General features: G+C 42.7%; 200 protein-coding genes, 1 tRNA gene and 1 pseudogene. 121 read left to right on the top strand and 81 right to left on the bottom strand.

Annotated features, from left to right (window positions below):
* Nucleotides 1-163 precede the first annotated feature (163 nt).
* Nucleotides 164-1,354: a phosphoserine phosphatase SerB gene (serB, locus tag I3252_RS01635; RefSeq protein ID WP_238034010.1), complete on the bottom strand. Its 1,191-nt coding sequence runs from the start codon at nucleotides 1,352-1,354 to the stop codon at nucleotides 164-166.
* Between the two features lie 495 nt (nucleotides 1,355-1,849).
* Here serB and I3252_RS01640 point away from each other — a divergent pair, with 495 nt between their 5' ends.
* From I3252_RS01640 to I3252_RS01665, 6 genes are all read left to right on the top strand, one after another.
* Nucleotides 1,850-3,316: a hypothetical protein gene (locus I3252_RS01640; protein WP_193009058.1), complete on the top strand. Its 1,467-nt coding sequence runs from the start codon at nucleotides 1,850-1,852 to the stop codon at nucleotides 3,314-3,316.
* Between the two features lie 184 nt (nucleotides 3,317-3,500).
* Nucleotides 3,501-3,737 (top strand): hypothetical protein, encoded by a 237-nt coding sequence (locus tag I3252_RS01645; RefSeq protein WP_045443968.1) that lies wholly within the window; start codon nucleotides 3,501-3,503, stop codon nucleotides 3,735-3,737.
* Between the two features lie 283 nt (nucleotides 3,738-4,020).
* Complete coding sequence (locus I3252_RS01650; RefSeq protein WP_055124803.1) at nucleotides 4,021-4,578, top strand: YecA family protein; 558 nt, start codon at nucleotides 4,021-4,023, stop codon at nucleotides 4,576-4,578.
* Between the two features lie 85 nt (nucleotides 4,579-4,663).
* A complete protein-coding gene (locus I3252_RS01655) occupies nucleotides 4,664-5,113 on the top strand; it encodes a YbjQ family protein (RefSeq protein WP_193009057.1) in 450 nt (149 codons plus the stop codon).
* A gap of 60 nt (nucleotides 5,114-5,173) precedes the next feature.
* Complete coding sequence (locus I3252_RS01660) at nucleotides 5,174-5,644, top strand: heavy metal-binding domain-containing protein (protein WP_193009056.1); 471 nt, start codon at nucleotides 5,174-5,176, stop codon at nucleotides 5,642-5,644.
* A 701-nt stretch (nucleotides 5,645-6,345) separates the two neighbouring features.
* Nucleotides 6,346-7,269 (top strand): bile acid:sodium symporter family protein, encoded by a 924-nt coding sequence (locus I3252_RS01665; protein ID WP_055124799.1) that lies wholly within the window; start codon nucleotides 6,346-6,348, stop codon nucleotides 7,267-7,269.
* Nucleotides 7,270-7,363: 94 nt separating this feature from the next.
* Here I3252_RS01665 and I3252_RS01670 read toward each other — a convergent pair whose 3' ends face one another.
* On the bottom strand, nucleotides 7,364-8,467 hold the full coding sequence (locus I3252_RS01670) for a formate/nitrite transporter family protein (RefSeq protein WP_238034011.1): 1,104 nt from the start codon (nucleotides 8,465-8,467) through the stop codon (nucleotides 7,364-7,366).
* A 317-nt stretch (nucleotides 8,468-8,784) separates the two neighbouring features.
* Here I3252_RS01670 and I3252_RS01675 point away from each other — a divergent pair, with 317 nt between their 5' ends.
* From I3252_RS01675 to I3252_RS01710, 8 genes are all read left to right on the top strand, one after another.
* Nucleotides 8,785-11,718, top strand: a complete 2,934-nt coding sequence (locus I3252_RS01675) for a valine--tRNA ligase (RefSeq protein ID WP_238034012.1) — start codon at nucleotides 8,785-8,787, stop codon at nucleotides 11,716-11,718.
* A 158-nt stretch (nucleotides 11,719-11,876) separates the two neighbouring features.
* Nucleotides 11,877-12,419 (top strand): TIR domain-containing protein, encoded by a 543-nt coding sequence (locus tag I3252_RS01680; protein ID WP_238034013.1) that lies wholly within the window; start codon nucleotides 11,877-11,879, stop codon nucleotides 12,417-12,419.
* A gap of 13 nt (nucleotides 12,420-12,432) precedes the next feature.
* The gene (locus I3252_RS01685) at nucleotides 12,433-13,605 is read left to right on the top strand and encodes a toll/interleukin-1 receptor domain-containing protein (protein ID WP_238034014.1); all 1,173 of its coding nucleotides are present in this window, start codon (nucleotides 12,433-12,435) and stop codon (nucleotides 13,603-13,605) included.
* A complete protein-coding gene (locus I3252_RS01690) occupies nucleotides 13,593-14,174 on the top strand; it encodes a hypothetical protein (RefSeq protein ID WP_238034015.1) in 582 nt (193 codons plus the stop codon). The genes I3252_RS01685 and I3252_RS01690 overlap by 13 nt, the downstream gene beginning before the upstream one ends.
* Entirely contained in the window at nucleotides 14,174-14,800 is a 627-nt protein-coding gene (locus tag I3252_RS01695; RefSeq protein WP_238034016.1) for a TIR domain-containing protein, read from the top strand. The genes I3252_RS01690 and I3252_RS01695 overlap by 1 nt, the downstream gene beginning before the upstream one ends.
* 112 nt (nucleotides 14,801-14,912) lie before the next feature.
* Complete coding sequence (locus tag I3252_RS01700) at nucleotides 14,913-16,208, top strand: VWA domain-containing protein (RefSeq protein WP_238034017.1); 1,296 nt, start codon at nucleotides 14,913-14,915, stop codon at nucleotides 16,206-16,208.
* A 295-nt stretch (nucleotides 16,209-16,503) separates the two neighbouring features.
* Entirely contained in the window at nucleotides 16,504-16,926 is a 423-nt protein-coding gene (locus I3252_RS01705) for a YbaN family protein (protein WP_238034018.1), read from the top strand.
* A 244-nt stretch (nucleotides 16,927-17,170) separates the two neighbouring features.
* Entirely contained in the window at nucleotides 17,171-17,380 is a 210-nt protein-coding gene (locus I3252_RS01710) for a cold-shock protein (RefSeq protein ID WP_045453470.1), read from the top strand.
* A gap of 180 nt (nucleotides 17,381-17,560) precedes the next feature.
* Here the strand turns inward: I3252_RS01710 and I3252_RS01715 are convergent, their stop codons facing one another.
* Nucleotides 17,561-18,643, bottom strand: coding sequence for a YeiH family putative sulfate export transporter (locus I3252_RS01715; protein ID WP_055124794.1), 1,083 nt, complete (start codon nucleotides 18,641-18,643; stop codon nucleotides 17,561-17,563).
* A 232-nt stretch (nucleotides 18,644-18,875) separates the two neighbouring features.
* Between I3252_RS01715 and I3252_RS01720 the strand changes: the two genes are divergently transcribed.
* Entirely contained in the window at nucleotides 18,876-19,811 is a 936-nt protein-coding gene (locus tag I3252_RS01720) for a LysR substrate-binding domain-containing protein (protein WP_238034019.1), read from the top strand.
* Between the two features lie 148 nt (nucleotides 19,812-19,959).
* On the opposite strand, the gene I3252_RS01725 is transcribed toward I3252_RS01720, so the two are convergent.
* Nucleotides 19,960-20,421, bottom strand: coding sequence for a universal stress protein (locus I3252_RS01725; RefSeq protein WP_045453475.1), 462 nt, complete (start codon nucleotides 20,419-20,421; stop codon nucleotides 19,960-19,962).
* A gap of 437 nt (nucleotides 20,422-20,858) precedes the next feature.
* On the opposite strand from I3252_RS01725, the gene I3252_RS01730 reads away from it, so the two are divergent.
* Both I3252_RS01730 and I3252_RS01735 read left to right on the top strand, forming a co-directional pair.
* Nucleotides 20,859-23,936 (top strand): insulinase family protein, encoded by a 3,078-nt coding sequence (locus I3252_RS01730; RefSeq protein ID WP_238034020.1) that lies wholly within the window; start codon nucleotides 20,859-20,861, stop codon nucleotides 23,934-23,936.
* Nucleotides 23,937-24,218: 282 nt separating this feature from the next.
* On the top strand, nucleotides 24,219-25,607 hold the full coding sequence (locus I3252_RS01735) for a serpin family protein (RefSeq protein WP_238034021.1): 1,389 nt from the start codon (nucleotides 24,219-24,221) through the stop codon (nucleotides 25,605-25,607).
* Nucleotides 25,608-25,696: 89 nt separating this feature from the next.
* Here I3252_RS01735 and I3252_RS01740 read toward each other — a convergent pair whose 3' ends face one another.
* Together I3252_RS01740 and I3252_RS01745 are read right to left on the bottom strand one after the other, a co-directional pair.
* Nucleotides 25,697-27,025: a serine hydrolase gene (locus I3252_RS01740; protein WP_238034022.1), complete on the bottom strand. Its 1,329-nt coding sequence runs from the start codon at nucleotides 27,023-27,025 to the stop codon at nucleotides 25,697-25,699.
* Nucleotides 27,026-27,216: 191 nt separating this feature from the next.
* Nucleotides 27,217-27,780 (bottom strand): NUDIX hydrolase, encoded by a 564-nt coding sequence (locus tag I3252_RS01745; protein WP_045453478.1) that lies wholly within the window; start codon nucleotides 27,778-27,780, stop codon nucleotides 27,217-27,219.
* 594 nt (nucleotides 27,781-28,374) lie between these two features.
* On the opposite strand from I3252_RS01745, the gene I3252_RS01750 reads away from it, so the two are divergent.
* Entirely contained in the window at nucleotides 28,375-29,109 is a 735-nt protein-coding gene (locus I3252_RS01750) for a CoA pyrophosphatase (RefSeq protein ID WP_055124790.1), read from the top strand.
* 82 nt (nucleotides 29,110-29,191) lie between these two features.
* Here the strand turns inward: I3252_RS01750 and I3252_RS01755 are convergent, their stop codons facing one another.
* From I3252_RS01755 to nhaA, 3 genes are all read right to left on the bottom strand, one after another.
* The gene (locus I3252_RS01755; RefSeq protein ID WP_238034023.1) at nucleotides 29,192-30,562 is read right to left on the bottom strand and encodes an oxygenase MpaB family protein; all 1,371 of its coding nucleotides are present in this window, start codon (nucleotides 30,560-30,562) and stop codon (nucleotides 29,192-29,194) included.
* A 77-nt stretch (nucleotides 30,563-30,639) separates the two neighbouring features.
* Nucleotides 30,640-31,224, bottom strand: a complete 585-nt coding sequence (locus I3252_RS01760; RefSeq protein ID WP_238034024.1) for a DUF2799 domain-containing protein — start codon at nucleotides 31,222-31,224, stop codon at nucleotides 30,640-30,642.
* A gap of 149 nt (nucleotides 31,225-31,373) precedes the next feature.
* A complete protein-coding gene (gene nhaA, locus I3252_RS01765) occupies nucleotides 31,374-32,576 on the bottom strand; it encodes a Na+/H+ antiporter NhaA (RefSeq protein WP_045444001.1) in 1,203 nt (400 codons plus the stop codon).
* A 497-nt stretch (nucleotides 32,577-33,073) separates the two neighbouring features.
* Here nhaA and I3252_RS01770 point away from each other — a divergent pair, with 497 nt between their 5' ends.
* Nucleotides 33,074-33,829, top strand: a complete 756-nt coding sequence (locus I3252_RS01770) for a TSUP family transporter (RefSeq protein ID WP_045453480.1) — start codon at nucleotides 33,074-33,076, stop codon at nucleotides 33,827-33,829.
* A gap of 109 nt (nucleotides 33,830-33,938) precedes the next feature.
* Here I3252_RS01770 and I3252_RS01775 read toward each other — a convergent pair whose 3' ends face one another.
* The 3 genes from I3252_RS01775 to radC all read right to left on the bottom strand — a co-directional run bounded on the left by I3252_RS01775 (nucleotide 33,939) and on the right by radC (nucleotide 40,208).
* Complete coding sequence (locus tag I3252_RS01775; RefSeq protein ID WP_045444003.1) at nucleotides 33,939-35,315, bottom strand: dicarboxylate/amino acid:cation symporter; 1,377 nt, start codon at nucleotides 35,313-35,315, stop codon at nucleotides 33,939-33,941.
* Nucleotides 35,316-36,229: 914 nt separating this feature from the next.
* Nucleotides 36,230-39,175 carry an acyl-CoA dehydrogenase gene (locus I3252_RS01780; protein WP_238034025.1) on the bottom strand — a complete coding sequence of 982 codons (2,946 nt, stop codon included), beginning with the start codon at nucleotides 39,173-39,175 and terminating at the stop codon, nucleotides 36,230-36,232.
* Between the two features lie 349 nt (nucleotides 39,176-39,524).
* Nucleotides 39,525-40,208, bottom strand: coding sequence for a DNA repair protein RadC (gene radC, locus I3252_RS01785; protein WP_238034026.1), 684 nt, complete (start codon nucleotides 40,206-40,208; stop codon nucleotides 39,525-39,527).
* A gap of 127 nt (nucleotides 40,209-40,335) precedes the next feature.
* On the opposite strand from radC, the gene coaBC reads away from it, so the two are divergent.
* A complete protein-coding gene (coaBC, locus tag I3252_RS01790) occupies nucleotides 40,336-41,754 on the top strand; it encodes a bifunctional phosphopantothenoylcysteine decarboxylase/phosphopantothenate--cysteine ligase CoaBC (protein WP_238034027.1) in 1,419 nt (472 codons plus the stop codon).
* A 39-nt stretch (nucleotides 41,755-41,793) separates the two neighbouring features.
* Complete coding sequence (locus I3252_RS01795; RefSeq protein ID WP_238034028.1) at nucleotides 41,794-42,576, top strand: sulfite exporter TauE/SafE family protein; 783 nt, start codon at nucleotides 41,794-41,796, stop codon at nucleotides 42,574-42,576.
* Between the two features lie 48 nt (nucleotides 42,577-42,624).
* On the opposite strand, the gene I3252_RS01800 is transcribed toward I3252_RS01795, so the two are convergent.
* From I3252_RS01800 to I3252_RS01810, 3 genes are all read right to left on the bottom strand, one after another.
* A complete protein-coding gene (locus tag I3252_RS01800; RefSeq protein ID WP_238034029.1) occupies nucleotides 42,625-43,542 on the bottom strand; it encodes a histone deacetylase in 918 nt (305 codons plus the stop codon).
* Nucleotides 43,543-43,660: 118 nt separating this feature from the next.
* Entirely contained in the window at nucleotides 43,661-44,476 is an 816-nt protein-coding gene (locus I3252_RS01805) for a YbjN domain-containing protein (RefSeq protein ID WP_238034030.1), read from the bottom strand.
* A 68-nt stretch (nucleotides 44,477-44,544) separates the two neighbouring features.
* Nucleotides 44,545-45,579 carry a hypothetical protein gene (locus I3252_RS01810; protein ID WP_238034031.1) on the bottom strand — a complete coding sequence of 345 codons (1,035 nt, stop codon included), beginning with the start codon at nucleotides 45,577-45,579 and terminating at the stop codon, nucleotides 44,545-44,547.
* Nucleotides 45,580-45,712: 133 nt separating this feature from the next.
* On the opposite strand from I3252_RS01810, the gene ccmA reads away from it, so the two are divergent.
* The 5 genes from ccmA (at nucleotide 45,713) to ccmE (ending at nucleotide 49,206) form a co-directional block, all read left to right on the top strand.
* Nucleotides 45,713-46,342, top strand: coding sequence for a heme ABC exporter ATP-binding protein CcmA (gene ccmA, locus I3252_RS01815; protein WP_055124780.1), 630 nt, complete (start codon nucleotides 45,713-45,715; stop codon nucleotides 46,340-46,342).
* Nucleotides 46,343-46,481: 139 nt separating this feature from the next.
* A complete protein-coding gene (locus I3252_RS01820) occupies nucleotides 46,482-47,138 on the top strand; it encodes a heme exporter protein CcmB (RefSeq protein ID WP_238034120.1) in 657 nt (218 codons plus the stop codon).
* A 241-nt stretch (nucleotides 47,139-47,379) separates the two neighbouring features.
* On the top strand, nucleotides 47,380-48,168 hold the full coding sequence (ccmC, locus tag I3252_RS01825) for a heme ABC transporter permease CcmC (protein WP_060491821.1): 789 nt from the start codon (nucleotides 47,380-47,382) through the stop codon (nucleotides 48,166-48,168).
* A 44-nt stretch (nucleotides 48,169-48,212) separates the two neighbouring features.
* On the top strand, nucleotides 48,213-48,434 hold the full coding sequence (ccmD, locus tag I3252_RS01830) for a heme exporter protein CcmD (RefSeq protein WP_045444018.1): 222 nt from the start codon (nucleotides 48,213-48,215) through the stop codon (nucleotides 48,432-48,434).
* A gap of 271 nt (nucleotides 48,435-48,705) precedes the next feature.
* Entirely contained in the window at nucleotides 48,706-49,206 is a 501-nt protein-coding gene (gene ccmE, locus I3252_RS01835) for a cytochrome c maturation protein CcmE (RefSeq protein WP_045453493.1), read from the top strand.
* A gap of 105 nt (nucleotides 49,207-49,311) precedes the next feature.
* Here ccmE and I3252_RS01840 read toward each other — a convergent pair whose 3' ends face one another.
* The 7 genes from I3252_RS01840 to I3252_RS01870 all read right to left on the bottom strand — a co-directional run bounded on the left by I3252_RS01840 (nucleotide 49,312) and on the right by I3252_RS01870 (nucleotide 58,262).
* Nucleotides 49,312-50,160 (bottom strand): aldo/keto reductase, encoded by an 849-nt coding sequence (locus I3252_RS01840; RefSeq protein ID WP_238034032.1) that lies wholly within the window; start codon nucleotides 50,158-50,160, stop codon nucleotides 49,312-49,314.
* A gap of 316 nt (nucleotides 50,161-50,476) precedes the next feature.
* A complete protein-coding gene (locus I3252_RS01845; RefSeq protein ID WP_193009030.1) occupies nucleotides 50,477-51,436 on the bottom strand; it encodes a MetQ/NlpA family ABC transporter substrate-binding protein in 960 nt (319 codons plus the stop codon).
* A gap of 218 nt (nucleotides 51,437-51,654) precedes the next feature.
* Entirely contained in the window at nucleotides 51,655-52,341 is a 687-nt protein-coding gene (locus I3252_RS01850; protein WP_060491817.1) for a methionine ABC transporter permease, read from the bottom strand.
* Nucleotides 52,342-52,360: 19 nt separating this feature from the next.
* Nucleotides 52,361-53,131 (bottom strand): methionine ABC transporter ATP-binding protein, encoded by a 771-nt coding sequence (locus I3252_RS01855; RefSeq protein WP_055124775.1) that lies wholly within the window; start codon nucleotides 53,129-53,131, stop codon nucleotides 52,361-52,363.
* Nucleotides 53,132-53,663: 532 nt separating this feature from the next.
* Nucleotides 53,664-55,847, bottom strand: coding sequence for a sensor histidine kinase (locus I3252_RS01860; protein ID WP_238034033.1), 2,184 nt, complete (start codon nucleotides 55,845-55,847; stop codon nucleotides 53,664-53,666).
* 102 nt (nucleotides 55,848-55,949) lie between these two features.
* Nucleotides 55,950-56,672, bottom strand: a complete 723-nt coding sequence (locus tag I3252_RS01865; RefSeq protein ID WP_045444030.1) for a response regulator transcription factor — start codon at nucleotides 56,670-56,672, stop codon at nucleotides 55,950-55,952.
* A gap of 297 nt (nucleotides 56,673-56,969) precedes the next feature.
* On the bottom strand, nucleotides 56,970-58,262 hold the full coding sequence (locus tag I3252_RS01870) for an HlyD family efflux transporter periplasmic adaptor subunit (RefSeq protein ID WP_238034034.1): 1,293 nt from the start codon (nucleotides 58,260-58,262) through the stop codon (nucleotides 56,970-56,972).
* Between the two features lie 689 nt (nucleotides 58,263-58,951).
* On the opposite strand from I3252_RS01870, the gene pilG reads away from it, so the two are divergent.
* The 9 genes and pseudogenes from pilG (at nucleotide 58,952) to I3252_RS01915 (ending at nucleotide 72,325) form a co-directional block, all read left to right on the top strand.
* On the top strand, nucleotides 58,952-59,329 hold the full coding sequence (pilG, locus tag I3252_RS01875; RefSeq protein ID WP_045453505.1) for a twitching motility response regulator PilG: 378 nt from the start codon (nucleotides 58,952-58,954) through the stop codon (nucleotides 59,327-59,329).
* A gap of 282 nt (nucleotides 59,330-59,611) precedes the next feature.
* Nucleotides 59,612-59,974 carry a response regulator gene (locus I3252_RS01880; protein ID WP_045444033.1) on the top strand — a complete coding sequence of 121 codons (363 nt, stop codon included), beginning with the start codon at nucleotides 59,612-59,614 and terminating at the stop codon, nucleotides 59,972-59,974.
* A gap of 3 nt (nucleotides 59,975-59,977) precedes the next feature.
* A complete protein-coding gene (locus I3252_RS01885) occupies nucleotides 59,978-60,508 on the top strand; it encodes a chemotaxis protein CheW (RefSeq protein WP_055124771.1) in 531 nt (176 codons plus the stop codon).
* A gap of 363 nt (nucleotides 60,509-60,871) precedes the next feature.
* A pseudogene (locus I3252_RS01890) lies at nucleotides 60,872-62,098 on the top strand (methyl-accepting chemotaxis protein); the annotation flags it as partial.
* Between the two features lie 112 nt (nucleotides 62,099-62,210).
* Nucleotides 62,211-63,185 carry a CheR family methyltransferase gene (locus tag I3252_RS01895; protein WP_238034035.1) on the top strand — a complete coding sequence of 325 codons (975 nt, stop codon included), beginning with the start codon at nucleotides 62,211-62,213 and terminating at the stop codon, nucleotides 63,183-63,185.
* 30 nt (nucleotides 63,186-63,215) lie between these two features.
* Nucleotides 63,216-70,124 (top strand): Hpt domain-containing protein, encoded by a 6,909-nt coding sequence (locus tag I3252_RS01900; RefSeq protein WP_238034036.1) that lies wholly within the window; start codon nucleotides 63,216-63,218, stop codon nucleotides 70,122-70,124.
* On the top strand, nucleotides 70,114-71,118 hold the full coding sequence (locus I3252_RS01905; protein WP_238034037.1) for a chemotaxis protein CheB: 1,005 nt from the start codon (nucleotides 70,114-70,116) through the stop codon (nucleotides 71,116-71,118). Before I3252_RS01900 ends, I3252_RS01905 begins: the two co-directional genes overlap by 11 nt.
* A 17-nt stretch (nucleotides 71,119-71,135) precedes the next feature.
* Nucleotides 71,136-71,651, top strand: a complete 516-nt coding sequence (locus tag I3252_RS01910; protein WP_238034038.1) for a hypothetical protein — start codon at nucleotides 71,136-71,138, stop codon at nucleotides 71,649-71,651.
* Nucleotides 71,652-71,797: 146 nt separating this feature from the next.
* Nucleotides 71,798-72,325, top strand: a complete 528-nt coding sequence (locus tag I3252_RS01915) for a cytochrome b (RefSeq protein WP_055124766.1) — start codon at nucleotides 71,798-71,800, stop codon at nucleotides 72,323-72,325.
* Between the two features lie 109 nt (nucleotides 72,326-72,434).
* Here I3252_RS01915 and minE read toward each other — a convergent pair whose 3' ends face one another.
* The 5 genes from minE to I3252_RS01940 all read right to left on the bottom strand — a co-directional run bounded on the left by minE (nucleotide 72,435) and on the right by I3252_RS01940 (nucleotide 77,289).
* Complete coding sequence (gene minE, locus I3252_RS01920) at nucleotides 72,435-72,725, bottom strand: cell division topological specificity factor MinE (protein WP_055124765.1); 291 nt, start codon at nucleotides 72,723-72,725, stop codon at nucleotides 72,435-72,437.
* On the bottom strand, nucleotides 72,725-73,540 hold the full coding sequence (gene minD, locus I3252_RS01925; RefSeq protein WP_045444058.1) for a septum site-determining protein MinD: 816 nt from the start codon (nucleotides 73,538-73,540) through the stop codon (nucleotides 72,725-72,727). The genes minE and minD overlap by 1 nt, the downstream gene beginning before the upstream one ends.
* 450 nt (nucleotides 73,541-73,990) lie before the next feature.
* Complete coding sequence (gene minC / locus I3252_RS01930) at nucleotides 73,991-74,839, bottom strand: septum site-determining protein MinC (protein ID WP_238034039.1); 849 nt, start codon at nucleotides 74,837-74,839, stop codon at nucleotides 73,991-73,993.
* A gap of 126 nt (nucleotides 74,840-74,965) precedes the next feature.
* On the bottom strand, nucleotides 74,966-76,051 hold the full coding sequence (locus I3252_RS01935) for a hypothetical protein (RefSeq protein WP_238034040.1): 1,086 nt from the start codon (nucleotides 76,049-76,051) through the stop codon (nucleotides 74,966-74,968).
* Nucleotides 76,052-76,326: 275 nt separating this feature from the next.
* Nucleotides 76,327-77,289 carry an acyltransferase gene (locus I3252_RS01940; RefSeq protein WP_238034041.1) on the bottom strand — a complete coding sequence of 321 codons (963 nt, stop codon included), beginning with the start codon at nucleotides 77,287-77,289 and terminating at the stop codon, nucleotides 76,327-76,329.
* 351 nt (nucleotides 77,290-77,640) lie between these two features.
* On the opposite strand from I3252_RS01940, the gene I3252_RS14245 reads away from it, so the two are divergent.
* The 7 genes from I3252_RS14245 (at nucleotide 77,641) to I3252_RS01980 (ending at nucleotide 86,491) form a co-directional block, all read left to right on the top strand.
* Nucleotides 77,641-78,294 (top strand): OmpA family protein, encoded by a 654-nt coding sequence (locus I3252_RS14245; protein WP_055124860.1) that lies wholly within the window; start codon nucleotides 77,641-77,643, stop codon nucleotides 78,292-78,294.
* 490 nt (nucleotides 78,295-78,784) lie between these two features.
* Nucleotides 78,785-80,245 carry an imelysin family protein gene (locus I3252_RS01955; protein ID WP_238034042.1) on the top strand — a complete coding sequence of 487 codons (1,461 nt, stop codon included), beginning with the start codon at nucleotides 78,785-78,787 and terminating at the stop codon, nucleotides 80,243-80,245.
* Nucleotides 80,246-80,539: 294 nt separating this feature from the next.
* On the top strand, nucleotides 80,540-82,219 hold the full coding sequence (locus I3252_RS01960; protein ID WP_238034043.1) for a di-heme oxidoredictase family protein: 1,680 nt from the start codon (nucleotides 80,540-80,542) through the stop codon (nucleotides 82,217-82,219).
* A 147-nt stretch (nucleotides 82,220-82,366) separates the two neighbouring features.
* Nucleotides 82,367-83,515: an imelysin family protein gene (locus tag I3252_RS01965; RefSeq protein WP_238034044.1), complete on the top strand. Its 1,149-nt coding sequence runs from the start codon at nucleotides 82,367-82,369 to the stop codon at nucleotides 83,513-83,515.
* A 3-nt stretch (nucleotides 83,516-83,518) separates the two neighbouring features.
* The gene (locus tag I3252_RS01970) at nucleotides 83,519-85,060 is read left to right on the top strand and encodes a DUF1513 domain-containing protein (protein ID WP_238034045.1); all 1,542 of its coding nucleotides are present in this window, start codon (nucleotides 83,519-83,521) and stop codon (nucleotides 85,058-85,060) included.
* A gap of 2 nt (nucleotides 85,061-85,062) precedes the next feature.
* Nucleotides 85,063-85,731: a M48 family metallopeptidase gene (locus tag I3252_RS01975; protein WP_238034121.1), complete on the top strand. Its 669-nt coding sequence runs from the start codon at nucleotides 85,063-85,065 to the stop codon at nucleotides 85,729-85,731.
* Between the two features lie 154 nt (nucleotides 85,732-85,885).
* Nucleotides 85,886-86,491: a methyltransferase domain-containing protein gene (locus I3252_RS01980; protein ID WP_238034046.1), complete on the top strand. Its 606-nt coding sequence runs from the start codon at nucleotides 85,886-85,888 to the stop codon at nucleotides 86,489-86,491.
* On the opposite strand, the gene I3252_RS01985 is transcribed toward I3252_RS01980, so the two are convergent.
* Together I3252_RS01985 and I3252_RS01990 are read right to left on the bottom strand one after the other, a co-directional pair.
* Entirely contained in the window at nucleotides 86,469-87,152 is a 684-nt protein-coding gene (locus I3252_RS01985) for a hypothetical protein (protein ID WP_238034047.1), read from the bottom strand. The genes I3252_RS01980 and I3252_RS01985 overlap by 23 nt on opposite strands.
* A gap of 45 nt (nucleotides 87,153-87,197) precedes the next feature.
* A complete protein-coding gene (locus I3252_RS01990; protein ID WP_238034048.1) occupies nucleotides 87,198-88,106 on the bottom strand; it encodes a hydrogen peroxide-inducible genes activator in 909 nt (302 codons plus the stop codon).
* A gap of 348 nt (nucleotides 88,107-88,454) precedes the next feature.
* Here I3252_RS01990 and ahpC point away from each other — a divergent pair, with 348 nt between their 5' ends.
* Nucleotides 88,455-89,021, top strand: coding sequence for an alkyl hydroperoxide reductase subunit C (ahpC, locus tag I3252_RS01995; protein WP_110924014.1), 567 nt, complete (start codon nucleotides 88,455-88,457; stop codon nucleotides 89,019-89,021).
* A 173-nt stretch (nucleotides 89,022-89,194) separates the two neighbouring features.
* On the opposite strand, the gene I3252_RS02000 is transcribed toward ahpC, so the two are convergent.
* The gene (locus I3252_RS02000; RefSeq protein ID WP_045444089.1) at nucleotides 89,195-89,443 is read right to left on the bottom strand and encodes a DUF465 domain-containing protein; all 249 of its coding nucleotides are present in this window, start codon (nucleotides 89,441-89,443) and stop codon (nucleotides 89,195-89,197) included.
* A 502-nt stretch (nucleotides 89,444-89,945) separates the two neighbouring features.
* Between I3252_RS02000 and ahpF the strand changes: the two genes are divergently transcribed.
* The 3 genes from ahpF to I3252_RS02015 all read left to right on the top strand — a co-directional run bounded on the left by ahpF (nucleotide 89,946) and on the right by I3252_RS02015 (nucleotide 93,404).
* Nucleotides 89,946-91,523, top strand: coding sequence for an alkyl hydroperoxide reductase subunit F (ahpF, locus tag I3252_RS02005; RefSeq protein WP_238034049.1), 1,578 nt, complete (start codon nucleotides 89,946-89,948; stop codon nucleotides 91,521-91,523).
* Between the two features lie 130 nt (nucleotides 91,524-91,653).
* Nucleotides 91,654-92,499, top strand: coding sequence for a hypothetical protein (locus tag I3252_RS02010; RefSeq protein ID WP_238034050.1), 846 nt, complete (start codon nucleotides 91,654-91,656; stop codon nucleotides 92,497-92,499).
* 77 nt (nucleotides 92,500-92,576) lie between these two features.
* Entirely contained in the window at nucleotides 92,577-93,404 is an 828-nt protein-coding gene (locus tag I3252_RS02015; RefSeq protein WP_201600584.1) for a hypothetical protein, read from the top strand.
* A gap of 16 nt (nucleotides 93,405-93,420) precedes the next feature.
* Here the strand turns inward: I3252_RS02015 and I3252_RS02020 are convergent, their stop codons facing one another.
* From I3252_RS02020 to I3252_RS02040, 5 genes are all read right to left on the bottom strand, one after another.
* Nucleotides 93,421-94,170, bottom strand: a complete 750-nt coding sequence (locus I3252_RS02020) for a glutathione S-transferase family protein (RefSeq protein WP_238034051.1) — start codon at nucleotides 94,168-94,170, stop codon at nucleotides 93,421-93,423.
* A gap of 150 nt (nucleotides 94,171-94,320) precedes the next feature.
* Nucleotides 94,321-94,653 (bottom strand): TIGR01244 family sulfur transferase, encoded by a 333-nt coding sequence (locus I3252_RS02025; protein WP_021813753.1) that lies wholly within the window; start codon nucleotides 94,651-94,653, stop codon nucleotides 94,321-94,323.
* A gap of 128 nt (nucleotides 94,654-94,781) precedes the next feature.
* Nucleotides 94,782-95,108, bottom strand: a complete 327-nt coding sequence (locus tag I3252_RS02030; RefSeq protein ID WP_060491797.1) for a sulfur transferase domain-containing protein — start codon at nucleotides 95,106-95,108, stop codon at nucleotides 94,782-94,784.
* 217 nt (nucleotides 95,109-95,325) lie between these two features.
* The gene (locus tag I3252_RS02035) at nucleotides 95,326-97,035 is read right to left on the bottom strand and encodes a SulP family inorganic anion transporter (RefSeq protein ID WP_238034052.1); all 1,710 of its coding nucleotides are present in this window, start codon (nucleotides 97,033-97,035) and stop codon (nucleotides 95,326-95,328) included.
* Nucleotides 97,036-97,278: 243 nt separating this feature from the next.
* Entirely contained in the window at nucleotides 97,279-97,569 is a 291-nt protein-coding gene (locus tag I3252_RS02040) for a metalloregulator ArsR/SmtB family transcription factor (RefSeq protein WP_045444611.1), read from the bottom strand.
* A gap of 357 nt (nucleotides 97,570-97,926) precedes the next feature.
* Between I3252_RS02040 and I3252_RS02045 the strand changes: the two genes are divergently transcribed.
* The 3 genes from I3252_RS02045 (at nucleotide 97,927) to trxC (ending at nucleotide 99,683) form a co-directional block, all read left to right on the top strand.
* Nucleotides 97,927-98,799, top strand: a complete 873-nt coding sequence (locus I3252_RS02045) for an MBL fold metallo-hydrolase (protein ID WP_201600572.1) — start codon at nucleotides 97,927-97,929, stop codon at nucleotides 98,797-98,799.
* Between the two features lie 166 nt (nucleotides 98,800-98,965).
* The gene (locus tag I3252_RS02050) at nucleotides 98,966-99,148 is read left to right on the top strand and encodes a DUF2892 domain-containing protein (RefSeq protein WP_198330188.1); all 183 of its coding nucleotides are present in this window, start codon (nucleotides 98,966-98,968) and stop codon (nucleotides 99,146-99,148) included.
* A 97-nt stretch (nucleotides 99,149-99,245) separates the two neighbouring features.
* Nucleotides 99,246-99,683, top strand: a complete 438-nt coding sequence (trxC, locus tag I3252_RS02055) for a thioredoxin TrxC (RefSeq protein ID WP_198330189.1) — start codon at nucleotides 99,246-99,248, stop codon at nucleotides 99,681-99,683.
* Between the two features lie 160 nt (nucleotides 99,684-99,843).
* On the opposite strand, the gene I3252_RS02060 is transcribed toward trxC, so the two are convergent.
* The 4 genes from I3252_RS02060 to I3252_RS02075 form a co-directional block, all read right to left on the bottom strand.
* Nucleotides 99,844-100,245, bottom strand: coding sequence for a hypothetical protein (locus tag I3252_RS02060; RefSeq protein WP_045444098.1), 402 nt, complete (start codon nucleotides 100,243-100,245; stop codon nucleotides 99,844-99,846).
* A gap of 147 nt (nucleotides 100,246-100,392) precedes the next feature.
* A complete protein-coding gene (locus tag I3252_RS02065) occupies nucleotides 100,393-100,752 on the bottom strand; it encodes a SirB2 family protein (RefSeq protein ID WP_198330190.1) in 360 nt (119 codons plus the stop codon).
* A gap of 92 nt (nucleotides 100,753-100,844) precedes the next feature.
* Nucleotides 100,845-101,168, bottom strand: coding sequence for a BolA family protein (locus I3252_RS02070; protein ID WP_238034053.1), 324 nt, complete (start codon nucleotides 101,166-101,168; stop codon nucleotides 100,845-100,847).
* Nucleotides 101,169-101,520: 352 nt separating this feature from the next.
* On the bottom strand, nucleotides 101,521-102,333 hold the full coding sequence (locus I3252_RS02075) for a M48 family metallopeptidase (RefSeq protein WP_045453551.1): 813 nt from the start codon (nucleotides 102,331-102,333) through the stop codon (nucleotides 101,521-101,523).
* A gap of 674 nt (nucleotides 102,334-103,007) precedes the next feature.
* On the opposite strand from I3252_RS02075, the gene I3252_RS02080 reads away from it, so the two are divergent.
* Nucleotides 103,008-103,082, top strand: a tRNA-Gly gene (locus I3252_RS02080).
* Nucleotides 103,083-103,371: 289 nt separating this feature from the next.
* Nucleotides 103,372-104,163, top strand: a complete 792-nt coding sequence (locus I3252_RS02085) for a glucose 1-dehydrogenase (RefSeq protein WP_201560494.1) — start codon at nucleotides 103,372-103,374, stop codon at nucleotides 104,161-104,163.
* A 22-nt stretch (nucleotides 104,164-104,185) separates the two neighbouring features.
* Here I3252_RS02085 and I3252_RS02090 read toward each other — a convergent pair whose 3' ends face one another.
* Nucleotides 104,186-105,595 carry an amidohydrolase family protein gene (locus I3252_RS02090; RefSeq protein WP_238034054.1) on the bottom strand — a complete coding sequence of 470 codons (1,410 nt, stop codon included), beginning with the start codon at nucleotides 105,593-105,595 and terminating at the stop codon, nucleotides 104,186-104,188.
* 431 nt (nucleotides 105,596-106,026) lie between these two features.
* Between I3252_RS02090 and I3252_RS02095 the strand changes: the two genes are divergently transcribed.
* The 5 genes from I3252_RS02095 (at nucleotide 106,027) to I3252_RS02115 (ending at nucleotide 108,265) form a co-directional block, all read left to right on the top strand.
* A complete protein-coding gene (locus I3252_RS02095) occupies nucleotides 106,027-106,386 on the top strand; it encodes a hypothetical protein (RefSeq protein WP_109591771.1) in 360 nt (119 codons plus the stop codon).
* 188 nt (nucleotides 106,387-106,574) lie between these two features.
* Complete coding sequence (locus I3252_RS02100; RefSeq protein ID WP_238034055.1) at nucleotides 106,575-106,829, top strand: BLUF domain-containing protein; 255 nt, start codon at nucleotides 106,575-106,577, stop codon at nucleotides 106,827-106,829.
* Nucleotides 106,826-107,302, top strand: a complete 477-nt coding sequence (locus I3252_RS02105) for a hypothetical protein (protein WP_238034056.1) — start codon at nucleotides 106,826-106,828, stop codon at nucleotides 107,300-107,302. The genes I3252_RS02100 and I3252_RS02105 overlap by 4 nt, the downstream gene beginning before the upstream one ends.
* Before the next feature lie 4 nt (nucleotides 107,303-107,306).
* Nucleotides 107,307-107,840: a hypothetical protein gene (locus tag I3252_RS02110; RefSeq protein ID WP_201554735.1), complete on the top strand. Its 534-nt coding sequence runs from the start codon at nucleotides 107,307-107,309 to the stop codon at nucleotides 107,838-107,840.
* Nucleotides 107,841-107,848: 8 nt separating this feature from the next.
* Nucleotides 107,849-108,265, top strand: coding sequence for a hypothetical protein (locus I3252_RS02115; RefSeq protein WP_140412966.1), 417 nt, complete (start codon nucleotides 107,849-107,851; stop codon nucleotides 108,263-108,265).
* Nucleotides 108,266-108,419: 154 nt separating this feature from the next.
* Here I3252_RS02115 and I3252_RS02120 read toward each other — a convergent pair whose 3' ends face one another.
* From I3252_RS02120 to nadR, 5 genes are all read right to left on the bottom strand, one after another.
* The gene (locus I3252_RS02120; RefSeq protein ID WP_176393010.1) at nucleotides 108,420-108,572 is read right to left on the bottom strand and encodes a hypothetical protein; all 153 of its coding nucleotides are present in this window, start codon (nucleotides 108,570-108,572) and stop codon (nucleotides 108,420-108,422) included.
* 41 nt (nucleotides 108,573-108,613) lie between these two features.
* Nucleotides 108,614-108,796, bottom strand: coding sequence for a hypothetical protein (locus I3252_RS02125; RefSeq protein ID WP_238034057.1), 183 nt, complete (start codon nucleotides 108,794-108,796; stop codon nucleotides 108,614-108,616).
* A 366-nt stretch (nucleotides 108,797-109,162) separates the two neighbouring features.
* Nucleotides 109,163-109,615, bottom strand: coding sequence for an Mpo1-like protein (locus tag I3252_RS02130; protein ID WP_198329499.1), 453 nt, complete (start codon nucleotides 109,613-109,615; stop codon nucleotides 109,163-109,165).
* Nucleotides 109,616-109,810: 195 nt separating this feature from the next.
* A complete protein-coding gene (gene pnuC / locus I3252_RS02135; protein ID WP_087814081.1) occupies nucleotides 109,811-110,542 on the bottom strand; it encodes a nicotinamide riboside transporter PnuC in 732 nt (243 codons plus the stop codon).
* 113 nt (nucleotides 110,543-110,655) lie between these two features.
* Nucleotides 110,656-111,696 (bottom strand): multifunctional transcriptional regulator/nicotinamide-nucleotide adenylyltransferase/ribosylnicotinamide kinase NadR, encoded by a 1,041-nt coding sequence (gene nadR, locus I3252_RS02140; RefSeq protein ID WP_238034058.1) that lies wholly within the window; start codon nucleotides 111,694-111,696, stop codon nucleotides 110,656-110,658.
* 557 nt (nucleotides 111,697-112,253) lie between these two features.
* Between nadR and I3252_RS02145 the strand changes: the two genes are divergently transcribed.
* The 4 genes from I3252_RS02145 (at nucleotide 112,254) to I3252_RS02160 (ending at nucleotide 116,700) form a co-directional block, all read left to right on the top strand.
* A complete protein-coding gene (locus I3252_RS02145; protein ID WP_238034059.1) occupies nucleotides 112,254-112,466 on the top strand; it encodes a PspC domain-containing protein in 213 nt (70 codons plus the stop codon).
* Between the two features lie 487 nt (nucleotides 112,467-112,953).
* On the top strand, nucleotides 112,954-113,943 hold the full coding sequence (gene glyQ, locus I3252_RS02150; protein ID WP_238034122.1) for a glycine--tRNA ligase subunit alpha: 990 nt from the start codon (nucleotides 112,954-112,956) through the stop codon (nucleotides 113,941-113,943).
* A gap of 9 nt (nucleotides 113,944-113,952) precedes the next feature.
* Nucleotides 113,953-116,046 (top strand): glycine--tRNA ligase subunit beta, encoded by a 2,094-nt coding sequence (gene glyS, locus I3252_RS02155; RefSeq protein ID WP_238034060.1) that lies wholly within the window; start codon nucleotides 113,953-113,955, stop codon nucleotides 116,044-116,046.
* A gap of 357 nt (nucleotides 116,047-116,403) precedes the next feature.
* Nucleotides 116,404-116,700: a hypothetical protein gene (locus tag I3252_RS02160; protein ID WP_228244528.1), complete on the top strand. Its 297-nt coding sequence runs from the start codon at nucleotides 116,404-116,406 to the stop codon at nucleotides 116,698-116,700.
* Between the two features lie 82 nt (nucleotides 116,701-116,782).
* Here the strand turns inward: I3252_RS02160 and I3252_RS02165 are convergent, their stop codons facing one another.
* The gene (locus I3252_RS02165; RefSeq protein WP_055124735.1) at nucleotides 116,783-117,214 is read right to left on the bottom strand and encodes a cell division protein ZapA; all 432 of its coding nucleotides are present in this window, start codon (nucleotides 117,212-117,214) and stop codon (nucleotides 116,783-116,785) included.
* A gap of 116 nt (nucleotides 117,215-117,330) precedes the next feature.
* Nucleotides 117,331-117,771 carry a hypothetical protein gene (locus I3252_RS02170; RefSeq protein ID WP_238034061.1) on the bottom strand — a complete coding sequence of 147 codons (441 nt, stop codon included), beginning with the start codon at nucleotides 117,769-117,771 and terminating at the stop codon, nucleotides 117,331-117,333.
* A gap of 246 nt (nucleotides 117,772-118,017) precedes the next feature.
* Here I3252_RS02170 and I3252_RS02175 point away from each other — a divergent pair, with 246 nt between their 5' ends.
* The 5 genes from I3252_RS02175 (at nucleotide 118,018) to I3252_RS02195 (ending at nucleotide 122,494) form a co-directional block, all read left to right on the top strand.
* Nucleotides 118,018-118,671 carry a UPF0149 family protein gene (locus tag I3252_RS02175; protein ID WP_045454074.1) on the top strand — a complete coding sequence of 218 codons (654 nt, stop codon included), beginning with the start codon at nucleotides 118,018-118,020 and terminating at the stop codon, nucleotides 118,669-118,671.
* A gap of 296 nt (nucleotides 118,672-118,967) precedes the next feature.
* Entirely contained in the window at nucleotides 118,968-119,453 is a 486-nt protein-coding gene (locus tag I3252_RS02180; protein ID WP_238034062.1) for a nucleoside deaminase, read from the top strand.
* Nucleotides 119,454-119,588: 135 nt separating this feature from the next.
* Nucleotides 119,589-120,821, top strand: a complete 1,233-nt coding sequence (argE, locus tag I3252_RS02185; protein WP_238034063.1) for an acetylornithine deacetylase — start codon at nucleotides 119,589-119,591, stop codon at nucleotides 120,819-120,821.
* 309 nt (nucleotides 120,822-121,130) lie between these two features.
* Nucleotides 121,131-121,865, top strand: a complete 735-nt coding sequence (locus tag I3252_RS02190; protein WP_238034064.1) for a LysE family translocator — start codon at nucleotides 121,131-121,133, stop codon at nucleotides 121,863-121,865.
* A gap of 131 nt (nucleotides 121,866-121,996) precedes the next feature.
* Nucleotides 121,997-122,494 carry a GNAT family N-acetyltransferase gene (locus I3252_RS02195; RefSeq protein WP_238034065.1) on the top strand — a complete coding sequence of 166 codons (498 nt, stop codon included), beginning with the start codon at nucleotides 121,997-121,999 and terminating at the stop codon, nucleotides 122,492-122,494.
* Nucleotides 122,495-122,680: 186 nt separating this feature from the next.
* Here I3252_RS02195 and miaB read toward each other — a convergent pair whose 3' ends face one another.
* Nucleotides 122,681-124,171, bottom strand: a complete 1,491-nt coding sequence (miaB, locus tag I3252_RS02200) for a tRNA (N6-isopentenyl adenosine(37)-C2)-methylthiotransferase MiaB (protein WP_238034066.1) — start codon at nucleotides 124,169-124,171, stop codon at nucleotides 122,681-122,683.
* Between the two features lie 387 nt (nucleotides 124,172-124,558).
* Here miaB and I3252_RS02205 point away from each other — a divergent pair, with 387 nt between their 5' ends.
* From I3252_RS02205 to I3252_RS02220, 4 genes are all read left to right on the top strand, one after another.
* Nucleotides 124,559-126,697 (top strand): lytic transglycosylase domain-containing protein, encoded by a 2,139-nt coding sequence (locus tag I3252_RS02205; protein WP_060491774.1) that lies wholly within the window; start codon nucleotides 124,559-124,561, stop codon nucleotides 126,695-126,697.
* A 538-nt stretch (nucleotides 126,698-127,235) separates the two neighbouring features.
* Entirely contained in the window at nucleotides 127,236-127,877 is a 642-nt protein-coding gene (locus I3252_RS02210) for a hypothetical protein (protein WP_055124727.1), read from the top strand.
* Nucleotides 127,878-128,255: 378 nt separating this feature from the next.
* Complete coding sequence (locus tag I3252_RS02215; protein ID WP_055124854.1) at nucleotides 128,256-129,239, top strand: malate dehydrogenase; 984 nt, start codon at nucleotides 128,256-128,258, stop codon at nucleotides 129,237-129,239.
* 227 nt (nucleotides 129,240-129,466) lie between these two features.
* The gene (locus tag I3252_RS02220; protein ID WP_045444148.1) at nucleotides 129,467-129,706 is read left to right on the top strand and encodes a DUF2789 domain-containing protein; all 240 of its coding nucleotides are present in this window, start codon (nucleotides 129,467-129,469) and stop codon (nucleotides 129,704-129,706) included.
* Between the two features lie 114 nt (nucleotides 129,707-129,820).
* On the opposite strand, the gene ribF is transcribed toward I3252_RS02220, so the two are convergent.
* On the bottom strand, nucleotides 129,821-130,861 hold the full coding sequence (gene ribF, locus I3252_RS02225; protein ID WP_055124726.1) for a riboflavin biosynthesis protein RibF: 1,041 nt from the start codon (nucleotides 130,859-130,861) through the stop codon (nucleotides 129,821-129,823).
* Nucleotides 130,862-131,124: 263 nt separating this feature from the next.
* Between ribF and I3252_RS02230 the strand changes: the two genes are divergently transcribed.
* A complete protein-coding gene (locus I3252_RS02230; RefSeq protein ID WP_238034067.1) occupies nucleotides 131,125-131,724 on the top strand; it encodes a GNAT family N-acetyltransferase in 600 nt (199 codons plus the stop codon).
* Nucleotides 131,725-131,826: 102 nt separating this feature from the next.
* On the opposite strand, the gene I3252_RS02235 is transcribed toward I3252_RS02230, so the two are convergent.
* From I3252_RS02235 to ampD, 4 genes are all read right to left on the bottom strand, one after another.
* Nucleotides 131,827-132,456 (bottom strand): hypothetical protein, encoded by a 630-nt coding sequence (locus I3252_RS02235; RefSeq protein WP_238034068.1) that lies wholly within the window; start codon nucleotides 132,454-132,456, stop codon nucleotides 131,827-131,829.
* A 111-nt stretch (nucleotides 132,457-132,567) separates the two neighbouring features.
* Complete coding sequence (gene murJ / locus I3252_RS02240) at nucleotides 132,568-134,118, bottom strand: murein biosynthesis integral membrane protein MurJ (protein ID WP_238034069.1); 1,551 nt, start codon at nucleotides 134,116-134,118, stop codon at nucleotides 132,568-132,570.
* A 179-nt stretch (nucleotides 134,119-134,297) separates the two neighbouring features.
* Nucleotides 134,298-134,816, bottom strand: coding sequence for a hypothetical protein (locus tag I3252_RS02245; protein ID WP_238034070.1), 519 nt, complete (start codon nucleotides 134,814-134,816; stop codon nucleotides 134,298-134,300).
* Nucleotides 134,817-134,864: 48 nt separating this feature from the next.
* On the bottom strand, nucleotides 134,865-135,449 hold the full coding sequence (gene ampD, locus I3252_RS02250) for a 1,6-anhydro-N-acetylmuramyl-L-alanine amidase AmpD (RefSeq protein ID WP_238034071.1): 585 nt from the start codon (nucleotides 135,447-135,449) through the stop codon (nucleotides 134,865-134,867).
* 245 nt (nucleotides 135,450-135,694) lie between these two features.
* On the opposite strand from ampD, the gene I3252_RS02255 reads away from it, so the two are divergent.
* The 12 genes from I3252_RS02255 to lpxC all read left to right on the top strand — a co-directional run bounded on the left by I3252_RS02255 (nucleotide 135,695) and on the right by lpxC (nucleotide 151,141).
* Complete coding sequence (locus I3252_RS02255; protein ID WP_238034072.1) at nucleotides 135,695-137,797, top strand: DUF4105 domain-containing protein; 2,103 nt, start codon at nucleotides 135,695-135,697, stop codon at nucleotides 137,795-137,797.
* An 83-nt stretch (nucleotides 137,798-137,880) separates the two neighbouring features.
* The gene (locus I3252_RS02260) at nucleotides 137,881-138,732 is read left to right on the top strand and encodes an SDR family oxidoreductase (protein WP_238034073.1); all 852 of its coding nucleotides are present in this window, start codon (nucleotides 137,881-137,883) and stop codon (nucleotides 138,730-138,732) included.
* Between the two features lie 57 nt (nucleotides 138,733-138,789).
* Complete coding sequence (locus I3252_RS02265) at nucleotides 138,790-139,788, top strand: hypothetical protein (protein ID WP_238034074.1); 999 nt, start codon at nucleotides 138,790-138,792, stop codon at nucleotides 139,786-139,788.
* A 76-nt stretch (nucleotides 139,789-139,864) separates the two neighbouring features.
* Nucleotides 139,865-140,572 (top strand): orotate phosphoribosyltransferase, encoded by a 708-nt coding sequence (gene pyrE / locus I3252_RS02270; RefSeq protein ID WP_238034123.1) that lies wholly within the window; start codon nucleotides 139,865-139,867, stop codon nucleotides 140,570-140,572.
* 58 nt (nucleotides 140,573-140,630) lie between these two features.
* Complete coding sequence (gshB, locus tag I3252_RS02275) at nucleotides 140,631-141,614, top strand: glutathione synthase (RefSeq protein ID WP_238034075.1); 984 nt, start codon at nucleotides 140,631-140,633, stop codon at nucleotides 141,612-141,614.
* 338 nt (nucleotides 141,615-141,952) lie between these two features.
* Nucleotides 141,953-143,038 (top strand): undecaprenyldiphospho-muramoylpentapeptide beta-N-acetylglucosaminyltransferase, encoded by a 1,086-nt coding sequence (gene murG / locus I3252_RS02280; protein WP_238034076.1) that lies wholly within the window; start codon nucleotides 141,953-141,955, stop codon nucleotides 143,036-143,038.
* An 83-nt stretch (nucleotides 143,039-143,121) separates the two neighbouring features.
* Nucleotides 143,122-144,561: a UDP-N-acetylmuramate--L-alanine ligase gene (gene murC, locus I3252_RS02285; protein WP_238034077.1), complete on the top strand. Its 1,440-nt coding sequence runs from the start codon at nucleotides 143,122-143,124 to the stop codon at nucleotides 144,559-144,561.
* 26 nt (nucleotides 144,562-144,587) lie between these two features.
* Entirely contained in the window at nucleotides 144,588-145,595 is a 1,008-nt protein-coding gene (locus tag I3252_RS02290; protein ID WP_201600490.1) for a D-alanine--D-alanine ligase, read from the top strand.
* Nucleotides 145,596-146,139: 544 nt separating this feature from the next.
* Nucleotides 146,140-146,934 (top strand): cell division protein FtsQ/DivIB, encoded by a 795-nt coding sequence (locus tag I3252_RS02295; protein ID WP_201581980.1) that lies wholly within the window; start codon nucleotides 146,140-146,142, stop codon nucleotides 146,932-146,934.
* Between the two features lie 183 nt (nucleotides 146,935-147,117).
* The gene (gene ftsA, locus I3252_RS02300) at nucleotides 147,118-148,410 is read left to right on the top strand and encodes a cell division protein FtsA (RefSeq protein ID WP_198329470.1); all 1,293 of its coding nucleotides are present in this window, start codon (nucleotides 147,118-147,120) and stop codon (nucleotides 148,408-148,410) included.
* A gap of 235 nt (nucleotides 148,411-148,645) precedes the next feature.
* Complete coding sequence (gene ftsZ / locus I3252_RS02305) at nucleotides 148,646-149,851, top strand: cell division protein FtsZ (RefSeq protein WP_238034078.1); 1,206 nt, start codon at nucleotides 148,646-148,648, stop codon at nucleotides 149,849-149,851.
* 372 nt (nucleotides 149,852-150,223) lie between these two features.
* Nucleotides 150,224-151,141: a UDP-3-O-acyl-N-acetylglucosamine deacetylase gene (gene lpxC / locus I3252_RS02310; RefSeq protein WP_238034079.1), complete on the top strand. Its 918-nt coding sequence runs from the start codon at nucleotides 150,224-150,226 to the stop codon at nucleotides 151,139-151,141.
* Nucleotides 151,142-151,439: 298 nt separating this feature from the next.
* Here the strand turns inward: lpxC and I3252_RS02315 are convergent, their stop codons facing one another.
* Nucleotides 151,440-151,955 (bottom strand): hypothetical protein, encoded by a 516-nt coding sequence (locus tag I3252_RS02315; protein WP_055124714.1) that lies wholly within the window; start codon nucleotides 151,953-151,955, stop codon nucleotides 151,440-151,442.
* Nucleotides 151,956-152,217: 262 nt separating this feature from the next.
* Here I3252_RS02315 and I3252_RS02320 point away from each other — a divergent pair, with 262 nt between their 5' ends.
* Nucleotides 152,218-152,946, top strand: a complete 729-nt coding sequence (locus I3252_RS02320; RefSeq protein ID WP_201600484.1) for a CHAP domain-containing protein — start codon at nucleotides 152,218-152,220, stop codon at nucleotides 152,944-152,946.
* Nucleotides 152,947-153,059: 113 nt separating this feature from the next.
* On the opposite strand, the gene I3252_RS02325 is transcribed toward I3252_RS02320, so the two are convergent.
* The gene (locus I3252_RS02325; RefSeq protein ID WP_238034080.1) at nucleotides 153,060-153,788 is read right to left on the bottom strand and encodes a hypothetical protein; all 729 of its coding nucleotides are present in this window, start codon (nucleotides 153,786-153,788) and stop codon (nucleotides 153,060-153,062) included.
* 228 nt (nucleotides 153,789-154,016) lie between these two features.
* The gene (locus I3252_RS02330) at nucleotides 154,017-154,325 is read right to left on the bottom strand and encodes a YhbY family RNA-binding protein (RefSeq protein WP_045444184.1); all 309 of its coding nucleotides are present in this window, start codon (nucleotides 154,323-154,325) and stop codon (nucleotides 154,017-154,019) included.
* 343 nt (nucleotides 154,326-154,668) lie between these two features.
* Here I3252_RS02330 and I3252_RS02335 point away from each other — a divergent pair, with 343 nt between their 5' ends.
* The 7 genes from I3252_RS02335 to I3252_RS02365 all read left to right on the top strand — a co-directional run bounded on the left by I3252_RS02335 (nucleotide 154,669) and on the right by I3252_RS02365 (nucleotide 162,324).
* Complete coding sequence (locus I3252_RS02335; RefSeq protein WP_055124712.1) at nucleotides 154,669-155,301, top strand: RlmE family RNA methyltransferase; 633 nt, start codon at nucleotides 154,669-154,671, stop codon at nucleotides 155,299-155,301.
* A gap of 401 nt (nucleotides 155,302-155,702) precedes the next feature.
* Nucleotides 155,703-157,598 (top strand): ATP-dependent zinc metalloprotease FtsH, encoded by a 1,896-nt coding sequence (ftsH, locus tag I3252_RS02340; protein ID WP_238034081.1) that lies wholly within the window; start codon nucleotides 155,703-155,705, stop codon nucleotides 157,596-157,598.
* Between the two features lie 171 nt (nucleotides 157,599-157,769).
* Complete coding sequence (gene folP / locus I3252_RS02345) at nucleotides 157,770-158,666, top strand: dihydropteroate synthase (RefSeq protein WP_238034082.1); 897 nt, start codon at nucleotides 157,770-157,772, stop codon at nucleotides 158,664-158,666.
* Nucleotides 158,667-158,695: 29 nt separating this feature from the next.
* Entirely contained in the window at nucleotides 158,696-158,977 is a 282-nt protein-coding gene (locus I3252_RS02350; RefSeq protein ID WP_045444191.1) for a succinate dehydrogenase assembly factor 2, read from the top strand.
* Between the two features lie 92 nt (nucleotides 158,978-159,069).
* Nucleotides 159,070-159,513 (top strand): hypothetical protein, encoded by a 444-nt coding sequence (locus I3252_RS02355; protein ID WP_238034083.1) that lies wholly within the window; start codon nucleotides 159,070-159,072, stop codon nucleotides 159,511-159,513.
* 302 nt (nucleotides 159,514-159,815) lie between these two features.
* Complete coding sequence (locus I3252_RS02360; RefSeq protein ID WP_238034084.1) at nucleotides 159,816-160,559, top strand: YidB family protein; 744 nt, start codon at nucleotides 159,816-159,818, stop codon at nucleotides 160,557-160,559.
* 307 nt (nucleotides 160,560-160,866) lie between these two features.
* Nucleotides 160,867-162,324: an anion permease gene (locus I3252_RS02365; RefSeq protein ID WP_238034085.1), complete on the top strand. Its 1,458-nt coding sequence runs from the start codon at nucleotides 160,867-160,869 to the stop codon at nucleotides 162,322-162,324.
* Between the two features lie 63 nt (nucleotides 162,325-162,387).
* Here the strand turns inward: I3252_RS02365 and I3252_RS02370 are convergent, their stop codons facing one another.
* The 3 genes from I3252_RS02370 to trmB form a co-directional block, all read right to left on the bottom strand.
* A complete protein-coding gene (locus I3252_RS02370) occupies nucleotides 162,388-163,506 on the bottom strand; it encodes a regulatory protein RecX (protein WP_238034086.1) in 1,119 nt (372 codons plus the stop codon).
* A 57-nt stretch (nucleotides 163,507-163,563) separates the two neighbouring features.
* Nucleotides 163,564-164,616, bottom strand: coding sequence for a recombinase RecA (recA, locus tag I3252_RS02375; protein ID WP_055124705.1), 1,053 nt, complete (start codon nucleotides 164,614-164,616; stop codon nucleotides 163,564-163,566).
* A gap of 1,030 nt (nucleotides 164,617-165,646) precedes the next feature.
* A complete protein-coding gene (trmB, locus tag I3252_RS02380; protein WP_201600464.1) occupies nucleotides 165,647-166,498 on the bottom strand; it encodes a tRNA (guanosine(46)-N7)-methyltransferase TrmB in 852 nt (283 codons plus the stop codon).
* Between the two features lie 298 nt (nucleotides 166,499-166,796).
* On the opposite strand from trmB, the gene I3252_RS02385 reads away from it, so the two are divergent.
* Complete coding sequence (locus I3252_RS02385; RefSeq protein WP_201600461.1) at nucleotides 166,797-167,726, top strand: DUF2628 domain-containing protein; 930 nt, start codon at nucleotides 166,797-166,799, stop codon at nucleotides 167,724-167,726.
* A 13-nt stretch (nucleotides 167,727-167,739) separates the two neighbouring features.
* Here the strand turns inward: I3252_RS02385 and I3252_RS02390 are convergent, their stop codons facing one another.
* The 8 genes from I3252_RS02390 to gmk form a co-directional block, all read right to left on the bottom strand.
* Complete coding sequence (locus I3252_RS02390; RefSeq protein WP_238034087.1) at nucleotides 167,740-169,626, bottom strand: monovalent cation:proton antiporter-2 (CPA2) family protein; 1,887 nt, start codon at nucleotides 169,624-169,626, stop codon at nucleotides 167,740-167,742.
* Nucleotides 169,627-169,701: 75 nt separating this feature from the next.
* Nucleotides 169,702-170,406, bottom strand: a complete 705-nt coding sequence (locus tag I3252_RS02395) for a hypothetical protein (protein ID WP_238034088.1) — start codon at nucleotides 170,404-170,406, stop codon at nucleotides 169,702-169,704.
* Nucleotides 170,407-171,000: 594 nt separating this feature from the next.
* On the bottom strand, nucleotides 171,001-172,191 hold the full coding sequence (locus I3252_RS02400; RefSeq protein WP_238034089.1) for a cation diffusion facilitator family transporter: 1,191 nt from the start codon (nucleotides 172,189-172,191) through the stop codon (nucleotides 171,001-171,003).
* A 211-nt stretch (nucleotides 172,192-172,402) separates the two neighbouring features.
* On the bottom strand, nucleotides 172,403-174,688 hold the full coding sequence (locus I3252_RS02405) for a primosomal protein N' (protein ID WP_201600452.1): 2,286 nt from the start codon (nucleotides 174,686-174,688) through the stop codon (nucleotides 172,403-172,405).
* 233 nt (nucleotides 174,689-174,921) lie between these two features.
* Entirely contained in the window at nucleotides 174,922-175,302 is a 381-nt protein-coding gene (locus I3252_RS02410) for a RidA family protein (protein WP_010201437.1), read from the bottom strand.
* A gap of 238 nt (nucleotides 175,303-175,540) precedes the next feature.
* Nucleotides 175,541-177,739: an HD domain-containing protein gene (locus I3252_RS02415; protein WP_045444214.1), complete on the bottom strand. Its 2,199-nt coding sequence runs from the start codon at nucleotides 177,737-177,739 to the stop codon at nucleotides 175,541-175,543.
* A 412-nt stretch (nucleotides 177,740-178,151) separates the two neighbouring features.
* Nucleotides 178,152-178,412 carry a DNA-directed RNA polymerase subunit omega gene (gene rpoZ / locus I3252_RS02420; RefSeq protein WP_045444217.1) on the bottom strand — a complete coding sequence of 87 codons (261 nt, stop codon included), beginning with the start codon at nucleotides 178,410-178,412 and terminating at the stop codon, nucleotides 178,152-178,154.
* A gap of 209 nt (nucleotides 178,413-178,621) precedes the next feature.
* Nucleotides 178,622-179,248 (bottom strand): guanylate kinase, encoded by a 627-nt coding sequence (gene gmk / locus I3252_RS02425; protein ID WP_238034090.1) that lies wholly within the window; start codon nucleotides 179,246-179,248, stop codon nucleotides 178,622-178,624.
* Between the two features lie 482 nt (nucleotides 179,249-179,730).
* On the opposite strand from gmk, the gene ispH reads away from it, so the two are divergent.
* The 12 genes from ispH to I3252_RS02485 all read left to right on the top strand — a co-directional run bounded on the left by ispH (nucleotide 179,731) and on the right by I3252_RS02485 (nucleotide 191,802).
* On the top strand, nucleotides 179,731-180,687 hold the full coding sequence (gene ispH, locus I3252_RS02430) for a 4-hydroxy-3-methylbut-2-enyl diphosphate reductase (RefSeq protein ID WP_045444223.1): 957 nt from the start codon (nucleotides 179,731-179,733) through the stop codon (nucleotides 180,685-180,687).
* A 52-nt stretch (nucleotides 180,688-180,739) separates the two neighbouring features.
* Nucleotides 180,740-180,985 carry a hypothetical protein gene (locus tag I3252_RS02435; protein ID WP_055124696.1) on the top strand — a complete coding sequence of 82 codons (246 nt, stop codon included), beginning with the start codon at nucleotides 180,740-180,742 and terminating at the stop codon, nucleotides 180,983-180,985.
* Nucleotides 180,986-180,999: 14 nt separating this feature from the next.
* On the top strand, nucleotides 181,000-181,818 hold the full coding sequence (locus I3252_RS02440; protein WP_238034091.1) for a thioesterase family protein: 819 nt from the start codon (nucleotides 181,000-181,002) through the stop codon (nucleotides 181,816-181,818).
* Between the two features lie 400 nt (nucleotides 181,819-182,218).
* On the top strand, nucleotides 182,219-183,751 hold the full coding sequence (locus I3252_RS02445) for a catalase (protein ID WP_275949296.1): 1,533 nt from the start codon (nucleotides 182,219-182,221) through the stop codon (nucleotides 183,749-183,751).
* Nucleotides 183,752-184,008: 257 nt separating this feature from the next.
* Nucleotides 184,009-186,024, top strand: a complete 2,016-nt coding sequence (gene htpG / locus I3252_RS02450) for a molecular chaperone HtpG (protein ID WP_238034092.1) — start codon at nucleotides 184,009-184,011, stop codon at nucleotides 186,022-186,024.
* 346 nt (nucleotides 186,025-186,370) lie between these two features.
* Nucleotides 186,371-187,852, top strand: a complete 1,482-nt coding sequence (locus I3252_RS02455; protein ID WP_238034093.1) for a C13 family peptidase — start codon at nucleotides 186,371-186,373, stop codon at nucleotides 187,850-187,852.
* Between the two features lie 228 nt (nucleotides 187,853-188,080).
* Nucleotides 188,081-188,971 (top strand): S-formylglutathione hydrolase, encoded by an 891-nt coding sequence (gene fghA, locus I3252_RS02460; protein ID WP_238034094.1) that lies wholly within the window; start codon nucleotides 188,081-188,083, stop codon nucleotides 188,969-188,971.
* 351 nt (nucleotides 188,972-189,322) lie between these two features.
* A complete protein-coding gene (locus I3252_RS14260) occupies nucleotides 189,323-189,571 on the top strand; it encodes a TIGR03643 family protein (protein WP_227678228.1) in 249 nt (82 codons plus the stop codon).
* 111 nt (nucleotides 189,572-189,682) lie between these two features.
* Entirely contained in the window at nucleotides 189,683-190,375 is a 693-nt protein-coding gene (gene rpe, locus I3252_RS02470) for a ribulose-phosphate 3-epimerase (RefSeq protein ID WP_238034096.1), read from the top strand.
* Between the two features lie 120 nt (nucleotides 190,376-190,495).
* The gene (locus tag I3252_RS02475; RefSeq protein ID WP_227676610.1) at nucleotides 190,496-190,873 is read left to right on the top strand and encodes a hypothetical protein; all 378 of its coding nucleotides are present in this window, start codon (nucleotides 190,496-190,498) and stop codon (nucleotides 190,871-190,873) included.
* A 120-nt stretch (nucleotides 190,874-190,993) separates the two neighbouring features.
* Nucleotides 190,994-191,305: a hypothetical protein gene (locus tag I3252_RS02480; protein ID WP_045444243.1), complete on the top strand. Its 312-nt coding sequence runs from the start codon at nucleotides 190,994-190,996 to the stop codon at nucleotides 191,303-191,305.
* Between the two features lie 185 nt (nucleotides 191,306-191,490).
* A complete protein-coding gene (locus I3252_RS02485) occupies nucleotides 191,491-191,802 on the top strand; it encodes a hypothetical protein (protein ID WP_045444246.1) in 312 nt (103 codons plus the stop codon).
* A gap of 165 nt (nucleotides 191,803-191,967) precedes the next feature.
* Here I3252_RS02485 and rpmG read toward each other — a convergent pair whose 3' ends face one another.
* Together rpmG and rpmB are read right to left on the bottom strand one after the other, a co-directional pair.
* Nucleotides 191,968-192,123: a 50S ribosomal protein L33 gene (gene rpmG, locus I3252_RS02490; protein ID WP_045444249.1), complete on the bottom strand. Its 156-nt coding sequence runs from the start codon at nucleotides 192,121-192,123 to the stop codon at nucleotides 191,968-191,970.
* A gap of 133 nt (nucleotides 192,124-192,256) precedes the next feature.
* Nucleotides 192,257-192,493 (bottom strand): 50S ribosomal protein L28, encoded by a 237-nt coding sequence (rpmB, locus tag I3252_RS02495; RefSeq protein WP_010201401.1) that lies wholly within the window; start codon nucleotides 192,491-192,493, stop codon nucleotides 192,257-192,259.
* A gap of 485 nt (nucleotides 192,494-192,978) precedes the next feature.
* On the opposite strand from rpmB, the gene I3252_RS02500 reads away from it, so the two are divergent.
* Together I3252_RS02500 and purU are read left to right on the top strand one after the other, a co-directional pair.
* Nucleotides 192,979-200,769 carry an Ig-like domain-containing protein gene (locus I3252_RS02500; protein ID WP_238034097.1) on the top strand — a complete coding sequence of 2,597 codons (7,791 nt, stop codon included), beginning with the start codon at nucleotides 192,979-192,981 and terminating at the stop codon, nucleotides 200,767-200,769.
* 215 nt (nucleotides 200,770-200,984) lie between these two features.
* A complete protein-coding gene (purU, locus tag I3252_RS02505; protein ID WP_238034098.1) occupies nucleotides 200,985-201,914 on the top strand; it encodes a formyltetrahydrofolate deformylase in 930 nt (309 codons plus the stop codon).
* A gap of 123 nt (nucleotides 201,915-202,037) precedes the next feature.
* Here the strand turns inward: purU and ccsA are convergent, their stop codons facing one another.
* Nucleotides 202,038-202,829: a cytochrome c biogenesis protein CcsA gene (gene ccsA, locus I3252_RS02510; RefSeq protein ID WP_238034099.1), complete on the bottom strand. Its 792-nt coding sequence runs from the start codon at nucleotides 202,827-202,829 to the stop codon at nucleotides 202,038-202,040.
* Nucleotides 202,830-203,301: 472 nt separating this feature from the next.
* Here ccsA and ffh point away from each other — a divergent pair, with 472 nt between their 5' ends.
* From ffh to I3252_RS02545, 7 genes are all read left to right on the top strand, one after another.
* Complete coding sequence (gene ffh / locus I3252_RS02515) at nucleotides 203,302-204,852, top strand: signal recognition particle protein (RefSeq protein WP_238034100.1); 1,551 nt, start codon at nucleotides 203,302-203,304, stop codon at nucleotides 204,850-204,852.
* A 204-nt stretch (nucleotides 204,853-205,056) separates the two neighbouring features.
* Nucleotides 205,057-205,740, top strand: a complete 684-nt coding sequence (tsaB, locus tag I3252_RS02520; protein WP_238034124.1) for a tRNA (adenosine(37)-N6)-threonylcarbamoyltransferase complex dimerization subunit type 1 TsaB — start codon at nucleotides 205,057-205,059, stop codon at nucleotides 205,738-205,740.
* 96 nt (nucleotides 205,741-205,836) lie between these two features.
* Nucleotides 205,837-206,679: an undecaprenyl-diphosphate phosphatase gene (locus I3252_RS02525; protein WP_238034101.1), complete on the top strand. Its 843-nt coding sequence runs from the start codon at nucleotides 205,837-205,839 to the stop codon at nucleotides 206,677-206,679.
* Nucleotides 206,680-206,725: 46 nt separating this feature from the next.
* Nucleotides 206,726-207,634 (top strand): class I SAM-dependent methyltransferase, encoded by a 909-nt coding sequence (locus I3252_RS02530; RefSeq protein ID WP_238034102.1) that lies wholly within the window; start codon nucleotides 206,726-206,728, stop codon nucleotides 207,632-207,634.
* A gap of 145 nt (nucleotides 207,635-207,779) precedes the next feature.
* The gene (locus I3252_RS02535; protein WP_238034103.1) at nucleotides 207,780-208,022 is read left to right on the top strand and encodes a hypothetical protein; all 243 of its coding nucleotides are present in this window, start codon (nucleotides 207,780-207,782) and stop codon (nucleotides 208,020-208,022) included.
* A 107-nt stretch (nucleotides 208,023-208,129) separates the two neighbouring features.
* The gene (gene ubiA / locus I3252_RS02540) at nucleotides 208,130-209,047 is read left to right on the top strand and encodes a 4-hydroxybenzoate octaprenyltransferase (RefSeq protein WP_238034104.1); all 918 of its coding nucleotides are present in this window, start codon (nucleotides 208,130-208,132) and stop codon (nucleotides 209,045-209,047) included.
* Nucleotides 209,040-209,714, top strand: a complete 675-nt coding sequence (locus tag I3252_RS02545; RefSeq protein ID WP_045454182.1) for a DUF4112 domain-containing protein — start codon at nucleotides 209,040-209,042, stop codon at nucleotides 209,712-209,714. Before ubiA ends, I3252_RS02545 begins: the two co-directional genes overlap by 8 nt.
* A gap of 119 nt (nucleotides 209,715-209,833) precedes the next feature.
* On the opposite strand, the gene I3252_RS02550 is transcribed toward I3252_RS02545, so the two are convergent.
* Together I3252_RS02550 and I3252_RS02555 are read right to left on the bottom strand one after the other, a co-directional pair.
* Nucleotides 209,834-210,463 (bottom strand): hypothetical protein, encoded by a 630-nt coding sequence (locus I3252_RS02550; RefSeq protein WP_238034105.1) that lies wholly within the window; start codon nucleotides 210,461-210,463, stop codon nucleotides 209,834-209,836.
* 129 nt (nucleotides 210,464-210,592) lie between these two features.
* Entirely contained in the window at nucleotides 210,593-211,225 is a 633-nt protein-coding gene (locus I3252_RS02555) for a hypothetical protein (RefSeq protein ID WP_238034106.1), read from the bottom strand.
* Between the two features lie 195 nt (nucleotides 211,226-211,420).
* On the opposite strand from I3252_RS02555, the gene yiaA reads away from it, so the two are divergent.
* On the top strand, nucleotides 211,421-211,978 hold the full coding sequence (yiaA, locus tag I3252_RS02560; protein ID WP_055124683.1) for an inner membrane protein YiaA: 558 nt from the start codon (nucleotides 211,421-211,423) through the stop codon (nucleotides 211,976-211,978).
* Between the two features lie 17 nt (nucleotides 211,979-211,995).
* Here the strand turns inward: yiaA and mnmD are convergent, their stop codons facing one another.
* The 4 genes from mnmD to ispZ all read right to left on the bottom strand — a co-directional run bounded on the left by mnmD (nucleotide 211,996) and on the right by ispZ (nucleotide 215,647).
* On the bottom strand, nucleotides 211,996-214,146 hold the full coding sequence (gene mnmD / locus I3252_RS02565) for a tRNA (5-methylaminomethyl-2-thiouridine)(34)-methyltransferase MnmD (RefSeq protein ID WP_238034107.1): 2,151 nt from the start codon (nucleotides 214,144-214,146) through the stop codon (nucleotides 211,996-211,998).
* A 44-nt stretch (nucleotides 214,147-214,190) separates the two neighbouring features.
* The gene (locus I3252_RS02570; RefSeq protein WP_238034108.1) at nucleotides 214,191-214,565 is read right to left on the bottom strand and encodes a hypothetical protein; all 375 of its coding nucleotides are present in this window, start codon (nucleotides 214,563-214,565) and stop codon (nucleotides 214,191-214,193) included.
* A gap of 62 nt (nucleotides 214,566-214,627) precedes the next feature.
* Nucleotides 214,628-214,957, bottom strand: a complete 330-nt coding sequence (locus tag I3252_RS02575; protein ID WP_238034109.1) for a YciI family protein — start codon at nucleotides 214,955-214,957, stop codon at nucleotides 214,628-214,630.
* Between the two features lie 138 nt (nucleotides 214,958-215,095).
* Nucleotides 215,096-215,647, bottom strand: a complete 552-nt coding sequence (ispZ, locus tag I3252_RS02580; protein ID WP_045444273.1) for a septation protein IspZ — start codon at nucleotides 215,645-215,647, stop codon at nucleotides 215,096-215,098.
* A gap of 222 nt (nucleotides 215,648-215,869) precedes the next feature.
* On the opposite strand from ispZ, the gene I3252_RS02585 reads away from it, so the two are divergent.
* Together I3252_RS02585 and I3252_RS02590 are read left to right on the top strand one after the other, a co-directional pair.
* Nucleotides 215,870-216,751, top strand: coding sequence for a PHP domain-containing protein (locus I3252_RS02585; RefSeq protein WP_238034110.1), 882 nt, complete (start codon nucleotides 215,870-215,872; stop codon nucleotides 216,749-216,751).
* A 362-nt stretch (nucleotides 216,752-217,113) separates the two neighbouring features.
* A complete protein-coding gene (locus tag I3252_RS02590) occupies nucleotides 217,114-218,571 on the top strand; it encodes a GGDEF domain-containing protein (protein ID WP_238034111.1) in 1,458 nt (485 codons plus the stop codon).
* A gap of 32 nt (nucleotides 218,572-218,603) precedes the next feature.
* Here the strand turns inward: I3252_RS02590 and I3252_RS02595 are convergent, their stop codons facing one another.
* Nucleotides 218,604-219,773, bottom strand: a complete 1,170-nt coding sequence (locus I3252_RS02595; RefSeq protein ID WP_238034125.1) for a tRNA pseudouridine(13) synthase TruD — start codon at nucleotides 219,771-219,773, stop codon at nucleotides 218,604-218,606.
* Nucleotides 219,774-220,157: 384 nt separating this feature from the next.
* Between I3252_RS02595 and I3252_RS02600 the strand changes: the two genes are divergently transcribed.
* On the top strand, nucleotides 220,158-221,810 hold the full coding sequence (locus I3252_RS02600) for an FAD-dependent oxidoreductase (RefSeq protein ID WP_238034112.1): 1,653 nt from the start codon (nucleotides 220,158-220,160) through the stop codon (nucleotides 221,808-221,810).
* 98 nt (nucleotides 221,811-221,908) lie between these two features.
* The gene (locus tag I3252_RS02605; protein WP_238034113.1) at nucleotides 221,909-222,532 is read left to right on the top strand and encodes a GNAT family N-acetyltransferase; all 624 of its coding nucleotides are present in this window, start codon (nucleotides 221,909-221,911) and stop codon (nucleotides 222,530-222,532) included.
* A 30-nt stretch (nucleotides 222,533-222,562) separates the two neighbouring features.
* Here I3252_RS02605 and I3252_RS02610 read toward each other — a convergent pair whose 3' ends face one another.
* Nucleotides 222,563-222,724 (bottom strand): hypothetical protein, encoded by a 162-nt coding sequence (locus I3252_RS02610; RefSeq protein ID WP_227676031.1) that lies wholly within the window; start codon nucleotides 222,722-222,724, stop codon nucleotides 222,563-222,565.
* A 247-nt stretch (nucleotides 222,725-222,971) separates the two neighbouring features.
* Here I3252_RS02610 and I3252_RS02615 point away from each other — a divergent pair, with 247 nt between their 5' ends.
* Nucleotides 222,972-223,340 (top strand): hypothetical protein, encoded by a 369-nt coding sequence (locus I3252_RS02615; RefSeq protein WP_045454206.1) that lies wholly within the window; start codon nucleotides 222,972-222,974, stop codon nucleotides 223,338-223,340.
* A gap of 47 nt (nucleotides 223,341-223,387) precedes the next feature.
* The gene (locus tag I3252_RS02620) at nucleotides 223,388-223,855 is read left to right on the top strand and encodes a DUF4870 domain-containing protein (RefSeq protein WP_238034114.1); all 468 of its coding nucleotides are present in this window, start codon (nucleotides 223,388-223,390) and stop codon (nucleotides 223,853-223,855) included.
* A gap of 118 nt (nucleotides 223,856-223,973) precedes the next feature.
* Here I3252_RS02620 and gorA read toward each other — a convergent pair whose 3' ends face one another.
* From gorA to I3252_RS02635, 3 genes are all read right to left on the bottom strand, one after another.
* Nucleotides 223,974-225,329 carry a glutathione-disulfide reductase gene (gene gorA, locus I3252_RS02625; protein WP_238034115.1) on the bottom strand — a complete coding sequence of 452 codons (1,356 nt, stop codon included), beginning with the start codon at nucleotides 225,327-225,329 and terminating at the stop codon, nucleotides 223,974-223,976.
* Nucleotides 225,330-225,560: 231 nt separating this feature from the next.
* Entirely contained in the window at nucleotides 225,561-226,013 is a 453-nt protein-coding gene (locus tag I3252_RS02630) for a threonine/serine exporter family protein (protein WP_055124673.1), read from the bottom strand.
* A 1-nt stretch (nucleotide 226,014) separates the two neighbouring features.
* Entirely contained in the window at nucleotides 226,015-226,806 is a 792-nt protein-coding gene (locus tag I3252_RS02635; RefSeq protein WP_238034116.1) for a threonine/serine exporter family protein, read from the bottom strand.
* Between the two features lie 525 nt (nucleotides 226,807-227,331).
* Here I3252_RS02635 and I3252_RS02640 point away from each other — a divergent pair.
* Nucleotides 227,332-228,186 carry a M48 family metallopeptidase gene (locus I3252_RS02640; protein ID WP_238034117.1) on the top strand — a complete coding sequence of 285 codons (855 nt, stop codon included), beginning with the start codon at nucleotides 227,332-227,334 and terminating at the stop codon, nucleotides 228,184-228,186.
* 493 nt (nucleotides 228,187-228,679) lie between these two features.
* The gene (locus tag I3252_RS02645) at nucleotides 228,680-229,468 is read left to right on the top strand and encodes an AbiH family protein (RefSeq protein ID WP_238034118.1); all 789 of its coding nucleotides are present in this window, start codon (nucleotides 228,680-228,682) and stop codon (nucleotides 229,466-229,468) included.
* The last annotated feature ends 31 nt before the right edge of the window (nucleotides 229,469-229,499 follow it).

Here is a 229,499-nt window from a genome sequence, read left to right on the forward strand (position 1 = left end):
GTATGCTAATACAGTGATGCGAAAATTGAATGTAGCAATGTAGCAATGTAGCAATGTAGCAATGTAGCAATGTAGCAATGTAGCAATGTAATAAGACATAAAAGCCAGATTAATGTTAAAAACACTAATCTAGCTCCATGGTATGGTATTGCGAGTGTAGTCGTTACTCCGTGGGCGCAAGTGCTGGATAACCAAGGGCATAAAATATGCCTTCAAGCCCTGTGACATTGATGGCGGCATCAGCACGTGCTTGCACAATGGGCTTGGCGTGATAGGCGACGCCTAGGTCAGCAATGGCCATCATCGGTAAATCATTGGCACCGTCACCGATACAGACCACTTGTGACATCTCGATGCCTAAGCGCTCCGCAGTATGCTCAACGATAGCCGCTTTTTTGGCACCATTAACGATGGGCAACTGTACGTGACCAGTGACTTCCCCTTCGTCGATATCTAGGGCGTTGGCGTGAACTTCGTCAATGCCTAATTGCTCAGCGATGTAACGTGCAAAGTAGGTAAAGCCGCCTGATACCAGTACGGTATGGTAGCCCAAAGCCTTTAATACACTGATGGTAGTGCGAGCACCCATTGATAGCGTCAAACGATTGCAGACATCATCTAATACATCGGTCGAGATGCCTTTTAGTAACGCCACTCGCTGTGCAAAAGATTCGTCAAAATCCATCTCACCGCGCATTGCCGCTTCCGTAATGGCTTCGACTTCTTCGCCGATGCCCGCTGTTTTTGCTAACTCAACGATGACTTCTTGCTCGATTAAGGTGGAATCCATATCAAAGCAGGCAAGCTTGTGGGTACGTAGCATATGACCGACTGATAAAATATGGCAATCGACAATGTCCAAGCGTTTAGCACTACTCGCTTGATGACTATCGTTATAAGCTTCGGTCAAGTCGTGACGCAAGCGCGTGGTCAGCTGATCATCAATGATGTGAGCTGCCGCGGTCTTTTTGCCAGGATGCATGAGCGTATCAGTGACTGGAACCAACAAATAGCGGAACACTTGTGCTTGAGTAAAAGGCAAGCGCTGTGCGTTTGCTGCCGTTGGCTCTGTATCAGAAACGGTAATATTGACAAAACTGGCGTCAGTATCTTCAGCGACGGTGACCAAATGCCAGCTTGGCTGTTCGTCGACCCACGATTGCACATACTGGTGGATATCAAGCGTCGATACTTTGGTCGGTAGCACAACAATAAGAGCAAAAACTGGCAGGGACTGTAGCGCATCAAAATCTTGTAAGTTCGTGTTATCGGGTAACAGTGACGCAATAGAGTCAACGGCTTGTTGCCATGCTTTGCTGTCTTTTGGTAACGAGTAAGATGTATTGTGTGGCATGGCTCAATGGTCCCTTGTATGCTCATATAAGATTGGGAATAATAGCAGCTTTACTCGGCAGCGCCTATAGATGACGCGCAAAGTATCACCGTCGATTAAAGATGGCAGCAATCATTGAAAAATCATTTGAAATTGAATGTGATTATTATGATAAATTTATAAATCTACTAACGCTATAAGACTTATTATGGTGATATAGTAGATAAGATAAGCGGTCTGTATTCATGATGATATCCACAACAATGCTCGCAGTCGCCGCTTACCAAATGTGCAGTAGATTATCCTGAGTATTAGTATTTGAGACAGCAGTTTTTAAGTAACCAAATCTTGTTGTAAATGCTATTTTAGGCAACAACAGACGTGTCGGGTTATGGTATTTAAATTCAATACATACTTGTTAAGATACGCACTATTATAGTTTTTTTAAATTCGCCAAAAAATGAGGGATAGCCTTGTTTTTTTTAATTTCTCTTATCCAAAAAAGTTTACCATATCATGACGTATTTAGCGCCGCGGCAAGGGTTATTTGCCATTATTCTTCTGGTTAGTTTTTGTTTGCAGACGTTGTTATTGGTCATCAGCACCGATCAACAGCTGAGCAAAAGTCGTGCGTTAAAAGGCGAGCAGATGGTCGCCCAGCTGATTGATGAAGCAAGGTTGTCTTTAGAAAATAAAGACCGTGTCAGCTTGAGTGTCATTGCCAATCGCTATACTAGCGAGCAAGACGTGACGCGCATATTGATTAAAGACAATAACGACGACATCTTGGTGCCTGTTGGCAATGCGCCCATGCAGCAAGGTGATACCATTCGTCAGATTGCCACCAATGGCGATTCGGTGATTGGCAGTGTGTCGTTGACGTTAAAAGATATTAGCAAAGGCGAGATTATCGCTATGCAATGGCCGTTCGTCATCGGTACGATGCTGCTGCATTTGTTGCTTTGGCTGGTTTATGGTTATCTTGCTCGTCCAACCAAAGAGCAAATTAACGCGCTTAGCCGCGATATTCAAGATTTGCATCGTGAGCAGTATATGCAAATCGATCAGCGCAGTTATGATCGGGAGTTTGAACGCCGTACCACGGATACGGATAGAGAAGCATCGGAGCATTCTGTAGAGGGTGCAACGGACAGTCAGCCAACCAATGCACACAAATTGGATGTACATAGTGAAGTAAACCAGTATTTAAGAACGCAACAAAATCAAGGGGCGACTGATACCACTGGCTCTAATAGTCAGCCTATCGATAGTACGACTGAAGAGCGAGCAGAGCATGATGCAGCAAATGGTGCTGCCCAAGATGAGATAAGCCGCGCTCATAAATCTGGTAGCGCCTCTCGGTTGTCTGCCACCCGCTCATTTGACAGTGTGAGAGTGCAGATTGTATTCCATGACGAGTTCAATATGCTTGAGCGTCTGGCACCGGCTCAGCGTTTACCTTATTTGGCATTATGTACGCAGCTATTAAACCAAGCGGTGACCGAGTTACTCAAGCAGCCATTGTTGTTGGGTGTCAGCGCGATGAATGAGCCACGTTTCGATGACACGGGTGCTAGCGTGTTGTTAAAGGCGGACAATAGCCATGCCAAAGTGGCGTTAGCAGGTGTAATGCTTGGTAAGCTGTATTTAATGCTCAACAAAATCATCCATGACAAGCACATTGAGCTAAGCCGCTTTGCACTACCTGCTAAAGCAGGTGTCAGCGATGATGCACAGGCACAAGCAATGACGCAATTATTACACAGCGTCGGCAAAAAAGAGCAAATGCTGATTTTGTTGCCCAATGCAGGTCTCAAGCAAATCAGCCACCATGTGCAGGTGCAGAGTATCATGCGCCCAACCACGGTTTATGAGCGTGAATGTGCGGTGTTCGATGGTGGCAACGATTCGATGATTCAACGCTTAGCAGATGTGCGCAATGCGGTATTGATGATTGAAAGCGCAGATGAGTCGGCTATTTAATGCTGCTTATATTCGCTTATTACTATACAATTGTCTGAGATATTGTCTCTGTCGTTATCTTTATATAGCCTAAAAATAGGGCATTAATAATAAAAAGCATTGACAACGTGAAGTAGAGACTTTATAAGGCATATATATATTAATGTATTCTTAATACCCTTGCTAAAAATGATAGGAGTTTGTCATGAGTGACGCTGATATTGACGACGATTTTGATGATGATTTTGTCGACGATGATGATGCAAAGATGGTGGAAGAGGCCGAGACGAGCGTGCGTACGCGCTTAAGTAGTCTTGAGAAGCGTCGACTGATCGATAATCTGCTAGAAGAGAAGCGTTTGGCCAAAGAGCTAAAGGATGATCTAGATGATATAGACAATTTCGATGAAGATGGCGATGATTGGGATGATGACGATCTTTAGTTTTTAAACTTAAGTAATAGCCTAATGTGAAAGTGCTCAGTCATTTAAGCCGACTAAAGCCTTTTAATGACGGCATATTAGCTGACAGTGTAATGCTAATGATATCGCGACCGTTACTTTTTGACGGTTGCTAGCAACCCGCTCTATGCAATGATTCTTATTTTATAAAGATGGTTTGGGTGCTTTGCCGAAACCATTTTTACCTTCAAATTATCCACTATTCTGCACTTAACCGATCGTTTATGGTGACTGCCGCACTCTATCTTTCAAGGACAATTACATCATGAGTAACCAACTAAGCTTCGATGAATTATTAGACTATTTGGACAATCAAGAGAGCCCATTTGTGCTTGATAGTGTCGCCGCGCATGGTTTTTTGACAGCGACAGTCATTGGGCGCCCATTACCGAATTGGCTGGATGCACTGTTTGAAGGTCATGTTAGTGAAATTCCAGAAAACGTCATCGACGGTATTCAGCGCTGGCGCGATTCTATTATCGCTGAGCTAAAAAACGAGACGCCTATTGAGCTACCGTTTGGTGAAGATGCGGGTGATGAAGAAGTGGCCGTTGATTTTTCAGATGAATCAGATATCGTTGCTTGGTCAATTGGCTTTGTCGATGCGATGTATGGCGATGAAGCCAGCGATTGGTTTGAAGATGAAGAAACGGCTGAAGATGTGGCTGTCTTGACCTTACCAATGATTTTGCTAAGCGGTATCGATGATGAAGATCCAGAGCTTGCAGAGATGCGTAAAGATGAAGACAAGCTGGCACAAATGGCCAATAGCATCGAAGGCAATTTGACTGAGTTATTTTTGTTGTTCCATACCAACGATTAGCCTTTTTTATCAATATACGGACAGCGTGGTTTGGTCTATATCCAAGTTGACGCTGTCTATATAACGTCACGGATAAGGTCGTATTATGACTGTGCAACTCTCCAATCTTGAGCATTTGCCCAACTATCAGATCACCGAGCGTTTAGATGTGGTGTACGGCAGTACAGTACGCTCAAAACACGTCGGCAAAGACTTGTTTGCTGGGCTAAAAAATATCGTTGGTGGTGAGCTGACGGCCTACACCGAGCTGTTAGAAGAGTCACGCCAAGAAGCGATCGATCGTATGGTCATCAAGGCAGAAGCCTTGGGTGCTGATGCCGTGGTAGGTCTGCGGTTTTCGACCTCTAGCATTGCCCAAGGCGCTTCTGAGCTGTTTGTCTATGGTACCGCGGTTAAAGCCATACCGATGCCGCAGCAAGTCTATCAAACCCCACCAAGCGACTCTCATCATCATCAGTCTGGTCAACAGCCAAATCTACAAAATTCTGCACCGACAGCGACCGATGACTTGCCACGTTTCAACCCTTTTGGTTAGCTAACCAAATCTTAAAGCATCGATATTTTTTTCTGATAAGTTTATGACAAGAGACGTGCCATGAATAATTCCCTTACCCAAATGCTTATCAATTACGCACCGTTTATTTTACTATTCGCTGCTGGTTGGTTTTTTGGGTCGCGTCATGAGCGCCAACATCTCGCGCAGTTAAGCGTTGCAGAGCAAGAATTAAGCCATATTATGGTCTCAAGTGAGCGCTTTTATGTGCCGAAACTTGTTGCCAATACTGAAGGTGAGCTGGTACTTGGTAGCGTGGTTATTGCCCAAGATTATTTCAAAATGATTATCGCTAGGCTGTTGAGCATTTTTGGCAAAAACTTGACCACTTACGAGACCTTACTCGACCGTGCCCGCCGCGAGGCTCTTGTACGTATGCGTACCGAAGCACAAGCCAAAGGCTATAACCATATCTACGGCTTACGTCTAGAAGTTAGCAATATCAATCAATTGGGCAGCATGGTCGAAGCTATTGCCTATGGTACGGCAGTTATCAGTACTGACCGTCACTAAAGTCCTGCCAATTTAAGATATATTCTTAATCTTATGTTCTTTCTTATCCCCAAAATAAGCACTTATCTTAGTTATCCTTGCGTTGCTATCAATGTCTAACAAGAAATTATAGAGAGTCGACTATATTATGCTTGAACTTTTCTTCTGGGGCTTCCTGCTACTTTTACAGATTGTTTTTGGGCTACTGATGTTTTATGGTGTGTTTAAAGTGATGCTCTGGTCTAGTCGTACAAAGCTTTCAAAGCGTACTTCCAGCTCATCTTCTGGAGATGACATCAACAACAGTAATCATAGCGGATATAGCAGCAATGACTCTTGTGGTGACAGTGGTGGTGATGGTGGCGGGTGTGATTGATTCCTTTCTTAGCGACAAATCTGCTCGTTCTCAGCCTAAAAATATAAATAACGGTATACCTTAAAGTTTTTCTATACTTTTATATGGCGGATATCCTACGTTTGGATACTGACTGGTGAGTAGTTGAATAAAATAGATAAGGCAGACTTTACCCCTATATACTTGCTTTTACCATGTCTTATTTTTTGCTGTTTTTTAATTGATTATCGGTGTTTAACGGCTATTGATTATGAGGACACGCCTCAGCAAGGATTGCTAATCAGGCGTCATTTAATCAGCATAATCGGTCTAAAAATTCATCTATAAAATGAATCTATAAACAGCTCTTATCTACAAGGATGTAGTTATGGAAGGTCTTGCAATAGTCACGTTAGTCAATTCAGTTATCATTCCTATTTGTCTGTTTTTAATCATGATGGGCATGGGTCTGACCCTCGTCACCAACGATTTTAAACGGGTTTTAAAATATCCAAAAGCAGTCGGCATTGGCTTGACCAATCAGTTGATACTGTTACCTATCATTGGCTTTGCGTTAGCCAATATCATGCCATTACGCCCAGAGTATGCTGTCGGAGTTATGCTCCTCGTATTGTGTCCGGGCGGCACTACCTCAAACTTATTTACCTATTTAGCCAAAGGCGATGTGGCGCTGTCGGTGACGATGACCGCGATTGCGAGCGTGATTACCGTCTTTACCATTCCCATTGTGCTGAGCTTTTCATTGATTTATTTTATGGGCAGCGGTAGTGAGTTTGAGTTACCAGTAGTAAAAACGATGCTGACTTTGGTGGTGCTGACGATAGTGCCTATTAGTGTCGGCATGCTGATTAAACGCTATGCACCAACCGTTGCCGATCGCTCACAAGTCTATGTGTCTCGATTTGGGGTGATATTTTTAACGTTTTTAGTGCTATTTTTGGGCTATGTGCAACGCGATATCATTGTCGACGCCTTTATCGCTACGGGTCCCGTATCGGTATTATTAAATCTCTCAACCATGGCGCTCGGTTATTATAGTAGTAAATGGTTCGGTCTCAACTGGGCGCAAAGAACCTCGGTGACGCTAGAAGTCGGTTTACAGAATAGTACCTTGTCGATATTTATGGCATTGACGTTATTATCTAACTACGACATGTCGATGATGCCAGCCATTTATACCTTGGTGATGTTCTTAAGCGCGGGGATTTTGGTGCGTATATTTAGCGCTCAACACGATAAGCTGAGAAAATCTGAAATAGAAAATAGCGTGTTGGCAGCGCGTATGCTGTAGATGCTGAAAACCCATAACAGGTTTAAATATTGAACCTTGTTATGGGTAATAGGTGAATTATCTATTTATAGCCTTTAGCATTAACCAATACCAATCAAGGTCGGCGGGTATTTACACTGCTTCTAGCTTCCGCTTGTTCACTAGCCGTTTGTTCTTTCACTTTTTCAATTTGAAATAAGAACGTACGGTTTTTGAGTACCGCCACAAACACCACGCCACCGACGGTATTGCCCACCAATATCACTACTAAAAACAGTAAATAACGCCCCAAGCTGACGGTATTGCCGTATAGCAAGGCAGAAAAAATCTCAATGTTGCCCACGATACTGTGATGCAATCCTAAAAAACCAATACTGCCAGTAATAAGTGTTACCAAAACGATGCGGCTAAGGGTGTCGCGTGCTGAGGTCACAAGCCAAGCGGTGACGCCCATCATCCAACCTGCTAAGATGGCGCTACCAAATATGACCCACCACCTAAATCCTAAAATATGTTCGGCATAAGTGTCGATGTCGCTCACGCTAAACAGCTGCATATTTAAACCCAAACCTATCATCAATGCGGCAAACAAACAGCCGCCAACGATGTTGCCAGCGATGACAATGCCCCAAAGGCGTAGCAATTTATGCAGCGGTTCAATCTTATTGAGCACAGGTAGGCTTAACAGCGATGTCTGTTCGGTGAATAATAGCGACTGACCAATGACCACGATGATAAAGCCAATTGGGTAAAGTAGGGAGGCGAGCACGATCGCGTATTGGCTTGGTAGTACACTACTCAGCAGCGCAAAAGCCGATAAAATCATAAAGAAGCTAATGCCAATCTCAAGCCCAGCGGTAAAGGCACTGGTAAATAGCGAGCCAAGCGAACGCTCAAAGGTTTCTTTGGCATCCATCACTTGCTCAACCAATATACTGGCATAGCTCTTTGCTTGACTCAAGTTGTCATCATTGGCGACTTTTTTGATGGTTTCTTTATCTGCTTCGCTCATATCTTCAGAGAAATCTTCATCTTCTAAACTTTCTGTCGCCTCGGTGTCATCAGTCATCTTAGTCTTGCTAACGTCTTTATCTTCAGTAACAGATGGTTGATAAGCGCTATCATCAATCAAGCGCTTATCGTCTATTTCATTAGTATCAGATTCATCAGCTTGAGAGTGGCTGCTATTGTGATAGGTGTGCTCGGTATCTTTTGACACGGTCGGCTCGCTGTTTATAAGATCATGATTTTAGGATAAAGACGCCATTTATATGCTAGTGATGTTATAGAATATACCTCATAGCATGACCCATATTTTATAACATCACTAGCACTTATTTTGTTGGAATCTCATTCGATTGAGGGCCTTTATGGGCTTTTGCACTTATTAATGGGGCAATGCCACTCTGCAAGTCTGATAAATTGCCTTAGCATCTAACAAAATCTGCCTATCTGCGTTAAAATCACTCTATTCATGATTTTCCTAATTTTTATATTCGCTTTAATCACATTCAATCAATAAAAGATAATGCCATTATGAGTAACCACAACCTCACCACATCTATTCAAGCGGCCTTAAGCCAGTTAGAGAATGCGTACAATCCTGCAGAAGTCGAAGCGGGTATGTATCAAGGCTGGGAAGAAAGCGGCTATTTTAAGCCGACCTTTGATAAAGAAGAGTCGTTCTCTATCGCCTTGCCACCACCGAATGTCACAGGCTCGCTGCACATGGGTCATGGCTTTAACAACGCAATCATGGATGCGCTGACCCGTTATCACCGCATGGATGGTGACAATACGCTATGGCAACCGGGTACGGATCATGCCGGTATCGCCACGCAAATGGTTGTTGAGCGTCGCCTAGAAGCACAGGGCATCAAACGCCGTGATATGACTCGTGCAGATTTCATCGATAAAGTGTGGGAATGGAAGGAAGAGTCGGGCGGCAATATCACCAGCCAAATTCGCCGTTTGGGCAGCTCGGTTGATTGGTCACGTGAGCGCTTTACCATGGATGATGGTCTATCTAATGCGGTAAAAGAAGTGTTCGTACGCCTGTTTGACGATGGACTTATTTATCGTGGTAAGCGTTTGGTGAACTGGGATCCTAAATTCCAAACCGCGCTGTCTGATTTAGAAGTAGAAAACCATGACGAAAAAGGCAGCTTGTGGCATTTCCGCTATCATTTCACAGATACAGAGCTGCTGACTCAAGACGGTAAAAACTATCTGGTCGTAGCCACTACACGTCCTGAAACATTACTTGGTGATACTGCTGTCGCGGTCAATCCTAGCGATGAGCGTTATGCACACCTAGTCGGCAAAACCATTACCTTGCCAATCACGGGTCGCGTCGTGCCTATCGTCGCTGATGACTATGTCGAAAAAGACTTTGGTACAGGCTGCGTAAAAATCACCCCAGCCCATGACTTTAATGACTATGAACTTGGTCGTCGTCATAACTTGCCATTGATTAATATCCTTGATGAGCGCGCTAACATTTTGCCAGCGATGGAAGTTTATCCTGATCTACAAACACGTGAGCCAACATTAGAAACCACGCCAAGTGAATACGCTGGACTTGAGCGTTTTGCGGCGCGTAAATTCCTTGTTGAGCAAGCGGGCGAGCAAGGCTGGCTAGAAGATATCGAAGACTACGCGCTCAAAGCCCCGCGTGCTGAGCGTGGCGGTACGATCGTTGAGCCGTGGTTGACCGATCAATGGTATGTCGCTGTGAAAGAGCTTGCCAAGCCTGCGATTGATGCAGTAGAAGATGGCAGCATTGAGTTCGTCCCTGCGCAGTACAAAAACATGTATATGTCGTGGATGACCGATCTGCAAGATTGGTGTATCAGCCGTCAGCTGTGGTGGGGACATCGTATCCCTGCATGGTATGACGATGCGACAGGTGAAATCTATGTCGCCCGTGACGAAGCGGAAGTACGCACTAAATACAATCTAAGCGACGATGTAAAACTGCGCCAAGATGATGACGTGCTTGATACGTGGTTCAGCTCTGGTCTATGGACGTTCAGTACGCTTGACTGGGCAGACGTCAACGCCGATCCACGCGTGATGGATACTTTCCACCCGACCAGCGTATTGGTGACAGGTTTTGACATTATCTTCTTTTGGGTGGCCCGCATGATCATGATGACCATGCACTTCGTGAAAAACGAAGATGGCACGCCGCAAGTACCGTTTAAGACCGTTTATGTGCATGGTTTGGTACGTGATGGCAACGGTCAAAAAATGTCAAAATCGAAAGGTAACGTCCTAGATCCGATCGATCTAATCGACGGTATTGAGCTAGAAGCGTTGGTAGAAAAACGTACCAGCAATATGATGAATCCAAAAGATGCGGCCAAAATCGAAAAGCAAACGCGTAAAGAGTTCCCAGAAGGCATCCCAGCGTATGGTACCGATGCACTGCGCTTTACCTTTACCTCATTAGCCAGTACTGGTCGCGATATCAACTTTGATCTAAAGCGTGTCGAGGGCTATCGTAACTTCTGTAATAAAATCTGGAACGCCAGCCGTTTTGTACTCATGAACTGTGTAGACAGTGAAGGCAGTGCCAAGCCTATCGACCAAGCGGCAAACCCTGACGTTTGGGAATTGCCAGAAAAATGGATCATGAGTCGTCTGAACTCTACCGTTGCCGATATCCATCAGCATTTCGCTCAGTATCGTCTCGATATGGTCAGCCAAGATATCTATGAGTTTATCTGGAATGAGTACTGTGATTGGTACGTTGAGCTTGCCAAAGCCAGTCTAAATGATGACTCGGTATCGGATGAACGTAAAGCGCAAATCCGTTATGTGCTACTGCACGTGCTAGAGACAGCACTGCGCTTTACGCATCCAATCATGCCGTATCTGACCGAGCAAATCTGGCAGACAGTGGCACCGCTACTGGGTCGCAAAAACACTGACAGCATCGTGGTCGCTGACTATCCAAAAACGGACGACGCGCAAATCAGTGAGCAAGTTGAGGCGGATATGGCGTGGCTACAAGAGCTAATCGCTAGCGTCCGTAACATCCGTGGTGAGATGAAACTGGGCAATGCGGTACGTCTGCCAGTGCTGCTACAAAATATCTCGCTAGCAGAAGACGAGCGCCTATCACGTATCGCCAATCAGTTTAAAGCACTTGCCAAAGTAGACAGCTTAACCATTCTAAAAGAAGGTGATGAAGTACCATTGTCATCATCAAGTATGGTCGGTCAGCTACGTGTACTCGTACCGATGAAAGGTCTGATTGATCCAACGGCTGAGCTGGCACGTTTGGGTAAGTCATATGATAAGTTAAAAGGTCAATCTGAAGGCATCGCCCGTAAGCTAGGTAATGAAGGCTTCGTCAGTAAAGCGCCTGCGGAAGTGGTAGATGCTGAAAAGGCGAAACTTGCTGAGCTAGAAGGGCAGTTGACAGCGATGACGGCGCAGATGGAAGAGTTGAAAGCGTTGTAATTAACATAGAAGTATCTGTATAAATAAAAAACGCTGTCACAATTATGATGGCGTTTTTTATTGCCTACTGGTTAGCATTCTTTACTTTCCTTATTACTCAATATTTGTATGCTAAAATGTTGTGAGCGTTATTAAGCTAATTCTCAAGAGGATTCTTTATGGCATTTTTAACTTTAAGTGAAGTACGTAGTAAAGCTCGTAGTAATAAGAAATTTGGTTTAGAGTCGAGAGATATTTTAGAAGAACAATTTGATAGCTTTAATCAATATAAGATTTACGATATCTTCCTATCTCATGCATTTTTAGATGCTGAAGCAATTGACGGATTGAGGGTGGTTTTAAAAGAAGCAGGGTTTAGTGTGTATGTTGATTGGTACGAAGATTCACATCTTGAAAGAGGCAAAGTAACTAAAGAAACAGCGGTAGTTATCAGAAAGCGTATGCAAAGCTGCAAAACACTAATATTTGCCATTACCGAAAATTCTGAAGATTCTAGATGGATGTTATGGGAATTAGGGTATTTTGATGGTCTCAAGGATAAGGTCGCAGTATTAGGACTTATAGAAAATAGTGGAGATAGTTTTAGAGGCCAAGAGTTTTTAGAGCTATACCCATTTGTAGAGCGTCATGACCTTGGTCTGGTGGTAAAAGACGATTCTACTAAGCCTGCTAAATTACTTAGAGATTGGGTTAAATCCTAAAGGAGCACAACTAGTGAAAAAATACTGTTATCAGTTGATAATACTGGGAAAAGATTTTGATATCCAAGAAGATATTATTCATAGTCTCAAGCAAAAAATCGAAGAAATTGGTATAGATTTTAGTCATTTTAAAATAATTAATGATGAAAATTTTGACGAATATACTGATGCAAGTCCCTCTTTTTGTATCTACCTAGGACGAAACGAAGTAGAAAAACAGTTTGCTGATGTAGAGTTACTAAAGAAAATAGTTGTTGATGCCTCCTTAGTATTGCCTATTGTACAAGGTTCGCTAGAAGATTTTAATCAGTGTGTACCTAAAATTATATCCACATATAATGGATTAGCAGTTTCAGAGCAAGATAAAGATGTAAAGGTTGAAAAAATTGCAAATAATATCCTAGAAGCTTTTTCTCTTCTAAGAAAAAATCGTCGTGTTTTTATTAGCTATAAACGTGATGAATCTACCAGTGTAGCCATTCAATTGTATGAAGCTTTAGAAAGAAGTGGCTTTGATGTATTTCTTGATACTCATAGTATTAGACCGTCTGAACCTTTCCAAGACGAACTATGGCATCGTATGGCCGATAGTGACGTAGTTGTGCTATTGAATACTTCTAATTTTTTAGGAAGTATGTGGACAACTCAAGAGCTAGCTATGGCAAATAAGTTGCTGCTAGGAATGATCGTTGTTTCTTGGCCTGACCACTCCATTAAGGATCATAGAGATGCCGAAATATCATTTCCAATTCAGTTGAAAGCTAACGACTTTAATTATGAGGGTAAGCAATTAGATGATAATGTGGTTGATAAAATTATTGAAAATGTAGAAAGTATAAGAGCCAGAACGTTAGCTGCTAGAAGAGATAACTTAATATCAAATTTTATGAAAATGGCTAAGTCTAGAGGTTGTGCGCCACAGCTCGACAGTTATAAAATCATTTCTATGACTAAAAATAACGAAGAAATAGTTTTAGTGCCAGCAGTTGGTATCCCTAATTCTCTAAATTATGAAAGTTCATCTATTTTTATCGAAGAAATTAGGAAAAAAAAGTACGAACATATTTATATACTTTTTGATGAAACCTGTATTCGCGACTATTGGCTAAATCATCTGAAGTGGTTGGATAGTAGCCTTTCAGTAGAGACATTAAGTATATTAAAGGTGCAAAAATGGCTAAATTAAAAAATATCTTTCTTTCAGCAAGTATACCTCTGAAAGAACGCAACCCTATTTATTATGATACGGCTGATGTAATTGCTATTCGAGATTGTGTTAGTAGTCTGGCTAAAGTTGTTTTACCTGAATGTCGTCTTGTTTGGGGTGGTCATCCTTCTATTACGCCTTTAATTAGCTCTATATTAGAGAGTGTAAATGTCAATATTAAAGAGCATGTACACCTTTATCAGTCAGATTATTTCAGACAAATGTTTCCTGTAGAGAATGAGGAGTTTTCTGAATCTCTTATTGTTACAGATAATATTGGAAGTCGTGATGAAAGCTTGGCTTTGATGCGCGAAAAGATGATTGTTAACAATGACTTTATTGCTGGTATTTTTGTAGGTGGCATGGAAGGGGTGGAAGATGAATTTGAACTATTCACTCAATCTCACCCTGAAGCTATGGTACTTCCAATGGCAAGTACTGGAGCTGCCGCGTTAGGAATTTACGAAGAGGGTGATTTCGATGTTTCTTTGAAGGATGACTATGCTTACATAGCTTTGTTCTATAAATTATTTAAGGAAATTCTATAATGGCTAAAAAGATTTTTATATCCTATAAGTATTCTGATGAAAATGTTCAATCCTTAGATAACTCGTGGGATGCCCCACTGACTACAGCGCGATCATATGTAGATATAATTCAGAACCACTTTAAAGATACAGGTGTTCATATATTTAAGGGAGAGAATAATAGTGAAAGTCTTGAAGCGTTTAAGGATGATGCCATAAGAAGTAAGCTAGCAGAAAAGATATATGATAGTTCTATTACTATAGTACTTATCTCTCCAAATATGAAAGAGTGGGTGAGTTTAGAAAAAGACCAGTGGATACCGTGGGAAATATCGTATTCTTTGAAAAGAAAAACACGTAATACTATTAGTAGTACCCCTAATGCAATATTAGCTATTATTCTACCTGATAGATATGGAAGCTATGAGTATGCAAGGAATTCAAATTTTGGATTTGAAATTATCAATAAAAATAGAAATAATTTAAATTATCGTTATCCCGCAACAAGACTTAGCAATGGGTGCTCTAGCTCGTATATCTTACAACCTACATGGAAAGAGTTTACAAGTAACTATAATGGTTGGATTGAAGCTGCTTTAGAAATAAGGCAGAACATAGATAAATATGCGATATCGAAGTCTGTTTGATTAAATTATTTTAAATTCTAAAAACCGCTTCCACCCTGACTTTAGCGGTTTTTTAATGTCAGTAATTAAGCTATTATCTTCAAAGGAATAACACGCTAACGCAAGGAACACCATGAACCATCTCACCGTCGGACAACGCGCGCCTTTAAGCAATCTTGCTATTGACGATACCGCACCTATCACGCTTAAATTCACTCGCCAAAGCCCAATAGAGATGGACATCAGCTGCTTTGCCTTAGACGCAACGGGCAAACTGATCAATGATGATTACATGGTGTTTTATAATCAGCCGACCTCACCGTGCGGGCAAATCAAGCTGACACATTACGAGTCGCAGCCAACGGCGAGTAAAGGCATCCAAGCCGAGTTTGAAGTTAACTTATCCAAACTGGCTGCGAATATAGACAGCTTGTTTTTTGTGTTATCAGCCGACACGCCGCTTAATCAAATTCAATCGTTAGAGATTGGCCTTTGGCAGCAGTCGCAAAAGGCACAGGCAGAGTATCAAGCAGCAGACTTTGCCCAGCAGCAAGCCAGTATGCTGATGCAGCTTTACCGCAAGAGTGGCGTTTGGCGGGTATCTAACGTCGCACAAGGCTTTAATGGTGGGCTTTCTGCCATCGTGCAGCATTTCGGTGGCGATGTAGAAGAGGGCAGCCCGCAAGTAATCGAGCCGACCGCCACGCCAGTGCAAGCAAAACCGTCGTTAGAGAAGGTCATGCTAGACAAAGCGCCAAAACTGGTCAATCTGGCCAAAAAAGCCACGATATCGCTTGAGAAACGCCAATTACAGCAACTAACCGCAAAGGTAGCATTGGTGTTAGATGCCTCAGGATCAATGAACAGACAGTACAAAAAAGGCCGCGTGCAAGAGGTGGTCAATCGCATATTGCCATTGGCAGTGAACTTCGATGACGACCAAGCACTAGACTGCTGGGCGTTTGCCCGAGATCCGCAGTATTTGGGTGAGATTGGGCTGAGCAATTATGACGGTTTTATCAATAACGCTCATGGCGGCTGGCGCAAATGGGCACTTGGCCCGCGCATCAACAATGAAGCAGAGGTCATGAAAGCCGTGACGGAGTTTTATCAAAAAGATGGCTTAGATGTGCCTATCTACGTGCTATTTATCAGTGATGGCGGGGTGAATGACAATCGCGGTATCACGAGAGTCATGACGGAAGCCGCGAAACTGCCGATATTTTGGCAATTTGTGGGACTGGGTGGTCGCGGTTATGGCATTCTTAAGAAATTAGACGACATGACAGGGCGCGTGATTGATAATTGTGACTTTTTTGAACTCGATGATTTGGATGATATCAGCGAAGAAGCCTTGTATGAGAATATGCTAGAAGAGTTTCCAAGCTGGCTGAAAGAAGCACGCGAGATAGGATTGATAGCGAAATAAATAAATTAGGATAATATCTTCAACGATAAAACCGTTCATAGTCTAGCTATGAGCGGTTTTTTATTACTAAAAATTCAGTCAAAGGTGGTGAGCTCACTTACCCAACCACTAACCAAACATACCTATTGATAGCAAAAACCTCGTAAAAATAGCCTTGTACCATTTTGAGTGATATTGCATGCTTAGCTACCTATATAGGTAGGCAGTTCTATAAATGATTATCTGGTTTAACAATCTAGCTGTCTAACCTTTATCGAATATTAGCCACTCCATATCATTCAATGACAGTATTTTTATGAGCCAACACAAAAAAGCCTTTTATTATCGACCCAAAACCAATCAGCATAACAGCCCAACGGTTCGTTGGACGTTTGTCATACTGGGCTGGCTATTTTTTGTATTAGGGATTATCGGTGTATTGCTGCCAGTCATGCCGACTGCGCCTTTTATATTACTGGCAGCAGGTTGCTGGGCACGTAGTTCGCGACGCTTTCATTTTTGGTTGATTAATCATAAATACTTTGGGAAATTTGTCCGCGATTGGGAAAATAATCATGCCGTGCCACTCTATGCCAAGTGGTTAGCGACAATAATGATGACTATTTCAACAACGATGTTATTTTTTAATATTCCCGCCGATATGATATGGATGGCATGGCTGGTAGCCGTGATCTGTACTGGGGTAGCGGTCTATTTGTTCCGTTTGCCAAATGCCTAAAATACATTGATTTTCAGGTCAAAAATCGTAATAAATGGGCTTTAGTTACATGAAAGCTAAGATAAGACTTGCGAAATCAGGATGTTCCCCCTATAATACGTCCAAGCTTAAGAGCAGTTCTGCACCAAATCATTACCTCGTAGTATTAGTTATAATCCTTCGTTTTAATATTTATCGTTCAGTAGCTATTTGCAAGCGTTATCGGTCACTAGGCCATTAATAAATTTAAAAGTAGGATTATATTATGTCAGACGTTCAAAAAGGTACAGTTAAGTGGTTCAACGAAGCTAAAGGCTTTGGTTTTATCGCTCCAGAAACTGGCGCAGACGTTTTTGCTCATTACAGCGAAATCACTGGTTCAGGCTTCAAAACTTTAGCTGAAGGCCAAGAAGTTGAGTTCACTGTAACTCAAGGTCAAAAAGGCCCACAAGCCCATAACATCGTTGCTATCTAATTTGTCTTTATAGACACTTAGAGCAAGATGAAAAAAAAGCGAACCTTCGGGTTCGTTTTTTTTCGTCTAAAATTTGGTGTAGATTACTTATAAAAAAGCCTACTTACTATGTTAATAGTCGTAGGCTTTGTTGATTCTGCATAAATTTATAGTGGGCAAGCTATCATAGGAATGAGCGTCTTATAAAAAACTGATACCTATATTTATTAGACCACCGCCAACGATCAGCCAAGCGAACATAATCGCCCCTAAGATAAGGGGTTTAACGCCAGCTTGTTTGATAGCGCCCAAATGCGTGGTTAGACCAAGCGCAAACATCGCCATGGTGAGCAGCACATCGTCTAGCATCACCATGCTACGCTCAAAGCTTGCGGTCATCGGCACCCAAGTGTGCAGTAAGACGATGGCAATGAATATAAAGGCAAACCAAGGCACTTTGACTTGTTGGACGCGATTCATAAACGATGGTTTTTTGCCATTGTCGCTGCTACCTTTGGTTAAGGCAAACGATAAAATAAGTAAAAAAGGGGCAAGCATCATGACGCGTATCATCTTGGTGACAACCGCTGTGTCACCCACTTCGGGACTGACTGCGTTACCAGCGACGACGACTTGCGCCACTTCATGAATGGTGGAACCCGTATAAATCCCGTACTGCTGAGCATTTAGCCAAGGTTGCAACCAACCAAGATGGTATAAAAACGGATAGAGCAGCATCGCAACCGTACCAAAGACCACCACTGTCGCCACGGCAATAGTGACTTTGTGTGCTTCCGCTTTGACCACAGGCTCAGCGGCAATCACTGCGGCGGCACCGCAAATACTCGCGCCTGACCCAATCAATAGCGTCGTTTGTTTATCGACTTTTAACCATCGGGTACCTATCCAATAGGTGAGTAAAAAGGTCGATGTCAATACCAACGCATCGCTCATCACCGCAGACAGTCCGACACTTGATACTTGCGTCAGGGTCAGCTTAAAGCCATAAAACATGATGGCGAGGCGCAATATTTGACCTTTGGCAAATGCCACGCCGACACTTAAGCGCTCAGCAAGGTTAGGATAGACCGTATTGCCCAATACCATACCAATGAGAATGGCTAAAGTGAGAGAAGACAAACCAACGATACGTCCATTGGTCCATGTGTTGACACTAGTATTGAGCCACAAACAAAATAAGCTGCCAATCAGCACGACAATAAGCCCTGCTAAATGGCGGCTGCGCGGGAGATAGTTATTTACTGATTGGGTCAAGGCGTACATGACTGGCTGTCCTATTATGTATTATCTATAATCGAAATAAGCATAAGCTTATGAATAGACATTATAAGGCAGACCAATCTATAATAAAAACAGATTAATTAGATAAAAACTATCGATTTTTTAGGTTGATAAAAGTCTTTGGGCTAAAAAGATGGTTTTTTAGATAATAAAGGGTTTTTAAAATAACAGGTGGTTTTTAGATTGTATCAATAAGATAGGTGTCAGAGAAATTATGAAAAAAGCCATGCAGGTATTGCCAAAGATTACCCTCAAGCAATTATCAGTGTTTGTCAGTATTTATCAAACGGGTAGTACCAGCCGTGCCAGTGAAGCGCTGCATTTATCGCAGTCGGCGGTCAGTAGTGCGCTGACAGAGTTAGAATCAAGGTTACAGATGCCACTATTTGAGCGGGTTGGGCGTAGGCTTAATCAGCACCCCAATGCCCATCCTATTTATATACAGGCACAAGCTATCCTAGGGCAGGCCTTAACTCTAGAGCATTATCATAAGCATCAAGCAGGGCAGATTCATATCGGTGCCAGTACTACGATCGGCAATTATGTACTGCCGCCGCTGCTTGCCAAGCTATATGCGGCGCTACCCGACGCCCATATCGATATGTATATCGCCAATACTCAAGAAGTGGTCAGCGAAGTTGAGCAGTTAAATATTGATATTGCGCTCGTAGAGGGTATGCCGCGCCCGACAGATATGAAGGTGATTGAGCAGCGTGCGTGGCGGACAGATACCTTGATGATCTTTACCAAGCGCGATAGCAAATGGTTGACAGGCATGGCAGCGTATAACGATGCGGATAATTGCTACGAGCTTAGCATTGCACAACTGGCAAAGCTGCCGCTATTGGTACGAGAGGCGGGGTCAGGTACACGGCAAATTATCGATGAACAGCTGCTCAAGCATTTGCCTGATGCAGAAATCGTGATGGCGATTCAGCAGTCGGAAGCTATTAAGCATATGGTAAGTGCAGATATTGGTCTTGGCTGTTTATCACAGCATGTCATTCAGGCAGAGTTGACAGAAGGAGCGCTGGTACAGGTGAAAGTCGCGGGTATTGATTTATCACGGACTTGGTGGCTAGTGTGGCATAAAGCCCGCCATCAAAGCCCGATTTGGCAGAGCTTTATTGATATTTTGACAGAAGATTAATTTTAGTAGTAAATATAGAGGTATTAGCGAGAATATCTACTATTTTAGTTAGTAATAAAAAAGCGCATTGTCTGACATTGCGCTTTTTTTAATGAGCTTTTTTAATAGCTTTAACTAACTTGGAAACAACGTTAAGTCTTTTTTTAAACTACTTATTAACGGGCTTATCCAGTCTCACGACTAAGCTATCGCATGGGACATTAGGCAAGATATTATCTGCCGTCGCGCCACTGAGCCACGCTGCGATACCATGGCGTTCGTGACGACCGATGACTAGTAAATCAACATCATGCTTGTGACAATAGTTGACGATACCTTCACTGTTAGAGATGGCAGTGGTCACTTCAGAATTCACCGCATGCAAGTCATTACGCTCCAAAAACTGTGCCAATTTGGCGCGCGCTTCCTGACAGCGTTCATCGTCAATCTCATCGTATAAGCTGGAGGCTGGCACCAGCTCATAGCCGAAGCCAACCATGGTATCTTTGACGATATGTAATACCGATAACTTGGCGTTAGGACGATTCTCGACGATACGTTTGGCCTTTTGGGCGACCACATCAGCATCGGACATTAAGTCGGTGACCAATAAAATATGTTCGTAACTCATGAGCGGCTCCTTGTGACAGATGATTTTAACTATAGCACTACTGATGGCTGCTGTTAAGTAAGCTTTGAGTTCGCTTTGTGAAAATCCGACATTCTGCCATATTGGTTATCTTTATTACTACGGTATCTTGACTTATGAAGGTGCGAACCCCATCTAATTCCGTTAGGCAAATTCTTTTTAATTTATACCGGCGCATTGCTGTCATTTAAAATGATGCACGGGTACATGCCATTAAATTTGAATATTACTCATAGGTTAATCACAATAATACGCACAATATTTTTATATAAATATCATATAAAAAAGACCCTACGATAAGTATTACATACACTATTTATCTATTGTTTACTCCGATTTTATTTTATCGCCACTGGCTAGATTTAGTCATTAATCGCATATTATTCTAAATAAAATTAGAGCAATCCATAAGGAAAATTATGACCGACACGTTATCTACTACTGATCTAACTTTGCATCCTGCCTTTGAGCTGATTGAGCACCGCCATATCGATGCATTGTCGATGGACGTATTGATAAGCCAACACGTTAAAACAGGCGCGATGCATTACCACTTGGCACATCCAAGTGATGAAAACGCCTTTTTGGTGGGCTTTCGAACTCAGCCAATGGATTCAAAAGGTGAGGCACATATTTTAGAGCACGTGGCTTTATGTGGCTCTGAAAAGTTCCCTGTTCGTGACCCATTTTTTTCAATGATTAAACGCTCATTAAACACGTTTATGAATGCGATGACCGCTGCCGATTGGACGGCGTATCCGTATGCGACGCAAAATAAAAACGACTACTTTAATTTGCTAGCCGTTTATCTGGATGCCTCGTTTTTTCCAAATATTCATCCGCTGGATTTTGCCCAAGAAGGCATTCGTGTAGAGTTAGACGAAAATGACAAGCCGCAATTTAAAGGCATCGTTTTTAATGAAATGAAAGGCGCAATGAGTGGTGAGATTGACCAGTTGTATCATACGGTCGCCCATCATTTATTCCCAACGACGACGTATCACTATAATTCGGGCGGCGATCCTGCCGATATTCCTGACTTGACCCATACTGAGCTGGTTGAATTTCATCAGAGTCATTATCATCCATCAAACAGCGTGATTATGAGCTTTGGTAATATTCCAGTCGCTGAAACCCAAGCCAAAATCCATGAAGATGCCTTGATTCAGTTTGAAGCAGGTAAAAAACACGTCTCACGTCCTGAAAAACGCCTGTCTGCACCGATTAGTGCGGTTGATACTTATACGGCTGACGAAGCAGGGCCTGACCAAACGCATCATGTGATTGCATGGTTATTACCATCGATTACTGATCCGAAGCAGCGTTTAGCATTGCGTTTATTAGAAGGCGTGTTGGTTGAACATGCTGGCTCACCGTTACGTGCTTATTTGGATAGCCATCCACTTGGTAAAGCACCAAGTCCGCTACTAGGGCTGGATGACAGTCATTATGAAATGGTCTTTTATACCGGTCTGCGCGGTTCAAACCCTGAACACGCCGAAGCGGTAGAACAGGGCATTATTGATTTGCTTACACAAGTGGCGAGCAAACCGATTGATGATGAAACGATTGAGACGATTCTGCATCAAATCGAGATCGATCAGCGCCATATCGGCGGCGATAGCATGCCCTATGGTCTAAATCTCATGCTAGAAGGCTTTAGCACTGCCATTCATGATGGTAATCCTATCGATGTCTGGGAAGTTGATGAGCATTTGCAGTGGCTACGTGAGCAAGTAAAAGATGCGCAATGGTTACCGAATTTAATCAAGCAGCATTTGCTTGATAATCAGCACCGTGTCCGTGTGACCATGACGCCTGATAGTGAAAAAACCGCCCGTTTGGCGGCAGCTGAGCAGACCCGTCTTGATACCATCGAGATGGATTTGACCGCTGATGATAAAGCCGTCTTAAAACAACAAGCACTTGATTTGGCAGCGCGCCAAGCAGCGCCTGATGATTTAAGCTTATTGCCAAAAGTGGGTTTAGAAGACGTTCCAACCGATATCAGCTTTAAACAAGGCACGCAAAAGCAGATTAATTTAAGTGGCAAAGAAAGTACGTTATTTGAATATGAAGCAGGCACTAATGGCTTATATTATTATCAAATAATTGTACCGTTGACTGATGCGATTGGTAATGAGGATACAAGCGAGCTGCCCGTTAATGAAGTCATTAATCATCCGCTATTGCCGATCTATTTGAGCTTATTGTCAGAATTGGGTACAGATTCGCTCAGCGCGCATGAAATGCAGGCCAAACAAGCGGCGCATTCATCAGGGGTGACTGCTAGAATCAGCCAGCGTACCAATGTCGATGACAGCCAAGCGATTAGCAGCTATTTCGTCGTGGCAACGCGCGCACTCAATCGTAAACCTGAAGCGATTGATTTGCTCAAAGAAGTCATGGAACACAGTATCTTTAGTGAGCATGATCGTATCAAAGAAATCTTGCAGCAGCGTCAAGCAGGCTGGCAATCAAACCTTGCTGGTTCAGGGCATTCTTATGCCATGCAAACCGCCAGCCGTGGTATGAGTCGCCAAGCGCAATTAGAATATGTGCGCAGTGGTTTGCCAGCATTGAACGCGCTAAAAGACTTCTTAACCCATGCCAGTAGCGATGATGCACAGTGGGATAAATTAGCAACCAGTTTGATGGACTTACATCAACGTCTAATTAGTTTGCCTAAGCACGCGGTTATCATCTGTGAAGCGGAGCAAACCGAACGCTTAAGCAATTTAATCGTTGATAGCTGGAAAGACAGTCAAGCGCCAAAAATTGCAGCGCAGTTAAAAAATACCGATGCGAGTATCGACGCCAATATCCCAAGCGAGTTTGCCGAATTGCAACTTGATGCGGCGTTAAATGGTGAGAAAGACGCGGTCAAAGTGCTAGAAAGTGATGTGACGCTCGATGTTGAAGACTTGGCGTGGCTAGTGCCAACCAACGTCTATCATAATGCCAGTGCTTATACCGTGCCAGCGGCTGATCATCCAGATACGGCAGCCTTGATGGTATTAGCGTCTTATCTACGCAATGGTTATCTGCATAGCGCTATTCGTGAGCGCGGCGGTGCTTATGGCGGCGGTGCGGGCTACGATGCCAATGCCTGTGCCTTTAAGTTCTTTAGCTACCGTGATCCGCAGTGTGCTGAAACTTTTGCGCACTTTGATGCCAGTATCGAGTGGCTATTGAATGAACCGCAAACCGATGAGCAATTAGAAGAGGCCATCTTAGGTATCATCTCAGGAATGGATAAGCCAGGCTCTCCAGCAGGGGAGGCGGTTAAAGCCTGCTTTGCAGATTTGCATCATCGCGGCGTCGACTGGCAGCGTAAAATGCGTGCCTCAATATTGGCCGTGACCGTGGCAGACTTGCAGCGCGTCGCCAAGCAATATCTACAAGGGCAAAAGCACGTACGTGCAGTACTCGCGCCTTATGATAAAGAAGTAGCGGTAAAAGAGCTTGGCTTTAACGTTTGTAAAATTAAAAGTTAATAAGTGATAGCCAAAGCTAAAGTGTAGATAGTAAAAGAGCAGATAATACTAAAGTATTGTCTGCTTTTATTTTTGTTTTAAACAATCTATGCTGTAGCGGTTTAGCCGTCGCTAGTTATTATCTTAAACATCGCGGTTATTACTATATTTTGACATTATGGGCGTTAGTTGGTCACAGCTTAGCGGTGATGGCTTTTATAAAATTATAGCATTATTAGCTTTTGTAGCTTTTCTTGTCAACTATGCCGTGGTCTTTTACAACCTTTGGTGGATGCAGAAATTATGGAAAAAATAAATAATAAAATGGGCTTTCGTAAAGCTATTAGCCGCGCAGCTGTGCCGTTATCTTCATTAACGATATCGATGCTATTGGCGCTATTTGTTGTAGGCTGTGATAGCTCAAGCTCAACTATAGAAGATGATGTTACTGTAGAAGAGGAGACAGTAGATTCACTGAATTATCTACAAAAGCAATTTACGCCAGCTGATGACTCAAAGGCTACAGTAGAAGGCATTCAAAGTTTAGCTACTGCAAATAATGACTTTGCCATTAAGATGTATCAACAGCTCAATCAAGATAAGCCTGTGGATAATCTCGTATTCTCTCCTTATAGTATCTCCTCAGCCATGATGCTCGGCTATATCGGTGCCAGTGGGCTCACTTATGATGAGATTAAGCAAGTCTTCAGCTATCCAGAAGTGGATAAGATGCTACCTAATGCAGCAAGGTTATACAATCAGCTAAACCGTCCTAGCGCAAACTATAGCTTGTCTAGTGTTAATGAGCTATGGATTCAAAAGGGATTAAGCCTTAACTCAAATTATTTAGATAATATAAGCCGATATCTAGCTGGCAATGTCGGATCACTTGATTTCGCTAATGATCCTGATTTGGCTATACAAACCATCAACCAGTCCATTGCTAAACAGACTAATAATCTTATACCAAGGATACTATCAAAAGACGATATCAGTAAATCAACGCGTACCGTCTTGACCAACGCGCTTTATTTTAAAGGCGCTTGGGCAAATGAGTTTTATGATGGATTTACTGAGCCCATGCCGTTTCGTACTTTTGAGCAGGCGAATAATGCTAATAGCGAATCGGTAGTAAATATGATGCATCAAAATGCATGGTTTGGTTATATCGAGGATGAGCAAGCACAGATCCTTGATATGCCATACGCTGGCGATGAAATAGCTATGATAGTGATACTACCCAAAGAGACAAGTAAAAAAGCATTTCAACAATTGATTGATTTGCTGTCAGCTAAAAAAATTACAGCGTGGCAAACACAGTTTTCTGATAAAGATATTGATCTATATTTGCCCAAGTTTAAAATGGATATAAAAAATGCCGCCATGGCTGATACACTTATAAGTATGGGGATGCCAAGCGCTTTTACAGATGGCGCTGACTTCTCAGAATTTAGTAAAGACTTTAAACTCCAGTTTAATAAGGTGATTCATCAAGCAGTAATAGAGGTAGATGAGATTGGAACAGAAGCCACAGCAGCGACAGTCATTGAGATGATTGCGGACGCTTCGGAGGAGGAAGAGCCGATAATTCCTATTGAATTCAAAGCGGATCATCCGTTTATTTATACTATTTATCATAAGCCGACCGGTACCATTTTATTTATGGGACAAATGGTGAAAACAACAGATTAAATTAATTTTATAACACTCAAAGCTATATTCATATTTAAAAGCTGCCACTTTAAAAATGGCAGCTTTTATTGTGCATTCACTATGATTAACTACTTTCTAATTAAGTAATTGGCGACTGCTTTATAGGCAGGTAAAGAAGTCGGGTCTATTTTGCCGTTACTGGCATCTGGGTATGACGCAAAACGCACAATGACCATATCGGCTGCTGGATCGACATAGACAGTTTGACCGTGGACGCCGCGTGCTGCATAGATGGGCGTGGGGTTATTAAATAACCACCACATGCTTGTGTAGCTGCCGTTAGTCAGCTGCTTATAATCGGCTTTCGCAAAAGCCTCTTTATCGCCACCCGCTTCGATATTATCAACGACCGCAGCTGGGAATAAGCGCTCACCATTAATCTCACCTTTATTGAGCATCAAGCTACCAATGCGTGCCATATCATGCAAACCTGCACTAAGACCGCCGCCAGCAAACGGCGTACCTTTAGCATCGACCGTCATATAGGCGCTTTGTTCAGCGCCGATTTTTTGCCAGATGCGTTCAGAGAGTAATGCATTCACCGCTTTACCAGTCGTACGCGAAATAATCCAACCTAGCGCGTCGCTATTAATGGTTCGATAGTTGAATGCTTCCCCATGTTCGCCGTTCTTCTTAACTGTTTGCAGGTACTCAAAGTAACCATTGGGTCCTTTATAGTCTTTCGGTTTTGGTAGTGGGCTTGCCGCTTCTGAATACTTCCAGATATCGGCATTAGGATCAGCATAGTCTTCGCTATAATCTAGCGCTGTGGTCATGTCCATGACTTGGCGTACGGTTGCATCACCAAAGCCACTGTTCTTGAGCTCTGGAATGATAGAGGACACCAAAGCTTTATCGTCAAGCTTACCTTCGGTCACGAGGATTTCTGCTAACAGCCCAGTCATTGATTTGGTCATCGACATCGCCGCATGATTGCCCAGCTCATTGAGGCAGCCGTTTTGGCGCTCGTATACCACCTTGCCATGATGCATGACCATAATGCCGTCAGTATAATTGGCATCCAGTGATTGCTTCCACGTCATTAGGCGCTTACTGTTAGTAGGCATAAAGGTGATGGCATCGATATTTTTATCTAACTCATAGCTGAGCTTGGAAGGCGCGCCGATACCGCGACTGACGTCAGTGGTAGGCATCAACTCACGGATATGACAGACCGTCCAACGCAGCTTGGGAAAACTAAAAAAATTAGAGGAAGGTTGAGTAATCAGTTTATCGGCAGGCGGCGGAAAACCTTGCATCCAGCCAAGCGTTTGTGGGTCGGATTGTTTGGCGGTTAACCGTGCATCTTCCGCATGGCTGGTGATACTTATACTGGTTAGAGTCATGGCGATGGTCAGCGGTAATAGAGGTAAAGAGCGTTGCAATAAAGTCAGCATAATATTCTCGCAAGTCGGCTTAAACGATTAACTTCAGACAATAAAAAACCATTGATAAGTGGCTATATTCAAAACTTAGCATAAGACTTATCAATGGTTTTTACCAACCACTTTTGTAAAGCAATTGATTTTTTTATAAGGTTATTTTTTATAACGTTATGTTTATAACTCTATTCTTTATATGCTTAGGGTTAGTAGCGCTTGATCGCTTGGTCTTTACCGATGATATCCTGATGAATAGGGAAATTTTCATGGTTATCGTATTGCTTGCGGTCAGCAAAGTAACTTTTTAGGGTACGACGTACCGCTTCAAAGGCAAGTTTGTCCCATGGAATATCTTCTTCAGTAAATAACGCACAATCAAGACTTTCAGAGCCGATGCCATAAGCACCGTCTTTTAGCTCAGTGATATAGATGCTATAGATTTGCCCGATATCAGGAATATCATATAAGCAATATAAATGCGGATTGATGACGACCGCTTCTGCTTCTTCAAAACTTTCACGAGCGGCCCCTTCTGCCATGGTTTCGCCATTTTCCATAAAGCCAGCTGGCAGTGTCCATAAGCCATACTGTGGCTCGATCGCGCGGCGACATAGCAGTACCCGATGCTTATGCACAACGAGTGAGCCACAAATCACTTTTGGATTTTCATAGTGAATATAGTGGCAATTGGGGCATACCAAGCGTGGGATATTATCCGTGGCTGGTATTTTGCGTTCCGCTTCATGACCGCATTGTAAACAATAGCGCATATCAACTGCCTTATTTAATGATAAATCTACATGATAAATAGAAATGAGAAAAAGGATTGTCGTTCTTTGAAAAATTATGATTCTTATTTTATAAAATAGTATGACTTTAGCTTATCAGATGTTATGTGATCATAGCTGTTAATCCTAAGATAACACAAATTCTCATCACACTGGCAGTGATAATAACAAGCACACAGGTTTGCGCAACTGCTTACGGCTACGGTTGCTATTAATGAATGCATCAGCAGGCAAAGCAGGACAGTCACATAAAGTATATGCAGTCACGATAAGATTGCGCTAGGCTAGACTCACGCTAACTATTGAATGATAGCTTTACCAACAACAAGAGTAATGGCTTCCGCGACTGGTGTTGCTCTAAGTAAGGGTAACCAGCAAAGCGCGCGCATCTATCAGAGTAGGGGATATTAAAAAATGCCACTTTACGTCGCCAAGCATAACGATGAATGAATGGAAACCAACATGTAGTAGATGCGATACGCGTAGCAATAACTCTGGCGCAAGCGTTGTACACATTGCGAGAGATAAGCTCCACCATCCGATGCTTAATTCTAATAAAAATATAGGGCAATAATCATGTTACTTCCCCCGCAGTCGCTACGTTTTGATGAGTTTTCAGTCGCTGTGCCGGACTTTATTCGTTATCCCACTATTAGGACGCTGGCGGAACGGGTGCAGCATGAGACCTTAAATGCCGTTACCAGTCCTGCGCTGTATGATGCTAGCACTTCTCGTAGCACTCGCATTCTAGATAGCTTGTATCAAACACCCATTGCCGATGCCTCGGTATTGGTTGCCATTACCCATGAACGCCATCCAAAGCTGCTACTGACACGCCGCGCTGCGCACATGAACAGCCATGCTGGCGAGGTCTCTTGCGTTGGTGGTAAACATGACGCAGGCGACGGTAATAATGTCGTCACCGCTTTGCGTGAAGCCTGTGAAGAGACGGCACTACCACCTAATAAAGTCCAGCTAATTGGTCAATTGCCCATTCAAACCTCTAAAAGTGGTATGAGTGTGCGTCCTATTGTGGCGCTGATTGCGCCAGATTTACTATTGGTACCTGAGCTTGGCGAAATCTCGCGCATTTTTTGGGCAGATTTTGAAACCTTGCTGACTCAGCCTACTGTCGAGTATGCGGTAGAATATGCAATGCAAGATAAGATCGCGACTATTCTCACGCCTAGCTGGCAAGTGGATGGTGAAACGGTTTGGGGTCTGACAGGACGAGTCATTGCCAGTCTGCTAGAAACAGGCTTTGATCGGCAGCTTGAGTGGTATTATCGTATCCAAAATACGCGTAATTAATCCGTAAGGCGGCTAACGGCTAACGGCTGACGTCTAAACGTTATTCGTTTTATTTTAGCTACTATGCTTTATTTATAATTGCTTACTTATAATAATCGTCGTTTTTTTTAAGCCACCAGTTCATATTATCTTGGCGTTTGGCGCGGAAGGCTTCTAATTTTTCAGCCACACTTTGATTGTGTTGGCGTGCCGTATCGAGCGCAAAGAGAATCGGCACCGATGATAAGACACCAAAGCGGATTTTTGATTTTGGCAAATCCAGCCCATCGCCGATATCATCGCCGACCAAAGTACGAGTCACGCTAGCATTGACCATCTCAACGAAACGCCCCCGTCGATTGTCTTCGCCCATCAGCTGACGCGGCAAATCATGCAAGGCTTTGGCTAATGGTTGCCCCATTTTAAAATCAAGTTGCTGAATTGATAAATAGGTATAAAGCCATTCCCAACAGGCGGTTTCATCTTTTGGCAGGCGCTCTAAGTCAACCCCCATCCAATAACTGGCAAGATTCCATAGATGCAGAATACCTGCCGCTTCTTCAGTGCTGATGCGTGCGCCAAGTAGCCGTAACCCGCGCATAATCAACAATGAAAACTGCAAATGAGTAGCAATCATGTCGGTTTGATTGATAGGAAGACCCCAATAATCAGTATTCCAGCTGCCATCTGGCTTGTGATGTTGGTCGGCATTTGGTATGACGCCTTTAGCAGCATTGCCTTTACCTTTGAGCAAGTTTTGCCGTACTAGGGTATGAATTTGCCGCACCTTGATTGATTGCCGCCAACCTTCTGAGCCAATCGCCAATACTTGCTCGATAGACTGACGTTGATTATGGGCGTTTGTATTCGACTTATGTAATGGGGGATGTTCAGAGACGGCTAGGATATAGGCATACGTACGCATCAGGCGCGGCAGGGCATCGTGCATCAATGCGCCTGTCTGAATGAGCGGCAGGGAGAGGGCGGGAATGCTGTAGCCTGCCATCAGGGCGACATTACGTAGTAGCCAAATCAGCATCAGCGGATAGCGTCGATAGGCAACCGCACCGATTTGGGCAAGCTTGGGATCGAACCAATCGGGATGGTGGCTAAATTGTTCAGCCAAGGCGTTAAATGCAGAGTTGTTTGTGAGATTAGCATCGAATTTATTGCTATTGCTGCTGTCGCTGATAATAAATTGCTGTAGGGGCTTTGCAAAACGAATGCCGTCAGCGGCCAACGTATCTGCCAGTGAATCGCCAATATCGTAGCCCGCGACTATTTCATTTAATAAATCTTGCGAGATAACGAAGTCTTTTGGCAATAAATAACGCTTGATGCGCTTTAATACTTGCAAGTCGCTATGGTCATCAATCGCGGTCGTCCGTCCGTGACGCTGATAAGGTTTTATTAAGGGTTGTTGGTGATTCAAAGTAGCAGCCGTCTGTTTATCAGTTATGTTGATTGAATCCATATTTATCAAATGCCTTCTTACCAAATGCCTTCTTACCAAATATTTTCCTATTAGATTATTTCACAAGGCCAATAGTATTAATAGCTATTTGACTGGTTTAGAGCTTCTAATTGTCTTTGCGTGGTGTTCATACGGTGCTTGGCTTTACGCAGCTCGTCGGCTAATGATAGTAGACGCGCGCGTGCTTCTTTTTCATTAGCAAAGTTTAACATCGCCCCACTTTCTAGCTTATCAAACTCTTCTTGGTAGGTTTCTATGAGGCGCTTGTCTTTGTCTAACTGACTGTCTAATGCATAATAGTCTAAGCCTTTTTGATTAGCAGTTTGCAGTGTGTTCGCCAAGGTTAAAGGGCAAACATTATTGAGCTGACGTCCGCGCCGACCGACATTGTAAGCATTACTGGTCGTGCAGTATTGCTTAAGACCCAGCTGGCGACCGCGCTCCCATGCCAGATAGTTGGGGGCAACACTGGCCTTGGCACAGGCTTTGGCATGTGATGCAAGGCGGTCTGATGGGTAACCTGCCACGCCATCATTGTAGCCAATAGCCTGCCAGTCACCAACGAGGCACTCCTGCTTAGAGAGCGTGGCACAGCTTGATAGTAAAACAATGCTACCAAGGAGCGCCAAGCTTAACGAAGGCCGCAGTACAAACTGTCGCATGATTCTCTCTTCTATGGCTATTGATGCAAGTGCTGATATGGCTAATGAAAAATACTTTTAATGAACCATGCTCGGCTGCCAAAGTACGTGAACTATAAAATCATAAGCCACCGATAAGCTAAATCGCCTTTAGGTGGCTTATCTTCTTATTAATGAGGGCGAGTCAGATCGACTGAGGTGCCGCTTACATTGTCTTTCAAGCTGACTTTGAGCATGAGGTAACCTGCGATACCAGAGACGATTGAGCCCATAATAATACCTAAGCGCTCATCAAATAAGGCTGTTTCACCAGCAAATGCCAGACCGCCAATGAACAGACTCATGGTAAAACCAACACCACAGAGTAAGGCTGCACCGTAAATCTGCTTATAGTTCATGCCTCTTGGCATGGTTGAGATACCAAGCTTAAAGATTAACCAGCACATGATCATCACACCCAGTTGCTTACCGATGAATAGACCGGCCGCAATACCAAGCGGTACTGAATGGAACAGCTCAGCGAAGCCTGCACCTTTGAGAGATATGCCTGAGTTAGCAAATGCGAATAATGGCAAGATACCGAAGGCAACGGTGTTATGTAAATCGTGCTCTAGCTCTTCTAGTGGTGAGTGCTCAGGATCAGTACGGTCAAACATAGGAATAAATAGTGCTAAGACCACGCCAGCCAAGGTGGCATGGATGCCGGACTTGAGTACCGCAATCCACATGATCACACCGATCAGCAGATAAGGCGTGATGCTGGTGACGTTGCGACGATTAAGAAGGTATAAGAAAGGTAGACATAGACCTGCCACTGCCAATGACTCTAATGACAAATCACTGGTATAAAATAAAGCGATGATTAAAATGGCGCCAATATCATCAAAAATAGCAATCGATACTAAAAATACTTTTAAAGAGTTGGGGACGCGGTTGCCTAATAAGCTCAAAATACCTAGGGCAAAAGCAATATCAGTCGCGGCTGGAATCGCCCATCCTTTCCAAAACTCAGGCTCGTTATAGTTAAAAAGTAGATAGACAATCGCTGGCATAATCATGCCACCGAGCGCCGCACCAGCTGGCAAGATGATTTGCTTAACATTAGACAGCTCACCGATCAACACTTCACGCTTTAGCTCAAGTCCCACTAAAAAAAAGAAAATCGCCATTAAACCGTCATTGATCCAGTGATGAGCGTCTTTAGCGATAGCGAACTCACCGATTTGAATGGCAACGGGTGCGTGAATAAAGCCCTCATACCACACATTAAGAGGGGAGTTGGCAATAATCATTGCAGCAATGGCAGCCAATGCTAGGACGATACCGCCCGCTGCCTCAAATTCAAAAAATGCTTTAATCCTGCGTATTGCCATATCATCCTCATTTGCTAAACACGAATTACAAATTAATCCAATAACCTCAAATATCTATGACACGACTCATAAAGACATGATAGACAGCAACAGTTTCTCATACTCTTATTGATATAGACAACAAAATACGTCAACCAAAAGTTATAAGTGCCGCCTGTCACATTAATAATAGCGATATTATAAAGTCGATAGAGCAGACAAAAGCCTTATAAGTCGTTACATACTTTTAATCAATCGCTGCTTATTTTAGATACTTATTAAGCCGTTAGACAAATCTAGCAGACTTTTTTACGTTTTTGGCTTTTTTTAGCGTTTTATCTTTATAATGATTGGCATTTTGTGATGTTCTGTCACAGCTTTAATACATATCAGCAGTACTATCAGCTAATGAATAGCAAAGTTGATAGCAACATTGCTACTAATATTTTATTTCCTGTTCTTAAAGCCAGTTTTTAGGACTTCCTCATTTTCCATCATAAAATTTACAGGTCAGCGTCATGGACTTATCGCTTTCGTTAGAGGTTATATTAATGCTTACCGCTGTGGCAGCGTTGGCAGGCTTTATTGATGCTATCGCTGGTGGTGGCGGTTTATTGACCATCCCCGCCATGTTACTCGCCAATATCCCACCAGTGCTAACGCTCGGTACCAATAAGCTACAAGCCGCTTCAGGTGCGCTAGCAGCCTCTATTACGATGATTAGAAAAGGGGTGGTCAAACCGCAACGTATCAAAGTAGCTATTGTTGGCGCTTTTATCGGTTCTGTTCTTGGCACTATCGCTGTACAGATGTCGCCGCCAGATCTGCTTGAGACACTGATTCCGTTTTTGATTGCGGCTATCGGGATTTATACCTTGTTTGCGCCTCGACTTGGCGAAGTAGAAGCTGCGCCGCGTATCTCAGAAGGCAAATGGCAAAAAGTGGTTGCACCATTAATTGGTTTTTATGATGGTTATATTGGACCAGGCACAGGGATGTTTTTTGCGCTCGGCAACGTGGCGTTGCGCGGTCGGCAAATTATCGAAGCAACAGGTGCAGCAAAGGTATTGAATCTATCGACCAATATTGGCTCGTTAATATTCTTTATTTTGGGCGGTAATGTCTTGTGGAAAGTAGGGCTTGCCATGATGGTGGGACAAACGATAGGCGCGTATTTTGGCTCTCATATGGTGGTCAAGGGCGGTAGTAAGCTGATTCGTCCGATGATTGTAGTGGTATGCTTGGCGATGGTAACCAAATACGTTTTTGGTTGATTGTTGTTCATCAAGTAAATGTATTTAGCAAAGAAAAAACCTCAGCCAATATGACTGAGGTTTTTTATGTATCGTGAATAAATTATCAAAATCTATTCAATGCGAGTGCCTAGCGGCGACGATCGATATCATCGTACTCACTGCCCATGATCCCATCACTAAAGACTTCAGAGAATTCACGCTCATTGTCTTCATCAATGTGACCATCAAACACGTCTTTTGCGCCAGCGTTAGGATCGTTATAAATAGCCAAATCCATTTTGCCTTCTGATTTTGCCACAATAGCCGTCACAGCAGCATCGCCACCGACGTTCACTGCGGTACGTAACATATCAAGGATACGATCCACACCTAAGATAAGACCGATGCCTTCGATAGGTAGACCGACTTGGGCAAATACCATTGATAGCATAATCAGACCAACACCCGGTACACCAGCGGTACCGACGGAAGCCAAAACGGACATTAGAATGACAGTTAGATACTCAGTCACGCCCAAGTCAATACCATAAATATTGGCAATGAAAATGGTCGCCGTGCCCTGCATGATGGCGGTACCATCCATGTTGATGGTCGCACCAAATGGAACAGTAAATGAAGCAACTGAGTTATTGACACCCATGCGCTTGGTTACCGTACGCAAGGTAATAGGAATCGTCGCGTTCGAGCTTGACGTACTAAAAGCAAAAATCTGAACTTCGCGCATTTTTGCCAAAAAGGTTTTGATGGATAAGCCTGAAGAGACTTTGAGTACAATCATCATAGTGACAAAGAAATGGAATGCCAATGAGCCGACCAATACCGCCACATAACCGAGCAGTGACCAAATCAAGTCTAAACCCAGCTCTGCCATTGCTTTGGTCAATAGCGCAAATACACCATAAGGCGCAAGATTCATAATGATGGTCACCATTTTTAAGATGACTTCATTGATTAATTCTAAGCTCTGCACTAAGCCTTTGGCAGGTTTACCCACCATCAAGATACTAACACCGATCAAAATAGCAAAGAAAATAATCGATAACATATCACCATTTGCCATCGCGCTGATGGGGTTTGATGGGATAATATTAGAGAACACATCTAGCAGTGGTGGTGCTGAAGCTGCTTCAAATGCCGCTTCGGTTTCGATATTCATGCCTTTACCGATACCAAATAGCACGCCAAGCCCAATCGCTGTTGCGATAGCCAGAGCTGTTGTCATCATATAAATAAGAAATGTCTTGGTGCCGATGCGACCAAGCAAACGAATATCCCCAATACCGCAAACACCGCAAATCAGTGAGATCAGCACCAAAGGCACGACTAGCATTTTGAGCGAGTTGACAAATAGCTTGCCGACAATGGCGAGGAAGCCATTGGTAATGTACGTATGAATGAAACCGCCTTCAGCGTTCAGTCCTGAATAGTTTATAAACAATCCCAGTATGATACCGAGTACCATAGCGACAATAATCTTGCCGGTCAGTCCCATATTTTTCCACATAACTTATATCCTTTGTGTACGTGCCCCAGTAGCGAATAGATAGGCTGCTCACATCAATGTGATTGTTGCCATTATTATCACCGCTCTTGCTACGTCTATTAAATTCTTTCAACTTCCACTTAGTGTCACGTTTTCGGGGCACAATATAAAATAATTGTTAAGGATACTGCAACGTTTTTTTATGACTAAGGTAATATAAATCAATAGTTAAGTTATCTGCGCCGAATTTTTCGCGAGTAAAGTAGGTAAATGACAAGGCATATTGACCAATATTAAGGCGTGTTGAACATTCAAAAATAGATACGGCTGATCGCCAAAACTGTTCTAGACAAAGCATAAAATGACGGTAATGCTCATGCCTTAATTAGTTTTATAACATATTTTTTATATGGAGCTGGGAGAATTTAGTATTATTTCCAATATTAATAGAGGGAGACAGGGCTGTTTTTTGCCATTTCATTGTTAAAAGTAGACGCTTAGAATGACTAAACTGACTATTTTTAATGTTGAGCTGCCTAAAAAACAGTCTCTGTCAGTGCCATGGTTGAATCATCAAACACGCCTTAATGGTTAAAAATGGAGATTCATAACTAAAAAAAGACTGCTCAAATGGGGCAGTCTTTTCTAAGTGAATGGTCAGAATGTATCGTGCAAGGCTTCTATAGTCATTCCACTATAAAAGTATTACTGCGTTAACCTCGCTTGAAGTATTAAATATACATCTACACTCGGTTGCCTTGTACTACTTTTAAATTGAATCGACTATAGCAGCCTTAACATCTATTATTTTTTAAATATTTTAAGCCTGATTCTTTTGTGTCTTGTTATTTCAAAGCTTGTTATTTAAAAGCTTGTTATTTAAAAGCCTATTGTTTCAAAGCTTGTCATTTTAAGAATTATCAAAGCTTTTTATTTTAGACTTTGTCACTTTCATCACGGCGTAGACCATCCTGCCATTTAGAATCAGTAGCGGCAGGTTTGTCTATATCATTCTTCACATTTTCTGCATCTTCAGATATTTCAGAACGCTCTAGGTCGTCAGCATTATGTTGATTCAGACGATGGTTGTTACTCATGCGTTCACTTAAGTGTGACTCTGCGTCACGGTGGCGATGATCTAGTGCTTCCACCTCAGGCTCAGACTCATCAAAATCGGTCTGTGCACGTACCTCCTCAATGGTATCTTGCTCTTTAACCATTTCTACATCACCGTCACTCTCATAACCATGATTGGGGTTGGCATCGCCAGTTGGTTTGTCTGTATTGACGGGCGTACCCAAATCATTAGAGTCGACATCATTTTCAGCTGTCATGTTTGTCGCAATGCCGTTTCTAGCTTGCGCGTCATTTTTTAATTGTGCATAGTCCGTCAGTTGCTGTACAGCATTATCAAGGCTGTGTGGATTGGTGCGCTCTTGGGCATGCAATAAATGTTTATCGAACACATCGGTCAATAATGAGTCAAAGCGTATGGCGTTGTACTGAATAAGCACTTCAGCTTCTTCTTCAGTAATATCGCCATTTTGGCTGGCATATACCACATGATCCTCAAAAGTCAGCCCTTCAAAACTGTCTTTGTGTTCAGCCTTTTTAAACCTCTGCCATAATGGCTCGATGCTCAGTAGCGTTTGATAAGCGTGTTCCATACGTCCAGTTACATCATCGGCTTCAGTATTATAATAGACCATGGTTTTGAGGTAATCACGGAACGGGTTGGCTTCAAAGTCATCCATAAAAGCATCGCCCAACTTGCGTTTGAGCTCATCGCTTGGCGGCGTAAAGATAGAGCCGCTGGGGAAAGTCACAAAACTGACCAAACTGGCCGCCATACGATTAGGGAAGTTTGCAAAAAAGGCTTCAAAAGCTTCTTGAATGGTATATAAGCTATTTTGTAAGGCAACCTCAGCATGCAAGCGTTCGGACGCTGATTTAGTACCATGCTCATAAAACTGCAAAATAGCAGTGCTAATGAATAAATGGCTATGAATATCAGCTAAGCGTCCAGACAGCATCTCTTTACGTTTTAAATCGCCAGCGAGCAACCCTAACGCCATATCAGCCGTTAAGGCAAAGCTTGCGCTCAGGCGGTTGATGTGTTTGTAGTATGGACGAGTAAAGCTGTCCGCAAAGCTGGGTGCATGATTACTGCCACCGACATAACCTGCGACAAATGCCTTTGCGCCGCGATTAAAGGTATAACCCAAATGTTTAAAAAATAGCGTGTCGAACTGTTTGAGTGCGCCTTCTTTATCTTCGCTTTGCAGCAATTGCAGCTCATCAAAGAGATAAGGATGGCAACGCATCGCACCTTGACCAAATATCATGAGTGAGCGCGTCAAGATATTTGCGCCTTCAACCGTGATAGATACTGGAATTGCCTGATAAGGTGTGGCCAAAAAGTTACGTGGACCCATCTGTACCGCGCGACCACCAACCACATCCATACCGTCATTGACCACACTGCGCATGGTTTCAGTAGCATAGTATTTTGCCATTGCTGTCATCACTGATGGTGTACCGCCTTGGTTCAGACCGCAGGTGACGAGGTGACGAAATGCCTCTAGCATATAAGTGTTACTGGCCATGCGGCTGGTAGCGTCTTGGACGCCTTCAAACTTGCCAACAGAGATTTTAAACTGTTCGCGTACTTTGGCAAAAGCACCGACAGACAGATACGTCATTTCACTGGCTGAGGTTGATAAAGCTGGTAAAGAGATGCCGCGACCAACGCCCAAGCACTCCATCAGCATACGCCAACCGCGACCTGCATTTTCGACGCCACCGATGATGTAATCTAGTGGAATAAAGACGTCTTTACCATCGACTGTACCATTCATAAATGGCGAGCCAATTGGATTATGGCGTGGTCCTATGATAACGCCTTCATGGCTGGCAGGAACGAGCGCACAAGTGATACCGTAATCGGTCTTATCAGGATTGCCAAGCAAACCTTCAGGATCGTGCATCTTGAATGCTAACCCCACGACCGTGGCGATAGGTGCGAGGGTAATCCAGCGCTTAGAAAAGTTCATACGCAAACCGAGCACTTGCTCGCCCTCATGCGTACCATAACAAACTACCCCTGTATCTGGAATCGCACCAGCATCGGAGCCTGCTTCAGGACCCGTCAAACCAAAGCAAGGCACCTCGTCACCTTTGGCAAGACCGGGTAGCCAGCGCTGTTTTTGTTTGTCCGTACCGTAGTGCATCAACAGCTCACCAGGGCCGAGCGAGTTTGGCACCATACAGGTAACCGCAGCGGTCGGCGAGCGCGAAGCGATTTTACTCATGATACGGCTTTGTGCATAAGAGCTAAAATCTAAACCGCCAAACTCTTTTGGAATGATTAAGCCTAAAAATCCATTGGCTTTGATAAATTGCCACGCTTCAGGCGACAGCTCTTTGTCTTCATGCTGAATTTTCCATTCATCAAGCATGGCGCATAGTACTTCTACTTCATTATCAATAAAGCTTTGCTCTTCTGCCGACAGCTCTGGATAGGGATATTGAGCAAAAGTGTCCCAGTCGGGATTGCCCATAAACAGCTCTTTTTCCCACCAGCTGGTACCCGCATCCAGTGCTTCGCGCTCGGTATCGCTCATGCTCGGCATTGCCCCGCCCAAAGTCTTGTAAACAGGTCTGGTAATCAGTGACTGACGAATAGGAGCGACGAGCAAAACGATGCAAAGTAAAGCGATTGGTATGCCCAAAATGAGCGACCAAGGACTGATAAAGGCGGTGACAAGAACGGTAACTAGGGCAACGATACTGCCTGTGACTCGTGATAGAGACAATAAAAAGATGGCCAAAACCATGGCTAATTGAATAATGATTGCCAAAATAAATAAGCCAATTGCCATGACTGTCTCCTTTTATAACGCTAAACCAAAAGCGCGAAAAATGTGTGTGTATTAAAGTATTTGAATAAATCTTGTTGTTATTTTTGCTGATGTTTAAGGGTCTGGTGACCAAATTAAACTAATGAGCCATTATGGATTTTGTAGCATATTTTATAATCAATTTTAATTTGTTGAGCATTTTACAAAAGTGACTTTGATAACTGTCTAACCAGTGACAGACAAATAAAAGACAAATTTAGCCATCAATATGAAACAGTTGCCGATAACTATCAATAGCTAAAATGCTACGCTGTGTCGATTATATGTATCAAGATTTTCTCATATAGGCAAAAACAACAGTCGTAATTAATTATCCAAAAGGCGCTAAGCCGCTTTCTGCATAAGATAATGTCTCATTGCGTCCAACAATGATGTGGTCTACCAAGGATAAATCGATTAAATCGCATGCTTTCTTTAGCTCGTAAGTTAATAAGTTGTCTGCCGTTGAAGGGGTCGCGTCGGTATGCGGATGATTGTGTGCGACGATGAGTTGGCTGGCGGCGTGACTCAAGGCATGACGCAGAACGTGTTTGATACAAACGGAGCAAGAGGAGATGCCGCCAGTAAACAGTATCTCAAAATTAATGAGATTTAACGCATTGTCTAAGCAAAGTACTGCAAAGACTTCGCGATGCTCCCTGCGCAGCTGAGTGCTGATATAGTCTTTGACCATTTTCGAGCGCCCAAGTGCGTGACCAGTTTTAAGCTGACTGTCCAAATAACGCGTGCCCATCTCAAGTGAGGCCAATATCTGCGCGTATTTGGCAGGACCAATACCATGACAAGCAAGAACCGTCTGTTGCGGCGCTGCCAATAATTCTGCCAAGCTACCAAATTGCTCGATCAAATGACGCGCCAGCTCGATAGCTGACTGTGACTGCGTACCTGTGCGCAGAAATATCGCTAATATCTCGGCATCAGATAAATGAGCTGCCCCAAATTTTAGTAGTTTTTCACGTGGTCTATCATCTTCATGCCAGTCTTTAATCGCCATTGTCACTCCTTGAGAATGGATTGCTGCTAGATATATTGAGTAAATACGGAAATTCTTACCCAACTTATCTCATAATTGTTACTATAAGCGCAATTTTATCTTTCAACTTTTTATTGATGCCATGCTTATGTCCAATATTGTGCTTGCTATCACTGGCGGTATCGCCGCTTATAAATCTGCTATCTTTGCCCGCCTATTAATCAAGGCAGGCTTTGAGGTGCGTGTCATTATGACCACAGGGGCACAAGCTTTTATTACGCCATTAACCCTGCAAGCTTTGACTGGCAATGAGGTGCATATCTCATTACTCGATGAAAAAGCAGAAGCGGGGATGGGGCATATCGAATTGGCGAAATGGGCAGATTTAATCATCATTGCGCCAGCCTCTGCAAATACGCTTGCGCGTCTCGCGATGGGCATGGCTGATGATTTATTGACAACCGTATGCCTTGCAACGGCGGCACCAGTCATCATTGCACCAGCCATGAATCAGCAGATGTGGGCGCACCCTGCGGTCAATCTCAATGTCCAAACCCTGCGCGATATGAATTATCAAATTATTGCGCCTGCTAGCGGTGAGCAAGCCTGCGGTGATGTGGGAGCAGGGCGTTTGCCTGAACCTGAGCAGCTATTGGCAGAAGTATTATTGTTCAATGCCATGCAAACCACGCCGCAATTATTGGTAGGTAAACGAGTGGTGATTACTGCAGGACCGACGGTAGAAGCTATCGATCCGGTGCGCTACTTGTCCAATCACTCTACTGGCAAGATGGGATTTGCATTAGCACGTGCGTGCGTGGCTGCTGGTGCAGATGTTATCTTGATTGCGGGCGGCAAAGTGGCACTGCCGACACCGCTGAATGTCACGCGTATTGATGTATTGTCGGCTAAAGAGATGCTGATAGCCGCCCAGCAGTGCGTGGATGGTACGCACAGTGCGCTACAGTATGTGCCTGAAGATGAGCACGACCATTCTCACGAACACGATCACGATCATAGCCATCAACATGAACATCATGGCGAGTGTGATTGCAGCGATGATCATAGCCACAGTCATAACCATAGCCATGAGATTGATGATGAGGAGCATGCTCATAGCGAGAATCAAAATGTAATGGCGGATATCTTTATTGCCACTGCGGCTGTCGCTGATTATCGTACTGAAGAAGCTGCCCCGCAAAAAATTAAAAAAACCCAAGATGCTATGACGCTGAGTTTGGTCAAAAATCCTGATATCTTAGCGACGATTTCGCTTGCGCATCCAGCGCTGTTTGTAGTCGGTTTTGCGGCAGAAACGCAAGATATCGAGCGCTATGCTCGTGGCAAACTGGTGTCTAAAGATCTAGATTTGATCGCTTGTAATGATGTTTCCCGAGCAGACATTGGTTTTGCCAGCGATGACAATGCCATGCAGGTATTTTTCTCAGAGCGTTATGAGCACGATAGCGTCACACTTGAGAAGGCGAGCAAAGATAAGATTGCAGAGCAGTTGGCTGGCATCATTGGTGAGACAATATGGCAACGCCACAATGGTCACAATGCCTAGTTATGTCACTATTAATCCAGATATTAGGTCTTAATGTTTATGGCTAATATGATGGATAGTGATAGCACTCAGACGTTGTTATTGATGGTAATCTTTGCGCTGGCATCGTTGCTACACGGTATTAGTGGGTTAGGTGTGACGTTGGTGACGACCACTGCGCTTGCTAGTATCTATCCGTTACCACATGCTATTGTGTTGGTCATTTTTCCGTCATTATTGCTTAATGCCATGACTTGGCTCGCGGGTGGCGACCGTACGATCTGGCAAAATTTTATCTATTACGGCAGGCGCTATTGGTTACTGGCATTGACCAGCTTACTCGGTAGTATTCTAGGCGCGAAGCTCTTACTATGGGTCGATAGCGCCTATATTTTATTACTATTGGCAGCGGTTATTGGTTTTTACGTCATAAGCAGCTTGCTTGGTAAGCAACTCCGTCTACCTGCTACCAAGCCTGTGTTAATCATCGTTGGTTTTAGTGCAGGGGTGATTGGTGGCTCGACCAATGCCATGTCGACCATATTGATGATGTATCTACTGTCTGCCAGCGATGATAAAAACACCATCGCCAAAGTCGGCAACATGTGCTATTTTTTGGGTAAAATTGCCCAAATTATGGTATTACGTGAACCTATTATGGCGCTCAGCAGTGGTGAATGGCAGCTGATTATTCTACTTAGTGTACTATCGATTGCTGCGCTTTTAGTTGGCATCCGCTTGCGTCGCTATTTGCCCCAAGCGCGCTTTCGTCAGCTTATTTTATTGATACTTACCGTGCTTGGTATTCGTGTCGGCTGGCAGGGAGTTATCGCATTTTTATAAGATAGCTCGCGAGGCAGCTGGCTGTTTAGATGCTATTTTATGCGCGCATTATTTTGTTATTTCATTAAAAAATATCTGTTGCGCCAAACGAAAGGTATTACAGTGCGCTTCAACCACATCGTCGATATCTTCTGAATAGCCACCACCCATCACGATAGCGATAGGAATTTTAGCGGCTTTTGCTTGGCGTAATACATATTCATCACGTGCCTTACAGCCCTCTATCGTCAGTCCAAGTTTTCCTAATTTATCAGTTGCCAGTACATCGACAGCGGATTGATAAAATATCATATCTGGCGCAACGTCGCTAATCAAACGTGGTAATGTCGCCTCTAGTAACTGCAAATATTCCACATCGCCAGTATCATTGTCTAGCTCAATATCCAAATCTGATACTTGCTTTCGAAATGGATAGTTCTTTGCGCCATGCATGCTAAACACAAAAACGCGTGGCTCATCCATCATAATACTGGCATTGCCATTGCCTTGATGGACGTCTAAATCGATCACCAAAATCTTTTGCGCTTGTCCGCGATTTAATAATAAATTACTCGCGATACAAACATCATTAAATACGCAAAACCCTTCGCCATGATCAGCAAACGCATGATGCGTGCCACCTGCGACATTCATCGCCGCGCCATATTGCTGCGCATATAATGCACATTCATAAGTGGCATGAGCAATATAACGCCCACGCTCTACCAGCCCTGGTGTCATTTCAAAGCCAATGGCTCGCGCTTCCTTTCGTGGTAGCGTTTGGGTTTTCAGCTGATACCAGTAGTCCGCAGTATGCGTGGTCAAAATCTCATCTTCGCTCAAACGTGCAGGGGCAAAAAAGTTGTCGGTACTGATAGTGCCTTCAGCCAATAGCCGCTCGGGAATCATGGTATATTTTTGCATAGGAAAGCGGTGTTTTTCCGGCACAGAATATCGAAAAATATCAGAGTAAGCAATTTTTAGCATAGTGTTAGAGGATGTCTTTTTTGAAAAGTATTTTAAGGATAAATAGGTTTAAGCGCTTTGAAAGTAAGGTACAGATGAGACATTGTAAAAGCTATGGATAGCTATGGTAGTCAGTTCATTACTGCACAAATTGCGTTGGCAAAAAGAAGGTTCTAGAATCTGATTGGTGACGTAGCTCGGTCAGCAATGTCGGTAAGTCTTCCGCAGGGTTTTGATTATCGATCAAATCACTAAATATCTCATTCGCGACCGTGGTCATCGCGATGACACTTTGTAATAAATGCTCGATAACATCATTACCGATGCCTACCGCTTCGACATCGATAGCGTGTTTGTAGCGTATCTCGCCATCATTGACATCCATTTCTAGATTGCCGATTAACAAGTCATAATTTATTTGAGTAATCAGTAGCATCGCCGCGCTTTGATGACTCTCTGGTATTAAAAATGGCAAAATTCCATAGACTGCCAGCAGCTTGTTGTTTTCTTGCACGCGAAACAAATAGCCGCAATCGAGACTTTTATTGCGCATTCTAAGCGATAAGTGATGTGATTGTTGACGGTCATTGTTTTTGTTGCCACTGCTTTTGGGTCGATAGTGAGTATAGTGCCATTGCTTATCATTAAAGTACTGTTTCAGAAAATCGATAATGGGCGTGTCGCTAGCTTCGTGTTGACTGGCACTCGAGTTAAAGGCGTCAGTTTCTGAATGTTTGCTTTTATTTTTGACATCAGATTGAGAATCAATTTTGGTATCATCATGAGCGTCACTAGTATCCTCATCATCTGTATCACTACTATATGTATCACTCCTATATATGTCATGAGGTTCTGTTTGCGTCATATCAATTTCAACTTCATTAGCCTGCGCTGCTGAACCAGTCAGTAACTGTTTGAGTTTTTGCCACAAGCTGAGTGTGTTACGTTGACTCATAAGTATGGTGCTGTCAAATAAATGAATGAGATGGAAAATTGAGACAAATACGTCAAGACAGTAAATGACTAGGCATTAAATGCTAAGCCTTTTTTGATATTCGGTTGCTCATAAAACGCTTGTAACATTTCACGAGCATGTGCCGTCAACCACTCGCTTTCAATGGCATCGTGTACCACAGGTAATAGCGCTGTACTCAATTGGGTCATGGCTTGCTCATCAATATGAAGACTCGAAACTACCGTCGCAATAGTATCTGACTGATGATTACCATACCAAGTATCGATGCTCGCTGCCACAAGGCTGTGTAAGTAAGGTGACTGGCGCAGGCGGTTATAGCTTTGCTGAATGCTGGCTTCGATATGATCGATGCTGCTGTTGTCAGGTTCATCACGCAGATAAGTCTGTAGATGACTGACAGGCTGGTCTTTGATTCGCGCCCAACCAGTGATTAGTAATCGCGCGACTTCGTCATTTGATAAATGCTCTTGCGCATTGGCTTCTGCGCGGCGTGCTAAATCTTTAATATTACGATGCAAATACGCCTGCAGTTTTTCGTCAAGATTTCTATTGGTCGCTTTTTCAAAAGAGCTGCGCCCAAATTTCATCAGTTTGCCAGCAGCGCCTGCTTTATCCAGCGTGGTTTCCATAAAGTCATTAATGGCATGATATAGCGTTTGGGTTAGCAAATCGGCAAAAGTCTCGTTGCCGACCAGGGTATGAATCAAGATATTGCGTTGCTGATCGTGGCTACCGACATAGTTGGCAAGGGTTTCAACTTGAGTGTCATCCACCAGCTCAGACAACGGCACGTTATCATTGACTGGATGATAAATAATCGTATGCAAGATATCGCGAATATCTTTACGTATCATATCCGTCATCGGTTGATTGAGTAGCCAGTCATTAATCAGCTGTTGCAAATTATCGGCGCTGACATATTTATTCAATGGCTGTGCAGCAAACCATTGCCACGCTTCCATCGACAGCGGTTCAGCTTGTGTGCGTAACCATTGCTGCATAAACGCAACTTGTGCCTCGATTAAGCCATCTATGGTTAGCGCTGGCATATCTAAATTTTGGTTATCTTTTGAAGTCTGCATAGGTTTTGAGGTCATAATAATCGACAATTTGTTATACTGTGTGGGTGGGGTAAGCATAAAGTATTATGCCATGAACGTCATCTGTGTTTGTGATGAATATTGATTGCCGCTTAATAAATAATGAGAGGTTTTGATGACAGCTCTGAATACCGCCTTACTTGCGCTTGATGAGCTGACCGTTCAGCGCGGTGAAATCCCTCTATGTGAAGGGGTTGTACTCAATCTGGCAGCTGGTAGTATTTGCCATTTAATTGGTGCAAACGGTACTGGTAAGACCACTTTACTGATGCAGCTGGCTGGGTTATTGCCAGTGTTAAGCGGTGAGGTTTATTATCAAGGAGTAGCGAATTTACCTATTCAGCCTTTGTATGTGTCGCACCAGTTGGGTATACATCCAAATCTAACGGTCGCGCAAAACCTGACCTTTCTGCTAAATTTATATGGGATTAGCCCAAGCGTTACTGATATTGATGATGCCCTCACTTGGGTCGGATTACAGGGCTTTGAGACGATTAGCTCAAGCCATTTATCTGCTGGGCAAACCCGCCGTATCACCCTTGCAAGGTTATATTTATTGACCCCTGAGGTGACACCATTATGGCTACTCGATGAGCCTTTTACTGCCCTTGATGTCGATATGGTAGCGCGAATGGAAGACAGATTGCGCGATTTTGCCCATGAAGGTGGCGCTATATTAATGACCAGTCATCAGGCCGTTGGTGTTGCCAATCAAGTGCTCGACTTGTCCGATTATATGGTTTGAATACTAGTTTGCATACTCTCAGTATAAGTGTCCCAAGCATCCGTAGAAGAGCAAATAAATGATAGAAATAGACGGTCCAGTACAAACAGTGAATAAAAGCTCAAATACTGACTTAGCTGCGGTGCGTGGTATCAGCTTTATGCAGCTATGGCGGCGCGAGTGGCAAGTCAAACAACAGGGTGCCGTGCAGTGGCTTTATCCGCTAGTGCTTTTTTTGGTCATTATCACCTTATTTCCGCTAGCAGTGGGTAGCGAGCCTGCGCTATTGCAACGCCTTGGCGTGTCGGCGGTGTGGATTGCTGCTTTATTGTCACTGATCATGGGTGTCGATGGTTTGTTTAAGCCTGCCCTTGATAATGGCACACTGGCGCAATTGGTCGTTGCCAAAGCATCATTGCCCTTATGGGTGTTGATTCGTTTGGTTATCCATTGGATTTTTAGTAGTGGTATTGTGGCAGCGCTTAGTTTACTTGCCGTGCCTTTGTTTCAGCTTAGTTGGTTTGAGGCGTGGATATTGATGGCTTCTATTGTGACGGGCAGTCCGATGCTCTTGATGCTGTCAGCGGTCGCGAGTAGTTTGACGCTGTCATTAAAGAATGGTGCGGTGCTAGTGCCTTTGATTGCTTTGCCGATGCAGTTACCAGTGTTAATTTTTGCCACAGGAGCGGTTGATTTATTTGCCACTGGTCTCAATGGTTTACCGATACTGGCTTTATTACTAGCAGGCAGTATTATCTCGGTTTTGGTGATGCCATGGGTGATTGCCATGACGTTAAAAATGGCGTGGCTGAATTAGAAACGACATAAGCTATGTACAACTCTCTGTATTGAGAGTTTGTAATAAAAACCCCTATAAAAAACCTTTGTATTAACAGCATGTTGAAAACTGGCAATTTTGCTATAATAGTCAGTTAACTAAGCAAACAATCACTTGTAGATTTTATCCAGTGTTTAACGCCGGCAGGTTAACAGGTAGTCGCGCCCATGATGCGCTATATCGGTTACAACCAATACGCTGTGCCAATAGGTTTATTCCCATGCCCAACTTGAATAACGTCTCATCTCCTAGCTTGTGGCAGCGCATCTGGCAAGGCTTTTTGACCACTGTGGGTACCAAGCAGTTTTTTCGCATTTTTTCGCCTTGGGTCAAGTGGCTGGCGATATTAGCCAGTATTTGCCTGTTGATCGGTAGTGTCTGGGGTCTCGCTTTTGCGCCGCCTGATTATCTGCAGGGTAATAGCTACCGCATTATCTTTATCCACGTACCCGCTGCCAGTATCGCTATTTCCATCTATTTTGCCTTAGCAGTGCTCGGGGTCATTTTTTTGGTTTGGAAAATAAAAACGGCTAGCTTAGTGGCACAGGCGCTTGCTCCGCTAGGATTCTTGCTCTGTGTGATTAGCTTAATCACGGGCTCTATTTGGGCGAAACCCACTTGGGGTACTTACTGGGTTTGGGATGCACGTTTGACCTCTATGCTCATTTTGGCGTTTCTGTATGCGGGCGTGATGGCGTTATTTGCTGCGTTTGAGCATACTGCCAATCGTGGTAAAGCCGCCGCCATTTTGTCTATTGTTGGCGCAGTAAATCTACCCATTATCAAGTACTCGGTACAGTGGTGGAACACCTTGCATCAAGGCTCGACCTTTACTTTGACCGCCGCGCCTAAGATGTCAGCAGATATGTGGATGCCATTATTACTGATGATTATTGGTAGTTATTTATTAGTGGCAACATTAGCGATTTATCGTACCAATACCCTTATCTTGTATCGTGATCAAGGCAAAGCGTGGGTCAAAGAATACATTCGCGGGCAAGCTAAATGATGGTCATGACTGTCGCCAAAAAAAATCACGGCTAGGAAAATATTATGCAGCCTTACTTTTATAGCGTATCTGAGTTTCTTGCCATGGGTAAGCATGGTGTTTTTGTTTGGTCGTGCTGGGCAATTACCGTTGGCATGATGCTGGCGTTTGTTATTTACAGTCGTAGACAACGACAGGCTTTAATCAAGCAGTTGACCATTCAGCAAGCGCGGCAAGCACAGCGTACTGCTAAAACAACCATGCCTGTCACCAAGCAGCCTAATTAACTAGTAGGTTCGTCCTATCTAACGTTAGCCGTTAATTTTTAGCCACTCAATCTGTAACTTAGCACTTGATAAAGAGGTGACTGCCACAGAGGTTATAGGGCTTATTGATTTGTCCGAAAAATGCTACCATATAGCCATTAGAAGAGTACGATTAGAAAGACATTTTTAGAACGTTTTTCTAATGGTAGTTTCTTCAAATTTTTCTGTTTTATATATTTGTATGGCATTGACTATAGTTTATAAAACAGTGACTCATCAATGAGGTAGTGGTATGAACGCAGTTCGTCGCAAAAAACTGATGTGGGTTATGTTTACGCTTGCAGGAGCGGCGATAGCCGTGGTATTGGTTCTTTATGCCATTGGGCAACAGACCGATTACTACTTTGATGCTACCGCGATTGCACAAGGTGAAGCACCACAAGATAAGCGTATTCGAGCAGGCGGTATGGTCGTTGCGGGTAGTGTCCAGCGCGCAGAAGACAATCCACTAAACGTTGAGTTTGCTATTACGGACTTCCAATCGACCGTACCTGTGACTTATCAAGGTATTTTGCCAGATTTATTTGCTGAAAACTCAGGCGTCGTCGCGACAGGTAAGATGCAGGGTGATACTTTTGTCGCTGGAGAAGTATTGGCGAAGCATGATGAAAACTACATGCCGCCAGAAGTGGCCAAATCAATGAAAGAAAACAACCGTAGCGGTGTAGTGCCTCCTTCTGAGCAATATAATCCTGCTGAAAAGGTGCATGAGACGGATACTCTACAGCAGTAGTTATATAATCCATACCATAGTAAAAGAGCCGCTAACATATTATTAGCGGCTCTTTTTTTACATGAATTTTGGTACTAATAAGTTTCGATAGTTTCTTACAAGAACTTAGTCGTCCCATTCAGGCGAGTAATCTGGATGCTTAATTTTACGCCCATCAGCACGCGCTAAACTGCTGATTTTCTCAATTTCATAAGCACTTAATTGCACATTGATAGCATCTAGATTGCCTTGTAAATGGTCAGGGTTAGCAGTCTTTGGGATAGCAATACGATGCTTGTCTGCCAGAATCCAAGCCAATGATATCTGTGCTGGCGTGACATTATGTTTGTCAGCGATTTCTTTAATAATCTCATTATCGAATACATCCCCGCGTGCAAGTGGTGAATAAGCTTCGAGTAGAATGTGGTGATTATTCAAAAAAGTCTGCAAGGTTTTTTGCTTGATGAACGGATGAAACTCAACCTGATTGACCACAATCGGCACATCAGCATATTTCTCAGCTTCAATGATATTGGCAATATTAAAGTTAGAGACGCCGATATGGCGCGTCAAACCTTGTTTTTGTAGTTCGCACAAGGCAGGAATGGTTTCAGATAAAGGAACACGGTCATCTGGCCAGTGCAATAGTAGCAAATCAACATAATCAGTATCTAAATCTGCTAAAGAGCGTTTGGCGGCTGCAATCAATTTCTCAGGCTCAAACTTCATATCATCAGGAAAAATCTTTGTGGTCAAAAAGAACTTATCCCGAGATACCCCTGATTGTTTGATACCTTGACCCACTTCTTTTTCATTACCATAAGCTTGAGCGGTATCGATGTGCTCGTAACCCATTTTCAACGCTTGACTGACGACATCAACACAATCTTGACCGGTCGATTGCCATGTACCAAGCCCTAGTACAGGAATATTTGCTTGTCCAGCGGTACGAATATTATAAGTTTTAGCACGCATCTTATTATCCTTGTTATTTATGTATTTATTGATAGAGCATCGAATCATCAATATTCTGATCACCCTCTCTATTTGACCTACCCACTATAGAAAAAATTGGCGGCAAGTAAAAGGGCACGTGACGCTTTCCTACAAAGGACAAACAGGCTGTAACGTCATTTTTAGTAACTGATAGACAGCAGCGCGCGGTTAAAAAATAAAAATCGTAAAATTGAGTCCATAAAAAACGCCCATCACTATCTAGCAATGGGCGTTTACAATCGGGACGAAGACGATATTTAAGTGTTTTGGATTTAAGTGCTTTTGGCTTATGAGCTTACTGAGCAGCAGCTTCTACAGGTGCAGGTTTTGTTGCGGTATCCGTGTGCGCACTGTGATCAGAGCCCCAGATTTTTGGGTACTTATAACCAGGGAAAGTTTCATGAGCATACTTTTTAAAGGCTTCTGAGTTATATGCATTGGTCACATCTTCGACCCATTTTTTGCCAGCATCTGCTGATTTGATGGCTGACCAGTTGACATAAGCAAAGCTAGGCTCTTGAAATAGCGCTTCAGTCAGCTTGATACCAGCATCCGTGGCATAGTTGCCATTGATGACGGCAAAGTCGACTTCATCACGAGCACGTGGCAATTGAGCGGCTTCTAACTCAATGATTTCAATATCGTATTTGCTGTTATCAGCGATGTCAGTTTTTGATGCCGTTAGTGGGTCAATATTGTCTTTTAGCGTGATCCAGCCAAGATCATCCATCATCACCAGCGCACGAGCAAAGTTACTTGGATCATTTGGGGCAGAGACTCTCATGCCCTTATAGACATCATCAAGCGTGGTCTTTTTACCTGAGTAAATGCCAAGTGGGGCAGTAGGTACTTGGAAAACTTCTACCAGATCAAGATTGTTTTCTTTTTTGAAGGTATCAAGATAAGGCTTATGCTGGAAGATGTTGATGTCCAAATCACCTTCAGCCAAGGCAAGGTTTGGGCGTACATAGTCAGTAAAAGCAATCAGCTCAACTTCGTAACCTTGCGCTTCCAGTGAGCTTTTCACTTGGTTACGCACCATATCAGCGAAGTCACCTTCGGTGGTACCGATGACGATTTTGGTATGCTCAGGATCGATATCGCTAGCGGCAGTCTCTGCTGTTGAGCCTTCCGTAACAGGCTCTTTAGTTGCTTCTGGTGCTGATGAGTTGTTGCAACCAACCAAGACTAGGCTTGATACGCCAACGGCAGCAAATGCAGTTGCCAACTGACGGCTGATATCTGTTAATTTCATGGAGCTTCCTTAATAAGAGGGATGGGATGGAGGGCAAACGCTGGCCATTAAAAAAGCAACATTAGGGATAGTAATGCTGCTAAGTTAACGACTGTTAAGTTAGTATCAAAATTAAAGGGTCTCAGTAACAAAGTCAAGCATTTTGCTTAGGATGAATCGGCATTAAACCCTGAGTATTATTCATATTAGCGTTAACTGACTTTGTCTAAGTCTTTTTTTTATCGTTTATCCAAACGGTTAGCCAACCAATTACCTGATGCTTGAATGGATACGACCATTATTGATAGGACAATAACGATAAAAATCATCACCTCCGTTTGATAACGATAGTAGCCATAACGAATGGCCAAATCCCCCAGACCACCGCCGCCAATCATGCCCGCCGCTGCTGAATAAGAGAGCAGGCTGATACAGAGAATCGTCACGGACAATACCAGTCCTGAGCGTGCTTCATTGAGTAAGACTTTAATAATGGTCAAGGGACGTGCGCCCATAGACTCGGTCGCCTCAATGATACCGCGTGGCACTTCACGTAAGTTTTGCTCAACCAAACGGGCAAAATAAAACGAACCTGCAATGGCGAGTACCAATGAGGCCGCAATCGGTCCAATACCCGTGCCAACGATAGCCTTCGTAAATGGGCTCATGGCAATCATCAAAATGACAAATGGAAAAGCGCGCATGAAGTTGGTGATACCACCAAGCAGACCATACAATGTTTTGTTTTGCAAAAACTGTCGATCACTGGATAAAAACAAAAATACGCCAAACAACCCACCGATGACAATGGCCACCGTCGTTGAGATGCCAAGCATAATAAATGTATCAATAAACGCGTTAACAATCTCTTTGCGCAGGGCAAACAGCTTGTCTATCGAGGCGGACAATTCACTACCAGTTAACATATTTATTTCTCCTGCCTCATTAGTCTTCGTGCACTAAGCCTTTGCCAATCGGGGTGGTCGCTTGAATCAGACCGTCTCTCACATCCGCAACTTCCAAGAGTTGACCTTGATGCAGTAATGCGGCGCGATCACACAGCCTACGGATGACACTCATCTCATGAGTCACAATCACAATGGTGACGCCAAGTTGTTCGTTGATATCGCGTAGACAAGTCAACAAGCTGCGAGTCGTCGCAGGATCAAGCGCACTGGTTGGCTCATCAGCCAATAATACTTTAGGACTGGGGGCAATCGCTCGGGCAATACCGACACGCTGTTTTTGTCCGCCTGACAGCTGCGCAGGGTAGTGACCAGCGCGGTCTGTTAGATCAACAATCTCTAGGCAATCCATGACTCGTTTATGAATGTCGCGGCTCGGATATCCTGAAACAGTTAAATTAAAGGCCACATTGTCAAAAACAGTACGATTGGACATCAGATTAAATTGCTGAAAAATCATACCAATATTATGTCGAGCGATACGCAATTCACTGGCAGACAATGTGGTCAAGTCAGTGCCATCGACGATGACTTGACCGGCATCTGGACGCTCAAGCATATTGATTAGGCGTAGCAAAGTAGACTTACCGGCACCCGAGTATCCCATTAGGCCGAAGATTTCGCCTTGCTGGACAGATAACGAGGTCGGTTCAACGGCAGTAAACCAATGTGGTTTGCCATCTTTGTCTTTGATTGATCGGTCGCTTAAAAAACTCTTGGTCACATTGTTTAAGACAATCATGTCATTCATGGAGGGCTCAAAATTCAATAATTTTTTTAATAGTCACAAACGCGCTGTCGGGCCTCTTTAACAATGTAAGAAGCCAATTAAGAAACAACCGTTAATAACCCTATAATAAGGGGCGCTAATATAGCATATTATCGAGCACTTTGGATATGAACATCCGTGACAGGCTTATGATTAATAGCTATTAGTAAGAGGGGGTTTGTAGAATGTGAGTCGCGACGATCGAGTAGAATGAAGTGTCTGTTCATAGCACCTTATTTAGTCATTCCACTATAAAAGTATTACTGCGTTAACTCGCTTGAGGTATTAAATATACATCTATACTCGGTTGCCTTGTACTACTTTTAAATTGAATCGACTATAGCATCGCTGACTAGGTCGTGTCCTCATTTTAAAAATGGTGATAAACATGAGATAAATTGCCGTCAAACAAGGAAAGTAGCGCAAATAATATCGAGATATTGATAAGCTATTTAACGATGTTTGGCAAAATTTAGCCCATTTAAAGAGTAATAGATTGAATTGAAGAAACGCCCTAGTCATGTTGGTGATAATGTGGGTCGTGCTTGACTGGTATAACAACTAAAAACCTGGTATGTCCATTCAACGTATCAGTAATGATGCGCCCTTGATGGGCGGTAACGATTTGTGATACTAGCGATAAGCCTAGTCCAGAGCCTTTATTTTTTTGTTGCAACCGCACAAATGGACTAAATACTTCTTCACGTTTGTCTTCTGGAATACCCGTGCCTTCATCAATCACTGCCAATACTACATATTTCGGTAATGGGCGTACAGGATCGGTCTTGGTTTTTTTTAGATGCTTGGCAAACAAGCCTTCTTTGCGCGGTGTACTGAGTACTTCTGTAGCATTTTGAGTGTTATTTTGAGCATCACCCTTATCGCGTGTATTGCCACCTTTATTTATTATGGCACCTTTGGATTTAGGAATTGCATCATTCAAGGCAGTACTCTTAGCGTCATTGATAACTGCAGACGGCTCTTCAGTGTCAGGAACTGCTTTCCAAACCATCTTTTTAATTTTGTCAGTCAAATCATTGGTAAAGTTATGATAATTAGCAATCAATGAGGACGCACTGGTGCTTCCAACGGTATCGCTACTGTTGACTGAGTTTGCCGAAGTACTTGCGTCAGTTTGAACACTATTCGTATCAGTAGATTCTGTTGTCGCACAGGTCTCAATAGAGTCAATGTCTCCGTTGATATTATTAATATCAGCCTTATCTATTTTAGTCTCTATATTTACATTGGTATCGGTATCAATATCGGAATTGAGATCATGCTCAACCGCAATATTTTCTCCGTTTCTATATATCGGTGGTGCTGGCAACACGATAATAGCATCCGTTGCTTCAGATTTAACTTTACCAGTACTATGAGAAGAATCGTTTGAGTGTGTATGACTATGCGCAATATGATTATGCGTATTGTCTTCATTAACCTCGATTGGTTCGTGATAGGAGTCAAAATCAGAGCTATTATAATCGGCAAAGCTACTGCAGAGTATCGTTTGTAGCAGGTAATCAGGTATGGTATCTGCTTCATCAATAGTTTGCACACCATACAATAGTACCGTCACGGGTGGCTTGCCGTGTAGCATGGCATTAGTTAACAAGTTACGAATCAAATGGGTCAACATTGATGATTGACCATCGATCACAATATGTTCACCAATGAGCGTCGCTTCAGGATAATGTTGCCGCTCTTGATTCACCAGATCGTATAAATCTAAACTTTCAACTTGCTGCAATGCATGACCGGCGTCTAAACGACTCACCAGTAGGATACTCTCTACCAAATCATTGAGCCCTGACAAATCACGGTTAATCGCTTGCGCACGTTTATCAAACTTTGCTTTGGTATCAGCTGGTAGCGCCCCTGCGAGCATATCCATCATCTCAATCTGTAAGCGAATACGAGTAATGGGGGTACGTAGCTCATGAGAAGCATGTGCTAAGAGCAGGTTATTGGCATCGATAAGGTGTTCGATTTTTTGTGCTGCTTGGTTAAATCCACGCGCTAGTGAGGCGATCTCATCGTTACCACGAGCATTCACCCGTACGGTAAAATCACCATCACCCAGTTGCGCCATCTGCTGGCTCATTTGATTGATGCGCCAAGTGATGGTACGAGCAATCCACCATAGGACACCTGCCATAATAAGTAACAGCAGTAGTGTGCCAGTAAATAAATTCAGCGCAGAAGAGAGTACTGGTTTTTTAGGCGGTAAGCGTGATTCATACAAAAGCGTATAGCCGGTGCTGCTATAAACCTGAGCTTGCTTGGTAGGGGAGGTGTCTGCGAGAGAGGGAAAAACGCGTGAAAATAAAGAGGGCGGTGCGGGCAACTCCAACGGCAAATCGCTGTTATCCGTTTGCATTAGCAATCGACCTTCGCTGTCATACAAGCCCATCTTTGCCTGTAATGACTCATCAAAGATATCAAAGCTCTTTTTGACCACTGCTAGCATAAAGCGCGCTTGCAAGCGATTGTCCTCGCTAACAGAGATATTCAGCTCATGCAAGAAAGGGTCTATTTGTCCTAAAATCTGGGTGGCCAATACTTCTGATCGAATACTTGCATCTTTATCGTGCACAAGTTGCGTCAACAGCACCATCGCCACTGCAAATAAAATAAGTGCCAGCATGACACTGGCAAATAATTTGGCAAATACCGAACGAAATCCCAACTGCTGCATTAAACCATCTCTACTATCAGCTGTTTATATCCACTCATACTTCTAATTTGCATAAACAAATCAGAAGTATGGTTTTTATCGATTAATTTGCCGCTTTTGTGATTAAACCTGATCAGTGGCAAATTGATAACCAACACCGCGTACCGTAATAATACGTTTTGGCTGGCGTGGGTTGTCTTCAATTAAAGCACGCAAGCGCGAGATATGAACATCAATGGCGCGATCGATATTATCTGAGCTGTCATCATTGGGCATGGCTTGCCACAGTTGCTCGCGATTCAATACTTTACCAGAATGGGTGGCAAAGTAATGCAATAATTGAAACTGATGCGTCGTTAAACGGACAGGCTCATCGTCGATGGTCACTTCATGGCTGTCAGGAAAGACACTCAAACGACCAAAGGTCAAGCTATCAGACTGGCTATCTGCTTGATTGGGCTGCTCATGACGGCGAATAACAGCACGGATTCGAGCGAGAAGCTCACGTGGCTCAAAAGGCTTAGATATATAATCGTCAGCACCCATCTCAAGACCTAGCACGCGATCGGTGGTATCGCCTTTCGCTGTCAACATGATAATAGGTACTTTATTGGTCATGTTATTTTTATTGCCGCGAATTTTTTGACAAACTTGCATACCATCCATATCAGGCAGCATTAAATCAAGCACGACCAAATCAATGTCACGCTCTTTGGCATCCAATAAATCAAGCCCTTCTTGACCAAGCCCTGCATGATGGACGTCATAATAATTCATGGTCAGGTAATCGCTGATTAACTCAGCTAGATCAGGATCATCTTCGATTAATAAAATCTGCTTGCTCATGGGTTATCCTCTAGTTGTTGTTATGGTTGGCCAAACGTTTCATCTGTTTTAATATTTTGTATCACGATAAATACATCGCTGATTTTAGGATCTCAAACAGTTAAAAGATTAAGCCTCTATATTTTCAAACTTTTTAAGATTTCTCAAACTTTCAAGATATTGAATCATTTAATATCAATGATTCAGAATACTCGGTTAATGCTATATATTATATGGTCATATTGCCTAATTACGCAGTTACAAAACAAGAGAGGCTTTGTTAATGTTTCTACACAATGTAACTGTCGGCATGCATAGCTATGAGACATTGACTTTTTTACCTTTAGCATCAGCCGGTAAATCAGCCAAACAAATCAAACTGTCGTTGCTAATACCCGCAATTAAATATTGCTTTGTGATAGGGTCATATTCGACTACTTCAATAGGCTGGCGTGTCAGGCGCTGATCCTGTCCAATAATCCACACGTTAGCAGTCAACGGTGACAGAGGCTTATATGGTGACGTTTGTAATTCTGTCAAGTCAACATCGTGCAACGCCCGCTTAGGCACGATAGTGCCCACATCTATTTGACCATAATTAACCCGCCCCGTGACTTTCATATCTGGCAATAACTTGTCTCGACTTGCTTCATTGTCAATGACGTTAACATAGACCAACAGCTTTTTCGGCTGGCTGGTCGCGGTCAGTTTACTGACTTGTCCTGTGAACTGTTCCGACATACCTTCAGCTGTAAAATTGACAGTCTGACCAACCGAAAGTTGCGGTTCTGCTTGGATAGGTAGGATCGCGATAAAGTGTAATTTAGTTTCATCGCTAAGCTGTAATAAAGGCGTGCGCGCCTCTAGTCTTTGACCTGCTTTGGCATATAAGTTTTTTACACGGCCAGAAAAGCTGGCACGCACAGTGACCAAATTATACTGATTCTGCTGCGGTTTTAAGCTCGCCGTGCTATTAGCGCTGGTTTGGTCATTGTTTTTAAGGTTGCCGACTGCGTTTTTAGGAGTGCCCACTGTGGCGTTTGCTGCTGCCTCTTCTTTGTTAGCAATTGGGTCGTTTTTAGTGGTTGTTGCGCTATTTTCTGCTGTAGGCTGATTGGGTTTTGAGCTAGCGTCTGTTTTTTGTGAGTGTGTTTGCTTTACATCAACCGCATCGTTCGTCATCTCAGAATCTGGGACAACGCTGTTCGATGCCGAAGATTGTTCCTTGACCGGGTTAGATGCATCTGCTGTTTTGCTTTCTGATTGCACGCGTCGAACAATAAGCAGCGGCATATCTTTTTCTACCCATTGACCCTCAGTAACCAGTATTTCTTCGACGTTAATGGGGTATGCAGCGATAAGCTTAGTCTGTTTGATAGGTTCGATCTTACCTTGTAAACCAAGGCTAGGCTGATAACGTGAAGGTTTTATGCTCAATATATGATCTGGCGTCATGGTCACACTATCGTCGGTAATGACAATAGGGGTATCTACAGTCTCACTGTTTTCTGCAGTCACAGGCTCATTGGTAGGCGGTGATGGCTGACAGGCAGCAAGAAGAAAAGCACTCAGTAGATAGGTGCTATTTTTAAAAAATTTAGAAGCCGTCATAGCAGTCACCATAGTAGTCATCGTTTTATTATATAGTGAATTGCCACTGGGTGAAATAAGCGCAAAAGACTTAATAAACCGCTGACATTAAGGCTACTAAATCCAGTCATTAGCTAAGGTAGGAGTGACAGCTAGTCTGAACATATTTTTATATTACTGACCAGTTCGAATATTGGCTCACTCATAACTGGAAATTAGTTGATAACTGTGCTAAAACAAACATAACAAAATACAATGATACATTTTTATCACAAAAGAAAATTATTCAGCAATGTGCCCATCGTTTCTATATAATGCAGAAATATCATAAGGTTGATGTTTCTTCTGCTTCGGGCTTACCTCTTTTATCGTCAAGGTCATCAGTAATAAAAGGTACTTTACCTTGTTTTAGACCAGATACGGTTGCAGTGGACGATAATAAAAGCAAAATAAGTCGTCTAAAAAGCCATAGATTTGGCGCAATTTAGTAAGCTTATTAATTAGAAAGTGCGTATAGTAGCCCATGTTGACGCTCTGTTTGACAGGCAGATACTGGCAGCTGATATGTCGACTGTCATAACATATGGTAATGCAAATTTAGCGTCTCATATCAGTCCAATAATGGATGATATGACAGGTTGAAATAATCGTTAAATTTTTGCATTGATGGATGGTATTAAGAATAAATAGTCGTTTATAGGACACTGATAATGGAAAATAATTTTGATGGTTTAAAAGTAATGGTGATTGATGATTCAAAAACCATTCGCCGTACCGCAGAGACTTTATTACAAAAAGCGGGTTGCGAAGTTGTGACCGCCATTGATGGTTTTGATGCTTTAGCAAAAATTGTCGATAACAATCCAGATATTATTTTTGTCGACATCATGATGCCGCGTTTGGATGGCTATCAGACTTGTGCGCTAATAAAAAACAACCCTGATTATGCCAGCAAACCTGTGATTATGTTGTCGTCTAAAGATGGCTTATTTGATAAAGCGCGTGGTCGTATCGTGGGTTCAGATGAGTATCTGACCAAGCCATTTAGTAAAGATGAGCTGTTCGAGGCAATTAATCAGTACCGCTAATATATATAAGTCCGCTTGTAGATATATCATTAAATATCGTCTTACAAGTTGGTATGATTTATGCACAGCTATGCTTTATATAGAGTCAGATAAATTAGGCTAGGCATTACGGTTAAGAGATTTAGTATTGATAAAATATTACTAATAACGGCTCAATATTTAATCGAAACTGTTAAGAGAGTTGCCCTGCCATTTATGGTTGGCGTGCTACTTTCAGTCGGATTGTCTCAATAATATAACAACATATCCTTATGGATACTTTCGAAAATAAAGGAAATTCCTATGACTACAGTTTTAGTCATTGACGACTCACCATCTGAGATGGCGAAATTTCGCGACATGCTTGCCAGACATAATTTTAAAGTGTTAGAAGCCATAAATGGTGAGCAAGGTTGCCAGATGGCCATTGATCACTTACCAGATGTCATTTTAATGGACGTGGTTATGCCTGAGATGAACGGTTTTCAGGCCACTCGCAAAATTACTCGAGGTAAAACCACCGCGCATATTCCAGTGATTATGATCAGTACCAAAAATCAGGAAACCGATCGAGTTTGGGGAAAACGCCAAGGCGCTAAAGAGTATATGGCAAAGCCCGTTGATGAAAATGGATTGGTTAATATCATCCGTAAAGTAATGGAGTAGATTGTGGCTTCCAGAGGGTTTATTGAGCTTCTGCGTTTAGCAGACTTGGCACGCGCGCGCAAAAGTGGTCGCCGCGGTGGACAAGAGTATGACTGGCAAGGTGTGGTATTCGAGATTGGCGGACAGCGGTTAGTTGCACCGATGGGTCAAGTATCAGAAGTATTGGCCATGCCAGAGTATACCAGCTTGCCTCTAGTGAAGCCTTGGATGCTAGGCATCGCCAATATTCGCGGACGCCTATTGCCAATCACCGATTTGTCTCAGTTTCTACAGGTTCCTAGTCGTTTAACGCAAATGAGCCAACGAAAAGTCATTGTCATTGAACATGACAATCTCTTTTCAGGACTGTTAGTAGATCAAGTTATTGGGATTGAACAATTTACGCATGATCAATACCGTGCCGAAGCTATAGAGCCTAATTCGCCCTTTGCTCCTTATAATCACGGTAAGTTCTTTAAAAATGAGCAAGATTGGTATGTTTTTATGCCAAGCCTGCTCGCACAAGACCTGCAGTATACCGATGCTGCAATATAGCAGTCGATAACAGCTATCTGGCTGCTATAACGATGACGAAATAATAGCGAATGACATGATACGGTTGGGTGTCAGTATTCATACAGGCTTTGCTAATCACTGTTGTTTTTATAACAATAAGATTGTCAAAGTCAGTCACGATGAGACTTTGATGATTGTTTGAAAGGAATACGTACGATGAGTGATGTTATAAAGAAACCTGTAGCTGGTACGAACAATACAACAGATGGCAAGGACGCTAATAGCAAGTGGAAGTTATTGTTAGGGTTTTTTGTGCTAATAAGTGTGGCCTGCCTGATTTGGCTGGTCAATTCGTTATCGTCAGTAAGTCAGTACTTGGCTGATTTTAATCAATCCGTTACTTTACCAGCGATTATATTTGTCGTAGGGGTATTAGGCATCCTCTTTGCTCTGTATCAGTTACTGAAGCAGCGTGGGGGATCAGAGCGTCTACTCATTGAAAAAGAAACCTTGCGTCGTCGTCAGGAAGCAGAAGCGGAATCTGAGCGAGCGCGTCAAATTCAAGAAGAAAACGAACGTAACCAGATTGCTATTCTACGTTTACTTGATGAATTGGGTGATTTAGCAGAAGGTGATTTGACGGTTAATGCCACCGTATCAGAAGATTTTACTGGGGCAATTGCTGACTCAGTAAACTTTGCGATTGACCAATTACGTCAATTGGTTTTGGTTATTAACAACACGGCTGACCGCGTTTCGCAGTCTTCAGACCAAACACAGATGAATGCAGTCGAACTTGCTGAAGCATCTGAGCACCAAGCACAAGAAATTGCTGGTGTATCGGCGGCTATTAATGAGATGACAGTATCGATTGACCAAGTTTCGAACAACGCTTCAGAATCAGCGACTGTTGCTCAGCGCTCAGTAGCCATCTCTCATAATGGAGCGGAAGTTGTACAGCGCTCTATTGAAGGTATGAACGTGATTCGTGATCAGATTCAAGAGACCTCAAAACGTATTAAGCGTCTGGGTGAGTCTTCTCAAGAAATTGGTGATATCGTTGGTTTGATTAATGATATTGCTGACCAGACCAACGTTTTGGCATTGAATGCTGCTATTCAGGCATCGATGGCAGGTGAGGCCGGTCGAGGCTTTGCGGTCGTTGCTGATGAAGTCCAACGTCTTGCTGAGCGTTCAGCTAACGCTACCAAGCAGATTGAAACCTTGGTGAAAACCATTCAGGCAGATACCAACGAAGCAGTTATGTCAATGGAATCGACGACCTCTGAAGTTGTGCGCGGTGCACGTTTGGCAAAAGATGCTGGTGAAGCCCTAGAAGAAGTGCAGAGCGTTTCTAATACCTTGGCTGACTTGATTCAAAACATCTCAAACGCCGCTTTGCAGCAGGCAGAATCTGCTGGTCACATCTCTCATACGATGAATATTATTCAAGATATTACCTCACAGACCTCTTCTGGCACAATGGCAACCGCACGCTCTATTGGTGAGCTGAGCGAAATGGCTGCAGCATTGCAAGAGTCAGTCACTGGTTTTAAAGTATCGAACGATGATGAGCTACTAGAAAACGAGATGTTGGATACCGAAGAAGCGTTATCAGCAAGTGTGTAATGACAAGTGTTAACGTCAAGTAGGTGTTAGACCACTGACCGTTTTTAAATTAATGTGTTAATAATATACTGTGCAGGTACGATGATTTGCAGCAGTGACTATAGCAGGTGACGTGAATAATTTTACTCAACCAGACAGCAATCTAATTAAAGCAGTCAAGCCCTCGTTGATTAAGGGTTTGCTGCAGGCAGACAGTTTTGATGTGCAGCAGTGGCAGCGATATATAGAACAAGAGATTGGTTTCGTTCTACCCAATGTCCAGCTGCAATGGTTGATAAATGCGATTGAACACACGGCATTATCACATGGATTGACAGTTGAAAAGCTGTGGTGTCAACTACCAAAAAACGATGAAGTACGCCAGCAGTTATTGGATAAAGTACTGATTCACGAAAGTCGTTTTTTTCGCCATATGCCTTCTATCGATTTTGTCACAAAGAGTGCATTACAGCATCAGCGCCAGCAGCTTACTGCCACTAGTACTGATCGTGGTCACGACAATGATGCTAATGATTTATTTCGCATTTGGAGTGTTGGTTGTGCCAGTGGACAAGAAACATGGTCATTGGCGATGAGCTTGGCTTCTGAACAATTGATTAATTATACGATATTGGGTACAGATGTCAGCCAACAAGCCATTACAAAAGCACGACTAGGGCAGTATGATAAGCGGCAGCAGTCGTTAATTCCAGACCTGTGCCAGCAGTTCGTTCAGCCATGGCGAGCTAAGTGTGATATCAGTCAATCGCATTTTTATAAGGTGTCTACCGCAAAAAAGGCGATGACTGGCACTCAGACCGACTGGCAGATTGCGCCAACATTACGACGCTATGTTAGCTTCGCTTTACACAATATTATTGAGCAAAAACCACCCACTTCGCACCTTCAGCATGTCATTATCTGTCAAAATATGCTGCTATATTTTCGCAAGTTTGATCAGCGTGATATTTTGGCAAGGCTATCAGAGCAGTGTGCGTTAGGTGGATATATTATATTGGCTCCAGGTGAGGCGTTGTTTTGGCGTCCTTCAAATATGCGCCGTATTGCGCACCCACAGGTTAATGTGTGGCAAAAAATTAATGTCTAGATTAGTGCCTAGACAAGTTAGGATAACCCTATGAAAAACCAGCCCAATGACATAGTGACGCTTGAGTGGTTATTACCACTGTTTAATCAGCAATTATCACAGATATCTGATGGCTGGCAGTTAGACGCTGATAGCACTGATTACGATCAGATGGTGCAACATTATCATCAGGTTGGCGGCGCGCTAACGATGATTCGCCTTAATTTATTAGCAGATATTGCCAATAAACTGAGCTTGCTGGCAGACGTTAGCAGTCGCGATCGTATTTCTGCTAACGACCGCCGCATTGGTCAGTTTTCTCATCGCTTACTACAGCGTGAATTGAATCAATACGCAGGTATGGGTAATCACAACACCATTTTAATTGATAATGCTGCTGACGAGCTTACTCAAGCACTATCGAAACTGGGGGTAGCGCTAGATATCTCGGTCAGCTTGGCGAATACTCAGCATAATAATCTAAATAATCATGCTATCGATGATCATATTATCGATGCTATCAATAGCATCGAAGTGATGATGCCGGCGAATAGAACGGCGACGCATTTAGCTGATTATCACTATCAACAATTATTACTGGTTTGGCGACAGCAAGTACAAGCGTTATTGAGTGCCAATACCAATCAACCGTCCTTATTGACTACACTAGAAAGAGTCAGCCAATACTTATGGCAGACCACTCAACATGATGACTTACAACGCCTTTGGTACTTAACGGAACTGTGGCTAAATGACCTTGCTCATAATGATACCCCATTACCTGAGCATTATGCGTCATTGCTAAGTCAGCTGGATCAAGTAATAGAGTCTCGCACTAAGCAAGCTGAGTTATCATCAAGCGTTATTCGAAGCTTAACCATAAAGGTGTATATCGAACTAAATAACCTTGCTCAAAGTAGCAAGCGCACTCAGTCACTTCTAAATAATTTGTCGCAAACGTCGTCAATAGGATCACGTTTTTTACCACGTATACTCAGTGAGCTTGAGACACTTATCTTTACTTTGGATAAGCCAGACACGCTTCTCGTTCCTTTACAGAAAATACAAAGTCAACTCGAAGGTCGAGGTTGGACTTATTACGTGTCGCAAATACATGCAATTGTTACAGACATAGAGCAGGCTCTATCATCAGAAACAGGATTTGCGCAAGAACAATGGCAGATTGAGCGTCAGCTTCAAGAGCTATATAACGCTATCTATCATACCGAACAGACGATATCTCTCAAGATAGGGGACGCCGCTTCTTTTACGACATTGTCTGCAACGTTTGAAGCTATTGAGACGCAGTCGGAAGAAAGTCCTGCGACGGCTTCTGTTGGTGGAAGTTTACGTGAGCTGCGCATCGCGGTAGAAGATGTCAAACAAAGCTTTCATGAATATGTACAGCGTCAAGACATTGACTTACTGCCCATTGCTGCTGATTTTACCGATATTGGTGATGCTTTTGCCGACATGGGATTGCCATCAATTCGCCAAACCATGAATGATATGGCAAGCATATTTACACAATTGACCATTCATGAGATTGAGGTACTCAGTTGGGATGTGACTCAGGCATTGGCTGAAGGGCTAACGTCTATTGAATTGTTGCTTGACTACCTTGCACAGCAGGTTTTTGACCAGCAGCTATTAATGCGGGCAAATGAGTATACTGCGACTGCCGCCCAACTTCTTACTCATTATATTGCATCGCCAGAGACCATTAAAGACACTTTCCTTACCCAAAAATCTGTAGCGACCAACGTATTGCGTTACGATGATAGTGGCGAGATTGCTCCTGCTAATAGTCAAAATGATGTTGCTAACCAAGCTTTGACTGATGTAGATAATGAGCGTGTGGTAGGGCAAGATGCGGCTGATGATGATAGTACCGAGAGTGAACCATTAACGCGTGCTCGTGAACAAGTTAAGCCTGATAATTTTGAGATGGACGCAGAGATTCGTGACATCTTTATCGAAGAGGTGACGGAAGTCATTGCTGATTTAGAAGACTTTTTACCTATCTGGCAGCAAGACTCAAAGGATTTAACCCCACTCACTGAAGTGCGTAGAGGGTTCCATACCTTAAAAGGCTCAGGACGTATGGTTGGGGCTTTTAGCATCAGCGAGATGGCATGGTCAATCGAAAATCTGCTCAATCGTCTGTTAGATAAAACGCTGCCTGTCACAGATGACGTCGTAAATCTGGTGATGGATACGGCAAAACGGCTACCAGCATTAGTGATAGATTTTGAAGCGCAACAATCTCCAAGCTTTGATCCTGCTGTCACTATTCTACAAAGCCATAATCTCATGACACAGCAACCTATCAATGCTGGGCTGACCATATTAGATGCTGTCACTGCTGATTCAGACTCAGCATTAGAACTATCGCAACCATTTGATGATGATGCTGAATTGCTAAGTGCTCTCGACATGAGCAATGAGTCAAACGAGACAACTGCTGATAGTAAAAAGAGCACTGCTGTTGCTTACTTATCTGCTATTGATATTCCAGCGATACTCAAACCCTTTATGCAAGAAACCGAGCAGCTAGCGGCAGATGCTCATGATGCCGATCCTGATATTAAAGAGATATTTTTAGAAGAAGCTGATGAAGTATTGGCTGAGATTGTACCTTTATATGAAGATTGGCGATTATTGCCAGCTGACTTAAGCGGATTGGTGGATATTCGTCGTGGGTTCCATACCTTAAAAGGTTCCGGTCGTATGGTCGGTGCAAATTATACGGCTGAGCTGGCTTGGGCTATAGAAAATATGCTTAATCGCATTTTGGATCATAGTGTGACTGTCTCAACAGATATGCGTCAGCTTATTGCGGATGTGCTAGCTGCCTATCCTGCGATGCTAACAGTATTTGAAAATGACAGCCAAAACTATCCGGTGATGGTGCCTTTATGGATCGCATGCGCCAATGCCTACAGCAAACAGCAAGGGGACGAATTTAGCTATTCTGCCTTGTATGAGCAAGCATCAAATAGTTCTGAGGATGAGACCATCCAAGCGTCAGTACTATCGCCTGCTATTGATGAGCATAGCCCGACCCAAGATAATCTTAATACAGCGATAGATACCACGCTGCAGACGATTAATTCTGTCAATGAAATGATAGCAGAAGCGCCTATTTATTTAGCACCGCAAAGCGAAGAAGAAAAAATGTTTTGTGAGATTTTTATCGACGAAGCAGAAGGACTGTTGCAAGATATTGACCAATTCGTTGATGAGCATCAAGATCAGTCTTATATTGAAGTGACGGATGAGATTGTACGCGCATTCCATACCTTGCGAGGGGCTTCAGGTTCTAGCGCTTTAGCAGCGATCAGCGAGGTTAGCGCAACGATAGAGCATAGCTTAGAGCTACTACAGCAGCAAGATACTGCGATGAATGCTCAACATCTAGAAGCATTGGCGAAGTCTGCTACGCTAATGGACGGTTATTTAAACAACTACAAGCAAAACGTTCAGCCGCAAAATATATCGATCGAAGATGCACAAAGTCAGCAAGACATAGCCTCATTGCAAGCCATGCTTGGTGATCAATACGTCATTAGCGATGATAAGGTCACGGCTGATAACAAACCAACGATAGAGCAGTTGTTGGATAATAATATTGATGAACTATTGGATGCTGAGTGGGAATTAGATGACGCACTTAATCACTCTGAGACAGCACATGTTCAGGGCTATATATCGCAGCAAATATCGCAAATAGCTTACTTAGCCAATAAAGCAAAAGCGTTTCCAAAATTCACTTTTATTCTCAATGAGTTGGGTCACGCTTATGCCTATTTGAGTGATAATATTGATACAGCAAGAAATATCGATACCCAGTCGGTTTTACACGCTGGTCATGCTCAACTGGTTGGTTTGTTCGATGCATTGGCTGGTAGCACGTCATTGAAGATTGATCAACAAGTTATTGAAGATCTACAACGTATTTACCAAGACGATGATAGCAATGGTGATGAGGGTATCTTTGTCGTGAGAGCCGTTGCAGCACCTGAGCTACAGCTTGAATCTATTGATACTGATGCTGAGCTATTAGAGATATTTTTAGAAGAAGCTCAAGAGCTCGATGCCGCGCTGGATGAGAGTTTTAATAAGTGGCGTACTGATATAAGCAATATAAATGCGTTAAAAGTTTTACAGCGCCATCTGCACACTATCAAAGGTGGTGCGCGAATGGCAGGTATTCGTAGTATTGGTGATCTGACCCATGAAGCTGAAAGTGTCTATGAAGCATTTGTAGAGAATAGAAGAATACCGACAGCACAATGGCTTGAAATAATGCAAATAGTGCAAGACACAATGTCGTTGCAAGTACTGCATATCGTAAATCATAAAAAATCATTTTTTGCCTCAGCGCTGATTGAGCAACTACAACAGTTTGTAAAAGCCCAAGCCTTGCCAGAAACGGTAGAGCTAATCATACCTATACCGAAAACCCGCTTCGAACCTGAAGCACAAAGTAGGGTGGCTAACAACGCTCACCTCAGCGCTGACGTATCTGATACCTTGAGCCTAGACATGATGATTAAACAGTCATGGGCGAATGGTTTGCCAGATCCTGATATATTGTCGGTGTTTTTAGAAGAGGCTGAGGAGCTCACCAATCGTAATAAGTATTTGCAACTGTTCTTAAAAGATACCAATAATACGACAGCATTACAGGCATTGCAGCGTGATTTGCATACTATCAAAGGTGGTGCACGAATGGTCACCGCAGCTGGTATCGCTGATCTGGCACATGAAATGGAATCGGTTTATACAGATTTTGTAGATAATCGTCGTCCTGCTACCAAAAAAGTATTGGAGTTGCTGGTTGCCAGTCATGACTGGCTTGCTGATGCAATATCTATCCTTAGACAACATGTCAATCCACCGACGCCTGCGCTATTGATTGAGGCATTGCAGCAATTTAGTAAAAATCCTGACAGCTTAAAGCAAATCCCTAAAGAATCCCTACAATCGCAGCATGAAGCGCTCTTTATTGCTAGAGAACAGCAAGACTCACAGTATCTGGCAAAAGATATTAGCGAGATGCCCTCTATGCTCAGCAGTACGGGTGAGGAAGATCAGAGTGCCAATAATAATGAGATGATTCGTATCTCAGGTGGTTTGATCGAGCATATGATTAACCTGTCTGGTGAGTCAGCCATCAACCGTGCTCGTATCGATATGGGCATGAGTAGCTTGACCAATAGTATCGAAGATATGGGTATTACGGTACAGCGCTTAGCTGATCAGTTACGCCGAATGGAAATCGAGCTTGAGGCGCAGATCTTGTCGCAGATAGACGATGAGCTGATTAATCATGAAGGGTTTGACCCTCTAGAGATGGATCAATATTCTTCTTTAAATCAGTTGTCCAAATCTTTGACAGAGTCAGCCTCAGATTTGATTGATATTAATCATACTCTATTAGAAAAAACACGAGACAGTGAAAGCCTTTTATTACAACTGTCTCGTACACAGACCGAGTTACAAGATGGGCTTATGAATTCACGTATGGTGCCGTTTACGCGCTTAACGCCACGTCTTGAGCGTATCGTACGACAAACTGCCAATGAGCTGAATAAATCTGTCGAATTAACGATCATCAATGCCGATGATGAGATGGATAGAACCATTCTAGAGCGTATTACTTCACCGCTTGAACATATGCTCCGTAACGCTGTCGATCATGGTATCGAAAATACCTCAACGCGTTTAAAAGCAGGTAAAGAGCGTAGTGGGCGTATTACTCTTGAGGTAAATCGAGAAGGTAGTGAGATTGTTATTCAGTTAATAGATGACGGTCGCGGCATCGATGTAGAAGCCGTTCGTAACAAAGCCATTTCTCAAGGCTTGATTGATGCAAATGATAATAGCCTAACTGATCTTGATATCATGCAGTATATTTTCCATGCTGGATTGAGTACCAGTAAGCAAGTAACGCAGATTTCTGGACGTGGCGTGGGCATGGACGTGGTCATCAGCGAGATTCGTCAATTAGGTGGTGCTGTATCAGTTGTTTCAGAGCTGGGCAAAGGCTCACGCTTTACGATGCGCTTACCACTGACGGTTGCGGTATCTGATGCATTGGTTGTGCGTGCCGCGGATCGTTATTATGCGATACCTTTGGTACAGATTGAGCGTGTGGTACGGATTAATCCAGAGAAGCTTTATGACTATTACCAGTCAGGCGCTGCAACGTTGAACTTTGAAGATGTTGATTATCGAGTGCGTTATTTAAATGAGATTTTGTCAGGCAACGAACTGAATGAGCTGGTAGTTAATACCAATACCAGTTTGCCACTTATTATCATCAAGAATCGTAGCGGTCAAAATATTGCATTGCAGGTTGATCAGATTGCAGGGTCACGTATTGAAGTCGTGGTCAAACCTCTAGGACAACAGTTATCGAATCTACCAGGTATTTCAGCAGCGACTATCATGGGCGATGGTTCAGTAATGCTTATTTTAGACCTGATTGCTTTGATGCGTAATGCGCAGTTGGTCAAAAATATCTCACAATCTGCTGATTCTAAACGGAGTCGTTTAGAGTTTAAGTCTACTATTTTAGTGGTTGATGACTCTGTTACCGTACGTAAAGTGACGTCACGTTTCTTAGAACGCCAAGGGTTTACTGTGGCGGTGGCAAAAGATGGTATCGATGCGATTGAGATATTACAAGACATGATACCAGACATGATATTGCTCGACATTGAGATGCCACGCATGGATGGTTTCGAGGTGGCTACTCAAGTGAGACACAGTAAGCGCTTACAACATATCCCAATCATCATGATCACATCACGTACAGGTGAAAAGCATCGTGAGCGTGCACTGGAGATTGGTGTGAATGATTACATGGGTAAGCCATTCCAAGAACAAGAGCTACTTAATAAAATCCAGCACATACTTGGTCAAAAGGTTAGCGTAACTTATGACGGATAATGCACGTGTTTTGGCGCTAAGAGGAAAAAACAAGGATGATATTAAGGTGATGGTAGTGGCAGAAGACCATCATCAGCGTATGGCCTTTTCAGATACTGTACGCAGTTGTGGTTTTAGCCTTGTTGGCTGTATGTCACGGGCGCAACTGCAAGAAAAACAGGGGCGCTCTGATACCTCGATTGACATCTGGCTAATAGATAGTGATTACGACGACAATGTGGTAGCCGCGACCACGGCGTCTAAACCTGCTGCGGTGTTGGTGGGTTTTAGTCAAGCACCTTATCTAAATGAAGCGCCGCAATATGCCAAATGGCAGCGCAAATTAAAGCGTAAGCTGGCACATATGCTGGCATTACCCGTTTTAATGGATGCACCCGTGCACAAACCTGATAATGCTGATGCAGACTGGCGCTACGTAGTATTTTTGGGTGCTTCTATGGGCGGGCCGAGTGCTATAAAAGAATTTTTGGATAACTTGTCGGCGACGCTACCGGTGTGTATTTTGCTGGCGCACCATTTTAATAAAACGATGATTGGCACACTGCCACGCATCCTGAATCGCCATAATGACTGGCATTGTCAGGTGATTACTTCTTCGCAGCGTTTAAGAGCAGGCCAGTGTCTTATAGCTCCTATTGATAAGCAAATTGTTTGTGACTCTACCGGTCGAGTCATATTGCTAGAGCAAGCTTGGGAGGGTGAGTATAAGCCCGCGATTGGTCAGATTCTCAAAAACACCAGCGACGTTTATGGTAGCGAGCTTATCAATATTATATTTTCCGGCATGGGTAATGATGGTTCGCAGTATCTGGATCTCATTCAAGAGAATAACAGTCAATTGTGGGTACAAGATCCCAGCTTAAGCGCTTGCCCAAGTCAACCTCAGGCGATTATTGATTCAGGGTATTGTGGTTTTATTGGCAGTCCAGCCGATTTAGCACAAAAACTAACAGATTATATTGATGAAAGATTAGTAGTAGCCTCTTTGCATTAACTGATTGTGAGCGATGTATGAAACAAATTTTGAAACATTCGTTTGAGGCAGTGAGTTTACTGACCACAAATAACGGTATGCTTGATGTCACTATTGTGCCAGCATTTGACCAACCTGACTGGCTTATTCCAAGCAGCCTGATTTTGAGTGTGGATGATTATAATGAGCGCACGGCAACCTATGAATGGCAGCAGCAAAAGGTAGTAGTATGTCATCTGCTACCACAGGATCAAATGCCAGATACCATGATTGTATTAGAGGGCAATACTACCGATCATCGTTTAGCTTTACAAACGGCAGGCGAGCTGCACCAGCGACAAGTGCGTATTTCTGAGGTCAAAGATATTGACGTTCCTGAGCAATTTAACAGCTCTAAGCATGCCGATAATATAGACAGCGACAAAACAGCCCTACCTTTTGATGAAAACGTTATGCTATCCTATCTTTTCCAAACGGTTATGATTGATGATAAGGCTTATTTGGTGCCCGATTTAGACAAAATTGCGCATCAGTTGGTCGATTTAGACAGTTAGCATCTCGCTTATATCAGGGTTATTTTTCACTATCAGAGAAATAGGGTTATCCAATTACTTTGATGATTGCTAATCGTTGAATGAGTGGTTGTTTTGTCTATAACATTGATGATAGGTAATTAGTGATGAGGGTAATAGGACAGCTCATGAATAGTAGCAATTCAAATGTGTCAAAGTGGCCAGTCAGCAGCCGGATATTTCACTGGATCAGTGCAGTTTTACTGTTGGTTACGTGGATAATGATTCTGTTGTACGATAATCTGGATAACAATCTTTATATTGGGTTGCATAAAGCGTTTGGTATTAGTTTGTTATGTTGGATGATAGCACGGGTGCTTAATCGTGTATTTATTAAGGCGCCGCCACCTGTACCGATGCCAAAGTGGCAGTTATTAGCCTCTAAACTGTCGCATTTTGGCTTATATGCCTTATTAATTGCAATGCCAATAGCTGGTTTGCTGATGTCCGTTTATGGTGGACGCCCCGTCGATATTTTTGGCTTGTTTCAAATCCCTGTATTTGTCACACCAGATAGAGGGTTGGCACGCTTTTATAATGACCTGCATACTGATATTATTTGGCCGACCATTATTGCCTTCACACTTATTCATATCGGAGCTGCTCTATATCATCAGTTTGTCAAAAAAGACAATTTGATAGCGCGTATAAAATAATGGTATCAAAATAATCGTAGGCTGCTATAGGTAAACCTACTATTTCATGCAATATAAAAAAGCCCTAAGTCATGATACTTAGGGCTTTTTTGTTTTTCTAAGACAGCGCTTATTTTTTGTGTTCAGGTAGACTGATATTCATCTCTAATACGTCTAGGCTGTCCTCAGAACGATGATTGATATTCACATCATCAATCTGTACGCCATTGACGTATTTGTTGACCACTTCTAAAATCTCACGTTTCATTTTTTCGATACGATCAGCTGTTAAGCGGTTGTTTAAGCGATTTTCGCTCGCAACGATAACCTTAAGACGCTCAGTAGCCATATTAGCGCTACCTGCGCTACCACTGTCGTCAGTACCAAATAGGCTACTCCAAAATCCTTTTTTCTTCGTCATCATTGACCTCCAAACCAGCGCTGTAATAGACTCTTTTTCTTCACGTCAATATGACGTAGTGGGCGTTCTTCACCTAAGAAGCGGGCGACGATGTCATCATAACATTGACCAGCAACTGAATCGGTATAATGAATAACTGGCTCACCATGGTTAGATGCTTCAAGCACTGAGTGACTTTCAGGGACGACCCCAAGTAACGGAACTTTTAGGATATCATTTGAGATGGTATCAATGTCCATCATCTCGTTGGCGGCTGCGCGCTCAGCATTATAACGAGTAATAATCAAATGCTCACGTACAGAGCCTTGGTTTTCTTCAACCTTTTTGGTCTGGCTTTGCAAGATACCGATAATACGGTCTGAGTCACGCACTGAAGAAATCTCAGGGTTAGTGACGATGATCGCTTCATCAGCATGATACATGGCGAGTTGTGCACCGCGCTCAATACCAGCTGGTGAATCACAGATAATATAGTCGAACTGTTTAGACAGCTCAGACATGACCTCTGCCACCCCTTCGTCTGTCAGGGCGTCTTTATCACGCGTTTGACTGGCGGGTAGGATATACAAGTTTTCAAGCTGTTTGTCTTTGACCAGTGCTTGCGACAAGCGTGCGCTACCAGTGATGACATCAACAAAATCATAAACAATTCGGTTTTCACAACCCATGATTAAGTCTAGATTACGTAGACCCACATCAAAATCGATAACGACTGTCTTATAGCCACGCAATGCTAAACCTGCGGCAAAAGAGGCACTTGTCGTGGTTTTGCCCACACCGCCTTTACCTGAAGTGATTACAACTATCTTCGCCACAATGGCACACTCCTATGAATCAATGGGATATCTTTTATATAAAAAAATAGCGCAATTGCACATTATTCACATGCTATATATACACTACCTGCGAAGGTAGCCTAGCATAAATAAACAAAAATTTATAGCACGTCCATAGTAAAGCAGAAAAACAGCTTATATATGGATCACAAAGCGGTGCTACCTAGAATTTTCTGGTCAATATTGCCTATTGTGAATAATAAAATAGACGCTGACGAGTAGTGTAGATAGTGGCAGAGCTAGCGATTCATCATAGAACAGTTTTGTTAAATAAACTTACTATAATATTAAATGCGCTGTCTAAACGTCTACTATTGAGATTTTCTAATAAACGTTTTTTAATAAGCGTCATGTATGATGAAAATCGGCTTAGCCTGTCTACATTTATAAAAATCACGGACGCATTTATCGTTCTTAACGGCAAAAGATTTAAGCGTCATCCATTACCGTAAATACTAAGCCTTCACCTTCTACAAATCTTACTTGTACAGATTTGTCAATCACGTGCTCAGGTAAGTTGTCTCGTAAGCAATAAGTTCCCGCCACTGACACCAAAGAAGGGTTAAAAACTTGACAAAAAATACGAGCATCTTTGTCACCGGTAGCGCCAGCAACCAAGCGTCCTTGGGCACGACCGTAAACGTGCAAGCTATTATCGGTAATCGCTTCCGCTCCGCTATTGACACTATTGGTCAAAATCAAATCACCGCCCACGTGATTCAGGCTTTGTCCTGAGCGTAGCATTTGATCGTAAATTAGGCTGGTAATATGCTCAACGCTCATCAGTGTCTCTGCTGTGGCGTTTGCTATGGTTGTTTCTGTGTTTGACTCGCTGATGACTGCAGTATCATTGTTACTGTCTGAATTGGTGCTGGCTGATTCTGTATGTTTATGATCGGGAGCTTTACTTACTTGAGGTGCAGCTTTCTTGCTAGGTAAAATACGCTCAATACGTTTGCCATCAGCAGGGAAGATGGCCAATCGCTGTTCACGGGCTTGCGCATCTAGTGTGCCAGTCACGACGCCAATAGGCTGTAAGCCCCACGACCATAAAAGCTCTACCAATGCTGAGAGATCTTGTTCAACCTCGCTATCGATAAGGATGGGGATATTGCTAGATTTATTACTAAGCGTTGCGGCAAGCTGGGCGTCTATCTCGCTTAAATCATCTGTGCTAAATTGCAAACGTGAAAAAGTCAGCATTTTGCCATAAAATGCCAATGCTGGTAATGCTGGCGCGGCGATCGAGCCTTGGCTGTCGTTATCTGAAACTGTCATATATAAATCCTCAAGAGATAATTCTGTCGCTGTATTCACGGTGTTGTTTTTATTATCGAGTCATACCATTCATTTGCTTGCTAAGCCTAATGTTTTGTAGGCAGGGCGTGCTATTAGCAGTATGGATTATAGATGAAGCATCTCTTGATGCTTCCACTGCTGCACTTTTACCTGCGCTTCAAATTCTGTCAAACTGTCATTAATGATACTCGAAATCAAGGTATCTAACGCAGTATTATCCGTATCGATACTGGCAATGCCGTTGGCAATCGCTACCATCAATGAATCGAGGCGTTCGGGGTCTAGAAGGCGTTTATTGAGTGCGTAAACGACGTTTTCGCCTATATTGTGACCGATGTGTTGCAGCTGTGATTCAATCAAGCTACCGGCAATCGGTATCATGCGTAGGTAGCGACGCAGCTCAGGCGTATTGGCCAAACCCTCTTCAATAGCATTGCCCATCTCGCTGGCTAATATACTGCCGCCACCTGATGCTGCCGTCAACTCCTGCAGTTTTGGTGCTAGCTCTGTGCGCAGTATCGACAGCACTGCTGCCTCAATCTCGTTACGATTACGAGTTATCGTTGATTCAATGAAAGATTTATGCGTTTTAGGATCGGTCAGTTGCTGCCGAAAGTTTTGGATAGTCGTCAATATAACGCGGTCGGACAGCTCTTCTAGTAATAAGTCGATATAGAACCTAATCCGATTGATCCATGGCTGCGGCAGCACTTGGTAACCAAGCTGGTATAAGCGTCGCCCAATGATGACCGCTCGGAATAAACGTAAGGCACGCAGCTGCGGAAAGCACCCCAATACTTCATACCAATGTACAAAAGGAAAAAAGAACCAGCGATAGTAGACGTTTTGTTTAATCGCAATCGCCCAACGTAGCAGTAGCTCAAAAATCAAAAATAGGGTAAAAAATCCACCAGCGGTACGCAAAGGCTCATGTAAGGTATTTTGATACCAATTGAGAGCATCGCTAATACTGAGCCATCCTGCGGCATTGCTACTAAAGCTACTCATCAAGATAGCATCAATACTAATCAATAATAGATCGATACTGATGGCAATAATCATCACGATATCGTAAGTGAGTTTTAAGCGATTTGGCGTGGGTCGGTTTGGCGGTGGCAGCGTATTATCAGGCGGCTGATTGGATACAGGCGCTGAGTCTAGAGGCAGGCTAGTAGAAGAGGAAGCGGGCACAGTCAAACCTTATAAATAATAAATAACACGAAAAATAAGCGGCTCAAATAGTACAGGGCTATCAAGTCACTAACGGTCAAAAAGTCATGGGCTCATGACTATTCACATTATCAATGAATAGAGCCAAAAAACAACCCATCTTTCATTATAATTACGCATTATCATTTACGAGTTGGGATTTACAGTTAGCATTTTAAACAACAGCGCTCAATCATAGTTTTAAAACGACTTAAAGTAATTCACTGTTGTATGCCGTTGCTCTGTTAACGATGTCTCTAAGCATTCGGAGTTTTAGGGTTTGTTTCAAACTCAGCCAACATATCGGTAATACGCTGATCTTTTTGCTGCCAAATTTGCTCTACCCAATCAAACATTTGAGATTTTACCGCGTCATCAGTTTCGTAACCACCATTTTTAATACCGTTAAATAATGCATCAGGCATCTCAATATAACGCACATCGACGCCCAAACGCTTGATGTTGCCTTTCCACAAATCACTATAACTTGGCACACCATCAGGATAAACGATGGTCATATCTAGCATGCCATCGATGTCTTCGCCTAGCGCGTTAATGGCTAAAGATAGGCCGCCTGCCCGTGGCTTCAATAAATGAGTATAAGGAGACTGTTGCTTTGCATGTTTGGCTTTGGTGAAACGCGTGCCCTCTAAGTAATTTAACAAAGTAAAAGGTTTGTCTTTTAACAGGGCACAGGCGCGTTTGGCTTCTTCGATGTCTTTGCCTTGTAGAGCAGGGTTTTTAGCGACGGCTTCTTTAGAATGTCGACGCATCATTGGGAAGTCTAAAAAGTAAAAGGCTTGACCCACAATCGGAATGTAAATCAGTTCAAATTTGGTAAAAAACCGTGTCAATGGCAAGCGTTTTTCACTAATGTACTGCACGATACTGGTATCGACCCAAGACTGATGGTTGCTGACCAGCAAATATTTGCCATTGATGTGCACGTCATCGGGTAAGCTGATGCGCCAATCTTTACGTGGCAACATGTCATCGATCAAGGCACTATTACTACTGATCCAATAAGTCGCGATTTTGATGACCGCTTTGTCTGCGATAGGAGCACCAGTGATGACTTTGCCGACACCCATTAACCATAAGGGAATACTACCACCGAAGCTGTTGGCTGCAATAACCCCAGTCGCTGTCGCAAGTGAAACGGCTTTGCCTAATTTAGGGTTGCGTTCGTGTATTTTTCGAATAGTGGATGTCAATCGCATGCTAAATCCTTTTCGGTCAGTCTTATTAGTATATAAATGATTCATTGCCAGTTTTATTGCACAATTTTAGCAGAAACGGTTCAGAGTGTACGAGTGTAAACGTGACTTGTGATAACACCTTGCGCTAATGGATAGTTAACAGTGAGAACACAAACGTATCCAATCACTGTGAAAGTCTCATTAAATCATTCTGCACTTCTCATACACAGGTGTGACAAAATATTACACATGATTAGATTGTAATTGCCATAATAATGACGAGTGTATATTCAGCATGTAGATGGAATTAACAGAAAATATTTATAAAAAGCACACTTTGTCTATAATTTTTTAAACTTAAGAGGAAATATTATGCGTAATACATTAATGATTGCAGCAGTAGCGTCAGGTCTAGCTCTTAGCGGTTGTGCTACTGATCCAAACACTGGACAACAACGCTTGAACAAAACTGCCATTGGTACATTGGCAGGTGCTTTAGGCGGCGGTGCAATTTCAAAAGCAACAGGTGGTGATAACACAGGTCGCGATGCCGCGATTGGCGCAGCTTTGGGTGCTGGTGTTGGTTACTACATGGAGCGTCAAGCCAAGCAGCTTGAGCAGCAAATGGCTGGTACGGGTGTAACCGTTACGCCAAATGCGAATGGTAATATTGACCTAGTAATGCCAGGCAACATCACGTTCTCATTTGATGATGCTTCTTTAAACCCATCATTTAGACCAACGCTTGATAAGCTTGCATCAACGCTAAATGAGTACAACCAAAATACGATAACGGTTGCTGGTCATACTGATAGCAAAGGTTCTGATGCTTATAACATGAAACTATCACGCGATCGTGCTTACGCAGTAGCGAACTATTTAAGCGCACGCGGTGTAGCTTCTAGCCGTATCAATGTCGTCGCTTATGGTGAGTCTCGTCCAGTTGCTGATAACAGCACCGAGTATGGTCGTCAGCAAAACCGCCGTGTTGAATTAACCATCAATGCGCCAAACAACGTACGTTAATTCATACGATGGTTTAGCTGTCATTATAGTGTTGAAAAAGGTCAGTGATAAACTGGCCTTTTTTTATGCCTGATATTTAGATTTCAAATTCAAAATAATTTTAGGCATCAGGATTCCGTTATCTTTAAATCAATATTAAAATATTTTTGGTGTTTTTATTTATAAAACAATCGTTAGCTAAATGGTTATATTAATATTAATTAAATATTGATAATGATTATCAATAACACTATAATTTACAAAGCTTTGTTATTGTGGCGATACTAGGGTAGGTTCTCAGTTCATTTGAGGCTTTTCTAAATGGACTAAAAATAGCTAAACTTTGTCTAATAGTGTCAAATTCTGGTCGATATTTTGATATTATGGGTGCTGTTTTTCTCCTTTAACTGTCATTCATCTCATTTTTATCAGCATTATTTAAAATGAGGATATGCCCTAATGCTCTTTATTCAAAGTCCATTTTCTTTTGCGATACTTTTTGAGGATATGTATGACGATTACCACAGTAACGAGCCGTAAGATTTTACCAACTACTTTAGCTGCTGCGCTTGCAGGGTTGTTAATGGTGTCGGGTTGTACCAAGCAAGCCAAGGAAGACACGGACACTACCGCCGATACGCAAACAGCGGCGCAAGACACAACCGCTGTAGATACGACGAAACTATCAGCGGTTGATCAAGCTTATACCGATAGACTGATGATCAGCTATGCCAACATGGCGCATGCGGCTTATAAAGATTCGCTAGATACTGCTAAAGCCTTGCAAACGGCAGTAGAGACCTATGTGACAACACCAACCCAAGCAAACCTTGATGCGGCAAAAGCGGCGTATAAAGCAGCGCGCCAGCCGTATTCGCAAACTGAGATTTTCCGTTTTGATGAAGGCTTTGTGACAGCCAATGATAAACGAGCACTCGGCAGTATCGATGGTTGGGAAGGACAGGTAAATGCTTGGCCACTTGATGAGGCGCTGATTGATTACGTTAGTGATGGTTATGAAGGTGAATACAATAGCCAAGACAATATTATCAATAGCGATAGCATTACGGTCGGTAGTATCAAACAAGATACCAGTACTATCACTCCTGAGCTATTAGCAGAAATGAATGAGATTGGTGGCAGTGAAGCCAATGTGACGACCGGCTACCATGCGATTGAGTTTATGCTGTGGGGACAAGATAACAACGGCGTTGGCGAGGGTGCAGGCAATCGTCCAGTGACAGATTATGTGACTGAAGCGGGTCAATGTACCAGTGGTGAGACGGTCAATGAAGATGCTGGTATATGTGAGCGTCGTGGCGCGTTCTTAAAAGCCGCGACTCAATTATTGGTTGATGATTTGACTGCAATGGAAGCTGAGTGGCAGCCTGAGAGTGAGAATACCTTACGTAGCGACCTGATGGCTCGCAAATACGATAATGGTCTACGCCAAATCATGTATCAAATGGGCAGCTTAGCATTGGGTGAGCTTGCTTCTGAGCGTATACAGGTTGCGTTTGTAACGGGCTCTACCGAAGATGAGCACGAATGCTTCAGTGATTTGACCCATCTAAGCTATGCCAACAATGCCCGTGGTATCCAAAATGTCTTTAACGGCAACTATAAGACAGTCGCTGGTAAGAGCGTTGGTGGTTATGGTGTTAAAAACTACCTCGTCGATACTAACAACAAAGAAGCGGCTGATAAATTGGCGACTGACTTTGCTAAGGTAGAAGCCGCCTTTAATGTGATCGTTGAAAAAGGTGAAAAAGAAGGTATCAAAGTTGATCAAATGATTGCCACCGCTGGTCAAGTAAGTAAACAAGGTATTTCAGCTGAAGAGCAAAATACCCGTCGTAGCTGGATTGAAAATAGTATCACTAGCTTACAAGAGCTGACTGCTGGTATCGAAAATGCGGCAAAAGCGGTCGGTATTGACAATTTAGATGCTGACGCAGGTTCGCAGTTTTAATTGCTCATTAATCTACTGGCTTAACAGCAAGCATAGCAGTGATTGACATAGCATTATCGACATAGTATTAATCGATAATGCCTGACAAGTCGTTATAAGCTAATGAGAATTATTTTCATGGAAAAGTAATTTAGGTATAATACACACGTTGTCGACTACCGTTGGCGGCGTGTTTTTTTTACCATATTAAAATAGCCTGATAGGTCAGTACATCGCTGTACCTTATCGACTAGAAGTGAAACACTTTATAGCATGCGATTTTAATGGTTCTAGATTAGAACTAAGGTACTCTTTATGAACACCATGATGAACACCACAAATATCTTCAAAGCCAAAACCCCTACCTCTTTTTATGCGTCTTTTGTCAGCAAAACCACCCTGTTAAAGCCAATGCTTGGTATTCTATGTGTGCTATCCCTTAGTGCTTGTCAGCCAACGGACGGTGTGTCTGATGATATTTCTGAAAACGAAAAATCTGCCATTAATAATGGTGACAACCCAACGCTAACACCTGAACGCCTCCAAACCATCGAAACGCTCGCTGGCGTACCAATGCAGCAATTGGCAAGCTTTGATCCGCAAGAGGTCAAGCAAGGTGGCGATACAGGAATCAGTATTAGCAGCGCTGAGAGTTACTCTAAACCTTCATCAAACTTGACGGCATCACGAAAAGGGCATTTTTTTATTGGTAATGCGTTCTTTCGGCAGCCGTGGGTGATTGCCCCTGCCAGCACTGACAGCCGCGATGGTCTGGGCGCATTGTTCAATGTTGCTGCCTGTCAGTCGTGCCATGTCAAGGACGGTCGCGGTCATGCGCCTATGACTAGTGATGACGATGCCGATAGCTTGCTTATTCGCCTTGCGATGCCAGCGACCACCGATGAGCAGCGTCAGCAACTGCAAAACTCACTTATCGAAAAAGTCGTTCATCCTATGTATGGTGGTCAGCTACAAGATCGAGGCATCCAAGGTGTGCCTGCTGAAGCCAGAATTGCGGTGCAGTGGACAGACAAGCCCGTTACTTTTGCAGATGGTCATATCGAAACATTGCGGGCGCCCACCTTTAATTTAACCAAACCGGGTTATGGTGCATTTGATGATGATTTGATGGTGTCGCCGCGAGTGGCTTTACCGATGATTGGGCTTGGATTACTTGAGCAAATACCGGATGAAGCGATTAAAAAACAAGCGGTTGATAATAAAAACAGTACGAATGGCGATATCAGTGGCAAGTTCAATTGGGTCATGGATCCACAGACTGGCAAGCATGCCCTTGGACGCTTTGGCTGGAAAGCAGGGCAAACCAAGCTTATCACCCAAAACCAAAGTGCTTTTAATGAAGACATGGGCTTGACCTCAAATATCCGTCCTCATGAATCCTGTATGCCGACACAGACGGCTTGTATGAATGCGACGACTGGGGCTGATGAGCAAGGCAATGGTAAGTCGCCCGTCGAAGTCAATGATGAAGTGGCTAAGTTTGTGGAGTTTTATACGCGAAATTTGGCAGTACCGCATCGGCGTGATGCTGACGATACGCTAGTGCTAGCGGGCAAAAAACGCTTTTATGATATGGGTTGCCAAAGTTGCCATACACCAAGATATCAGTTGCCAAAAACCGACGATGACCATCTTGAGCAGCATGGACAAGTGATTTATCCTTATACGGATTTGCTATTACATGACATGGGTGATGATCTTGCCGATCGCACGATTGCTGGAAAATTACCCGCAAAAAATATCCAAGTTGAGTTTTTAGCCAATTCTTATGAATGGCGTACGCCTGCTTTATGGGGCATTGGTCTGGCGCAAACGGTCGATCCACAAGCAACATTTTTGCATGATGGTCGCGCCCGTACGTTGATGGAAGCGGTGTTATGGCACGGCGGTGAAGCCCAAAAGCAACAGCAAAAAGTACTCAAACTCGACAAACAAGGTCGTTCTGAATTGAATGCGTTCTTACAGTCATTATAGAGATAAGGTCATTTATCTATGCTAAATGACTGAGTGATAACTGAGAAAGTAAGTGTTGATAAGGTTATCCGCCCAATCAAACACTAGAGACTAGAGCTTGTAAAGATTAGAATTTAAACCATTATTGATAATAATATTGAGAAATTTATGAAAATAAACCATGCTTTAGCGATGGCCTTATCGGCCTTAAGCGCAGGCTTGCTGATCAGCTGTGTTAAACCGGCTGATGACAATAAAGCGCCAGAAGCAGATAGCCAAAAAGTTGCGCAAGACAGTGCGGCATCTACCAGCGCTGCAGAAAAAGATAGTAGTGGAGATAAAATTACCGCTGTCGATATTAGTGCCGAGACTGAAAAGACCTATTTGACCCATGTGGCAAATGATATTGTCATTCCAGCCTATGCGGATGCCGCAAAACAGAGTGATTTATTGCATGATTTGGCACAAAAGCATTGTCAGCAAGCACCAGTCAGCGGTGATGAGCTGCAAGCACTGCGCGATCAATGGCTAGTGCTGGCACAAGCATGGGCAGGCGCTGAGATGATTAACTTTGGTCCAGCGACCGCCAGCATGAGTAATTTATATATCAATTACTATCCTGATGAGCGCGGTCTGGTACACAGTGGCGTTGCCGATCTAATCGCTGCCAATCCTAAGCTCACCGCCGAGCAATTGGCTAACGAGAGTGCCATCGTGCAAGGGGTGCCAGGATTAGAAGAAGCGTTATATGCCAATGACAGTCTAGATGCTGCTCAATGTGCTTATGTGATGAGTGCAAGCAGTGCTTTGAGCACGCGCCTAAAAGATATTGAGAAAAACTGGCAGCAAAATGCCACTAATCTATTAGCCATTGATAAAACGGCTGATAGCGATCAAGGATTGAATCAATGGTTTAATTCTTTACTCTCGTTGGTTGAGACCATGAAGTCTAATGCCATCGATCAACCGTTAGGCTTAACAGGAAAGGCAAAAGGTCATTTGCCAGCCGCTACCGCAGAGCAAAGCCGTGCCATTATCAATGCTAAATTGGCGACATTGAATGAAGCACTGACGGATCCCGTTTTGACCGCTATTTTGGGCAGCAATAATGAAAATGAAGTCGCGGATAACTTATCGACCGCGCTTGCTGATGCCACTACACTATTAGCGCAAATGCCAGAAGACTTAGGGACTGCCGATAAAGCCACTCAACAAGAGCTGTATGATCACCTCACAACTATTACACGTCTTATTAAGCGCCAATTGATTCCGGCGCTGGGTATCCGTGTGGGCTTTAACAGTACTGATGGCGATTAAAAAATGCACTCTATCGATACTAATACAGCAAATAAATTACAGCCGCAGCCAGAAGATAAGCAGTCTAATAATGAGCTGCTGGCAACATCAGCATTGACGATGCTTTCTACTATAATGGGTACCGTAGCGCTTGTCGGTATTCATCATCGTTATCGCAAGCAGCGTCAGCCTGATGCCCGCTTGCAGGATTATGTCGTAGGCATACGTTCGCAGTTGCAGTCGTTAACCTCTACACCAACACCCCAGCTAGCACGGTTTAGTTACGCTTGTCAGCAAGCCGCTACTGCATGGCAACACGCTTATCATTTATCGCTAGATGATAAGAATAATACCAACCATCATAGTGTCGCTGACTTTAGCGCGGCACATACCACCACCGTATTGACGCGACCCATTTGTTGGGTTAGCGGCGTGGCGTCTATGCCAAAAAATAGCGCCTTAGCAAATGATGATCAGCGTGCTGACAATGATTTTGGTGTGGTCGGTATTGATGCTGATCGACAAATCGTTTGGCAAACGACCATGCCTGAACGTGTCCATGATATTGTCGTTCAGCCTGTGCTTAGTGATCAAGATAGTACGATGAAGAATCATAGCAGTCGTGACGTCGTGGTGATGGGGCGCCGTCCGAGCGAAAAATTCTGGGTGCTTGATACTGCGACAGGACAAGTAAAATTCGCCATTAACGCTGCAAACAACCGTCATTTTTATGGACACGCTTGTTATAGCCTAGACGGTGAATTGCTGTATGTGACCGAGAATGACACCATAAGTTTGGATGGTAAAATCGGTATCTACGATGCTTACGATAATTATAAAAAAATAGCAGAGTACAACTCGCATGGTATCGGTCCGCACGAGCTGATTATGCATCCTGATAGCGAGACGTTGGTGATCGCTAACGGCGGTATCAAAACCGAGCAAGCGTCGCGTGAAGAACTAAATTTAGACAGTATGCGTCCATCATTGGTTTACGTTAATCGTCATACTGGCGCTTTACTTGAGCAGATTATGCCTGAGCACAATCAAATGAGCGTGCGACATTTAGCCATGCATGATGATGGAACGGTGATGATAGGCATTCAATTCCAAGGTGAGAAGCATATTAATGTACCGTTAGTATTGACCCATAAATGCGGTGATACTGATTTTAAAGCGCTCATTATGCCCAATGATCAATGGCAGCGCTTTCATCAGTATATCGCCAGTGTAGCGGTCGATAGTGCACGTAACCTACTATGCGTGACCACACCAATTGGCGGCTGTGCGGCGATTTTTGACTTAAATACTCGTGCATTGATTGATGATGTTAGCCTGCCAGATTGTGCGGGTACAGCAGTATTATTTAATAATAATACTGAAAAAGCAGAAGATAATAATGAGCAATCAGGTTTTATCGTTAGTGATGGGCAAGGTCAATTGACCAGATTAACGGTCAATGATTTATCTATAGCAAACTCAGACATCGTCACTACAAATGAAGCTATCGTTAAAGACAGTCAATGCCATATGATGTCTTTTGATAATCATCTGCAAGCGCTATGAGCATGAATGTGCCGCCAGCATATCAGTCTATTTTATTAGAAAAAGCGATACAGTATTTGGCGCAAGCAGATATCGAACTGCATATCAGCAAAAAGCGGGTAAAAAATATCAATTTCCGCTTAAAGCCACATCAATTACTGGTATCTGTACCACTATTTATTAGCCCAGCCCAAGCTGCGCAGGCTGTGATGAAGCGCGTGTCATGGGCGATAGCAAACCATCCGCAAGTATTAGAGCAGTATAAACGGCAACAACTTGCTTTAGCGCAAGCTTCAACTGCTGATAGTACCTTGCCATTGTGGGGTGTAGAGCAATCGTTCACCCTAAACCATGATGAAAAACTTGCCTATTATCGGCAACATCTTTCTGAAGCGATACCTGCATTATTTGCAAAGTGGCAACCGATTGTCGGTGCGACAGCCAATGAGATACGCCTAAAAAAAATGCATACGCGTTGGGGCAGTTGCAATACTCGCGCACGGCGAATTTGGTTGTCTGTGTATCTGCCTGCTTATCCTATTGCGTGCACCGAATATGTCATCGTCCATGAGCTGTGTCATTTACATCATGCCAATCATAGCCGTGCCTTTTGGCAAACGGTCGCAACCGCAATGCCAGATTATCAGCATTGGCACAATATGCTGGCAGGGAAGACTAGAAAATTAGATTAAACGATTTCTCTAAATAATATCCATAATCGTAAGGCATGTCCTCATTTTTATCACCATCTTTAAAATGAGACACGCTCTAATAAGCCTGATATGATAAGACATAACGATATAAATCGTGTCGTTTAAATAATAATTTTGTCTACAGGGATGTCATATGGAAAACGTCAATCAAGCGGAATTTTGGCAGCAGCGTTATGAGCAAGACAGTATCGGTTGGGATATGGGACAGGTATCGCCACCGCTCAAAGCTTATATTGACCAACTGCCCGAATCTGCCAAAGAGCAAGCGATTCTGGTGCCGGGTGCGGGCAATGCATACGAGGTAGGTTACCTACATGAGCAAGGATTTACCAATGTCACCTTGGTTGATTTTGCCCCAGCGCCGATTGCAGCATTTGCTGAGCGTTATCCTGACTTTCCAGTTAAGCATTTAATCTGTGCCGACTTTTTTGAGTTATCGCCTGAGCAGTATCAGTTTGATTGGGTGCTTGAGCAGACGTTTTTTTGTGCGATAAATCCATCACGCCGTGACGAGTATGTGCAGCAGATGGCAGCGTTACTAAAACCGAATAGTAAGCTGATTGGTTTGCTCTTTGATAAAGACTTTGGACGAGAAGAACCACCGTTTGGCGGCACAAAAGCTGAATATCAGCAGCGTTTTGAGCAGCATTTTGATATTGAAATCATGGAGCCAAGCTATAATTCACATCCTGCACGGCAGGGTAGTGAGCTGTTTATTAAGATGCGTGTAAAAGCGTGATTTCGTGCTCAATATTTTTTCTAGCCTGTTTTTCTAACCGTTCATAGTAATAATCTGTCAGATAAAGCGTTGGATGCGCCAGTAATTCTTTTAATACGGCCATGCGTCCGACGCGATAATCGTCATCTGAGACATGCGCATACTCTTGGCGTACGGCGTGAGCATACTGTTCATACTCCGACCAATATGACCCTAAAATACTTAAGTCCATATCTAGTAAATAAGCGGCATCGCTGTATTCTTCTCTCTCTTTGGTTTCGTTTGACCATTTGTCAATTTGATGACTAGCCGTCATCATAATCAACGCGTAGATATGTTGGCATTGCTCCGCATTTAAATAACCAGTTAATGACTCTACTGCATATTCTGCACTTTTAAGCTCGTTATCTGAGCGCGTCGGTTCATATATCACATCATGATACAACAGTGCTAACGCAATGATATTCGGCTCATGCAAATTATCCTTAACCTGCTCAAACTGCCCAAACAACTGCTGAATATGCTGCAAGCTATGATAAGCACGCTGTGGCTCGTTATAACGCATGGCGATATCTTGCCAAAGTATGCTCACTTGCTCTAGCGTGATATGGTTACACATAGCAGATAAATGCTGCGTAAAAATCGTACCAAGCTCAGTATTTAGTTGCGACAAATCGTCCATTGTTAACCTTCGTTTGATAACTGCTGGCAATTTACAACCAACAGATTATTCTTTATTAGCAGCATCTTCAAATGCTTGCTTAAACACTTTACCTAATAAGTTGACGTCATCGACACGGGCATAATTTAGACGGGTGACAAAAGCAATATGGCGGTGTGGCCCTTTTTCTGCTAATGGTACGGCTACCGCATTTTGGTTCTGCAGATGCAGCTGGTCGAGCGCCATTTCTGGCACCAATGTCGTTCCCATATTGGCAAGTGCCATTTGAATCAGGGTGTTTAAGCTAGCATCTGAAAAGCTTGATTTCATCTGTGCACGGTCAAAATGACAGACAGACAGGGTTTGATCGGTCAAGCAATGCCCTTCGCCGAGCAGCATGAGGTTGGCGGTAGCCAGCTCATCAGCGTTGATGGTCTTAAGCTTGGCATGCACATCATCTTTTGGGAATACGGCAAAGAAATCCTCGCTCCAAAACTCAAAGCTGTGCAAACCATCGACTGCATAAGGCAGCGCAATAATAGCCGTATCAATATGACCGTAACGCACTTGCTCTAGCAAACGCTCCGTTTGTTGCTCAACGATGGTCATACGAAATTCTGGATAATTGGCTCGCAGGGCAGGCAATACTTTTGGCAGCAGATAAGGCGCAATCGTTGGAATGATACCGACAGTCATCGGATACGCCAGCGGCGATTGATGGCTATGGGCGCGTGTGGTCAAATCATTGACTTCAGAAAAAACTCGCTGCGCCCGCGTTAAAATGTCTTCACCAATAGGGGTAATCAATACTTGCTTATTGTTACGCTCAAAAATCTGCGTATCCAGTTGCTTTTCTAACTCGGCAATACCCAAGCTCAGTGCCGATTGCGAGATATTACAGTCTTCTGCTGCACGTTTGAAGTGACGGTGCTTGGCCACTGCTAAAGCAAACTCAAGTTGACGTAAAGTAATCATAAAACCTCTCTATTAATGGGTTTTTAACGTGATATATTATGCTGATTCATTTGGTGTACCAATTCGATATCCAAACTCGATGTCATCTTAACGTAACCTAACGGCTGTATAGTGACTGACGCATGCTCTATAGTGGCTGATGCATAATGCACTGATGATAAAAAGTAGAGAGAATAGTTTAACAAGTTTAATAAAACAAAACATCACATTAAAAACTTTTAACTGGATTAACGATAGAATTCGCGTATAGTTTGTCAGGTAGCCCAAAGCAGTAAAGGCTTAATAGAAACAATCATACCAAGAAATTTCAATTAACTTAACTATCAATCAACTATAAAGGAGCCAATCATGGCGTCTATTATCAATCAAGAAATCCCAGAATTTTCAGCTGATGCGTACGTTAATGGTGAATTCAAAACCATCACTTCAGAAGATGTAAAAGGCAACTGGGCAATCTTTTTATTCTACCCAGCTGACTTTACCTTTGTTTGCCCAACTGAACTTGAAGACATGGCGGCTCATTACGACGAACTTAAAGGTTTGGGCGTAGAAGTATACTCAGTATCAACTGACACTCATTTCACGCATAAAGCATGGCATGATTCTTCAGACGCAATCGGCAAAGTACAGTATCCAATGATCGGCGATCCTACTGGTAAAATCACACGTGGCTTCAACGTTATGATCGAAGAAGCTGGTCTAGCTGAACGTGGTACGTTCTTAGTAGATCCAGATGGCTTGATTCAAGTTGCTGAAATCCATGCTGGCGGTATCGGCCGTAGTGCAAAAGATATGCTACGTAAAGTAAAAGCAGCACAATACGTTCGTGAAAACGATGGCGAAGTTTGCCCAGCAGCTTGGGAAGCTGGTCAAGAAACGCTAAAACCAAGTCTTGATCTTGTTGGTAAAATCTAACTCTTGATTTAACGAACTGGCTCAATACTTTAGATATTTGTAGTGCTGTATATCTTACTTTGAGTTAAATCAGCATTATAAATGAAGACCCCATCAGCATAAGTTGATGGGGTCTTTTTATGTCATTTATCAATAAATTTTTTTATTCATGCGTCGTGATAATAAGTGAAGCGCTAAGCATGAGATTGTAGTTTATTTTTATCAATTATCTTATAAATCTCATCTTTTAAATGCAGTTTTCGTCGTTTCATCAGTTCAATTTCTTCATCGCGACTGGTGTGTGTCACCAAGTTTTTATCCAACTGATTAATCTGCTGATCTAGCTGAGTATGCTCATCAAAGATCGTCGCAAAATGACTGTCTTTTAGCTTAAGCTCAGCAATAATGTCTTTGTTATCTTGCCATGTATCAGTCTTTCTCATGTTGTCATCCTTGTTATGAAGCGCAAGCTTGTAGTAAGCATCCGCGCATGGTCGTAAGATTGTTTTGATGAATTGCTATGATTTTGAGACTTGATTTTATTAAGCCAAAACACTATTTAGCTCAATATGGATAAGACCTAATAGTAGCAGAAAGCTTCTTTGATAAACTTGCATAAAAGACAATCTGCAACGAGGGAAATAAGAGTTTTTCCTATTAGCCTCATTTGATTGTAGCGAAAAAACAGCCTTGTTACCATGAGAATAATCTAGATGTGTATTGAAATTTAATTATAAATAATAACTAATGATTGGTTTTATAAAACATAAGGTTTGAGTTTCTCAGCTTGCCGAAACCCTCAGAACCTATGATAATAGAGACATCAAAGGGCATAAACTCATGGCCTATAATATTTTAGATAAAATTATTAATACCAAATAGTCTATATTTGAACGAGCAACATGACAGTTGACGTTACATATCCAGTAATGATGAGGAACAAACATGATAGATAAAAGTTTATTAGATGCCATCAAAGGTTACAGCGAAAAAATGACTCGTCCAATTACCTTTGTATTGGGTAGTGGCGAACATAGTAAGCGTGCTGAATTGATTGATTTTTTGACTAAAATCGCTGGCACCACAGATAAAATCAATTTTGATGCAACAGCAACTGATGACAGCTTACCAAGTCCAATTAGCTTTAAAGTGGTCAGTCATGTCGATGGTGCATTGACTGATACGGGTATCGTCTTTAGTGGTATCCCCGGTGGTCATGAATTTACCTCGCTGATTTTGGCTATTTTGCAAGCCGGTGGTCATACGCTAAAATTGGATGAAAGTATTCAAAAGCTGATTAAGCGTTTTAATAAGCCACTACAGTTTCAAACTTACGTGTCGCTATCTTGCCACAGTTGCCCAGAAGTGGTGCAAGCGCTCAACCAGTTTGCACTATTGAACGATGGTATTAGCAACGAGATGATTGATGGTGCTCTATTCCAAGAGCAGGTTGATGCTAATAACATCCAAGGTGTACCAGCGGTATTCTTAAATGGTAAGCCGTTTGCCAATGGTCTCATCGACACGGCAAAATTGATTGGAAAGTTGCAAGAGCAATTTCCTGACTTGTTAGCAGAAGCTGATGACGATGCTGAGCAGTTAGAGCAGCAAGATGTGACGATTATTGGTGCAGGTCCAGCTGGCGTTGCCGCTGCGATTTATACCGCTCGTAAAGGCTTAAAAGTGACGATGGTTGCTGATCGTATCGGCGGACAGGTGAAAGACACGCAGGATATCGAAAACTTGATTTCTGTGCCTTTAACCACGGGTACTGAGCTATCAGCGAACTTTGAAAAACATTTACGCGAATACGATATTACTTTAAAAGAGCATGTCAGCGTCAAAGAAATCAGTGAGACAGAAGATGAAAACTATCGCATTCATCTAAACACGGGTGAGACGTTTGAGACACGCAGTATTATCTTAGCGACGGGTGCTCAGTGGCGTAAGCTTGGTGTTCCGGGTGAAGAAGAGAACATCGGTAAAGGCGTGGCTTTCTGTGCGCACTGTGACGGCCCATTCTTTAAGGGTAAAGACATTGCTGTCGTTGGTGGTGGTAACTCTGGTATCGAAGCGGCATTAGATCTTGCTGGTATCGTGAAGCATGTGACTGTGCTTGAGTTCGCGGATGATTTAAAAGCGGATCAGGTATTGATTAACAAAGCCAAAGAAAAAGCCAATATCGAATTTATCACTGGCGCAGCGACGCAAGAAATTAAAGCGACTGATGGTAAAGTGACTTCGATCGTTTATCAAGATCGCAGCACAGGTGATACTCATGAGCGTGACTTGGCAGGGGTGTTTGTACAGATTGGTCTAGTACCGAACTCTGCGTTTGTTAAAGGCTTTGTTGATTTGAACCGTTTTGGTGAGATTGAGATTGATGAGCGCTGCCGTACTGATCGCAAAGGTATCTTTGCTTGTGGTGACGTCACGACTGTGCCATTTAAGCAGATTAATATTGCGATGGGCGAGGGTTCAAAAGCTGCACTGTCAGCGTTCGAGTACTTGGTTATGCAGTAAGTTATTTCACGCTAAATTTAGTCTAACAAGCCACCTCTTTTGAGGTGGTTTTTTTATGGGTGCTGATATACTACTTGTAAAAAATTATAAATTAACTTATGTTCGTTAATATTTTACGAGAACCTTAATAGTGAAAAATAAATATGCAATTCGCAAAAATAATTATTGGGCTAAATGCCTAGCTTTTATATTTGTACTATTCAGTGTAACCAATGCTTATGCAGGGCAAACCGTCAATGAGATTCTGAATGAATACTATCCCATCTATAATGAGACAAAGCAGTGTCGAGGTATTATGGCTAATAACGGTTCATCAGATGGCGAAGGCATACTTTATCAAAACGGTTACTGTATTAAAATTGATAGACAATTAAAGGTACAAGCCAAGCAGGGTACAAGGTTATATATATCGGTCATTGGCGACATCGGTTTTAATGAAGATGGTAGCGAAGCGTATGGAGCACACGTCTTTTCTGGTCTAGTAGGCATGTTTGTTCTAAAGCCACAAGGTTCAGGCTGGGAAGTAGAATCTGCCAATCCAGCGATGAATGCAGGTGCTTCTGGTAAAGGTCTAAAAGACTGGAAGCTGATACAAGTTGCCCCTGATAAATGGGGATTTATTAATATTCATAGTGATTCGCATTGGGTTCATTCAGGCTCGGCTTTTATTTTACTTACACCAGACAAGAGTAATATTAGAAGAAGCTGGGTAGAAGCCAAGTATGAACATTCTAATGGAGGATCTGGGTCAGCAGGAGGTTGTAGCAATCCTGATGCCAGTACTTGTACACTTTTAAAGGCTAAGCTAGGCGTTGATAAGAAGACGATAATTAATGGTTTTTATCCGTTAGAGATTACGCTAAACGGTTTTGAAGATGATAAGGTATATAAAAATCAAGTCTATCTTATTAAGTATCAACCCCGATTAGGGTATCAAGTACCTAATGATTATCCAATGAAAGATGTAAGCTTTTGATTCATATTCATAACTATATTCGTGTTTCATAAAAATGAACGATAAAAATTTTGAGAGCTTCAAAGGAAGTATTTAAGATGTTCAAATCTAATTTAGGATTACTCAGCTTAAGAAAAGTAGCGTTCCTTATTACAGTCACATTAATATGCGGTACAGCCTCTGCTGCTGATAGTGTGATGGATATCCTCAAGCCGTACTATCCGCTTTATAATGAAGCATTAGGGTGTCATGGCGCGATTGCTCCTTCTGGTTCCGTCAATGGTTTAACTAGAGAGCCTTATATGACGGGCTATTGCATCGATATTGATAGGCAAAAGGTCATAGAGACGGATAAAGGTAAACGTTTATATATAGTGATGAAAGGTAACGCTAGTTTTAACGAGGATGGTGAAGCGTTGGAGTATACCGACACTCGCTTTGACAGTGGTTTAGTCGGTATGTTTGTTTTAAAGCCTAAAGGTGAAGGCTGGCAAGTTGAGTCGGCCAATCCTTATATGAATGCAGGCAGTAATGGTCTTGGTTTAAGTGGTTGGGATTTAGAACAGTTTGCGACAAATACGTGGGGCTTTATAAATGAGCATGGTGATACGCATCAAGGTTATTACAGTGATAGTCTTGTCATATTGACACCTAGTGGCAGCGGTATTACACAGAGTTGGATAGGTATTAATTTTAATAACGAAAATGCGGGGAAATGCGAAGACGATATGTCAGAGTGCGATAATACCAAAACTACCTTTACTATCGATAGTCATAAAACCGTTAATGGGTTTTATCCTTTAGAAATAACACTCAATGGATTTGTGAAAGGCAAGAAATATCATAACGCTACTTATCGTATTAATTATCAAAAAAACAAAGGCTATATAGAGCCTAATGAATATCCTTTAAAAGATAATTATTAAGCTCGTTTTCAATGATTCACTTTTGGTCAGCCAACACCCCAACCACCGACAGTATCTCACCTGCTTCATCTTCTTTAATTACGCGAGTTTCTTCAAGTGCTGCCTCTCGCCAAGCCTGTAGATGAGGATTGTTTAACATCGTTTCACAATATTGTTTGGTCGTTGATTTCAATGCTATGTCAGAGGCATCGGCATACGTTTGCAAGCGTAGAATAACTGGTGCGAAAAAAGCATCAGCAGCCGTAAATGAACCAAACAAGTAGCCGTCTTTTGAGCGCTCTTTCAGGCAATCTTCGAATATTGTTTCTATACGCGCGATATCATTTAAGCAGGCATTGCTAGGTTGTATTTTTGCTTTAGCTCGAATGTTCATCGGCATCTCACTACGAATGCCCATGAACCCTGAGTGCATCTCAGCGATGATGCTTTGGCAATAAGCGCTATTTATTCTGTTGCTGGTATTGGTCTCAGCGTCAGACTTCTTCAATCCTGTCCAAAGATCTAATTCTGTCAAATAATCATTGGCATGAATGGCAATCGCTAAAGTATCCCATACCGTGACTTTTTCATCACCTTCACCATAGACCAAAACTGGCACTTTGCCTGTTGGCGCATGCTCATTGAGGATGGGTCTTGCGGATGGATGAAACAGCTCAATCAGTTGCTCATCAAAATCAATATTGAAGGCTTTGAGCAATAGCCAAGCTCGTAATGACCATGACGAATAGTTTTTATTGCCGATGATGAGTAGCGGTTTTTGCATCATAAAATCCTATTGAGCTGTATAAGTAGTATTTTATTATGTGCTCAATATTAAAAATTAACCAGTCTATAGTTCAGTAATTTCAATAAAAAATGCCCATCCAAAATTTGGAAGGGCGTTTTTTCAGCAGTAGCGATTATATTTAAATCACTATCAATCGTCTAATAAATCCATACGCTTTGCCGCTTCATAAATACCTGTTGAGCGGTTGCCAGTACGGCAAAAGATCAGCATTGGCTGTTCAGCTTGATTAAAGAAATCAGCAAATTCTTCGACATGGTTTTGATTAAGCTCACTACCAGCGAAAGACACTTCTTTATAAGCAAGCCCTGCTTTTTTAGCAGCAGCTTCAATCTCAGCGCTGGTCGGTTGGTTCGGCTCCTCACCGTCTGGACGGTTGTTAATAATGGTTTTAAAACCATTTTCAGCAATCATAGGTACTTGATCAGGGGTGATTTGTCCGGTAATACTAATTTGATGGCTCATAAGAGCTCCTTTTTATTTTTTATACTAAATAAAGTGTGTGGCGTAAGATACAGAATCTTAGACTAATCTTAATAGGCAACTTTCTAAAGAGACCGTATGTAAGCATTATCGATTTTTTATAGTCATGGTTATAACAAACCTTGCATCAATGCGCTTTGATACAACAATTTAGCACGTGCACCTGTCCCGCAAAACATCAATATTGGTTTAGGCATCGAGCGATAAAACGCCGCAAACTGCTCGACAGTCGCCATGCTCAAGCGCTCATCATCAAACGGTAAATGATGATAAGTAAGGTTGGCTTTTGCCGTCGCACTGGTAAAGTCGCCGCTATTGGGCTGCGTTTCTGTCTCGGCATCAGGACGAATATTGAGCACGGAGCGGTAGCCAAGCTCAGCAATCTTGGTGCATTGGCTTGGATAAATTTGCTTATAAATGGTTAAATTATCGGTCATAAGTAGCTTCGGTCGCGTATATTAAAAGACGTTTGGAGGTATCGTATTGTAGCTAAGCGCCATTTTATAAAGGCTGTACTTTAGGTATCTCTTCTAAAGGCTGTATTTTTTAGGGGCTTATACCAATTTAGCATAACACAGCTTTTATCATATCTATATTTTGTCACAGCATAATAATAATTATGCTTGATTGAGCAACATATGTCTCACAGACCGATTAGATATCTTTTAGCGCATTTACCGCATCCATCGTGCTTAAATAAACTTGACCTGAGAGGGTGGTAATGACCGGAGTATGCTCGATGATGTCCATTACTGGCCCTTTAATAAAGCTAAAGTTTAAATGTTTATTTTGGTTCAACAGCTCTTGATTAAGACTGATCAGCATCTCTTGTCCGGTCAAGTCAATGTGATTGACCGCTGACATGATGAGTATGACCTCATGCGCTTCTGGATATTGCTGAGTGGCTTGTATGACCCTACGATGGACGGATTCACTATTGCCAAAAAATAAGCTCTCATCGATACGCAGCATCAATAAATTGCTAAAGGTCACCACATCGTGACGGTTTATATTGCGAAAATGCCCTGTGCCAGCTAGCTGCCCAACCACAGCGACGTGCGGTTTACTCGATTGCCAAATGAGGCTAGCAAACGACACCATCAAACCAATCACCAAGCCAGTATTTAATCCAAATATCAATACGCCGATGAATGCCGCCAAAAAGCTGGCCGCATCTAGGCGGTCGCGTTGCCATGCCGACTTCAAGGTTGCCATATCAATGAGACCGATGATCGATGCCATGATGGTTGCACCCAATAAAGCGTAGGGCAGTGGTGCGAGTACATTGCCAAAAGCGATTAAAGCAGCAATCATGACCAGCACAGTTACTAAACTTGCAACTGGTGTTTTGGCCCCTGAGTCGGCATTGATAGCGGTGCGCGAAAAGCCGCCAGCGACGGTAAAGCCTTGAAAAAAGCCACCTGCCATATTGGCAAGCCCCAGTCCAGTCAGCTCCCTATTGGCGTTAAAAGCCTCACCGCGCAGGCGTGCATAGTTGCTGGCGACGGAGCTGCTAGAGACAAAGATAATCAATGCCATTAAACCTGCGCTAGGTAATAAATTCAGCGCTTCATCGAAGTCTGGTACATAGGGCAGAGTAAAGGTTGGTAAGCCTTGTGGAATATTCCCAATCGTGGCCACGCCGTTCGTGGTCCAGTGTAAGCTAATGCTCAAAACAATCGCAATACCGAGCAAAATAAGCGGAAATAGTCGCTCAGCCCATTTGGCATAAGACGCTGATAACCAAGACTTCCATAGCCATTTGCTACCGTAGCGACTGGCCACCAACAGTGCAAAAGCAATGACGCCAATAACTAAGGTTAGCGGATGTAGCTGGCGTGCATACATTTGCGTGCTTGATAGATAACCGATTAAGTTATTTCCCGCAATAGGAATCGCGGTCAGATATTTAAGCTGACTGATAAAAATTAATACGGCGGCACCACTGATAAAGCCTGCTGAAACGCCGCGACTGATAAACTGCATAATCCAGCCCAGTTTGAGCCGCCCTGCTAGCCATAACATCGTACCAACCATCAATGACAGCAAACTTGCCATCAATATATACTGCTGAGAGCCCTCTGTAGCATAAGGATGTAGGCTACTGGCTGTCATAATCGCTGTAATAGCGACAGGCCCTACTGCTTGCACATTACTCGAGCCTATCCATGCATAGACCAGCACGGGAACGATGGCCGCGTAGAGTCCATAGACGGGTGGTAATCCTGCCAATACCGCATAACCTAAGCTTTGCGGAATGACGAGCACCCCAACCACCAACCCAGCAACAACGTCAGTTGGCAGGGCAGACAGCTGGTATTGACGCAACCAAGCAGGAATCAGACGAGCGGCAATAGAAGGCATAGCAATATGTCATCACAATATATAGTCAATCTTATATAAATCAGATACGGTGTCAGGCTCGCTTAGTCTACTATTGGTAGTACTTTCGCTTGCCTTCCTTGTATCTAAACTATATTGAACCGACTATAGTAGAAAAAATTGAATAAAAGAAAAGAAAAGGTTAAATACAGCCAAGCGCTAAATTCATAAAGTTATGCTGAAAAATGACGCTAACAAGTGATGCTAAAAACTCAAGCCAACAAACTAGCTGTCAGTTTTGGCACAAAAGCGTTCATACAATAAATGTAACACCGCCAAGGCATCGTCGCTGGCAATACTATAATAGATTTGCTTGCCTTCACGGCGGGTCGTCACCAGCGCATCTTTGCGTAGAATACCAAGCTGCTGTGACAAGCTTGGCTGACCAACACCGACTAAGCTTTCAAGCTCGCTGACGCAATATTCTCCTTGAGTCAACTGACATAAGAGTAATAAGCGATCTGGATGTGAAAGCGACTTTAACAATTGGCTGGCTTGCATGGACGCTTGCTGCATTTGCTCAGCAAGGTCTTTATGGGCAAAGTCTGCTACGCTAGATGACGCATCATCAATGCTAGTAGTCGAGGTGCTCAATGCTGAAGTAGAAGTAGTCAGAGCAAGCTCCTTATATAAGACATAATAAAAAATTTAGGATTAATAGCTAAGATAAGATTAATTATCAATGATATTGCCACGGATAGCAAGTTATCATTATTTACATTATATAAATTGATAAAATGTTAAATCGTTGCTATATTGATATGCATCGTTGATAAATATGTGGCGGTCAATACGATAAGCTGAAGCCGGTGCATATTATACTGAACAATTTATCAAAAAATAAAATATTCATCTAAAAGCCAAGAGGTAGCCATGCAAGTTCATTCATTCTTACATAGCGACACAGAAACTTATACTCACGTACTCGCGGACGTTCAACAACAAGTCTGTGCCATCATCGATCCTGTATTGGATTTTGATGCTAAGTCAGGGCGCACGAGTACTACTAGCGTCGATGAGGTGATAGAGTTCGTCCGCGAGCATGGTTGGAAGCTGGTTTACATCATAGAGACTCATGCGCATGCTGATCATATATCCGCCGCGATACATGTCAAAGACACACTTGGCGGGCAGTTGGTAATCGGTCAACATATCACCGAAGTGCAAAAAATATTTAAGCAAATATTCAACTTTGATACCAGCTTTCGCACCGATGCCAGCCAGTTCGATATTCTAACGGATGAGGGCGATACCTTGGCGCTTGGCAATATTACTATTACGGTCATGTATGTACCGGGTCATACGCCGGCAGATATGGCCTATATTGCTACTGATGATGAAAAGACCGTGGTCTTTGTTGGTGATACTTTATTTGCTCCTGATGTCGGGACGGCTCGCTGTGACTTTCCAGGTGGGGATGCCAAGACGCTGTACCACTCAATCAAGAAGCTCCTTGCGCTCCCTGAAGATACGATAATATATCTGTGCCATGATTATCCAAGCAAGGGTCGTCAACACTGTCCAACCACGACTGTCGCTGCACAGAAACTGGGCAATATCCATGTCAAAGATGGCATCAATGAAGCAGAGTTTGTGCAAATGCGTGAGCGCCGCGATGCCACTCTTGACATGCCGCGTCTCATTATTCCATCGGTACAAGTAAACATCGATGCAGGTCATTTCCCAGAGCCAGAAGACAATGGTACCCGTTATCTCAAAGTACCGATTAATGTACTTGGGCAATAAGACAGATATCAGGATAAGCAGACATCAGAATAAGCAAACATTATAAACATGCATCACGTTACGTAAGCACAATACGAGTATAAGCCATCATAATGCTAGTCTTTACCGTAAACACATGGCTATATTACTCCTCTACCATTAAGCCTTCACACTTAAGGATTGAACCATGGAAATTAATATCGGCAGTACTGAGCGTTTACTACGTATCATCGCGGGTGTTGTGATTATCGGCTTGGGTTTGTATTTTCAAAGCTGGTGGGGCGTGATTGGCTTAGTGCCTTTACTCACGGGACTCTTCCGCTTTTGTCCTTTGTATAAAATGCTTGGGGTGAATACCTGCAAGCGTTAAAAAGTCGCTAGATTTATTGTCATAAATACATAATCAAGCATGGGTATTGGATACTTTGATCGACCAATACCCATGCTACTTGTATAGGAGTCTTATAATGAGTGAGCAAAACTCTCATCTGGTCTGCCCACATTGTCAGGCAACCAACCGCATACCAGCAGCCAAACTTAGTGCTGCGCCAAATTGTGGCAAATGTGGTCAGCCGTTATTAACGGGGAGTCCTCATGAACTAAACGCCCAAACGGTTCGTAAAGTCATTCAAAAAAATGAAGTCTTGACCATCGTTGATTTTTGGGCGAGTTGGTGTCAGCCGTGTCTGATGATGGCACCGCAGTTCAAGACGGCAGCCAGTCAGTTGCCACAAGTAGTGTTTGCCAAAATACAAACCGATAAATATGAGCAAGCGGCGGCACCTTATAATATTCGCAGTTTGCCAACCATGGTGGCTTTTAAAAATGGTAGAGAGATAGCACGGCAGTCAGGTGCGTTACCTAGCGATCAAATTGTTCAGTGGGTACAAAGCTTACATTCTTGAGTTTTAACGGATTATGATTATAAAAAAGCCAGTATGCTTATTGCATGCTGGCTTTTTTATAACAAATACTATCTAAAGTCATCAAAGAGTTGAGCAGTTAAATATTACTTATCAAACTTAACTTATTAAATATAATCTATTACACATAATCTATCACGTATTACTCGCCATAAATCTTAACACCATTGGCAAAGCTACAACGCTGAATGCGGGCGGATTGAATGATGGCATCACGCTCGCCATAGAGCCGTGATAATTTTGCATCGCGCGCCTTGGTATTGTTGCTTTTGCCAACGCCAAAGCTAATATTAGGGGAAATACCCCAACGCCCTGCAGAAACCCCAACCCCGACACCTGAGGCGGATAAAGTTGATTGCTCATTGCGCGCCGCGTCGACATAGCGATTGACGCGGGTATATTCTTGACTAAGGGCTTGGCAATCGTAACTTTGATACGTGCTTGGCGGCACATATTGTGGCGTGACATTACCCGTCGAGGCACAGCCTGAGAGACCAAAAATGCCAGCTGTCGCCAGTAGTGTCGCTGCAGTAAGAGTTTTCATAGTGGCTCCATTAGGCTAGGTTAAGGTGATTGGATTTATGTAAGATAGCAAAAATAATGAGATTAAGATATTGAAAATATAGCAATTATTAAATATTTTCAATACTAGTAATATAAGTATTTGTGCAATCAAAATATGATATGTTTATTAAAATAAGTTGCCAGGTTTAGCAAAGGCAAGTACCACAATGCCCAGATATGCCGCTCCAGCAATAAGAATACCGGTCTTTCTTTGGCTAGATGTGGCGTTATTATTGAACGCTTTGATACTGGCACTGATAGCCGCAACCAGTAAGATTACTTTTGCAAACACCCATTGTATGGGTGCATTGGCACTCATCAGCTGCATTAGCATGACTGCCCCTGACACAATAATGAGGGCATAGAGAATGTGCGAAGAGATTTTGACCACGCGTGGCGCTTGCTTGTTTGAGCTTAATACCAAATAGCTCTGATATAAAAACAGGGCAATGAGCAATACAGCCATGAGCATGTGTAGATGTTTCATGAGATATTATTTCCTTTAAAGGTGCAGTTTCAGCGCTTACTGGTTACATATAATGATGGTATGGAAAACACTATCTTCGCAATCGTTCGTTATTAGCCCTTGTTTTGTCCAGCACATAACGGACTATCAGGGCTTTGACCTTGCCATTCTATTGGGGTATAAGCATGAATCGCTAAAGCATGGATTTGACCACCTTGCGAGGTTAATAAGGAGTTTGCCAGTCCATATACAAGTTGATGCCGTGCGACCAATCTTTTGCCTTCAAAAGCATCACTAACAATCGTAAGCTTAAAATGGCTTTCTTTACCATCAAAATAACCAGAATGATTCATTGACTCATTCAACAATTCTATATGTTGCGGCTGCAACGCTTGTAGCTCAGCATTGAGCGTATCAGCGGTCGGTGTTTTACTCATAATAATCTTTCCATATATTTTGCCTAATAGTACTTGGCGGTATCATACTTAGCAATTTGTGAATTGCAAATAATGCCCATTATAGCAGACGCTATTAGCGGTAAAGCCTGCTATTAAGTGGCGTGTGCCTGTAAGCGATTACACTTTTGAGCTATCCTGTTTCTAAAAAATATAGCAATGAAAAATATTCTTTTTAACATACTGTCTTTAATGACGATAAATAATAGCCAGTCATGGTAAGTAGCGGCATCTGTTAGCTATCAGCATAAAAAAGCAGAGCACAATTGATAACCTGTACTCTGCTTTTATAAGTAACAACCATTTACTCAAAGCATGAAATCTAACAATCTCGTTAGCGACGCGCTTTTTGATAAAGTGGCATCACTTTAGGCATTAATGATTGCAATTGAGCAATACGATTGCTGCTGGTCGGGTGAGTGCTTAAGAACTGCGGTGGCTCACCTTGGCTAGCGCTTTGCATTTTTTGCCATAAGGTAACCGCTGCTTGCGGATTATAGCCAGCACGTGCCATTAACTCTAGACCAATTTGATCGGCTTCAGCTTCTTGTGTGCGACTATGCGGACGGCTCAGTCCCAAATCGCCAGCGACGTTGGCAAGCTCAGCTTGACCTTGTGACAGTCCAAATATGCTAGCAGCCACGCCGATACCAGTCTGCGTGGCATATTGGCGTGAGAGACGTTCACGTGAGTGCTCACGCAGCGCATGTGACATCTCATGACCCATAATAGCCGCAATCTCGTCATCAGTGAGATTCAGGCGGTCAATGATACCCGAGTAAAACATGATTTTACCACCCGGTACCACAAAGGCATTCAGCTCATTAGATTTGATCGTATGCACTTCCCATTGCCATTTCGCCGCATCTGGACGGTAGACGCCGACCTGACCGACCAAGCGATTAGCGATGTTCTTTAAGCGATTAAGCTGAGCCTTATTGGTATCTAGTACGCCGCGCGCTTTTGCTTCTTGCAACGTTTTGGCATAACTCTGTGCAGACAGCTGCAAAACTTGCTCACTAGAAACCAGTAAGAGCTGCTGACGGTCAACGCCAACGGCACCAGTACTGGTGGTGCTGGTACAACCTGTCAGGGCTAGTGCCGACAATGAAGCGGCCATCACGGTGCTGGTCAGTAATTTTTTCATAATAAACATCCTCGCTGTAAATGATAAAAAGTAAAATAGAACAAAGTGGCGGTTAATAACAAAGTGGCGGTTAATAACAAAGCGGCTATTAATAACAAAGTGATTATCGTTGAAACAATTGTCGTTCAAAAGACTCGTATTAAATTTTTTGTGGAATAAAGAGTCAAAGCAGCAAGTAAGGCAATTTTTTATTAATGTTCTACCTATGCTTGCTACGTGACCTCAACAGTAAAATTTTACCCGAACTGTCATTAGGCATAAGTATAATAATGTTACTAAGGCAAAACCAATGCAGGAAAAGTAACAATACAACGTAGGATTGTAAGTGAGAGGGACGTTGACACCAACAAATCTATTTTTCGCGACTAACGTCTATAAACTTGATAGGCGGCATAAATCTCAGTCAAAAAATAGTCTCATAGGCAATGAGATACTACCTACAAGGACAGAGCTTTAGATTTCTAACATTATTCTGAAAAATAATTTATATTATTTAAAATAAATAATTATCGCTAAATCAATTATTTATGATAATTACATCAATAAATAGCGAGTTAAAGACATAATATTGGAAATAAACGTTAAAAATGAGGTTGACAGTACTAGGATATCTGATAGAATAGCCAGCCTATCGAGACGGAGTTGTTGTTAACAACACTACAATTCGATAATCAGCGGGAATAGCTCAGTGGTAGAGCATAACCTTGCCAAGGTTGGGGTCGAGAGTTCGAATCTCTTTTCCCGCTCCAAATATGGCTTGAAAAAGCATCAAAGCCTCACTTTATTGTGAGGCTTTTTTTTGTCCTGATTTTAAGGGTTGTCATTGTTTCTTAAGAATATTTCGATGACATTCCGATTTACTATCGACGGAATTAACGACATAGATTACTAAAAGTTGCAGCGCCGAAACTAAGTTACAAAAGGTGGTCAATTTGACACATTAGGCTCAGTTCAATCATGCATAATTATATAGACCGTTTAAACGAATATAATAACAAATAATCCATCTATAGACCATGATAATACTAAGGAATAATTATGCAAGAATTCAAACATAGAGCATTTAATGAATTATTTGATCTGTCAGGAAAAACTGCAATTGTGACGGGCGGTGCAAATGGTATTGGTAAAGCAACGGCGCTACGTCTAGCACAAGCTGGGGCAAATATCGCTATTGCTGATTTAAAACTAGAAGATGCAAAGGCTGCGGTCAAGGATGTCGAAGTGTATGGTGTAAAAGGCTTGGCAGTCGAATGTAATATCTTAAAAGATGAAGATTTGGTCGCTATGGTAGATAAGGTCGTCGCTGAATTTGGCACTGTCAATATTTTAATCAATAATGCTGGTGGCGGTGGCGGCGGTCGTGAAAACCCAGCCACAGCATCGGTCGATGATATTCGCCGTGATTTTGAATTGAATGTTTTTAGTGGCTGGCGCTTGTCTCAATTATGCGTGCCACACATGAAAGCGTCGGGTTATGGTTCGATTGTATTTACCACTTCGATGTCGAGTATCAATAAAAGCCCGAACATGAGTGGTTATGCAGGATCAAAAGCGGCTGTCAATCATATGGTGGCGAACTTGGCACATGATTTTGGCCCTGAGGTACGCGTCAATGCGGTTGGCCCTGGTGCCACGCGTACTGATGCGTTAAAAACTGTACTAACACCAGAAATCGAAAAGAAAATGCTAGAACATACGCCGATTCAACGTTTGGGTGAAGCCGATGATATCGCTGGTGCTATGCTGTACTTTGCCGCACCACTATCTGAGTGGGTCAGTGGTCAAACCATATTTGTGAATGGCGGCGGTGTGCAAACCTTAGACTAAGTTTATCTGCATATGAAAGTATTTAAACCATGATGTTAAAGCTATAGTAAATAGTAAAAAAGCCGTTATGAAAAGCGTCATCCAATGTATAGTTGGGTGACGCTTTTATCGTTTTAGACCTATGTTTTATGATAAAGATGCTGGCGCATTGATAGGCTGTATCTTTCAGTTGACTGAATGTGCTCAAGTAATGATATTCAAAGCAAATATGGGCGACCTCATTGCAAAAGGTTTGCTTGCCATTTTTAAAGCCTGCGATGGCTTGTGAATTGATTCTAATCGCTTCTACCGCGTCTTTCGCTTCTAATATGACTAGGGTAGCCGGTGCTCCTACTTTAATCTCCGTTTGCCGTGATAAAAGCTTCGCTGCATTTTTGCTAATCATATCGAATACCTCCGCTATCTGCTCATCTTTTGCTAATTGAGTGATATTGGCATACATATTTGCCATTCTAATCAGTGAGGCATCACCGTAAGGCGTGAAAGCATTTAAAATATTATTGCTAGAAATAGTCGTATTGATGCCCATTGCTAATAGCTCATTGGCGTTGACCATGCCTCTAGGAATGAGCACATCATAATCACGTCCATTCAAAAATATGTCGGTGGCTGGTAACACGGTCAAGGTAATGTCAGCGAATTTCAGTAAGGCAGCCATTTCTATACGTTTGTCTTTGTCCATCGCCGATAATTTAGTCACATGACCAATAGATACGCGACCTTGATAATGGCGCTTGATGGTTTCTTCAACCAATTTTGGAATGCTCGAGCCTTGTGGATCCAGATCAAAATCTAAATGAAAATCAACATCGACGTCAAACTGCTCAGCCAAATCAAACACCATTTCAATATGCTTGTGAGGATTCTCATCTTTGTATGGACAGCCGCCAACCAAATCAGCGCCTTGTGACAATGCCAGTTTTAGTAGCTCATAAGTATGCAGGTCATCGGTTAATCCTGATTGCGCAAAGGCGCAAATCTCTATATCGATGGCAAATGCATAGGTGTCGCGGGCTTTTTTGATGGCATTAAAGGCACGCATCTCTGTTTTTGAATCTGTTTCAACAAAGGTGCGCAGACCAACGGTGCCTTTTTTAATTGCCATCTCAATCACTCGTGAAGCACGATTAAACACATCTACTTCCGTAAAATCCTTTTTAGCCTTACCTGTTTCTTCAACAGCCTCGTTTAAATCACCTTGCTCTATAGTACAGCGATCAAGGATGCAGGCTTTATCAATGTGAATGTGGCTCTCATAGAATCCTGCACAGACAAAGTAACCTTTAGCATCGTAAATTGCTTTTGGCGCATCATCATGTTCAGGTTTTTCCGAAATGTCGTCAATGCTCTCAATATAAGCGCCGTTTATACTGATATTAACCAAGTTTTTATGATTGGGTAATTGGGCATTTTTTATAAGTAAATCGGGCATCATTTTTCCTTGTTTTTTTGCTTGGAGTGATTCAACGATCAATGGCATTTTAGTGTCAAGAGTGGGGGGTTTGAACTTTAAATCCGCATGACTATTCGATGTTTTTATTTTTTCCTACCCAGCGGTCGTTTTTTGTTCATGAGTGGTTAGGGGCAAGCGTCATCGAGTCTAATATATGGAATATAATGACCACCGCTACGGTATGTAGACTTTGTTTATAAATAGACTATATCGTTTTTACCAAAAAACATACTTAGTTATTGATATTTTATTGTTATAATTATCTTATAAATTTTTAGTGTACGTTAAGATATACTAATAATAAAAAGAGTAAATAATAAGCTAAATTTAGCTTCATACCTTGAAACTATGAAGGCATTTCTGTGATGGAATGACTTTATTTAAATACAATCAGATAAACAGGAAAAAGTATGTCAAATATCGATGAGTCGTTACAAGAATTAATGAACCTTGATGGTGCAATGGGTGGCTGTATCGTCGACTATATGTCAGGCATGGTACTTGGTATGGCTGGCGGCGGCGTTGACTTAGAGCTTGCAGCAGCAGGTAACTCGCAAGTGGTAAAGGCGAAGGTAGCAACGATGAAATCACTAGATATCAAAGGTGAAATCGAAGATATGTTAATCACCTTGGAGTCTCAACTGCACATCATTCGTCCTACAGCCAAGCATGAAGACTTGTTTATTTATTTGGTGCTTGATAAATCAAAAGCCAATCTTGCATTAGCCCGCCGTAAGGTACAAGCCGTAGAAAATAAACTAGAGATATAATTCGGTTGGTCGTGTTCAAAAAATGAGTGATTTATCAAACTCTCCTTGTTGCTTATAGTGCCTTAAATAAGACAAGACTGGCAACAAGGTCAAATTCGCTATGTACGTACTGTACATAGCGAATTATTATTTTAGAGACAGTAGGAATAACTTAACGAGCGTGAGCCGTTTTATCAAGTGGTGGCAAAATGAAGTGTATTGCATACGTCAGTAGAGTGCCTATCAGTGATCGTACTATTCGAATGCCTACTGGGTTATCAGACATCGTTAGCGTCTCTCGTAAGCATAATCCAAAATCGCAAATTACGGGTATCATCTCTTACCGTGAAGGTCAGTATCTGCAAGTGCTAGAAGGCCCTTATCTGGAAGTAGACAAGTTAATGAGTAAGATAGCTTCTGATCCTAGACATGAAGATCTTTGGGTGTTTTGGATGTGCGCGTGATCAAACGCAGCTTTCATAATTGGGCTGTGAGCGTGTTTGATTTTGTGGATCAAGGCAACTTTTTTAATGCGTTCATTGAGAACAATAGTGCTGTGTTAAACAGCTTTGATGAGTCTCAACAAAGACGTATTCAACCGTTTATTGATATAAAAAAATCTGATACGGTGCCTGAAAAGTATTATGAAGGTAAGGATTTAAGATTGTTGGCATGGCCTGATCTCAACAATGAAAGCCAGCCGCAGATGATGATGAACCTGTGTATCAAATTGACTAAAAAGCCTTATTCATTTAATGCACTAGCGGACAGTGGTGAGTTTGGCAGCCATCATCAAGTCACACAGATTGTCAGAGAGTTTGATCGTTTAGGTTTATTGAGTGTCACAGAGGCAGCACCGATACATGAGCAAACCGTAAATGAGAAAAAACCTAATAAATTTTATGGTGCGATCAAAAAATTCTTAGGAATGAGGTAAAAAATTGAATTATCAGAAGCTAGCAATCATTGGGGAAGTAGGTGCTGGAAAAACTCAGTTGGTCAAAACCCTAAGCGAGATAAGCCCCATCGAAACAGAAGCAAAATCTAGTATTGATATCGGTAAAGAGTACACGACAGTCGGCATCGATTATGGGCGCATCACTCTGTTTGACGATATGGCACTAGGTATTTACGGTGTGCCAGGTCAAGAGCGTTTTTCTTTTTTATGGGAGTTCGTCAATCAGTCGCTATGGGGATTGCTCATTTTGATTAGATATGGCGAGACACCCGATTATGCCAATTTAGATAAGCTATTACACTTTTTTGCACCAGAAAAAAATCAGACCACGTGTATCATTGGTATCACTCATTGCGAGGATGCTGACAAAGATAGCCTTTCAGCACTGGGACAAGAAATAAGAGTGATGTTGATGCAGCATAACGTGGTGGCACCCGTGCTCCATACAGATCCTAGGAACAGAGAGTCCGCCGTGTCTCTGTTGTCATTATTTAATACCCTTAATAATCAAGACTAATGCCAGATATGACTATGTTAAAAGAAAAATTAGACGAAAAATCACCAGCAAAAATAGCGTTGTTAAGCCACATGAAAGCATTGTGTGACGCCAATAGAGAAGTCATATTGGTTAGCTTATGCACCACAGATGGCTTTCCCATTAGTTGCTTTTCGATCAGTGAATTGAGCAATCAAACGGACAAGTTTGCAGCGATGAGTAGCACACTATCAGCACTGAGTGATTCATCCGCGAGTCAAATGAAGCAGGGCAAGTGCGACATCACTATCGTCGAAGCCACTGCTGGAAATATGCTATTTGTCAAAACTGACTATATTGGTAAGCCTTGTGTATTGACCGTGGTAGCGCAGAATAAGATGGCACTAGCAGAAGCAAGATATAAGACCAAAAAACTGATTGGTGTCATTTCTGCTATCACTGAGTAAGGCGCACAAGTAACCAAGATTGCTGGATTCGGTAGGCTATAAGCGATAATTCAACATGATAGACATGTGATATTATTTGCGTGATCAAATATCGACATTGTATTCAGATATCGACCTTGTATAAAGGTAATGCATTGACCTTTGACGGCCATATCTACCAAAAACGCACCATTAGCGGCATTAATTTTGCCATGAATCGTGTGGTTGTGCCTTCTTCGTCAGTCAGCTCTAGGTTGCTTCTTTTGCCAAGACCATATTGTAAAAATTCATGATTCTCCAAATCTGCTAGCGTCTCAAGTAATCCCATCCTGCTCAGATAATCGGGACTGGCACAGAGCGAATAACGAGTCAGCGCCAGCCGTTTTGCTTGGTCGCTGGAACCTTACAGCTCTTAATGCGAACGGCGAGCTCATATCCTTCTTCGATCAAGTCAATGTGTCGATCAGAAAAATCCAACTCAACGTTTAGGACGGGACCGCCAGTGCTGTATCTGTCGGTGATGGCGTGTAATGAAGAATTTCTACAGTACATTGCGTAGAGGCTTGTCGCGTATTAACTATCGGGCGAATAGGCTGAATTTGTGCTGTTGGCTCTATTCTAAAATGAATGGTTCGATTTTGAAGTAAACGGTTCTGCTGTGGCTATTTGACGCTATATTTACAGTGTTATTATTCTGAAATTTAGAGGAGTTAATTACAGTCAATAAATTTTTTTGATAGCTTATTTTTTATAATTTGTTCTTTGCTAGCTTAATATACAAAGCACCACTTAACGGATTGTTAAGCGGTGCTTTTTTGAGTCAAAATATCAGTTTTAGATAGTGGTTTTTTAGGTACTCATTTTAACGATACTGAGCTTAAATATACTAAGCTTAAAGATACTATCAAGAATAAATAGTTAGGCTTGGCTTTTTTTACGACCCATCAAGCTATTAGCTACCCATGCTGGACCAATTAATAAGAATTGTAAGTCTTCAAAAAACGAGGGTTTTTTGCCTTCAATTTTATGACCAATGAACTGTCCAATCCAAGCAACCACAAAAACAGCCGCCCAAACCTTAAAGCCCCATGGTAATAATGCCATTACTGACAAACAAATAAGAATAAACATTCCCATCGCCAAGAATAACGGCGTGGATAGACGCATATAAAATAACAATACCAACGCGCTAAGTACCAAGGTAAACCAAACTGATAGCGACATGCCCATGCCTAACAGGCTGACAAATATAGTAGGAACGCATAGCCAATGGATTTTTTTATTGACTAGGTTTTGATGACTGACAGAATATTCACTAAGCCATTGCTCAAGTGTGCGTTTAGACAGGCGTTTTTGCTGAGTACGAGACATACTAACCTCCATGTTAGTAGATAAATTGAAAAATCTCTCCTATCAGTTGTAGCACTAATTGAGCCAGTCCACCACATTATCTGATAGACGCCACAGTCAAAACCTATAACGTTATCAACATGTTTGCCAATATCTGCGAGCTCTTTGGTTTTATTCTTTTAAGATATCACCACTTATGACCATACAAGATAACCGTTAACCTTGTTCACTGCGCTGCCATTCATACAAACCAATGAAGGCGTTTATTTGATATATCATGGTTTGAATGGCAAAAATGTAATTGCCCGACATTAGATTGACGATAAGCCAGACAAAGTTAACGATAATCCATAACCACCAGTTAAATGAATAGCGCAAAATCATCGCGGCTTGTGCAGTAATGGAGAGGACAAAAGCAATGACGTTGATCCAAAAGAAGGAGATAAATCCTAGGAATTTACTATTATCATCCTCAACCACTGCATAGCCATAGCTGGCCAGTAAATCATTCACCGTGGGGAAAAGTGCGAGACCAATAATAATAAAGGCGGCGGTAATCAACCAAACCGCTTTGCTCGCCGCCTTTGGTATCATGTCGCCATCAGGATCGGTATGTTTTGACCAATAAAAAATACCGTAGACATGGGTGAAAAAGTTAAAGAGCGGCGCGAGCATCAAACCGACTGCACCAGACGTCGCTTGCACGACGACTTCTCCCGCAGTCGCTGCCATTCCCAACCCGTTGCCCATGACGTTTTTGCGAAATGATAGCGAAACCACACAGACCAAACCAACGAAAGACACGCCCAAATAAAACATATCAAGCGTGGTGTGTTCTGTTGTGAGCCAAAAACCTGCGGATAATGCTATTACCCCGCAAATAAACCAAGTGACAATCCATTGCATCGCCCATTTTCCAGTAATATTATCTAATAGCTGAATACGCATAAAGCCTTTTTCCTTAAAGTATTAAAACTACAATGAGTTCTTATTTTATTTTTTAGTATCATATTATTTTTGTATTATCGCTATTCTTGCCATCGCTATTTTTACCATCTCCTCTATCTGCCATAAACATACTGATCGATAAGCAGCAGCGCTTGCTGATAGCGCGCATCGTAATCTGGCTGATCAACCATGTGTGGTTTGATATCATGACGAGCAAAAATATCGACAAGACGTCGCTCAAATCGTCCACGCGCCTCAGGCGTGCCCAATGAGCGCATGCCATCATCAATCCACGGCGTATTGTTATCCAGCATAATGGTATGATCTAAGCGAAACTCATCGATACAAGCCGCCACAAAAGGATGGCTGCGACCTTCATATTCTTGACAAAATGCTTGAGTGGTCACAAAATCGGTATCAACGATGGTGACAGGAGCGGTCGCATTAGCCGCCGCATCTCTTATAGCTTGAGCATGCTGAAGGGCAATCGGACCATAGTCATTGTATTGTAGACCGACTTCACTACCGCCCAAATCTGTACCGACATATAAGCGTCCCATCTCTAAAGCAAAGCTGGCGCCATAATAATTGGCCAGTTTATGCACCAATGTGGTCTTACCTGAGCTTTCACCGCCAACAATCGCCACCGTTTTGGTATAGTCGCCGCGCGCTTGCGGGTGAATAGCTGACCAATGTGCGACTGGATTACGAGCGATGGCATAAGAATCAAACTCAGGCTGTAGCGGGGTCGTGATGACTGGCATCGATAATCGCTCATAGATATCACTCTGCGCCAATGGATGGTTTTCTGCGACAAACAAGACCGTCTCTGCTGGTAAGTCGAGCGCTGTCGTCAAACGTTGTAGTTTGGCATTGCTAGCTGGAATGTCGATTGTCACATCAACGAAGCTATCATGTAGCGGCAGCTCAATCTCATGAGTGGTATGAATCTGGATAAATGGCAAATCAGCACACGCCATCTGTAGCCAACGTGCTTTGTCTTGCAAAGTAATGTCAAAATCTGGATGCGGTGCTGGATGCGCCATAATGATAATATGCAAGGTTTTCGCTTGTCCTGCCGCAGCCAATATACTGCGCATTTGACCTAAATGTAGTGGCTCAAAATGTCCAATCATCAATCCTGACTCGTACATAGCTTTCCTTAATTTTTAGTCATGCTTCATCGCACTAATTTTATCGATAGACTTCTAGAATATCTCTTATTTACCAGCATGTTATAAAGGTTTAAGGCGATTTACAGGTAGGTTATTGTAAAGGGGTGTTTTTTTATACGACTGTTTTCTGATAAAAGCATGACCAAGTTATTAATTTAACTGTGATTGTTTGAGTATCTCACCATTTTTCAAGCTCCATCTAAACAATATCTATGTGCTGAAAATGGCTAAATATTGGATTTGTAACAACATGTGTAATATGGCAGCAATAAAGCTAATCGTGAAACATTTTGAAATAACTATTTAAAATCAGCAGTTTATGAGGTTTTATGACAGATTAGGGCAAGCTTGGTTAGCATAAACTCACAAAGTACGTCTATACGTTCAACAGATAAATGTTAAATAGTTGCTATACTTATTCATAAGTTAAGAGGGCTAAGCAGCTTCCTGACTAAAATCGGAAACATAAAAATAGAAGAAAAAAAGCAAAAAGCAGAATTCTAAATAATAATAGAAATAATAGAGAGGTATTTGATTTGGCTAAACTAGCAAAACTACATCGCTCACAGAACAATCGCATGATAGCAGGTGTGATGGGCGGCGTTGCCGAATACGTTGGCTGGTCACCAACTTGGGTGAGAGTATTATTCGTAATTATCTCATCCTTGAGTGCAGCAGTACCTGGCATCTTAATTTATATAATTTTATGGATAATCATGCCAAAAGCGACTAATGCGTCTTACGAGTAAGGTTATTTTATATTTGCTCGTATCTTTTTAATAGCTTAATAGCAGTATCGTTTTGATAGCATTACTATCGAGATTAGTTCAGATGGATTTTTAGCAAAAAAAAGAATAGCAGTTCGACTAAAAAACAAAAAGCCTGACTCATCAGGATACCAAAGACATACCTTTCCTCCTGCCCAGATGCTCGCGCATTTGGGTATTTTTTTATCTGCTACTTTTGTGCCTCCTATATTGCAGCAGTTTGATTATAAATTAGCCTTATAACGACTGGTTTAGGTCTGTAGCATAAATTTAATTGATGTAAATATAGATAAAATGGTCAATTTTTAGTAAGGTGAGCAGGCAAATAGAGTCGTTGCCGAATAGGCTATACGAGTGCTATCAAAACTTTATTTATAAATATCCATTCCACAGTGGCTTTACTATGAAAACCCAAACTATGACATCCCAAGCGACAACTCCGATGATAGAAAATACAGACCCTCAACCGATGACGTTTCAGGATTTAATTCTAACCCTACAGAATTATTGGGCAGATAAGGGCTGTGTTATCTTGCAGCCTTATGATATGGAAGTCGGCGCGGGTACTTTTCACACCGCGACATTTTTACGCTCGTTAGGTCCTGAGCGTTGGAATGCTGCTTATGTGCAGCCATCACGTCGTCCAACTGATGGTCGCTACGGTGACAACCCCAACCGCTTGCAGCATTATTATCAATTTCAAGTGGTGCTAAAGCCAAATCCACCCAATATCCAAGAGCTGTATTTGGACTCGCTAAGAGCCATTGGTATTGATCCATTGGTGCACGATGTGCGTTTCGTTGAAGATAATTGGGAGTCGCCAACGCTGGGTGCGTGGGGATTAGGCTGGGAGATTTGGCTCAACGGTATGGAAGTGACGCAATTTACGTACTTCCAGCAAGTAGGCGGTCTTGAGTGCTTCCCAGTGACCGGCGAGATTACCTACGGTCTTGAGCGCTTAGCAATGTACGTGCAGGGTGTTGACAGCGTTTATGATTTGGTGTGGGCAGATGGTGAGTTTGGCCGCGTCACTTATGGCGATGTCTTCCATCAAAACGAAGTTGAGCAATCGACCTATAACTTTGAGCACGCCGATGTGCCAATGATGGGTCAGATGTTTGATTTTTATGAGCAGCAAGCAGATAAATTGGTTGCCGAGGGTTTGCCATTACCTGCTTATGAGATGGTACTAAAAGCCTCACATGCTTTTAATTTACTCGACGCTCGTGGTGCGATTTCAGTGACCGAACGTCAGCGTTTTATCCTACGTGTGCGTACGCTTGCCCGTAAGGTTGCCATTGGTTACGTTGAAGCACGCGCTAAGTTAGGCTTTCCATTAGCGGATGAGGCGCATCGTCAAGCGGCGCTCGATAAGTATTTGCCAAAAGAACAAGCCGCTGAGAATACAGAAATCAATCAAGCTATTGATAACAACCAATCTACTAATAACAATAAATAGGAGCATCCCATGAGTACTATTCTATTTGAACTGGGGTGTGAAGAGCTACCTCCAAAAAGCCTAAAGCCACTACGTGATGCGCTACAAGCGAGTGTCACCGAACAATTAAATGAAGCAGAAATTCGCTTCGATAGTATCAAAGCCTTTGCCGCCCCGCGTCGTTTGGCACTTCAGATTCAGGGTATTAGCGATAAGCAGCCGGATCGCAGTGAGCAAAAGCGCGGTCCTGCGATTAAAGCTGCCCTTGATGCGGAAGGTAATCCAACACGCGCGGCAATGGGTTTTGCCAAGGGTTTAGGCATTGAAGCCAGTGAGCTGATAACGATCAACACCGATAAAGGTGATTATGTCGGCTATGAGCAAACCATTCAGGGTCAAGCAACGACTGAATTGCTACCCGCTATTTTCCAAACAGCGCTTGATAACTTGCCGATTGCTAAGCGTATGCGCTCAGGCGCTAGCCGTAATGAATTCGTCCGTCCAGTACAATGGGCAGTATTGATGCAAGATAGTACTGTCATTGACGCTACTATCCAAGGTCATCAGACTGCTAATCAGACGCGTGGTCATCGCTTCCACAGCCCTAATTACCATGAGATTGCGCACGCCAATGACTACGAAGAATTACTAGGCGGTCTAAAAGTCGTGGCTGATTTTGATAAGCGTCAAATGCTGATCAAAAACCAAGTCAAAGCATTGGCTGATGAAGTTAATTCAGATGCTATCGTGCCGCAATATTTGTTGGATGAAGTAACCGCATTGGTTGATTTCCCCATTGCGCTACGAGCAAGCTTTGAAGCGCGCTTTTTACAAGTGCCGCAAGAAGCGCTTATCTCGACCATGCAAGCGGATCAAAAGTATTTTTGCTTAACTGATAAAGCAGGCAAGTTGCAGCCTTACTTTATTTTCATTACCAACATTGAGTCAAAAGATCCCAATCAAATTATCGAAGGTAATGAGAAAGTCGTGCGTCCACGTTTGGCCGATGCCGAGTTTTTCTTCTTACAAGACCAGAAGCAGCCATTATTTGCGTTGACAGAAAGCCTCAAAACTCGCGTTTTCCAAGACAAGCTGGGTACGATTTGGGAAAAATCTGAGCGTATCGCCAAGCTTGCCGCCTTTATTGCCGCCTTGATGCAACAGCAAGGTCAGCAGATTGATATCGATGAAACGGTGCGTGCGGGTATTTTGTCAAAAGCCGATTTGGCAAGCTCATTGGTCGGTGAATATCCTGAATTACAAGGCATTGCAGGCACTTATTATGCGCGTTTGAATAATGAGCCAGAAGCAGTCGCTGCCAGTTTAGAAGAGCAGTATTTGCCAAAATTCAGTGGTGACGTATTACCACAGACGCCAATTGGCATTTGCTTAGCATTAGCTGACCGTTTAGATACGCTTGTTGGTATTTTTGCCATTGACCAAGCGCCGACAGGGTCAAAAGATCCGTTCAGCCTACGTCGTTCAGCCATCGGTATCTTGCGTATTTTGATCGAAAAGCAATTGCCAATTAATCTGGTTGCGCTCGTTGAACAAGCAATCAAAGGCTATAGTGACGCTGAAGGCAGCAAGATTGAAAAAATGGGTGATACGTTTACTCAGGTCATGGCATTCTTAAACTCGCGCTATCGTGCGATGTATACCGAGCAGGGCGTGAGCGTCGATACCATTCAGGCCGTGCAAGCGATTAACCCGCATATGCCGCTTGATTTTGATCAGCGTATTCGCGCCGTACAAGCCTTTAGCGAATTGTCACAAGCCTCGGTGCTTGCTGATTCAAACAAGCGTGTCGCCAATATATTGGCCAAATCAGAAGTGAGTGTCGCTGATACTGTCGATGAAGCGCTATTGTCTGAATCTGCCGAGCAAAGCTTATATGCAAGTGTGCTGCAAGCGCAGACGGCGGTTAAACCGCTGCTAGAACAAGCGGATTACACACAAGTATTGCAAACGCTTGCCAGCTTAGATGAGCCGTTGACGCAATTCTTTGATAATGTGATGGTCAACAGTGAAGACGCCGCCCTTAAAAACAACCGCTTAGCGCTGCTTAAGCAAGTACGCGCATTGTTTTTAACCGTCGCTGATATCAGTGAGCTGCAGCTATAGTTTCACTAATATAAATCGCTCACTTTATTTTCTGTTTAATACAAAAACTGGCCCGCTATGGCCAGTTTTTTACGCCATATCATGGCATTTTTTGATAAATTATCATGATAAATGGATGGACAATTAACTCGCTAAAACATAGCACTATAGTCAAGGAATTTTAGAATCGCTACAAGGCGACCGACCGCAGATAGTACACTAAGTACATCTAGGGCGGGTAACACCGTAGCGGTTTAAAAGTGCTCTGACTATATCGTCAGTATTGCTGGTTAAGTTATACTGTTCAGACGTATTGAATAATCCGCCAAGCGGCTTTTATCATTCATAGCGCTTACTCATATTCAAAGGAGCACTGCCGTGTTTGCTGTTATCATTATCATCATCGTTATTTGGATAGTAATGTGGGGGTTTTATAAATTTATGTACCCGCGTGCGCCCAAAAGCATGATGCCAAAAAAAGGGGATGTGATCACACCGCGTCAGTGCAATTTTTGTGGCAACAGCTTGGCTGAATACCGTGGCGTCCTTGAAACCAAGCCCAACTTGGCTGCAAATAGTGAGAGTGCCATTGGCGAAAACCAAACATTGTTTTTTTGCAATTATGAGCATCAAGCAGATTTTCATGCAGGTAAGGTTTATAACCCTGACGTATAAATAATTAGATTATGGCTTGGGCATAAAAAAGCGCTTGGCTCATCAGAGCGAAGCGCTTATTGTTTCGTCGCGTAATATGCGCTTATAAAACAGACTGTGCGTCTTTCATAATTTTATTTAATAGCGCTTCAGATTGTTTGTCTTGCTGTAGTCGATCTTCATCGCTTCTTTGATTGGTGTGTATTTTTTCATACAAATTCAAGCAGCACAGTACTAAGATACTTTCTTGACTGAGGCTTGGCGCATCTCGTTTGAGATCTAGTGCATGGTTATTAATATACGAGACAGCTGAGAGCAGCTCTTCTTGTTCGTGTACTGGGCAATATATAGGATAGGTGACACCCGCAATTGCAATATCGACCTTCTTGATTTGTGGTTCAGGGATAGTGGTTTTCACAGTAGCACTCGACGTATTTGAACCAGTTGCAGCGACTGGTTGTGGTTTAGAAGAAATATTCTGCTGTTGGCCATTTTGTGGCTTTTTTTCTATAGAGTTTTTGTGGTCATCGGTCATGATAAATCCTACAATGTCTGGTCAGTAAAATGAGTAATATAAAATATTACCGTTTTGATTTTGTCGGTTTCATTAGCAAGTAGTGATTATCGGTCATCGTTTATTGCCATCCCTGATCAGCCTTCTACTTGATCGATGTGAGTTAAGCGTTTTAATACAACTTGTGTACGCTCAGCTGCCAATTGATTCTTTTTCTGCAGCTCACTGTTTTGCTGTTTAATATCGCTATATTGCTCCTTTAATTCATTATTTTGTTGTTGTAACTGGCTGTTTTGTTGTTGCAATTGGCTAACCTGTTTTTGCAATTTATCTTGTTCTTCGCCTATCATATGATGCGCTTCAGCCAAGCTTTGGTAGCGCTTGTCGAGATCGTTCAATTGTTTTTTGGCACTATCGCGTTCGCTATGGCTAGTGTTGAGCTTGGTCATTAGTGCTGCAAGCTCTTGAGGGTCGCTAACAGGATGCTGTTTGAGGCTACTAAGTTCAGCACTGACAAGCTGATACTGTTTTTTTATGTCGAGTATCATTTTTTCTAATATTCTAAGTTGATCATACATAGTCAGTTTTTATCCTTAACAAGTAAGCGTGAATGAATTTTGTTCTCTGCGTTTAATAATGCCATAGGTGACCGCATAATATCTATATCAACAAAGTAATTACCTATATTAGGCATTGTTTGTTTATTTTTATTAGCCATGGTTTGATTGATAATATCAAGCGATGTCTCACACCTATTTTATCCGTCTGTTTTTATTTTTTAAGCAATATTTTTTAAGCAATAATCAATCACTAGGACCTCTATTATGAATGACAATATATCTGGCTGGAATACATGGCTGACTGCTTTTGATGACTGGACTGACGTCTCTATCAGCGAAGTGCATGGCTTGATGACAGGGCTTATGACTGCCTGTAATGCGCCTGATGAGCAAGTATGGGCTAAGGTATTTGAGGAGCTCAGTTTTGCGCCTTTACCTGACGAGGCATTGACACTATTAACAGAAGAAGCGGAAGACACTGTTTTTCAGCTTAAAGACAAAGACGATGCTTATTCTTACACGCCATTAGTGCCAGATGATGAACATGATTTGTACGAGCGCGTGATGGCATTGAAACAGTGGGCAAATGGTTTTATGACCGGTTTTGGGATTACTGACTGTGGTCTCAGTGGTGACGAAAATGAGATGCTGTCTGATTTGGCTAAAATCGGTGGTATTCGCTTAGAAGATGATGAAAACTTTGAAGGTGGCGAAGAGTCTTATCTGCATATTTATGAGTTTGCGCGCATGGTGCCAGTGAGCTTTGCCACCCGCAAGCGTAAACCTGTTAAAGATATTGCCCTGATTGCTGGACTGGCTATCGATGCCAAAACCACCAAAGAGCTGCAGGCAGAAGGCAAGTTACCAAAGCCAATGCCGCCAGTCGTTGATGCGATGAATCAAAACCGTCCTTCATAATAAAGACGCTATCGTAAGAAGCAATCTGTCATAAAAGCCAACTTATCATCCATGCTAGGGCGTATCCCCAATCTAAGCGAAAGTGACTAAATGGGCTAAAAATAGTTAAATCTTGCAAAACTACGTCAAATAGCTGGTTAATATCCCGATATTATCTGCGCTATTTTTCTGATTTGGCTATCATTTATCTCATTTTTATCATCATTTTTAAAATGAGAACACGCCCTAGTATTTTCTAAAAAGATATGAGAGATTTTAAGAGTCATTAATGGCGCTTAGATAACAGAAGGGAGATTATGATGATCACCGACAATGATATGATGTATTTGCGCCGCTGCGTAGAGCTTGCTACTGAAGCGCTAGCGGCGGGCGATGAGCCATTTGGTAGTGTATTGGTTGATGGCGATGGTCAGGTGCTGCATGAAGATCGTAACCGAGCCAATTCTGTCGATGCTACTTATCATCCTGAAATTGCCGTTGCTAAATGGGCAGCAGCAAATATGACAGCGGAGGCGCGCGATAACGCTGTGGTTTATACCTCAGGTGAGCATTGTGCCATGTGTTCGGCCGCGCATGCGTGGGCAGGGCTTGGTCGTATCGTTTATGTCAGCTCATCAAAACAGTTGGATGCATGGATGCAGGAGATGGGCGTAAAATCCTCATCACCGATCAATTCATTAAGTATTCAAGAAGTAGCACCAAATGTACCAGTACAAGGTCCGATTGCAGGCTTGGATGAAGAGGTAAAAGAGTTACAAAGGCGTTCATTGCAAAAAAGCTAACGCTTTCTATTTTTACCATTTCAGAAATTACAGTAGCGAAAAACGAGTGCGAGTACTACATCTAGTAGACTTGGAAAATTTAACATCGCTAACCGTATTTCTAAAATTGGTATTATATCGTGATAAGGATATTTCATGACTTCGAACAATAATAATCAGCTCAAAAATACGTCTTACCCTGCGCATAGTATCGATTGGCTAACGCGCTTGATTGGCTTTGATACGGTCAGTCGCCATTCAAATTTAGCCTTGATTGAAGATGTGCAAGCGTACTGTGAACAATTAGGTTTGATAGTAGATTTGACTTTTAATGAAGCCAAAAACAAGGCCAATCTATTCGTTACTGTGCCAGCAGTGGCAAACGCTGACGAAGTCAATCACGGTCTTGTGCTATCTGGTCATACCGATGTCGTACCCGTAGATGGTCAAGAATGGACATCAGATCCATTCACTGCGACGATACGTGGCGATAAGCTATACGGACGTGGTGCGTGTGATATGAAAGGCTTTATCGCTTGTGCATTGACGTTATTACCACGCGCTGTGCAGTTATCAAATAGCGGTCAGTTACGTCGTCCACTGCATTTAGCATTGTCATTCGATGAAGAAGTGGGCTGTTTGGGTGCGCCATTGATACTGGCAGATTTGAAAGCGCGTGGTATCACCCCTGATTATTGTATCGTCGGTGAGCCAACCAATATGACGATGGTTGTGGCACATAAAGGCATTGCCGTTTATCGTTGCCGCGTCCATGGTAAGTCTGCGCATTCGTCATTGACCGCCCAAGGTGTCAATGCTATCAGCTATGCCAGTCGTTTGATTGGTTATGTCGATGAGTTAGCAGAAGAATTGAGCCATCGTGACGGTGCTCTTGAAGATGGGGACGCGCTGTTCGATGTGCCTTATTCCACATTGTCTGTAGGCACGATTCGAGGTGGTACCGCGACCAATATTGTGCCTAATTTGTGCGAGTTTACCTTTGACTATCGTAATCTGCCGCATATGACACAAGAGGATATTCTTGCACCGATTCAAGCGAAAGTGGCAGAATTAAATGCCCAGATGCAAGCACGTGCTGCCGATACCGGCATTGAGCTGATGCAAGAAGAAAGCGTACCGGCAATGACTGATAACGACAGTGCTGAATTGCAATCGTTAATAGCCGCACTGACTGGAGATAACGAGCGTCATAAAGTAGCTTATGCAACTGAGGGCGGGCAATTTACCAATGCTGGCATCCCAACGATTATCTGCGGTCCCGGTAGTATTGAGCAAGCACATAAAGCCGATGAATACGTTAAGCTGAGTGAAATTGAGCGCTGTGATGGTTTTTTGCAGAAACTGCTAGACAGCTGCACCAGTAAATAAGGTATGAAAATACTAGGGCATGTCCTCAATTCAATCGATAGTTATATCATCTAAATAGGTTAAAAATGGCTAAATCTTGCCAAACGGCGTCAAATAGCTGACTAATATCTCGATATTATCTGCACTATTTTCCTTGTTTGACTACCATTTATCTCATTTTTATCACCATTTTTAAAATGAGGACACGCCCTAGACATAAGTATATAATATGAGTAAGTATCAATAATACCGCCTAAATGGCGGTATTATTTTTTGGTAATGTAGCAGCTCGTGTGAGGGCTGCTGATATATAAATAGTAGGGGTTCGTTGTGACTTGGCATCTGTTTGCATTATTTTTCGCCAGTACGTTTTTTATCTCAGCGACTCCAGGTCCGAACATGCTGCTCGCGTTTCAGTATGGCATGAACTATGGCGTAAAGCGCACATTGTGGACGCTGGCAGGGCTGAGCCTTGGGTTGTTTATTTTGCTGCTATCGACCCTACTTGGACTCGATGTGATTAGTCGCCAGTCGCCTTGGTTGTTGACAGTCATTAAAGCAGTGGGTGCGACTTATTTAATCTATCTGGGTATTAGCTCTTGGCGTGATGCAGGCGATGGCAGCTTGATGAGTGATGCTCGTGAAATGAGCGAAGAAGTCGCGGCTGAATATTCTCTTTCTGGCAGTGAAGATACAGCTGGTACACCACAGCCGCGTTCGCTCTCAAGCGCAGCGGTGAGAATCTCGCCAAGCAATGTGACCTTGTTCCGTACAGGTGTATGGGTATCGCTATCTAACCCCAAAGCCATCTTATTTTTTGCCGCTTTCTTCCCCAAATTTATCAATTTTAGTGCGCCGTTATGGCCGCAATATGTTTTATTAACGATAGGGTTGTTTTTAAGTGAAACAATTTGGCAAATCGTTTATACCTTGGGTGGTACAAAACTGGCAAGTTGGCTCGATGTTGGCAATCGTTTAGCGTGGCTCAATCGTGGTTGCGGCGTCATATTTATCATCATTGCAGCCGCTCTATTGGTTGAAGTCATAAATAGTTTTATGGTTTAAAAAACGAATCTAGTGGGTTACGTTTTATCAGCGCTTTCTACGTGAGTTTGACAAAAGTAATTCACCCTGCACACTGAGACAGGTAGCTTAGTTTGATCTATTAGGTATTTTATGATTGGGCAGATGATCGTATGTTAAATATTGAGATAAAAATTTTAAGTGTTAATGAGCTTAACGATTTCAGAACTATCAGACTTTCAGCTCTAGAAAAATCTCCAAGAATGTTTGGGTCTACATATGTAGCAGAAGTAGCAAAACCACCAATTTTTTTTGAAAAGTGCTTATCAAGTTCAACTGTATTTGGCGCCTATCATAAAAATAAAATCATAGGTTTAGCCACCTTCACACAAGAGACTGGAATAAAATTTTCTCATAAAGCGTATCTATCCAGTGTATTCATTGAACCTGAATTCCGAGAAAAAGGCATAGCAAGTCAATTGTTTAGGGAAGTTATGGAGTATAGTAAAAAATATGTGGAACAAATTTTACTTACTGTAGCTGATGATAATAAGCCTGCTATTAATTTCTATAAAAATTTTGGTTTTCAAGCTTATGGGTTAGAACCAATGGCATTGAAAGATAATGAGGAATATATTAACGAGATCTTAATGAAGTGTTTTGTGTTATAGCACTTTTACTGTGTTCAAAAGTCAATATCTCAATATGTCTTTACAGCAATCATTTAGAAAGTTAAGTATCGTTTGCACTCTCTTTGAGAGCTTGATAAAACTAACCCACTTTATGAATAAAAATAGCCGCTCACTATTGATAGTGAACGGCTATTTTTATTTTTGCTCAAACTTATAATTTAACAGTTACGCCAATACTTCGATTAGCTCACCTTTTACCATGTGTGGACTGACGAAATCAGTAATACGTACGCTCACGAGTTTACCCAACATCTCATCCATTTTGTCTTCGTCATAAGGGAACATGACCGTACGGGTATTATCTGCCGTACCGATTAAGCAATCAGGATGACGGTTGGCAACTTGTTCCACCAAGACACGTGTCGTGGTGCCGACCATCTCATGCGTTTTCGCTAGCGTTGAATCAATGATGACTTTTTGGAATTCTGCTAAGCGCTCTTTTTTAGTTTTGAAACTCACATCATCTGGCAACTCTGCCGCTGGCGTGCCTGGACGCTTAGAGTAGATAAAGCTGTAAGAATGATCGAAATTCAATTCTTTTGCCAAATTCAAGGTATCTTGGAAGTCTTGATCGGTCTCACCAGGGAAGCCAATGATAAAGTCGCTCGACAAGTGAATATCAGGACGTATAGCTTTTAGCTTATTAATCTGATTGATATACACGTCAATCGTATGGTTGCGTTTCATCGCCGCCAATATCGCGTTTGAGCCACTCTGTACAGGTAGATGCAAGTGTGATACTAACTCTGGCAATTGTGCATAAGCATCAATGATGTCATCGGTGAACTCTAGTGGATGGCTGGTCGTATAGCGAATACGTTCAACGCCATCGACATGCGAGACATAATGTAATAGCTCAGCGAAACGGCAAATGCTGCCGTCGTCTTTTTCACCGCGATAGCCGTTGACGTTTTGACCCAATAGGTTGATTTCACGAATACCTTGAGCGGCAAGGCTGTCAATTTCAGCCAGCACGTCATCGAGTGGACGTGATAGTTCTTCACCGCGGGTATAAGGCACCACGCAAAATGAGCAATATTTCGAGCAGCCTTCCATAATAGAGACAAACGCTTTAAACCCCTCTACTTTTGGCTCTGGTAAAAAGTCAAACTTCTCGATACTTGGGAACGACACATCAATCGTACCGATACGGTTTTTAGGCGCGATTTCACGCTGCTCATGTGATTGATCATATAGCTCTGGCAAACGATGCAAAGTCTGCGGGCCAAATACCATATCAACATAAGGCGCGCGCTTTTGAATGTTATCGCCTTCTTGTGAGGCAACACAGCCGCCAACACCGATCACAAGATCAGGACGCTTTTCTTTTAATTTACGCCAGCGACCCAATTCTGAAAACACCTTTTCTTGCGCTTTTTCGCGGATAGAGCAAGTATTCATCAGCAATACATCGGCTTCGTCAATATCATGAGTCACTTCCATACCGTGGGAATCGCCGAGCACGTCCAGCATTTTGCCAGAATCATAGACGTTCATCTGACAGCCCTGCGTGGTGACAAAGACTTTCTTAGTCGCTGTTTTGACAGGTGCTTGGGCTGAACTTGATTCTTTGAGTGCAGTGACAGCAGGCGCAGTATCGGTTGTTTCAGCGACAGCAGTGTCATCGATGCGGGGATTAAATACAGTAACACTCATAAGGATAAGTCCATGATTGACTAAAAATATAGCGTGATAGGTGATTAACAGGTGGCGTATTTTATCACAACCCTATGACAATGTGAAAAATTAGCAGAGTCAATTGTTGGTCGTTATGATAAATTATTTATAACAGTATCAATTATTTACTGCTGCTAGTAACGCGTTTGGCAAAAATTATGGCTTGCTATCACTTCTATGTTACACCGTGCTATCGTATTTATTAACAAAAGGTAAAGGTGATGGTTGAAAGTGCAACGAGTATAGTATGATGAATGCGACCATATTAGCGCGATTGATTAAATCGCGATTTACGCCGTTTTGGCATTGTTATGCTAAATATATTATTTAGCCAAATCATTTGGACACATTACAAAGAGAGTCAGTATGACAAAGCCGCAGGTTGCTCATAGCATCAAGGATAGAGAATCTATTAAGCAAAATGAAGATGCAAAACGAATGAAAGCAAGGACGCTACGAGTCAGTGCGTTAAGTTTGGCGACAGCAATGAGTGCGCTAGGATTGTCACAGGTGGCTTGTGCTGAGCTGACCTGGGGCGAAGAGGACAGTTATCAGCAAGAAGGCAGCTATCAACAAAACAGTGGCTATCAGTCAGACAATGGTGTGAGCTCATTTACAGCAGCGGCAATTGCGGCAGAACGCGGTGATGTCAGTGCCTTATACAATTATGAGCAAGCCATGAGCGGCGGTTTGTTTGCCATGTATCCCACTTATTGGCGGATGAATTTAGATCTTAATTCGCAAAGTTCGGCGGCAGTATCACAGTTTGTGCGTCAATATCCAAATACGGTAATGGCAGAAAAGCTGGTGGCCGATTTTGCTGAGACCAAAGCAGGCTCCAATGATTACGCCTCAGTACGCCAAGTTGCGAATTTGATTACCAATGCGGATGCCAGTGAGCGCTGTGCGGTGGCGCTTGGGTTCAATAATGGCGGTGATACTATGCGGGCTATGGCAGCCAAGTCTGAGGTTTGGTTGACGACCAAAAAGCAGCCAGCCTTGTGTGACCAGCTCGCGATGGAGATGAATAATAACGCGCTGATTAGCAATCAGGATCGCGCGGCGCGGCTCAAGCGTATGTTACGTAAAGGCAAAACGGGTGACATTATGGCATTGTCATCACGTTTAGGAACGCCCATTGCTTATTCAGCATTGAGTGAGATTCAACTGAATCCGTCTGCTTTTTTTAGCCGTTTTAGTCGAGAACCTGCCAGTCAAAACAATCAATACTTATATCTATATGCCATGGGACGCGTTGCTGACAAGTCTTACCGTGAAGCTGCATTACAGTTGGATTTTGATGTTAAGCAAGACAATCAGCGTTCAGTTAAATTGTTGAATGCGGAGACTCGTCGCTATGCGTATCGCATCCTTGGGGTGCAACGTATGAATCATAATACGGATGATGGTTTTAATGCTGAGGCGGTTGACTGGTTCCGCAATAGCCTAGACGAAGATTTTAATTTTGAAGAAGCTGAAGATTATGCCATGGCAGCGATTCGCTTTAGCCGCTGGGACGATGTGGTCGAAGCCATCTCAAAAATGGAGGCTGAAACCCAAAAAAGTGACCAGTGGCAATATTGGCTGGCTCGCGCTTACGAGCAATCAAGCGATGCTAACAAGCGTAATACTGCTAAAAAAATGTATCAAAACTTGGCAAAAAATAATGACTATTATGGCTTAATGGCAAAGGATAAAGTGGGTCAGCGTTTTGATGCCAGTCGTTTGGGTGGTAATAACTTACCAAATGTCAGTACCGCTGATCGCGCACGTGTCATGCAAGATGCCAACTTTGCGCGTGCTTTTGCTCTATATAATGCTGACGCCAGCCGTGCCTATGCCAATCGTGAATGGAACTGGGCGGTAAAGCAGGCGCGCGACAAGCGTGATGATAACTTGATTATTGCCGCTGCTCGTCAAGCCTATGATATGGGCTGGCTCGACCGAGCAATTTATGCCGTTGATAATACTGATAGAGTAGACAGCTTAGCGTTATCACATCCGATGCCGCATCAAGATGCAGTCGTACGTTATAGTCAGTCTGCTGGTATCGATCCTGCTTGGGCTTATGGCATCATGCGTCAAGAAAGTCGTTTTGTTGCATCAGCACGCTCAAATGTTGGTGCTAGTGGTTTGATGCAGGTGATGCCTGACACGGCAAAATACATTGCTCGAAATTTAGGTGAGACCTATAGCGCCAGCCGTGCCAATAGTGGCGATACCAATATTCGTTATGGTACATGGTATATGGGTGATATTTTCGGCAAGCTAAACCGTCAGCCTGTGTTGGCAACGGCTGGTTATAATGCGGGACCGAACAATGCCAAGCGTTGGCAACCAGTATATGGTTCGCTCGCAGCCGACCAGTACGTCGAGTCGATTGCCTTTCCTGAAACCCGTAATTACGTTAAGCACGTGATGGAAAATGCCACCATTTATAGCAGTCTATTAGGTCGTAGTCAGCCTATTAGCCAGCGCATGGGCACGATACCTGCCGCGCTCTAAAGCACCAATGTATAAATCAAAAAACCATTCGTGAGCAATCATTAATGGTTTTTTCATGTCACTTTATGTCACTTTTTATTGTGCAATCAAAACTAGTTTTGTCTTGACGCGATGCCTAATTCGACGCCCAACCTCGCTGATGATGACATGCTAACGTTGCGATATTTTTGTACTATTGATGCTATCATTAGCTTATGTTTACGTTTCTGCTATAGATTAAAAAAAACGTTTTGCTACCATTGCATCAATTAGTGTCTTTTATACGTGCTTATAATAAGTGCTTATCAATCAACGCACACATTTTTGTTAGCTCTATTCTTAGTTTTATCAGTGTTTATACGTCGAACACTATGAGCTAAACGATAGCCCATGTTTTTATCATTGCTAGATGCCTTCAGCCCCTATGATTAAAAAATATTTCAATCTGTCCCTGTTATCCAAAGTTCGGCATCAGTCATCTATTCAGCAGATGCAGGTACGCTCGCTATCTACTCTGACGCCAGATTTAAACCAATCAAGCTCGATAACTAATACATCTATGGATAAACTAAATACGACGCTAAGTATCGGTGCATTAGTGATGTTGCAAGGCATTATGATGATGCCGGTACATGCCGCGAGCGCTGTTAAGAGCGGACAGCGGGTGTTGATGATTGAGATGACGCCAGCATTGTGTAGCATACAGCCGACACGTGCCCGCATGCGTCAATGCTTGGAAGGTTATTCGTTGACAGTATCAGGTCTGGATATGGGATATGGTGAGCGCTGCGGACGTGGTAGTGAGCCACGTCTGACACCGTTACAGTTAAAAGTCGTCAACCGTATCATGCCTGATACGACAGTACGTAGCCAAGCTTGGCAGCGTTATGGGGCGTGTAGTCCACTCAGTGCCAGTAGTTATTTCCGCCAGATTACCAATTACGCTGGCGCATTAAAGCTGCCTAACGAGCTTAATACAGGTAATAGCTATACGGTTTCTAAATCTCGATTTATCAGTCAAATGACCCAGCTTAACAGCGGTATGTCCTCAAACAGTATTGATCTGATTTGCCAAGCGGGCAGTCGTCGTCAATCAACATTGACAGATATCCACATTTGTTATGAAGGGAGCGAATTTGGCACATGTCATAATGTTGTGAATAATTGTGGCAGTAAATTCGTCATTTCAGGTGGGAAATAGTTTTTTTAGCCCATTTAAATGCTTATTGTTTGAATTGAGGACACGCCCTAATAATACTCGCTTATTTTAAGTGTTGTATCCACTGTATACAACGCTTCTCAATGCTGTTATCAGCTGCCTTTTATTGCTTTCTAGCACTGTATCCGTATAAGTTTACAGTAGGTATAAAAATCCTCCCGTATAAAATGTAACAATATAATCGGTGGTCGGCGTCTTATTGTCTCTAGACGATTTGCTGAACGAAGTGCTACACTAGCTCTCGGTTTATGACTGCTATATTCAGTAGGCAAGTCGCTATTTACAACGATAGTCATCCATTAGAACCATCAATCAGAATCATGAATTATCTAATCTATAATTAGGGAGTATTCAATGTCAATGAAACAGCCTTTACGTGTTGCCGTCACTGGTGCCGCTGGTAATATCAGCTATGCTATGTTATTTCGTATTGCATCTGGCGAGATGCTAGGTAAAGATCAGCCAGTTATTTTGCAATTGCTTGAAATCGCTCCAGCACTTGACGCCCTAAAGGGTGTGGTCATGGAATTAGAAGATTGTGCATTCCCTTTATTAGCAGGTATTGTGCAGACTGATGATGCGACGGTTGCATTCAAAGATGTTGACTATGCTCTGCTAGTCGGTTCACGTCCTCGTGGTCCAGGTATGGAACGTAAAGATTTGCTAGAAGCCAACGCTGCAATTTTCTCAGCACAAGGTAAAGCATTGAATGACGTTGCAAGCCGTGACGTAAAAGTATTGGTTGTCGGTAACCCTGCCAACACCAACGCCCTTATCGCTCAGCGTAATGCACCAGATCTTGATCCACGTAACTTCACTGCGATGACTCGTCTAGATCATAACCGTGCCATGGCACAGTTGGCTGGCAAAACTGACAGCACAGTAAATGACGTGAAAAAAATGATCATCTGGGGCAACCATTCATCAACGCAGTATCCTGATCTGACTGCTGCTACTGTCAACGGTAAGCCTGCATTAGATTTGGTTGATCGCGAATGGTACGAAGCGACTTATATCCCAGAAGTACAACAACGTGGCGCTGCAATCATTAAAGCACGCGGTGCATCATCTGCCGCTTCTGCTGCCAACGCGGCCATTGCACACGTACGTACGTGGGCATTGGGTACTGATGAGAATGATTGGGTATCAATGGGCGTTTATTCAAACGGCGAATACGGTATCGCAAAAGGCTTAATCTACTCATTCCCATGCACATGCACTAACGGCGACTGGTCTATCGTAGATGGCGTTGATGTGTCATCAGATTTCTCTAAAGAGAAAATGGCAGCGACTGAGCAAGAGCTTAGCGAAGAACGTGATGCGGTAGCACACCTGCTTCCATAAGCCGCCAATGTCACGATATTATCATGTCATAAAACTGTTATATAGAAATTGATCTAAAAAAGCCCTCTACATTAGAGGGCTTTTTTGTGTCTTGTCTGCCTATCAAAATACAATTGATAACGTTAGATACACGTTGGTTAACAGCTATTAAAATAAAGCTTGCTACAATAAATATGTCAATTTAGATAATAAACACAAAGACACTCGTACCATTCAAGGAGAAAAATATGTTGGGTGAACCAGAATACAATATGAATGAATTATTTGCACAGTTGGGACTTGATAGCTCAGATGCAGCGATTGATAGTTTTATTGAAAATAATCAGTTGGATAAAGAAGAGAAGTTGATAGAAGCGAGCATTTGGACAGACAATCAGCGTGCTTTTCTACAAGAAGAATGGGAAAAAGATGCGGAATGGGTAGAGGTCATCGATGACTTAAACGTACGTATGCATCCAGATGCTTAGAAAAAAGAACTATTAAAAAACGAATTATTAAATAAAAACCCACAAACGTTATAAACGCTGTGGGTTTTTTATAAATTATAAATATCGACGCCCGCATTTAAGCTTACTAGCAATCTAACTGGACTGCTGCTCTCGCCACTCAATTAATGCTTTGACATCATTATGGATGCCTGTTTTTAATGCTTCTAAGCCATCATAATGTCGTTCACCATGTAAATAATGCAAAAATCGAACCTGTAAAGTTAATCCATATAAATCGGCATTTAATTCTGGAAAATGAACTTCCAAACGCCAATCATGTTGTTTATCGACAGAGGGTCTAGTGCCGATATTGGCTGTCCCAAAGAGGCTATTGGAACGTAGTCCTGAGATACCTGATTTGCCATCTATAGCAAGTGCCGATAAGCCATCAGCAATCACTTGCCCATCCTCGTCGAGGCTGACGACATCAACAGCAAAGATACCATGCAGGGCAGGCTTTAAACGCTGTAGGTCAATATTCGCAGTAGGAAAGTCCATGGTGCGACCTATTTTATCACCACCAACGACCATTCCTGTAATCGCATAATCGCGACCAAGTAGCACATTAGCAGCGTCAATATCACCAGCCAATAGTAAGTCCCGAACGCGAGTAGAGCTGATACGTGCCGCTTTACCACTATCATCGATGACGGTATGTAGATTGGTCACATCTAAGCCATAATTCCGCAAAAACTGACTGTCACCAGTACGGTCATGACCAAATTTGAAGTCATCACCTAACACCAACGCTTTGACATTTAAGCGCAGGGCTAAAATATCCGCAAATGCTTGGGCGGATAGCGAGCGAAATTCTGCATCAAATCCTGCCACAATCAAGGTCTCAACGCCATATTCTGCTAACAAAGCTTGTTTTTCAGCGAGATTGGTGAGGCGAGCAGGCGCAGTGGCTGGCGCAAAAAATTCACGAGGCTGTGGCTCAAATATCATGACAGCAGAACCAAGATTTTGTGCATGCGCAATATCACGGACTTGTTCAAGCATCGCTTGATGACCAAGATGGACACCATCGAAGTTACCGATAGTGAGCACACAGGGCGCTAAATCTACTGGGCTAGTATTTGCAGTCAAATTACTGGGCGAGGCAATCAGTTGCTCAAGAAAATAGGTGTTCATAAATTTTCAGCTATGATAGATAAAACCAGATAAGAAACACACCCGTACCAAAATCAATGTGTTTAAAATCAGCCATTATAAAGTAAAATGACCACACTAACATCCTATAGTCTACTGACAATAAAAGTATGGCGCTATCCGCTCTGTCATCTTAAAATACCGTGATGTTTGTCCACATGCTTTTGTAATGACCCTCTGTATAGATGGATCATCTTGCAACAATTATCACCCATAGACTATTAATTAATAATTACGGAGACCTTATGTCCGTTGCTGCCTTGAATGCTGTACCAACTGTTTTGTTAGAACACTATCTCACTGATGAGTTTGTCGTGCAGCGTGCAAGTAGAGACGACTTGTCAGAGATTTTGGCGATTTATAATCAGACTATTGCAGGTAAGCAAGCCACTGCCAATCTTACCCCAGTGACTTGTGAAGAGCGTGCAGATTGGTTTGATGAGCATATAAATAGTCCGACGCGTCCTATTTATGTCGTAAAAGCGATGCATAAGGCCACGCAAAATTCAGCAGAAGCAGAGACAGCAACAATCGTTGCATGGGGCAGCTTTAGCGATTTATATGCACGACCGGCTTATCATATCAGCACTGAGATTAGTATCTACTTGCATCAGGATTATCACGGTCAAGGGTTGGGCAGCTTATTGACATGCTGGATGTTGACACAAGCGCCAAGCCTAGGCATTCATAATGTAATCGCGCTTATTTTTGCGCACAATCAGCCAAGCTTAGGATTGTTCCGTAAGCTTGGTTTTGAGCAATGGGGATATATGCCAAAAGTGTGTGATATGCAAGGCTTTATCGCTGATGTCGTGATGCTTGGCAAGGCAGTGTCGTCAGATTAATATCAAATTTAGATTGGTATCAAATAACATTATTGAAGATAAGATAGCTCAAGTTCGAGTGACTTAAGCTAAAGTGATTTTAAGTGAGGGCAGCAAGGCGTCTTATCCTAGGATTTTCCATTGACCTTCAATTTTTTGCAGCTCATAAGTCAACGGTGCAGGCGCACTTTGTCCTTTTAGCATCAGCTCCCCAATGATGGTGGCACGGGTTTTATCATCGTTATATTGAGTATCGGTAATAGTGACGCCATCGACGGTTTGCTGAAAGGCATACTGGGTTTTAGCCAGCTCTTCTTCGAAGTTTGCCATATCTACTTTATAATATTTAGCGGCTTCTTTTACCTCGCCATAATACAAGCTATCTAGTGCTTGCTTTACAGTATCTTCTGGTGTGCCAGCTTCGGTGGGATTGGTTACGAGGCTCTTTTGCTTGGTCGCAGAAGTGACTGGATTGATATTATCACTATCAATCGCCGTTTCATCTTTACTATTGTCAGTCATCTGCTTGCTGTCAACTGTGCTATTCGCATCCACTGCTGACGTTTGATTAGCAGCGCTATTTTCAGCATCAATGCTTTTATCAGAACTGCCTTCAGCGATGGCTGCCGTATCTTCGGCACTATTAGCTGTCTTATCGTTATCGCTACAAGCAGTTAAAAGCAGTCCAGTGCTAAGGACACCAGCAGTCAGGATAGTTGGTAAGCGTAGCCAGGTTACTCGTTCGGTTATCATTATTAGCCCTCAGATTTCATTTATTCGTTAATGGTTAATTATGGCAACTATCCGCATCATTCACTATCCATTCTCTTACTAAGCTTGTTTTGGTTTCGTAAGTGAAGCTGCTTAACCATGCTTTAGCTGGCGCGGACGGAAACCAGTGGCTAGTAATACCACGCCATAAACCAGTGCTCCCACGGCACACATAATGAGCAAAGCGGCGATACGTCGCCATTGAGCATCATCGCTAGGGAAGTAAGGCAGCATGACATAAAGTGCGCCAATCATAGCACTGGTCGCAATCGCAAACTGGGTGAATAGTTTTTTCCAATGACTGCCAAAGCGGAAAATATCACGTTTATGTAAGAAGTAATATAATAAGCCTGCGTTCACAAAGGCCGCGCCCGTGGTTGCTAATGCCAAGCCGCCATGTAGCGGAATCTCTAAGAAATAAAATATACCGATGAAAATGACACTAAAAACCATGTTGGCAAAGACAGAAATGATACCGATTTTTACGGGTGTTCTGGTATCTTGACGGGCAAAAAAAGCAGGGGCAAAGATTTTAATAAGCATAAAGCCTAAAATACCACCAGCCATACTACGTAATGCGAGCGAACTCATCTGCGCATCGCGTAAGGTAAATTCACCGCGCAAAAACAGCGCTTGCATCAGTACATCGGCAAGTATAAACAACGCTGCTGATGCAGGAACACCGACTAAAATGATTAAGCGTGCCGCCCAATCGATGGTCTTTTTAAAACTAACATCGTCTTTTTGCGCCTCGCTTTTTGATAGGCTTGGCAAAATGACTGTACCGATTGCCACACCAATCAAGCCTAATGGCAGCTCACTCATACGCTCTGCGGCATACAGCCAAGAAACCGAGCCGCCAATCATCAATGACGCAAAAATGGTATTGAGCAGCAGATTAATTTGAGTGACAGAGACGCCAAAGATGGCAGGCAGCATGAGTTTTAAAATACGGCGAACGCCTTCATGCTGAAAGTCGACCTTGGGTGCGACCAGCAGCTTTTGTTGCCCTAGCTGCGGTAGCTGTAGTAAGAATTGCAACAATCCTGCGATAGCGACTGCATAGCCTAGCGCCATGATAGGAACATCGAACATAGGGGCAAAAATTAGCGCGCCACCAATCATACATAAGTTCAATAACACGGGTGCAAAAGCAGGCGCAGCAAAGCGTCCGTAGCTTTGTAAAATGCCACTGGCAAAGGCGGTCATAGAAATAAATAGCAAATAAGGAAAGGTCAGACGCAGTAATTCAGCGGTAATAGCAAATTTACCTGGTTGATCCGCAAAACCAGGCGCGAATAAAGTCACGACCCAAGGAGCCATTAAAATAACAACGACGGTAAGCATCGACAAAATTAACAGCAGAGCGCCTGAAGTACGACTGACTAAGATTTGTACCTGCTGCAAACTATATTTTTCTTTGTATTCAGATAGCACAGGGACGAAGGCTTGACTAAAGGCACCTTCTGCAAATAAACGCCGCAAAAAGTTTGGAATTTTGAAGGCGACCAAAAAGGCATCCATCAGACCACCAGCGCCAAAGACGCCTAACAATACGACATCGCGTACCAGACCCAAGATACGAGACAGCATGGTCATACTACTGACCACCATGGTTGAACGAAATAACCGACTTTTTGCCATGAGAACCTATTGTGCTAATTTGTTTAATGAAGGTTGTTTACTAAGTTGCTACTATCAAAAAGCTGACGAATTATAGCATTTTCATAATCGAGATAAATGGATTGGATGTGGAATATAAAATGATAAAAAATCGTTGATAAGTAGGGATAGTTCTTCAATTGCGACAAGCAGATTAAGAATTAAATAGTTTTATAGATGTCATTTAAGAGAATAAATAGCTCGGAGCGTTTATCAATCATAGATTTTCTATAGTTGGTCGTATCATTTGGGTCGAAAGGGATATGTACGCATTCTACTCTTTTTTTGAAAGATATAACTGTCTCGCCATATTCTCTAAGCTTAATTTGAGCGTTGCTATAGCCAAATAGTAGTAATAAAGATTCCGCTTTCGTTAGCTCACTAAAGCTGTCGAATAATTTATTTTGAGCATCTAATAATCCATTAGATTTAGGAAGCGAAGAATCTAAAACTAACCTGCGCCGCCAGTCAGTGGCGAATGCCCAGTAATTCAAAGTGATACTATTAAAGTTCTCCACTTTTTCTGCGACCGTTTTTAACATCTCAAACTCGCGTTCTACTTTAGCTTTTTTTAGCTCGTTACGATGTTGTGTTGAAGATAATAGAAAAGCAATAACGCCTGCTATTAATGCGCCCAAACCTATTTTCACTGCTGAATCGACCACTTCAATCCAAGTCATAATATCTCCAGTCGATGGTTAATAATTATTAAAGTTAAGTGAGTCTTTTTATTTTAATAGAGCGGCAACCATCTCACGTAATTTTGCCCATTCAAAATAATCACCGGGATCTGTTTTGCGACCAGGGGCAATATCGCTATGACCTGTTAGATGACGACGAGTTTTGGGGTAGGCGGCATAAATGGCACAGACCACTTTTGCGAGTACCTCATATTGTGCGGCGGTGAAGGACACAAAATCAGACCCTTCAAGCTCAATACCGATGCTATAATCATTACATTCAGGGCGACCCAAATAGCTAGAGCGTCCAGCATGCCACGCGCGCTCATTAAAATTGACAAACTGAGTCATCGTGCCATCACGCTCGATGAATAAGTGAGCCGAAACCTCTGCGCCTTTAATCGTTTGAAAATAGGGATGCGCCACCCAGTCTAGCTGATTAGTAAATAATGCTTTAACGTAATGGATGCCGTCAGCATCAGACGCTCCGAACTCGTTCGGAGGTAGGCTGATATTATGAATAACAATAGTATCAATACTCATATCTGTTGGTCGCAGATTGCAGTTTGGTGATGCAAGATATGTGGCTGCAGATAATCTGCCATCGTTAATCGTTATTGGTGTTATGGACATAATATTCTCTTTTATCATGATGTTAATAAGTGGGCATTGACCGCTGGTTGCTAGCCATTTTTTATCAATCAATAGTCATTTTGATAGCTGTTATCAAAGTAGCTACTTTGATAACAGCTACTTTGACTAAGATATTTCAATGATCTGGCTTTTAAGGTTATTTTAGTGGACGATCCAATCGGCATTATCAGCCAGCCATCAATCACGCTATCGGCGTATGAATAATAACGTGCGAGGTTTACCCCATGTCTCTAAAGCCTAATTTTTTATCTGTAGATTGTACCCTAACTACTATGAGTCAACGAGCGCGTTTACCACTTGCTATTGCAGGATTGCTACTCTCTGCACAAACGCAAGCTTTTTTGCCAACCCCAGCATCATTAGTAACGACAGGGGCATTAGCGCCTACGCCACAAGCTGCTGCAATCGCTAATAATACGCCAGATAATGACGCTCCAGAAGACACTCAAGGGCTAGAAAAAAGTAACGCTGAGCAATTATTAGCCAAGTGGCGTGAGCAAGCAGCAACACAAAATTTAGCCCAACATACGACATGGCGACGTTTGTTATATTTCTTTGATGATCAAAGGAATTTGATTGGTAAGAAAAAAGACACCAGCATGGTTGATGAGGCTGACTTTTTTTTGAGTGAGCATGGTCGGCAAGACTCGAATGCCGAGCTTGATGCGTTACTCGTCGCCCTCGCTAATGAGATAGCGACAACGAATAATCGTACTGTCAAAAAAAATACTGCCAACAATTCGGTATTATGTCGTTTTCCAGCGCGTGTACAATGGTTGACCGATACATTAAACATTGATAAAACGGCGCTACAAGTTGACTGTCCCGAATTGAATGAATGGATGCAAAAGATTGCCCCTGAGCAGCTCTCTATCATGTTTGCCCAAGAATATTTAGACAACCCTTTATCAGCCTTTGCTCATACCTTATTGCGTATCGACTCAAAAGCAAGCGTGGCTGATCCGAGCCAGATTCATCACGCGGTTGCGCTGAATTATACGGTTGGTGGTAATCCAAAAGACAATTTTGTGGTGTATGCCATCAAATCAATGACCGGCGGTTATGACAATCTCATTGAAATTGACCCTTATCCAGAGAAGCTGGCGAAATATCTGCAAGAAGACGAGCGCGATGCATGGACGTATCAATTGGATTTGACTCCAGCGGAAGTGCAGCAGATTATGTTACACGTTTGGGAAACCAAAGATTTAAAATTGCCGTATTACTTCACCACAGATAACTGTGCGTCTGAGATTTTACGCTTAATTGACGTGGTGCGTCCGCAGCAGCATTTATTGAGTCAGCTGCCTTATGCGGTTATTCCCTCAGATGTCGTGCAGTTGCTTGATGATGAAGGCTTACTTGCCAGCACCAACTATACCCCTGCTGATAGCACTTTACGCCAAGCGCAGTTGAATAAGGTCAAAGAGCAGCGCGAGCAATTCGGCTATCACAACAGCGCCAAGCAGACGATCAATGAGATTAAATCTGCCCAACTCAATGCGGTTTCGAGCATGTCAGCTGATGGACAGACGTTATTGCAGCCTAATATAGCGGTATCAGATAATAATCCAATAAACAGACATCCACTGCAACTGGCTCATATGGGGCTAGGGCAGCGCGGTGATAATAACTATATCGATTTGGGCTTACGAGCGGGCTATCATGATATTCTTGATCGTCCCTCAGGATTCCCACAGTTTTTTGACTTAGAAGGCGCATCTGCGACTTTGCGCCTGTACGACACCGATAATGACAAAGCCAATCAGCCAAACAGTGTGGTTTTGCAAAATGTGACGTTGATTCGTGGGCGATCATTTAATCCGATAAATTCTGCCAAAAAAGGCAAAACGTGGGGCGCTAGCATCGAGGCGACGCGTGTGAATGATGGCTCCCAGCAAGACGGTCGCGATCATTTAGTTGGGAGCTTGGGCTATGAATCAGGTTGGTCATGGGCATTTGGTACGCCTCGCACAGGTACAGGCGAGATGCCGCCGCAGCTATGCTATACCTTTTTGTCCGGCACAGCGCAAGCAGGGCGCGGTATCAATAAAGGCTTTCGCTTTGGTGCTGGCGTCAATGCAGGCTGTCGTTATCAGATTAACAATCAGTTACGCGCGCAGGCTGAATTGCAACTGCCATATTGGTATCATGGCAGCAGCGATGAGTCTGATGCCCGTGGTCATTATTGGCAGCCGATATCGACATTAGGGCTGCAGTATGATATCGATAAAAAACAAGCGTTACGCATTAATGCCAACTACGAATGGCAAGAACGTATTGATTCTAATGAAGACGTACAGCTGTCGTACAGACGCTATTTTTAACACTTATTACTGAAAAAATGTATAGATTATTAAAAAGATGTATAAGCAGTCATTAGAAATGTCGTTCGAATAAAGGATAAATGATGAGTACGCAAAATTTATTGATTATTGGTCAAGGTGATATTGGTTTGCCAGTCAGCAACCAGCTGGCACAGGACGGTTTGAATGTCACAGGTTTGGCTCGTGGTGAGCGCCATCATTACTCTTTGGATGATAACGCTGAATTTATGCAAGCCGATGCATTGACTCTGACGGCTGAGCAGCTGCAAGATTTTACAGCGATATCAATTATCGTTACCCCCGATGATTATTCGACCAGCGGCTATCATAATAGCTACTTAGCAATTAGCCAGCATTTGGCAACGCTTGCGGACAAACTTACCAACCTTTCACGCATTGTTTTTATTTCATCAACGGGTGTTTATGGGCAAGATAATGGCGAATGGATTGATGACAATACTGCGCCTGTGCCGCCAAAACGCGAAGCATCGCAGGTGATATTGCAATCAGAACAAGTCCTGCAACAAGGCTTTGGTGATAAAGCCATTATCATTCGTCCAAGCGGTATTTATGGACGCGTGCGTCTCATGCGTTTGCGTAAAGCCCGCGAGCCACAAAAGGAAGCAGTGGCAGCCGCGCATTGGAGCAATCGGATTATGGATCGCGATTTGGTCGCTATCATCGCTAACGTACTGACTATCGATGCGCCCAAGCCCCTTTATATTGCTACTGATTATGCGCCAGTCACGACTTTTGAGTTGGGCGTTTGGTTAAGTCAGCAGATCAATGAAACGCCTCCTGCTCTTGACGATAAAAAAATAGCGGTTACGGGAAAACGTTTGCACAGTAATATTCCATTAGCTTGGTTGGCATATCCTGATTGGCAAGTCGGTTACCGTGATATTTTGCGTCATCAAGAACAACATCAAGAGTAATATGTCAGTTTGATTTAATTAGAATTATTTTTATATTTTATAGCTTATGGAGATTTCATGACCCAGCCTTCTACTTCTGACACTCATTTACCCAGTGCTGATCTTACAGCAGCAGGCGGTACAATTTCAGAAGGCAATGCTGAGCAGTCGTCTATCTTGCCAGATAGTACCCAACCTGCGATTGTACATCCTAATTTTGACCCGAGTCGCTTGGCACTTGATCCTGCCAGACCCTTGAGCGATATTCCAGAGCCTGCTAGGCGATTAAATGGTCAATTGCAACGACTTTATGGTCGCTCTGCGCGTTTTTATCATCCTAAAGAACACAGCTTGTCAAAATGGGCGCTGATTGCTTCAGAAGTACTGGGCGAGCATCTGTCATTACTGCGGGCAGCAGAGCTTGTTGAGTTTCCAGACAGCTTTTATCACAATCACAGCGCGCAACCATTATTATCATCATTAAATGGTATGACTTTGCTCGACATGGCTGATATTCAGCAGGCGCTTCGTGCTTATCCAAAACTGCATCGTTACGGTCTTGTACTAAATGACTCTTCTGTAAGTACCGATACGAGCGTTAGTAGTAATGCTAAAAACACACAGGCTTCTTTACGTGCATTGACCAAACGGTATAACCCAGATGAGTTGCTCAACAGTGTTTACGCCGAAGATTGGCAGGTAGTGTTGCAGCCGCAGCAATTTGAGACAGGCGAGGGCAGTTTGGCTACTGATATTATGGCGTGTAGCGTCGCTGTTCATGCATTTAGGCAGTGCGAGACACGCAAAAGTATCAATCACCGCTATAGCGCCGCGCAAATCTGTCAGCACATACGTAGTTATCTGCTGAGTCAAATCGTTTGTGAGCCATCGCAGCGCCATGCCTACCGTCAAATACGCATTTTCACAGGACATGTTATTGTTGCCGCGTACCATTTAGGTTGGGAGATACAAGTGAGTGATGACGGTCAGTGTTATTTTAATCTCTCATCGCGCAGTGGCCTATTGACTCGTTATCCTAACATGCAAGATTACGACATCAATGGTTGGTCAAGCTGACCAATAATGCGTACAATAACGCCAATTTTTTGCTCTTCTTTTTGTCAATAGGAACGCTTCCATGCTTAATGCCTCAATGCCTAATGCGCAACACCCTTCTTTCTCCTCACATCAATTTATCCAACTGGCTTTAGACAATCAAGTTCTCAAATTTGGCGAGTTTGTCCTCAAGTCTGGTCGCATCAGTCCGTATTTTTTTAATGCAGGCTTGCTGGCGTCAGGTGAGATGTTGTCGTTGCTCGCGTGTGGTTATGCTGATGCCTTGGCTGAGCAAATGACTGCTAGTCATAACGGTACAGATGAGCAGGAGCTGGTGATATTTGGGGCAGCGTATAAAGGTATTCCTTTTGTGGCAGCAACCGCGCAAGCCTTATGGATTCATCATGGTATCAATGCCAAGTGGGGCTATAATCGTAAAGAAGCAAAAACTCATGGCGAAGGTGGCAACTTAGTAGGCGCTGACGTTAGTGGTAAAGCAGTCTGGGTACTCGATGATGTCATTACCGCTGGTACGGCGATGCGCGAAGTGGTTGAGATTTTAGAGCAAGCGGGCGCTAGCGTTGCTGGTATTATCGTTGCCCTTGACCGTAAAGAAAAAGGTCAGGCTGAGCATTCTGCTATTCAAGAGTTGGCGTCGACATTAGAGGTACCAGTGCGTGCACTCGTCGATATCGATGATTTAATCAGTTATTTGGCAGATGACCATGGCGTACAAAGCGGTCAGCATAAAGATGCGACCCAACTTGCCAAGATGCAACATTATCGCGCGCAGTACGGCGTATAGTTGGGTACTGAGTTCGAAGCTGTTCTGTATTAATAATATAACGTAAGTGAGCCTTATCATGAGCCAAGAAAATCAAAAAAAATCGTTAAACATACTCGTTATTATGGATCCTATCGAGCAGGTTAATTATAAAAAAGACACGACCCTTGCTATGATGTGGTCGGCACAAGACCGTGGGCACAGCCTTGGCTATTGTCAGATTCATGATTTGTGGTTGGATCGTGGGCAACTGATGGTTGATACGCAGTCAGTGACCGTCAAGCGTGATCCTAAAGATTTTTATACATTAGGGGATAAAGCGACAGCGCCAATCAGCGACTATGACGTGGTGTTGATGCGTAAAGATCCGCCGTTTGACATGCGTTTTATTTATGCCACTTATATGCTGGATCATGCCAAAGCGGCAGGCGTGCTAGTGGTCAATGACCCACAAGCGATACGTGATTGTAATGAAAAGCTATTTGCCACGTGGTTTAGCGATTATATGAGCCCAACGATTGTGACCAGTAAGCAGGCGCATATTCGCAAGTTTATCGCTGAGCAGCAAGACGTCATTGTTAAGCCATTAGATGGTATGGGCGGTACGGGGATTTTCCGTTTGACTGCTGATAGTCCAAATATCGGCGTCACGCTTGAGATTTTAACCGAGCTTGAAACCTTGCCGATTATGGCGCAGCGTTATTTGCCAGAGATCAAAGAAGGCGATAAGCGCGTGTTGATCGTTGATGGTGAAGTAGTCGATTATAGCTTGGCGCGTATTCCTACCAAAGGCGAGACCCGTGGTAATCTTGCGGCGGGTGGTAGCGGTATTGCGATGCCGCTCACTGATGTCGAACGTCAAGTGGCAGAAGTCGTGGCACCTATTGTTAAAGAAAAAGGTCTAATGTTCGTCGGGCTCGATTTAATCGGTGGTCGTATTACCGAGATTAATGTCACCAGCCCAACGTGTGTACGTGAGATTGATGATCAATGCGGTACAGATATTGCGACCGATTTTATCATCGCCATTGAGAATAAAGTAGCAGTTTGCGCAACACTGTAAGGATAGAGTGATTTATCACTAAGCTATGCGCACAATACTTAAAAAACAGTGTGCTAAGATAGATTGATAAACAGCATCTTTTCATAGCGCATAAAAAGGCGATAAAACGTCATTTATAAACGATGCTTTTATGATTTTTCGATAGTATTTATAAAAGCCAAGTCGTGATTGCTCGCGGCTTGGATTTTTGTTATTGACAGTGCATAAAGTGCTATATATCAGCCAACGATTTACACTATACTATGCGAGATTTTATAGGGTCATTATTGGCTGATGACTAAGATGATTATAGGATAATAAGTCCTTCATATAAATAAAGAAAAGATAGGCAGGCGTTCATGAAAGCACCGCATATATTAATGATGGCCGCGGGTACTGGTGGGCATGTGTTCCCAGCACTGGCAGTGGCTGAGGAATTGACTCAGCGTGGTGCGGTTATTCATTGGCTAGGCACGCCAAATGGTATGGAAAATGGCTTGGTTGCACCGACTGGTTATCCTTTTCATGCGATTGAGATGCAGGGTTTACGCGGTAAAGGAATCGGGCGTTTATTGAAGTTGCCAGTGACTTTATTGTCAGCGACGATGGCAGTTATAAAGGTGATTCGTAGTAATCAAATTGACATAGTTGTCGGTTTCGGTGGTTATGTGACAGCGCCTGGCGGCATCGCCGCACGTCTGACCAATACGCCTCTGATTATCCATGAACAAAATGCCATTGCAGGCATGAGTAATCGCTACCTATCCAAGATTGCAACCAAGGTGCTGCAAGCATTTGAGGATACCTTTGCCAATAGTGCACAGGATGCTAAGCTTGAAACGGTGGGTAACCCAGTACGCAATGCCATCACTGGTGTCTCTGAACCGACGGTGCGTTATGATGTTAATGACAACTCACCGCTCAAATTGTTGGTGGTGGGTGGCTCACTTGGTGCACAAGCCTTAAACGACACTGTGCCAAAAGCGCTGGCATTGCTCAATCAGCCTTTTGAAGTGCGTCACCAATGCGGGCGTAACAATGAGGCTGCCACACAAGCGGCTTACGATGAGCAGGACTTGAGTATGCACAAATTTGTGGTACAGCCTTTCATCGACGATATGGCCGCCGCTTATAATTGGGCAGATGTTATTGTTTGCCGAGCAGGCGCATTGACGGTTACGGAAATCCAGAACGTTGGTATTGCCGCAATTTTTGTACCGCTGCCGCATGCGGTAGATGACCATCAGACTGCTAATGCCCGCACTTTAACCTCACACGATGCGGCGATTTTGTTACCGCAGTCTGAGTTGACAGCGCAGCGTTTGAGCAATGAACTTGCTGCCCTTAATCGAGAGAAGTGCCTAGCGATGGCCCAAAAAGGCCATGCCCTTGCCAATCGAAGTGCGAGTAAGCAAGTTGCTGATATTATCTGGCAAACGCTGTAGCCTATATTCTTATAACTGACTGTTTTTATTACCAATTATTTTGATACACTAAATTTTATTAGCCTTTGATAAAGAGAAGCCCTATGTCTAACCCTGCGAAAGCTCTACCTAAGCGTTTGATTGAAATACCAGAAATGCGTCGTATTCAGCATTTGCATTTTGTCGGTATTGGTGGCTCGGGGATGTGCGGTATCGCGGAGGTGATGAACAATCAAGGTTATCAAGTAAGTGGTTCTGATATCGCTGAGAGCTTAGTGACCAAACGTTTGGCAAAGATTGGTATTGATATTGCGATCGGTCATGATTCTAAGAACATCGCTAATGCTGATGTCATCGTTGTATCGTCAGCGATTGATCGCAGCAACCCTGAAGTAAAAGCGGCACTAGAAGCGCGTTTGCCAGTGGTTCGCCGTGCCGATATGCTGGGCGAGTTGATGCGTTATCGTCACGGTATCGCTGTTGCTGGTGCTCATGGCAAAACCACGACGACCAGTTTGTTGACTACCATGATGGCAGAAGGGCAACTCGATCCTACCTACGTGATTGGCGGTAAGTTGAATGCATCTGGTAAAAATGCTGCACTGGGTAGCAGTCGTTTCTTGGTGGCAGAAGCCGATGAGTCTGATGCGTCGTTTTTATCGTTACATCCGATGGCCGCGATTGTCACCAATATCGATCAAGACCATATGGAAACGTATGAGAATAGTTTTGATAAATTAAAAGCCGCTTATATTCAGTTTTTACAAAATATGCCATTCTATGGTTTGGCGGTGGTCTGCGGTGACGATCCTGAATTGTATGCGATGATTGATGATATTGGTCGTCCCGTACTGACCTTTGGACTTGAGCCTTTTAACGACGTTCAAGCCATCGACTTGGTAACGGAAGGTACTAAAACTCACTTCACGGTACTGCGCCGTGACCGTGAACCTTTACGTTTGACTCTCAATATTCCTGGTACTCACAACGTTTACAATGCACTTGCTGCTATTACCATGGCGACTGATGAAGGGGTGGATGACGAAGCGATCAAACGCGCTTTGCAAAAATTTGAAGGCGTTGGTCGCCGTTTTGAGCAGCATGCCTCTGTCAATCTTGATGATGGTAATGTTTTATTGATTGACGATTATGGTCATCACCCAAAAGAAGTCGATGCCACCATTAAAGCGGCCCGTCAAAGCTTCCCTGAACGTCGTTTGGTAATGATGTTTCAGCCGCACCGTTATAGTCGTACCCGAGATTGCTTCGATGATTTTGTTGAAGTACTCTCTAGCGTTGATGAATTATTATTATTAGACGTATATTCAGCAGGTGAAAGCCCAATTACTGGCGCTGATACCAAATCATTGGCGCGTAGTATTCGGTTGCGCGGTGAAGTTGAACCGACGATTATTGACAAGGACAATTTAGCTCCTGTCATGCAGCGTTTATTAAAAGCCAATGACATGCTCATTACTCAAGGTGCAGGTAATGTAGGGCAGATCGCTGTCGACTTGGCTGCCAATAACCTTTACATTAAGTAAGCTAAAAAATTCTAGGAACGATCTTCATGACGACTGATACTAAAGAAAATACCAGCACTCAAAATTTAGATAATTTAGATAGCAATGATGCCACTCTAAACACGACGACCAGTGATGCAAAAGATGCCAGACAGTTTGGTAAAGTGGCGGTTGTCTATGGCGGCAGTAGCAATGAACGCAGCGTATCGTTAGACAGCGGTGCTGCCGTATTGCAGGCGCTACAAAACCAAGGCGTTGATGCCACTCATTTCGATCCTAAGCATCAAGACATCACAGAGCTACGCGAGTATGACCGCGTGTTCAACGTACTGCATGGTCGCGGCGGCGAGGATGGTTTGTTGCAAGGTGTGCTGCAATGGTTTGATATTCCGCAGACGGGTTCAGGGATTTTGGCATCAGCGCTGGGTATGGATAAGGTTCGTACCAAGCAATTATGGCAAGGTTGTGGGTTAGCAACCGCTCCATTTTCATTGTTAACAGCTGAGACTGACTGGCAGCAAGTGGTCAACATGCTAGGTTTACCACTTATTATCAAGCCCGTTCATGAAGGCTCCAGTATTGGTATGACCAAGGTCAACAATCTGGACGAGTTGCCAGCGGCTTATGCCACGGCAGTACAGTGCGGTGATGCGGTTATGGCTGAGCGCTGGATTACCGGTCGTGAGTTCACGATTGTTATTATCGATGATGAAGCCTATCCAGTTATTCGTCTTGAACCTGCTGATATTACCAACTTCTACGATTTTGAAGCCAAGTATAATCGTAATGATACCAGTTACTATATTCCGTGTGGTTTGAGCGCTGCTGATGAAAAGCATTTACAAGATCTGAGCCTTGCAGCGTTCCGTGCCGTTGATGCCAAAGGCTGGGGACGCATCGATGCTATGCAAGATGAAGCAGGCAACTTCTGGTTGCTTGAAATCAATACAGTGCCAGGCATGACCAGCCATAGCTTGGTTCCGATGGCAGCCAAGGCTCGAGGCATGGACTTTGATGCATTGTGCTGGCATATTTTAGCGCAGACATTAGAGTGACTGGTATAGCAGTTATTGCTTAAATAGTTATTTAGCATTGCTACTTTTCAATATTGTTCATTCTTTAACATTGTTCATAATGCTATTGATATTTATTGAGACAGTTGTCATTAATAGGCTGTCTTAATAAACCAGTGATAAAACTTATGAATCATTAGATTTGAATTTTTCTTATAGCCTAAGAATACTAGTAGACGAGAACGGGTTAATGTATCACTAGAGCTGCTATACCACAGCGTCATGTAAACTTGTGTAAATTCGTTGTCACTAGTAGGGGTTAAGCTATTGTTTAACCATAAAATACGTTAATATTGTAATTATAGGTCTGTTTTAGTGATATTTCTGTTTTCTATGAATTTAGCCCATAAGTTATTCATAAATTAAGAAAAATGTTACGTTTAAATGAGCATAATGTCATCCTATAAATCGTTTTAGTAAAATATTTTGATAATATGTCAACTTAATAGGCCTCTGCAAAAATATGCAGATTTACATTTATAAATAGCATGATCAGTTTTATGCAAATATAGGGACAAAGGTCGTTATGGCTCAAACTGTCAACGAGGTAACTGACTTGATGAGTGATAAAACCCGTCGCCCAAACTCTAAGTTCCAAGTACCGACTTCGCTCAAATATTTTTTTATGGTATTGGTACTAGGGTTGCTCGTGCTGATATTGATAATGGGTGGAAAAGCGTTGCGTGATGCACCGCCAGCTTCTATCCATGTGAATAATCAGGGTTTGACCGTTACCCAATATCGCGCATTGCAACAGGTTATGAATCAACAAAAGGTAAGCAGCTTTTTTACCTCTGATTTGCAAGCGTTAAGAGATATTACGACGGGTCTGGCTTGGGTTGATCAGGTCAGTATTTCTCGTGATTGGCAACGGGGCATAGTCGTTACCGCATTACCTAAGCAAGCGGTTGCTAATTTTGGTACAGAGCGTTTGGTGGATGCAAAAGGTGCGGTTTTTGTCCCTGCTGATAGTAAAGATCTGACGCAAGAACGCTTTGCCACCTTACAAGGTGAGATAACGCAAGCCCCAGTTATCATGCAGCAAATGCAGCAAGTTAACGACTGGTATGCGCCACTTGGTATGCAAGTCGAAGATATTATCCTGTCACCAAGAATGACTTGGCTGATTCGTTTTGACAATGGACTGCGTGTGATTGTTGATAACGAGAATACTGCGCAAAAGCTGCTGAGTTTAAGTCAGCTGCTCGGCAATCAGTTAAGTGAGCGTCGAGGCGAAATACAGTCTGTAGATTTGCGCTATAAAAATGGTTTTACCATTGCTTGGGATATGGCACAGCCAAAAATTGATGAAGCAGAATAACGATAGATAGATAGATAGATAGATAGATAGCATAAGCAAAAACTGGTTAGCATTTTAGTTTGAGCTATTTTGATAGCTTGTAGCACGGAATATACAACATCATAGCGTGTTGATAACGCTTTTTTTAATGATCTAATGGAGACGTCATTTGTTCTCCTGTTTAGCGATAATTTGTCTGGTACCATGAAAAATACTGAAAATCTGGTTGTTGTCCATCTAAGTGCCACGGCAGTCTATGTCGTTATTGGTAACGTTGTCTCTGCAAAAGACATCCGTATTCTGGGCGTGGGACAAGTCAAAAATAGCGATTTTTACCAAGGTCAAATAAAACACCGTGAACGTCTACAAGGTGCTATCAAGCAAGCCATTCAAGAAGCAGAAGATACTGCCAATTGCCGCGTGCACAGTGTGTGGTTGACCCTAGCGACACCGGAACTATCGAGCAAAAATAGTGCAGGCGAGGTACGTGTAGAAGATGAGGCGGTACGTGCCAAAGATATGGTGCAGGCGTTGTCTAATGCCAAATCACGCGATCTATCATCAGACTATTATCTAATGCATTGCTGTCAGCAGGGTATCTATGTTGATGATCAAGATTTCATGGTGGATGATGCGATCGAAATGATGGCGCATAATATTACTGTGATGTACCACATGATGATGATGCCCGTTGCTAGTCGTCAGAATATCCAAAAATTATTGCAAAGCTGTGATGTTGGTATTGACCACATTGTATTTGATGCAGTGACGAGTGCTGAATATAGTTTGATGAGTGACGAGCGCCAGCAAGGGGTTTGTTTGGTAGATATTGGTGCTAGTACGACCAGTATTTGCGTTTATAAAGAAAACAAGCTGATATTTACCCATTGTATCGCGACAGGCAGCCACGAAGTAACGATGGATATCTCAGCTGATTTTGGTATCTCCATGATTGAAGCTGAAAAGCTGAAAAAAACCCATGGTACTGTCGATGTCAATAGTGTCGATCCTAGCTCGTTCTTTATCTTTAAACCACAAGGAACAGGTGACGAGATTAATATTGGTATCTATAATCTAGCCCGTATTATTGAAGCGCGCTATGTACAGATATTTACGGAAGTTGCTCGTCAATTGCATGAGGCTGATCTCATCGGCTATATTGACAAAGGTATCGTACTCACAGGTGGCGGTACGGCGATTAAAGGTATGATACCCTTTACCAAAAAATTGCTCAAAATGCCCGTAGTATTAACCAACACTCATCCTGCTATTAGTGCTCATAATCATTTTGATAATGATGAGTCATTTAAGCAGCTAAACAGTCAAGTGAATGATCGTGCTTATCAAACGGCATTTGGTACACTATTATATAGTCAAAGCGAGCAGTTTCGCCGTAGTGAAAAAAGCGAGCCTGAAGCGATTCAAAAAAATCGAGTCACTGGTGTTTTTCAAAGTGCAGGGCAGCGTTTTGCTAGTGTACTCAAAAAGATATTATAATCTGTTAGCAAAACATACTTATATTAAGCAGCATAAGAGTATGCAGCTATATAATAGGCAAGAATACGAAAAGTCACACCCTGTACTATACTGGCATATTTTGGCTAGCACAATTATCTAAGCCATTGCCCTGTTTTATTTAAATACAATTATATATAGTAAGTCGATAGCGCGCCATATAAGTGTGTTACCAAGTATCGACCATCACGCTATCTGCAACTGGAGAAACCTTTTTATGTCAAAATACACCATGCCAGATGATAACCAGCCTCAAAATAACGGCCAAGCAAGCTTCACTGTATTCGGTGTTGGTGGTGGTGGCGGTAATGCGGTTGAACATATGGTACAACAAGGGATTAGAGGTGTAACGTTCGTCTGTGCTAATACGGATAAACAAGCGCTTGATCGTTTAACTGCACCGCATAAATTGCAACTTGGCGCAAAAACGAATCGCGGTTTGGGCGCAGGGGCGAACCCAGAAGTTGGGCGTGAAGCAGCAGAAAGCGAAGAAGAAGCCATCCGTGCATTACTCGAGCATTCAGACATGGTGTTCATTACTGCTGGTATGGGCGGTGGTACGGGTACGGGTGCAGCGCCTGTGGTTGCTCGTATTGCTAAAGAAATGGAAGTTTTGACAGTTGCCGTCGTGACTACGCCATTTAAGTTTGAAGGTGGCAAACGTATCAAGGCTGCTAAGGCTGGTATTGAGCAATTGACTAACTTTGTTGATTCTATCATTACGATTCCGAATGATAAGTTGATGAGTGTCTATGGCAATATCTCTATGCAAGATGCCTTTAAAAAAGCGGATGATGTGTTATTACATGCGGTTCAAGGTATTGCTGAAACTATCGCTAGTGAAGGTATGATCAATATCGACTTTAATGATATCCGCACTGCTATGACTGCTAAAGGCCATGCAATGATGGGTATCGGCCGTGCCAGCGGTGATGATCGTGCGCGTCAAGCAACTGAGAAAGCCATCAGATCACCATTGCTTGATGACTTGCGTTTAGAGAATGCAAAAGGTCTATTGGTTAACGTAATCTCTTCTGAATCACTATCATTGGATGAGATGAGCAAAATTAGTATCATCGTTGAAGAAATTACAGATATCGACGATGCTCATATTTTCTATGGTTCAGTGATTGACGAAAAAATGGGTGATGATTTGCATGTTACCGTTATCGCCACGGGTCTGACTTTAGATGAAAATGCTGGGCAAGAGCCGGAAGTAGTTGAGGCACCAGTTCCTTCTGTCAATAGCACTCAGCCTGTTGACCCTAACGTGCATACCAGCGCTTTAAACAGTCAAAAGCAATCGCAGGCCCAAATGTATCAAGATACGGCTGGTGCTACCCGTGCAAGCGCGCCTCAAGAGCAGGCGAAAACCAAAACCAATAGCATTCAAGACTATCTAAAACGTCAACAAAATAAATAATATTTTCAGATGTTTGGGATAAAAAAAGCCAGTACTAAGTTGCTGGCTTTTTTGTGCGTATAGAAAATGTCCATATATTAGTAAGCTGATTCAGCTATGAGAGCGCTCTATTTATAAGAATCGCCTCTCAATGCGAAAATAATCATTAATAAATAGGCGCATAAAACAATTTATGAATGTAACATTTGGCTGTTATTTCCCTGTGTTAACAGAGGCAATGCGATCAATAAGACATAAAAACAATCAAGATTTATTGGCGATAAGTGTTATCAATCAAGGAGATAAGAAAATTAGCGAGTTTTAACTATAGCGAACTAGGGGCGGGTAATGATACACTATGGCAATTGTAACAAAATATGTGAGAAGACAGCCATGAACCAAAGAACCATAAAAACTGCGATCGCTGTCACAGGTATTGGTCTTCATAGTGGTCAGCCTGTTGACTTAGAGTTTCATCCGCAACCTATTGATACGGGTATTGTTTTCGAGCGTTCTGATATCGAAGGCAGCCAGCCGATTCCAGCCAGTGCTTTTTTAGTACAAGACACTATGATGTCATCAAATTTAGTGTTTGGTGGAACACGTGTGGGGACGGTCGAGCATTTGCTTAGTGCCATTGCTGGACTAGGTGTGGATAATCTTTTAATCCGTGTGTCAGCCTCAGAAATACCAATTATGGATGGTAGTGCCGCTCCTTTTGTGGCGCTGCTACTTGACGCAGGATTTTGTGAACAAGATGCTTTAAAGAAGTTTATAAAAATCGTCAGACCAGTACGAGTAAAAGTAGATGATAAATGGGCAGAACTGCGTCCTTATGAAGGGTTTGAGCTAAATTTTGAGATTGATTTTGATCATCCTGCTATCGACAAAGATTTTCAGCATGCCCAGTTGCAGTTTTCGACGCAAAACTTCATTGAGCAATTGAGTTCAGCCCGTACTTTTGGATTTTTACGAGATATAGAAGCCTTACGTCAGAATAATTTGGCATTAGGAGGCAGTATGGATAATGCTATTGTTATTGATGAGGCAACTATTCTTAACGAAGAAGGCTTGCGTTTTAATGATGAGTTCGTTCGCCATAAAATTTTGGATGCTTTAGGTGATTTATATTTGATTGGCTATCCGATTTTGGGTCGCTTTAATGCTTATAAATCTGGTCACGCGTTAAACAATTTATTGGTACGTGAGATACTATCTGACCATAATAATTTTGAAATTGTAACTTTTGATGACAATGTAACGTGCCCAATTCAGTATTTACCTCTCGAAGGTTTGACTGTTGAAGGATGAATACAGGAATATACACGAAGTATCGAAACATTTACGCAATATTACATAATCCGGCAGTAATTACATTCTAATAATATTCGTTTTTTTGAATGTATTGTTTAGATTATTTTAACAATTCTGCTCTAGAGTAGAGAATATCAAAGCTGTGGATATTTTTTCAATCATCTGTTGGTGACGTTCATAATGTGAACGGAGCTAGCAGGTGATTTTTTTTGTTTGCGTCATTACAAAATCGCAGCGTTATCAGCTGATTTTTACGGTTTTGTTTACACAAATTTACATAGTAACATTAATAATTTCAATGATTTGCCAGACGTAAAAGTGCTTTTTTGAGATTTTCATCAGTGGTGACATGCTCTGCGGCCTGTGATATAGTCCGCTTTGTGTTTTGGCTAAGAGCCTGATTTTCATTGGCTTTACTAGATTTTGACAAAGTTGCTGATACTGCTGATAGTTGTTTAGATGAATGATTATCAGCTGAATTTTTAGCGACGACGACGCGAATTTGCTTGAGTTGTTTAAATGTAATTGACTGCTCTGTTAAGACTTGCAAATAAGCGCTCTGCAAATAGCGAATATGATTGGCAGCAGTCATTGAGCCCACACTGAGTATTAATTGCTCGGAGGTGAGGCCTACGACCCAACAGGTATTAAGAATTTCTTCAGGTAGACAATCTACCAATAGCTCTTTTACCTCATTGGTCGCTTCTATGTATAGCCGCATATTGTCAGCAAGCGTTCGGGGTAGTGCGCTACCAGCAAAAGCTTGATGGTCGATAAGTTGGGCAAGCCGATTTGGCTGTTTTTTTGACATCGTGATGACTCATCTAATAGGTGACAAAATCGATATTCATAATTGACATGCTAAAAGCAATTGATACTGAACGATTTGCGAGACAGTGAACTAAGCGGAATATGGTATTAACAGATAATACCAGTATTAGTCACTACAGAAAGAATAGCGGGCTGTTTTAATAAGGATTTTATCATGTTTTGTAATGATCATCTCCTCTAAACTAATTGATGCTTTGTCATGGATGACGAGCGGTCTTGTATTAACAATAGGTAGTAAATTTATGAAACAAGCTTTATTAATTTTGTCAGTATTGGGAATGGGTATAGCACAGACAAGTGGTGCTGTCGAAACAACCTTTCAACCAAATAATACCTTGAGTCATACCATCACAAATATTTCTGCTTCTTCGAACTACGGTTCTAGTCGCAATATCTATAGCACTAACAGTGGTGCTCATGTATATAGCAACGACGAGATCAGTCAAGCCATTGATAATTTAAGTGCGCATGCCAAGCAAAAAGAATATCAACTTGCTTCGCTTACCAGCCGTTTGTCTTATGAGCAGCGTCAGCAGCAATCAAGCCGCGCTCCTGATCGCAATTCTGCTCCTGCTATCGCAGCGGCAAGTGCATCGCGAGTAGCACTGTCTAGAAGCTCTGGCTACTGTGCTCGCTATGTACGTAAAGCGCTACAATCAGCAGGTTACGAATTTACGCCTAACCCTTCAGCTTATCAGTACGCCTCTCGCGGCACACTTGCTCAAGCAGGTTTTACCAAGATCAGTAATGATATGCAGCCACAAGTGGGTGACGTCGTTGTCTATAATCGTACGTCAAACCGTCCACATGGTCATATCCAGATCTTTGATGGTAACGATTGGGTATCTGATTTCCGCCAAAACAGCATTAGCCCATACAGTGGCACTTACAGCTATACGACATGGCGTGATTCACAATATGTCGATGATGCATCAGACCGTGGTATTTACCTTGCGATGGCTGATAAATAGTAGACAGTTAGATATAGTCTAAGTTAAAAGTTTTCTCCAAACCCAGTAATGCCTTTATAGCATTGCTGGTTTTTTTTGCGCTTTGAGTTGTGATGCTTAAGTTAAAAGTAGAGTTAAAGATCAAATCTTGACCAGTAGCTACGATTGTGAAAGTCAGGTGGGGAGGCGTGGTTTGGAGCAAAATATAAAGCAATCTCACCAAACCATAAAATAACGCAAGGATGTATTTGCTCAATCACAGTATTAGCGATGGCGTACTGCTGATTAGGTCGTTGGATTACTGGTATATTAAAGCTGCGCTCATAATGATGAGGTTTATTTGCGACTGATGGATCATTAGATAAAGGGTTCTCCACGTAGCTTAATATTGGCTTTACATTGTTTATCCAATTAATAAACGCGCGCGCTTGTCCATCAGCTGCATATAAGGGTGTTGGTGGTAAGGTCGCAGGATTACGATAGCTCTCAAATTGATATAGCGCGTAACGACCGTCTGGATTGGCATTAATCTCGATATAGGGCGTTGCCTTTTGAGCATCCGTTAGATTTTTATCATTGATTAGACGACCAGCGATAAAACACTCAAAGCAAGTCTCTTCCCACAAGTAATCATCGAATTTTACTTGTGCTTGCTGCCACATTGACCAGTTTAGCTGCTTTGCTAGTATTTGGCTGGGTAGGGTGAGTTGATAGGTTAGCTGTAAGTGTAGTGATGGCTGTCGAATAATCTGAGCACTCACATTTATACAGATGCGCTGTAACTCATCCACTGTTATACCCAGTTGCTGCGCATCGTTTGCTATGGTTTCGGTGGCCACATAGAGATTGAATGATTGATTCATAAGTTAAGACCCGACAATGAAAATATAGAAGTAACCATAAGAAAAATTGTACCGACTAAGCGAGCTAATATTACACGCTAAGTAAATCTAAAACGAGCAGACAGCATAAAAGCCGCGAGCAAGATGCATCGCGGCTTTTATGTTTATCGTCACCATTTGGCTATGATTTGAGTTGATATGGCATATCATACCATCACATCACTCAAACCAGCTGGTCATCACATATTATTATGCATGACGTGCTAAGTTAGACAATTTTGGGTTGGCGTTTGGATTTTTACGCAGTAACAATGCCATACGACCAATAGAATGAACCAAAGACGCGTTAGCCGCTTTGGCAAGTTCCGCACCGATGACATCGCGCTCTTCTTTTGTGCCAGCAGGCAGCTTTACTTTGATGAGCTCATGATCTGATAGCGCGCGATCAATCTCTTCAGTAATGGTTGGGGTAATACCTTTGTTGCCAATCATGACGATAGGTTTGAGGTCGTGACCAATGCCTCTTAGGCGTTTGATGGTAGCGTTATCGAGTTGCATAGAATTCCTAGGTGTTGGTAAAAATAAAAAACAGTACTATTAAGAGCAGTTGACGACCATTATAGATAATCTGTGGTCATCTTGCATGAGATCAGCAGGATTTTGCACGATTTTACGTGATGAAAATGTTAAACTGAATGTTTGGGCACATTATAAACGCTACTGTCTGATAAATCAGTGTTTTAACCAATAGAATTTAGTCAGTTTAAGACTGCAAATGTATAAAAATCTTGATTGATAGCATATTCGAATAAATTTAAACCATATCGAAAGTGCTTCATAAATCTTTTAGCTACTTCAGTAATATGTATGAATGTTTTGCAAAGCAATAGGAGCAGGTATTTTGGCCACGCGTATCGAAAATAAAAAACTGTCAAAGAGTAGTAGCGCTTGGATGAAAGAGCATATTGACGATCATTATGTGCAAAAAGCGCAAAAAGATGGCTATCGTGCCCGTGCCGCCTATAAACTATTAGAAATTAATGAAAAGACCAATATTATTAAAAAAGGCATGACGGTTGTAGATTTGGGCAGTGCTCCAGGCAGTTGGTCTCAAGTGGCAGGTCAGCTAGTAGGCGAAAAAGGTATTTTGATTGCCTCTGATATTCTGCCGATGGACACATTGCCTGATGTGACTTTTATTCAAGGCGACTTTCGCGAAGCAGACGTGTTTGATGCGATCATGGCAGAGGTTGGTGATAGACAGGTCGATGTAGTGCTGTCCGATATGGCACCAAATACGGCAGGAAACAGCGCAATCGATCAGCCACGTATGATGTATTTATGCGAGCTGGCAGTGGACTTCGCGCTTGCAACCTTACCAGAAGGTGGCGCACTTATTATGAAAGTGTTTCAAGGTGAAGGCACACAAGAATTACGCAAGCAGATGCAGCAGGATTTTAGTAAAATCCGTAGTATCAAACCAGGTGCGTCACGACCACGGTCAAAAGAGATGTTTTGGATAGCGATTAAATAATCATAACGTCGTTATGTCACAGCCATTGTAAGCGAGATAATGTGTCACCATAACATAGTCTCATGAGTGTATTGAACCCGCTACAATCGTTAACTGAATAATAGCGAAACCTGCTTGAATTATGCAGGTTAGCACCACATATCATGTTATATTAACTTTGTTTCAAGCATATGTTTTAGGCAAAGTCGTCTGACAATAAGCGCCTGATGTGCTCATCTACGATAGATATATAGGTCATTGATATTTATAACTTGTGAAAACAGTCCCCATGCAGCATTTGAGTTGTATGAGTCTGACTTATAAATTTTGGCTATCAATATATTTACTAAAAAATGAGCGATACGTTTATAGACGTCACGTGTTTAATAAACACACCAATAAGTAAGGGATGGGAATAACTAGTGAGCGACATGGTAAAAAATACCTTATTGTGGCTGGTGGTAATCGGCGTTTTGGTGCTGGTGTTTAGCGGCTTTGATCAATCATCCGAGCCGGATAGCCTTAACTACTCTGAGTTTGTGACCGCCGTGTCAGAAAACCAAGTAGCCAGCGTTGAAATCGATGGCGAGCAAATCACCGGCGAAAAGAAAAATGGTTCACCTTTTGAGACTATTAGACCAGCTGTGTCAGATGATGAGCTCATGCCATTGCTGCGTGAGAACCAAGTCGAAGTCCAAGGGACTGCCCCAAAACGCCAAAGCGTCTTGATGCAATTACTGATAGCCAGTTTCCCAATTCTATTGATTATTGGTCTGTTTTTATTCTTCATGCGTAACATGCAAGGCGGCGCTGGCGGTAAAGGCGGCGGCCCTATGAGCTTTGGTAAGTCAAAAGCCAAAATGCTGACTGAAGACCAAATCAAGGTGAACTTTGAAGATGTGGCTGGTTGTGAAGAGGCCAAAGAAGAAGTGGTTGAAGTGGTCGAGTTTTTACGCGACCCTGATAAATTTACCAAGCTTGGTGCGACGATTCCACGTGGTATCTTAATGGTAGGCCCTCCAGGTACTGGTAAGACGCTACTAGCAAGAGCCATTGCTGGTGAAGCTAAAGTACCGTTCTTCTCTATCTCAGGTTCCGATTTCGTTGAAATGTTTGTGGGTGTCGGTGCCTCACGTGTCCGCGATATGTTCGAACAGGCTAAAAAGAGTGCGCCTTGCATCATCTTTATTGATGAAATTGATGCAGTCGGTCGTCATCGTGGCTCTGGTATGGGCGGTGGTAATGATGAGCGTGAGCAGACACTGAACCAATTATTGGTCGAAATGGATGGTTTTGAAGGCAATGAAGGCGTGATCGTCATTGCAGCGACCAACCGTGCGGATGTGCTTGATAAAGCGCTATTGCGTCCAGGTCGTTTTGACCGTCAGGTACAAGTGGGATTGCCAGATATTAAAGGTCGTGAGCAAATTCTTAAAGTGCATTTGAGAAAGCTGCCGAATACTATCGGTGTGGATGCCAATGCATTGGCTCGCGGTACACCAGGTTTCAGTGGTGCGCAGCTGGCCAACCTTGTCAACGAAGCGGCATTGTTTGCAGCACGTCGCAACAAGACCAGCGTTGATATGAATGACTTTGAAGATGCAAAAGACAAGCTATATATGGGTCCTGAGCGTAAATCAATGGTCATCCGTGAAGAGGAGCGCCGTGCGACCGCTTATCATGAAGCAGGTCACGCCTTAGTCGCTGAGCTACTACCAGGTACCGATCCTGTGCATAAAGTAACGATCATGCCGCGTGGTTTTGCGCTTGGGGTTACTTGGCAGTTGCCAGAGCATGACCAAACCAGCATGTATAAATCAAAAATGCTGAGCGATATTGCTATCTTATTCGGCGGTCGTATCGCTGAAGAAGTCTTTATCAATCAGATGTCGACGGGTGCTTCTAACGACTTTGAACGTGCAACCAAGATGGCTCGTGCCATGGTGACGAAGTACGGTATGTCTGACGCACTTGGTATTATGGTTTATGAAGATGAAGACAGCTCGCAAGGCTATTTTGGCTCTAGCAGTCGTACGATTTCAGAAGCCACGCAGCAAAAGGTCGATGAAGAAGTCCGCCGTATGTTAGAGGAGCAATATGATATCGCGCGCGAATTGATTGAAGGCAATCAAGAAAAAATGCATGCGATGGTCGATGCTCTCATGAAATGGGAAACCATTGACCGTGATCAATTGCAAGATATTCTAGCAGGTGAAGACCCACGTCCACCTAGAGTTTATCAGCACAACGAAGTCAACTTATCGAAGAATGATATCAAAACAACCAACTCAACACCGCCACCGTTACCAGCGATGTAGTTATTAATTAATTCATATCCAATAGAAAAAGCCCTTTATGATAAAGGGCTTTTTTGTTGTCCATATTTCGTGAAGGGTTTAGTACAGAATAGAGTTTACTGGTATGATAAGCACAACGCATAACAAGCACAGTGCAATAATTAGAATGTTTTAATGAGAGATAATTTGGTTATGTCCTTATTTCAGCCCTTACCCAGCTATAAGATATCAAGTCGTGATAAAACACTAGATCTATCGCAGCCTCATATTATGGGTATTCTTAATGTCACACCCGATTCGTTTTCAGACGGTGGACAGTTCAATGCGGTAGATAAAGCAGTTGCGCATTGTCAGCAAATGATAGAAGAAGGTGCGACTATTATCGACATTGGCGGTGAGTCTACTCGCCCCAATGCGGATGCTGTGGGCACTGTTGAAGAGATGCAGCGTGTTGTGCCAGTGGTTCGAGCCATTAGGCAGCAATGCGGGGAGGATATTTGGCTATCCATTGATACCAGTAATCCAGAGGTTATGAAAGCGGCTTTTGACGCTGGTGCTGATATTTGGAATGATGTACGCGCACTCAAACGCGAGGGTGCAGCAGTACTAGCGGCTGAGCTTGATATACCCATCATGCTGATGCACATGCGCGGCGAGCCAACAACGATGAATAATTTGGCACAATATGACGACATCATTAGTGACGTAAGGGCTGAGCTATTATCGCGTATTGACGAAGTAACAGGAATCGGTGTTAAGCGTGAGAAAATTATTATCGATCCAGGCTTTGGTTTTGCTAAAAATTATGAGCATCATTGTGCACTATTAAGCCAGCTTGGCAGGCTACAAGCGCTTGGTTTACCGATGATGTTTGGCATTTCGCGCAAACGTTTTTTAGCGGAAGCTCTGAGCAAGAGTGGCGTCGAAGTCGTTGCTACTACTAACGCGGTAGATCGTGATGTGGTAGGTACGGCAGCTGGTATCTTTGCCCTACAGCAAGGCGCTGGCATTATACGCACCCATAATGTGGCGATGATGCAGCAAGCGGTCGCCTTGTGGCGTCAATTATCTGCGCATAATTATCCTTAATCCCAATTTAAAATAATGAGAGTACTTTTATGACCACCCCGATTCAGCCAGAACCAACCAATGAACAGCGCCGCATTATCTATCAAGCACGCCGCGGATTAAAAGAGTTAGACTTTTATATTGACCTTTATGTCAAAGAAATTTACTTGACCGCAGAGCCTGCTGAACAAGAGACGTTTGCAGAAATGCTGACTCATGAAGATCCTGATTTGTTGGATTATTTCACCAATCAAAATCGTCCAGAAAACGAAGAAATATGGGCGTTAGTCAATAAAATTAAGACATGGCGTCATACCAAAGATTTGACTTAAAGACTGATTTAGGTATAAGAAATGGTTGTCCAGAGTTGGTTTAGCTAGGCCTAAGTAATATAATGGTCTGCCGTTTTTTTTGGTGATAAAATATGACCTTGGCAAATTCGTTGCGTATTGATACGGCTATTCGGCCTGCCAGCTATTTGCGTTTGCTGCTTTATAGTGGGTTGACCGCCGTCATGGTTGTACTGGCATGGCTTGCTTCTTTACTGTTATGGCAATATGTGCTTATTTTAATCATTACCGCCGCGGTGATTATTTATTTGACATTATCACGACCCATACTGCTGCACCTGAGCCAACCACCACTTAGCCATCGTATCGATCAAAATTGGCAGCTACTGCTCCGTACGGGTCGCGGTGATGAGCTATGGCAGGCACAATTAATCGCTGTCTCTGGATATCGATGGGCGATAAGCTTTGAATTCAATGTTATAGAGCCTTATCAGCGCTCTTTATCAGTAACCATCTTTCGAGATCAAGTGAGCCCTGAACAATGGCGAGAGTTGAATATTTTGGCTAGATTGTATTGAGTACTTATAAATAGTGCTTATCAGTGCCATGGTTGAATGTTCAATATGCCTAACATAAACGCCGAAAATACGAGTTAAGGAAGTATTTTTTTATAGTTTCCAATGAGCAGTTTTTTCCACGAATTTACGAACGCCTACATGTCATAACAAAACACCTATCTGGATAGCGAAAGAGATTTGTTATATTGCAAGAGAATTGTGAATCGCATAAGTAAATCGAGCTGTTGATTAATATATTAAATTAGCAGCAAAGTTTTTAGCGGTTTATAGATAATAAATAATATGACAAAAAGGAATCGAGAATGAGCTTATTAGGGAATTTGGTTAGTCAGGTGGCCCGTCGTGCGATGGATCCTGAAGATGCGCAGCGTAATCCTGTAAATCAACGCATTGATCCACGTCGTACAGGTGGTCTTGGGGATATATTGGGTAGCGTGCTCGGCGGTGGTAGTCAAACTGGTGGCTACAATCCACGCCAGTATGATCGTCAGCCAGACAATGGTTTTGGCTTAGATGATATTCTCGGTGGGTTAACAGGCGGTGGACTCACTGGTGGCAATCAAAGTGGCGGCGTTAATTCTAATACTGGAGGTCTTGGAGACATATTAGGCAGTGTGCTAGGTGGTCAAGCCATAGGTAGTCAAACGAGAAAATCTGGATTCGGTGGTAAAGGTATGCTAATCGCTGCACTTATGCCAATGGTACTAAGCTGGATCAAACGCAATGGCGGCTTGAGTGGTGCATTATCGAAAATCACAGGTATGGGTTATGAAAACCAAGCGCATTCTTGGATGAGTAACCAGCAAGACAATGACAACCTTGATCCAAATGATATCAGTCAGTTGTTCGATGAAAATGAGATTCAGCAGGTTGCAGCACATACTGGTGCTAATGACGTAGAAGTCCGTCAAGGTCTTGCTGAATTGCTGCCAGAAGTAATGAATCAGCTGACACCAAGTGGTAATTTGGATAATGAATCTGAAGCCAATGAAGAGATTGATCAAATCATTAATCAGCTATCTAGTCGATTAGGTGCGTTAAAATAAATTTATCTTTTAAAGAAAGTCGTAATCGTTAATGCCACAAAGTGAATACTATAAAAAAGAGTACGTTATCAAACGTGCTCTTTTTTATGGCTGTTAGTTTAACCCTACTATTGGTACTCAATTACTGAATATTTACTCTTTATTCTAAATAGATATGTTAAAAATGGTGAATAATAGAAAAATAATTCTATAAATCTTATAAGATAGTCATATGATTCATTGAGTCTTTTGTCGCAGTGGCTACTTTGATGATCCTTTATATAATATGACTGCGTGATTGGATAAGCATTTATAAGGATAGTTAATCATGCCATTTAAGCCTATTCAAGCAGCGGTTGCCATTTTGGTCGGCTTGATCATTTGGTTTGTGATACCAGTGCCTACTGGCGTCACGCCTGAAGCATGGCACATGCTGGCATTATTCATCGCCACTATTGTCGCCATCATCGGTAAAGTATTACCCATTGGTGCCATTGCTATCATTGCAGTCACCCTAGTCGCACTGACAGGCGTGACTAGTGATAGCCCAGCACAAGCCATTAGCGATGCACTATCAAGCTACTCAAGTCCGTTGATTTGGCTAATTGGTATTGCAGTCATGATATCGCGTGGCTTGATAAAAACGGGTTTGGGTCGACGTATTGCCTATTATTTTATTTCTATTTTTGGTAAAAAAACCATCGGCGTGGCTTATTCTTTGACTGCAGCTGAATTGATGATAGCACCTATTACGCCTTCTAATACGGCACGTGGCGGCGGTATTATTCATCCTATTATGAAGTCTATCGCGCAAAGCTTTCATTCGACGCCAGAAGAAGGTACTCAAAATAAAATTGGTCGCTATTTGGCGATGGTGAACTATCATGCTAACCCGATTACCTCTGGGATGTTTATCACGGCTACTGCGCCCAACCCTCTGGTTGTAGATTTGGTGAATAAAGCCACAGGCGGTGATATTCAGCTGTCATGGACCACTTGGGCAGTGGCGATGTTTGTACCTGGCATGCTATGTCTGCTTGTGATGCCGTTAGTCATTTATATAATTTATCCACCTGATGTTAAAATCACGCCCGATGCAAAAGGTTTTGCCAAGGAAAATTTGGCAGAAATGGGAAAAATAAGTAGCCAAGAAAAAATCATGCTCGGGGTATTTGCTCTGATGCTGTTATTGTGGGCGAATATTCCCGCATTGATGTTAGGTGAGCAATATAGCGTTGATGCTACCACCACAGCATTTATTGGTTTGACGACCTTAATATTGACTGGGGTACTGACTTGGGACGATATTTTAAAAGAGAAGTCAGCATGGGATACCATTATTTGGTTTGGCGCCCTTATTATGATGGCCGCTTATCTTAATAAGCTTGGACTGATAAGCTGGTTCTCTGGCAATATTGAATCGATGATTGGTACGACTGGGCTTGGCTGGATAGGGGCTGTGACTATTTTGACCCTAGTGTACTTATATATTCATTATTTCTTTGCTAGTACCACGGCTCACATTACTGCATTATTTGCAGCATTTTATGCGGTGGGTTTAAGCTTGGGCGCACCGCCGATGTTATATGCGCTGATCTTAGCCGCAGCGGGCAACATCATGATGACGCTTACGCATTATGCAACCGGTACTGCGCCAGTCATTTTTAACTCTGGTTATGTGACGTTAACAGAGTGGTGGAGTATTGGCGCGATTATGAGTGTGGTCAATTTGGTCATCTGGATCGGTGCTGGTTTGATTTGGTGGAAAGTGCTCGGCTATTATTAATAGATCGCTCAAGTCATATTGTCTTATGTACAGATGGGTGTTCTTAAAAAAGGTGAGGGTGGCTTAAAAGCGCTCATCTAATGTGTCTAACGTATAATTGAGCGCGGCAAAACAGATATCGCTCTGAAAGCCTCGATATTGCAAAAACCGTAGCTGCTTTGCTTTGTCTTTTTGTTCAGTGGGTATGTCATCGCCGTACTTTTTAGTGCGCGCTGTGACCGCCAGTTTGAGCCAATCGATACCATCTACCAGATTATCTGCGCTATCATCTACAAACTCCCTAAACTCTTCTGACTCTGCATTTGCCATATCGATTAACTCATCGATATTACTGGGCATGGCAATTTTTTTACGATAAAACTCCTGCTTGATACGTCCGCGTCCCCGACCTTTACGGATATTTTCACGAATGAGCATGAGCGTCGTGCGATAATCACTTTGGTAGCCTTTTTCTTCAAACTCATCGAGTAGCGCATCAATTTTATCTAAGGCTTGCTCTTTATCAATAAGCTTTTGCTTAAGCTCAGCCTTGCCGTACTCACGGCGCGATAAATAATAAAACGCTAACCAACGTAAACGACTTTCCGCTTTGATCTCATCTATTTCTGCTTGTCGTTGTTCAGGCGTGCGCAAATAGGCTTTAAGAGCAGCGGGTAGGTTATCCATCTGACTGTCGACTGTGCTATGCACAGAAGTGTTGGTAATGGCAGCATCGGTTGTATACTGTGATTCTTTGTTAAATTCATTATCAGTAGCTGCGCTATCGTCTGGTTCACCATGAATATTTTGTTTAACTTCAGCCAGCATCTCTTTGATACTTTGCGCTTCTGGTTGCTGATAAGCAGGCACGTCACTAGGCTCAGGGCTAAAGTTAGCCGCTGGGTGAAAGCGTTTTTTACGCTTTTTGGATCGAGGAGATTTTTTGCTGGTAGAAGGGGGTGCGTCAACGGATTCTACTGCAAATTCAGCATCGTCAGATAATGAATGGTCTTCATGATAGTAAGTTGAATGCTTACGTGTCTTAGTTGTTTTTTTAGGATCGCCTTGATAGGAATGCTGAGAAAATTTGGAGGATTCAGAGTGTTTGGAAGATTTGGACGGTTTTTTTGATTTGATAGTAGGACTACTCGCTGAATCGGCATCGGATTCAGCGAGTATTTCAGCTAAGGTTTTAATGTTCATAACAATTTAATTTTCATAACAAGTCATGATTATTGATAACGATTAATCATTGTGCCGTTATTGTACAGGGTCAGAGACCAACGCTTCATTGGCTTTATCTTCGGCTTTGGTCTCTTTCTTTGATCCAAGCTTTTCTTCACGGATTTTAGCTTCGATTTCTTGCGCAATCGCAGGGTTTTCTTTTAAGAACAGCACAGAATTGGCTTTACCTTGACCGATTTTTTCGTCGCCATAGCTATACCAAGAGCCTGCTTTGCCAACTGCACCAATTTCAACACCCAAGTCAATCACTTCGGCTAAGTGGTTGGTACCTTCACCATAAGTAATTTCAAACTCTGCTTGGCGGAAAGGCGGTGCCATTTTGTTTTTGATAACTTTGACACGGGTTTGGTTACCGATGATTTCATCACCATTTTTGACCGCACCGATACGGCGAATGTCCATACGCACTGAGGCGTAAAACTTAAGCGCGTTACCACCAGTCGTGGTCTCAGGGCTACCAAACATCACACCAATTTTCATACGAATTTGGTTAATAAATACCACCATACAGTTAGAGCGTTTGGCGTTACCTGTGATTTTACGTAGTGCTTGGCTCATCAGACGTGCTTGCAAGCCCATATGTGAGTCGCCCATCTCGCCTTCAATCTCTGCGCGCGGCGTCAAGGCAGCGACTGAGTCAATGACGATCATATCGATAGCACCAGAGCGCACCAACATGTCAGTAATTTCAAGCGCTTGCTCACCATTATCAGGCTGAGAAAGCAATAGTTCATCAGTATTCACGCCAAGCTTACGCGCATAAACAGGGTCAAGCGCATGCTCAGCATCAATAAAGGCGCAGGTGCCTCCTTGCTTCTGACATTCTGCAATCGCCTGTAGCGTCATGGTCGTTTTACCTGAGCTTTCTGGGCCATAAATCTCTACGATACGGCCTTTTGGTAGACCACCAATGCCAAGTGCAATATCCAGACCCAACGAACCTGTTGATACTACATCGACATCCATAATAGCTGAGTCGTCACCTAAATGCATGATGGTATTCTTACCAAACTGCTTTTCGATTTGACCGAGTGCTGCTTTAAGGGCTTTGGCTTTATTGTCGTCCATACTGGATTCCTTGTCTTCAATCATTGGTTAAAACTATAAATTTGGTATGATAAATAAAATGTTTGTAGCTAAGAAGGTTAACGGCTCAATAGTATTGATGGCTATCTAAATAATAGGCAGCGTTCGTTCAATGTCTATCTATAATGAATGGGTTAGGGTATCGATGATGTAAACAGTAATATTAGATATATCACTCTACTATACAGTAAAATCAAATAACGATAAAAGTAAAATTAAGTTCATAATCAGCGCCAACAGATGTAATTTGTAGGGAACATTATGCTCGTTGAGCCTTAACTGTTTTCTAAAGTGCGGTTGATTAGATAAGGTGATTATAACAAAAACCAAGGAGCATATAGAGGATACAATGATGCTAAACGACACTAACTGTCGCATTGTATATAAGTGATAACTTGTGTAATCTAGTTGATGAATATATCCTAATTTTGGATAGGATAATGCCGCCCTTTGTCAATAGCATTAAAAGTTGTCCACAAGAAATAAAGAGTCTAAATTTAGCTTTTGTGAAACATCAGTGAGGATTAATTTAATTTAAAAATATATTAAAAATAAATTACAGTATTATGAAATACGTTATAACCCATTGATTTAAAATGTTTTTTAAATTGTATAAAAAATGAACGATTTTACCTCATCCTTTGAGCTATCTAGGGAAATTGTTGTCAAGTGCGTACTTATACACAGGGTTATCCACAGCTTATGGGGAGAACTCATGAATCCCTTATACTATCAATGTTTGAGTAGGTAGGTAACCTGTGAGTGTGGCGCTGCAATATATTTTTTACCCCTATATGTAGCATTATTAATTTAAAAACTCTATGAAAATAGACGATGTTTCACATATTAAAAAATTTTTATTATTTTTAATAAAAATACTTATAGCTTGTCTATTAAGGGTTGTAGTTGAAAAAAATCAAATAATATTGTCATTAGATAATTTGCAAGCACAAAAAAGCGGCTAAATAATTTAGCCGCTATGCAGAAGTCACCGAAGATAAGTGAGCCAAATCTAGTCTTTGATATAGATTAAATCCCAAACGCCATGTCCACTATTTATACCGCGGCGCTCAAATTTGGTCATTGGACGAAAGTCAGGGCGGTCGGTGAAGTTACCTGCGCCTGCTTGATTGGTTAAACCAGTAAAACCGTCTAATACTTCAACCATCCAAAAGGCATAATGCTCCCAGTCGGTTGCGGTATGGAACCAGCCGCCTTGCTTTAGACTACGAGTCACAATCGCCATGCGTTCAGCACTGACGAAGCGGCGTTTGTGATGGCGCTTTTTTTGCCATGGGTCAGGGAAGTAAAGCTGGATGCGATCAATATGGTTTTCTGGTAGTTGCTTGAGCAATTGGATGGCGTCACCGTTGATGATTTTGACATTGGTTAGCGCTTGTGTACCTGCCATATAGGCGCATTTACCGATACCCGGCTCGTGCACTTCGATACCAACGAAATTGCGGCTAGGTTCTGCTGCTGCCATCTCAATGAACGAATCACCCAGTCCAAAACCGATCTCTAAAGTAAGGGGTGCTTCACTACCGTTAGGGCTATCAGCGAATAGCGTTCGTAGATTGTCAATACCATCAAGATTGCCATCACCGAAACTGTTATTGACCAAATACTCAGCAAATTCTGGCGCGGTTAGTGCCAGTTCGGCGTTTTTATTCATGTGCGTACGTCGTTTCATAAAAGTATTGACGATACGTAGATGTTTGCTTTCTTCAGGTTCACTCTCATTGCTAATACGGGCTTCAATGTCAGTATTAGTATTGCTTTCGGTGTTAGTACTGAGGACTTTTTGCTCATCAGTAGTACTCGTACTATCGATGTGATCATTAATATCAGGATGTGGACTCATAGGATTGACAAGGCTTCATAAAATGGGTGATGTATGCTTATTATAAGTTAAATCTATACAGCTGTGAACGGACAATAATTTTTTAATATTGTTATCGTTCATTCAGCATAAAAAAGTGAAAGCGCTGACCTTGTTTGACGTATCACATATAGATTGGCATTCGGTTACCTTGACTTTCTTTTACATTGAATTAACGGTATTTATCTGTCGTTTTACTGTTCTGCACATCGGTTTTGGCGTTATCATATAAAGTGAGTAATGGATTTAAATTTTTCTTCATCGTTAATAGGGGTCATCTATGCTATTTATCGAGACGAATTCGCCGCCCCCTTTTTATCAAGAACAGCTGACTCCTGCTAAGCGTACACAACTTGATAAATGGTTTATCGGTCACCGTAGCCAGCATTATTATCTGAAACGTTTTGAGCAGTTCGATGCGCAAGGTTATCTGTCGCCAAAATGGCATTGGGCAGCATTTTTTGTGACGTTTCCTTGGCTCCTCTATCGCAAACGCTATATGGATGCGATTGTCTATAGCGTAGCAGGCTGGTCGTTTATCCAGCTCAATGTGGCACTGGTATTGGTTGCGTTTGAATTTTTGGCGATGTCCTTCATCCCTGATGCTTACCAGATGGCGACACGCATAGGTATTGCTGCGATCATTTGGTTGTTTTGGTCATTTATGGTGGCGCGTTGGACGGATGCGTATTATTACCGCATGGCGCGACGTGAGATTGCAGATGCTATCGATGATTATCCGCGTGATGAAGCAGCGCAAAAGGCACATCTGCGCCGAGAAGGTGGGGTCAGTCTATTTGGGCTAGGATTGGGGTTTGGTATTTTTGCCTTTGCTTTAATGGTTATTAAGATACAGTTTTTACCAATTATTGCCAAGCCAAAAGCCAATGAAGTGCTATTCGATGCGTATGATACCGCTAAAACGGCACAAAATCGTGTGGCACTGATTTATCAACAGACAGGGCAATGTCCAATGGATTTGCCTATCGATACAGGCACTCAGCAGATACGAATTGATATCGATAAAAAGGCCGCTGGCGTAGTAGAAACGGATTGTGCAGTCATTGCGACCATACAAAATGTTCAGTTCCCTATCCGCTATCTAAATCAGCAGACACTGGTTTTTTACCATGTGCCAGACAGCGATAGTTGGAACTGTACAAGTTCACTAAATAAGAAACTGGCACCAGCAAGCTGTATGCCTGATTAAAACATACAAATACTTATGTGTTAGAGTCAGTTGCAACGTCGTCCTTTTTATCAACGGGTGTTGCTTTACTTTTTAGCGCGTCATAAAAATCCGTTAAGTCCATTTTTCGGGCTTTATCAATGTCTTCATCAAACAAGCTTTCTAGCTCTGCCATCGCTGATTGTGCGGATTCAATCATGCTGGCTTCATCATCATAGATCGCTTGCTGACGTTCAATCAAGTCATCGTCGTAATCGCGGAAGGTTTGCACTGTCTCGCGCGCTTTTTCTGGTGAGATGCCAAGCAGTTGTAGCGACTCACGCGACATATCCAAGGACGATAGGTAAGTCTCACGCCAAATATGACGCACACCGACCTCACGCAATCGATAATAATGCTGACGGTCACGTGCCCGTGCCAAGACAATCAGGTCTGGATAGTTTTTACGCAAGTATTGAGCCGTGGTGATAGAGCGCTCTAAATCATCGATGGCCAAAATAAACACACGGGCTTTTTTAATACCAGCTGCGCGCAGTATCTCAGGGTTTTTTGGATCGCCATAATAGACTTGGTTACCAAATTTACGCACGAAATCGACGCGATTCGCTGAGCGTTCGATGGCAGTAAACTCAATATCGTGCATGCGTAGTACACGACCGATAATCTGACCGACGCGCCCAAAACCAGCAATAATGACTTGATGTTCATGATCGGGAATGGCATCGTATTCGCGGCTGGGTTTGCTTTTGGCAAATAAAGGCTCACCGATTTTCTCAAGTAATAAAAATGCCAGTGGTGTGAGCGCCATGGAGATAGTGACGATAAGGTTCAGAGTATTGGCAAGTTCAGGTCGCAACACATTTTGTGCCGTAGCGACACTGAATAAAACAAAAGCAAATTCACCACCTTGAGCGAGTGTCACACCCAGTCTGATACTGGTTGGCCAGCGATTGCCTGATATCTTTGCAATGGCGGTAATGACACCAAATTTGATCGCCATCAATGCCATTGCACAGCCGATGATAAAGATAGGTTTTGCCAAGATAAGTTTGACATCCGTCAGCATACCGACCGACATAAAAAACAAGCCAAGTAGCAATCCTTTAAACGGTTCAATACTGGCTTCTAACTCATGGCGATACTCAGAATCTGCCAGCAATACTCCTGTCAAAAAAGCACCCAATGCCATCGATAAACCAATTTGCCCCATCAAAATAGACACACCCATCACGATAAATAGCGCAACGGCGGTCAGCAGTTCTGATGCACCACTAGATGCTACAAACTTAAAGAAGGGACGAACGACATAACGGCTCGCGAAAATCAGTCCAGCAAAAACCGCGAAAACTTTGCCAAAATAAATCAAATCATAACTTTGTTCGCGCACCCCTGATAGGAAAGGAATGACGGCTAGCAAAGGGATAACCGCAATATCTTGGAATAATAAAATCGTGAACGCTTCACGACCGTGGGTGCTAGAAAGCTGCTGTTTTTCCGTCAGTATTTGTAGTACAAAAGCTGTGGACGACAAGGCAAGGCCAAAACCGACGATAAAAGCAGTATCGAGCTGTAAGCCAAAAATTTGATGTAACAGCCCCATTAATAATGTGCCAGTCAGACCAACTTGCAAACCACCGAGGACAAATATCGAACGCCGCAGTGCCCATAATCGTGAGGGTTGCAGTTCAAGCCCGATAATGAATAGCAGCATGACCACGCCAAACTCAGAGAAGTGCAACAAGCTCTCAGCATCGCCTGCGACGTCCAGACCACTGGGCCCCAATATCAATCCTGTAATGAGATAACCTAAGACCGTCGCAATGCCAAAACGTTTACCAAGGGGTACAAAGAGCAGGGCTGCTCCTAAGAAGATTGTAGCTTGTAACATTAAATTTGGTGAGCCGGTGGCGGCAGCGAACATCTGGAATCCTTAGCAATCATGATAAAATAAGCGTTACAATATGGGCATAGCAAAAATAAAAAATCTTAGCATACGTTATTTTTTACGATAAATCTTCCACACACCATTATCGGCAAGTGGATTGTTATAAGCATCGTTACGGCGCTTACGCGGGGTCTGGCGACTGTCTACGATTTTGAAATCGGGCAGCGCATGGACGATAAGCCCCGTTCGATAAAAACGCACGCGTTCAGGCTCCAGCATCTCGCCCTTGCTATCACGGCAAAATACATAGGCGCGCAAATCAATAAATTCACGATGCGCCACCAAACGCGTCTCATCATCATTATCAAATACTGCACTCATACGCGCAATTTCATCAGCACTATAATCACCACACTTATCAGTAAGCGCACCGACCGAACCGAAGCTTTTGGATTCTTTTGCACGGGTCTTGGTCAAATGTAGCCTTTGCACATGATAGATAAATTGCGGTATCTCAAGGCTAGCTGGTAGCGGCAGATGATCGGGCGGTAGGTTGGCCGCAGGATAAAACGCCATGGCGCGCTCAAGCAGATTATGCCAACGCTGCTGATAGGCTTGGACTTCGGCGATATTGCCTTCATAAATTGGCATATCACGAACTTGACGCAAAATATCAGGCGGAAACTGCTCATCTCGAAAGCTAGCAATGTCTTCTTGCAATGTTGATAACAATGCTTTGGCATGCTTTTTACCCTCTGCTGAGATAGGGTCATCAATGTGGCTTGGAGCAACAAAAGGAGCTGAGCGTCTCGACATGGCAGAAAATAATCCATTAGTGGTAAATTGGGTGTTTCAGCTTTAAGTATACAGAATTTATATGAAAAATATGGCGGCGAGGCTAAATTTCCCATCATTTTTAACAAGCCATTACAATGCTAAAAATCGGCGTGATATCAGCTTATTTAAAATAAAGCCTGTTTATGTCGGCGCATAAGGCGTTATGTTCATGCATGATGATTCGTCCACTGATAGTAAGTTGCGCGGATTATTGAAGATTTTTAGCAAAATAATTTTAAGGATTTTCGAGGCAGGACTGGTACGGTTATTTGGATTTTGGTTGCTGCTTGAGTCATATATGGCAGCTGGTTATTTGACATCTGATTATGTAACGCCCATCAGGACTGATGTATGAGATTTTTGGATTCGAATCATATTCTTATCGTTGGGGTTAGGTATTTGGTTAATAACAGCGCTTTGGCTAATTTGGTGCATATGGCGTTATGATTGCCACCACTTGATAAAACGTCGCTAATCAATCATAGACGACGTTTAAATTGATATTTAAATGAAGAATGGTCTTTTCAATTTTTAATGTCTGACTTTCAAAGTCTGATTTTCAATGTCTCATGCTTAATGATTGTGACCAATATGATTATTACCCTCTGTTTGTTGTTCTGAGATGTCGCAGACCAGCGCATCGCTATGTGCCTCAGTTTGCGGATGTGATGCGCTTTCTACCTGAATGGTCGCATGATGGATGCCGAGCTCAAGCAAGCTTTGTTCTAAATTGGCAATCAATATGCTTGATTCATGAATACTCATCTCGCCATCGACAACGACGTGACAAGACAAGGCATTTAGACCACTGGTAATACTCCAAACATGCAAATCATGGACTTCTTGTACTTGCGGATGGGTAAGCAGTTTTTTTTCGACATCCACTAAGGATATGCCTTCTGGCGTGCCTTCCATCAAAATATGTACGGAATCACGCACAACGCGGTAACCACTAAATAATATCAGTATCGCAACAATCACCGAGGCCGCTGCATCCGCCCAAACCCAGCCGAAGCTCATCATCAAAAGCGCGGCAACAATAGCGGCAACCGAACCCATTAAGTCACTCAATACATGCAGGTAAGCACTTTGCATATTAAGATTGACTGGTTTTTTACCTGCATTTTTTCCTTGAGTGTCTTCATGACTGTCTTTGTGACTACCAGTATGACTGTGACCATGCGCATCTCCACCGCGACTGCCTCGATGCATCAGCCACGCAACCAAAATATTGACCAACATACCGATAGTAGCAACGATAAGCATGCCTTGGGTAGCAATTTCAGGCGGTGAATTAAAGCGCTTAATCGCCTCATAAAAAATCATTAGCGCAATAATGACCAGCGTCGCACCATTGACTGTTGCGACTAAAATCTCAAAGCGTTTATAACCAAACGTCTTTTGATGAGTGGCTGCTTTTTCACCAATCTTAAAGGCCATTAACGTCGCGCCAAGTGCGATTGCATCACTTAGCATGTGACCTGCATCAGATAATAGCGCCAAACTTCCAGTCAGCCAGCCACCGATGGCTTCAATAAACATATAGCCTGTGATAATGATAAAGCTAAACAGCAAGGTGCGCTGATAGCCCTTGGTATCTCGCGGGGCTGTTGTTTGCTCTAAGTGTTCATCGTGATCGTGAGTGGCTTGATTGTCATGAGTGTAGTTGCTCTCATCCTCTTTATGCAGATGGTTAGCCACATTAACAGTATCATTCTGATGAGAATGGTTGCCTTGTTCAGCGTTTGATTTATTTTGACTCATAACAACACTCAGAATGACAGAAGAGGAAATTTGATTGCTTATAAGGCTGGGCTTGCTGTTCGCGGACTAGCCAGATATAAAGAATTTAGCATATTTAATAAACGCTTGCTGTATCTAGGCAGTAAACGATGAATGAGCTATTTTGAATAACCTTCTTTATTAACGGCGAGCTACAGCAGATTAATTGGGTTTAAAGAGTAATAGTGAGAAGTTACCAGCCAACAGGGTCAATATCCAGAGTCAGCTTCAGATATTTGGCGCTTGGAAGGGCAAGTACAGGCTGCCACCATTGGTTTAATACATGGTGTAATTGTTGTCGATTTTTGCCTAAAAGTAGCAGTTGTACGTGGTAGCGACTGTTCTTTTTACTCATTGGTGCATCGATAGGTCCTAGTACGGCGAGATTATGTCCATTTGGCAGAATGGCGATGGCATCTTTAAGGGCTTGGGTCGTGGCAGCAAGGGTTTTACCTTCACAGCGTATCAGGGCAGCATGACTGTGTGGCGGTAAACCCATCATTTTACGCTCTTGCAATAGCTCGCGAGCAAAAGACAAATAACCGTCTTTGACCAGTTTTAATAGCAGCTCATTATCTGGTTGCAGCGTTTGAATGAGTACACGACCAGATTTATCACCGCGACCGGCACGCCCAGCCACCTGAACCATCAATTGCGCAGTATGTTCCGGCGAGCGAAAGTCGGCGGACAAGAAACCACGATCGGCGTTTGGCAAGCAGACAAGCGTAACATTGGGGAAATGATGACCTTTGGCGACCATCTGCGTGCCAACCAAGATGGCAGGATTGCCTTGATTGATACGCTGATAGATATTCTCCCAGCTGTCTTTACGCCTGGTGGTATCGCGATCGATTTGGATAATGGGATATAGCTCTTTGCTGGTTTGCGGATTGGCAAAAATCGCATGCAGGTTTTCGCTGAGCCTTGTCGTGCCCATCCCTTTGGCATCCAAATTTTGACTGCCACAATCAGGGCAAACTTTTGGAATATAAGCTTGCCAGTCGCAGTGGTGGCATTTTAGATAGGAGCTACTATAAGCGTTGTGTTGGGAATGGCTATTGTAATGAACGGTTAAATGCGCGTCGCAGCGCGGACAATCTGCCTGCCAACCGCAAGCTTCGCATAGCAAAACTGGCGCATAGCCGCGACGGTTTAAAAATATTAATACTTGATCGCCCGCTTCTAGCGTTTGCCGTATTGCCCCAATAAGCGCATCGGTAAGCCCAGTATCATAGCGCGCGCCGTCGTCCGTCGTTTGTTGATGAGTACTTTGCAGGCGTGCATCAATCAGCTGCATGGTCGCAAGCTTCGCATTACCGGGACGAGTTTGCAGTTGGCACTCCACCAGCTTACCGTCATCGACCAGTTTTAGATGCTCAAGAGATGGCGTCGCCGTACCCAGTACGACAGGGATATTGGCTTGTAGTCCGCGATAAAGTGCCACATCGGCGGCATGATATCGCAAGGTATCTTGCTGCTTATAAGAGCCATCATGCGCTTCATCAACGACAATTAAGCCCAAATCTGCAAAAGGATATAGCACCGCTGAGCGTGTCCCAATAATGATTTGAGCGTGACCCGTACGGCAGTCTTGCCAGCCTTGTAAGCGATGAGTATTATTCATGCCAGAATGCAATAAGACAATATGAGCGGCAAAGCGACTGGCGAAACGCGCGCGCGTTTGCGGTGTCAATCCAATCTCTGGTACCAAAATCAATATCTGCTTGCCAGCTTCCAATACGGCTTGCATCGTTTGCAGATAGACTTCTGTCTTGCCACTACCAGTGATGCCATTTAATAAAAATCCCGTGTAGCGCTTGGCTTCATGAGCCGCAATAATGGCGGTAACGGCGAGTTGTTGCTCGTCATTGAGATCAAGGGGCATTTTTGCTAATTTAACAGGCGCAGGTGATTGTTTGGTCTGAATATAGCGCTCGATTAAACCTTTGTCTTCAAGCGCCTTTAAAAAACTCCGCTCCATGCCCTCTAGTAATAAAACATCTTCACTCGCGCCGCGCTCGCCATGCAGCTTAAGCATATCAAATTGTTGTTTTTGCTTTTTGGCGTTGGTACGAAAGTCATCGTCGCTTGCATGCGGAAAAATTCGCCAATGGGTAATCAGTAAATCCAGCGGCTTACCTTGACGAACGAGAGTTGGCAGCATGACTGCTAAAACGTCACCAAGCGGGTAGTGGTAATAACGCGCCAGCCAATGTGCCAGCTTTAGCATACTGGTCTCTAAAATAGGCTCAGCATCCAAGCATTTATTGATAGGTTTTAGCTTATTAAGTGGCACGCTGCTATTTGCTTCTGGAATATGAGCGACGACGATACCGATTAAAGTTTGACGACCAAAGGATACTTCGACACGGCAGCCAATATGGGGTAAAGAAGGGCTTGATAAGGCGTTTATATCTGCTGGTACGCTATAGTCAAATACCCGATAAAGGGGCACGGGTAGAGCAACTTGTACCAACATAGAATGCGTTCCCAGTTTCAGGTAAATGTTTTTTGGATAAACAGTTTTTAGATAACCAGCTTTTGGATAACTGGATTGTAATATTGATAAGAATAATAGCAGTAAGCCCAAATAGTGTTATTTGGGCTTACTCTGGCATTACTTTTTAGCAGTGGCTTTTTTGACGTAACGACTGGAGAATTAAGTACGTCTATGTATTAAGCCTCACCATTTACATGATGATATTGCTTCATTTACTCAATATATAAAATTGACTCAATCTCGACCACACCGCCTTTAGGTAACGCTGCTACTTGGACGGCTGCACGAGCAGGATATGGCTCGCTTAGATTGGCAACGAATACTTCGTTTAAAACAGCAAAATCACTCAAATCTGTTAATGACACGTTAAATTTAACCACGTCATTTAAGCTGCCACCAGCCGCTTCACAGATGGCTTTGATATTTTCGAACACTTGCTCAGCCTGTGCTTTAAAACCCTCGCGCAGTTCCATGGTTTCAGGATCAAAACCAAGCTGACCTGATATATAGACAGTGTTGCCGACTTTTACGGCTTGTGAGTATGTACCAACAGCGGCAGGCGCTTTATCTGTTTGAATGGTTTGACGAGTCATATTATATATCCTTTTTATCTTTTTCTGGTTTGGTAGGTAAGGGCGCATTATTCATCATTTACATTTCATTTTTCACCGTGTAAATGATGACACGCTCTACGTTTATTTGCTAAAAATCAAAAAACACAGTTTATCATTATTTCAGGTCTTTCTAAAATTTTCTAAATCCATTATTCAATGTTCTATTGAGTGAGTGTTGGTGGCGATGTATCACGCGCACTACACCTTGTTACCAGCACTACAGCTGATACAGCCTGATGATGTTTGGAAAACCTAGCAAGGAGCGTAGCTCGCGAATGCCTTGTGCTAGATGATTGCGACTACGAACGATGATATGGATGATGGTGTCACTACTGCGCACGTCTACTTTTTCTACCCCTATATTTAATTGGCGTAAATGATAGATTACTTCAGTAATTTGTTCGTCGCTGAGGGCAATAGATAGTTTTAAATAGGCTGGAAAGCGAATCTTTCCGGTATTTTTTATGTCATGTTCGCCAGCGTCACCTTGTTTTACAGCCTTGTCATTACGCCAGCGCAGTTGTATAACCTGATAAGGATTGTCTTTACGAATATCGTCAAGTGAAAAGCACTTGTGTCGATGAACAACCAGACCGTGACGGGACAAGTGACCGACGATAGGATCACCATAAATAGGATGACAACAATTGGCAAAATCAAGCTCAACCCCAGACGCATTGACTATCAGCTGCTGTGGTTGGGTCATATCATCGCTGTGTTCTTGTGCTTGCAAATCATTGACTTCATCGCTAAACAAGCGAGTCACCACCAGCTGTGGTAGTAACGTACCAGAGCTTATTTGCTCAAATAGTTCGGATTTTTCGGTCAAGCCACGCCATTCAGTGAGGTTTTTCCAATCACTATCGGTTAAGTCATCGAGACTTTTTTGATAGGTTTTTAGCGCCCGATCTAAGGCTTGTTGACCATGGTGTTGCTTATCAGCAGGAGACAAGTCTTTAAACCAACGCAAAATCTCTTCACGCGCTTTATTGGTCACAACAAATCCTAGCCATTCTGCTTTTGGTTCTGAGTGGCTATTGACTTCTATTTCGACCAGCTGCCCATTCTTAACGACTGTGCCAAGTTTGGCTTTTTTACCATCGATATTGGCGCCAACGGCTACATTGCCGACCATCGGTCCGACAGCGTAAGCAAAGTCTAGCGCGGTTGCGCCTTGTGGTAGCTCATAAGCGCGACCCTTTGGACTATAACAGATGATTTTACTGGAGTGTAGGTAATCCATCAGCTCATTAATGGTAGAGACTGCTGCTGAAAAGTCTGGGCTATTTTCATCTAAGCTGTCTTCATCGACCAAGTCTTTCATATTGCGTAATGAGGCTTGGATAACCGATTGGCTAACGTCTGAGGCATGCTCTGCACCGATGACACCAAGCCGCGCTGCGCTTTGCATTTGCTTGGTCAAAATCGTCACTTTGACGACATCGTTATCGCGTTCATAGATAAGCGTGAGTGATTGATTGCCACCCGGTAGCGGACGACGAATATTATCAGCGATATGAGAGTCATCAATCTGGTATTTTTTAATTAAGTAATAGGCCAGCTTGTCACAGGCTTCGACATTATCGAGGACAATCTCAAAGGCATAATGACGGAGTAGAGCGTTGATTTCACCGCGATTGCGAAAAAACTGACGGTAGATGACCACGCGATTGTCTAAAACTTTGACCAGACCATTCAACCCCAAATTATTGAGGACAATACTCAAATAGCGATGTATGGCCTCTCTTTGAAAGTTACGCCCAAGCCCGTGCTGTAGTAGCTTGTCAGACAGTTTGTTGTACATGTCAGAATCAAGATTACGATAACAGAGCACCTCGATATAATCGGCAATATCATTGAGACCCATCAGCCGTGCAAACGGCACATAAAAGTCCAACGTTTCTTGTGCTGTGGTGCGTTGTTTTTCGGGACGTACCGCATCTAGTGTCGACATATTATGTAAGCGGTCAGCAAGCTTAATAATCAATACGCGTGGGTCGGCAAGGGTGGCTGTCAAAATTTTATGAAAGGTGGCTGCTTTGTTTTGCTGTTTATTGTGTGAGGACGACTTTAGCTTAGTCACACCGTCGACCAGTCTCGCCACTATTTTGCCATAGCGCTGCTCAATCTGCTCATCGCTCACCTCAGTGTCTTCGACCGTATCATGCAAAATCGCTGCAATAATCGTATCCCGATCCAAACGAAAACCTGCCAGTATCTCGGCCACCGCAATCGGGTGGGTGATATAAGGCTCTCCTGATTTACGCTTATCTTTGATGTGCGCAATATCACCGAACTCACAGGCATCAATAATATCACGGCGTTCAGCAGCAGTGAGGTAACCTACTGAGCGCAGTAAATTATATTGAGCCTCATCGACTAAATGATGGCTGAGTTTGGGTAAGGTTTGACTCATAAAGTAACGATCCTATTTTCCATTACCTGTTTGCCTGACTGTCTATCAAGTAAATGGTGACTGAATAAATGCTGGAATACTATAAATATAAAAAATCTCGAGAAAAAAGATAAAAATAGGTAGACCATCCTCTAATTAATCGTAAATCGCATTCAATGTCAACTGCTAAGCGAACAGGTGCTATAAAAATTTAGAAATTCTAACTCAATGGTAGGTTTTCAGGTATAAATGGCGACTAAAACAGTCAAAGCAATATCACAGCAACCAGTTATTACAACCAAAAAACCACAGCCTATGCTGTGGTCTCTTGTCAATATGTCATCACTGTATGTATTTGTCTTATAAGGCAGTGGTTAGCTTTATAGGCTTCATACGACAAGTCTTCAATGCTGTATCTTAATAATACAGTGTCTTAAAAACCATGATCGCCTGACAGTGCCAAATCTAATGAACTGGTGGCAAAGTTGTGCTCTGGCTGATTTAGGATATCGCGAGTGATTTTACCAGCAGCGATTTCACGCAATGCCAATACCGTAGGTTTGTCATTATCCACATCAACCAATGGTTCTGCGATACCTTTGGCCAATTGACGTGCACGTTTGCTTGCCACTAAAATCAGTTCAAAGCGATTATCAACATTATCCAAACAATCTTCAATCGTCACTCGTGCCATATGTAGCTACCTCGGTTGTTTTTATTAGTCACGGAGCTTGCCCGCCACTCAATAAAAATAATATCAAAATATAAAGGGGGATAGCGAGACATTATAGCATTTTTTGCCCAGCCGCGTAGTTGCTTTTTGCGTGTCTATTAACGTATCTATTAACGTATCTATTAATAAGCGTTCATCGACTGAGTTGACAGTAGTATTTCGCTCTTGCTTTACTCTTCTACTTTATTGCTAAGTAAATTGCTGATGGTGCGATGATACCGCTGCTGTTGACGCTTAAGTGTCTGCCTGTCCGCCACGATAATGGCTTTTAGCTCAGTTAAAGCGACCTCAAAATTGTCATTAATAATCACAAAATCAAAATGGACATATTGCGCCATCTCAGTCACTGCGCCAGCCAGACGTTGCTCTATTACCTCCATAGTATCTTGCCCACGCGTCGATAGACGCTGACGTAAAGTGGCAATACTTGGCGGTAAAATGAAAATCATAATGGCGTCAGTAAAGATTTTTTTGACTTGTAGTGCGCCCTGCCAATCAATCTCTAAAATAACATCGACGCCTGCTTCTAATTGCGTCCGCACGCTTTGCTCCGAGGTGCCATAGTAATTACCAAAGACCTCAGCATATTCTAAAAACTTGTTTTCACCGATGGCAGTCACAAATTTTTCGACGTCGGTAAAATGATAATGATGACCATCAATCTCGCCGGGACGCGGCGTGCGCGTGGTGTGTGATACGCTGACGGTTAAGTCATTAGTCGTGGCAAGTAGCTGCTTTACCAGTGAGGTTTTGCCCGTACCTGAGGCGGCAGTAATAATAAATAATGAACCTGTCATACAATGTGTCCTAATGGAGTGTGTGCTAGTCAAATCTGTGCGAGTAAAAGAGCCAAAGCTGTTTTAGTAAACAATTCAAAACTGGTAAAAAGAAAAATCGCCATCATGTATGGCGATAGACATTGTCATCGATGCACTATTATAAACTGCTTTTGTGGCTTTTATTTTAATTAAAGCCGCCTTTGACCAGTCGTTATCATCGAAGCGGCGTAAAGATGGCATAGAGCGACTCAGTATAAATCATGTTTTTAGTGCATTAAGTGCAGTTAACGCTGCCACTATGGATAAATACTTTGAACGTATGAATATGCGTGTGCTTCTAGTTAAAACAGCCTCTAGTACCGTGCTATTTTCAAAGGCAATAAAAGTAAATTATGCTAAAGTAGCGTAATGAATTCATCCCAATTTTTGAATTAGAGCTTTTGACAGTAATGTCGTGTATTTAAGCTTTAATAATAAATTATCTAATGATAGGCCCTCTTATGCAAATTTATCTTGCCAATCCACGTGGATTTTGTGCTGGTGTGGATCGCGCGATTGCGATTGTGAACGAAGCATTGACACGTTTTGAACCGCCCATTTATGTTCGTCACGAGGTGGTACATAATAAATTTGTCGTCTCTGATTTGGCCAATCGCGGTGCGGTCTTTGTGGAAGAACTTCATGAAGTGCCAGATGGCTCTATCGTTATTTTTTCTGCTCATGGTGTATCAAAAGCTGTCGAAGATGAGGCTGAACGCCGCGATTTGACCGTATTTGATGCCACTTGTCCGCTGGTCACTAAGGTACATATCGAAGTCGCTAAATTTGCGCAAGAGGGTATGGATGCGGTATTGATTGGGCACGCTGGACATCCCGAAGTGGAAGGCACGATGGGGCGCTTTAACCGTCGCCACGGCGGTCACATTCATTTGGTTGAAAACGAAGCCGATGTGGCAGCATTGAGCGTACAAAATGCCGAACGTTTGGCATTTGTTACCCAAACGACCTTATCTATGGATGACACAGCGCGCGTCATCGATGCACTGCGTGAAAAATTCCCTAGTATCCAAGGTCCGCGCAAAGACGATATCTGTTATGCCACGCAAAACCGCCAAGATGCGGTAAAAGACTTAGCCAGTCGCTGTGAGGTGGTCTTGGTGGTCGGCTCGCCCAATTCATCAAACTCTAATCGTCTGCGTGAGCTGGCTGAGCGGATGAATTGCCGTGCGTATTTAATCGACAATGCCAGTGAGATGGATAAAAGCTGGTTAGATGGTGTGCAGAGTATCGGCGTCACCGCTGGTGCATCAGCACCTGAAGTACTGATTCAAGAAGTGCTACAGCAGCTGCAAGATTGGGGTGGTGATTTACCGAGTGAGCTATCAGGCATCGAAGAAAATGTCACTTTCAGTCTGCCTAAAGCCTTGCGTATCCCAGTCACCCAAGTGGGTAAATAGATACGGCTTTGTACAAGACATCTAATAGGTAACGTATAGTAGGTAACGCAAAATGAAAAAGCAAAAAAAAGGATTTGTATTGGCAGAAGCTACTCTCGGTGAGGTTAACAAACAATTGAAAGTGAATTTGTTTGTCATCGTGGTGGTGGGATTCGTGTTAGGCAGTAATATTCTGCATTTTATGCGAGAAAAGAATGTTTTTTATGGCGTATTAATTGCCGCGATGGTCGTTGCATTATTTTTTGTCATTAAGAGTCGACAGGTTCTTAAATTAAAACAACAAGAGCTTATCAAATAAATCATAGGACAGTCATGTCAGCTTATTATAACTTTATCAAACGCGAACAGCGAGAAGACGGCGTCAACGTCGCACATTATCAGCCCACCAAGCATGCCCAAGGCGCTTGGAATGAGCATGAACAGCATATGGCACCAGCGACAGGATTGCTCACGGCTGAGCTCAACGGTTATGTGCCGCAAGAAAACATGCGTATCGCTCGTATCAGCCTAGATATCTTAGGATTGATTCCACTGGATGACTTTACCATTACCACGCGTTGTATTCGTCTGGGCAAGACCATTGAGCTTATTGAAGCAGTGATGAGCAGTCGCGGTCGTGATGCGATTATTGCGCGGGCATGGCGTCTAATGACCCAAGATACCAGCGAGATTGCAGGTATTGAAGACCAAAAAGCGGTACATAAGCCCGAAGAATTGCCCATCTGGGAAGACATGAAAGGCTGGCCGGGAGGGTTTATTGAAAGTGTGCGCTTGGTCGCTGATGATACGCAGCGTCGCCCAGGACGCGGTATGGTCTGGATCACTAATGATTTGGATATGATCGAGGGCAAGCCAACTGATGACTTGGTGCATCTATTGGGCATGGTCGACACGGCCAATGGCGTTGTGCCTCGGCTTGGGCTTGGCTTGTCAGAATTAGAATGGATGTTTCCCAATACGGATTTGCAAATTCATATGCACCGCACGCCGCAAGGTCGCTGGCTTGGCATCGAAGCGGTGCAGCAGTATGGCAATGATGGTATTGGCTTAACGAGCGCTGTGTTACATGACATCAATGGCCCTTTTGGTCGTAGTGAGCAAATTTTGACCATTCGTCCGATGCCGCGCTAATTGCTCTGTGGTATTTAATTAAGCTCTATTTGATATGGTCAATTCGCTTTAAAAAAGTGATAGCAAGGCTGATAGAGAGTGCTTGCACTGTTAATATTTATCGTTGTTAATAACAACCATCCTAAGGAATAAAGTATTTGCATGAGTAAAAAACAAGTTAAGTGGTTCTGAAAAACAAAACTAAAGCATGTAATTAATTAATTATACAAATCAATGGTAATGGGTTGTAATAGTATCTAACCACAGAACATGACTGTCATTAGACATTACTATGAAAAAAACAAACCGTTTTTCGAACAAGCTGACAACTATTCTGGAACTATTAATAGAAGCGTATTCAGAATAGATTTTGTACTTTAACCCATTTGCTATTCACAGGAGTATGACTATGAACAACGATATGAACAATGATATGAGCGATAAAAAATGTCCTTATGCACCGACCCAATTGACCATGGGCAATGGCGCACCAGTGGCAGACAATCAAAACAGCATGACCGCAGGCAAACGCGGCCCATTATTGGCGCAAGATGTTTGGCTCAATGAAAAGTTAGGAAATTTCGTCCGTGAAGTGATTCCAGAGCGCCGTATGCATGCCAAAGGTTCTGGCGCATTTGGTACTTTTACCGTGACCAATGACATCACACAATATACCCGTGCGGATATTTTTAGCGAAGTGGGTAAACAGACGGAGATGTTCGCGCGCTTTAGTACCGTCGCAGGTGAGCGCGGCGCGGCTGATGCCGAGCGCGACATTCGCGGTTTTGCTTTGAAATTTTACACCGAAGAAGGTAACTGGGACATGGTGGGAAATAATACACCTGTGTTCTTCTTACGTGATCCGCGCAAATTCCCAGACTTGAATAAAGCCGTCAAACGTGATCCACGTACCAATATGCGTTCGGCGACCAACAACTGGGACTTTTGGACTTTATTACCTGAAGCCTTACATCAAGTTACTATCGTTATGAGTGATCGCGGTCTGCCAGCCTCGTACAGAAATATGCATGGTTTTGGCTCGCACACATATAGTTTTTGGAACGAAGCCAAAGAACGTTTTTGGGTAAAATTCCATTTCCGTACGCAACAAGGCATCAAGAACTTGACCGATGCAGAAGCGGCAGAGGTGGTTGGTTCTGATCGTGAAAGTCATCAAAAAGACTTGTACGATGCCATCGAAAATGGCGATTTCCCTAAGTGGAAAATGTATGTGCAAATCATGCCAGAAGCTGAGGCGGATACCGTTCCTTATCATCCGTTTGACTTGACCAAAGTATGGCCAAAAGGGGATTATCCACTGATTGAAGTGGGTGAGTTTGAATTAAATAAAAACTCTGACAACTACTTTGTCGATGTGGAACAAGCCGCATTTGCCCCAAGTAATTTGGTACCGGGTATCAGCGTTTCACCGGATAAAATGCTACAAAACCGCTTGGTTAATTATGCCGATGCTCAGCGTTATCGCGTTGGTGTCAATCATCAACAGATTCCGGTCAATAAGCCGCGTTGCCCTGTGATGAGCAATCATCGTGATGGTCAAGGCCGTGTCGATGATAACTATGGCAGTCGCCCGCATTATGAGCCAAACAGCTTTAGCCAGTGGCAAGAGCAGCCTGATTATGCTGAGCCACCATTAAAAATTGACGGCTATGCGGCGCATTATGACTTCCGTGAAGACGATAGCGATTATTTTAGCCAACCTCGCGCATTGTTTAATTTGATGAGTGCTGAGCAACAACAAGTGCTATTTGAAAACACAGCGAATAATATGGCTGGTGTGCCGGACTTTATTCAGTATCGCCACATTCGCAACTGTAACTGGTGTGATGCTGCTTATGGCGCAGGCGTTGCCAAAGCACTAGGCTTAACGGTTGAAGATGCGATGAATGCTCGTGAGTCAGATCCAGCGCTGCATTTGCCAAGCTGCTTATAGTTGATAGGTTTATCTAAAAACGTATTACTAAATCTATTTGCTAAACCTATTATCGATATAACGACACCGCCTTAGGAAACTAGGGCGGTGTTTTTGTTGAATTGTACTTTTTAGCTTGAAATATTCTGCTGCGCCCCTATTAGTATAAACAGCTTAGCGATATTCGAAATTGAACTGCTTAATTTGTAGCTGAGTAGAGACAGTCAAATGATTGCTATTTTATGATACGTTTTTGACATAAATTAAAGGAGTTTTTTATGAGTGAACAGACCCCAGTTGACAACCAAAAAGTTGATAGCATCAATGTTAATAAAAGCAGTCCTGAATTAAAAAAACATACCTTTGAGGCGGAAGTAGCGCAACTGCTACATCTAGTGACCCATTCGCTTTATTCTAATTCTGATATCTTTGTGCGTGAGCTGGTTTCAAACGCCTCTGATGCCTGTGATAAATTGCGCTTTGAAGCGACCAATGATGACAGTCTTTATGAAGACGATGGCGAGCTAAAAATTCGCATTGCTGTCGATGAAGATTCCAAAACCATCACCTTTACCGATAATGGTATCGGCATGAACGAAGCTGATGCCATCGAAAACTTGGGTACGATTGCCAAATCTGGGACTAAAGCATTTTTAGACAAGCTGTCTGAATCACAAAAGCAAGATGGTCAATTAATCGGACAGTTTGGGGTTGGCTTCTATTCAGGTTTTATCGTTGCCGACACGATTAGCGTTGAAACACGTAAAGCGGGCGAGCCTGCGGATCAAGGCGTACACTGGGTATCTGATGGTACGGGTAGCTTTACGGTTGAGCCTATCACGAAAGAAACTCGTGGCACCGCCATTACTTTGCATTTAAAAGAGCAATATAGTGAGGGCGAAGACAGCTATTTAGACCGTGGCAAAATTAAGCGCTTGGTCAATAAATACTCAGACCATATCAGCTTACCGATTCAGATGCGTAAAGAAGTTTGGCAAGAAGATGTCAAAGAAGAGGGCGACGATTCTGAAGAAAACAGCGCTCCAACCAGCGGCGAGATGGTATTGACCGACGAATGGGAAACTATCAACAAAGCCAGCGCGCTATGGACCCGTACGGCATCTGAGATTGAAGATGAAGAGTATATCGATTTTTATAAAAATATCACCTATGACATGGATGCGCCACTAGCATGGACGCATAACCGTGTCGAAGGTCGTGTTCAGTATACTCAGCTATTGTATATTCCGAAAAAAGCCCCTGTCGATTTGTATACTCGTGACCAGCAGCATGGACTAAAGCTATACGTGAAGCGCGTTTTTATTATGGATGAAGCCGAGCAGCTGTTGCCAATGTACCTGCGTTTCGTCAAAGGGGTCATCGATTCAGCAGACTTGCCATTGAATGTCAGCCGCGAGCTATTACAAGAGTCGCGTGATGTAAAATCAATCCGTGATGGTAACGCCCGTCGTATTTTGACGTTGCTCGCCAGTCTTGCTAACAGTGAAGACAGTGATAAGCAAGAAAAATTTGCGCAGTTCTACGCTGAATTTGGTGATGTTATCAAAGAAGGCGTTGGCGAAGACATGGGCAATCAAGAACGTATTGCCAAATTGCTACGTTATGCGACCAGTACTCAGGATAGTGTGACGACCAGCTTTGAAGACTATAAAGCGCGTATGAAAGAGGGTCAAAAAGCCATCTATTATCTAACGGCTGACAATCTAGCGGCTGCTAAAAATAGCCCACAGTTAGAGCTGTTTAAAAAGAAAGGCATTGAAGTTATCTTGATGACCAGCCGTGTTGATGAATGGGCGATGAACTTCTTGACCTCATTTGATGAGACACCGCTACAAAACATCGCTAAAGGTGCCGTTGATTTGGGCGACTTGCAAGACGAAGCCGAAAAAGCTGAAGCTGAAAAAGCGCAAGAAACCATGAAGCCTGTTGTCGATAAACTTAAAGCAGCGTTAGGCGAACGTGCCAAAGACGTTAAAGTATCGACGCGTTTGGTTGATAGTCCTGCCTGCTTGGTCGTTGGTGAAGGTGAGCTATCACCACAAATGATTCAGATGCTTAAACAAATGGGTCAAGATGTGCCAGAAAGCAAGCCGACATTAGAGGTTAACCCTGATCATCCATTGATTAAAAAGTTAGAAAGTAGCGAGCAATCTGACGTCGATTTTGATAAATTGGCGCAAGTAATTTTTGACCAAGCATTGTTAGCAGATGGCGGTCAGTTAGATGATCCAGCCGCTTATCTAAAACGTGTGAATGAGCTTTTGATGAGATAGTAGTAAGTCTTTGATACAGTCATTATTGAGAAAAAAGGAGGTCTTGGATTCAAGACCTCCTTTTTTATATGTTCTTAGCCAAATTTAAGCGAATTTTACAAATCAGCCTTATCCTCTTGACCGACAATCCGTTACAATCGCGTTATATTAGCGAGCTAAACTGTTTAGTCATATTTTTAGTCTTTGCTATTCGTCTCTTAAAATCATCTCATTGTGAATTGCATGTAATCTTGATGTCCATATGCTATATAAAAAATGTGAATTAATGACATTTCGTAGGTAGCTGCCACACCAAAAATCATCATCAACTCACTTTCTTTTCTCGACTGGCTAGAGGTTTAAGTCTTTGTCACTTGCGTCGTTAAAAACCGTATCGCTTCAGCGTTTTTCGCTCAATTTCGCTGCCAATATTATTGCAACCTTGTGGATGCTAGTAGGGTCGACGCGCGCGTTTTCTTGGGTAAAACCTACCTTTATCCAGTTTGCCGTATTTGCACTATTGGCACTCGGTAGTAATGTACTGTTTTCTTGGTTAGCCGCGGAAAATGGCAGTATCTTTAATGAGCAAGGGTTGGTCAGCTACTTGATTTGGCCGATGATAATTTTATTGGGCGGCATCATTTTGGCACGGCGTTCTGGCAATCAAACATTGGTGTTTGTGCCTGTGGTATTGTGGTTAGTGGCTGACACCTTATCTGCACTATTACAAAGTTTGGTGCAGTTTTTGGGCAGTTATGGTTGGTTACCAGATTGGAGCTATTCACTTTTACCCATACTGTTTTTGGTGCTGTTTTTATGGCAGACCTTGGCGTTATTATGGATTTTTTCTCGTCGTCTACGCATACCGTGGTGGGAGCGGGTCATTGTATTGGTAGGTGCAGTCGCACTGTTGACGATTTGGCAGCGTAATGTCGCGGACCAGCCTATATTTAAGCAGATTCCTGTAGAGCCTGTTTTAGCAGAAGCAGCATTATATGAGCAACCTCGTTTGTTACAGCAAGCATTAAATAGTATCGATCCCAGTACTTCAGGCAAGACCGACTGGTATTTTATGGGTGTGGCAGGATTCTCTGGCCAAGATGTTTTTCGCTCTGAGATTAATAAAGTGCGTGAGCTATTCGATGTGCGTTTTGGCACTAGTGGACATTCACTCTCGTTGATCAACAATACTTATAGTTGGCTTGATGAGCCAATCGCTACCAAAACCAGCATTCTGCGCGGATTAAAGAAAATTGGTCAGCAGATGAATGCCGATGAGGATGTGTTATTCCTAACCTTGTCTTCACACGGCAACGAAAATATCATTCAATTAGCAAATCCACCATTAGCAATGGAGAATCTAGACGCCGCATGGTTACGGGAGGCGCTAGACGCTTCAGGTATTCGCTGGCGGGTGATTGTGGTATCTGCTTGCTATTCAGGCTCATTTATCGATGAATTGGCCTCCCCAACCACGGTGGTGATTACCGCATCAGCGGTGGATAAGGCATCGTTTGGCTGTACCAATACTGCTGAGATGACCTATTTTGGGCAAGCGTTTTTTGCTGAAAGCCTGCGTAGCAATACCAGTTTTGAATCTGCTTTTAAAGATGCCCGTTTGCGTGTGAATGAGCGTGAAAGTGCGATGGGTTTTGAACCATCAGAGCCGCAGATGGTGATTGGTAGTCTGATGGAGACTGCTTTGCCAGCGTTCGAACAAGTATTGTTTGATAAAACCCGACCACCAGTTGCCAGCATTATTAATGACAGTGATTCTATCGCCATTAATATCGTAGAGGATAGTGCTTCTGGTCAGCCAGTGGCTAATACTGCGATCACGGCCAATTAACAACTAACAGTAAACCTAAAACCCGCAACCCAAAAATTACGATGAGCCGTATTAAGCTCGTTCAGTCTAGAATCTGTAATACTGACACTCGCTTTCCTTACTACTTTAATTCTTGTGAATGGTATAATGATTGAGTACTAAGTGAGTTTGGAGAAGTACTAGTATTACTTTACCAATGCTTTTTATAAGTCATCGTGTACTTTACTTTGGATAAAAAGGATGTCGCTTATGAACAACTCTTATAAACACAGTCTATCTACTAACTCAAAAATCACGCAGATCAGCGTCAACCGCTGTTTCGATGGTGAGCAGCATTACTATAGCCATCAATCATTATCGACCAAAACGCCGATGACCTTTAGCATTTATCTGCCAGATGAAGCGCTTGCTGGTCGTCGCTGCCCTGCGATTCTATATTTATCGGGTCTCACTTGCAATGCTGATAATGTCACCCACAAAGCGCACTTTCAGCAAAAATGTAGCGAGCTTGGCATGATACTTATCGCGCCTGATACATCACCTCGAAGTAGTGATGACAGAGATGTGCCAAACGACGACCGCTATTTTGTCGGTCAGGGTGCCAGCTATTATGTCGATGCGACGCAAGCGCCTTGGTCAGAGCATTTTAATATGCAAAGCTACATCGTTGATGAGTTATATGACTTGTTACGCTCAGAATTTCCTATTGATAGTATCGGCGTGACAGGGCATTCGATGGGCGGTCACGGAGCATTACTATTGGGCTTTAAGTTTCCAGGCAAGTTTGTGAGTGTCTCAGCTTTATCGCCTGTGTGCGCGGCCAGTGAGTCAGCATGGGGGCAAGCCGCTTATACAGAATACTTCGGCGATGATAAGTCACGATGGGCGCAGGCAGATGCTGCGCAGATGATTGAAAAATCAGGGCAGCAGTATGCAAGTATCTTGGTGGATCAAGGCGCGGCTGATAATTTTTTGGCAGAAGGTCAACTGCAAACCACCAAATTACAACGCGCTTGTGACAAAGCCAATCAGCCCTTAACCTTGCGTTATCAGGCGGGTCACGATCATAGCTACTATTTTATTCAAACGGTGATTAACGATCATATTGAACATCACTGGCGTATGGCGCAAATGAGCTAAGCCCAGTATTAGAATGATGATCTGATCGATAAATTGACAGACAGTTACGCTGATTATTTAGTCAAGCGTACTTATTGATATAAAATAGATTAATATAAAATGAAAGTTGGCTGAATATCTGTTAAGCATCTTTAAAGGTAAGGTTTTATGGTAAGTAATCTGACAGCATTAGTAGCCGATGGTTTGGCTTGTAAGCAGCAAACCGTTCAGTCATCGCTTGCGACCATGCAAGCCGATATGACCGCGGCTCTAAAAAATAATCAGCATGCTGATATTAGTACTGAATCAAATGACAGACAGACACGTTCAGATGAGCTTATCGCAACCGTAGTCAATGAGTCGGGTGATAAAGTGCTAGATGACGCGCAAGTCTCACGAGTGATAGAAATGGCGTGGGAGGACAGAACACCGTTTGGGGCGATAGAGCATAGCTATGGTCTCAATGAAGCAGGCGTGATTAAGCTGATGCGCCAAGCGCTAAAGCCGTCGTCTTTTCGGTTATGGCGTCAGCGCGTGAGCAATCGCGCTACCAAACACCAAGCTAAGCGAGGCTTCGATGTCGGTCGTGCTTATTGCAAAACCCAGTATAAGCAGCGCTAGTGGTTTGAGTTCTTAATATTATTGCTTTAAAGGCTCAGTTTTTTTAAGCCAGTCCTTAGTTTCTTTTTATTTTATTCGTATTTTATTTCAACAGAATCAGGTAGCTCAACTATGATTATTCCTTCTAAACCTTATCTTATCGCCCCATCAATACTCTCAGCTGATTTTGCACGTCTAGGTGAAGAAGTTGAAAGGGTGTTGGAATCAGGTGCTGATGTGATTCATTTTGATGTAATGGATAACCATTATGTACCCAATCTCACCTTTGGCAGTATGATTTGTAAGGCGCTGCGTGATTATGGGATTGATGCACCAATCGATGTGCATTTGATGGTATCACCAGTTGACGGCATGATTGAGCAGTTTTTGGAGGCAGGTGCGAGTGTTATCACTTTTCATCCAGAAGCCAGTGGGCATATTGATCGCTCTTTACAGCTGATCAAAGATGGCGGTGCTGAATGTGGTTTAGTATTGAATCCCGCAACGCCATTACATTATTTAGACTATGTGATGGACAAGGTAGATCAAATTTTATTGATGAGCGTCAACCCAGGTTTTGGCGGTCAGTCATTTATTGAAGGGACTTTAGACAAAGTTCGCCAAGTCCGTCAGCGTATCATCACCAGTGGTCGTGACATCAGATTAGAAGTAGATGGCGGTATCAAAGCTAGTAATATCCGAGCCATTGCCGAAGCGGGTGCGGATATGTTTGTGGCAGGGTCGGCGATCTTTAACCAAGATGACTATAAAGCGGCTATTGATGCTATGCGTGCTGAGCTGGCTTTGGCTAATGGTAACGAATAACCACGGTCTTATGTGACTGGTAAATACGTTCGTCAGTCATTTTCGTCATAAAAGAATAGTAGCAAAAAGTGCTGTATAACGGATAACGATGCATAACGGCAAGTTACGTAAAGGTGAAATATGGACACAAAAAACTCAATCAATTCGTCAGAATCACCTGAGTCAGAGCAAAGCACTGAGCAGCCAATTCAGAATGAGACACAGCAACGCAGTCTGGTGCCAAAGGGTATTACTATTGGCTTGGCTGTATTTGCTTTGGTTCTAAGTCTGGCGGGTTACGGCTTTCGGCTAATGGTGGGTGATGATACTGGTGAAGTATTACGTCATGCTGCGGTCATTGTGCCTGCATTTATGCTGGGCATTCCCCTGTTTTTTTGGCTAGGTTCGAAGATACTTAACAAAGTTAAAGGCATGCATATAGAGAGCTGGAATGCCATTAGCTTGGGTTATTTAACCTCTTGTATATCGATGCTTTGGTTAATGGGTACTTACAGTTAGAGTCTTATGAGCAGAGATAAAGCTGTTTGGTAAATAGTGCACTGCAATATTTATGATAGGCTGTTTTTATACAATTTTTAATTATTAAGTCACGCGCTGCAAGCGTGACTGGAATTTTACATGAGAATCATACCGACCAAGATTGCCAATATCATCTATCCAAAAGATCTACCCAATGGCTTATTTACCAGCTTAATTATCGCCTGTTTGCTGCTAGGGCTGGCATCATTGCGTAACGGTACTGATTTACAAGGCTGGCTCAATGTTATCGAAAACTGGCTGCTTATGCTGTTGATATTTCCGACCGCCACCGCCACTGTAGCCTTACCGTTTAAATATCGAGATCCGACATTAGAGTTAAAGCTTATGTACTATCTCGGTATGTTTGTTGCCTTCTTATTTACTGTGGCAAAATTACGCTACTGGCGCTAATACTATCAGTGATAGCACACCCAAAAAGCCTTTATGTAGAAGACTTATGTGACAAGCCTTGAATTTCAAGACCAAAGCGTCCATTGTATGACTAAGATAGTTTTACCCGTATTACTGTAAAACAATAATGTTGCGGTGCGCGATTTTTCTTGCAAGTATTAGACGGGACAATGAGGAACCAATTCATGCCATACGATATCGATAATGATATAGAAGTAGATAACGAAAGTACGGATCAATTTGCAGGATTTGCCAAAGAGACTACCCTTGAGTTGGTAGAGGCAGAAGATGGTCGCTTATTGTTACGTGACGCGGAACAAGACGAAGCGCCGCTGATGACCATTGATTTTTCTGAAAAGCTTAAAGAGCTGCTCGGTAGTGACACCCAAGCGATAGGTCAGCATATGATTCATGCCGCGATTCAGGTGATTATGCAAAAGCAGATGAGCCAATGGCATGCGCATGTTTATGACAAAGAGCCGACGCACTATAGTTAGTGATGAGATGAGTTGCTGTTAGGATGGCCAGTAGTCGTTAATTAAAATAATAATCATGAAAAGTAGTAAGCATAAAAAAGGGTATATCAATTGATATACCCTTTTTTTTCAAATAACTTATATATAGAAAGTATTTATGAAAATATATTCTATATATAACAGTAATTATTTGATTTTAGCTTCTTTAAACATCACGTGCTGGCGAATTTTTGGATCGAATTTCTTCATTTCCATTTTGCCAGGCATAGTGCGTTTGTTTTTAGTAGTGGTGTAGTAATACCCAGTACCAGCTGTTGATACTAATTTAATTTTATCTCTCATGATAGCTTTCCTGTAAATGAGGGGTCTTCAAACGATAGGTACGGATCTAAAATATTAAGTCGCTACATAAGATGTAGCAGAAAAGCAGCTTAAACGACGAAAATTATCGAGATATTAAGCTGCTAGTCTTAACTTATACTTTTTGACCTTGTGCGCGCATATCTGCTAACACTTTATCGATACCAAGTTTGTCAATAGTGCGCATACCTTTGGTAGACACACGTAGACGTACAAAACGATTTTCAGACTCTACCCAAAAACGATGGTTATGAAGGTTTGGTAGAAAGCGACGACGGGTTTTGTTGTTTGCGTGCGAAACATTATTACCCACCATAGGGCGCTTTCCAGTCACTTGGCAAACTCGAGACATGGCGAACTCCTAATCTATGAGGTATGAGTTTTTCTCATACCAGTCTGGGCAAGTTGCACGTTTTTGCGGCATGGACACAGCAAGCGGCAGCTTTGCACCAAACAAAACTATATGAATGTTGAGTTGATATTGCTGTTATCTAAAGGCAAATAACAAGCGTACCAATTCAGAAAATTTTAAAGCCGACATTTATACCATAAAAGAGATGAATACTCAAATATTTTTATGATTATTGTCGATCTAAAGGATGGCTATTATACCCTGAAATTCACTGGCTATGTTGTTGATTATTTAATAGTAAAGATTAATTTTTAGTTGTAAGTTATAACAAAAGTCAGTAAAGTTGCTGTTATATATTTAATACAATCTGTTAATACAACGGGTATTAATGTAAATCTATGTATCATTACCAATCTATTATGATTCTGTGTAATGATTTTCGCTTATTTGTTCGAATAAATTACTGCTGACGCGGAGTCCAAAACATGTCATATAGCTCATTGCCTTTTACCTCTAAACTGTTTCAGCTCACTTCTTTGACTTGTGCTTTAGCATTGGCAGGCTGCGGTGGCGGCGGTGACGGTGATACCGTAGATTCTGTTGCACCGGCGCCTGATTTGGGTGTCACGCAACCTGGTACTGGTGGTAATGGTAATACTGGTGGTGGCGAACAAGTGCCAGACGTCGAGCCAGACTTCTTTATCCAAAAACTGAGCACAGCGCCTACTATTATTGAGTTGTCTGATGAGCAAGCAGCCTTTAGCGTTACGGTTAAAGCTGTTGAAAAAGTATCTGGTGGAGCGATGGTTGGTAAAGCTGTGACTCTAAAAGTAGTGGATTCTGAAAATAACGGTATCACTATCGAAGGTCAAAGCACCCAAACCACGGACAATGATGGCAATGCAGTATATGCATTAAAGCTCAATCCGCAAGCAGTTGCTGATAAAGATGACCTGATAAAAAATGGTTTTACGTTAGTAGCGACTGCTAAGAAAGCAGATGGCACCGCGGTTGCACCGCAAGAGCTAAAAGTTTCAGTCAGCAAAAAAGGTAGTGGTGACGGTACCCAAGTTATCGAAAGTGAGCTTGATATTACCTCTTCATTAAAAACAAGCTCAGTCTCTAATAATGCTCTAAATCCTTATGGTGATAGTGCTCAACTGACTGTAGTTGCTAAAAATAGCAAAGGTGCCCGTGTTCAAGACGTTAAAGTTGGGCTGGGTATCGATAATATCAAAGGCATCTCTATCGTAGGTGGCAGTAGTAAAGTCACAAATGCGGATGGTATTGCAACTTTTACTATTAAAATAGATGAAAATCTTTCGAAGGCTGAGCGTGATTCACTGCTAAAAGGTGAGGGTATTGCATATGCTATCAGTATCCAAGAGCAAAATGGCGCTACCAAGCAAGAAACGGGTAATCTATCAATAGAGTTGCCAGTTTCTGATTATGTCTTAGATGTGAAAGGTAGGGACGTAGTGCTTAATGCCTATGGAGATGAAAAGCCGCTGACTATCACAGCAACGGCTAAAAACTCTAAAGTGCCAACCGCTATTAATGGGGCAAAAGGGACAATCAAGCTTAACAATGCAGTTACTGGGGTTAAGCTTAGTACAGAGAGTTTTACCTTTGATGCAACAGGAAATGCAGTTGTCAGCTTAATTGTAGCGCCTACACTTACTGCAACTCAGCGCAAAGAAATTGTAGAAAAAGGCGTCAGCTATACGGTGGTTTTATCAGAGCCTAACCGTGCAGTCACGATGGATACATATGGCAACGAAGCGTATATCCCTGAATCTCAATATCAAATAAAGTTTGCGACAAAAAATAAAAATAGAATCTCTAGTTTTGGTAGTGAAGCTATTATCAGTTTCCGTGTCAATGATAAAGATGGTGGAGCAATTCCTAATCAAAAAGTGACTGCCAGTTTACCTCAAGATCTAATTAGAGCTGGACTCTTGAATTTAGATAGTGCTGCTACTCAAGTAACTGATGGTAAAGGCATGGTGAGTTACAGTGTGAGTGTGCCAGCAAGTCTGACTGCTACTCAAAGAACAAAATTAGAGGGTATAGGTGGCTTTGTCTTAACTGCTAAAGTTACTGAAGCTTCAGGAGCTAGTAGTAGTATCAATAGTGAACGCATCCAAGTAACTGCTGAAAGTGAAACGATTCTAACTGTAAAAAATATTCCTAGCGCTGTAAATATCCTAAAAAATCAATTCCAAATTCAAGTTGCAGGTAAGCGTCCAGATGGCAGTGCTGCAGCTGGCAAAGAAGTGAAGTTGGCTATTAGTAATGTGACAGGCGTGAGTATTCAAGGTAGCCAACAAACCACAGATGCATCAGGCAACGCAGTATTTAACGTCAATTTAAGCCAAGATTTGACAGAAAAGCAACGTCAAGATTTGGTGAAGTCTGGTATTCCTTATACCGTGACTTTGACTGATGAAGATGGCGTGGCTACGAATAAGTATAAGGCACCAGTTATCATTCCAGTGGCTGAATATAAGCTAAACTTTGGCAGCAGTAGTACTAATAAGCTGTTGAGTACAGGCGGTGTAACCACTTTAATTTTCCGCGTTAATGATAAAAATGGCGGCGTAATAGCCAACCAAACGGTGACAGCAAGCTTACCAAGTAGCTTGACTCAGAAGGGGCTGATAACGCTTGAAAGTGCGGCAAACCAAGCAACTGATGCTCAAGGCAATGTAAGTTATACGGTTCGTATTCCTGCAGGGCTGTCCCCTACACAACGAGCAGAGCTTGAAAAAATAGGTGGGTTCGTCTTAAATGCCCGTCTGGTGGAAGCTTCAGGTGCAAGTATCAATATAAGCAGTAATCGTATTCCTGTAACTGCAGACCCTAGTAGAAGTCAAACCATCTTGACGGCAAAAACTACTCCTAGCATCGTAAACGTGTTAAAAGACCAGTTTACGATCCAAGTATCTGCTAAGCGTCCGAATGGTAGTGCTGCTGCAGGTAAGTCTATGAAGCTTACGATTAACAATGTCAAAGGCATTAGTATCGAAGGTGGTGAACAAGTCACTAACAGTGCTGGTAATGCTGTGTTCACCGTAAATATAGACCAAGCACTGACTCTAGAACAACGTAAATCATTTGAAAAAACAGGTATTGCCTATACTGTTGTATTGACTGATGAAGATGGTGTTGCCACTGAAAACTATAGTATCAAAGCATCTGTGCCTAATGCTGAATACAAAATCAATTTTGGTAGCAGCAGCAATGCAGAGCTATCAAGCTCAGGTGGCAGTACTGTTGTTAGTTTCCGAGTTAATGATAAAGACGGCGGCGTTATAGCCAATCAAAAAGTCTCAGTAAGCCTGCCAAAAGCTTTAGTGAATGCGGGGTTATTGACCTTAGATACTGCTGCCAATCAGACAACAGATGATAAAGGTATCGTGAATTATACTGTTCGTATTCCTACAGGGTTATCATCTACACAGAAATCAGCATTAGAAAAAGCCAGCGGGTTTATCTTGAGTGCTAAGTTGGTTGAGGTGTCAGGAGCAAGTAGCACTACCAATAGCGCACCTATCAGCGTCAATAATAAGGTTCAGAAAAGTCTAACGACATTAACATCAGAGACCAATCCTAAAGTAGTTAATATTTTAAAAGACCAGTTTACGATTAAAGTATCAGCTAAACGCAAAGATGGTAGTGCAGCTGCTGATAAAGTTGTCAAGCTAGATCTTGCTAAGTTGATAGGCATTACAATCAAAGACAACGAGCAGAAGACTGATGCATCAGGTAATGCAACATTTACTGTAGATATGAATCAGGATTTGACTCAAGCCCAACGTGAAGCATTGGTGAAATCAGGCATTACTTATACAGCTACTTTAACTGATAACGATGGTGTCATTACCAGTAACTATAATGCATCTGTTGTTATACCTGCTGCGCAGTATCAAGTGAATTTTGGTACCAGCGATAAAGTTCAGTTATCAAGTTCAGGTGGTAGTGCAATCATTAGTTTCCGCGTAAATGATAAAAATGGTGGGGTAATTGCTAATCAAATTGTTACAGCAATGCTGCCCAAATCTTTAGTCGACTCTGGCTTACTAACTTTAGATAGTGCTGCGATCCAAACGACTAATGCTCAAGGTATAGTTAGCTATAAGGTCACTGTTCCTACAGGTTTGACTAAATCACAGAAAGATAAGCTAGAAGCAACAAAGAACTTCATGTTAACTGCCAAAGCTGTTGAAGCTTCAGGTGCAAGTAGTAGTAGCAGTAGTTCGGCTATAAAAATCAGTTCAGAGTTAGCCGAAAGTGATATTAAACTTACTTCGATCAGTTCTCCTAAAGTGGTCACTGTGACGGACAAGCAGTTTACTATTCAAGTATCTGCTAAACGTCCTAATGGGAATGTTGCAGTAGGGAAAAAAGTTAAGCTTGAGATCAGTGATGTCGCAGGAGTCAGTATCCAAGGTAATGAGCAGACAACCAATGAAGCTGGCAATGCAGTATTTACTGTTAACCTTAGTCAAGATCTAACACCAGCACAACGTACAGCACTAATTACATCAGGTATTAAATACAATGTTACTTTGACGGATGATGATGGCACAGTCGCCAAAATTAAAGATGCAGTTGTCAAAGTAGTACAGCCAGCAACGAGTTTAGAGTTTGCTTCTGCCCTTATACCTTCTATTAGTGAGCTTGGTGGTAATGGAACTATTAGTGTCAAGCTATTGGATAAAGGCAAGAAAACGCCAGTTAAAGGGCAAGCGGTCGCTATTCAGTTGGGTAAGTCAGCGCTTGATTACGGTGTTACTGTGAACGCAGAGTCTGCGACTACTGACTTTAGCGGTGAGACGACATTTATAGTTACTATCCCAGAAGGGCTAACAGCAAAAGAGCGTACTGAGCTTAAGCGTGCAGGTATTAATTATCAGCTATCTTATGTTGAAAAAGGCGAAACTTATACTTCTGCTATAAAACAAGTAAATATCTTAACCCCAGCGGTTGATTTGACAGTACTAAATCCGCCAAACCTTATCAATAATCGTCCTTTCTATACATTGAATGGCGAAGGCGATACGGTTGTGGTTAATGCAGCACTAAGTACCCGAAACACCAACATCATTATTGGTGGGCAGCCTATCCAGTTAGAATTTGCTAACAAAGAACTATCAGCCTTACTGCTTGTAAATGGTAAATCAGGCTCATTTAATAATATAGTAAGTACTAATAACACTACAGGTACAGCAGGCTTTACGGTTATTGTACCGAGTAGCCTAACACCCGAGCAAAAAGCTGCTCTAAAAAATCAAAAGCTAACAGCTACTTTGACTGAGACATTGACAGGTAAGCAGCAAGAAATTCAGTTCAATGTACAATCGACTAAAGCCGCGATTGATTTGATAGTTATCACACCGAAAAAATTGAATCTAAACGGTGGTGAGACTCAAGTTGAGGTGATAGCCAAAGACAGTAAAGACAATGTCATTGCAGGTAAGTCAGTTTACTTAGCGCTTCCTGCTGCAATTGCGGCTCAAGGGGTTAGCTTAGTCACTAGTGGCACGCAAACTACTAATGAGTCGGGCAAAGCTAGCTATACACTTGCTGTGCCATCTGGTCTAACTGATGCGCAGAAAAAACTTATCGGCAGTAACTTTAAAGTTGTATTCTCAGCAACCGATGAGAATAACAATATTGCCACGAAAACTAGCATTGTCGAGACGATAACTCCAGATGCAAGTGGTACGCAAGAGAATTTAACAATAGGTGCGAATAAAGTCGTTAATACCAAAGGTGATACTTTTAAAGTATTTGTTCGTTTAGAGAATGAAGATGGCGCTGTTGCCAATCGTGAAGTAAGTTTAAATGTTGATGATCCTTTAAGAACAGGCGTTAGTGTCTCTAATGAGACTGCGAATACTAACAGTGATGGTGTGGCGACATTCAACCTGACACTTGAAAATGGTGCTAACGTTAATCAAGCAATTTTAGCAGATGGCATTCGTTTAACGGCGACCACGACGACTGCTGAAAATGTCAAGTTGGAGCAAAATTACATCGTTGCAGTCGATACGGCTACGATTGATAGTTATCAGCTAATAGCATCTTCAGATAAACCTACCTTAAACACTGGTGGCGATCAAACTAATGCCACTTTCCTTGTGACTGACAGTAAAGGTGGTATCTTAGCAGGGGTGCCTGTACAGCTGAATATCGAAGCTTTAGAAGCAAGTGGAGCTGCTTTAACTACACCAAGCATGGTAACTACTGATGCTAATGGTCAGATCGATGTTGGCGTTATCTTAGCAGCCAATTCTATCAATTCACGTCTAAATCATAGCGTAGTAATCAATGCCAAAATCGTCACGCCACAATATGATGCAGATGGCAAAGTCAGCATGCAAGTGCGTGAAGAGAAATCATTAAGCCTATCAGCTATCGGTACAGAAATTACTATTACAGCTACAGACGCTAATCTAAAAGATGGCGCATCTACTACTATCACGACCACATTAGTAGATGGTGCGGGACGTGCTATTGCCAATGCTGATATGGAGTTAGTCGACGCGAACGGTGATATTATCCATTCTAGTGCGACTGCTACTAGTAATGTAGATGGTAAAGCAGTATTTAATATCAACGAAGCTGATTTGAATTTTGATAATAACGGTAACTTACGTATTTTTGCCAGAGCCACTGGTGAGCGTGCATTAGTTGCACAGCGTAGTACTAGCAGTCTTGATTTGGTTAAAGTATCACAAGCAGGTATTAGTTTTATTAATATTGAAGGTGTCTATGATGTCAATGCGGCACAAAATATTAATGTACAAATCCGTACTGACTCTCCAGCCCAAGCTACTGCGCTTATTGGTAAGGTTGTAGAGGTACAAACAACGATTGGTACGTTTGCTAACAATAATGTGATTGTTACTCAAGCAATCACTGCAGGCAATATTCAAGGCAATATTATTACTGTCCCTGTGGTGCTAACGTCTACGCTTGCTGGTACAACTGTATTACAGGCAACTGTGCTAGGCGAAATGACTAACGGCGCGCTTAAATATCAAACCACAGTTGATACCCGTTTTAGAGCCACTACACCTGCGAAGATGCTGTTTCAAGCAGTGAAATCAGTCATCACACCCGGCAGTAGCACAGAAGTTGTTGCCACGGTTAAAGACAAAAATGATGTGCCAGTAGAAGGGCAAACGGTTGTATTCAGTCGTGCTGCAGATTCATCAGCTGGCCGCTTATCTGCTGCTACCGCAGTTACAAACAGCAAAGGCGAGGCGCGTGTGGTATATCAAGCCAATGCCAGCTCACCTATCGGTGGCGTGATTATTAATGCTCGCTTATTAAACGACAATGCCAGCATTGGCACCAAAACAACTAATATTACGGTATCGAAAGAAGCGGTTTATACAACCTTAGCGTTTAGTAATGTCTTATCTACTGATAATATTTATTACACGGTTCGCGGTTCAATATCTGTTATGGATGGCTCAGGGCGCGCGGTACCAAATAAAGAAGTATCGATCAAGTCTTATGCTATTGAATATGCTCAAGGTAAAGTTTGTTTGCTTGATAGCAATGTGACTTATCAAGCGGCCAATACTACAGACACCGATGGTAATGTGAATACACCTGAACCTATAACTTTTGCAGAATTAGTTCCTGTACTGCAGAAGACGGATTGGATTATTAGTGAAGACAGTCCTGAATATAACTATACTTTAGATAGTGATGAAGATGTGAATAGCAACAATAGTCTTGATGCTATCAATCCCGTAGCAATTATTGGTGGCACACTATCTGATGACGGTTATTCATTCGTGACTGATGAAGAAGGTCGTGCAGACTTCGAGATTCGCTATCCGATTCGTTATTCAAGCTGGGTGAAAGTGCGTTTTGAGGCTTCTACTTTCTTAAATGGTAGTGAAAATACTCAAAGTATTAACTATTCTCTACCATATTTGGCAAGTGACTTGAGAGTAGAGGATCCAAACTTATTCTCTCCTTGGATTGGTGATACCAGCCCATTTGGTGATGCTGGTGTGGTGTGTGTAAACAGTTTGAGTGTCAATATTAATGCCGAGAAAAATACATCTAAAATAGTATTATCTCCTTATCAAGCCAGTTACTCTGTGTCTATTAATGGCGTAATTCCAACGACAACAGCACAAGGCTATAACAGCTTTATTGTAGACTTCAATCAAGCATTTGATTTGGGTTCTACAATAGGTGTTAACAGTAACGGTTCAGGATTTTCTAGAAATATTACAATCGAATAAACGACACTTTAGTAGGTAGTCTGGTCAATCACATACTACTATCAAGCAAAAACCCCTAACCCTGCGTTGGGGGTTTTCATATTTATAACCTCAATAACGAAATACAACCAACTCAATCAGCAAAGTTAGGTAAAAGCGATTAGAATAGTCGGTTTCCTATGCTAATGACCGTATTGAAAGTCAGTAGCAAGTTTAATTTTTTGATTGGGCGCACTATGTCAGACACTGCAACGATTACTTCAGCAAAAAACTCATCTCATAAACTATCTAATAACCTGTCTAACAAGACGGCAATCGATACTGCCACGCTATTGATTAAATGCCGTGACCAAGCCGGGATCGTGCAAGCGGTATCTGAGTTTATCCATCGCTATGGCGCTAATATCATCACTCTCGATCAGTATTCAACTGCTCATGAGGGTGGTCAATATTTTATGCGTTTAGAGTTTGCTTTGGCAGGATTGAGCGAGATTATTGAGAATTTTGAAGCCAGTTTTGCGCATACGGTAGCCAAGCGCCATAACATGGCTTGGCGTTTACATGATAATGCGATTAAGACGAAAGTTGGTATTTTAGTATCAAAGTTTGATCATGCATTGTTGGATTTGTTATGGCGGCATCAGCGAGGTTTACTTGACTGTGAGATTACCTCTGTCGTTAGTAATCACGAAGACTTGCGCCAATCGGTAGAGAACTTCGGTATTACTTTCCATCATGTGCCAGTGACCAAAGATAATAAATCAGAGGCAGAAGAGCAAATTCATACGTTGATGGAAGGCAATGATTTGCTAGTGTTGGCGCGTTATATGCAGATATTATCGTCTGATTTTGTCAAGCGTTGGCCGATGCAAGTCATCAATATTCACCATTCATTTTTGCCTGCATTTGTGGGAGCTGACCCTTATCGTCAGGCTTATGATAAAGGTGTGAAACTCATTGGCGCGACTGCGCATTACGTCACCGCTGAGCTTGATCAAGGCCCTATCATTGAGCAAGATGTACACCGAGTCACTCACCGTCAAGGTGTGACCGAGCTGCGCGCTATTGGTCGTGATATCGAGCGTAATGTCTTAGCACGCGCTGTGAACTGGCATGTACAAAACCGCGTGATTGTAGCGGGTAATAAAACCGTGGTTTTTAATTAGCCTCTAATTAGAGCTATTTCAAATTGACAAGTGCTGGTTAACATAAGGTTAAAAAAAGCCGTGAGTATTATTCATTAATACTCACGGCTTTTTTCTGGACCTATTGCTATTGCAGCGCTGATTTTATATCAGCATCTCTAACACAAACTTGCTGCCCACAAAGCCAATGGCTAATAGGAGAAAAGCATAGATAGTCATATTGGCGGCACGTTTGCCCCGCCATCCAGCACGCCAGTTACCGACCAGTAGCGCCCCAAACAATAACCAAGACAGCAGGCTAAACACAGTCTTATGCACAATATGCTGTGCCATCAAATCCTCTACATAGATAAAGCCAATGCCCAATGCGATACTCAGCAGGACAAAACCGACCAATAACATATCGAATAATAGACTCTCCATACTTTGTAGTGACGGTAGTTTATTGACCCAAAACCGATGAATAGAGTGGTGCTTGAGTTCGCGTATTTGTAGGCGCAAAAATAGCGCTTGCACCGCTGCCATCAGCAGCACACAATAGGCGGCAAGTGATAGTAATATATGAGCTTCAAGCCCAATACTGATATTTGTAATGGGTTGATAAGGCGCACGGCCAATATAGCCAATTGTCAACCCTAGCAATGCTGTTGGCGCCGCCAGTATGCCCAGACTAACAATGGGGCGATACAAACAAAATAAAAAATAGAAGAATAAAAAGAACAAGCTGATTAGGCTAATGATATTAAAAAGATTGAAGTTTAGCCCGTAAAGCGTCACAACATAAGGGTAAAGTAGCGCCGCATGCGCGAGCATGCCGACCATCAATAATCCCAAACTGATGCCTTTATGGATAGGCTTATCCCGAGTCAGTGCCCAACTAAGGTAAGCGCTGACTAAGATATAGGCTAGGCTAGCAAGTAAGAATGCAAAGTGCACAGATATAATGCCTCATCTCATACTGAGCGCAAAATAGCCGCTCAATTTAATGCTAAAGTGGTATTATCGGAATGATTAGAATAATCGTCCAATTTATCATAAAATGGGTGCCAATTGAGCACCAACTTGCTTATTCCTTATAAATGCTTGGCCAAGTTTGCTTGAATGAGCGCTAATATGCCTAGCTTATAAAGCGATTGTCTATAAGTCATAAAGCGCCGCGCCAAGCTTTGGTAATGCTGTATTTGCAAAATCATTATAATTTTGGCATCGTCTTGGTGCTATAGTGTTGATAATAGACTATTTTTTATCATTGTTTTTATGAAGATACGATTAAATAATTTACAGTATTCCCTAATAATATTTATCCGCCATTTAAGCTGAAGCCAGTTTCACTAAGCATTATTTTAAGTAAGCATTATTTTAAGTAAATATTGTTTTCACCAAGAATTATTTTAACTGAGAGTTATTTATGTTTGATACCTTAACAGAACGCTTATCGTCGAGCCTGCGTAATATCGCAGGAACTGGGCAGTTGACCGAAGACAACATCAAAGATACCCTGCGTGAAGTGCGTATGGCGCTACTAGAAGCCGACGTCGCGCTACCCGTCACCCGTGACTTTGTGAAGCGCGTCAAAGAGCAAGCGCTTGGTGCAGAAGTACTCAAAGAATTAGCACCGGGGCAAGCCTTTGTCAAAATCGTCCATGACGAGTTGACCGAAATGATGGGCAGTGCCAATCAGCAGCTTGAGATGACGGGTAAGCCACCTGTTGTTTATTTACTGGCGGGTTTGCAAGGTGCAGGTAAAACCACCACGGCTGGTAAATTGGCAAAGTTTTTACAAGAGCGCCATAAGAAAAAAGTCATGCTAGTATCCGCTGACGTCTATCGTCCAGCGGCGATTGCTCAGCTTGAGCAAGTGGCAGGGCAAGTAAATGCCAAGTTCGTCAATTCAAGTAGCGACGAAAACCCGATAGACATCGCGCTGCGTGCTATCGAAGAAGCTAAAATTCAATATCAAGATATTCTGATTATTGACACCGCTGGTCGTCTGGCTATCGATGAGACTATGATGGCTGAGATTAAGGCGTTAACTGCAGCAGTCAATCCTTCTGAAACATTATTTGTCGTCGATGCGATGACGGGTCAAGATGCGGCAAATACTGCCAAAGCCTTTAATGATGCGCTGCCATTAACAGGTGTCATCTTAACCAAAACTGACGGTGATGCTCGCGGCGGTGCGGCACTTTCTGTACGTGCGATTACTGGCAAGCCGATTAAGTTTTTAGGTCGCGGTGAAAAATTAGACGCGCTAGAGCTGTTCCATCCAGAACGTATCGCTCAACGTATACTTGGTATGGGTGACGTACTGAGTTTGGTCGAAGAAGTTGAACAAAAAATCGACCGTGATAAAGCCGAAAAAATGGCGAAAAAGATGCAAAAGGGCGGTGATTTCGACCTTGAGGATCTATTGACCCAGTTCCAACAAATGAAAAGCATGGGCGGCATGGCAGGCTTCTTAGATAAGATGCCAGGTATGGGCGGCTCGGATATGCAAAAAGCGGTCGAAGATGCTAAGCCAGAAGAAAAAGTACGTGAGATGGAAGCGTTGATTAATTCGATGACGCCATTTGAGCGCAAAAATCCCGATAAAATTAACCCAAGCCGTAAGCGCCGCATTGCCGCAGGTTCGGGACGTGAGATTCAAGACGTCAATCGTTTGCTCAAACAGCACAAGCAAATGGCAAAAATGATGAAAATGATCTCCAAGCCTGAAGGCATCAGTAAAATGATGAAATCGATGCAAGGGCTAATGGGTGGCGGCGGTGCTGGTGGCGGCGGTGGCGGTCCTTTATTTGGTGGCGGCGGTCAGCAAGGCGGCGTCAAGGATGTGAATCCACAACAAATGGCTAATCAGATGGGTCTGGATCCAAACAACATGCCAAGCACCGAAGAGATGCAAAAACAAATGCAGGAAATGCAGAATCAAGCGCCAAAAAAGTTTAAAACCCGTTTTTAATTGATAGATGCTTAGATTGCTATAGTATTCAATTCTTAATGAAAACCCCAAGGTGCAAGTCGCTTTGGGTTTTTTTATGTCTGTCATGTTCCCATAAATATTGATGGATTAAGTATGAAAATTTAGAAATTAATAAAATTTGCCTATCCTAAATGCTATGATAGGCGCTGTTTTATAATGCTAAGTCAATAGGTCGAGGTTATGATGTTTTTAGCAATGGATACCGTGTTTGATCAGTGTTCGATCGCGATTTTAGATGCCAGTGGTCAAGTGCTATCGAGTCATACTGAGACGGGTAAACGCCAGCAAACCCAGCAAATTCTGCCAATGATTGACGCCGCTTTGTCCGAGGCTAAGCTCAACCTTGCTGATTTACAAGCCTTGATATTTAACCGTGGTCCTGGTGCCTTTAGTGGCATACGGATTAATACGGCAGTAGTACAAGCATTGTCTGTCGCCCATGATATTCCTTGTGTAGGAGTCTCAAGCCTACAAGCGATTGCGCAAGCGGCGTATCAGAAATATGGCGTGACCGAAGTGTATAGCGCCCTTGATGCGCGTATGCAGCAAGTTTATTTTGGGCAATATGTGCTAATAGACAACCTTATGCAGGCGGTTAATCAAGAAAATGGCGAAGATACCGAGCAGTTGCTCGATTATGACAGCCAGACCATGCTTAATATTCCCATTGCTGGCAATGGTGCGCCGTTATTAACATTACATGACGGTCAGATCATTCAGGCAGATATTCACCCTGACGCTACTGTGATAGGGCAGCTTGGTATTGCTCAATTTATGGCGGCAGGTGGCACAGAAGCTTCGCAAGCTTTACCAAAGTATCTGCGCAACCAAGCGTGGAAAACGCTCAAAGAGCAAGGTAAGGCGTAACCATCATATTAATGCCAGCTATTATCAGCGCTATATAAAATATAAAAATACTCTAAAACGCTATTAGCCAATAGATCCATATTTAGGAAAGCCATCGTGGATATCATTTTATTAATTCAAGCTGTTATCATGGGTATCGTTGAAGGTATCACTGAATTTTTACCCATCTCTAGCACTGGCTACTTGATTTTATCAGCGGATTTGATGGGCTTTTGGACCAAAGAAAAAGTCGATTTATTTGTGGTAGTGGTGCAGCTTGGCGCTATCTTAGCGGTCATTTATGATTACTGGGACAGACTATGGCAAGCGCTTATGGGTCTGCTGACAGGCAAAGCTGAAGGCATGAGTAATCCACGCCAGCTAGGACTTAGCTTGATTGTGGCGACTATTCCGGTGATGATCGTTGGCTTCACCTTCGCTGATGAGATTAAATCATATTTATTTAATCCCATCGTCGTGGCAATTATGCTGATTATCGGTGGCTTATTGATATTCTATGTAGAAAATCGCCCTAAAACGATTATTGCGCAAGAAGCAGAAGACGTCAATCTAAAAACCGCGTTGATGATTGGTCTGCTGCAATGTCTGGCATTGATACCGGGAACATCACGCTCAGGCGCGACAATTATCGGCGCGCTATGGCTCGGCGTTTCACGTAAAGCTTCCGCTGAATTTTCTTTCTTTTTGGGTATTCCAGTCATCGTGGGCGCGGCATTATTGGATTTGCTAAAGCATCATGACGTATTAACCAATAGCGAGGATTGGCTGGTATTAGGTATAGGTACGGTGGTGTCATTTATCGTCGCCTTACTCTGTATCCGTTTGCTAGTAGAATGGGTCAGTCGTCGTGATTTTAAAATCTTTGCGTGGTTACGCATTATTACTGGCATCATTGTATTAATAGCGGCTTGGGGTTTTGGTTATCAAATGGCAGGCTAGAGCCGATTGTAGGATGAGTCTATAAGCCGCGAATAGGAAAGTAGAGATGACCGTTTCACGCCAAGGGTTCAAAGAGAGTAGTAACATTATGTACTGCCAACTATACTATGTCAGCGAGTCGCAGCATAGTCAGATTGCAGATATACAAGCGTTGATAGTTGCACATCAGCTGCCCATTATTTTACACCTTGAGCTGTTTACCGATAAGCTTAGTCAAAAACGTCGCCAGCAGTTAAGCCAGATAGCTACCCAATCTATATTGTTGTTGGATGAAAAAAACAAGCTATCATGGCTGAGCGATGGGTTAAGCGTTGCACCAGAATGGGATAAGCTGCAACGCCGTGTGGTGAGTGCGGGGCGTAAGTCTGAGTTATTATTACAAGCGGTAAAAATCACATCTGACAGTCATGTTATCGATGCCACAGCAGGCTTTGGTCATGACAGTTTGATATTAGCCAGTACGGGCGCTCAGGTCATCATGCTTGAGCAGCAGCCCTTGATGGCATTGTTATTGTTAGTAGAACAGCAGCGTATGATTGCATTACCCAATTGGCAAAAACTGATGATGCGTTTGCAGATTATCAATACTGATGCGCGAAGTTATTTTGACAGCTTGAATAATGTATCGGCAGCTGACCATAGTAAGCTGGTCAATGTGGTTTATTTGGATCCTATGTTTCCAGAGAATAGCTATCAAGATAGCAAAACAGGTAAAGGCGCTAAAGTGGGCAAGCATATGCAAGCCTTACACCAATTGGCTAGCCCACCAACGCTAGAACAAGAAGAACAGTTGCTACAAAGTGCGCAAGCAGTCGTCCGTCAAAAGGGACAAAGCACAAACACACAGGGGCGCGTGGTCGTTAAGCGTCCGCAATTTGCGCCGTTACTTGCGCATCAACAACCAAGTGAGAGCTGGCATAACGAAGCCGTACGCTTTGATGGTTATTTTGTTTAATAGCCGTTTCTCATCATAATAAATGCGCCTAGCGATTGAACTTATCTGTTGAACTAAGTTATTTAACTCAGTTATTGAGCTTAGAGCGCGCAGTTAGCAACTTCATATTTGTAAAATTTAGAGTGATTGGATTTAGGAGCAGGGAATGTCGACGCTAATTATTTGGATCATGGGTGCAGGATTATTATTAATAAATATTATTTTGCGCACCCGAATATTAAGGCTGGAAGCCCGTTTAAAAGAGTTCAGTCGTCCTGAAGATTATGTGGCATTTTTGCGTCAACAGGCCGCACAAAAAGACAAAAACCCTGCCATTAAAGCTTTACGTAAACAATATCCTGAGCTGTCGCTCATCGAGGCCAACAAATTGTGGCAGCAAATTCAGTAGCTCGCCAATGTATTAATAATTCAATGTAATAGCACTTCATATAAGAGCTGCCGAAAAAGTAGGCAAACACGCACAAAAAAACCTTCTATTAATGATAATAAAAAGCCATGACATTTAACGACAAACTACAAGCTTACCTGCAGCTGACGCGCTTTGATAAACCAGTAGGTATTGAGCTATTATTATGGCCAACGCTATGGGGCGTAATGCTGGCGGCGATGGGTCAAGCGCAACAGCAAGGTTCAAGTGCAGGTCTACCAAGTCTTAAGATGTTGGTGATTTTTGCGCTGGGCGCAATTTTTATGCGGGCGGCAGGTTGCGCGATCAATGATTTTGCCGATCGTAAGGTCGATGGTCATGTGACCCGCACCAAAGGACGTCCATTAGCTGATGGGCGTCTGTCTGCTAGAGAAGCAATCGCTGCTTTTTTAGTATTGGTATTACTCAGCGCCAGTTTGCTGTTCTTTTTGCCGATAGCCGTATTTTACTGGTCGCTTGGGGCAGTGTTATTGGCATTCATTTATCCATTTATGAAGCGTTTTATCCATTTGCCGCAGGTGTTTTTAGCAGCGGCGTTTGGTTGGGCGATACCGATGGCGTATGTGGCGATACAAGGCGCGCCTGATGCTTGGTGTTGGCTGTTATTTGTCGCTTATATGTGTTGGACCGTGGCTTATGATACCCAATATGCTATGGCTGACCGTGAAGATGATTTAAAAATCGGGGTCAAATCAACGGCGATATTATTTGGTCGCTACGATGTGATTATTATCTCGCTGCTACAAACATTGTTTTTGCTTATTATGGGCGCGGTCATTTGGCATTACTTTGCACCGACAAGCTTAGGCCTGACGCCAGTATTTGGCTTAGCGCTAGTCGCAATGATGTTTGCTAAGCAAAATAGCGCTTGTGCCAGTCGTCAAGCTATGGCTTGTTTTCAGGCATTTTTAGCTAATATATGGGTAGGACGTTACGTCTTTGCTCTTATCGCAATCGCTTGTTTGTGGACGACTTTTAATGGATAACTTCAAAAAGCTCTCAAAGTCAAAAGCGAAAAAATCTTCTGATGCCAATGCACCTGTCATCGATTATCAAGCAAAGCTAGCTGAGCATGGGCTAACACGCGAACAAGTGATCGCCACCGAGCGTAAATTGGCTAAGTTTGCTAATACGATGGATTCGCTGGTACGTGTGCCTTTTACCAAACAAGGCATGGGTGCAGATGCGGCGCTTTCGACGATTCCGCTGGCAGGAGATTTAGCGGGACTGGCTTTAACCAGCTATGCTTTTGTATTAGGGCGTCAGTTGGGTGTGCCAGCGCATAAAATGACACCTGCCGTCAGACTGGCACTTATTGATATGGTCGTTGGTATCGTACCGGGTATTGGAACGCTGCTCGATATTTTTATTCGCCCCAGTCGTAAGACTTTAGGCATCGTGCATGAGCATCTGCACGATGAATATGGTATTACTGAAACGATGCACATGGATCGGCCGTTTTTGCATCAATCGCTTGAAGATAAGCAGCGTAGCCGTTTTGGCGCTTTTTGGCGCAATCCTATCATTGCGTGGTTGTATTTGCACATTCCTGATCTGTTGGGACTAATCGTTATTGTAGTGATTGGTTGGGGACTGTGGGCAGTAATCAGTTGGCTGGTCAGTCTGTTTGGAAAGGTAACTGGATTTGGTTAGAGAAATCTCTTGAGCATTAAAAAGGCGGCAAATATCATAAATATTTGCCGCCTTTTTAATGCTCAAGAGATTTCTTTTATGTAACCTTTTAAAGGTGCTAAGCTGTATTTTTTAATCAATTACTCAGTGATGACTTCTGCTTCGGCACTGACTGCATCAAAGCTAGTGACTTTATTATTTTTGATAAAATCAATACTGCCGCCACCCGCATGACTGACCAGTTGGATACTGCCATCGGTTGTTCGATAAGTTGGGTTATTGCCTTGGCCTTCTGGTGCACTTAGTGTCATTTTTGGTTTGTTCGGTAGGCTAACGATAGCGTTGAGTACGCCTGCTGCTGAGGTTTCAAAAACGACCGAGAGTGATTCACCAGCCGCATTTTTATAACGGACATCAGTAATTTGCGCGCCTTTAATGGCTTGTTCTGGATTTGGTGCTGGTGCAGTATTGTTTACTGCCGAGTCTGTTGCACCAAGGTCATTCTCTAGCTCAGTTAAGCTTACATCTTGTTCTGAGCTTACTTCAGAATTTGCGATATCATCACCATTATCAGCGGTCGTATCAACATTAATATTGGTAGTCACGGGTGTGTTTTGTACCGCCGCTTCAGAGATGGTTTCGTTATCTGTCTCAGGCTCTGGTGTTTTTTGGCAAGCACTCAATAGTGAGAGACTTAAAAAAATAGCAGAAATTGCCTGAAAATAGGGCTTGGATTTTGCAATTGTAAGAGCATCGATTTTCATAATCATACGGCTACCTATTGGCAGAGTTTTTGTTCAAATATAGTGAACGACGTAGACTTATTTATCACTCAAAGTTAAATATGACCGTCATTTGCTATTATTATCAATTTCTTGCTTACTATCTACAGGCATTGCTTATTTCAGTTTTAGGTTGTCGGCTGCCATACCGCTTTCTTTATACACGTCATCTAAGTATCGACGGCTGGCAAGTAGCTTGTCTACAACGCCACTTTGGCTTTGAATATTGAGCTTTTGAGAAAAGTCTAAAATCGAGTTTAATTGATCTAATACCATGTCATAGCTGGTATTTTGTTTGTCGGTATCAATAATGACTGTTTTAGCATAATGTTGATCGAGGCTAAAGTAGTCGCCAATCAATTCTGGAACACGTGTGGTGATGAGTTTATTGAGGGTAAATAGCTGTGCTTCAGTGATTTCTTCATGATGGGTGGACTCATATTGTTGTCCAATATCATCCATCACAGATCGAAACGCCTTAGGTACTTGCTCGTCATAAAGTAGCTTGATAAAAGGATGTCGAGCTGAAAAATTAATCATGCTGAGCCCGTTAGCTCGCTCATGATTTACCTCGTTGTTTACAGTCATATCTGCTTTAGATTGGGTAGCAACAAGATTCGCAGAAGCCAAGTATTCTTGATGCCGCTGTATAGAAGCAATCTGTGTGTGCTTAGACTTTTCTTTCATCACAAAAAATATGGGCACAATAACAATTAGGCTAAGCAAAATGAGTAAGGTAAAAAAAGACATGTCGGGACTCTGTCATAAAAAATGCTATTTATTAAAAAAAATTTTTTAGATTACAATATAACATGCTTGTGTTATGTTAAGGCAAAATAGCGGTCGATAAAAGTTGTATCTCGCTACTGTTTATCTCGCTATCATGTATCTTACCACTATATATTTTACGACTAAGTGCTTGCCTATTTCTAATTAAGGAAGATGATGAATAATGACACGATTACGAAGAGTCAGCTAGCCGCTTATAAACCAACTACTGCTTATGTCGGGACTTCTTGGGCGGTGATGTTGGTGGGTGTCCTAGCGTATTTACTTGGCTTATGGAATGCACAGAGTATGTTATTAAATGAAAAAGGCTATTATATAGCGGTGCTGGCGCTAGGTCTTTATTCAGCAATTAGTTTGCAAAAAACCCTTCGTGATCGTAGTGAAGGTATTCCAACAACCAATATGTATTATCTAATCAGCTGGGCGGCTCTTGGATTATCCATTGCGCTAATCGCTATTGGTTTGATGAATGCGGGAAGTTTAAGCTTAAGTGAAAAGGGCTTTTATATGATGGCATTTACCATGAGTTTATTTGCTGCAGTGACCATTCAAAAAAACACCCGTGACGAAGCACAGATTCGCACTTTAACTGCACCAATGATTACGACTGACACTCAAAGTAGTACTAAAATTGGTCATCAAGAGTCCCGCGACTCTGACACTGGAAAATCACTTTTTGGTGCGGTTAAATCTAGAATGGAAGGCAGTGATTAAACCTTTGACTAAAAATCTCAAGTAAGCGGTGTTTGTAAACGCGTACGATTTGGCGACAGGCGCGCAAGCATCGCTGTTGATAAGGGGGCAAATGTTCCTAACATCATATCTGTTAACGCTTCAGCACATATTGGTGCAATGGCATACCCTTTAGCACCCATGGCACTCATTACCCAAATTCTTTTGCTGTCTGCTAACGCTCCAACGATGGGGTGATAATCAGGCGTTTGCGTGCGAATCCCCGCTCGTCCTTGCCACAAACTAATATCTGTTGGAATAATCGAGTCCATCCCAGGAATGGCAGTCACTAGTTTGTCGCGGCTAATCTGATGCTCTTCTGTGCGGATATCTATGTCTGTATCATTACGTATAAAGCTTGCGCCTAATAAAAACTGAGAGTGCTGTTCTACAACATCGTTCAATTGTGCATCGCCTGTTTGCGCGGTAAATAACGCACAGTAACCGCTGTATTTAAGCGGTATTTTGGGCAATATGGTGAGCTGCTCGGTTGTGGGCGTAAACCAAGAAAGCTGACCACGAATTTTACGACAATCAAAAATACGCTTGTCCAGTTGATGACTCTCAAAAGCTGCGCAAATGACCACATTATCAGCGCTAATGGATATCGTCTGCTTATCCTGATTATTGCCTGCGATACAAGTATTTTCTTCTGTTTCGCTAATACTTTTAACGTCTACTTGCTGAAAGTGGATGAGCGGATGCATTAGGATAGTATCTTTTAATGCTTGCGGATTGACCAAGCCAGACTGCGGTAAATACAAATTCTCTGATAAACCTTGTGTTTTTAACCCGCTGTCAGTTTGCGCCTGCTCATGGGATAGTGTGGTGGCCATCTCATCGGGGTAATCAGCGATTTGCTCTGTGCCAATATTGGCTTTCATAAGCAGATCAAGAGCACCCGTTGGTTCAAGTATTGGCACTAATCCTAATTTTTCAGCATCTACATTTAAGCATCGATATAGCCTGCTGCTATAGAGATAGCCTATGGTATGCAAATGTTCATCGACATGATGAATGGGCGTCATCTTAGGGGCAAGTAGGGCGCGAGGGTTGCCTGATGCGCCCGCCAAAGGTGCTGATTTATCTAGCAAAGTCACTTGAATACCACGATTGGCCAATGACCAAGCCGTTAATAGCCCCGAAACGCCAGCGCCAACGACAATGCTATGGGTGGGCAGGTTGTCAGTGGGTTTGGCAGATTGGCTATCGTTGTCGGGCGCGGCGGTGCTAGCATTATTGTAAAAGGTGATGTCTTTACTATTGTTGCCATTATTATTGTCAGTTAAATTTATGGTATCCAGCATGATCGCCGTTAGCATTTCGTTCTTACGACCAAAGCCTTTCACTTTTTTGATCTGAAAGCCACAATCTTGCAGCGCACGTTTGACGATACCAGCACAGCTATAGGTGGCGGCAGTTGTATTGGGGCGTGATAAACGCTGCATTTGTGCAAAAATACTATCCGCCCACAAGGTACTATTGCAAGAGGGCGCAAAACCATCTAAAAACCAAGCGTTAACATAAGGTGCATGCAAGCTAGAAGAGTTACTTGATAGTTTGGCTAAGCTCTCAGCTGCGTCACCCAACCATATATCAAAAGTCAAATTATCATCAAAGAAACTCAAACGATGACAGCCCGCGATAAGAGGCGGATAGGCCGCTAATAATAGCTCAATCAGTGTTGTCAATTCAGGCGCGCGCTGTCCCCATAAGGTAAGTATTTGGGTAAGGTCGGTACGAGGTATCGGGAACTTTTCAGTGGTAATAAAATGCAGTTTTGCAGTTGCTAATTGAGGGTGTATATCCCGCAGCTGTCGCCATAGCTGCCACGTAGCGAGAAAATTCAGTCCAGTCCCAAAGCCCAATTCAGCAATCGTAAAGCATTGCTTTGGTGCAAGATTGGTCAGTCGTTCAGGCAATTGATTGTGCGCCAAAAACACATGACGCGATTCCGCTAAACCATCAGCATTTGAGAAGTAAACATCACCAAACTCACCCGATACAGGCACTTTATTACCCGTATCATCCATCTGCCAATCAATCTTGGCAGGGGTGATATTTGATGAGTGAATGCTTAGTGACTGAGTGTTTTTGGAGGGTGTTGACGATGTATCAGTATCTTTTGATTCGAACATGGGTTTAGACATAGACAGTCACATAAGATAAATCAATAAAAAGCGCGTGGTACTAGTTACCAGCGTTCACGGCGGACAAACACCAACCAAGAAATAAAAATACCGACCAGTAAGCTAATTAACACAGTAAATGCACCGTATAAAAAAAGCTGACCTTTGCTCTCGTAGACCAAAACATTTACTTGAGTTTGCAAGTCATTCAACTCGCGCTGCAACTGTGCATTACGGCTTAATAGCTGCTGATTGGCATCGGATAACGCCTTATCAGATGGTTGTAATTGCGCTGCCAATGTATCGCTGATATTCATCACTGAGTTTTTTGTTGGTTGAGCGGTCGATATTGGTTGCGCTGGCACGGGTGTCGTGAGTGTTGGATCAGCCACATTGATAGCCGTCACCGTCGGCGCAGCCTGTGCTGAAACAGTAGCCATAAAAATCATACTAACAATGCTACGCTGATAAGAGCGACTTTTTAACAAAGATAGGCACTGAATCACGATTTTGCTACTTTAACTGATGCGCTGTCATCCGCTTTTGGCAATGTATGGATAAAGGGTTTGATATCTACGTGACTGTACACGCCATCACGTAAGTAAGGCTCATCGTTTACCCATGATTGCGCTGCTTCTGCAGAGTCAAAGTCAGCAATGATTAGGCTGCCTGACATCTCGCCTTTGCCATGCTCGATAGGTGTTGGACCAGCGATAATCAGTCGATTGTCATGATCTAAAGCTTGCAAGCGTTCGACATGTTCAGCGCGGGTAATCTGACGTTGTGCGCTGCTATTGGCCACGTCATGACCAATAATGGCAAATAAGGACATGAGACTTCCTCGATTAATAAAAATTATGATTAATTTAAAGTGTTTTGCTTAATGCGCCTGAGCTAATTGCGATTAATGATTGTCGCTATTGGCATTTAGAAATAGCATTGGCTTTATTATAAAATGATAAATTGAGTATTATTTGACGGTTTTATCCGTGAGCGCAGGATTGAGGTGCTTTTTTAATACGGCAAACTGGGCGATGACGAACACCAACATAATCGGAATCCAGCCATAAGTTTTAAAGTTAATCCATGCCTCATCTGACATCGTAAACGCTGTGATATAATGCAGTATGCCCATAAAGGCGAAGAATAGTGCCCAAGCGAGAGTGAGTTTTTTCCAGCCACTCATCGTCAGCAAAAAAACATCTTTCATCGCCAGTTGCATCAGTGGCTTATTAATCGCAGCACTGACTAAAAGTGTTAGTGCAAAGATACCGTTGATAATAGGTGACTTCCAACGCAGATAGATATCATCACGCAATAATAAAGTACCACCACAAAACAAAATGGTTAATAGTAAGACAACCCATTGCTGTTTATCAAAAGTGCCTTTTTGGCGAATAAAATGAATGGCATAAACGATGATGGTAGCGATGAGTAACGCACCTGCCCCTGCTAGGATACCACTGTAGCGAGCAGCAATAAAAAAGGCAATTAAGGGAATAAAATCTAATAAAGCTTTCATAGCAAAGGGGATGTCCGACAAAAACGTATGGGGTAGTTTACACGTCTACTGCGCCAAAAAAAAGCAATCAACACGATAATCATGCTATATCACGGGCCTGCGTAGCAATACCTGATAATTATGACTCATAATCATGACAACTGCCAAATATAACGGCTTATTGCCAATGTGCTCATTTTTTTGTTTTCTACACTTTTAATTTTTAATGCTAAGGCTTCTCTTATGAAATTCGATTTACATTGTCACAGCACTTGCTCTGATGGTACTTATGCACCAACGGAAGTGGTGCAGCGCGCCCATGCGGCCGGCGTCAATGTATTGGCATTGACCGATCACGATACGCTGGCAGGAATTGATGAGGCGCGTGCGGCTGCCATTGCCTGCGATATGCAGCTGATTAATGGGGTCGAGATAAGCTGTAAGCACACACTTATTGGTGGTTATGGCAAAAATAAATCAACCAATAAAATCATCCATGTGCTAGGGTTAGATTTTACCGATCGCGAAAAAATGCATGCAACGCTGCAGCAATTACAGGATAGCCGTGTCACGCGTGGTCAACGAATCACTGAAAAGCTCAGTGAGCTATTAGATATTAACTATGATGAGCTGTGGCAAGCCGTACTTGATAAAGCTGGCGGCAATCCACAAGCGGTCGGGCGCGCGCATATTGGTCAAGTATTGTTTGAGCGCGGTGAAGTCAAGACGGTACAAAAAGCCTTTGATAAGTATCTGGCAGACAATAAGCCTGCTTATGTGGCGATTGATGCACTGAGCATGGCTGACGGCATTGAGCTGATCCATGCTTGTGGTGGCAAGGCGGTGTTGGCGCATCCCACGCGTTATCAGCTTTCAGCAACACGAGTCCGTAAACTGATTGAAGAGTTTGCTGGTCTTGGTGGCGATGCTTGTGAGCTGCCGTCGAATAGCGAACCGGTTAGTACTCGCAGAATGGTCGATCGCAGTATCGCTGCCCACAATCTTGTCGCCTCGATCGGCAGTGACTTTCATGGTAGCAATATGCCGTGGCGTCGTTTGGGTGATGTACCGACAATGAACCCTGATCAGCAGGGAGTTTGGCAGTCTTTTGCAATGTTTTCTTAGCCGAAAATTCATTGCTGAATACAGTTTTGAATGTTAACTCAGCTGAAACATCAATTGACAGGTTATCCAAAAAACATGCGTCATATATTGACGCATTAAGGCACTAAATAGATTGATAACTGCGACAGAAATTGCCACACTAGATAAGTGGTATTTATTTTTACAAATGAAATTGTCGGGGTTAACTCCTATTTAGTTTACAAAATGTAGTACCGACACTCGCATTCTTATCTACTTAAGTTTTTGGGAATGATATAAGGTAAAAAGTCATATCATTTATTATTGTTGATTCAGGCTTTTGATTTTTATTTAATGGTTTTAATGTCGACTTAATAACTTTCAATATTTGCGGTAGCCCTACTATGGCTGTATCGATATCTCATCTAGGCTACACCAAGCTATCTCAAGCAATTTTTGAGTGGCAAGCTGCTGATAAAACGTCATTACTGGCTTTATTTATGGTAATGGAGGTGTCTTTACACTGGCTATGGTGTTTATTTGTTTGGTGGCGCCGCGATGTTTATGACACCTATGTCGATATAGCCCTGCTTTATCCACTATGGTTCGGCGTGACACTGGTAGCTTTGTTTTTATTATGGATGACCAGTCGTTTTTCACCTGTCAAAAAAGCCAATAGCAATTTGTATAAGTGGCAAGGCATACTAATTACGGTCTATAGTGCCTATATTGCAATGGTTATTTTAGTTTTGGGACATAGTAGCTTGGTCGCGGGCGTCTCTTTAGTCGGCGGTGCGATATTGGGGATGATGCTTATACGTCGGCGCTATGTATGGAGAGCATTTTTAGGACATGCAGCCGTCATTCTAGCAGTCACATTTATTCCTTATCTTGGCGTTACTTTACCCAATCTGCGTCAAATGACGCTCACGGTCATTCCTCTTGATACCTATTATAGTTATATCAATTATAGTGAAATTACGACAATCGAAAATGCCATCTCTGCCTCTATTTTTCAAAATGGCACGCTAAATTGGGACAGTGTTGATCAGTTGCGCCGATCTTCCGCTTTTTTTTGGCGTTCTACCCATATTTATATGGCGCTACCAAAAGCTATTTTTATTATCTATATGTTTCGTACTTTGTTACTAATATTGGATGATAGTAAAAAGGAAATTCTGCAGCATGCCAATCAAGATGAGCTAACTCAACTCAAAAGTCGCCGTTACGGGATGATGCAAATGAAGCAGGTGCTGAAGTCAGTAGAAGACCATCAAGATATCAGCGTTATTTTATTGGATTTGGATTGGTTTAAAGAGGTCAATGACAGTTACGGCCATGAGATTGGGGATCGAGTATTGGTAGAGGTCGCGCAGACGCTCTTGCAGTCTTTAACTGATGAAACAATCGTGAGTCGCTATGGCGGTGAGGAGTTTTTGATTGTATTGCCAGATACGAAGCACGACACAGCTATGATAATTGCTGAACAATTACGGCACGTTATCGCCAAACACGTCATCATTCTCGATGACGATACAGCCTTTAGTGTGACTGCTAGCTTGGGGCTATATACACTGACCCATGGTGAGCGTAATTGTATAAAACAAGCCTGCGAAACTCTGAATAAAAAGGATGCCTCGCAGTCGCTTGCTAAACCGCAGAGAATCCCCTCGTATAGTAGCAAACGCGTGAATCGTAAAATTCCCGCAGTGCAGCTACCTCACGATATTTGCCAGCGCTTAATTTGTATGGCAGATAAGGCTTTGTATGAAGCCAAAGGCCGTGGCCGTGATCAAGTGGTGAGTGCCAACGAGATGTTGGCAGCAAAAAATAATAATATTGAGGCGCTCTATGGCACATAGCTGGCTGCCATAGTCGAAGGTTTAATTACACTTTAGTGTATTAATTTTTTTACTAAGCTTGCCAAGACACTGGTAGCAAAACTACCTGTCGTTAACGTAAAGCTGAGCACCAATGTCTGTTCATTATCTTTATCCTGCCATTCCCAAGACAGCGCTTCAATAGGTAGGCGCAGCGCGCGGCGCTGTGCTTTTACATCGCGCTGCTCTAAACCATTGGCTAAGCGAGCCAGTAGCGGATTTTGCTGAATCACATTTTTCTCAATATTTGCCGCCATGCCGCTGACTTTATCATTATCCTTGCCCCATAATGCAGCAGTGGGATGGATATCACCCTTCTCAAGGCGTTCACGCAACGTGTCGTCTATGGCTTCGCTAGTAAATATTGATCCTGAACCCTCTAAGTTAAACACTTCTCCTGCCAGCCCAGTATTCCAGCTGCCATCACGCACTCGTACCGCCAATATCTCATTGAAAATTAAGCTACGTGCGGCAGACAGCTCCATCGTATTCTGCTCACGTGGCGCGTGCTTGCGTTTGCTCTTTTTGGGTTGTGCTCGACTTTGCTGTAGTGGACGCGCAAACAGCGATAATGCTTCTCTAATATTATTGCCATTTCGTCCAAAACGCTGAGGGCCAAAATAATTGGGCACGCCATTTATAGCGATGCTTGATAAATGCTGCTCGACATCTTGTTTCGCCGACAATAATTGCTCAGGTGCTGGCAATGCTGTGTCAAAATCAGCAAATTGGATATCACGCAAGGTGATGATAAATTGATTGGCGCGATGCGTGCCGCGATTGAGCTTTTTGTTGTGCCATTGCTGGTCGATGATCGTGACCGATTCATTGGCTCCGATATCGACTGGTGCAAACTCAGCAGCTGGCAGTTGTTTTTTTGGGATTCGCAAGCTGAACCACTGGGTTGTCAATGCATGGCGATCCTTAAGACCTGAGTAACCAACATCGCGCAGAGGAATCTCTGCCCACTCTGACAGCAGTTTGGCAAGATAAACGGTATTCATCCCTAATTTTTGGATATGAAGCCATAGATGCTCACCTTCACCGGTGAATTCGAGCGGCAATAGCTCATTAACGATGAAATCAGTTGCGTGGGCTTTATAGGTTGCTTGCTGTACAGGTGGTTGAAGAGGCTGCGGTAACTGCGCAGTATCCGTCGCTACGGTAATATCGATACTTGCCATATCAAACTGCTCATTATTAAACGACCCATTAGCAGGTAACTCGTTATCAGGTTGAGTACTTTCAAGAGCGGATTGAGGGCTAGCATTAATATCGGTCATGTCATCACGAGAAGTCATAAAGTCGTCTTTTATGTTGAGGATAAGATTTAAAAAGAATAGGTAAGCATAGGGATTAACAGTTAACGATTACGTTTTGCAACGCAGGAAACATACAAAAAAACAGCGTGTGCGAAAGTGTCTTGCTACTATCAATGGATAGCGTTTTAAAAAAGCATTTAAATAAACGTATCGGGAATGGTGTTTTTCGTTGAAACTGGCTGATGCGATAGGGCTATTTTCAACACGTTTGATTCAGGGAACCATTATAACTGTTAAGGAAGATTTATGACCAATGCAACGATTGACACAGTGACTATTAATAAGGCCGATATTGCTAGTGGCGGCATGAAATCTTACAAGCAAGATGATGATAGTATCATTTTAATTACCCGCGACGACGATGATTTTCAGGCGTTCGATGGTAAATGCCCGCACGCAGGCGCAGATTTAGGCACAGGATTACGTTGTGGCAATCGTGTGGTCTGTCCTTGGCATCATGCGACTTTTGATAGCCGTGATGGTACTCTGTTAGAGCCAGTCGCGACAGTAGGATTGACTCAATATGAAGTGACCGATAATGGCGACAGCTTGACGGTGAATATCTCAGCGAAGATAGACAAAAAGATTGCAAATGATAAGCTTATCGATACGCATACGCTCATCGTGGGTGGTGGCGCAGCAGGTTTTATGACAGCGCATCAGCTGCGTAACACTGGCTATGGCGGCAAAATCACCTTGATTAGTGCTGATGATAAAGCTCCTTATAACCGTCCATTATTGTCCAAAGCGTTTTTAGCGGGCAATATGCCTGAAGAGAAGCTTCTACTAGGCGGTGCAGATTGGGCGAGCAAACACGATATTAATTTGCGCTTGAATCAGACCGTCAGCGAAGTATTGCCCAATGAACGTACCATTATCATTAAAGATAAAAATGGTCGTAGTGACAGACAAACTGCTGATTTTTTAGTGGTTGCAACAGGCGCTGAGCCAAAGATACCGCCTTTTAAAGGGGCTGAGCTTGATGGCGTTTATACGCTGCGTAGTATGGATGATGCCAAATTGATAAAAGCGGCCAGTCATGACCAGCGTGTGGTTATTATCGGTACTGGCTTTATCGGTATGGAGGTCGCTTCCGCATTGGCACAAGCAGGCACGACGGCTTCTATTACCGTCATCGGACAAGATCATCGCGTCATGGGAAATATCGTCTCCGAAACCGTCAGTAATACGCTGATCAAGCTGCATGAAGAAAATGGGATTCAATTTGTGTTTGATGCCAGGGTCAATGGAATCACTGAGGTCAAAAGGGTTGTTAATCCGTCTGAGAATGAAGAAGAAAACCAAACCTTTTCACAAGTGGGCGGTGTCATGCTGGCGAATGGTGAGCAAGTTGCTGCAGACATCGTCATTTTAGGGACTGGCGTAGCACCACGTATAGAGCTGTTCGAAGAAGTAAACGCGCCAGATGGCGTGCAAGTGGATGAGCATTTACAGCTGCGTGATGGGGTTTATGCATTGGGTGATATTGCAAAAGCTTCTGGGCAAATGGGGCGCATGCGTATCGAACATTGGCGCGTGGCCTTGCAACATGGCTTAGTGACTGCGGCTGCGATATTAAATGATGAAAGTGTCAGCTCGCTCGCCGCGCGCATCCCGTTCTTTTGGACGATGCAATATGGCAAGAGCTTACGCTATAGTGGTCATGCTGCGACACCCGATAATAATATCTTATTTGGTTCGCCAGATACGTTAGATTATATCGAATACTACTTTGATGATGATGGGGAAGACACACGTGCTAGTGCGGCTAGCACTTTAGGGCGTGATAAAGAATTGGTTGCCTTTTCTGAACTGCTCCGCCGTGGTCATGCGCCAACGCGTGCACAGCTTCAGGCAGGATTTAATATTATCGACCAAGCACAGGCGTTATCGCCCTAGTACTCAAGATGGATACATATTACTATTAAGGCTGACCTATCGATTTGGGTCAGTTTTTTTAATCTAGGAATACAAACAAGGAAAGGAAAAATTATAATATGAATAAAAAACATTTAGATGAAAATAACTTGGAGAGAGAGTCTGTGTTTTTGCGACGAGCGCACGCCGATGATATTAGTGCACTTGAGCAATTATTAAATCGCTGTTATCGCGAGACCGCAGGTTGGACCAATGAGGCTGATTTGATTGGTGGTATTCGAACCACATCAGCCGAGCTCGCTGCCGTGATTAATGACCCTAATCACTATTACTTTGTCTATCCAAAAACGACAACGGGCGACCGTGATGGAGAGGAAACGGGTGAGATACTCGGTTGTATCGCTGTCGATATCAAAACCGATGCTGACTCAAATAACAAAGCCTACATCGGCATGTTTGCAGTAGATCCAGAGCTGCAAGGGCAGGGCGTTGGTAATGTTATTTTGCAAGCAGCAGAAACCTTTGCTACTCGTCATCTACAGTCAGATGGGCAAGCAGCTGATAAAAATACTGCGCGTTTGACCATGTCCATTTTGAGTCATCGTCCTGAGCTGTTGGCTTACTATCAACGTCGAGGTTATGAGCTAAATGGTAATAAAATGCCATTTCCAAATGACGGCAATAATGGCGAGCCAAAGCGTGAAGATTTAGAATTATTGGAATTAGAAAAAATGGTTCATTAAAGAATATTGAATGTTTAAAGGCTGATTTTATTAACCCCAAAAATGACCAAAGGTCATAAATAGCCCAACACTTAGCAGGATAAATGCCACGATAATTAAGCGCTTGAACCAGTTAAAAGCGGGCAAGCGCGTGGCATTATCATCAGACATCAGATAAGCAAACAAAAATAACAAACTTGCTGCCAAGGTCATAATTCCCAGACCAATCGGTAATATAAAAAAGTACACCTGCCACACAGTTATCTCGCAACGGTTTTGAATACCACATCATAGCAGTATCGTGAATGCACTGTCAGTATACACCGCACGTTAATTCCTTCATCTCATTAGATTATTAAAGCTATTCATCATAAATCTAACCTTGTATTCTAAAATTAAGTTGGGTATTTAGAAGTAATTCTGTATAGTGAAGTAACATTATAGATACATTGAGATTGAGATGACTAATCTGAAAAAACTGGCAGTCATAGCATTACTAACACCGCTATTTGTCGCATGCTCTAATGCACCTTCTGAAAGCACAGTTGAAGCGTTAATCGAGGCGCAATACGAGCAAGCCAATAGTATGATGGACGATGCGATGGCGAACGCAGGCAATGATGAGATGGCAAAGGCGATGAGCGGCATGATGGAGGGTATGATGCCAAAGCTTGAACGCGTCGAGAATATCAACTGTGACACTGTTGAGGGCGACAATACTTATATGTGTACCGCTGATATCACTCAGACAATCGCGGGGGAGAGCCGCACTAACAAGACCAATTTCAAGGTTTATCAAGTGAACGATGAATGGGTATTAGGCAATTAAAGCAGAGCTTAATATTTAAATAATTTTATAAAGGAATATATCCAGACATGCCTAATAGTACCCAACAATCCCACGTAAATATCAATAAAGACGTTAGCAATAACGATATTAATAATGTTCAAGCAAGCAGCCATATAACAGATATGCAAGCTGCTAGTACCAAGCAGGACTCTACAAACATAGCTCTCCTAAACTGGTTAGGCTGTTTGTTCTTTGGATTTATTCCACCACTCATTATTATGCTAGTCAAAAAAGATGATGCTTATGTGCAAACACAAGCTAAAGAGGCGCTGAACTGGTCGATCACTTTCGTTATCGGCTATATTGGCTTATGGATTGTGGCAATGATACTTGGCTTTATTCTAGCCTTTATATTTGCGCCTTTAGCGATGATTCCAATGCTAGCGCTGGTATTATTTGGCTTCTCGCACTTAGTGTTTTGCGTAATGGGGGCAATCAAGTGCTCTTCTGGTAAAGATTTTAGAGTGCCTTTTAATATTCGTCTGATCAAGTAACATCAATTTAGTGGTTAACGTTAAAAAAATATACTGATATAAAACAACCCCATAAGTTGCTTAACACTTATGGGGTTGTTTTATAGAGTAGGCTTTCTATTAATACTACCTAATCAAACTAACGCATTGTCACAAACTCTTCTGAGCCAGTTGGATGAATGGCAACTGTATTGTCAAAGTCCGCTTTAGTCGCGCCCATTTTGATGGCGACCGCAAAGCCCTGAATCATCTCATCGACACCAAAGCCAAGACCGTGTAGACCAATGACTTTTTCCTCATCGCCCAAGCACACCAATTTCATCATACACTTCTGACGATGCTGGGTCACCGCGCTATACATCGAGGTAAATGTTGAGTTATAGCATTTGATATTATCCTTGCCATAGCTTTCAACCGCGTCGATTTCAGACAAGCCAATGGTACCGATGGCAGGGTGGGTAAAGATCACCGTCGGTATCAACGTATAGTCCAAATGCTCATTAGGCTTGTTGTTAAACAAGCGCTCTGAAAGACGACGACCTGCTGCAATCGCCACGGGTGTTAAATCCACACTGTTTTCGATAATATCGCCGACCGCATAGATGTTCTTAACATTGGTATTTTGGAACTTATCGACTTTGATTTTGCCAATTTCGTTCGTTTCCACACCCGTCACTTGCAGATTGATATTGTCTGTCGATGGCGCACGACCAATCGCCCAAATCAAGCAATCTGTCGTGTCTAGGCTGCCATTTTCGGTACACAAAGTCAGGCTGCCATCTTCGTTTTTATTGACTTCCGTGAGCGTGGTATTGGTATGCAATTGAATACCGTCTTGCTCCATCTCTATGAGCAATGCCTCTACTACACTGTGGTCAAATGAGCGCAGCGGCGAGTGCTGGCGTACGTATAAATGCACCTCAGCGCCCAAACTGTTCAATACGCCTGCGATTTCAACAGCGATATATCCAGCTCCTACAATTGCCACGCGTTTTGGCAAATGATTCAACGCAAAAAAGCCGTCAGAATCGATACCGTATTCTGCGCCCTTGATATCTGGCTGAATCGGGTGACCGCCGGTGGCAATCAAAATATGGTCAGCGGTAATCAGCTCACCATTTACTTCTACCGTATTGGTATCGACAAATTTGGCAAAGCCTTTGATCACTTCTACGCCATTTTTGGCCAAGTTATTGTCATAAGAGCGATGAATATTTTCGATATATTGTTGACGGCTCTGCACCAGTTTTTGAAAGTCAAAACCTTTAACATCCACATCAAAGCCATAGTCTGGTGCATATTTATGAATAGCCTCGGCAATTTGCGCGCCGTACCACATCACTTTCTTAGGTACACAGCCCAAATTCACACAAGTGCCGCCCAACTGGTTGGCTTCGATAATGGCACATTTTTTGCCATAGCTCGCCGCACGGTTGATGGAAGCAATGCCACCGCTACCGCCGCCAATGGCGATATAGTCATAATGTTTTGTCATGGTTAAGTCTCTTTATTCAGGAAGTATTGATGCGTATTGGTGCAATTTTGCCGTCTATTATTTTTTAATTCTGTTGTTTTGAACTCTATTGTGATGGGTATCATTATTAATCTTACAAGGTTTTGCTTATAAGGATGTACCAGCTAGCATCAGAATATAAAAGCATTTAGGCAAAAATAGCCTGACATCTAATAATCCTATCTAAACCCAACTGGACTCATCTAAACTTACTTAAACAATGGCACGTCGTCTATAAAATAACAGTCCCGGAATGGATAAACCCAGTACCAATCCTGAGGTGACAAACAACGCTTCAAACAAGTACACCATCATTTGGCTAAATAACTCGTCTGAAAAACCAAAATAACCAATCTGCACCATGCTGACCATCGCCTTATACGCAGCGATACCGGGCATCATACAAATGACACTAGGCGAGATAAGTGCTTTGGGTGGCAAGGTATATTTCTTAGAAAAATACACGCCTAAAAAGCTGGCAAGCATCGCCCCGAAAAAGCTGGCAACCACGATATGTACATGCTGATAAACGAGAGCAGTCTTTAATCCGAAGCCAAAAGCAGTCATCAGCAAACAAGGCAAAATGTAGCGTTTGGGTACGCTGAACATGAGCGTCCAACCAAGGGTAATAATACATGACAGCACCACAGTTTCAATGAACCACATCTCAAAACCCCCAATGCTGTATGCGAAGTAAAACCAGCGCCATCACGATACCAACGCACGCGGATAAGGTGAGCATATAGGTAAACACCGCACGCCCAACGCCAATATTAACATAGCCTTTTAAGATATCTGAGAACGAGTTAATTAAAGGAAAGCTAGGCACTAGTAGCAACACGCTAGAGGCAACCGCAATATCGGCATTATTACCAATATCAAAATAGTAGGTCGTCGCTCCAATTAAAGAAGCAATAAAAGCGGTCACAATGACGGTGATAAAAGGATTAAAGTGGTGTTTGGATAAGTAAATACGAGTGAACATCGCCACCATACCCGCAATAAATGTCACCGCGGTAATAGACCAGCTGCCACCATTCAGATACGCAAACGCTGCACAAGATGCGCCAACAAACATGCTCACTAGCCACGTTGGGTATACGGTCTTATCCAACTCATCAAAGGCAAGGGTAGTGCGGTCAATCAAGTCGGTACTATCGACGGTGGCTTCGGTTTTATTGATAATTTGCTGAATTTGTACCAATAAATTGACATTAATGCTTTGATTGATCGTGTCTCTGGTGGTGGTGATACAGCGCTCGTCACAGATGGTCGTCAGGGTGATGGCGTTAAAATTCAGTGAACATTCGACGCTGCTCATCCCCAAGGCAAGCCCTAAACGTTTGGATAAGTCCACGACTACGGCAGACTCAGCGCCATACTGCATAAGAAGTAAGCCGCAGCGCACGCATAGTCGAGTAATGCGTTGCTGCTTTACGTAGCTGATAGAGGTGGTCATGGGTGAGATACGCAGGTTGGTATGGATACGCTATTATAAAGGGTCTGGGAGCTGACGCGCAGACATATTATCGGACATTATATTTGATGCTACGATAAATTATAAACTTTTTGGCAAAGAGAAAATAGAACGTACGGTAGCTGCGCGAGTGATAAATGTGATACGAGCATTTATTTAGGTGGGATCTATTGCAGGATGCTCTCTGAGCAGCGATTCTAATTAAAGGAATAAAGTTGTAGGCGTCAAATGGAGGTTGGCTGGGGCTTGTGATATCAAACAAATAATAGATTATAAAATTAATAGACTTTTGTTTTCTATAATGATAATCTCTTCCTCGATAATTTAGACACATTACTTACATGATAATTACATATTAATTGAATTTTAGTTACGTTATCAATTATATGTCGCTCTCAATTAATGTGTGGCAAGACATGAATTTCGATAGTGGAATGTTAAGTCTATCAATTCATTGCCCTTAGCTTAGCTATTTAACTCAATTGCATCTCTCAACTAGGACGTCTAATGACCAGTTTTCATAAAATAAAAAATGCTCTATTGCTGACTACTATCACTACTTTAGTAGGGTGTACTACGGTCGCCGATATGGCAGGGTACGATACGGCTACATTAAATACTGATGCGGCTAAAAGTTACTCTCAAGTGGTCTCTAAAGCCAGTAGTCAAGGCGCGGTAGATAATACTTCTGCTACCGCCATTCGAGTTAAAAACGTCTTTAATCGTATGAAGCCCTACGCTATTCGCGCTAATACAACAGGCGTCCCTTTTGATTGGCAGGTCACAGTGATACGTTCACCTGAATTAAACGCTTGGGCAATGCCGGGTGGTAAGATGGCTTTCTATACCGGTATTGTAGAAAAATTACAGTTAACAGATGCAGAGATCGCTGCAATCATGGGACACGAAATGACTCATGCGTTATCTGAGCACAGTAAAAAAGATGCTGGGCAAAAAATTCTGACAGGCTTAGCGCTGCAGTTAGGTGGTGCTGAACTACAGTCAAGAACAGGGTTAAGTGATGATGCGTTGGGTTTGATTAGTGACTACGGACTTGATAAGCCATTTTCTCGTAGTCAAGAGTCACAAGCCGATGCGGGTGGTTTACGCTTAATGGCGCAGGCAGGCTACAATCCAGAAGCTGCCGTTGCAGTATGGCAAAAAATGGAGGCTGCCAATGGTCGTAGCAACACCATAGCTACTTTAATGTCTACCCATCCAAACTCTGGGCAGCGTATCGCTAAAATTCAGGCACTCTTACCTGAGGTTACGCCAGTTTATCAAGCGGCTGCGAAAGCACCTGCTAACGCAACTAGTGGGGCAATGACTGGAGTAACGACTAGAACCATTAAACGTAAATAACTCAGTAAATGCTATCAAATCAGTGAATGTTATCAAAAAAGGTAAGTCAAACGACTTACCTTTTTTTGCAGAAAAATGTTGGAAATTGGCTGGTTTAAATTTTATCTTAGGTCATGATGTTGGGTGTTGTGAGCTGCGCCTAACATATTGGCTTTGGCAATACGTCAAGCTTCGCGGTATGTGAGAGCGGTGAGCGGGATCGACATGACGCTAACGAGTAAGCGTTTTGACAGTTGGGCTGTCTAAATGTGAAGTTGAGTCGTAATGCAGCAAATTGAAGAAAAGCTAGAGTGTATTGTGGATGCGCAGGTGATGAATATTGAGCGGGAGTTTGTTTAAGTTAGGTATGCTTATAGAGAGCAAAGGCTGATTTTAGCTCATACCTTATCTACCCTAAGCTTATGAGTAGTCGCTACAACCGAAGCCAAATAGATTTTTAGAGCAGAAAGCCATAATATCTTTAGAGATTTATGATTGATAAAGGACTAGATGAATGAGTGAAAGAAAAAAAATATTAATATTAGGAAATGGCTTTGATTTAGCTCATTTCCTACCAACAAAATATGAACATTTTATTACTGCAATGCGCGCAGTCGAAGATGCTGATTCAAATGAACATTTATTATTTGATAATATTTTCCATGAGCTGTTAGCAAGTGAAGATTTCTTTCTAAACAGAACTAAAGAAATGTATAAAACTGAAGATGTGAAAATTTCTGTAGAAAGTTTAATACTTTTGAAGGAGAAGCTATCTAATAATGGATGGTTTCAGTATTTCAAAGATTACTTAGATAGCGGCATCGATACATGGATAGATTTTGAAAACGAAATAAAAAACGTTTTAGATATTGTATGCTCTGTATTAGATAAGAATTCAGATAAGAACGAGATGATTGATATAAAATACTATGGAAGTGATTTAAATATCATTGCGGATGAATTTTTTGAAGACTTTAATACTAATAAAAATCACTATCTCAACGTCTTGCTAAAGCTGGGTATTTTACGAAATACATATATATACGAAGATGAAGGAAACTTTATAGAAGTCAATAAATTTGGGTTTGACGATATGAATCAACAATATGGTTACGATCCACTTACCGGATTTGGTAGACCGAGTCCAGCATTTGAAGAACTAAGTTTAAACGATGACTATGTAAAGAAATATAAAGGTAAAACAACTGGTGTCCATATCTATAAAGTAATAGAAAATATGAATTATCACTTATCGTCTTTTATAGATATTTTCTCTAGGTATAGTCAGTTCACAATAAAATAAATACAGCCCATATCCTGAAATAGCTTAGGCA

Origin of the sequence: Psychrobacter sp. Ps4, assembly GCF_022129285.1 — a bacterium.
GTDB classification, from domain to species: domain Bacteria; phylum Pseudomonadota; class Gammaproteobacteria; order Pseudomonadales; family Moraxellaceae; genus Psychrobacter; species Psychrobacter immobilis_A.

Coding starts and splice junctions, on each gene's coding strand:
- serB (WP_238034010.1), bottom strand. CDS start 1,354: ATGCCACACAATACATCTTACTCGTTACCAAAAGACAGCAAAGCATGG.
- I3252_RS01640 (WP_193009058.1), top strand. CDS start 1,850: ATGACGTATTTAGCGCCGCGGCAAGGGTTATTTGCCATTATTCTTCTG.
- I3252_RS01645 (WP_045443968.1), top strand. CDS start 3,501: ATGAGTGACGCTGATATTGACGACGATTTTGATGATGATTTTGTCGAC.
- I3252_RS01650 (WP_055124803.1), top strand. CDS start 4,021: ATGAGTAACCAACTAAGCTTCGATGAATTATTAGACTATTTGGACAAT.
- I3252_RS01655 (WP_193009057.1), top strand. CDS start 4,664: ATGACTGTGCAACTCTCCAATCTTGAGCATTTGCCCAACTATCAGATC.
- I3252_RS01660 (WP_193009056.1), top strand. CDS start 5,174: ATGAATAATTCCCTTACCCAAATGCTTATCAATTACGCACCGTTTATT.
- I3252_RS01665 (WP_055124799.1), top strand. CDS start 6,346: ATGGAAGGTCTTGCAATAGTCACGTTAGTCAATTCAGTTATCATTCCT.
- I3252_RS01675 (WP_238034012.1), top strand. CDS start 8,785: ATGAGTAACCACAACCTCACCACATCTATTCAAGCGGCCTTAAGCCAG.
- I3252_RS01680 (WP_238034013.1), top strand. CDS start 11,877: ATGGCATTTTTAACTTTAAGTGAAGTACGTAGTAAAGCTCGTAGTAAT.
- I3252_RS01690 (WP_238034015.1), top strand. CDS start 13,593: ATGGCTAAATTAAAAAATATCTTTCTTTCAGCAAGTATACCTCTGAAA.
- I3252_RS01695 (WP_238034016.1), top strand. CDS start 14,174: ATGGCTAAAAAGATTTTTATATCCTATAAGTATTCTGATGAAAATGTT.
- I3252_RS01700 (WP_238034017.1), top strand. CDS start 14,913: ATGAACCATCTCACCGTCGGACAACGCGCGCCTTTAAGCAATCTTGCT.
- I3252_RS01705 (WP_238034018.1), top strand. CDS start 16,504: ATGAGCCAACACAAAAAAGCCTTTTATTATCGACCCAAAACCAATCAG.
- I3252_RS01710 (WP_045453470.1), top strand. CDS start 17,171: ATGTCAGACGTTCAAAAAGGTACAGTTAAGTGGTTCAACGAAGCTAAA.
- I3252_RS01715 (WP_055124794.1), bottom strand. CDS start 18,643: ATGTACGCCTTGACCCAATCAGTAAATAACTATCTCCCGCGCAGCCGC.
- I3252_RS01720 (WP_238034019.1), top strand. CDS start 18,876: ATGAAAAAAGCCATGCAGGTATTGCCAAAGATTACCCTCAAGCAATTA.
- I3252_RS01725 (WP_045453475.1), bottom strand. CDS start 20,421: ATGAGTTACGAACATATTTTATTGGTCACCGACTTAATGTCCGATGCT.
- I3252_RS01730 (WP_238034020.1), top strand. CDS start 20,859: ATGACCGACACGTTATCTACTACTGATCTAACTTTGCATCCTGCCTTT.
- I3252_RS01735 (WP_238034021.1), top strand. CDS start 24,219: ATGGAAAAAATAAATAATAAAATGGGCTTTCGTAAAGCTATTAGCCGC.
- I3252_RS01740 (WP_238034022.1), bottom strand. CDS start 27,025: ATGCTGACTTTATTGCAACGCTCTTTACCTCTATTACCGCTGACCATC.
- I3252_RS01745 (WP_045453478.1), bottom strand. CDS start 27,780: ATGCGCTATTGTTTACAATGCGGTCATGAAGCGGAACGCAAAATACCA.
- I3252_RS01750 (WP_055124790.1), top strand. CDS start 28,375: ATGTTACTTCCCCCGCAGTCGCTACGTTTTGATGAGTTTTCAGTCGCT.
- I3252_RS01755 (WP_238034023.1), bottom strand. CDS start 30,562: ATGGATTCAATCAACATAACTGATAAACAGACGGCTGCTACTTTGAAT.
- I3252_RS01760 (WP_238034024.1), bottom strand. CDS start 31,224: ATGCGACAGTTTGTACTGCGGCCTTCGTTAAGCTTGGCGCTCCTTGGT.
- nhaA (WP_045444001.1), bottom strand. CDS start 32,576: ATGGCAATACGCAGGATTAAAGCATTTTTTGAATTTGAGGCAGCGGGC.
- I3252_RS01770 (WP_045453480.1), top strand. CDS start 33,074: ATGGACTTATCGCTTTCGTTAGAGGTTATATTAATGCTTACCGCTGTG.
- I3252_RS01775 (WP_045444003.1), bottom strand. CDS start 35,315: ATGTGGAAAAATATGGGACTGACCGGCAAGATTATTGTCGCTATGGTA.
- I3252_RS01780 (WP_238034025.1), bottom strand. CDS start 39,175: ATGGCAATTGGCTTATTTATTTTGGCAATCATTATTCAATTAGCCATG.
- radC (WP_238034026.1), bottom strand. CDS start 40,208: ATGGCGATTAAAGACTGGCATGAAGATGATAGACCACGTGAAAAACTA.
- coaBC (WP_238034027.1), top strand. CDS start 40,336: ATGTCCAATATTGTGCTTGCTATCACTGGCGGTATCGCCGCTTATAAA.
- I3252_RS01795 (WP_238034028.1), top strand. CDS start 41,794: ATGGCTAATATGATGGATAGTGATAGCACTCAGACGTTGTTATTGATG.
- I3252_RS01800 (WP_238034029.1), bottom strand. CDS start 43,542: ATGCTAAAAATTGCTTACTCTGATATTTTTCGATATTCTGTGCCGGAA.
- I3252_RS01805 (WP_238034030.1), bottom strand. CDS start 44,476: ATGAGTCAACGTAACACACTCAGCTTGTGGCAAAAACTCAAACAGTTA.
- I3252_RS01810 (WP_238034031.1), bottom strand. CDS start 45,579: ATGCAGACTTCAAAAGATAACCAAAATTTAGATATGCCAGCGCTAACC.
- ccmA (WP_055124780.1), top strand. CDS start 45,713: ATGACAGCTCTGAATACCGCCTTACTTGCGCTTGATGAGCTGACCGTT.
- I3252_RS01820 (WP_238034120.1), top strand. CDS start 46,482: ATGCAGCTATGGCGGCGCGAGTGGCAAGTCAAACAACAGGGTGCCGTG.
- ccmC (WP_060491821.1), top strand. CDS start 47,380: ATGCCCAACTTGAATAACGTCTCATCTCCTAGCTTGTGGCAGCGCATC.
- ccmD (WP_045444018.1), top strand. CDS start 48,213: ATGCAGCCTTACTTTTATAGCGTATCTGAGTTTCTTGCCATGGGTAAG.
- ccmE (WP_045453493.1), top strand. CDS start 48,706: ATGAACGCAGTTCGTCGCAAAAAACTGATGTGGGTTATGTTTACGCTT.
- I3252_RS01840 (WP_238034032.1), bottom strand. CDS start 50,160: ATGCGTGCTAAAACTTATAATATTCGTACCGCTGGACAAGCAAATATT.
- I3252_RS01845 (WP_193009030.1), bottom strand. CDS start 51,436: ATGAAATTAACAGATATCAGCCGTCAGTTGGCAACTGCATTTGCTGCC.
- I3252_RS01850 (WP_060491817.1), bottom strand. CDS start 52,341: ATGTTAACTGGTAGTGAATTGTCCGCCTCGATAGACAAGCTGTTTGCC.
- I3252_RS01855 (WP_055124775.1), bottom strand. CDS start 53,131: ATGAATGACATGATTGTCTTAAACAATGTGACCAAGAGTTTTTTAAGC.
- I3252_RS01860 (WP_238034033.1), bottom strand. CDS start 55,847: ATGCAGCAGTTGGGATTTCGTTCGGTATTTGCCAAATTATTTGCCAGT.
- I3252_RS01865 (WP_045444030.1), bottom strand. CDS start 56,672: ATGAGCAAGCAGATTTTATTAATCGAAGATGATCCTGATCTAGCTGAG.
- I3252_RS01870 (WP_238034034.1), bottom strand. CDS start 58,262: ATGACGGCTTCTAAATTTTTTAAAAATAGCACCTATCTACTGAGTGCT.
- pilG (WP_045453505.1), top strand. CDS start 58,952: ATGGAAAATAATTTTGATGGTTTAAAAGTAATGGTGATTGATGATTCA.
- I3252_RS01880 (WP_045444033.1), top strand. CDS start 59,612: ATGACTACAGTTTTAGTCATTGACGACTCACCATCTGAGATGGCGAAA.
- I3252_RS01900 (WP_238034036.1), top strand. CDS start 63,216: ATGAAAAACCAGCCCAATGACATAGTGACGCTTGAGTGGTTATTACCA.
- I3252_RS01905 (WP_238034037.1), top strand. CDS start 70,114: ATGACGGATAATGCACGTGTTTTGGCGCTAAGAGGAAAAAACAAGGAT.
- I3252_RS01910 (WP_238034038.1), top strand. CDS start 71,136: ATGAAACAAATTTTGAAACATTCGTTTGAGGCAGTGAGTTTACTGACC.
- I3252_RS01915 (WP_055124766.1), top strand. CDS start 71,798: ATGAATAGTAGCAATTCAAATGTGTCAAAGTGGCCAGTCAGCAGCCGG.
- minE (WP_055124765.1), bottom strand. CDS start 72,725: ATGACGAAGAAAAAAGGATTTTGGAGTAGCCTATTTGGTACTGACGAC.
- minC (WP_238034039.1), bottom strand. CDS start 74,839: ATGACAGTTTCAGATAACGACAGCCAAGGCTCGATCGCCGCGCCAGCA.
- I3252_RS01940 (WP_238034041.1), bottom strand. CDS start 77,289: ATGCGATTGACATCCACTATTCGAAAAATACACGAACGCAACCCTAAA.
- I3252_RS14245 (WP_055124860.1), top strand. CDS start 77,641: ATGCGTAATACATTAATGATTGCAGCAGTAGCGTCAGGTCTAGCTCTT.
- I3252_RS01955 (WP_238034042.1), top strand. CDS start 78,785: ATGACGATTACCACAGTAACGAGCCGTAAGATTTTACCAACTACTTTA.
- I3252_RS01960 (WP_238034043.1), top strand. CDS start 80,540: ATGAACACCATGATGAACACCACAAATATCTTCAAAGCCAAAACCCCT.
- I3252_RS01965 (WP_238034044.1), top strand. CDS start 82,367: ATGAAAATAAACCATGCTTTAGCGATGGCCTTATCGGCCTTAAGCGCA.
- I3252_RS01970 (WP_238034045.1), top strand. CDS start 83,519: ATGCACTCTATCGATACTAATACAGCAAATAAATTACAGCCGCAGCCA.
- I3252_RS01975 (WP_238034121.1), top strand. CDS start 85,063: ATGAATGTGCCGCCAGCATATCAGTCTATTTTATTAGAAAAAGCGATA.
- I3252_RS01980 (WP_238034046.1), top strand. CDS start 85,886: ATGGAAAACGTCAATCAAGCGGAATTTTGGCAGCAGCGTTATGAGCAA.
- I3252_RS01985 (WP_238034047.1), bottom strand. CDS start 87,152: ATGGACGATTTGTCGCAACTAAATACTGAGCTTGGTACGATTTTTACG.
- I3252_RS01990 (WP_238034048.1), bottom strand. CDS start 88,106: ATGATTACTTTACGTCAACTTGAGTTTGCTTTAGCAGTGGCCAAGCAC.
- ahpC (WP_110924014.1), top strand. CDS start 88,455: ATGGCGTCTATTATCAATCAAGAAATCCCAGAATTTTCAGCTGATGCG.
- I3252_RS02000 (WP_045444089.1), bottom strand. CDS start 89,443: ATGAGAAAGACTGATACATGGCAAGATAACAAAGACATTATTGCTGAG.
- ahpF (WP_238034049.1), top strand. CDS start 89,946: ATGATAGATAAAAGTTTATTAGATGCCATCAAAGGTTACAGCGAAAAA.
- I3252_RS02015 (WP_201600584.1), top strand. CDS start 92,577: ATGTTCAAATCTAATTTAGGATTACTCAGCTTAAGAAAAGTAGCGTTC.
- I3252_RS02020 (WP_238034051.1), bottom strand. CDS start 94,170: ATGATGCAAAAACCGCTACTCATCATCGGCAATAAAAACTATTCGTCA.
- I3252_RS02025 (WP_021813753.1), bottom strand. CDS start 94,653: ATGAGCCATCAAATTAGTATTACCGGACAAATCACCCCTGATCAAGTA.
- I3252_RS02030 (WP_060491797.1), bottom strand. CDS start 95,108: ATGACCGATAATTTAACCATTTATAAGCAAATTTATCCAAGCCAATGC.
- I3252_RS02035 (WP_238034052.1), bottom strand. CDS start 97,035: ATGCCTTCTATTGCCGCTCGTCTGATTCCTGCTTGGTTGCGTCAATAC.
- I3252_RS02040 (WP_045444611.1), bottom strand. CDS start 97,569: ATGCAGCAAGCGTCCATGCAAGCCAGCCAATTGTTAAAGTCGCTTTCA.
- I3252_RS02045 (WP_201600572.1), top strand. CDS start 97,927: ATGCAAGTTCATTCATTCTTACATAGCGACACAGAAACTTATACTCAC.
- I3252_RS02050 (WP_198330188.1), top strand. CDS start 98,966: ATGGAAATTAATATCGGCAGTACTGAGCGTTTACTACGTATCATCGCG.
- trxC (WP_198330189.1), top strand. CDS start 99,246: ATGAGTGAGCAAAACTCTCATCTGGTCTGCCCACATTGTCAGGCAACC.
- I3252_RS02060 (WP_045444098.1), bottom strand. CDS start 100,245: ATGAAAACTCTTACTGCAGCGACACTACTGGCGACAGCTGGCATTTTT.
- I3252_RS02065 (WP_198330190.1), bottom strand. CDS start 100,752: ATGAAACATCTACACATGCTCATGGCTGTATTGCTCATTGCCCTGTTT.
- I3252_RS02070 (WP_238034053.1), bottom strand. CDS start 101,168: ATGAGTAAAACACCGACCGCTGATACGCTCAATGCTGAGCTACAAGCG.
- I3252_RS02075 (WP_045453551.1), bottom strand. CDS start 102,333: ATGAAAAAATTACTGACCAGCACCGTGATGGCCGCTTCATTGTCGGCA.
- I3252_RS02085 (WP_201560494.1), top strand. CDS start 103,372: ATGCAAGAATTCAAACATAGAGCATTTAATGAATTATTTGATCTGTCA.
- I3252_RS02090 (WP_238034054.1), bottom strand. CDS start 105,595: ATGCCCGATTTACTTATAAAAAATGCCCAATTACCCAATCATAAAAAC.
- I3252_RS02095 (WP_109591771.1), top strand. CDS start 106,027: ATGTCAAATATCGATGAGTCGTTACAAGAATTAATGAACCTTGATGGT.
- I3252_RS02100 (WP_238034055.1), top strand. CDS start 106,575: ATGAAGTGTATTGCATACGTCAGTAGAGTGCCTATCAGTGATCGTACT.
- I3252_RS02115 (WP_140412966.1), top strand. CDS start 107,849: ATGACTATGTTAAAAGAAAAATTAGACGAAAAATCACCAGCAAAAATA.
- I3252_RS02120 (WP_176393010.1), bottom strand. CDS start 108,572: ATGGGATTACTTGAGACGCTAGCAGATTTGGAGAATCATGAATTTTTA.
- I3252_RS02125 (WP_238034057.1), bottom strand. CDS start 108,796: ATGTACTGTAGAAATTCTTCATTACACGCCATCACCGACAGATACAGC.
- I3252_RS02130 (WP_198329499.1), bottom strand. CDS start 109,615: ATGTCTCGTACTCAGCAAAAACGCCTGTCTAAACGCACACTTGAGCAA.
- pnuC (WP_087814081.1), bottom strand. CDS start 110,542: ATGCGTATTCAGCTATTAGATAATATTACTGGAAAATGGGCGATGCAA.
- nadR (WP_238034058.1), bottom strand. CDS start 111,696: ATGTACGAGTCAGGATTGATGATTGGACATTTTGAGCCACTACATTTA.
- glyQ (WP_238034122.1), top strand. CDS start 112,954: ATGACGTTTCAGGATTTAATTCTAACCCTACAGAATTATTGGGCAGAT.
- glyS (WP_238034060.1), top strand. CDS start 113,953: ATGAGTACTATTCTATTTGAACTGGGGTGTGAAGAGCTACCTCCAAAA.
- I3252_RS02165 (WP_055124735.1), bottom strand. CDS start 117,214: ATGACCGATGACCACAAAAACTCTATAGAAAAAAAGCCACAAAATGGC.
- I3252_RS02170 (WP_238034061.1), bottom strand. CDS start 117,771: ATGTATGATCAACTTAGAATATTAGAAAAAATGATACTCGACATAAAA.
- I3252_RS02175 (WP_045454074.1), top strand. CDS start 118,018: ATGAATGACAATATATCTGGCTGGAATACATGGCTGACTGCTTTTGAT.
- I3252_RS02180 (WP_238034062.1), top strand. CDS start 118,968: ATGATGATCACCGACAATGATATGATGTATTTGCGCCGCTGCGTAGAG.
- argE (WP_238034063.1), top strand. CDS start 119,589: ATGACTTCGAACAATAATAATCAGCTCAAAAATACGTCTTACCCTGCG.
- I3252_RS02195 (WP_238034065.1), top strand. CDS start 121,997: ATGTTAAATATTGAGATAAAAATTTTAAGTGTTAATGAGCTTAACGAT.
- miaB (WP_238034066.1), bottom strand. CDS start 124,171: ATGAGTGTTACTGTATTTAATCCCCGCATCGATGACACTGCTGTCGCT.
- I3252_RS02205 (WP_060491774.1), top strand. CDS start 124,559: ATGACAAAGCCGCAGGTTGCTCATAGCATCAAGGATAGAGAATCTATT.
- I3252_RS02210 (WP_055124727.1), top strand. CDS start 127,236: ATGGATAAACTAAATACGACGCTAAGTATCGGTGCATTAGTGATGTTG.
- I3252_RS02215 (WP_055124854.1), top strand. CDS start 128,256: ATGAAACAGCCTTTACGTGTTGCCGTCACTGGTGCCGCTGGTAATATC.
- I3252_RS02220 (WP_045444148.1), top strand. CDS start 129,467: ATGTTGGGTGAACCAGAATACAATATGAATGAATTATTTGCACAGTTG.
- ribF (WP_055124726.1), bottom strand. CDS start 130,861: ATGAACACCTATTTTCTTGAGCAACTGATTGCCTCGCCCAGTAATTTG.
- I3252_RS02230 (WP_238034067.1), top strand. CDS start 131,125: ATGTCCGTTGCTGCCTTGAATGCTGTACCAACTGTTTTGTTAGAACAC.
- I3252_RS02235 (WP_238034068.1), bottom strand. CDS start 132,456: ATGATAACCGAACGAGTAACCTGGCTACGCTTACCAACTATCCTGACT.
- murJ (WP_238034069.1), bottom strand. CDS start 134,118: ATGGCAAAAAGTCGGTTATTTCGTTCAACCATGGTGGTCAGTAGTATG.
- I3252_RS02245 (WP_238034070.1), bottom strand. CDS start 134,816: ATGACTTGGATTGAAGTGGTCGATTCAGCAGTGAAAATAGGTTTGGGC.
- ampD (WP_238034071.1), bottom strand. CDS start 135,449: ATGTCCATAACACCAATAACGATTAACGATGGCAGATTATCTGCAGCC.
- I3252_RS02255 (WP_238034072.1), top strand. CDS start 135,695: ATGTCTCTAAAGCCTAATTTTTTATCTGTAGATTGTACCCTAACTACT.
- I3252_RS02260 (WP_238034073.1), top strand. CDS start 137,881: ATGAGTACGCAAAATTTATTGATTATTGGTCAAGGTGATATTGGTTTG.
- I3252_RS02265 (WP_238034074.1), top strand. CDS start 138,790: ATGACCCAGCCTTCTACTTCTGACACTCATTTACCCAGTGCTGATCTT.
- pyrE (WP_238034123.1), top strand. CDS start 139,865: ATGCCTAATGCGCAACACCCTTCTTTCTCCTCACATCAATTTATCCAA.
- gshB (WP_238034075.1), top strand. CDS start 140,631: ATGAGCCAAGAAAATCAAAAAAAATCGTTAAACATACTCGTTATTATG.
- murG (WP_238034076.1), top strand. CDS start 141,953: ATGAAAGCACCGCATATATTAATGATGGCCGCGGGTACTGGTGGGCAT.
- murC (WP_238034077.1), top strand. CDS start 143,122: ATGTCTAACCCTGCGAAAGCTCTACCTAAGCGTTTGATTGAAATACCA.
- I3252_RS02290 (WP_201600490.1), top strand. CDS start 144,588: ATGACGACTGATACTAAAGAAAATACCAGCACTCAAAATTTAGATAAT.
- I3252_RS02295 (WP_201581980.1), top strand. CDS start 146,140: ATGGCTCAAACTGTCAACGAGGTAACTGACTTGATGAGTGATAAAACC.
- ftsA (WP_198329470.1), top strand. CDS start 147,118: ATGAAAAATACTGAAAATCTGGTTGTTGTCCATCTAAGTGCCACGGCA.
- ftsZ (WP_238034078.1), top strand. CDS start 148,646: ATGTCAAAATACACCATGCCAGATGATAACCAGCCTCAAAATAACGGC.
- lpxC (WP_238034079.1), top strand. CDS start 150,224: ATGAACCAAAGAACCATAAAAACTGCGATCGCTGTCACAGGTATTGGT.
- I3252_RS02315 (WP_055124714.1), bottom strand. CDS start 151,955: ATGTCAAAAAAACAGCCAAATCGGCTTGCCCAACTTATCGACCATCAA.
- I3252_RS02320 (WP_201600484.1), top strand. CDS start 152,218: ATGAAACAAGCTTTATTAATTTTGTCAGTATTGGGAATGGGTATAGCA.
- I3252_RS02325 (WP_238034080.1), bottom strand. CDS start 153,788: ATGAATCAATCATTCAATCTCTATGTGGCCACCGAAACCATAGCAAAC.
- I3252_RS02330 (WP_045444184.1), bottom strand. CDS start 154,325: ATGCAACTCGATAACGCTACCATCAAACGCCTAAGAGGCATTGGTCAC.
- folP (WP_238034082.1), top strand. CDS start 157,770: ATGTCCTTATTTCAGCCCTTACCCAGCTATAAGATATCAAGTCGTGAT.
- I3252_RS02350 (WP_045444191.1), top strand. CDS start 158,696: ATGACCACCCCGATTCAGCCAGAACCAACCAATGAACAGCGCCGCATT.
- I3252_RS02355 (WP_238034083.1), top strand. CDS start 159,070: ATGACCTTGGCAAATTCGTTGCGTATTGATACGGCTATTCGGCCTGCC.
- I3252_RS02360 (WP_238034084.1), top strand. CDS start 159,816: ATGAGCTTATTAGGGAATTTGGTTAGTCAGGTGGCCCGTCGTGCGATG.
- I3252_RS02365 (WP_238034085.1), top strand. CDS start 160,867: ATGCCATTTAAGCCTATTCAAGCAGCGGTTGCCATTTTGGTCGGCTTG.
- I3252_RS02370 (WP_238034086.1), bottom strand. CDS start 163,506: ATGAACATTAAAACCTTAGCTGAAATACTCGCTGAATCCGATGCCGAT.
- recA (WP_055124705.1), bottom strand. CDS start 164,616: ATGGACGACAATAAAGCCAAAGCCCTTAAAGCAGCACTCGGTCAAATC.
- trmB (WP_201600464.1), bottom strand. CDS start 166,498: ATGAGTCCACATCCTGATATTAATGATCACATCGATAGTACGAGTACT.
- I3252_RS02385 (WP_201600461.1), top strand. CDS start 166,797: ATGCTATTTATCGAGACGAATTCGCCGCCCCCTTTTTATCAAGAACAG.
- I3252_RS02390 (WP_238034087.1), bottom strand. CDS start 169,626: ATGTTCGCTGCCGCCACCGGCTCACCAAATTTAATGTTACAAGCTACA.
- I3252_RS02395 (WP_238034088.1), bottom strand. CDS start 170,406: ATGTCGAGACGCTCAGCTCCTTTTGTTGCTCCAAGCCACATTGATGAC.
- I3252_RS02400 (WP_238034089.1), bottom strand. CDS start 172,191: ATGAGTCAAAATAAATCAAACGCTGAACAAGGCAACCATTCTCATCAG.
- I3252_RS02405 (WP_201600452.1), bottom strand. CDS start 174,688: ATGTTGGTACAAGTTGCTCTACCCGTGCCCCTTTATCGGGTATTTGAC.
- I3252_RS02410 (WP_010201437.1), bottom strand. CDS start 175,302: ATGACTCGTCAAACCATTCAAACAGATAAAGCGCCTGCCGCTGTTGGT.
- I3252_RS02415 (WP_045444214.1), bottom strand. CDS start 177,739: ATGAGTCAAACCTTACCCAAACTCAGCCATCATTTAGTCGATGAGGCT.
- rpoZ (WP_045444217.1), bottom strand. CDS start 178,412: ATGGCACGAGTGACGATTGAAGATTGTTTGGATAATGTTGATAATCGC.
- gmk (WP_238034090.1), bottom strand. CDS start 179,248: ATGACAGGTTCATTATTTATTATTACTGCCGCCTCAGGTACGGGCAAA.
- ispH (WP_045444223.1), top strand. CDS start 179,731: ATGCAAATTTATCTTGCCAATCCACGTGGATTTTGTGCTGGTGTGGAT.
- I3252_RS02435 (WP_055124696.1), top strand. CDS start 180,740: ATGAAAAAGCAAAAAAAAGGATTTGTATTGGCAGAAGCTACTCTCGGT.
- I3252_RS02440 (WP_238034091.1), top strand. CDS start 181,000: ATGTCAGCTTATTATAACTTTATCAAACGCGAACAGCGAGAAGACGGC.
- I3252_RS02445 (WP_275949296.1), top strand. CDS start 182,219: ATGAACAATGATATGAGCGATAAAAAATGTCCTTATGCACCGACCCAA.
- htpG (WP_238034092.1), top strand. CDS start 184,009: ATGAGTGAACAGACCCCAGTTGACAACCAAAAAGTTGATAGCATCAAT.
- fghA (WP_238034094.1), top strand. CDS start 188,081: ATGAACAACTCTTATAAACACAGTCTATCTACTAACTCAAAAATCACG.
- rpe (WP_238034096.1), top strand. CDS start 189,683: ATGATTATTCCTTCTAAACCTTATCTTATCGCCCCATCAATACTCTCA.
- I3252_RS02475 (WP_227676610.1), top strand. CDS start 190,496: ATGGACACAAAAAACTCAATCAATTCGTCAGAATCACCTGAGTCAGAG.
- I3252_RS02480 (WP_045444243.1), top strand. CDS start 190,994: ATGAGAATCATACCGACCAAGATTGCCAATATCATCTATCCAAAAGAT.
- I3252_RS02485 (WP_045444246.1), top strand. CDS start 191,491: ATGCCATACGATATCGATAATGATATAGAAGTAGATAACGAAAGTACG.
- rpmG (WP_045444249.1), bottom strand. CDS start 192,123: ATGAGAGATAAAATTAAATTAGTATCAACAGCTGGTACTGGGTATTAC.
- rpmB (WP_010201401.1), bottom strand. CDS start 192,493: ATGTCTCGAGTTTGCCAAGTGACTGGAAAGCGCCCTATGGTGGGTAAT.
- I3252_RS02500 (WP_238034097.1), top strand. CDS start 192,979: ATGTCATATAGCTCATTGCCTTTTACCTCTAAACTGTTTCAGCTCACT.
- purU (WP_238034098.1), top strand. CDS start 200,985: ATGTCAGACACTGCAACGATTACTTCAGCAAAAAACTCATCTCATAAA.
- ffh (WP_238034100.1), top strand. CDS start 203,302: ATGTTTGATACCTTAACAGAACGCTTATCGTCGAGCCTGCGTAATATC.
- tsaB (WP_238034124.1), top strand. CDS start 205,057: ATGTTTTTAGCAATGGATACCGTGTTTGATCAGTGTTCGATCGCGATT.
- I3252_RS02530 (WP_238034102.1), top strand. CDS start 206,726: ATGACCGTTTCACGCCAAGGGTTCAAAGAGAGTAGTAACATTATGTAC.
- I3252_RS02535 (WP_238034103.1), top strand. CDS start 207,780: ATGTCGACGCTAATTATTTGGATCATGGGTGCAGGATTATTATTAATA.
- ubiA (WP_238034104.1), top strand. CDS start 208,130: ATGACATTTAACGACAAACTACAAGCTTACCTGCAGCTGACGCGCTTT.
- I3252_RS02545 (WP_045454182.1), top strand. CDS start 209,040: ATGGATAACTTCAAAAAGCTCTCAAAGTCAAAAGCGAAAAAATCTTCT.
- I3252_RS02550 (WP_238034105.1), bottom strand. CDS start 210,463: ATGATTATGAAAATCGATGCTCTTACAATTGCAAAATCCAAGCCCTAT.
- I3252_RS02555 (WP_238034106.1), bottom strand. CDS start 211,225: ATGTCTTTTTTTACCTTACTCATTTTGCTTAGCCTAATTGTTATTGTG.
- yiaA (WP_055124683.1), top strand. CDS start 211,421: ATGAATAATGACACGATTACGAAGAGTCAGCTAGCCGCTTATAAACCA.
- mnmD (WP_238034107.1), bottom strand. CDS start 214,146: ATGTCTAAACCCATGTTCGAATCAAAAGATACTGATACATCGTCAACA.
- I3252_RS02570 (WP_238034108.1), bottom strand. CDS start 214,565: ATGGCTACTGTTTCAGCACAGGCTGCGCCGACGGTGACGGCTATCAAT.
- I3252_RS02575 (WP_238034109.1), bottom strand. CDS start 214,957: ATGTCCTTATTTGCCATTATTGGTCATGACGTGGCCAATAGCAGCGCA.
- ispZ (WP_045444273.1), bottom strand. CDS start 215,647: ATGAAAGCTTTATTAGATTTTATTCCCTTAATTGCCTTTTTTATTGCT.
- I3252_RS02585 (WP_238034110.1), top strand. CDS start 215,870: ATGAAATTCGATTTACATTGTCACAGCACTTGCTCTGATGGTACTTAT.
- I3252_RS02590 (WP_238034111.1), top strand. CDS start 217,114: ATGGCTGTATCGATATCTCATCTAGGCTACACCAAGCTATCTCAAGCA.
- I3252_RS02595 (WP_238034125.1), bottom strand. CDS start 219,773: ATGGCAAGTATCGATATTACCGTAGCGACGGATACTGCGCAGTTACCG.
- I3252_RS02600 (WP_238034112.1), top strand. CDS start 220,158: ATGACCAATGCAACGATTGACACAGTGACTATTAATAAGGCCGATATT.
- I3252_RS02605 (WP_238034113.1), top strand. CDS start 221,909: ATGAATAAAAAACATTTAGATGAAAATAACTTGGAGAGAGAGTCTGTG.
- I3252_RS02610 (WP_227676031.1), bottom strand. CDS start 222,724: ATGACCTTGGCAGCAAGTTTGTTATTTTTGTTTGCTTATCTGATGTCT.
- I3252_RS02615 (WP_045454206.1), top strand. CDS start 222,972: ATGACTAATCTGAAAAAACTGGCAGTCATAGCATTACTAACACCGCTA.
- I3252_RS02620 (WP_238034114.1), top strand. CDS start 223,388: ATGCCTAATAGTACCCAACAATCCCACGTAAATATCAATAAAGACGTT.
- gorA (WP_238034115.1), bottom strand. CDS start 225,329: ATGACAAAACATTATGACTATATCGCCATTGGCGGCGGTAGCGGTGGC.
- I3252_RS02630 (WP_055124673.1), bottom strand. CDS start 226,013: ATGTGGTTCATTGAAACTGTGGTGCTGTCATGTATTATTACCCTTGGT.
- I3252_RS02635 (WP_238034116.1), bottom strand. CDS start 226,806: ATGACCACCTCTATCAGCTACGTAAAGCAGCAACGCATTACTCGACTA.
- I3252_RS02640 (WP_238034117.1), top strand. CDS start 227,332: ATGACCAGTTTTCATAAAATAAAAAATGCTCTATTGCTGACTACTATC.
- I3252_RS02645 (WP_238034118.1), top strand. CDS start 228,680: ATGAGTGAAAGAAAAAAAATATTAATATTAGGAAATGGCTTTGATTTA.